The sequence below is a fragment of the Halobacillus amylolyticus genome (assembly GCF_022921115.1).
In the GTDB taxonomy this organism is placed as follows: Bacteria; Bacillota; Bacilli; order Bacillales; family Halobacillaceae; genus Halobacillus_A; species Halobacillus_A amylolyticus.
Window position 1 is genome coordinate 57,672 of record NZ_CP095075.1, and the last position, 230,686, is coordinate 288,357.

At 39.7% G+C, this 230,686-nt stretch carries 235 protein-coding genes, 2 tRNA genes, 1 other RNA gene, 6 pseudogenes, 3 riboswitches and 4 other annotated features (2 of these 251 only partly in view); of the genes and pseudogenes, 206 read left to right on the forward strand and 38 right to left on the reverse strand.

The window, feature by feature from the left end; all coding sequences use genetic code 11:
• From MUO15_RS00320 to spoIIP, 15 genes are all read left to right on the forward strand, one after another.
• Positions 1 to 209, forward strand: the 3' portion of a protein-coding gene (locus tag MUO15_RS00320) for a hypothetical protein (RefSeq protein WP_245032526.1). It extends 73 nt beyond the left edge of the window; 209 of the gene's 282 nt are visible here — the last part of the coding sequence; its start codon lies beyond the left edge, outside the window; it ends in the stop codon at positions 207 to 209.
• Positions 196 to 2,175 carry an ImmA/IrrE family metallo-endopeptidase gene (locus MUO15_RS00325; protein WP_245032528.1) on the forward strand — a complete coding sequence of 660 codons (1,980 nt, stop codon included), beginning with the start codon at positions 196 to 198 and terminating at the stop codon, positions 2,173 to 2,175. The genes MUO15_RS00320 and MUO15_RS00325 overlap by 14 nt, the downstream gene beginning before the upstream one ends.
• Positions 2,176 to 2,249: 74 nt before the next feature.
• On the forward strand, positions 2,250 to 3,194 hold the full coding sequence (locus tag MUO15_RS00330) for a toprim domain-containing protein (protein WP_245032530.1): 945 nt from the start codon (positions 2,250 to 2,252) through the stop codon (positions 3,192 to 3,194).
• A gap of 168 nt (positions 3,195 to 3,362) precedes the next feature.
• On the forward strand, positions 3,363 to 4,124 hold the full coding sequence (locus MUO15_RS00335; RefSeq protein WP_245032532.1) for a hypothetical protein: 762 nt from the start codon (positions 3,363 to 3,365) through the stop codon (positions 4,122 to 4,124).
• Between the two features lie 297 nt (positions 4,125 to 4,421).
• Positions 4,422 to 4,637 (forward strand): hypothetical protein, encoded by a 216-nt coding sequence (locus MUO15_RS00340; protein WP_245032534.1) that lies wholly within the window; start codon positions 4,422 to 4,424, stop codon positions 4,635 to 4,637.
• A gap of 91 nt (positions 4,638 to 4,728) precedes the next feature.
• A complete protein-coding gene (locus tag MUO15_RS00345) occupies positions 4,729 to 4,884 on the forward strand; it encodes a hypothetical protein (RefSeq protein ID WP_245032536.1) in 156 nt (51 codons plus the stop codon).
• Positions 4,885 to 5,094: 210 nt separating this feature from the next.
• Complete coding sequence (locus tag MUO15_RS00350) at positions 5,095 to 5,655, forward strand: hypothetical protein (protein ID WP_245032538.1); 561 nt, start codon at positions 5,095 to 5,097, stop codon at positions 5,653 to 5,655.
• A 167-nt stretch (positions 5,656 to 5,822) separates the two neighbouring features.
• Positions 5,823 to 6,749: a F510_1955 family glycosylhydrolase gene (locus MUO15_RS00355; RefSeq protein ID WP_245032540.1), complete on the forward strand. Its 927-nt coding sequence runs from the start codon at positions 5,823 to 5,825 to the stop codon at positions 6,747 to 6,749.
• A 105-nt stretch (positions 6,750 to 6,854) separates the two neighbouring features.
• The gene (resA, locus tag MUO15_RS00360) at positions 6,855 to 7,406 is read left to right on the forward strand and encodes a thiol-disulfide oxidoreductase ResA (protein WP_245032542.1); all 552 of its coding nucleotides are present in this window, start codon (positions 6,855 to 6,857) and stop codon (positions 7,404 to 7,406) included.
• Positions 7,399 to 8,109, forward strand: a complete 711-nt coding sequence (locus MUO15_RS00365) for a cytochrome c biogenesis CcdA family protein (protein WP_245032544.1) — start codon at positions 7,399 to 7,401, stop codon at positions 8,107 to 8,109. Before resA ends, MUO15_RS00365 begins: the two co-directional genes overlap by 8 nt.
• A gap of 75 nt (positions 8,110 to 8,184) precedes the next feature.
• Positions 8,185 to 9,000: a prolipoprotein diacylglyceryl transferase gene (lgt, locus tag MUO15_RS00370; RefSeq protein ID WP_245032545.1), complete on the forward strand. Its 816-nt coding sequence runs from the start codon at positions 8,185 to 8,187 to the stop codon at positions 8,998 to 9,000.
• A 202-nt stretch (positions 9,001 to 9,202) separates the two neighbouring features.
• A complete protein-coding gene (locus tag MUO15_RS00375; protein WP_245032547.1) occupies positions 9,203 to 10,585 on the forward strand; it encodes a HAMP domain-containing sensor histidine kinase in 1,383 nt (460 codons plus the stop codon).
• Entirely contained in the window at positions 10,582 to 11,253 is a 672-nt protein-coding gene (locus tag MUO15_RS00380) for a response regulator transcription factor (protein ID WP_245032549.1), read from the forward strand. The genes MUO15_RS00375 and MUO15_RS00380 overlap by 4 nt, the downstream gene beginning before the upstream one ends.
• Positions 11,254 to 11,599: 346 nt before the next feature.
• A complete protein-coding gene (locus tag MUO15_RS00385; RefSeq protein WP_396266335.1) occupies positions 11,600 to 13,456 on the forward strand; it encodes a copper-translocating P-type ATPase in 1,857 nt (618 codons plus the stop codon).
• A 290-nt stretch (positions 13,457 to 13,746) separates the two neighbouring features.
• Positions 13,747 to 14,898 carry a stage II sporulation protein P gene (gene spoIIP / locus MUO15_RS00390; protein WP_245032550.1) on the forward strand — a complete coding sequence of 384 codons (1,152 nt, stop codon included), beginning with the start codon at positions 13,747 to 13,749 and terminating at the stop codon, positions 14,896 to 14,898.
• Between the two features lie 537 nt (positions 14,899 to 15,435).
• Here the strand turns inward: spoIIP and MUO15_RS00395 are convergent.
• Together MUO15_RS00395 and MUO15_RS00400 are read right to left on the reverse strand one after the other, a co-directional pair.
• A complete protein-coding gene (locus tag MUO15_RS00395; RefSeq protein WP_245032551.1) occupies positions 15,436 to 16,029 on the reverse strand; it encodes a class F sortase in 594 nt (197 codons plus the stop codon).
• Positions 16,030 to 16,451: 422 nt separating this feature from the next.
• Positions 16,452 to 17,108, reverse strand: coding sequence for a DUF4396 domain-containing protein (locus MUO15_RS00400; protein WP_245032552.1), 657 nt, complete (start codon positions 17,106 to 17,108; stop codon positions 16,452 to 16,454).
• Positions 17,109 to 17,257: 149 nt separating this feature from the next.
• On the opposite strand from MUO15_RS00400, the gene MUO15_RS00405 reads away from it, so the two are divergent.
• The 4 genes from MUO15_RS00405 to MUO15_RS00420 all read left to right on the forward strand — a co-directional run bounded on the left by MUO15_RS00405 (position 17,258) and on the right by MUO15_RS00420 (position 21,137).
• Positions 17,258 to 17,575, forward strand: coding sequence for a metal-sensing transcriptional repressor (locus tag MUO15_RS00405; protein WP_245032553.1), 318 nt, complete (start codon positions 17,258 to 17,260; stop codon positions 17,573 to 17,575).
• A 15-nt stretch (positions 17,576 to 17,590) separates the two neighbouring features.
• Positions 17,591 to 19,996, forward strand: coding sequence for a heavy metal translocating P-type ATPase (locus MUO15_RS00410; RefSeq protein ID WP_245032555.1), 2,406 nt, complete (start codon positions 17,591 to 17,593; stop codon positions 19,994 to 19,996).
• Positions 19,997 to 20,019: 23 nt separating this feature from the next.
• Positions 20,020 to 20,223: a copper chaperone CopZ gene (copZ, locus tag MUO15_RS00415; protein WP_245032557.1), complete on the forward strand. Its 204-nt coding sequence runs from the start codon at positions 20,020 to 20,022 to the stop codon at positions 20,221 to 20,223.
• A 347-nt stretch (positions 20,224 to 20,570) separates the two neighbouring features.
• Positions 20,571 to 21,137, forward strand: a complete 567-nt coding sequence (locus tag MUO15_RS00420) for a hypothetical protein (protein WP_245032559.1) — start codon at positions 20,571 to 20,573, stop codon at positions 21,135 to 21,137.
• 145 nt (positions 21,138 to 21,282) lie between these two features.
• Here the strand turns inward: MUO15_RS00420 and MUO15_RS00425 are convergent, their stop codons facing one another.
• Positions 21,283 to 22,176 carry a plastocyanin/azurin family copper-binding protein gene (locus MUO15_RS00425; protein WP_245032561.1) on the reverse strand — a complete coding sequence of 298 codons (894 nt, stop codon included), beginning with the start codon at positions 22,174 to 22,176 and terminating at the stop codon, positions 21,283 to 21,285.
• Between the two features lie 199 nt (positions 22,177 to 22,375).
• Positions 22,376 to 23,554: an IS256 family transposase gene (locus tag MUO15_RS00430; RefSeq protein ID WP_245029549.1), complete on the reverse strand. Its 1,179-nt coding sequence runs from the start codon at positions 23,552 to 23,554 to the stop codon at positions 22,376 to 22,378.
• Between the two features lie 183 nt (positions 23,555 to 23,737).
• On the opposite strand from MUO15_RS00430, the gene MUO15_RS00435 reads away from it, so the two are divergent.
• From MUO15_RS00435 to MUO15_RS00445, 3 genes are all read left to right on the forward strand, one after another.
• Positions 23,738 to 25,204, forward strand: a complete 1,467-nt coding sequence (locus MUO15_RS00435) for a UDP-N-acetylmuramoyl-L-alanyl-D-glutamate--2,6-diaminopimelate ligase (RefSeq protein ID WP_245032564.1) — start codon at positions 23,738 to 23,740, stop codon at positions 25,202 to 25,204.
• 5 nt (positions 25,205 to 25,209) lie between these two features.
• Positions 25,210 to 26,379: a D-alanyl-D-alanine carboxypeptidase family protein gene (locus MUO15_RS00440; RefSeq protein ID WP_245032566.1), complete on the forward strand. Its 1,170-nt coding sequence runs from the start codon at positions 25,210 to 25,212 to the stop codon at positions 26,377 to 26,379.
• A gap of 67 nt (positions 26,380 to 26,446) precedes the next feature.
• Entirely contained in the window at positions 26,447 to 27,175 is a 729-nt protein-coding gene (locus tag MUO15_RS00445; RefSeq protein WP_245032568.1) for an urease accessory protein UreH domain-containing protein, read from the forward strand.
• Between the two features lie 74 nt (positions 27,176 to 27,249).
• Here the strand turns inward: MUO15_RS00445 and MUO15_RS00450 are convergent, their stop codons facing one another.
• Complete coding sequence (locus MUO15_RS00450; protein ID WP_245032570.1) at positions 27,250 to 28,020, reverse strand: YwmB family TATA-box binding protein; 771 nt, start codon at positions 28,018 to 28,020, stop codon at positions 27,250 to 27,252.
• A gap of 195 nt (positions 28,021 to 28,215) precedes the next feature.
• Here MUO15_RS00450 and MUO15_RS00455 point away from each other — a divergent pair, with 195 nt between their 5' ends.
• The 8 genes from MUO15_RS00455 (at position 28,216) to lgt (MUO15_RS00490) (ending at position 35,567) form a co-directional block, all read left to right on the forward strand.
• Positions 28,216 to 29,322, forward strand: coding sequence for a multicopper oxidase family protein (locus MUO15_RS00455; protein WP_245032572.1), 1,107 nt, complete (start codon positions 28,216 to 28,218; stop codon positions 29,320 to 29,322).
• Positions 29,323 to 29,862: 540 nt separating this feature from the next.
• On the forward strand, positions 29,863 to 30,561 hold the full coding sequence (locus MUO15_RS00460) for a response regulator transcription factor (protein WP_245032574.1): 699 nt from the start codon (positions 29,863 to 29,865) through the stop codon (positions 30,559 to 30,561).
• A gap of 1 nt (position 30,562) precedes the next feature.
• Positions 30,563 to 31,951, forward strand: coding sequence for a sensor histidine kinase (locus MUO15_RS00465; RefSeq protein ID WP_245032576.1), 1,389 nt, complete (start codon positions 30,563 to 30,565; stop codon positions 31,949 to 31,951).
• Positions 31,952 to 32,180: 229 nt separating this feature from the next.
• Positions 32,181 to 32,375, forward strand: coding sequence for an SHOCT domain-containing protein (locus MUO15_RS00470; RefSeq protein WP_245032577.1), 195 nt, complete (start codon positions 32,181 to 32,183; stop codon positions 32,373 to 32,375).
• Between the two features lie 205 nt (positions 32,376 to 32,580).
• Complete coding sequence (locus MUO15_RS00475; protein WP_245032579.1) at positions 32,581 to 32,838, forward strand: hypothetical protein; 258 nt, start codon at positions 32,581 to 32,583, stop codon at positions 32,836 to 32,838.
• 88 nt (positions 32,839 to 32,926) lie between these two features.
• Complete coding sequence (locus tag MUO15_RS00480) at positions 32,927 to 33,523, forward strand: class I SAM-dependent methyltransferase (protein WP_245032581.1); 597 nt, start codon at positions 32,927 to 32,929, stop codon at positions 33,521 to 33,523.
• Between the two features lie 147 nt (positions 33,524 to 33,670).
• On the forward strand, positions 33,671 to 34,606 hold the full coding sequence (locus MUO15_RS00485) for a cytochrome c oxidase assembly protein (RefSeq protein WP_245032583.1): 936 nt from the start codon (positions 33,671 to 33,673) through the stop codon (positions 34,604 to 34,606).
• 133 nt (positions 34,607 to 34,739) lie between these two features.
• Positions 34,740 to 35,567 (forward strand): prolipoprotein diacylglyceryl transferase, encoded by an 828-nt coding sequence (gene lgt, locus MUO15_RS00490; RefSeq protein WP_245032585.1) that lies wholly within the window; start codon positions 34,740 to 34,742, stop codon positions 35,565 to 35,567.
• A 252-nt stretch (positions 35,568 to 35,819) separates the two neighbouring features.
• Here the strand turns inward: lgt (MUO15_RS00490) and MUO15_RS00495 are convergent, their stop codons facing one another.
• Positions 35,820 to 36,017 carry a hypothetical protein gene (locus MUO15_RS00495; RefSeq protein WP_245032587.1) on the reverse strand — a complete coding sequence of 66 codons (198 nt, stop codon included), beginning with the start codon at positions 36,015 to 36,017 and terminating at the stop codon, positions 35,820 to 35,822.
• Positions 36,018 to 36,387: 370 nt separating this feature from the next.
• Here MUO15_RS00495 and MUO15_RS00500 point away from each other — a divergent pair, with 370 nt between their 5' ends.
• The 18 genes from MUO15_RS00500 to MUO15_RS00575 all read left to right on the forward strand — a co-directional run bounded on the left by MUO15_RS00500 (position 36,388) and on the right by MUO15_RS00575 (position 50,368).
• Entirely contained in the window at positions 36,388 to 36,702 is a 315-nt protein-coding gene (locus MUO15_RS00500; RefSeq protein ID WP_245032589.1) for a DUF2933 domain-containing protein, read from the forward strand.
• Positions 36,703 to 37,026: 324 nt separating this feature from the next.
• Positions 37,027 to 37,584 carry a peroxiredoxin family protein gene (locus tag MUO15_RS00505; RefSeq protein WP_245035776.1) on the forward strand — a complete coding sequence of 186 codons (558 nt, stop codon included), beginning with the start codon at positions 37,027 to 37,029 and terminating at the stop codon, positions 37,582 to 37,584.
• On the forward strand, positions 37,575 to 38,378 hold the full coding sequence (locus MUO15_RS00510) for an RnfABCDGE type electron transport complex subunit D (RefSeq protein ID WP_245032591.1): 804 nt from the start codon (positions 37,575 to 37,577) through the stop codon (positions 38,376 to 38,378). The genes MUO15_RS00505 and MUO15_RS00510 overlap by 10 nt, the downstream gene beginning before the upstream one ends.
• 235 nt (positions 38,379 to 38,613) lie before the next feature.
• Positions 38,614 to 39,447 carry a sulfurtransferase gene (locus MUO15_RS00515; protein WP_245032592.1) on the forward strand — a complete coding sequence of 278 codons (834 nt, stop codon included), beginning with the start codon at positions 38,614 to 38,616 and terminating at the stop codon, positions 39,445 to 39,447.
• A gap of 65 nt (positions 39,448 to 39,512) precedes the next feature.
• Complete coding sequence (locus tag MUO15_RS22035; RefSeq protein ID WP_396266286.1) at positions 39,513 to 39,668, forward strand: SHOCT domain-containing protein; 156 nt, start codon at positions 39,513 to 39,515, stop codon at positions 39,666 to 39,668.
• A 234-nt stretch (positions 39,669 to 39,902) separates the two neighbouring features.
• Positions 39,903 to 40,379: a cytochrome c maturation protein CcmE gene (locus tag MUO15_RS00520; RefSeq protein ID WP_245032594.1), complete on the forward strand. Its 477-nt coding sequence runs from the start codon at positions 39,903 to 39,905 to the stop codon at positions 40,377 to 40,379.
• Entirely contained in the window at positions 40,367 to 42,364 is a 1,998-nt protein-coding gene (locus tag MUO15_RS00525) for a heme lyase CcmF/NrfE family subunit (RefSeq protein ID WP_245032596.1), read from the forward strand. Before MUO15_RS00520 ends, MUO15_RS00525 begins: the two co-directional genes overlap by 13 nt.
• Entirely contained in the window at positions 42,348 to 42,848 is a 501-nt protein-coding gene (locus MUO15_RS00530; protein ID WP_245032598.1) for a cytochrome c-type biogenesis protein, read from the forward strand. The genes MUO15_RS00525 and MUO15_RS00530 overlap by 17 nt, the downstream gene beginning before the upstream one ends.
• 16 nt (positions 42,849 to 42,864) lie before the next feature.
• The gene (gene ccmI, locus MUO15_RS00535) at positions 42,865 to 43,218 is read left to right on the forward strand and encodes a c-type cytochrome biogenesis protein CcmI (RefSeq protein WP_245032600.1); all 354 of its coding nucleotides are present in this window, start codon (positions 42,865 to 42,867) and stop codon (positions 43,216 to 43,218) included.
• Positions 43,208 to 44,281, forward strand: a complete 1,074-nt coding sequence (locus tag MUO15_RS00540) for a hypothetical protein (protein ID WP_245032601.1) — start codon at positions 43,208 to 43,210, stop codon at positions 44,279 to 44,281. The genes ccmI and MUO15_RS00540 overlap by 11 nt, the downstream gene beginning before the upstream one ends.
• A complete protein-coding gene (locus MUO15_RS00545) occupies positions 44,193 to 44,867 on the forward strand; it encodes an ABC transporter ATP-binding protein (RefSeq protein ID WP_245035778.1) in 675 nt (224 codons plus the stop codon). Before MUO15_RS00540 ends, MUO15_RS00545 begins: the two co-directional genes overlap by 89 nt.
• Positions 44,854 to 45,531: a heme exporter protein CcmB gene (locus tag MUO15_RS00550; protein ID WP_245032602.1), complete on the forward strand. Its 678-nt coding sequence runs from the start codon at positions 44,854 to 44,856 to the stop codon at positions 45,529 to 45,531. Before MUO15_RS00545 ends, MUO15_RS00550 begins: the two co-directional genes overlap by 14 nt.
• A gap of 1 nt (position 45,532) precedes the next feature.
• Positions 45,533 to 46,210, forward strand: a complete 678-nt coding sequence (locus MUO15_RS00555; protein WP_245032604.1) for a cytochrome c biogenesis protein — start codon at positions 45,533 to 45,535, stop codon at positions 46,208 to 46,210.
• Between the two features lie 23 nt (positions 46,211 to 46,233).
• Complete coding sequence (locus tag MUO15_RS22040; protein ID WP_396266288.1) at positions 46,234 to 46,347, forward strand: CcmD family protein; 114 nt, start codon at positions 46,234 to 46,236, stop codon at positions 46,345 to 46,347.
• Between the two features lie 26 nt (positions 46,348 to 46,373).
• On the forward strand, positions 46,374 to 46,895 hold the full coding sequence (locus MUO15_RS00560; RefSeq protein WP_245032606.1) for a TlpA family protein disulfide reductase: 522 nt from the start codon (positions 46,374 to 46,376) through the stop codon (positions 46,893 to 46,895).
• Between the two features lie 18 nt (positions 46,896 to 46,913).
• Positions 46,914 to 47,651: a hypothetical protein gene (locus MUO15_RS00565; protein WP_245032608.1), complete on the forward strand. Its 738-nt coding sequence runs from the start codon at positions 46,914 to 46,916 to the stop codon at positions 47,649 to 47,651.
• A 35-nt stretch (positions 47,652 to 47,686) separates the two neighbouring features.
• A complete protein-coding gene (locus MUO15_RS00570; protein ID WP_256464156.1) occupies positions 47,687 to 49,618 on the forward strand; it encodes a copper resistance CopC/CopD family protein in 1,932 nt (643 codons plus the stop codon).
• Positions 49,619 to 49,768: 150 nt separating this feature from the next.
• Entirely contained in the window at positions 49,769 to 50,368 is a 600-nt protein-coding gene (locus MUO15_RS00575; RefSeq protein WP_245032612.1) for a zinc dependent phospholipase C family protein, read from the forward strand.
• A gap of 295 nt (positions 50,369 to 50,663) precedes the next feature.
• Here the strand turns inward: MUO15_RS00575 and MUO15_RS00580 are convergent, their stop codons facing one another.
• Positions 50,664 to 50,876: a hypothetical protein gene (locus MUO15_RS00580; RefSeq protein ID WP_245032614.1), complete on the reverse strand. Its 213-nt coding sequence runs from the start codon at positions 50,874 to 50,876 to the stop codon at positions 50,664 to 50,666.
• Positions 50,877 to 51,320: 444 nt separating this feature from the next.
• Between MUO15_RS00580 and MUO15_RS00585 the strand changes: the two genes are divergently transcribed.
• The 3 genes from MUO15_RS00585 (at position 51,321) to MUO15_RS21575 (ending at position 53,438) form a co-directional block, all read left to right on the forward strand.
• Entirely contained in the window at positions 51,321 to 51,665 is a 345-nt protein-coding gene (locus MUO15_RS00585) for a four-helix bundle copper-binding protein (RefSeq protein WP_245032616.1), read from the forward strand.
• 227 nt (positions 51,666 to 51,892) lie between these two features.
• A complete protein-coding gene (locus MUO15_RS21570) occupies positions 51,893 to 53,194 on the forward strand; it encodes a Na+/H+ antiporter NhaC family protein (protein WP_256464157.1) in 1,302 nt (433 codons plus the stop codon).
• Entirely contained in the window at positions 53,184 to 53,438 is a 255-nt protein-coding gene (locus MUO15_RS21575) for a Na+/H+ antiporter NhaC family protein (RefSeq protein WP_256464158.1), read from the forward strand. The genes MUO15_RS21570 and MUO15_RS21575 overlap by 11 nt, the downstream gene beginning before the upstream one ends.
• A 209-nt stretch (positions 53,439 to 53,647) precedes the next feature.
• Here the strand turns inward: MUO15_RS21575 and MUO15_RS00595 are convergent, their stop codons facing one another.
• Complete coding sequence (locus tag MUO15_RS00595) at positions 53,648 to 54,133, reverse strand: spore coat protein (protein WP_245032618.1); 486 nt, start codon at positions 54,131 to 54,133, stop codon at positions 53,648 to 53,650.
• A gap of 300 nt (positions 54,134 to 54,433) precedes the next feature.
• On the opposite strand from MUO15_RS00595, the gene MUO15_RS00600 reads away from it, so the two are divergent.
• Positions 54,434 to 55,015 carry a YdhK family protein gene (locus MUO15_RS00600; protein WP_245032620.1) on the forward strand — a complete coding sequence of 194 codons (582 nt, stop codon included), beginning with the start codon at positions 54,434 to 54,436 and terminating at the stop codon, positions 55,013 to 55,015.
• Positions 55,016 to 55,110: 95 nt separating this feature from the next.
• On the opposite strand, the gene MUO15_RS00605 is transcribed toward MUO15_RS00600, so the two are convergent.
• The 3 genes from MUO15_RS00605 to cdaS form a co-directional block, all read right to left on the reverse strand.
• Positions 55,111 to 55,263, reverse strand: a complete 153-nt coding sequence (locus MUO15_RS00605; protein ID WP_245032622.1) for a hypothetical protein — start codon at positions 55,261 to 55,263, stop codon at positions 55,111 to 55,113.
• Between the two features lie 495 nt (positions 55,264 to 55,758).
• Positions 55,759 to 57,111, reverse strand: a complete 1,353-nt coding sequence (locus tag MUO15_RS00610) for a glycoside hydrolase family 18 protein (protein WP_245032624.1) — start codon at positions 57,109 to 57,111, stop codon at positions 55,759 to 55,761.
• Between the two features lie 82 nt (positions 57,112 to 57,193).
• Entirely contained in the window at positions 57,194 to 57,817 is a 624-nt protein-coding gene (gene cdaS, locus MUO15_RS00615; protein WP_245032625.1) for a sporulation-specific diadenylate cyclase CdaS, read from the reverse strand.
• A gap of 271 nt (positions 57,818 to 58,088) precedes the next feature.
• Here cdaS and MUO15_RS00620 point away from each other — a divergent pair, with 271 nt between their 5' ends.
• The 14 genes and pseudogenes from MUO15_RS00620 (at position 58,089) to MUO15_RS00685 (ending at position 68,598) form a co-directional block, all read left to right on the forward strand.
• Positions 58,089 to 59,216: an NADH:flavin oxidoreductase gene (locus MUO15_RS00620; protein WP_245032627.1), complete on the forward strand. Its 1,128-nt coding sequence runs from the start codon at positions 58,089 to 58,091 to the stop codon at positions 59,214 to 59,216.
• A 48-nt stretch (positions 59,217 to 59,264) separates the two neighbouring features.
• Positions 59,265 to 59,948, forward strand: coding sequence for a type 1 glutamine amidotransferase domain-containing protein (locus tag MUO15_RS00625; RefSeq protein ID WP_245032628.1), 684 nt, complete (start codon positions 59,265 to 59,267; stop codon positions 59,946 to 59,948).
• A 259-nt stretch (positions 59,949 to 60,207) separates the two neighbouring features.
• Positions 60,208 to 61,137: an NADP-dependent oxidoreductase gene (locus tag MUO15_RS00630; protein ID WP_245032629.1), complete on the forward strand. Its 930-nt coding sequence runs from the start codon at positions 60,208 to 60,210 to the stop codon at positions 61,135 to 61,137.
• A 61-nt stretch (positions 61,138 to 61,198) separates the two neighbouring features.
• On the forward strand, positions 61,199 to 62,659 hold the full coding sequence (locus MUO15_RS00635; RefSeq protein ID WP_245032631.1) for an aldehyde dehydrogenase family protein: 1,461 nt from the start codon (positions 61,199 to 61,201) through the stop codon (positions 62,657 to 62,659).
• A 255-nt stretch (positions 62,660 to 62,914) separates the two neighbouring features.
• Positions 62,915 to 63,232 carry a YnfA family protein gene (locus MUO15_RS00640; RefSeq protein ID WP_245032633.1) on the forward strand — a complete coding sequence of 106 codons (318 nt, stop codon included), beginning with the start codon at positions 62,915 to 62,917 and terminating at the stop codon, positions 63,230 to 63,232.
• A 530-nt stretch (positions 63,233 to 63,762) separates the two neighbouring features.
• Entirely contained in the window at positions 63,763 to 64,023 is a 261-nt protein-coding gene (locus MUO15_RS00645) for a metal-sensitive transcriptional regulator (protein ID WP_245032635.1), read from the forward strand.
• Positions 64,024 to 64,156: 133 nt separating this feature from the next.
• Positions 64,157 to 64,635 (forward strand): annotated as a pseudogene (locus tag MUO15_RS00650) (DsrE/DsrF/DrsH-like family protein).
• A gap of 105 nt (positions 64,636 to 64,740) precedes the next feature.
• Complete coding sequence (locus tag MUO15_RS00655; RefSeq protein ID WP_245032637.1) at positions 64,741 to 65,049, forward strand: rhodanese-like domain-containing protein; 309 nt, start codon at positions 64,741 to 64,743, stop codon at positions 65,047 to 65,049.
• A 21-nt stretch (positions 65,050 to 65,070) separates the two neighbouring features.
• Positions 65,071 to 65,661 (forward strand): sulfurtransferase TusA family protein, encoded by a 591-nt coding sequence (locus tag MUO15_RS00660; protein ID WP_245032639.1) that lies wholly within the window; start codon positions 65,071 to 65,073, stop codon positions 65,659 to 65,661.
• Entirely contained in the window at positions 65,654 to 66,049 is a 396-nt protein-coding gene (locus MUO15_RS00665; RefSeq protein WP_245032641.1) for a DsrE/DsrF/DrsH-like family protein, read from the forward strand. Before MUO15_RS00660 ends, MUO15_RS00665 begins: the two co-directional genes overlap by 8 nt.
• 44 nt (positions 66,050 to 66,093) lie before the next feature.
• Positions 66,094 to 66,333, forward strand: coding sequence for a hypothetical protein (locus MUO15_RS00670; protein ID WP_245032642.1), 240 nt, complete (start codon positions 66,094 to 66,096; stop codon positions 66,331 to 66,333).
• A 43-nt stretch (positions 66,334 to 66,376) separates the two neighbouring features.
• Positions 66,377 to 67,507, forward strand: a complete 1,131-nt coding sequence (locus MUO15_RS00675; protein ID WP_245032643.1) for an MBL fold metallo-hydrolase — start codon at positions 66,377 to 66,379, stop codon at positions 67,505 to 67,507.
• Positions 67,508 to 67,529: 22 nt separating this feature from the next.
• The gene (locus MUO15_RS00680) at positions 67,530 to 67,763 is read left to right on the forward strand and encodes a sulfurtransferase TusA family protein (protein WP_245032645.1); all 234 of its coding nucleotides are present in this window, start codon (positions 67,530 to 67,532) and stop codon (positions 67,761 to 67,763) included.
• A gap of 55 nt (positions 67,764 to 67,818) precedes the next feature.
• On the forward strand, positions 67,819 to 68,598 hold the full coding sequence (locus MUO15_RS00685) for a sulfite exporter TauE/SafE family protein (protein WP_245032647.1): 780 nt from the start codon (positions 67,819 to 67,821) through the stop codon (positions 68,596 to 68,598).
• Here the strand turns inward: MUO15_RS00685 and MUO15_RS00690 are convergent.
• Positions 68,595 to 68,765 carry a hypothetical protein gene (locus MUO15_RS00690; protein ID WP_245032649.1) on the reverse strand — a complete coding sequence of 57 codons (171 nt, stop codon included), beginning with the start codon at positions 68,763 to 68,765 and terminating at the stop codon, positions 68,595 to 68,597. The genes MUO15_RS00685 and MUO15_RS00690 overlap by 4 nt on opposite strands.
• Positions 68,766 to 68,942: 177 nt before the next feature.
• Between MUO15_RS00690 and MUO15_RS00695 the strand changes: the two genes are divergently transcribed.
• Entirely contained in the window at positions 68,943 to 69,335 is a 393-nt protein-coding gene (locus MUO15_RS00695) for a DUF302 domain-containing protein (RefSeq protein WP_245032651.1), read from the forward strand.
• A 177-nt stretch (positions 69,336 to 69,512) separates the two neighbouring features.
• On the opposite strand, the gene MUO15_RS00700 is transcribed toward MUO15_RS00695, so the two are convergent.
• On the reverse strand, positions 69,513 to 69,659 hold the full coding sequence (locus MUO15_RS00700) for a hypothetical protein (RefSeq protein WP_245032653.1): 147 nt from the start codon (positions 69,657 to 69,659) through the stop codon (positions 69,513 to 69,515).
• Between the two features lie 534 nt (positions 69,660 to 70,193).
• On the opposite strand from MUO15_RS00700, the gene MUO15_RS00705 reads away from it, so the two are divergent.
• The 3 genes from MUO15_RS00705 (at position 70,194) to MUO15_RS00715 (ending at position 72,832) form a co-directional block, all read left to right on the forward strand.
• Positions 70,194 to 70,400 carry a hypothetical protein gene (locus MUO15_RS00705; protein ID WP_245032655.1) on the forward strand — a complete coding sequence of 69 codons (207 nt, stop codon included), beginning with the start codon at positions 70,194 to 70,196 and terminating at the stop codon, positions 70,398 to 70,400.
• A gap of 11 nt (positions 70,401 to 70,411) precedes the next feature.
• Entirely contained in the window at positions 70,412 to 71,755 is a 1,344-nt protein-coding gene (locus tag MUO15_RS00710; RefSeq protein WP_245032656.1) for a hypothetical protein, read from the forward strand.
• 114 nt (positions 71,756 to 71,869) lie between these two features.
• Positions 71,870 to 72,832, forward strand: coding sequence for an AbiH family protein (locus tag MUO15_RS00715; RefSeq protein ID WP_245032657.1), 963 nt, complete (start codon positions 71,870 to 71,872; stop codon positions 72,830 to 72,832).
• 178 nt (positions 72,833 to 73,010) lie between these two features.
• Here the strand turns inward: MUO15_RS00715 and MUO15_RS00720 are convergent, their stop codons facing one another.
• On the reverse strand, positions 73,011 to 73,565 hold the full coding sequence (locus tag MUO15_RS00720; RefSeq protein WP_245032658.1) for a recombinase family protein: 555 nt from the start codon (positions 73,563 to 73,565) through the stop codon (positions 73,011 to 73,013).
• Positions 73,566 to 73,811: 246 nt separating this feature from the next.
• On the opposite strand from MUO15_RS00720, the gene MUO15_RS00725 reads away from it, so the two are divergent.
• The 25 genes and pseudogenes from MUO15_RS00725 (at position 73,812) to MUO15_RS00840 (ending at position 89,810) form a co-directional block, all read left to right on the forward strand.
• Positions 73,812 to 74,003 (forward strand): hypothetical protein, encoded by a 192-nt coding sequence (locus tag MUO15_RS00725; protein ID WP_245032659.1) that lies wholly within the window; start codon positions 73,812 to 73,814, stop codon positions 74,001 to 74,003.
• Between the two features lie 148 nt (positions 74,004 to 74,151).
• Positions 74,152 to 74,523: a cation transporter dimerization domain-containing protein gene (locus MUO15_RS00730; protein ID WP_245032661.1), complete on the forward strand. Its 372-nt coding sequence runs from the start codon at positions 74,152 to 74,154 to the stop codon at positions 74,521 to 74,523.
• A 143-nt stretch (positions 74,524 to 74,666) separates the two neighbouring features.
• On the forward strand, positions 74,667 to 75,038 hold the full coding sequence (locus MUO15_RS00735) for an ArsR/SmtB family transcription factor (RefSeq protein WP_245032663.1): 372 nt from the start codon (positions 74,667 to 74,669) through the stop codon (positions 75,036 to 75,038).
• Positions 75,031 to 77,166: a heavy metal translocating P-type ATPase gene (locus MUO15_RS00740; protein WP_245032665.1), complete on the forward strand. Its 2,136-nt coding sequence runs from the start codon at positions 75,031 to 75,033 to the stop codon at positions 77,164 to 77,166. The genes MUO15_RS00735 and MUO15_RS00740 overlap by 8 nt, the downstream gene beginning before the upstream one ends.
• Entirely contained in the window at positions 77,166 to 77,426 is a 261-nt protein-coding gene (locus tag MUO15_RS00745; protein WP_245032667.1) for a hypothetical protein, read from the forward strand. Before MUO15_RS00740 ends, MUO15_RS00745 begins: the two co-directional genes overlap by 1 nt.
• Positions 77,408 to 77,845 carry a class I SAM-dependent methyltransferase gene (locus tag MUO15_RS00750; protein WP_245032668.1) on the forward strand — a complete coding sequence of 146 codons (438 nt, stop codon included), beginning with the start codon at positions 77,408 to 77,410 and terminating at the stop codon, positions 77,843 to 77,845. Before MUO15_RS00745 ends, MUO15_RS00750 begins: the two co-directional genes overlap by 19 nt.
• A 454-nt stretch (positions 77,846 to 78,299) precedes the next feature.
• A complete protein-coding gene (locus tag MUO15_RS00755) occupies positions 78,300 to 78,707 on the forward strand; it encodes a MerR family transcriptional regulator (RefSeq protein ID WP_245032670.1) in 408 nt (135 codons plus the stop codon).
• 2 nt (positions 78,708 to 78,709) lie between these two features.
• Positions 78,710 to 78,970: a thioredoxin family protein gene (locus MUO15_RS00760; protein ID WP_245032672.1), complete on the forward strand. Its 261-nt coding sequence runs from the start codon at positions 78,710 to 78,712 to the stop codon at positions 78,968 to 78,970.
• A gap of 64 nt (positions 78,971 to 79,034) precedes the next feature.
• Positions 79,035 to 79,826 carry a hypothetical protein gene (locus MUO15_RS00765; RefSeq protein WP_245032674.1) on the forward strand — a complete coding sequence of 264 codons (792 nt, stop codon included), beginning with the start codon at positions 79,035 to 79,037 and terminating at the stop codon, positions 79,824 to 79,826.
• A 194-nt stretch (positions 79,827 to 80,020) separates the two neighbouring features.
• Complete coding sequence (locus tag MUO15_RS00770) at positions 80,021 to 80,248, forward strand: thioredoxin family protein (RefSeq protein ID WP_245032676.1); 228 nt, start codon at positions 80,021 to 80,023, stop codon at positions 80,246 to 80,248.
• Positions 80,245 to 80,457: a hypothetical protein gene (locus MUO15_RS00775; RefSeq protein ID WP_245032678.1), complete on the forward strand. Its 213-nt coding sequence runs from the start codon at positions 80,245 to 80,247 to the stop codon at positions 80,455 to 80,457. Before MUO15_RS00770 ends, MUO15_RS00775 begins: the two co-directional genes overlap by 4 nt.
• A 184-nt stretch (positions 80,458 to 80,641) precedes the next feature.
• Positions 80,642 to 80,800 carry a hypothetical protein gene (locus MUO15_RS00780; RefSeq protein ID WP_245032679.1) on the forward strand — a complete coding sequence of 53 codons (159 nt, stop codon included), beginning with the start codon at positions 80,642 to 80,644 and terminating at the stop codon, positions 80,798 to 80,800.
• A 340-nt stretch (positions 80,801 to 81,140) separates the two neighbouring features.
• Complete coding sequence (locus tag MUO15_RS22045) at positions 81,141 to 81,473, forward strand: NAD-binding protein (protein ID WP_396266336.1); 333 nt, start codon at positions 81,141 to 81,143, stop codon at positions 81,471 to 81,473.
• Between the two features lie 159 nt (positions 81,474 to 81,632).
• A complete protein-coding gene (locus MUO15_RS00785) occupies positions 81,633 to 81,905 on the forward strand; it encodes an HU family DNA-binding protein (protein WP_245032680.1) in 273 nt (90 codons plus the stop codon).
• A gap of 555 nt (positions 81,906 to 82,460) precedes the next feature.
• Positions 82,461 to 83,984, forward strand: coding sequence for a recombinase family protein (locus tag MUO15_RS00790; protein ID WP_318036179.1), 1,524 nt, complete (start codon positions 82,461 to 82,463; stop codon positions 83,982 to 83,984).
• A gap of 25 nt (positions 83,985 to 84,009) precedes the next feature.
• A pseudogene (locus MUO15_RS00795) lies at positions 84,010 to 84,111 on the forward strand (LuxR C-terminal-related transcriptional regulator); the annotation flags it as partial.
• 210 nt (positions 84,112 to 84,321) lie between these two features.
• The gene (locus MUO15_RS00800; protein ID WP_245032681.1) at positions 84,322 to 84,771 is read left to right on the forward strand and encodes a MarR family winged helix-turn-helix transcriptional regulator; all 450 of its coding nucleotides are present in this window, start codon (positions 84,322 to 84,324) and stop codon (positions 84,769 to 84,771) included.
• A 21-nt stretch (positions 84,772 to 84,792) separates the two neighbouring features.
• Entirely contained in the window at positions 84,793 to 85,614 is an 822-nt protein-coding gene (gene racE / locus MUO15_RS00805) for a glutamate racemase (protein WP_245032683.1), read from the forward strand.
• Between the two features lie 96 nt (positions 85,615 to 85,710).
• Entirely contained in the window at positions 85,711 to 86,823 is a 1,113-nt protein-coding gene (locus tag MUO15_RS00810; RefSeq protein ID WP_245032685.1) for a GerMN domain-containing protein, read from the forward strand.
• A gap of 145 nt (positions 86,824 to 86,968) precedes the next feature.
• On the forward strand, positions 86,969 to 87,727 hold the full coding sequence (rph, locus tag MUO15_RS00815) for a ribonuclease PH (protein WP_245032687.1): 759 nt from the start codon (positions 86,969 to 86,971) through the stop codon (positions 87,725 to 87,727).
• 4 nt (positions 87,728 to 87,731) lie between these two features.
• Positions 87,732 to 88,328 carry an XTP/dITP diphosphatase gene (locus MUO15_RS00820; protein ID WP_245032689.1) on the forward strand — a complete coding sequence of 199 codons (597 nt, stop codon included), beginning with the start codon at positions 87,732 to 87,734 and terminating at the stop codon, positions 88,326 to 88,328.
• A 14-nt stretch (positions 88,329 to 88,342) separates the two neighbouring features.
• Entirely contained in the window at positions 88,343 to 88,870 is a 528-nt protein-coding gene (locus MUO15_RS00825) for a metallophosphoesterase family protein (protein WP_245032692.1), read from the forward strand.
• Positions 88,871 to 89,096: 226 nt separating this feature from the next.
• Positions 89,097 to 89,170: transfer RNA gene (locus MUO15_RS00830), tRNA-Gly, on the forward strand.
• Positions 89,171 to 89,189: 19 nt separating this feature from the next.
• Positions 89,190 to 89,263 (forward strand) — tRNA-Arg (locus MUO15_RS00835).
• A 175-nt stretch (positions 89,264 to 89,438) separates the two neighbouring features.
• Positions 89,439 to 89,810: a VOC family protein gene (locus MUO15_RS00840; protein ID WP_245032693.1), complete on the forward strand. Its 372-nt coding sequence runs from the start codon at positions 89,439 to 89,441 to the stop codon at positions 89,808 to 89,810.
• Between the two features lie 106 nt (positions 89,811 to 89,916).
• Here the strand turns inward: MUO15_RS00840 and MUO15_RS00845 are convergent, their stop codons facing one another.
• The 7 genes and pseudogenes from MUO15_RS00845 to MUO15_RS00875 all read right to left on the reverse strand — a co-directional run bounded on the left by MUO15_RS00845 (position 89,917) and on the right by MUO15_RS00875 (position 100,753).
• On the reverse strand, positions 89,917 to 90,966 hold the full coding sequence (locus tag MUO15_RS00845; protein ID WP_245032695.1) for a homocysteine S-methyltransferase family protein: 1,050 nt from the start codon (positions 90,964 to 90,966) through the stop codon (positions 89,917 to 89,919).
• A 146-nt stretch (positions 90,967 to 91,112) separates the two neighbouring features.
• Positions 91,113 to 92,198: pseudogene (locus MUO15_RS00850) on the reverse strand (5-methyltetrahydropteroyltriglutamate--homocysteine S-methyltransferase); the annotation flags it as partial.
• Positions 92,199 to 92,313: 115 nt separating this feature from the next.
• Positions 92,314 to 93,519, reverse strand: coding sequence for a cystathionine beta-lyase (gene metC / locus MUO15_RS00855; RefSeq protein WP_245032697.1), 1,206 nt, complete (start codon positions 93,517 to 93,519; stop codon positions 92,314 to 92,316).
• 149 nt (positions 93,520 to 93,668) lie between these two features.
• A complete protein-coding gene (locus MUO15_RS00860; protein ID WP_245032698.1) occupies positions 93,669 to 93,836 on the reverse strand; it encodes a YezD family protein in 168 nt (55 codons plus the stop codon).
• A gap of 154 nt (positions 93,837 to 93,990) precedes the next feature.
• Positions 93,991 to 94,098: riboswitch (SAM riboswitch) on the reverse strand.
• A 116-nt stretch (positions 94,099 to 94,214) separates the two neighbouring features.
• Positions 94,215 to 97,667, reverse strand: coding sequence for a methionine synthase (gene metH, locus MUO15_RS00865; RefSeq protein WP_245032700.1), 3,453 nt, complete (start codon positions 97,665 to 97,667; stop codon positions 94,215 to 94,217).
• Positions 97,648 to 99,509 (reverse strand): annotated as a pseudogene (locus tag MUO15_RS00870) (bifunctional homocysteine S-methyltransferase/methylenetetrahydrofolate reductase). Before MUO15_RS00870 ends, metH begins: the two are co-directional and overlap by 20 nt.
• Before the next feature lie 122 nt (positions 99,510 to 99,631).
• Complete coding sequence (locus MUO15_RS00875; protein WP_245032701.1) at positions 99,632 to 100,753, reverse strand: methionine biosynthesis PLP-dependent protein; 1,122 nt, start codon at positions 100,751 to 100,753, stop codon at positions 99,632 to 99,634.
• 140 nt (positions 100,754 to 100,893) lie between these two features.
• Positions 100,894 to 101,001: riboswitch (SAM riboswitch) on the reverse strand.
• Positions 101,002 to 101,358: 357 nt separating this feature from the next.
• Positions 101,359 to 101,466: riboswitch (SAM riboswitch) on the forward strand.
• Positions 101,467 to 102,115: 649 nt separating this feature from the next.
• On the opposite strand from MUO15_RS00875, the gene MUO15_RS00880 reads away from it, so the two are divergent.
• The 11 genes from MUO15_RS00880 to cobA all read left to right on the forward strand — a co-directional run bounded on the left by MUO15_RS00880 (position 102,116) and on the right by cobA (position 114,350).
• The gene (locus MUO15_RS00880) at positions 102,116 to 103,381 is read left to right on the forward strand and encodes an ammonium transporter (RefSeq protein WP_245032702.1); all 1,266 of its coding nucleotides are present in this window, start codon (positions 102,116 to 102,118) and stop codon (positions 103,379 to 103,381) included.
• Positions 103,382 to 103,407: 26 nt separating this feature from the next.
• Positions 103,408 to 104,382, forward strand: coding sequence for a DUF294 nucleotidyltransferase-like domain-containing protein (locus MUO15_RS00885; RefSeq protein ID WP_396266295.1), 975 nt, complete (start codon positions 103,408 to 103,410; stop codon positions 104,380 to 104,382).
• A complete protein-coding gene (locus tag MUO15_RS00890) occupies positions 104,379 to 105,104 on the forward strand; it encodes an exonuclease domain-containing protein (protein ID WP_245032705.1) in 726 nt (241 codons plus the stop codon). The genes MUO15_RS00885 and MUO15_RS00890 overlap by 4 nt, the downstream gene beginning before the upstream one ends.
• Positions 105,105 to 105,264: 160 nt before the next feature.
• The gene (locus MUO15_RS21785) at positions 105,265 to 105,375 is read left to right on the forward strand and encodes a MerR family transcriptional regulator (protein WP_305853287.1); all 111 of its coding nucleotides are present in this window, start codon (positions 105,265 to 105,267) and stop codon (positions 105,373 to 105,375) included.
• Positions 105,376 to 105,552: 177 nt separating this feature from the next.
• Positions 105,553 to 105,879, forward strand: a complete 327-nt coding sequence (locus tag MUO15_RS00900; RefSeq protein WP_245032707.1) for a MerR family transcriptional regulator — start codon at positions 105,553 to 105,555, stop codon at positions 105,877 to 105,879.
• Positions 105,880 to 106,167: 288 nt separating this feature from the next.
• Positions 106,168 to 107,976, forward strand: coding sequence for a nitrite reductase large subunit NirB (gene nirB / locus MUO15_RS00905; RefSeq protein ID WP_245032709.1), 1,809 nt, complete (start codon positions 106,168 to 106,170; stop codon positions 107,974 to 107,976).
• A 42-nt stretch (positions 107,977 to 108,018) separates the two neighbouring features.
• The gene (locus MUO15_RS00910) at positions 108,019 to 108,531 is read left to right on the forward strand and encodes a hypothetical protein (RefSeq protein ID WP_245032710.1); all 513 of its coding nucleotides are present in this window, start codon (positions 108,019 to 108,021) and stop codon (positions 108,529 to 108,531) included.
• Between the two features lie 41 nt (positions 108,532 to 108,572).
• On the forward strand, positions 108,573 to 110,705 hold the full coding sequence (nasC, locus tag MUO15_RS00915; RefSeq protein ID WP_245032711.1) for an assimilatory nitrate reductase catalytic subunit NasC: 2,133 nt from the start codon (positions 108,573 to 108,575) through the stop codon (positions 110,703 to 110,705).
• A 93-nt stretch (positions 110,706 to 110,798) separates the two neighbouring features.
• On the forward strand, positions 110,799 to 113,210 hold the full coding sequence (gene nirB / locus MUO15_RS00920; RefSeq protein WP_245032713.1) for a nitrite reductase large subunit NirB: 2,412 nt from the start codon (positions 110,799 to 110,801) through the stop codon (positions 113,208 to 113,210).
• Positions 113,211 to 113,233: 23 nt separating this feature from the next.
• Positions 113,234 to 113,560 (forward strand): nitrite reductase small subunit NirD, encoded by a 327-nt coding sequence (gene nirD / locus MUO15_RS00925; RefSeq protein ID WP_245032715.1) that lies wholly within the window; start codon positions 113,234 to 113,236, stop codon positions 113,558 to 113,560.
• A 10-nt stretch (positions 113,561 to 113,570) separates the two neighbouring features.
• Entirely contained in the window at positions 113,571 to 114,350 is a 780-nt protein-coding gene (cobA, locus tag MUO15_RS00930) for a uroporphyrinogen-III C-methyltransferase (protein WP_245032716.1), read from the forward strand.
• Between the two features lie 78 nt (positions 114,351 to 114,428).
• Here cobA and MUO15_RS00935 read toward each other — a convergent pair whose 3' ends face one another.
• Complete coding sequence (locus MUO15_RS00935; protein ID WP_245032718.1) at positions 114,429 to 115,052, reverse strand: NAD(P)-binding protein; 624 nt, start codon at positions 115,050 to 115,052, stop codon at positions 114,429 to 114,431.
• 189 nt (positions 115,053 to 115,241) lie between these two features.
• On the opposite strand from MUO15_RS00935, the gene MUO15_RS00940 reads away from it, so the two are divergent.
• On the forward strand, positions 115,242 to 115,745 hold the full coding sequence (locus MUO15_RS00940; protein WP_245032719.1) for a DNA-deoxyinosine glycosylase: 504 nt from the start codon (positions 115,242 to 115,244) through the stop codon (positions 115,743 to 115,745).
• A gap of 513 nt (positions 115,746 to 116,258) precedes the next feature.
• Positions 116,259 to 116,462 carry a hypothetical protein gene (locus tag MUO15_RS00945; protein WP_245032720.1) on the forward strand — a complete coding sequence of 68 codons (204 nt, stop codon included), beginning with the start codon at positions 116,259 to 116,261 and terminating at the stop codon, positions 116,460 to 116,462.
• A gap of 36 nt (positions 116,463 to 116,498) precedes the next feature.
• Here the strand turns inward: MUO15_RS00945 and MUO15_RS00950 are convergent, their stop codons facing one another.
• A complete protein-coding gene (locus tag MUO15_RS00950) occupies positions 116,499 to 117,806 on the reverse strand; it encodes a hemolysin family protein (protein ID WP_245032722.1) in 1,308 nt (435 codons plus the stop codon).
• A 512-nt stretch (positions 117,807 to 118,318) separates the two neighbouring features.
• Here MUO15_RS00950 and MUO15_RS00955 point away from each other — a divergent pair.
• The 6 genes from MUO15_RS00955 (at position 118,319) to MUO15_RS00980 (ending at position 126,358) form a co-directional block, all read left to right on the forward strand.
• Entirely contained in the window at positions 118,319 to 119,299 is a 981-nt protein-coding gene (locus MUO15_RS00955) for a hypothetical protein (protein WP_245032724.1), read from the forward strand.
• A 173-nt stretch (positions 119,300 to 119,472) separates the two neighbouring features.
• The gene (gene tig / locus MUO15_RS00960; RefSeq protein ID WP_245032726.1) at positions 119,473 to 120,759 is read left to right on the forward strand and encodes a trigger factor; all 1,287 of its coding nucleotides are present in this window, start codon (positions 119,473 to 119,475) and stop codon (positions 120,757 to 120,759) included.
• Positions 120,760 to 121,079: 320 nt separating this feature from the next.
• Positions 121,080 to 122,360 (forward strand): ATP-dependent protease ATP-binding subunit ClpX, encoded by a 1,281-nt coding sequence (clpX, locus tag MUO15_RS00965; protein WP_245032728.1) that lies wholly within the window; start codon positions 121,080 to 121,082, stop codon positions 122,358 to 122,360.
• Positions 122,361 to 122,677: 317 nt separating this feature from the next.
• Positions 122,678 to 124,942 carry an endopeptidase La gene (gene lon / locus MUO15_RS00970; RefSeq protein ID WP_396266337.1) on the forward strand — a complete coding sequence of 755 codons (2,265 nt, stop codon included), beginning with the start codon at positions 122,678 to 122,680 and terminating at the stop codon, positions 124,940 to 124,942.
• Positions 124,932 to 125,525: a ribosome biogenesis GTP-binding protein YihA/YsxC gene (yihA, locus tag MUO15_RS00975; protein ID WP_245032733.1), complete on the forward strand. Its 594-nt coding sequence runs from the start codon at positions 124,932 to 124,934 to the stop codon at positions 125,523 to 125,525. The genes lon and yihA overlap by 11 nt, the downstream gene beginning before the upstream one ends.
• Positions 125,526 to 125,635: 110 nt before the next feature.
• Positions 125,636 to 126,358 carry an amino acid ABC transporter ATP-binding protein gene (locus MUO15_RS00980; RefSeq protein ID WP_245035782.1) on the forward strand — a complete coding sequence of 241 codons (723 nt, stop codon included), beginning with the start codon at positions 125,636 to 125,638 and terminating at the stop codon, positions 126,356 to 126,358.
• A gap of 126 nt (positions 126,359 to 126,484) precedes the next feature.
• Here the strand turns inward: MUO15_RS00980 and MUO15_RS00985 are convergent, their stop codons facing one another.
• Positions 126,485 to 126,967, reverse strand: coding sequence for a LiaI-LiaF-like domain-containing protein (locus MUO15_RS00985; RefSeq protein WP_245032734.1), 483 nt, complete (start codon positions 126,965 to 126,967; stop codon positions 126,485 to 126,487).
• Positions 126,968 to 127,271: 304 nt separating this feature from the next.
• Here MUO15_RS00985 and hemA point away from each other — a divergent pair, with 304 nt between their 5' ends.
• From hemA to spoVID, 7 genes are all read left to right on the forward strand, one after another.
• Positions 127,272 to 128,642, forward strand: a complete 1,371-nt coding sequence (hemA, locus tag MUO15_RS00990) for a glutamyl-tRNA reductase (RefSeq protein ID WP_245032736.1) — start codon at positions 127,272 to 127,274, stop codon at positions 128,640 to 128,642.
• 14 nt (positions 128,643 to 128,656) lie between these two features.
• Positions 128,657 to 129,475: a cytochrome c biogenesis protein gene (locus MUO15_RS00995; protein ID WP_245032738.1), complete on the forward strand. Its 819-nt coding sequence runs from the start codon at positions 128,657 to 128,659 to the stop codon at positions 129,473 to 129,475.
• Positions 129,476 to 129,496: 21 nt separating this feature from the next.
• Positions 129,497 to 130,426 carry a hydroxymethylbilane synthase gene (hemC, locus tag MUO15_RS01000; protein WP_245032740.1) on the forward strand — a complete coding sequence of 310 codons (930 nt, stop codon included), beginning with the start codon at positions 129,497 to 129,499 and terminating at the stop codon, positions 130,424 to 130,426.
• Positions 130,426 to 131,184 carry a uroporphyrinogen-III synthase gene (locus MUO15_RS01005; protein ID WP_245032742.1) on the forward strand — a complete coding sequence of 253 codons (759 nt, stop codon included), beginning with the start codon at positions 130,426 to 130,428 and terminating at the stop codon, positions 131,182 to 131,184. Before hemC ends, MUO15_RS01005 begins: the two co-directional genes overlap by 1 nt.
• Before the next feature lie 5 nt (positions 131,185 to 131,189).
• On the forward strand, positions 131,190 to 132,167 hold the full coding sequence (gene hemB / locus MUO15_RS01010) for a porphobilinogen synthase (RefSeq protein ID WP_245032744.1): 978 nt from the start codon (positions 131,190 to 131,192) through the stop codon (positions 132,165 to 132,167).
• A 431-nt stretch (positions 132,168 to 132,598) separates the two neighbouring features.
• Positions 132,599 to 133,882, forward strand: a complete 1,284-nt coding sequence (hemL, locus tag MUO15_RS01015; protein WP_245032745.1) for a glutamate-1-semialdehyde 2,1-aminomutase — start codon at positions 132,599 to 132,601, stop codon at positions 133,880 to 133,882.
• A 355-nt stretch (positions 133,883 to 134,237) separates the two neighbouring features.
• On the forward strand, positions 134,238 to 135,266 hold the full coding sequence (gene spoVID / locus MUO15_RS01020) for a stage VI sporulation protein D (protein ID WP_245032747.1): 1,029 nt from the start codon (positions 134,238 to 134,240) through the stop codon (positions 135,264 to 135,266).
• On the opposite strand, the gene MUO15_RS01025 is transcribed toward spoVID, so the two are convergent.
• Positions 135,263 to 135,451 carry a hypothetical protein gene (locus tag MUO15_RS01025; RefSeq protein WP_245032749.1) on the reverse strand — a complete coding sequence of 63 codons (189 nt, stop codon included), beginning with the start codon at positions 135,449 to 135,451 and terminating at the stop codon, positions 135,263 to 135,265. The two genes, spoVID and MUO15_RS01025, sit on opposite strands and share 4 nt — an antisense overlap.
• Before the next feature lie 132 nt (positions 135,452 to 135,583).
• Positions 135,584 to 135,806 (forward strand) — a binding site (T-box leader).
• A 53-nt stretch (positions 135,807 to 135,859) separates the two neighbouring features.
• On the opposite strand from MUO15_RS01025, the gene MUO15_RS01030 reads away from it, so the two are divergent.
• From MUO15_RS01030 to yajC, 52 genes and pseudogenes are all read left to right on the forward strand, one after another.
• Entirely contained in the window at positions 135,860 to 138,502 is a 2,643-nt protein-coding gene (locus MUO15_RS01030) for a valine--tRNA ligase (RefSeq protein WP_245032751.1), read from the forward strand.
• Between the two features lie 59 nt (positions 138,503 to 138,561).
• Positions 138,562 to 139,842: a bifunctional folylpolyglutamate synthase/dihydrofolate synthase gene (locus MUO15_RS01035; protein ID WP_318036180.1), complete on the forward strand. Its 1,281-nt coding sequence runs from the start codon at positions 138,562 to 138,564 to the stop codon at positions 139,840 to 139,842.
• A 748-nt stretch (positions 139,843 to 140,590) separates the two neighbouring features.
• A pseudogene (locus MUO15_RS01040) lies at positions 140,591 to 140,854 on the forward strand (prepilin peptidase); the annotation flags it as partial.
• Between the two features lie 27 nt (positions 140,855 to 140,881).
• Positions 140,882 to 141,349 carry a prepilin peptidase gene (locus tag MUO15_RS01045; protein WP_245035786.1) on the forward strand — a complete coding sequence of 156 codons (468 nt, stop codon included), beginning with the start codon at positions 140,882 to 140,884 and terminating at the stop codon, positions 141,347 to 141,349.
• Between the two features lie 94 nt (positions 141,350 to 141,443).
• Positions 141,444 to 142,292, forward strand: a complete 849-nt coding sequence (locus MUO15_RS01050; protein WP_245032753.1) for a hypothetical protein — start codon at positions 141,444 to 141,446, stop codon at positions 142,290 to 142,292.
• Positions 142,293 to 142,449: 157 nt separating this feature from the next.
• Positions 142,450 to 143,025 (forward strand): Maf family protein, encoded by a 576-nt coding sequence (locus tag MUO15_RS01055; protein WP_245032755.1) that lies wholly within the window; start codon positions 142,450 to 142,452, stop codon positions 143,023 to 143,025.
• A gap of 45 nt (positions 143,026 to 143,070) precedes the next feature.
• On the forward strand, positions 143,071 to 143,760 hold the full coding sequence (gene radC, locus MUO15_RS01060; protein WP_245032758.1) for a RadC family protein: 690 nt from the start codon (positions 143,071 to 143,073) through the stop codon (positions 143,758 to 143,760).
• 153 nt (positions 143,761 to 143,913) lie between these two features.
• A pseudogene (locus MUO15_RS01065) lies at positions 143,914 to 144,953 on the forward strand (rod shape-determining protein).
• A 10-nt stretch (positions 144,954 to 144,963) separates the two neighbouring features.
• Positions 144,964 to 145,845: a rod shape-determining protein MreC gene (gene mreC, locus MUO15_RS01070; protein ID WP_245032762.1), complete on the forward strand. Its 882-nt coding sequence runs from the start codon at positions 144,964 to 144,966 to the stop codon at positions 145,843 to 145,845.
• Complete coding sequence (mreD, locus tag MUO15_RS01075) at positions 145,842 to 146,282, forward strand: rod shape-determining protein MreD (RefSeq protein ID WP_245032764.1); 441 nt, start codon at positions 145,842 to 145,844, stop codon at positions 146,280 to 146,282. The genes mreC and mreD overlap by 4 nt, the downstream gene beginning before the upstream one ends.
• Before the next feature lie 131 nt (positions 146,283 to 146,413).
• On the forward strand, positions 146,414 to 147,097 hold the full coding sequence (gene minC / locus MUO15_RS01080; protein WP_318036181.1) for a septum site-determining protein MinC: 684 nt from the start codon (positions 146,414 to 146,416) through the stop codon (positions 147,095 to 147,097).
• Positions 147,090 to 147,887 (forward strand): septum site-determining protein MinD, encoded by a 798-nt coding sequence (gene minD, locus MUO15_RS01085; RefSeq protein WP_245032768.1) that lies wholly within the window; start codon positions 147,090 to 147,092, stop codon positions 147,885 to 147,887. Before minC ends, minD begins: the two co-directional genes overlap by 8 nt.
• A 631-nt stretch (positions 147,888 to 148,518) precedes the next feature.
• Entirely contained in the window at positions 148,519 to 149,313 is a 795-nt protein-coding gene (locus tag MUO15_RS01090) for a M23 family metallopeptidase (protein ID WP_245032770.1), read from the forward strand.
• Positions 149,314 to 149,396: 83 nt separating this feature from the next.
• Positions 149,397 to 150,152: a site-2 protease family protein gene (locus tag MUO15_RS01095; RefSeq protein ID WP_256464181.1), complete on the forward strand. Its 756-nt coding sequence runs from the start codon at positions 149,397 to 149,399 to the stop codon at positions 150,150 to 150,152.
• 15 nt (positions 150,153 to 150,167) lie between these two features.
• On the forward strand, positions 150,168 to 151,595 hold the full coding sequence (locus MUO15_RS01100) for a ribonuclease E/G (protein WP_245032772.1): 1,428 nt from the start codon (positions 150,168 to 150,170) through the stop codon (positions 151,593 to 151,595).
• Between the two features lie 36 nt (positions 151,596 to 151,631).
• Positions 151,632 to 151,703: a sequence feature (ribosomal protein L21 leader region), on the forward strand.
• A 13-nt stretch (positions 151,704 to 151,716) separates the two neighbouring features.
• Positions 151,717 to 152,025, forward strand: a complete 309-nt coding sequence (gene rplU, locus MUO15_RS01105; RefSeq protein ID WP_245032774.1) for a 50S ribosomal protein L21 — start codon at positions 151,717 to 151,719, stop codon at positions 152,023 to 152,025.
• A 12-nt stretch (positions 152,026 to 152,037) separates the two neighbouring features.
• A complete protein-coding gene (locus MUO15_RS01110; RefSeq protein ID WP_245032776.1) occupies positions 152,038 to 152,367 on the forward strand; it encodes a ribosomal-processing cysteine protease Prp in 330 nt (109 codons plus the stop codon).
• Positions 152,368 to 152,381: 14 nt separating this feature from the next.
• Positions 152,382 to 152,672 carry a 50S ribosomal protein L27 gene (rpmA, locus tag MUO15_RS01115; RefSeq protein ID WP_079530402.1) on the forward strand — a complete coding sequence of 97 codons (291 nt, stop codon included), beginning with the start codon at positions 152,382 to 152,384 and terminating at the stop codon, positions 152,670 to 152,672.
• 244 nt (positions 152,673 to 152,916) lie between these two features.
• On the forward strand, positions 152,917 to 153,354 hold the full coding sequence (locus MUO15_RS01120; protein ID WP_245032778.1) for a Spo0B domain-containing protein: 438 nt from the start codon (positions 152,917 to 152,919) through the stop codon (positions 153,352 to 153,354).
• An 89-nt stretch (positions 153,355 to 153,443) separates the two neighbouring features.
• Positions 153,444 to 154,724, forward strand: a complete 1,281-nt coding sequence (obgE, locus tag MUO15_RS01125; RefSeq protein WP_245032780.1) for a GTPase ObgE — start codon at positions 153,444 to 153,446, stop codon at positions 154,722 to 154,724.
• Positions 154,725 to 154,736: 12 nt separating this feature from the next.
• On the forward strand, positions 154,737 to 155,186 hold the full coding sequence (locus tag MUO15_RS01130; protein WP_244753471.1) for an ACT domain-containing protein: 450 nt from the start codon (positions 154,737 to 154,739) through the stop codon (positions 155,184 to 155,186).
• 21 nt (positions 155,187 to 155,207) lie between these two features.
• Positions 155,208 to 156,071, forward strand: a complete 864-nt coding sequence (gene pheA, locus MUO15_RS01135) for a prephenate dehydratase (RefSeq protein WP_245032782.1) — start codon at positions 155,208 to 155,210, stop codon at positions 156,069 to 156,071.
• A gap of 230 nt (positions 156,072 to 156,301) precedes the next feature.
• The gene (gene safA / locus MUO15_RS01140; protein WP_245032784.1) at positions 156,302 to 157,387 is read left to right on the forward strand and encodes a SafA/ExsA family spore coat assembly protein; all 1,086 of its coding nucleotides are present in this window, start codon (positions 156,302 to 156,304) and stop codon (positions 157,385 to 157,387) included.
• Positions 157,377 to 158,339, forward strand: coding sequence for an aminoglycoside phosphotransferase family protein (locus MUO15_RS01145; RefSeq protein ID WP_245032786.1), 963 nt, complete (start codon positions 157,377 to 157,379; stop codon positions 158,337 to 158,339). The genes safA and MUO15_RS01145 overlap by 11 nt, the downstream gene beginning before the upstream one ends.
• A 32-nt stretch (positions 158,340 to 158,371) precedes the next feature.
• Positions 158,372 to 159,109 carry an NAD(+) synthase gene (gene nadE, locus MUO15_RS01150; RefSeq protein WP_245035790.1) on the forward strand — a complete coding sequence of 246 codons (738 nt, stop codon included), beginning with the start codon at positions 158,372 to 158,374 and terminating at the stop codon, positions 159,107 to 159,109.
• A gap of 67 nt (positions 159,110 to 159,176) precedes the next feature.
• Entirely contained in the window at positions 159,177 to 159,731 is a 555-nt protein-coding gene (locus MUO15_RS01155) for a YhcN/YlaJ family sporulation lipoprotein (protein ID WP_245032788.1), read from the forward strand.
• Between the two features lie 78 nt (positions 159,732 to 159,809).
• Positions 159,810 to 160,562: a YebC/PmpR family DNA-binding transcriptional regulator gene (locus tag MUO15_RS01160; protein ID WP_245032790.1), complete on the forward strand. Its 753-nt coding sequence runs from the start codon at positions 159,810 to 159,812 to the stop codon at positions 160,560 to 160,562.
• 200 nt (positions 160,563 to 160,762) lie between these two features.
• The gene (locus MUO15_RS01165; protein ID WP_245032792.1) at positions 160,763 to 161,698 is read left to right on the forward strand and encodes a tyrosine-type recombinase/integrase; all 936 of its coding nucleotides are present in this window, start codon (positions 160,763 to 160,765) and stop codon (positions 161,696 to 161,698) included.
• A complete protein-coding gene (locus MUO15_RS01170) occupies positions 161,695 to 161,865 on the forward strand; it encodes a hypothetical protein (RefSeq protein WP_245032794.1) in 171 nt (56 codons plus the stop codon). The genes MUO15_RS01165 and MUO15_RS01170 overlap by 4 nt, the downstream gene beginning before the upstream one ends.
• 21 nt (positions 161,866 to 161,886) lie before the next feature.
• Positions 161,887 to 162,081: a hypothetical protein gene (locus MUO15_RS01175; RefSeq protein WP_245032796.1), complete on the forward strand. Its 195-nt coding sequence runs from the start codon at positions 161,887 to 161,889 to the stop codon at positions 162,079 to 162,081.
• Positions 162,082 to 162,267: 186 nt separating this feature from the next.
• Positions 162,268 to 163,098: a hypothetical protein gene (locus MUO15_RS01180; RefSeq protein ID WP_245032798.1), complete on the forward strand. Its 831-nt coding sequence runs from the start codon at positions 162,268 to 162,270 to the stop codon at positions 163,096 to 163,098.
• A gap of 234 nt (positions 163,099 to 163,332) precedes the next feature.
• Positions 163,333 to 165,921 carry a hypothetical protein gene (locus MUO15_RS01185; RefSeq protein WP_245032800.1) on the forward strand — a complete coding sequence of 863 codons (2,589 nt, stop codon included), beginning with the start codon at positions 163,333 to 163,335 and terminating at the stop codon, positions 165,919 to 165,921.
• A 447-nt stretch (positions 165,922 to 166,368) separates the two neighbouring features.
• The gene (locus tag MUO15_RS01190; RefSeq protein WP_245032802.1) at positions 166,369 to 166,803 is read left to right on the forward strand and encodes a hypothetical protein; all 435 of its coding nucleotides are present in this window, start codon (positions 166,369 to 166,371) and stop codon (positions 166,801 to 166,803) included.
• Positions 166,804 to 166,844: 41 nt separating this feature from the next.
• On the forward strand, positions 166,845 to 167,705 hold the full coding sequence (locus MUO15_RS01195) for an SU10 major capsid protein (protein ID WP_245032804.1): 861 nt from the start codon (positions 166,845 to 166,847) through the stop codon (positions 167,703 to 167,705).
• Positions 167,706 to 167,946: 241 nt separating this feature from the next.
• Positions 167,947 to 168,153, forward strand: a complete 207-nt coding sequence (locus tag MUO15_RS01200) for a helix-turn-helix domain-containing protein (RefSeq protein WP_245032806.1) — start codon at positions 167,947 to 167,949, stop codon at positions 168,151 to 168,153.
• A gap of 41 nt (positions 168,154 to 168,194) precedes the next feature.
• Positions 168,195 to 169,754, forward strand: coding sequence for a DNA primase family protein (locus MUO15_RS01205; RefSeq protein WP_245032808.1), 1,560 nt, complete (start codon positions 168,195 to 168,197; stop codon positions 169,752 to 169,754).
• Between the two features lie 379 nt (positions 169,755 to 170,133).
• Positions 170,134 to 170,526, forward strand: coding sequence for a hypothetical protein (locus tag MUO15_RS01210; RefSeq protein ID WP_245032810.1), 393 nt, complete (start codon positions 170,134 to 170,136; stop codon positions 170,524 to 170,526).
• Positions 170,527 to 170,541: 15 nt separating this feature from the next.
• On the forward strand, positions 170,542 to 172,113 hold the full coding sequence (locus tag MUO15_RS01215; protein WP_245032812.1) for a terminase large subunit: 1,572 nt from the start codon (positions 170,542 to 170,544) through the stop codon (positions 172,111 to 172,113).
• 15 nt (positions 172,114 to 172,128) lie between these two features.
• Positions 172,129 to 173,493 carry a phage portal protein gene (locus MUO15_RS01220; RefSeq protein WP_245032814.1) on the forward strand — a complete coding sequence of 455 codons (1,365 nt, stop codon included), beginning with the start codon at positions 172,129 to 172,131 and terminating at the stop codon, positions 173,491 to 173,493.
• 863 nt (positions 173,494 to 174,356) lie between these two features.
• Positions 174,357 to 174,650, forward strand: a complete 294-nt coding sequence (locus tag MUO15_RS01225) for a hypothetical protein (protein WP_245032816.1) — start codon at positions 174,357 to 174,359, stop codon at positions 174,648 to 174,650.
• Between the two features lie 11 nt (positions 174,651 to 174,661).
• Complete coding sequence (locus MUO15_RS01230) at positions 174,662 to 175,237, forward strand: hypothetical protein (RefSeq protein WP_245032818.1); 576 nt, start codon at positions 174,662 to 174,664, stop codon at positions 175,235 to 175,237.
• A gap of 62 nt (positions 175,238 to 175,299) precedes the next feature.
• Positions 175,300 to 175,635: a hypothetical protein gene (locus MUO15_RS01235; protein ID WP_245032820.1), complete on the forward strand. Its 336-nt coding sequence runs from the start codon at positions 175,300 to 175,302 to the stop codon at positions 175,633 to 175,635.
• Between the two features lie 53 nt (positions 175,636 to 175,688).
• On the forward strand, positions 175,689 to 176,066 hold the full coding sequence (locus MUO15_RS01240) for a hypothetical protein (protein ID WP_245032822.1): 378 nt from the start codon (positions 175,689 to 175,691) through the stop codon (positions 176,064 to 176,066).
• Positions 176,067 to 176,136: 70 nt separating this feature from the next.
• A complete protein-coding gene (locus tag MUO15_RS01245; RefSeq protein WP_245032824.1) occupies positions 176,137 to 176,709 on the forward strand; it encodes a hypothetical protein in 573 nt (190 codons plus the stop codon).
• The gene (locus MUO15_RS01250) at positions 176,709 to 176,915 is read left to right on the forward strand and encodes a hypothetical protein (RefSeq protein ID WP_245032826.1); all 207 of its coding nucleotides are present in this window, start codon (positions 176,709 to 176,711) and stop codon (positions 176,913 to 176,915) included. Before MUO15_RS01245 ends, MUO15_RS01250 begins: the two co-directional genes overlap by 1 nt.
• 418 nt (positions 176,916 to 177,333) lie before the next feature.
• A complete protein-coding gene (locus tag MUO15_RS01255) occupies positions 177,334 to 177,894 on the forward strand; it encodes a BofC C-terminal domain-containing protein (protein WP_245032828.1) in 561 nt (186 codons plus the stop codon).
• Positions 177,895 to 178,145: 251 nt separating this feature from the next.
• Positions 178,146 to 178,763 carry a Holliday junction branch migration protein RuvA gene (gene ruvA, locus MUO15_RS01260; protein WP_245032830.1) on the forward strand — a complete coding sequence of 206 codons (618 nt, stop codon included), beginning with the start codon at positions 178,146 to 178,148 and terminating at the stop codon, positions 178,761 to 178,763.
• Between the two features lie 18 nt (positions 178,764 to 178,781).
• Entirely contained in the window at positions 178,782 to 179,783 is a 1,002-nt protein-coding gene (gene ruvB, locus MUO15_RS01265; RefSeq protein ID WP_245032832.1) for a Holliday junction branch migration DNA helicase RuvB, read from the forward strand.
• Positions 179,780 to 179,980, forward strand: a complete 201-nt coding sequence (locus MUO15_RS01270; protein WP_245032834.1) for a DUF2905 domain-containing protein — start codon at positions 179,780 to 179,782, stop codon at positions 179,978 to 179,980. Before ruvB ends, MUO15_RS01270 begins: the two co-directional genes overlap by 4 nt.
• A 21-nt stretch (positions 179,981 to 180,001) precedes the next feature.
• Positions 180,002 to 181,027, forward strand: a complete 1,026-nt coding sequence (gene queA, locus MUO15_RS01275; RefSeq protein WP_245032836.1) for a tRNA preQ1(34) S-adenosylmethionine ribosyltransferase-isomerase QueA — start codon at positions 180,002 to 180,004, stop codon at positions 181,025 to 181,027.
• 20 nt (positions 181,028 to 181,047) lie between these two features.
• Positions 181,048 to 182,184: a tRNA guanosine(34) transglycosylase Tgt gene (gene tgt, locus MUO15_RS01280; RefSeq protein WP_245032838.1), complete on the forward strand. Its 1,137-nt coding sequence runs from the start codon at positions 181,048 to 181,050 to the stop codon at positions 182,182 to 182,184.
• Positions 182,185 to 182,199: 15 nt separating this feature from the next.
• The gene (yajC, locus tag MUO15_RS01285) at positions 182,200 to 182,463 is read left to right on the forward strand and encodes a preprotein translocase subunit YajC (RefSeq protein ID WP_245032840.1); all 264 of its coding nucleotides are present in this window, start codon (positions 182,200 to 182,202) and stop codon (positions 182,461 to 182,463) included.
• 79 nt (positions 182,464 to 182,542) lie between these two features.
• On the opposite strand, the gene MUO15_RS01290 is transcribed toward yajC, so the two are convergent.
• Positions 182,543 to 182,932: a TIGR04086 family membrane protein gene (locus MUO15_RS01290; RefSeq protein WP_245032842.1), complete on the reverse strand. Its 390-nt coding sequence runs from the start codon at positions 182,930 to 182,932 to the stop codon at positions 182,543 to 182,545.
• Between the two features lie 157 nt (positions 182,933 to 183,089).
• Here MUO15_RS01290 and MUO15_RS01295 point away from each other — a divergent pair, with 157 nt between their 5' ends.
• Together MUO15_RS01295 and MUO15_RS01300 are read left to right on the forward strand one after the other, a co-directional pair.
• Positions 183,090 to 184,379, forward strand: coding sequence for an ArsB/NhaD family transporter (locus MUO15_RS01295; RefSeq protein ID WP_245032844.1), 1,290 nt, complete (start codon positions 183,090 to 183,092; stop codon positions 184,377 to 184,379).
• 60 nt (positions 184,380 to 184,439) lie between these two features.
• Positions 184,440 to 185,096 carry a DUF421 domain-containing protein gene (locus tag MUO15_RS01300; protein ID WP_245032846.1) on the forward strand — a complete coding sequence of 219 codons (657 nt, stop codon included), beginning with the start codon at positions 184,440 to 184,442 and terminating at the stop codon, positions 185,094 to 185,096.
• Between the two features lie 21 nt (positions 185,097 to 185,117).
• On the opposite strand, the gene spoVB is transcribed toward MUO15_RS01300, so the two are convergent.
• Positions 185,118 to 186,674, reverse strand: a complete 1,557-nt coding sequence (spoVB, locus tag MUO15_RS01305; protein ID WP_245032848.1) for a stage V sporulation protein B — start codon at positions 186,672 to 186,674, stop codon at positions 185,118 to 185,120.
• A gap of 122 nt (positions 186,675 to 186,796) precedes the next feature.
• Between spoVB and MUO15_RS01310 the strand changes: the two genes are divergently transcribed.
• From MUO15_RS01310 to dtd, 7 genes are all read left to right on the forward strand, one after another.
• Entirely contained in the window at positions 186,797 to 187,093 is a 297-nt protein-coding gene (locus tag MUO15_RS01310; protein WP_245032850.1) for a post-transcriptional regulator, read from the forward strand.
• Between the two features lie 163 nt (positions 187,094 to 187,256).
• Complete coding sequence (gene secDF / locus MUO15_RS01315; protein WP_245032852.1) at positions 187,257 to 189,533, forward strand: protein translocase subunit SecDF; 2,277 nt, start codon at positions 187,257 to 187,259, stop codon at positions 189,531 to 189,533.
• Between the two features lie 1,055 nt (positions 189,534 to 190,588).
• Positions 190,589 to 190,939, forward strand: a complete 351-nt coding sequence (locus MUO15_RS01320) for a LapA family protein (RefSeq protein ID WP_245032854.1) — start codon at positions 190,589 to 190,591, stop codon at positions 190,937 to 190,939.
• Positions 190,940 to 190,995: 56 nt separating this feature from the next.
• Positions 190,996 to 193,317, forward strand: coding sequence for a single-stranded-DNA-specific exonuclease RecJ (gene recJ / locus MUO15_RS01325; protein WP_245032856.1), 2,322 nt, complete (start codon positions 190,996 to 190,998; stop codon positions 193,315 to 193,317).
• Positions 193,307 to 193,819, forward strand: coding sequence for an adenine phosphoribosyltransferase (locus tag MUO15_RS01330; RefSeq protein ID WP_245032858.1), 513 nt, complete (start codon positions 193,307 to 193,309; stop codon positions 193,817 to 193,819). Before recJ ends, MUO15_RS01330 begins: the two co-directional genes overlap by 11 nt.
• A gap of 254 nt (positions 193,820 to 194,073) precedes the next feature.
• Complete coding sequence (locus MUO15_RS01335; protein ID WP_245032860.1) at positions 194,074 to 196,278, forward strand: RelA/SpoT family protein; 2,205 nt, start codon at positions 194,074 to 194,076, stop codon at positions 196,276 to 196,278.
• A 20-nt stretch (positions 196,279 to 196,298) separates the two neighbouring features.
• On the forward strand, positions 196,299 to 196,745 hold the full coding sequence (gene dtd / locus MUO15_RS01340) for a D-aminoacyl-tRNA deacylase (RefSeq protein WP_245032862.1): 447 nt from the start codon (positions 196,299 to 196,301) through the stop codon (positions 196,743 to 196,745).
• A gap of 63 nt (positions 196,746 to 196,808) precedes the next feature.
• Here the strand turns inward: dtd and MUO15_RS01345 are convergent, their stop codons facing one another.
• Positions 196,809 to 198,290 (reverse strand): N-acetylmuramoyl-L-alanine amidase family protein, encoded by a 1,482-nt coding sequence (locus tag MUO15_RS01345; RefSeq protein ID WP_245032864.1) that lies wholly within the window; start codon positions 198,288 to 198,290, stop codon positions 196,809 to 196,811.
• 209 nt (positions 198,291 to 198,499) lie between these two features.
• Positions 198,500 to 198,724: a binding site (T-box leader), on the forward strand.
• Positions 198,725 to 198,799: 75 nt separating this feature from the next.
• Here MUO15_RS01345 and hisS point away from each other — a divergent pair.
• The 3 genes from hisS (at position 198,800) to ssrS (ending at position 202,103) form a co-directional block, all read left to right on the forward strand.
• The gene (gene hisS, locus MUO15_RS01350) at positions 198,800 to 200,080 is read left to right on the forward strand and encodes a histidine--tRNA ligase (protein ID WP_245032866.1); all 1,281 of its coding nucleotides are present in this window, start codon (positions 198,800 to 198,802) and stop codon (positions 200,078 to 200,080) included.
• A gap of 1 nt (position 200,081) precedes the next feature.
• A complete protein-coding gene (gene aspS / locus MUO15_RS01355) occupies positions 200,082 to 201,851 on the forward strand; it encodes an aspartate--tRNA ligase (protein ID WP_245032868.1) in 1,770 nt (589 codons plus the stop codon).
• 70 nt (positions 201,852 to 201,921) lie between these two features.
• A non-coding RNA gene (ssrS, locus tag MUO15_RS01360) (6S RNA) lies at positions 201,922 to 202,103 on the forward strand.
• Positions 202,104 to 202,204: 101 nt separating this feature from the next.
• On the opposite strand, the gene MUO15_RS01365 is transcribed toward ssrS, so the two are convergent.
• Together MUO15_RS01365 and MUO15_RS01370 are read right to left on the reverse strand one after the other, a co-directional pair.
• Positions 202,205 to 202,870 carry an RsfA family transcriptional regulator gene (locus MUO15_RS01365; RefSeq protein WP_245032870.1) on the reverse strand — a complete coding sequence of 222 codons (666 nt, stop codon included), beginning with the start codon at positions 202,868 to 202,870 and terminating at the stop codon, positions 202,205 to 202,207.
• 85 nt (positions 202,871 to 202,955) lie between these two features.
• Complete coding sequence (locus MUO15_RS01370; RefSeq protein ID WP_245032872.1) at positions 202,956 to 204,230, reverse strand: replication-associated recombination protein A; 1,275 nt, start codon at positions 204,228 to 204,230, stop codon at positions 202,956 to 202,958.
• A gap of 240 nt (positions 204,231 to 204,470) precedes the next feature.
• On the opposite strand from MUO15_RS01370, the gene cymR reads away from it, so the two are divergent.
• The 19 genes from cymR to MUO15_RS01465 all read left to right on the forward strand — a co-directional run bounded on the left by cymR (position 204,471) and on the right by MUO15_RS01465 (position 222,235).
• Positions 204,471 to 204,890: a cysteine metabolism transcriptional regulator CymR gene (gene cymR / locus MUO15_RS01375; RefSeq protein WP_245035792.1), complete on the forward strand. Its 420-nt coding sequence runs from the start codon at positions 204,471 to 204,473 to the stop codon at positions 204,888 to 204,890.
• 19 nt (positions 204,891 to 204,909) lie between these two features.
• Positions 204,910 to 206,049, forward strand: a complete 1,140-nt coding sequence (locus MUO15_RS01380) for a cysteine desulfurase family protein (RefSeq protein WP_245032874.1) — start codon at positions 204,910 to 204,912, stop codon at positions 206,047 to 206,049.
• Positions 206,050 to 206,071: 22 nt separating this feature from the next.
• Entirely contained in the window at positions 206,072 to 207,184 is a 1,113-nt protein-coding gene (gene mnmA, locus MUO15_RS01385; RefSeq protein WP_245035794.1) for a tRNA 2-thiouridine(34) synthase MnmA, read from the forward strand.
• Between the two features lie 540 nt (positions 207,185 to 207,724).
• Positions 207,725 to 208,387 (forward strand): tetratricopeptide repeat protein, encoded by a 663-nt coding sequence (locus MUO15_RS01390; protein ID WP_245032876.1) that lies wholly within the window; start codon positions 207,725 to 207,727, stop codon positions 208,385 to 208,387.
• A 17-nt stretch (positions 208,388 to 208,404) separates the two neighbouring features.
• Positions 208,405 to 210,732, forward strand: coding sequence for an SF1B family DNA helicase RecD2 (gene recD2, locus MUO15_RS01395; protein WP_245032878.1), 2,328 nt, complete (start codon positions 208,405 to 208,407; stop codon positions 210,730 to 210,732).
• A gap of 14 nt (positions 210,733 to 210,746) precedes the next feature.
• The gene (locus MUO15_RS01400; protein WP_245032880.1) at positions 210,747 to 211,583 is read left to right on the forward strand and encodes a TIM barrel protein; all 837 of its coding nucleotides are present in this window, start codon (positions 210,747 to 210,749) and stop codon (positions 211,581 to 211,583) included.
• Positions 211,584 to 211,689: 106 nt separating this feature from the next.
• Positions 211,690 to 211,866, forward strand: coding sequence for a hypothetical protein (locus tag MUO15_RS01405; protein WP_244753438.1), 177 nt, complete (start codon positions 211,690 to 211,692; stop codon positions 211,864 to 211,866).
• Positions 211,866 to 212,927, forward strand: a complete 1,062-nt coding sequence (locus tag MUO15_RS01410) for an AI-2E family transporter (protein WP_245032882.1) — start codon at positions 211,866 to 211,868, stop codon at positions 212,925 to 212,927. Before MUO15_RS01405 ends, MUO15_RS01410 begins: the two co-directional genes overlap by 1 nt.
• Before the next feature lie 50 nt (positions 212,928 to 212,977).
• Positions 212,978 to 213,194 (forward strand) — a binding site (T-box leader).
• A 72-nt stretch (positions 213,195 to 213,266) separates the two neighbouring features.
• Entirely contained in the window at positions 213,267 to 215,903 is a 2,637-nt protein-coding gene (alaS, locus tag MUO15_RS01415; protein WP_245032884.1) for an alanine--tRNA ligase, read from the forward strand.
• Positions 215,904 to 215,968: 65 nt separating this feature from the next.
• A complete protein-coding gene (locus MUO15_RS01420) occupies positions 215,969 to 216,238 on the forward strand; it encodes an IreB family regulatory phosphoprotein (protein WP_245032886.1) in 270 nt (89 codons plus the stop codon).
• Positions 216,238 to 216,654 carry a Holliday junction resolvase RuvX gene (ruvX, locus tag MUO15_RS01425; RefSeq protein WP_245032888.1) on the forward strand — a complete coding sequence of 139 codons (417 nt, stop codon included), beginning with the start codon at positions 216,238 to 216,240 and terminating at the stop codon, positions 216,652 to 216,654. Before MUO15_RS01420 ends, ruvX begins: the two co-directional genes overlap by 1 nt.
• A 15-nt stretch (positions 216,655 to 216,669) precedes the next feature.
• Positions 216,670 to 216,954, forward strand: a complete 285-nt coding sequence (locus MUO15_RS01430) for a DUF1292 domain-containing protein (RefSeq protein ID WP_244753435.1) — start codon at positions 216,670 to 216,672, stop codon at positions 216,952 to 216,954.
• A gap of 249 nt (positions 216,955 to 217,203) precedes the next feature.
• Positions 217,204 to 218,343: an endolytic transglycosylase MltG gene (gene mltG / locus MUO15_RS01435; RefSeq protein ID WP_245032890.1), complete on the forward strand. Its 1,140-nt coding sequence runs from the start codon at positions 217,204 to 217,206 to the stop codon at positions 218,341 to 218,343.
• A gap of 105 nt (positions 218,344 to 218,448) precedes the next feature.
• Complete coding sequence (locus MUO15_RS01440) at positions 218,449 to 219,087, forward strand: O-methyltransferase (protein WP_245032892.1); 639 nt, start codon at positions 218,449 to 218,451, stop codon at positions 219,085 to 219,087.
• Positions 219,088 to 219,127: 40 nt separating this feature from the next.
• Entirely contained in the window at positions 219,128 to 219,781 is a 654-nt protein-coding gene (gene udk / locus MUO15_RS01445) for a uridine kinase (protein WP_245032894.1), read from the forward strand.
• A gap of 162 nt (positions 219,782 to 219,943) precedes the next feature.
• Positions 219,944 to 220,426, forward strand: coding sequence for a transcription elongation factor GreA (greA, locus tag MUO15_RS01450; protein WP_245032896.1), 483 nt, complete (start codon positions 219,944 to 219,946; stop codon positions 220,424 to 220,426).
• 124 nt (positions 220,427 to 220,550) lie between these two features.
• Positions 220,551 to 221,219 (forward strand): YrrS family protein, encoded by a 669-nt coding sequence (locus MUO15_RS01455; protein ID WP_245032898.1) that lies wholly within the window; start codon positions 220,551 to 220,553, stop codon positions 221,217 to 221,219.
• Positions 221,220 to 221,249: 30 nt separating this feature from the next.
• Positions 221,250 to 221,942 (forward strand): 5'-methylthioadenosine/S-adenosylhomocysteine nucleosidase, encoded by a 693-nt coding sequence (gene mtnN / locus MUO15_RS01460; protein WP_245032900.1) that lies wholly within the window; start codon positions 221,250 to 221,252, stop codon positions 221,940 to 221,942.
• A 65-nt stretch (positions 221,943 to 222,007) separates the two neighbouring features.
• Entirely contained in the window at positions 222,008 to 222,235 is a 228-nt protein-coding gene (locus MUO15_RS01465) for a YrhC family protein (RefSeq protein WP_245032902.1), read from the forward strand.
• Positions 222,236 to 222,294: 59 nt separating this feature from the next.
• On the opposite strand, the gene sigK is transcribed toward MUO15_RS01465, so the two are convergent.
• The 8 genes from sigK to sda form a co-directional block, all read right to left on the reverse strand.
• Positions 222,295 to 223,008, reverse strand: a complete 714-nt coding sequence (sigK, locus tag MUO15_RS01470) for an RNA polymerase sporulation sigma factor SigK (protein ID WP_245032904.1) — start codon at positions 223,006 to 223,008, stop codon at positions 222,295 to 222,297.
• A 138-nt stretch (positions 223,009 to 223,146) separates the two neighbouring features.
• Positions 223,147 to 223,518 (reverse strand): monovalent cation/H(+) antiporter subunit G, encoded by a 372-nt coding sequence (mnhG, locus tag MUO15_RS01475; RefSeq protein ID WP_245032906.1) that lies wholly within the window; start codon positions 223,516 to 223,518, stop codon positions 223,147 to 223,149.
• Entirely contained in the window at positions 223,499 to 223,810 is a 312-nt protein-coding gene (locus tag MUO15_RS01480) for a monovalent cation/H+ antiporter complex subunit F (protein ID WP_245032908.1), read from the reverse strand. The genes mnhG and MUO15_RS01480 overlap by 20 nt, the downstream gene beginning before the upstream one ends.
• Positions 223,810 to 224,286: a Na+/H+ antiporter subunit E gene (locus tag MUO15_RS01485; RefSeq protein WP_245032910.1), complete on the reverse strand. Its 477-nt coding sequence runs from the start codon at positions 224,284 to 224,286 to the stop codon at positions 223,810 to 223,812. Before MUO15_RS01485 ends, MUO15_RS01480 begins: the two co-directional genes overlap by 1 nt.
• Positions 224,287 to 224,293: 7 nt before the next feature.
• Positions 224,294 to 225,778, reverse strand: a complete 1,485-nt coding sequence (locus tag MUO15_RS01490) for a Na+/H+ antiporter subunit D (RefSeq protein ID WP_245032912.1) — start codon at positions 225,776 to 225,778, stop codon at positions 224,294 to 224,296.
• Positions 225,771 to 226,109: a Na(+)/H(+) antiporter subunit C gene (locus MUO15_RS01495; protein ID WP_245032914.1), complete on the reverse strand. Its 339-nt coding sequence runs from the start codon at positions 226,107 to 226,109 to the stop codon at positions 225,771 to 225,773. Before MUO15_RS01495 ends, MUO15_RS01490 begins: the two co-directional genes overlap by 8 nt.
• A 3-nt stretch (positions 226,110 to 226,112) precedes the next feature.
• A complete protein-coding gene (locus MUO15_RS01500) occupies positions 226,113 to 228,449 on the reverse strand; it encodes a Na+/H+ antiporter subunit A (RefSeq protein ID WP_245032916.1) in 2,337 nt (778 codons plus the stop codon).
• 258 nt (positions 228,450 to 228,707) lie between these two features.
• Positions 228,708 to 228,860: a sporulation histidine kinase inhibitor Sda gene (gene sda, locus MUO15_RS01505; protein WP_245032918.1), complete on the reverse strand. Its 153-nt coding sequence runs from the start codon at positions 228,858 to 228,860 to the stop codon at positions 228,708 to 228,710.
• 181 nt (positions 228,861 to 229,041) lie between these two features.
• On the opposite strand from sda, the gene MUO15_RS01510 reads away from it, so the two are divergent.
• Together MUO15_RS01510 and yqeH are read left to right on the forward strand one after the other, a co-directional pair.
• On the forward strand, positions 229,042 to 229,719 hold the full coding sequence (locus MUO15_RS01510; protein ID WP_256464159.1) for a YqeG family HAD IIIA-type phosphatase: 678 nt from the start codon (positions 229,042 to 229,044) through the stop codon (positions 229,717 to 229,719).
• On the forward strand, positions 229,716 to 230,686 hold the 5' portion of the coding sequence (gene yqeH / locus MUO15_RS01515; RefSeq protein WP_245032920.1) for a ribosome biogenesis GTPase YqeH. Its footprint extends 130 nt past the window's final position; 971 of the gene's 1,101 nt are visible here — the first part of the coding sequence; its start codon is at positions 229,716 to 229,718; its stop codon lies beyond the right edge, outside the window. The genes MUO15_RS01510 and yqeH overlap by 4 nt, the downstream gene beginning before the upstream one ends.

Sequence of the window (230,686 nt, forward strand, 5' to 3'; positions counted from 1 at the left end):
AAGTTGGCCAAAAGGAATACACCTTAACGTTGAGTGATGATGAAATGGCTGATGTGGAGCAGCATTTGGTTAATCAAGAAAACTTACTCATCCCGTTCGATCAAAAGAGCAAGCAGCTGATGTTAAACACAGATCCAAACTATGAGGAAGAGGATATGGAAGAACTCATGAACATCAGCGAGGGAGGTGATGTTCATGGCCAAAAGTAAACGTACCTATCCCAAAAAGTCACCCGAACAGGTTCAAGAGGAGATCAATAGACTGACAGAAGGAATGGAAGAACGTATCTCGAACCACTTTCATTCGCCCGATCAGCTGAAAGAGTATTTGGATTTTATGGGAAAGTTTTACCGGTATTCCCCCAAGAACACCGCGCTTATTGATTCACAGTTTTCTGGTGCTGAAGCTGTTGGCTCGTTTGCCTTTTGGAAAGAAAAAGGGTTCCCTGTTAACAAAGGTGAACAAGGCATTAAAATTCTCGTACCGAACCGATTGGGCCAGCAATTTAAAAACAATGAAGGGGAATGGAAGTCCTTAAAACACGCCACCAAACAAGAGAAGGAACAGGTTAAAGACGGTCAACTCGACAAACGAGAGGGCCGTCTTGTTTTTTCTATCGGGAGTGTTTTTGATGTGTCCCAAACGAGTGCGTCCCAAAAAGACCTCCCTCACATATTCCCGAACAAATGGATCGATGGGAAGATCGAAAACTATAATGCGTTGCGTCGAGGCATGGAGGCTATTGCGGATAAGAACAACATTCAAATCGTTAAACCTTATGAAGAGCTAGGGGCTGCCAAAGGAGTGAGTTACACCGAGAGAGGCGAAGTCGCCCTCAACCCTCGGAACTCAGAACGTCAGGATACGAAAACCCTGTTGCATGAACTCACGCATGCGAAGCTCCACACGGAAGAAAAACGAGATCATTACACCAAGCCGGAAAAGGAATTTCAGGCAGAAATGACAGCCTATACGGTGTCGTCCTATTTCAATATTGATACCACCGATTATTCCCTAGATTACCTTCATCAGTGGACGAAAGATCATGAGTTTAAGGATTATGAAGGGTTATTGCAGGAAGTTCAAACAACGGCCAAAGAGTTTATTTCAACGATTGAAGATTCATGGGAAAAAGAACAGGAAGGGGATAAAGACATGAAAATGACAACACCGTCCAACGAAAAAAGAGAGCGGAATATGGGCCAACAGATCCAGGTGCAGGAAAACAACCAAGAGAAAGAAAAGGGAGTCTTCGATCCACTGCCAAATCCCAAACCTTATCAAGAAATGATCATCCTGGTAAATAAAGAGAGTCAGAATGTTAAAACCGTATCCATGGAAAGTCTTATAGACGTAGCCACACAACAGGTAGAGCAAAAAGAAATCAAACCGTTAGGGAACATCAGTTATCCGCAAGTTAAGCAAGATGAGCTGGTCAAAAAATTTAATCAAGCTAACGAAAAGGGCAAGGGTGCCTATGTCGCTCTTAGTCCCGAACACCAAAAGAACCCGGAAACATTGCCTTATTCTATGAGGAAGGCGATTGAAGGCATTTCAATCTCTTCTGAAACATTCAAGGAAGCCGATGCAAACAACGTAGCTCCGGAGCACCCTTCTTTACAAAGATCACACCCATCCATCGAAAAAGAACCAAAGCGGGAAGAGAAAAAACTACCGTCGGAGAAGCTACGTGACATGTACCGCCGGCAAGTCAGCACAACTGAACGAAACGAGAGCCCTTTTGAACCCAAAGCTGAAAAGGAAAAAGGGGAGAATGAACTCGATAACCAAGCCTATAAAGATGCCTATAAAAAAGAGTTGATGAACTTTATTGAACCGAAGGTAGGCAAGGGACTGGATCAAGAGGAAAGCAACGATCGACAAGAACGTCTGAACCAAATGCGTGTCTTTGAAATGACACAGAGCATGGAATCCGTTTATAAACTAAAAGAAGAATCACTGCAGGAATTAAAAGAGCTGCCGTTATCCGAACATGGTCAACAACGTTTAGTCCAGGTAGAAAGGACATTAGATCAGGCATTTAGCGATCAGAAGGGGAAAACCGGAGAAAAGAGGAAAGGCAAGTCTGTAGAAGAAAAAGCAGATGAAAGTAAACAGGGACCTTCCCAACCAAAGCATAAAAAGCAACGGCAAAAAGTTGAAATGGAACGCTAGACAGGGAGTTTTATTCCCTGTCTTTTTTAATTTTTTCTATTTGACATTGACATTCAAAAAGGAGGAAGTGCTGCATGGTGAAGCATGTAAGCGCGTCACAAGTGGAAATCGCACGAAATGTAGATTTGATAGACTACTTGCAGCGTAAAGGAGAACCGTTGAAAAGAGAAGGAAGGTATTACCGCCATCAAAAACATGACAGCTTAGTGATTAAAGATCAAATGTATGCCTGGAACTCGCGGGAGGAAAAGGGGGCTGGTGTGATAAACTTTGCCAAAATGTTTTATGGCATGAGTTTTCCAGAAGCTGTGTTAGATTTAAATGCTCAAGGTTATAAAATGAAAACCGATGGACAAGAGAGAAAATCGAAAGAACCCTATTACTATCCCGAGCAGTATGAGGTAGCCGGCAAAGAGAAAGCCAAAGACTATCTCACTAAGGAACGGAAGATCCACCCTAAAATCGTCGAATGGCTTGATCAAAAAGATTTAATTGCAGAAGACAAGCTCGGCAATGTCATATTTAAGTGGAAGCAACGTGGAGAAATCGTTGGTGCTGATCGTCAAGGTACTATCCCGATGAAAGATGGTAATATGTTTAAAGGAATTGATAGAAATAGCCACGGATCAGCTGGCTTTTCAATAGATATTGGAAAGCCGAATTCAATTTACTTATTTGAAAGTCCGATTGATGCTCTATCTTATTGGAGTATTAAGCAAGCAAGGCTTCAAAATACTCGCTTAGTTTCCATGTCCGGCTTAAAACGCCAAACGATGATCGATGAGATCAAACGCTTGGGGAAAGAAGGTCATACGGTTCGTCATGTAACTTTTTGTACTGATAATGATAAAGCTGGTTATAATTTTGCCAAGAAATATCAAAGGGTAATGACGGAAAACTTGTGTAGTACTAGCCTGCCAACATCTAAAGATTGGAATGATGAGCTGAAGAAAAGAGACAAACTAGGAAATGCAGCAAAAGAAAGTCGGAAGGATCAGTTGGGAATAGAACGGGGATAATGTGGTGTTTTAATTTAGTAGTACAGAACGGGCAGCCATATGGTATTCTTTATACATTGAAATGGCAACCGTGGTATATTGTAAATTTGAAATCTTGTTGATCACTGTGAAACAAAATAAATGATCAGGTTAGTTTTATTACTCGCTTGATATTGGGGAGGTACTTGGATGAATAGAACTAGTGAGAGTGACATAGTCTTATCATCAATATCTAATCTTAGAAAGGACTATGATGAAGTATTAGGTTTGCTCCGCGATGAGGACAATAGACAACGTAATAACACACTACTTTGGATTTTCAAGCCTTTCTTGAGGGCTTTATTTAATTACACTCCGTTCATGCCGAAAGATAAAAGTACTGTGACAACAAAAATTACATCCTCATCTCTCCTACAACACTTAGGTATTATAGGGATTATTTTTAATAACAGTAATTTATTAAATAATCTACTATGGATAGCTGCAATAGTATTTTTTATCATATCGGTTGTGATAAATTTTAAGAGAGAAGTAACTATATATGATGAATACTTTGATATCTCTGCTTTCAGAAATTTAGAAAAAGTAATTCATACAAAGTTAGTATCAAAGTATGTTGAATCTGCTCCCTTTACGTTTAATTTACTATACGACTATATTAGGGATTTAATTCAAAATTCAAGTGATCACTTGGCTCAAATGATTAAAGACAACAAAGAAAAAGAGGAAGAGAACAGTAACCTACGCCAGGAGTTAGAGAAGGCAAAAGTGACAGTAAGTTCTATGAGGAAATCTCTAAACCATCAAATCAACCTTCAAAGCCACTTAAACCGTACGATTTTAAGGATAACTGAGGGAACATTTGATAAAGATGATTTGATGATAGTATGTGAATTTTCTTTATTTAAGGAAGAAGGGACAAGCTTACTCTTGATTCATCCCATGGTCTGACAAGGACACCTACTGAACTAAAGATTGACGAATTATCTGATGGGCAAGAGGATTGGGCTGTTATTCGTGCATATTTAGACGAAAAAGAGGGAATATATGATGATGAATCTCATAACAGAAAAGTTGTTTCAAAACGTTTTCGAATGACGGACAATACAATATATGTATATAGCTTCCATTACGATAGCAACCGCGAGAACGATTATGGTATAATAAAGACACAAGAATCCATTAAGACATTATACACTCTCATCTCTTTCTGGCATTCTCAATACACCATATCAGAGGAGGGCAAACATGATGAAAACCGAAGTATTAAGAAAAGAAACTAAAAAAGTCGATGCCGTAACCTCATCCTGGGATATATTAAAGTCTGCCAAAGAATTGGAAAAGAGAATTGATATTACTTTAGGTTCTAAATCAAGAAAAAAAGATCCTCAATCTTCTCAAAAACATGAACAATTTTTAAGTGAACTACAGGAAATGGAAAAATTCCTTGCTCACAGTAATTAACCAAAAAGAACTATCCTTTTATTTGGATAGTTCTTTTTTTTATGCGGGATAATACCATAATAAGGAATAGACAATTAGGAGTGTCCCCATGATGAGCAAACAGAAGTCTTCAAATGTTATTCAATTGTTCCCAAAAGCAAAACAGGTGGAAGTAACATCTGCTAAAGACTTATTGAAGGAAGCTGATCTTTTAATTAAAGACATCGATGAGTTATTAAATGATGACAAAAATAAGAATAATAGGTAATAAATGGGCTTATTCTACCTAATTTTATCCCTAAACAAAAATGTCTCTTACACAATCTAAAAGGAAGGGTAGTTGGAGGAAAGCATTCATTTGATGTGTTTTTATTACTGAAATATGACAGAAATTATGAAGAGCTAGTGTTAAGATGGTCTACATTGATTTTGCCTCTCATATGTTCTCAATAACTGTTAAGTTATGGGGGTATTAAAATTGACTAGGAAATTTTCAATTATGCTAAGCAAAAGTAAATATAGCTGGTCCTATCTTGCAAGTTATATTGAAAATGAAGAAGTGCAACCATCTTTGACAATCTATAGTAAATCTTCCGAGGGAGATCACTATATAAAACCAACTACAGCTTTGACTTTACGTGGGGAGGAATCAATTAGAAGTTTGTATGATTATTTAATTTTGTTAGATGAGAAACACGATTTCTTTAATAAAAGCAAGTTCAGTAATTTAACAGAAACCTTTCGTCCATGTACTTTAGCTGTTAAAGACCCTTTTACTATTATAGCTCTCAACAGAGGGGATTTAGTATTTATTGAATCAGACTATTGCACAGAGAGTTATTACAAGCCGCCCAAAGAAATAAGCCTTAATTTTAATGCTATTGATCAACTATATTTCTTACTACAGCATATTTATGGGGTTCCTATTTACACGAATCCTGGTACTAAAGAAAATAAAAGTGATAAGGAAACAACTTCTTCTAATAGTGAAAATAAACAGATGTCTAAAGTTCAATCTGGATGGGGACTCCTAAAGTAAAAGGGGTTCTTTTTAGTTTCTGCTAAACATTTTGAAAAATTGCATACAGGATTGAATTCGTTTTTTACATAAAACCCCAAAGGAGTACCTGATAGACTCTTCACAAAATCTCCACAAAGTCAGTTTATACTCTTTATAGAAAGTAACTCTTATTAAGGAGAATGTTTATGAAGAAGAAATTTTTGTTTTTTGCGCTCATTTTAATTACTGTTATAACAGGCTGTAGCCAGGCTGACTCTAGCGATCAAGGGGCCTCTAAGGAGATAATGTCTCCTTTCCAAGGAAAAGTGGAACATGTTCATGGGATGGGATATTTAGATGAGGATACACTTGCCTTTGCTTCTCATACCGGATTAAAACTCTATCAGGATGAGAAGTGGGCCCAAACAACCTCACATAAAAACGATTATATGGGCTTTAATGTGGTTGACGAGGGTTTTTATACTTCTGGTCATCCAGGGCAGGAAAGTAATTTACCCAACCCTATTGGTATCCAAAAGGCAGCAGGTATTGATAAGGGGCTAAAAAGCCTGGCATTAGAAGGTGAAAGTGATTTCCATGCCATGGGTGTAGGTTATAGAAATCATTCGATTTATGTACTAAATCAACGCGCGAACTCACTAATGGATCTAGGACTTTATAGAAGCTTCGATGATGGAGAGACATGGGAGAAATTAAGGGCTGAAAACTTGCCAGAAAACATCTTTCAAATTGCTGTTCATCCGGACAATGAACAGATGGTTTCTGTCGCCACAAAGACTGGAATTTATCTTAGTAGAGACGCGGGAGATACATTTAAGTTGATCTCAGAAGAAGGGCAAGGAAGTGGCTTGTTTTTTACAAAAGAGAAGTTATATTATGGTATCTATAATAATGAGGGACAATCCTTTAAGGCTTATGGCTTGTCCGACGGATCGAAACAGGAGTTGCCACTGCCCGAGCTCGAAGAAGATGCTCTGATGTATGTAGCTAAACCCCCCAAACAAAATGAAAAGATAGCGATTTTCACCGTTAATGGGAGTAGTTTTGTGTCAAAAGATAGTGGCCAAACGTGGACCCAAATTTTGGAGGAAGGGGAAACAATTATAAACTAAAAAGTCACTAGTCTTTAGACCGTGATTTTTTAGTCCGTAATAGGTTTGGATAGGTACGCAATAAAAAATAATTCTAAATGATGAATAAAGAAAGGTGTGTCTAGTGTGAAGAATCGCAAGAAACGATTCATCATGCGTGTTTCGATTTTAAGCGTATTTGCTCTTATAATTGGATTTGTTCTATACCAAAATTTTACAAAGGGTTCAGGTGTTGTTAATGCGGGGGACATGGCACCTGACTTTAATTTGGAGACACTCTCTGGTGAAACCATACAATTAAGTGATTATAGAGGACAAGGGGTTTTCTTAAATGTATGGGCTACATACTGTAAACCCTGTGAGAAAGAGATGCCTTATATTGAAAGTCAATATCAGTATTTTAAAGATAAAGGTGTAAAAGTGTTGGCCGTGGATGTGGGAGAAAGTGAGGTAACGGTAAGATCATTTGTAGAGCGTAAAGGAATGACATTTCCTGTTCTAATGGACCACGGGGAGCAATTGCTAGATATTTATGGTATTGGCCCCATTCCAGTAACATTTTTGATTGATGAGAATGGGAAAGTCGTTGATCGTATCACTGCTGGGATGACGGAGAAAGAAATCCATGATTATATGAAGAGAATACAGCCAAACGATTGGAGAAGTTCGAATGGCTGATGTCAATATATTGTTGGCGTTCGGTGCGGGGTTTTTATCCTTTATCTCCCCCTGTTGCTTACCTCTGTACCCAGCGTTTTTATCGTACATAACAGGAATGTCGGTTGATGAATTGAAAACTAAAAACCTGTTGACTCAAAAACAGCCCCTCCTACACACATTATTTTTCCTTGGTGGATTCTCGGTTATCTTTGTTGCCATAGGATTTTCTACTTCATGGATTGGAGGATGGTTTATTCGCTACGATGATCTGATCCGGCAATTAGGGGCTATTCTAATTATCTTTTTGGGTCTAGTTACGGTTGGAATCTTTAAGCCAGGACTCTTCATGAGAGATTATAAAGTCTCCTTTAAAAATCGTCCTCAAGGGTATGTTGGATCAAGTGCTGTAGGAATGGCTTTTGCGGCGGGGTGGACACCATGCACGGGACCTATCCTTGCTGCAGTTATCGCACTTGGTGTGTCATCTCCGAACCAGGCAGTCATCTATATGATTAGCTATGTACTAGGATTTTCTATTCCGTTTCTTATCATGGCACTGTTTATTGGACGTTTAAAGTGGATCAAGAGGCATAATAGAAAAGTTGTGAAATTTGGAGGATATGCCATGATTTTTATGGGGGTCTTTTTATTTTTTGGATGGATGACCCAACTGACTTCATTTATAACTAACGAATTTTTCGGGGGATGGACGGGATTCTGAGTGCTAATAAAAGAGTTATTCTGACTTGTAGTTCCAACTTTTAATACCAAATGGTAAAAACTAAGGAGTGATGATATGGAATCATCCATTGAACCGTTAGGTCGGGTAGCTATCGAGTTCGGTCCCCTCACTATTTATTGGTACGGGATCATTATCGCACTAGGGGCATCTTTAGGTTTATATATCACCTTAAAGGAAAGTGAACGTGTAGGTATCGATAAGAATCACTTTATGGATTTAGTTCTTTATGCTATTCCGATTTCAATTGTATCTGCAAGAATCTATTATGTTGTGTTTGAATGGGATCGTTATGTTGGAGGGTCTTGGTGGGATATTTTTGCCATTTGGGAAGGCGGTATTGCTATACATGGAGCGTTGATTGGAGCCGTCCTAACAACAGTAGTTTACGCAAGGAAGAAAAGAGTTCCTTTTTGGAAAATGGTAGATGTAGCTGCACTCGGATTATTAGTGGGACAGGCGATCGGTCGTTGGGGTAATTTTATGAATCAAGAAGCACATGGAGGACCTGTTACAAGGGGTTTTCTTGAAAGTCTCTCCCTTCCAGATTGGATTATTAACCAAATGTACATCGAAGGAACCTACTATCACCCAACTTTCTTATATGAATCGATATGGAATGTTGCGGGTCTCGTCCTCTTGCTTTTTCTGAGACGAAAGGTGAGTTTGAGGCAAGGAGAACTTTTTCTTAGTTACGTAATCTGGTATTCAATCGGAAGATTCTTCATAGAAGGGATGCGTACAGACAGTTTAATGTTAACTTCCTCTCTACGGATGGCCCAGGTAATATCAATCTTGCTTATAATAGGTAGTCTTCTTTTTTGGTGGTATCGAAGAAAATTCAAAGAGCCTTTGCCTGAATATGAAGAGTAATACTAACTATGTTACGCCCAGTAATCCAATAATTAGTGTAGCAATGCATATCCAACTAAAAACATATTGTTACTAATGCAGGGTTTGAATAGCTATAGTTCGGAGTTTCATAACTCCATTGCGTTTTCGATTGGAATGAAAACCAAGGAAGTTAAAGAACCTTTGATTCGTAATTAGGAACAAGTTTTTAAAAGGAGTACATATGAAAAATAAAATTTCACTGAAACTAGGGTTTCTATTTTTAATTTTAATGGTGCTTATTGAATTGATTTTATTTTTTGTTCTGTACACAAATTTGTCAAACCAGAGAATTGATGAAGTGTTGAATGGTTTGTTAGCTAGGGGCGGAGGGCATCGGGATGTACTTGAAAATAACTTTGACCCTTCTACCCTTGCTCATGTAGCTCTGATGGAATCAGAGGCTATGACAGATGTAGTTATAACTGATACGAGAGGGGAAATAATTGCTGCTTCTACTGAATTAGAACCTGGTATGAGAGAACTGATTAACCTTCCATTAGGTAACCTGACTCACCATGGAAGAGTAATTGAAAAAAGGTGGAAAACAGAGCCTTATGTTGCCACACTATCTCCTATAAAGGTAGGAGGAGAATTAGAAGGCTACGTGTACATGTTCTCACCTTCTTTCATTATTTCTGAAATTATTTCACAATTATCAAATCAATTCATCTTAGTTATGGGTATTACCTTAGTGATCACCATCGTTACCGTCTATATTCTGACAAAGCTCATTACAAAACCCCTGATTCACATGAAAGAAGAGACGGAGAAACTTAGTAAGGGAGAAACGAGGATAGACTTAAAATATAGTCACAATGATGAGCTTGGAGTACTCGCTCAGTCCATCACACGATTGGGTAAGGACTTAGACCGATTAAAACACGAACGACATGAATTTTTATCATCCATCGCGCATGAATTGAGAACACCTCTGACCTATTTGAAAGGGTATGCTGATATTGTTTCCAAACCTGAAATGGATTCAGGAAACAGACAGAAATACTTAACTATTATTAAAGAAGAGGCCAAACATCTTACAAATATGGTAGAACAACTGTTCCAACTAGCAAGAATCGACGAGAATTCTTTTTCTATCCAGCGAAAAAAACAAGTTATTTTCCCATTACTTAGACAAGTTAGAAATCGTATGTATCCTTTGTTAGAAGAGAAAGAGATAGAGTTGTATATCAGCTGTCCTGACGGTGTATCTATATATATTGATGAAACACGTTTTCAACAGGTGATGAACAACATCATAGACAATGCCATTACATATAGTCCTCAGAAATCTACTATTTCTATTCGTGTCTTAGCAGAAGATAGTTATGTAGTGATAACTGTAACGGATGAAGGGCCTGGTGTCCCAGAAGAATCCTTGCCTTACCTTTTTGACAGGCTTTATCGTCTAGAAAAATCAAGGTCAAGAGCCTATGGTGGTTCAGGAATAGGTTTAGCCATTGTTAAAGAAATTGTGGAGGTCCACGAGGGGAGGGTATTTGCACGAAATCTAAAACATGGAGGGCTATCGATCATCATGCATTGGCCAAAGGAGGAAGAAGAGTGAAGAGGTTACTTCTAGTAGACGATGAACGAAGAATGCTGGACTTACTGGGGCTGTATTTGGAGCCCTATGGGTTTCAATGCGACAAAGTATTAAGTGGTCACAAAGCGTTGTCATTATTTAAAACTTATCACTATGACTTAATTTTACTTGATATTATGATGAAAGATATGGATGGTTTTGAAACATGTCGACGTATTAGGGAAATCACGGATATTCCTATCATCATGATTACGGCCAAGGACCAAAAACAAGATATCCTCCGTGGTTTAAAAGCGGGGGCAGATGACTATATTACGAAACCCTTCGATGAGGATATTATGTTGGCACGTATCCAGACACAATTGCGTCGGGGTGGGAAGGAACAGAATGTGTTGGTCTATGATCGCTTAATTTGGAAGCAAGATACCTACCAGCTTCTATACCTCGATAAAGAAATTAATGTTACTCCTAAGGAATTTCAATTGATAGGGCTCTTAATGAAACGACCTAATCATGTATACGACAGAGAGCACCTCTTGGAGTTGATTTGGGGCAGTGATTCAGAAACAGAAAGCAGGACTATTGATTCGCATGTCCGCAATATAAGGGAAAAGATTAGACAAAAAGGGTTTCCGATAGATAAGCATCTAAAAACTGTCTGGGGAATTGGATACAAATGGGTAAGCTAAGATAAATTCTTTTCTAAATGCATAGCTTATTTATGTTTCTTTTATACCCGTGTAGGGTATGAGTATAAAAGCAGGCGGCATAGGTGAACATAAATAATGCATATAGGAGGTTTTTAGAGTGCCAAAAGAACACGAACATCACCATAAGGAACAAGAAGGTAATGGAGACGAACTTTCTCATGAAGCACATGAGCACCATGAGGGCCACGAAAATCATAACCATAACGAAGAGGATGGACACGAAGGCCACGACCACCACGATCATCACGCACACATGGTGGAAGATTTTAAAAAACGATTTTATATATCCTTGATTTTCACGATCCCCATTCTCTTTCTATCCCCGATGATACAGGATTTCATCGGTTTGGAATTTTCCTTTTCATATGATCAGTATGTGTTATTCGGTTTAGCTACCTTTGTATTTTTTTATGGCGGCTGGCCATTTCTGACAGGGGCTATTGACGAGTTGAAAAATAAGAATCCAGGGATGATGACCTTGATTGGTCTCGCCATTTTCGTCGCTTATGGCTACAGTTCTATGGTCGTTTTTGGCTGGGAAGGCCGTAACTTTTTCTGGGAACTTGCAACCTTGGTGGATATCATGCTGCTTGGTCACTGGATTGAAATGAAGTCGGTTATGGGGGCTTCCAATGCGTTACAAGAACTTGTCAAGTTAATGCCTAGTGAGGCTCACCGAGTAAACGAAAATGGGGAGACAGAGGATGTACCGATTCATGAACTGAGTAATGAAGATCATGTGTTAGTGAAGCCCGGTGAAAAAATCCCGGTTGACGGTATCATTCTGGAAGGTAAATCTGCTATAGATGAATCGATGCTAACAGGGGAGTCTGTGCCGGTAGAAAAGAATCAGGAAGATGAAGTCATCGGTGGTTCGATCAACAAAGAAGGAAGTCTCACGATTCAAGTGAAAAATACGGGAGATGACACGTACCTTTCTCAAGTCATTAACTTAGTAAAGGAAGCACAGAGTTCGAAATCTCGTGCTCAGGACCTAGCCAACCGGGCTGCAAAATGGCTGTTCTATTTAGCATTAGCGGCAGGGATTACTACTTTTATTATTTGGATCGCTATCGGATCAACTATTGATGTAGCTGTCGAAAGAATGGTGACGGTCATGGTCATTACATGTCCGCATGCTTTAGGTCTGGCAGCACCATTAGTTGTTGCTGTTTCAACGGCCATTTCAGCAAAAAAAGGTCTTTTAATCCGGAATCGCACCCAATTTGAGAATGCACGTAATTTAGATGCTGTCATTTTTGATAAAACAGGAACACTCACCAAAGGCGAGTTTGGCGTTACAGATGTGATCCCTGCACAAGGGTATGAGGCCAATGACGTGATTTATTGGGCGGCAAGTGCTGAACAGAATTCTGAGCATCCCTTAGCAAGAGGTATTATCCAAAAAGCTGAGAATGAAGATGTTTCCCTAGATGCTGTAGAAAATTTTGAATCGATGACAGGAAAAGGTTTGCAAGGTGATGTCGCTGGAAAAAATGTAAAAGTAGTCAGCCCAGGATATATGAAAGATGAAAATATTTCCTATGATACATCACCTTTTGAAAATCTTTCTGAAGAAGGGAAAACCGTTGTATTTGTTGTCCTCGATGGTCAATTAGCCGGCATGGTTGCTTTAGCTGACATGGTTCGGGATTCAGCGAAAGAAGCCATATCTGCACTTAAGGAAAAAGGCATCCATTCCATTATGCTGACAGGAGACAACCAGAAAGTGGCCGATTGGGTCGCTGAACAGTTGGATATGGATGAGGTGTATGCTGAGGTGTTGCCAGATCATAAAGCAGACCAAGTGAAGAAAGTGCAGTCAGATGGAAGAAAGGTTGCGATGACAGGGGATGGAGTCAATGATGCACCTGCCTTAGCAACAGCTGATGTAGGAATAGCTATTGGAAGTGGTACGGATGTGGCTGTGGAGACTGCAGACATCGTACTCGTTAAGAGTAACCCAAAAGATATTGTATCGATTGTAGAATTATCTAAGAACACGTATAAGAAGATGGTTCAAAATTTATGGTGGGCAGCAGGATATAATATCGTAGCCATTCCATTAGCAGCAGGCATCCTTGCACCTATTGGAATTATTTTAAGTCCAGCAGTTGGAGCCATTCTCATGAGCTTGAGTACCATTGTTGTGGCCATCAATGCCAAGTTACTTAAAGCGTAGGTGACTAACCAAGTAAATAGCTGCTAATTATTAAAAAACAGGTCGGAGGATAGACACTCCAACCTGTTTTTTATGATGGTGTTAGATATGCTCCCGTCAATAAGAGGACTGCTATCACTATAGAATGAAAGAAACAAATATGTTTGATAAAGATAATATATGTCTGATAAATCTGAATTGAATAGATTCCAACAGTTAAAAGAATGTAGTTACAAGGATAATTTGATTAATATATGTTAGTAGAATCGCATAGACTAAACTATTAAATTGTTAGTTTAGGAGAGATATAAATGCATAAACAACGCCCTACTTATTTCATTTCAAAATCTATGCGACTAATTATCAAATATACTCTGCCTATGATTGTTATTCTCTACCTAATCGTTACGCTAATCACAAGTACTGGATTAAAGGAATATTTTGTTTCTCCTTTTATTTATTCCATTTCAAAGGTAGCGCCTGAGGAGGCGGCACTTTTTATCATGGCCCAGGAGATGACACCTTTAAGGGTGCATTATTCTGACAAGGTAACGAAACAGTTTGACTGGATGGAAATGGCTATAAACGTAGATGTTGGAGATATCCGTAGTTTGTTAGGAAGAGAGATCCCAGGACTTGAACGTTATCACACTGAAATTGCCATAGCCGGTAAAGGAACTGATTTAAGTACTCTTCCGGTGGAATCCCTTCCACCAACTGAAGAACAATTACAGAACCAAGAGGTCAACAAAAGCCAGCTAGATTTAGCTGAAGAGGAGGGTCCTCCGCAAAAAATCGAGGAAATCTCCGAAAAGTCTGTTTTTATCTATCATTCACACAGCTGGGAAGCTTTTAAACCTTTAATCAAAAGTGAGCACCCTCAAAATGCATCTAGCACTAATGAAAAAGTCAATGTCATAGCAGTGGGCACCAAATTGAAAGAAGAATTAGAAAGCCGAGGAATAGGCGTCAAACATGATAAAACAAACGTAACGAGGGGTTTAAAAGAGAACAATTTGGATTATACTCATTCATACGATTTTTCAAGAGAGCTTGTTCAAGAAGCTCTTGCACAAAACGATAACTTATCATATTTAATTGATATCCATCGAGATTCTCAGCCTAGAAGTATTACCACGACGACGATAAATGGAAAAGACTATGCACGACTCTTTTTCATAGTCGGTAAAGAAAATAAAAAGTTCGGGCAAAATTTAGAAGTTGCTAAGGAGATTAATGCGGCACTTGAACAAAAATATCCTGGAATTAGCCGAGGAGTTTTTGTTAAAACGAAATCAGAAGGGAACGGGGTCTACAACCAAGATCTAACGAACCGTGCCATGCTGCTAGAGTTTGGTGGGGTTGAGAATAACTTAAACGAACTGTATAACTCGATTGAGGCTTTTGCAGAGGTTTTTTCCACCTATTATCGAGGTGATGCAGAGAAGGTAAATGCGAATTAATGTTACCAGTAAAATGAACAATACCCCGGCCCGGATTCTGAATAAAAGCATTTGCTCTAATTCTGCAATCATGTAAAATCCACCTCAGAACATCTATAATCTGGATGTCGCGAGGTGGAGGTTAATGTTAAATAGTGATATTCATGGTTTTAGGTGTAGATTGCATGTTATTCGGATTTGCCGGCGTTGGATGGGTCGGATTCGGTTCCATCCAAGTATTCCGTTGTTACATAGTAAGTGTATTTCGATGCTTTAGGATCGGTATATGTTTTGCGTTCGTGTTCGAAGATACTTGCGACTTTTTCGAAGTCTCCTCCATTTTCACTGTGTATACGAGGTAACCTGCGACACCGTCTACACGTACAGCGTGCCGTATAACGAAGGTTCCGTTTACTTTGACACTGGTCGATGCTTCAATATTATAATTTGTATTTTGTGGTTATTCTCCAACTTTCTCTGATGATTTCAGCTCAGAATAAACGACGAGTCGGTCCAGATAGGTTCTCTTTTCATCGTCAAAGACTCCGGTGCAGGTGATTAAGTTAAGCCTTTTCTTGTCTGTTTTTCCGAAGATCTCTTTAATAGGCGCTTCGTCGGTGGATAGCTTTCCGACTTCTGGACAACGTAGGTCAGCTCTTTGCCTTCTTCGTTTGTGACGATGATTTCGTCGCCTTTTTGCAGATCTTTCAAGTAGTAGAATACGGCTGGGCCTGATTGGTTATCAACATGTCCGGCGAGGACGGCGTTTCCTGTGTTTCCTGGTTTCGTTCCTGGCTTGAACCAGCCTGCAACTGCATCATTTTTCGGTACACCCATTTGTCCGTTTTCAAGTACCCCTACTTCATTCACAGGTGCGTCGATACCGATACTTGGAACCTTCACATTGGTAGGGACGATTCCGTTGCTCGTATCTGGTCTTTCGGTTTCGAAGTCCATCTCTTTGATGTCCCCCGATTTATCAACGACGGTAAATTCTTCTGATCTTAGTGAGAGATCAGAAGCCTCACTTCCTGAGTCCTCTTCTTTGGTTGCATCATAGGAAGAGCTGAAATTCGCCCACACATTTGAGTTGTACCCTGCAAGCAGGAGGGCCGCTAAGCCTATAATGGTAAAATACGTTCTCCACTTCATACCCATCACCTTTTCTTATTTATAAAAAGAAGAGAGGTTTTTTCCCCTCCGTTCTGGAAAGTTTGGTATGCTTTTTTTTCTTTAGCTTCAGGTTTTGTTCTACTTGTTTTCTTACTTTGCTATCGTGAGTGGATGGAAATCGGATCACTTTTTTTCGAACTTTTTTGATTTTTTGGGATGGTTGTCTTGGCGATAGTTAAGGGTTTATTCCCTTTCTAATCTAAAGCCTCAAACTTCCCTAGAAACTTGATTTTTAGCCAGGGGTTTCATAATAGCTCCTCTTGCCATCACTTAGGCGTCATGAAGAACAGGAATCAGGCCTGCACTTCAATTACATTTTATTATTAATAGGCCCCCTGTAGTTTGTTTATCCTCTTACTTCATAAATAATATACAACAATACTTTTTCTTCTAGTGAATCGCTACATTTCCTCTTTAATACCTCTCCTGACCAGCCACCAATTGGCAGGATAGCTGGTCAGGAAGCCTAAAACTAAAGCAATCTGCATCATAAACCAATACGTTGGTTCAATTGGTTTTGGGGGAGTGATAAACAATACATAATGCACAATCGCCATCCACCCAAACATACCCACCTCAAATGCGATCAAGGCTAAAGAATCAGCCTTAATGGCAGCTTTAATAGATTCCATAGCGCCTTGATCTTTATTCATTGGATAAATGGCATAAAATTGAAAAATAATACCAAATACATAGGCTAAAATAAATTCAATGGCATAGTGGGCAAACAATGTGGATCCCGCTATCGTCATCGCTGTTAAAGACACAATCGGAACGCCTACCACATCACCTAATGTACAACCAGAAGAACAGTGACTGGTAGATGTAAAAACTTTTGCTGGTCTTCCTCTGTTATCTTCTATATCTAAATTTTTGGCTTTTAACCGGCCCCATTTAAAATAAGTCCATACGGCAAACGGTCCAAAGAATAACCCATTGATTGGCCAAACAAAATTCATAATTTTCATCATCTGAGGATGTTTTAAAACATCGACTATGATGATTATGGAACATAAAAAACCTATTCCTAGCGCAACCCACGAAATAAGGGTTAACATTAGATCACCTCTTATTAATTATTTGTATAATATATACCCAGTATCAGTATTTATATAAACATATAGTGCCTTTAATTATTAAGGTAAATATCTATTGACTTATAATACCTGTATAGGGTATATTGTAAAAAAAGGAGGCGTCATAAATAATGGAAGAGAATGTTTTGCCTGAAAATAGTGGAAAACAGCCAGTAACTCCTAGAACAGATGATGAGAAGCAGGCCGTGTTAAATCGATTGAAGCGAATTGAAGGCCAAGTAAGAGGGATTCAAAAGATGGTGGAAAATGACCGTTATTGCGTGGATATCCTTGTGCAAATTTCGGCGATAAATAAAGCAATAAATAAAGTAGGATACACATTATTGGAGCGGCATACACATCACTGTGTTGCAGATGCGATAGAAAAAGGAGAAGGCGAAGAGGCTATTGATGAACTCATGAAAGTTGTTCAGCAGTTCTCCAAATAAGGGGGCATGAAATCGATGAGTGAACAAAAGAATGTCAATGTTGGAATTACAGGCATGACGTGCTCTGCCTGTGCCACGCGTATTGAAAAAGTATTGAATAAAATGGATGGCGTTGAGGCCAATGTGAACCTTGCCATGGAAAACGCCCAAATAAAATATAACGAGGATCACGTTCAACCCAATGATCTTACCGAAAAAATTGAAAAGCTTGGATACGGTGTCCAAAAAGAAAAAGTTGAACTCGATATCCATGGGATGACGTGTGCAGCATGTTCCACACGCATTCAAAAAGGCTTAAGTAGAATGACAGGCATTGAAACGGCCAACGTGAACCTGGCCACGGAAGCCGGCGTTGTTGAATATGATCCAGGCTTCGTTTCTCTTGATGATATTACTGAAAAAGTGAAGAAGCTCGGTTATGAAGCTGTCGTTAAAAAAGATCGAGAGGAACAAAAGGATCATAAAGAAGAGGAAATCAAAAAGAAGAAAAGGCATCTATGGATTTCGGTCATCCTTTCCCTGCCATTATTGTACACAATGGTAGCCCACTTGCCGTGGGATCTTGGCATACCGGTTCCTGAACTACTGATGAACCCATGGTTTCAATTTTTACTCGCAACACCGGTTCAGTTCTATATTGGTGCACCTTTTTACCTCGGAGCTTACCGAGCTTTGAGTAACAAGAGTGCGAACATGGATGTACTCGTTGCACTCGGAACGTCCGCAGCTTATTTTTACAGTGTGGTCGAAGCCATTCGTTGGCAACTGAATCCTGACGTTATGCCGGAGTTATACTTTGAAACAAGCGCAGTACTGATCACCCTGATTTTAGTAGGAAAATTGTTTGAGGCCCTTGCCAAAGGCCGAACCACGGCCGCACTCACGAAACTTCTTAATTTGCAGGCGAAAGAAGCGACGGTCCTGCGTGATGGGAAAGAGGAAAAGGTACCTGTTGAACAAGTACAGGTGGGTGACGTGTTACTTGTTAAACCGGGAGAGAAGATTCCTGTTGATGGAAGCGTAACGAAAGGCCAATCCTCGATTGATGAATCCATGATCACCGGTGAATCTTTACCGATAGAGAAATATGAAGGAGATACCGTTATTGGTTCAACGATTAATAAAAACGGTACGTTACAAATGAAAGCGGAGAAAGTCGGGAAAGACACGGCCCTTTCAGGGATTGTAAAAATTGTAGAAGAAGCTCAAGGTTCGAAAGCGCCCATCCAACGGACGGCTGATGTGATTTCCGGTATATTTGTACCGATTGTTGTTGGTATTGCAGTGATTACATTTCTAGCTTGGTACTTGTTGGTTTCTCCTGGTGAGCTACCGTTAGCACTTGAAGCTGCGATTGCAGTACTAGTGATTGCATGCCCTTGTGCACTAGGTCTTGCCACACCAACATCCATTATGGTTGGTACCGGTAAAGGAGCCGAGCAGGGAATCCTCTTCAAAGGAGGTGAATATCTAGAAGGGACACAACAATTAGACGCCGTTCTACTTGATAAAACGGGTACGGTTACAAAAGGAAAACCTGAAGTTACAGATTTTGTTGCGTTTGGAAATGATGAAAATGAGTTATTAGCTGACCTGGTTACAGCAGAAAAAGCATCGGAGCACCCATTGGCGGAAGCGATCGTGGAATATGGGGAAGAAAACGATGTAGAGATAAAAGAAGCTGACCAGTTTGAAGCTATACCTGGATACGGGATTCAAGCCCAAATAGACGAAAAGCAAGTATTCGTTGGAACTAGAAAGCTGATGAATCGTGAAAAGATTAGCTTTGAGGAGCATGAAGTGACGTTATCTCAACTTGAGGAAGAGGGCAAAACGGCCATGCTCATTGCCATAGACGGTACGATTAAAGGTTATGTTGCCGTCGCTGATACGGTAAAGGAAACGTCTAAGCAAGGAATCCGTGATTTGAGATCACTTGGAATCGATGTATTTATGATTACCGGCGATAATGAGCGAACAGCACGGGCCATTGCCGAACAGGTGGGCATTGATGGCGTATTTGCTGAAGTACTACCCGAAGAAAAAGCCGAGAAGGTTAAAGAACTTCAGCAACAGGGACAAAAAGTAGCCATGGTCGGAGATGGAATTAATGATGCTCCTGCCTTAGCAACGGCTGATATCGGCATCGCCATCGGAACCGGTACAGATGTAGCCATTGAAACGGCAGATATTACACTGATCGGCGGTGACCTTGAACATCTCAGTAAGGCGATCATCCTCAGTCGGAAAACGATGAAAAATATTCGCCAGAACTTGTTTTGGGCGCTTGCTTACAATTCTGCTGGTATTCCAATTGCCGCAATAGGGTTGTTGGCTCCTTGGGTCGCTGGTGCAGCGATGGCGTTTAGTTCCGTCAGTGTCGTTAGTAATTCGCTGCGTTTGAAACGAGCGAAAATATAAATTATATGAAGGGAAGATGTACGATGCAAACAACATTAAACGTAAAAGGAATGACTTGTGGTCATTGTGAGTCCTCAGTAAAAGGAGCACTTAAGGAATTAAACGGTGTCCAAGATGTAAATGTTGATCTTTCTACAGGTAAAGTGGATGTCTCTCATGAGGACGATGTAAGTAATGTCCAAATGAAAGAGGCCATCGAAGAACAAGGGTATGATGTTGTTTCCTAACAGGGGCAATGATTGATACCGCATGAAAAAGCCCTTAGATAGAAGTGATCTATCTAAGGGCTTTTTTCTACAATTAAAATTGGGTCTTAACATACATATGATTTAGCTTGCAGTCCTTGGACCATCTCCCCATACAGATTTTGTATAATATTGATGAATAAGAAGTAACACCGGGAACTCCTTCCCTGGTAATTTAAGAAAAGGTAAGTAGTAATAGGAAGGGGGCACTAGTAAGTTGGAAATAGTACCTGTGTAAGAATATCGGTTATTACCACGATCAAAAAACCTTTCGTATAGATTAGTCACAATAGGAAAAAGATAAAAAAACTTCTTAGGAGTGGTATTCTGTGCTAAACACTGTTGATGTAGGTCTTATGGCTAATCACCTTGATGCTCATAAAGGCATTATTAAAAGATTGGAACTTTATTTGAATCATGCAAAGAACCAACAATTTATTCATACGTTAGAACAACAAATTGGCATTTTGAAAAACCATGTGAAAGTTATGAACCAGCTTCTGGATCCAAATAATACAAGCCCAGTCACTCTTCCATCAATCCCTCAAAGTACTTTAAATGGCGGAAAACAAACTTCCTCTGTTGATATTGGTTTGGTGGATCGTGATATGGCTTTTGATGCTCACTTTACTGCAAATGCAATGGCTAAAGACAATTTTGTTTCTTCTAATGATATGAAAAATCAACAGGTGAAACAACTTCATAGTGGAATGGCTATGCAGCAGTCACATATTGGTAACCAATATGAAATGCTTGCACAACAGTTGGGCTGGTTAAATCCTCCACAAGCAACAAACCTAGAGCAAACCAATTCGATAAGTCCCTTGAACAATACCCCGCCCATTGGTGCAATGAAGAATCACAAGTATGGGGAGCAACAATACCCTCAACAATAGAGCTGTAAGAATGTAGCTTGCTATACCTTATGAAAAGGGAAGCAAGCTGTTTGGTATTTTCTTGAGATTTGATTACTGAGGTAGTTATCTAGCCAGCGTTATATTATGCCGTCTTTTGCAATGAATCTGGTATTTGATTCCTTTCTCAGGAAACCTTAATCGTTCCAAACATCCCTGATTCTTTATGTCCTGGCAGCGTACAAACAAAACGATATGTGCCACTTTCAACAGGAATAAAGGAGACACTTTTCTCTTCTCCGGGTGCAGCATGGACATGTATTTCATCACTCCCCTGACCATGATCATGGGTGTTATTTTCCTCAGATCCCTCTATCGCAAGGTCTTTAATTTCCAAATCGTGTTCTATTTCACAGTTGTTATCCAATAATAACGTTACTTTCTCCCCCACTTTTATGTTCGTCTTATTAGGTGAAAAGGTGAATTCATCAGCTTTAATTAATAAATTCTTATTCCTAGCGTTATGTTCTAAATGCTCTTGTTGGCCCGATATGGTTTGAGGGAAAATAGGACCTAATTGATTAAATACAACAAAGATTAACCCGAAAAGCGCCACCGTTATAAATGGATTCCTAAACAAGGGTGTGTCACTTTTCTTTACTTCTTTTTGTATCATATAGAGAAGGAGTAGCATAGTAGCAAGGAATACTATAAACATTATTTTTACAATGGCGTCACGATACTCTGGCGTTATCATTTCACCAAGCATAGCCCCCATCATCCCACCCATGAGACCGGATAGCAGACCATCAAGCACTGCCATAATACTAATGGGTAAACCAGCCAAAAAACCTACTATCATGCCAGCAAGCATTCCCAATACCGTTGATAGGAATAAGTTACCCGAAAAAAGAATCCCTAAAATTAACCCCATCACTAGACCGACACTCATTCCGAGCGTCATCGCAATCATCATGCCGGTCATACAAGTCACTTTCTTTCTGTAATAAACAGTCTTGCTAACAGATACGCCCGCGAGTAAGAGAATGATTACAAGTATCAAATATAACGTTGTGCCCAATGTTGGTTCCCCTTTCTGCCTTGTCCAGTATGTTTAATTATATGTATGTTTTAAAGGAAAATATTCAAGGGTCTAAGTACCAGTTATATTTGTTACAAATGATTAACAATGTTAAGTATTTATGACATGTAATGAAACTACACAGGGGACTGTCAATAATTTTGTGTAAATAACCATATACCTCTTCTTGTAGCTGCTGTTACTCGTTAAACATTTCTGCTATTTCAGACCTTGCTTGATCAAAACCAATGTGGCAACGTGTTGCGAAACGCTGGTTGTATTCTTCGAACTGAGTGACGAGAAATCGGTCCAGTGATTCTTCATTGGGGAACTGCTCTTTGCGCTTGCTGTATTTCTTGATCTTCTTATTGAAGGACTCGATTAAATTGGTGGAGTAGATACTCTTTCGAATGGACTTGGGGAAGTCATAAAACGTGAAAAGATCCTGGTTATCGCTAAGGGATTGAGTGACCTTCGCATATGATTTCTTCCACTTCTCTATAAATGCTTCCATCGCTTCCTCAGCCTTCTCTTTATTATCCGCACGGTAAAGGGTCTTCAGGTCTTCACATATTTCTTTTCGATCTGAAACACGGACTTTATGGGCGATATTACGGGAAACATGGACGAAACAGGTTTGGTACTTGGCCTTGGGGAACACCGAATAAATGCTTTCTTTGATCCCTTTTAATCCATCCGAAATAAAAAGGAGCACCTCCTCAACACCACGAGCTTGAATATCCTCAATTAACTCTTTCCAAACGTACGCAGATTCGGTTGGAGCAATCGTGTAAGCGAGCACCTCTTTAGATCCGTCTTCCCGAATTCCAACGGCAATATAGACAGCTTCCTTGGATACGGTATCTCGCTTGACGGGAAGAAAGGTCGCATCTAAATAAACGCATACGTAACGCTTGGATAAAGTTCGTTGGCGAAATGCTTCTACTTCTTCGCCGATCGCTTTGGTCATGTTTGAAATCGTTTGGGGCGTATAATGGTGGCCATACATTCGTTCAATCAAATTGGATACTTCGGACATGGTGACACCCTTTTGGAACATATGTATGACGAAGGACTCCAGGGTATCGTTGGTGCGCTTATAAGGAGCCACTGTTTGTTGTTTGAACTCTCCATTTCGATCACGAGGGATGGAGATCTCAAGCTCACCATACTCGGTTTTTAAGGTACGGGAATAAGAGCCGTTGCGAGAGTTTCCGGTATGAAAGCCTAGACGATCATACTTTTCGTAGTCTAAGAAGGCTGTCAATTCCGTTTGAAGCAGCGTATTCACCGCGCTTTCCAGGTGGCTGCGAAAGATTTCCGATATATCCTCTTTTTTCACTAGAGCTTGTATAATATCTGATGTAAAATGATCCATAAGGGAAGACCTCTTTTCTTTGGATTGGTTGTGGTGACTTAATTCTACAAGAAAAGGTCTTCCTTTTTCTATTTGGAAAGAATTCTATTTACACAAAATATTTTACACTCTCCTACACAGTTTCTGCACAGAAAAGATTTAAATTTAGGGGAGAGTTAATTGTTTTTAAGAGGAGTATAGCTAATGAAATTACTGCATCTGATAGAGGAACTTGAGACAGAAACTGAAGATAAAAGTATGATAAAAGATATAAGCGTCCAAGGCATAGCAGATAGTTCGTTGGATGTTGAGAAAAATTTTATATTTGTTGCTATAAAAGGCTTTAATACAGACGGTCATTCATTTATTGGCCAAGCTATTCAAAAAGGGGCTTGTGCTGTCGTAGGTGAGGAAGATATTACTGATTCCCTAGTACCTTATATAAGAGTGAAAAGTAGTAGGAGGGCTTTAGGAATTATAGCTAATAAATTTTATGGTTCCCCTTCCAAAGACAAGTTGTTGATTGGGGTGACCGGTACGAATGGAAAAACGACTACAAGTTATTTACTGAGACACGTATTAGAAGCAAATGGAATATCTTGTTCAATGATTGGAACCATACAAAACGTGATTAATGGCGAAGTTACTCAATGTGTTAATACCACGCCTGGTTCACTTGTAATACATGAACTATTGTCAAATAGTAATGACGAAGTCGCTATTATGGAAGTCTCATCCCATGCTTTAACGCAACATCGTGTGGAAGGATTGAAGTTTGATTATTGCCTATTTACAAACCTCTACCATGATCATCTCGATTATCATACTTCCATGGAGGAGTACTTTCATGCGAAAGCTTTGTTATTTGATAAGTTACAGGATGATGGACAGGCCATAGTAAACACGGATAGTTCTTGGGGAGAAAAATTATCTATGATGTTACAGGATAAAGGGAAGAGGATTTATGCTATCGGTGAAGTTGAAAGTAGTGATCTAAGATTACTAAATTTTAATTTGGAAAGTTCTACAATAACGGTTAAAGAGAATAACGAATTGATCCATATCTGTTCTCCGATGTCCGGGGTTCATAACATGTACAATGTGGCAATGGCCTATGCCACGGCCAAACATTTAAAACTAGGCGAGGAGTGTATTCTAAATTCTATCTATGGGTTTACAGGAGTGGATGGTCGATTTGAAGTTTCCCAACAAGATAATGGATCTATGGTCGTGGTCGACTATGCTCATACACCAGATGCTATTTTTCACTGCTTACGAACAGCAAGGCTTTGCGGTGCCAAAAGAGTCCTCCATATTTTTGGATTTAGAGGAGATAGGGATTCAACGAAGAGACAAGAAATGCTGTCAATTACCTCTGAATTAAGTGACCACTATATTCTAACGGTAGATGATTTAAACGCTGTTTCTCACAAGGAAATGGTAGGAACGCTCAAATACTTAAACGATACCTTTGGGAATGAGAAGGGGATGGTTGTTGCGGATCGAACGATAGCCATAAAACAGGCATTGGATCAGAGCATTCCAGGAGACTGGATTGTTATTACCGGGAAAGGGCATGAACAGTATCAACAAAATTACCATCTGCCCACTGAATCTGATAAGGATACAATCATGTACCTAAACAATACGAAAAGACAGTTATTGGAGTAGAGAACATGAAGAAAATGATATGGTTAATAATAACTGTTGTCGTAGTAAATACGTTATTTACCTCAGAGGCCCTAGCTCAATCTGATATTTCCCCACCGACCATACGTAGTGAAGCTGCCATCATGATTGATTCAAAAACCGGGACCGTACTTTATGAAAAAAAACCATATAAAGAAATGTATCCAGCTAGTTTAACTAAAGTTGCAACAGCTATCTATGCGATAGAAACCGGTAATCTAGAGGAAGTTATAACGGTTAGTGAGAAGGCAAGAAACACTATAGGCACAAGGGTTTATTTAGAAGAAGGGGAACAAGTCCCATTAAAAAAGCTTATTCAAGGTTTATTGATTAACTCCGGAAATGATGCGGGTGTAGCAGTTGCGGAACACTTAAGTGGAAGTGTGGAACGTTTTTCTTCGGATTTGACTAAATATTTGAAAAATGTGATCGGTGTTCAAAATACTAACTTTGAAAATCCACATGGCCTCTTTGATCCTGAGCATGTTACCACAGCTGAAGATTTAGCAAAAATAACCCAGTATGCCATGAAGAATGAAGTTTTTAGGCGAATATTTGGAACCGAAGAATTAAAGTGGAACGGAGAAGGCTGGGATACGACGCTTTATACCCACCATAAATTAATGAGACAGAAGGGTTATGAATGGATTACAGGAGGAAAAACAGGTTATGTAGATCAATCAGGATTTACTTTGGCAACCACAGCAGAAAAACAGGATTTAAGTGTAGTTCTCATTACCTTAAACAGCGGTTCGCAAACGGTAGCTTATAACGACACGATTAAGCTATTAAACTATGGTTTTGAACAGTTTAAGACATTGAGTATTTCTAAAGGAGCAACATTTTCAGTTGATGGGAAAAAGTATAAAGCATCTGAGAGGTTATTCTTTACCCATCGCATAAATGAGAAAGTGAGTAAGGAAATCAAAAAGGATGGAACACTAGAAATTGACAACCAAGACGGGACTGTACAAACTTCGTTTCAGTTAGATCAGGTCAAAAACAGAAAATCTATGGATGTTCAAACTGCAGCAGCTCCTAAGAACGTAGATGCAGACCCAGCCATTGTCGCTCACTTGCCGAAACTATTGTTTGTTGTCCTAAGCATTGTTTTGAGTATCCTTGGATTATTCTATAGACACTTCCGTAATACTTAACACTTAAAGGAAAATCACATCTCTTTTTTCTTTTGTATTTAATATTTTGTTTATTTGGGGGGAGCTCATGTACCAATTCTTCAGTAACATCAGCAATTTTTTCAGTCAACCCTTTTTCAACTTAGCTAATCAATGGGAGGGCATTCCTTTCCTATCAGCTTTTCTCCTAGGTTTAGTAGGTGCGGTCGCCCCTTGTCAATTTACAGGGAATATAGGTGCCATTACGATATATGGTAACCGTTCATTGCAAAAGAATGTTCCTTGGATGCATGTATCTCTTTTTGTATTAGGAAAGCTTGTGGTGTTCTCTGGCCTAGGTCTCGTGGTTTGGTTGCTTGGTAAAGAGTTCCAGGCAAACTTCACATTATTTATCCCTGTGATAAGAAAGCTAATTGGACCTGTTTTGGTTTTAATAGGGCTTTTCATGGCAGGTTTTTTTAAGATGCGTTGGAGTGTTAATTTGGGAAAAATCCCCGAGCGATATGTGAAGGACAGTAAGATCGGAAGCTTTTTAATGGGGGTTAGTTTTACTTTAGCTTTTTGCCCGACCATGTTTATTTTGTTTTTTATGACCCTTATGCCTGTTGTTTTATCTACCTCTTACGGAGTAATTTTACCACCCGTTTTTGCGATTGGAACATCTATACCGCTATTACTTTCCATCTTTATCATTTGGTATTTTGAATTAGGCGGAAAGTTTATGAAACAAGGTCGGAAAATCGGATCCGTTGTTCAGCGAATAGCTGGTTGGATCTTAATCATCATTGGTCTATTGGATACCTTAACTTATTGGTGAGCAATTTTTCCTGACAAAGAAAGTGTCTGTCGCCCTAGTACTAAACTGGGGCGACTCCGTTTTTAGCACTCGACTTAATCAAGGATGAGCAGCGGGGAGCCGATTTCCACGATCGTTTTCTTTGTTGTTTGATCCGCTTTAATAGATACTTGCAGGTTAATCATTTGGCCATCGCTCATAATTTCATTATCTAGACGGGATGAATAACCTTCAAGAATGATTTGGCTGTCATCTTTATATTTACCTCTAACTGCTCCGTCCAAATCCTCAAAAATCTCTTCCAAATAATTGCTTTGTTCGTTTTGGCTCATTACTTGACTCAACTTCTTTTGAAGGGTGAAGTTAAGTGATGGTGCAATCCCAGCGACTTGTAGTCGATTCTTAAGATACTCCCAATCCGTTAGAAATATATCCTTGTTGCCATCTCTCCCTGTTACTTTTATTAAAAGAAAGGCCTCATAGGATTTGGCATCTTCTCCTTCAGTTGTTCCCACCCATTTCATCTGAAGTTTGCTCGTTTTGGACAAAGGCTTTTCACCAATAAACTCCATCACTTGGTGGTCACCAGGATGACTAACTTGGGAGAACGTGACAGAGAATGATTCCTGTAACTCCTCTCCCCTTGACAGAAAATCTTCTTTATTGATGGAACGAGGTACCATACTCCCGTGAGCAATCTTATACTTAGTAAACCCACCCCTGTTCTCTACTGAGTTGATTAGGTTCGATGGGCCACTACTTGACGAATAGGTTGGAGTTATGGTGAAGGCAAAATAAAGAACAACGGCTACCACAATCCCTAAAATAGATAAATTCTTATTTATTATAAACCATCGATTTCTCATCGTTTCTTTCCCCCTGTTCTACAAATAAGGATAAACAGAGAAAGACCGTTTTATACATCGTAAACTAGATTAATAGGGAAATACCTATATATAGAAATGGGTGTGTGGTAGATAATCATATTAGAAATGCATAATTTCTCGATAAATGCCTGATAGAATACTATTGAGTAACAATCATTTAGGAGAGTGAAAAGTATGAATAAGAAATGGTTCACTATTCTAGCAACGACAGTGATGTTAGGAGCTATATTTGCTTTTAATCAATGGGCTATCCCATCAGAAGCTCAATCCGATTCTTCAAGTGGATCAAAGGCCAAAAACGCAGACATTGAATCACCTGGCTTGGAAACGATGAATGGGGAAAAGGTAAATGGGGTTAAGCAGTATGAGTTAACTGCCGAACCAGTGACTCAAAAGTTCACCGATGGCTTTAAGGCAAAAGCTTGGGGCTACAATGGCAGCAGCCCTGGCCCAACACTGGTTGCCAAAGAAGGTGACACAGTAGAAATCACCGTTAACAACAATCTACCTGAAGCAACATCTATACACTGGCATGGACTTGAGGTCCCAAATGATATGGATGGCGTGCCTATGGTACAGGATTCGCCGAAGATTAAACCGGGTGAATCTTACACTTACAAATTTCAGTTGGAGCAATCCGGTACGTACATGTACCATTCGCATACAAATGTGTCTAAGCAGGAATTAATGGGCTTAGCGGGGTCTTTTGTCATTCAACCTAAAAAGCAAAATCAACAAGTGGATAGAGATATTGTCATGATGTTGCAGGAATGGACTCTAAAAGGTGCTGGTGGTCATGGATCCATGGATATGAACACCGGGAATGACATGAATATGGAGCAAGGAAACAGCGGTGATAATCATGACGGTGAGAGTATGAAGACTGATGAAAACAAATCAGGGGTATATGAGATTAATCCTATGGGAATGGAGCCTAACATGTTTACGATTAACGGCAAATCTTACCCTTCAACGGAATCGATCAAGGTTACAAAAGGTGAGACCGTTCGTATTCGATTTACAAACCTAAGTGGCAATTCTCACCCGATGCATATGCACGGTGATGATTTTAAAGTCGTTGCGGCGGATGGCAATCGTATTAGCAAAGCAGCACAACTTGAAAAAAACACCATCAATGTTGCACCAGGGGAAACATGGGATGTTGAGTTCACTGCTGAAAACCTTGGCAAATGGCCGATCCATTGTCACAAACCTCACCACACCATGAATGCTAATGGTGAAACAGGCGGTATGTTCACCATCATTGAAGTTACTGAATAATAATTGATATAACAGAACCGACAATCATAGTATTGCTCATTTGACGTTAATGTACTTGAGTGCGATTAAGGAAGTAAATAGATAGGAGAATTCGAAAAGTACAAATCACCAATTAGTGATTTGTACTTTTCCTTATTCATTAATTTATAACTATTTCAACCATATATCCTCTCCGTTCTCCTGTGTGACTTTCAATTTGTTAGCGTTTGTTGAACTAGCCACATAAATTCCTCAAAATTTTTGTGTACACTAGTAAATGTCCTATAAAAATCAACTAGACTGGGGAATATAAAAGATATTAATGAGGGATGTGCATCTTATCGTTAATTGCGGCTTAATCCTAATACCATTTTAAGTTCTTGTTCATAGTAAAGAAAAGGACGCCAGTGAAGAGACAATATATTACTGGGGTGCACAGATGATCTAAATGCCTCGTAAGTGGAGAATCTAGGTATTGTTGTTACAATTGAGAGAAAATCAAAAGGCATGTTAAAATATTTAAATTTAATATGACCTTTAAAAACAAATGAGGGGTGTAGAGTGGATTATAGAATCCTTGTGGTTGATGATGAATGGAACATGAGGAATTTAGTTAAGATCTATTTGTCTAAAGAGAAATATCAAATTGATGAAGCCAAAGATGGTAACGAAGCCATACAAATGGCTCAGCAAAGTCCTTATGATTTAATGGTTTTGGATATCATGCTTCCAGATATTGATGGGTGGGAAGTTTGTTCAACCATACGCCAAACTAAACAAATGCCTATTCTAATGTTGACGGCTCGAAATGATATTAAGGATCGCGTGCATGGTCTAAATCTTGGAGCGGACGACTACTTGGTTAAGCCCTTTGCTTCTGAGGAATTAGTTGCTCGAGTCAAAGCCTTACTTCGCCGCCAGAAAATTAATGAGGAAACTCACGATACTCTGTTATATTTTGAAAACTTATCAATTAATGGGGAGAGTAGAGAAGTTAAGGTTTTGGAATCTCCAGTTGAACTAACTCCAAAAGAGTTTGATATTCTTTATTTAATCGCTAGCCAACAGAAGCGAGTGTTTACTCGAGAAATTTTATTAGACAGCATTTGGTCTCCAGGTGAATTTCGCGATTTACGAGCCATCGATACACATGTGAAAAATATAAGGGAAAAGCTACGAAAGATAGGACTATCTTATAATCCTATAAAGACGGTTTGGGGTGTAGGTTACAAATTTAATATTTCAGAGGATTGGAAGTAAGATGAATAAAGTTGTTCTAAAACTTGGCGGGACCATTATGGCATTGTTTCTAATTGTGTTACTGCCATTAGGATATGTTGCCAACCAAATATTCACCAATTTTTATTATAGTCAAGTTCAAGAAGATATCGAAGACCTTTCTCATAAGTTTGCACTTACAATCACTTCGCTTGAAGACGAGGATTTTACCAGTATGTTTAAAACACTTGCTGATTTAACGAATAAAGAAATTTTAATTATAGATCCAGATGGAAAAGTCATCGTTAACTCTGGTGTCCAGAATCCCACTCTATCTAAAGAAGACATCAAACAATTATCAGGAGGGAAGCCCCTCCAAAAAAGATTTGATAATTCAAATAGAGGGAGTAGTTACCTCGGGTCTGGCCATCCCATTATTCAATCGAATACGTTTAAGGGCGTTTTCTTTGTCTTGGCTCCTATAAACGATATTCAAGAACCTGTTGGTAAAATTAGAGATTTGCTACTATTGTCGGCTGTAGGTGCGCTATTTTTAGCCCTTGGATTTACATTTGTACTATCCAAAAAAATGTCAGACCCATTATTGGAAATGGAACAAGCGACTCGGGAAATTTCAAAAGGGAATTTGGATACAAGGGTGGATATTTCTTCTGGCGATGAATTAGGTTCATTAGGGAAAGCGATTAATGATCTTGCATTTGAAACGAATCGATATCGAAGTAATCGAAGAGAATTTTTTGCCAACGTATCACATGAATTACGCACCCCCATATCGTACCTAAAGGGATATTCCCAGGTGTTGAAGCAAGGTCTTTATCAAACGGAGCAGGAAAGGTTGCAGTATCTTAACATTATTGAGAATGAAACAGATCGGATGGTTAGGCTAATCAATGACTTGTTTGAATTGTCAAAAATGGAAGAAGGGAAAATAGAACTTCAAATGTCGAACCTCAACCTTGCAGAGGTTTTAGAAACATCCTTTTTTAAAGTTAAAATAGAAATAGAGAAAAAAGGATTAACATTAAAAGGCCAAATAGACAATGGTGTCCCTGATATAGAGGCTGATGGCATCCGTATGGAACAAATCTTCACCAACCTGTTAGCTAATGCCCTTCGGTATACGAAAAAAGGATCCATTCATGTTGATGTTTGGCATGAAGAAGATCATGTACATGTGATTATTGAGGATACGGGTGTTGGAATTCCAGAGGGAGAACTTCCCCTCATTTTTGAACGTTTCCACCGTGTCGAAAAGTCTAGGTCGCGAGATCTGGGGGGAACAGGTTTAGGATTGGCTATTGTAAAGAATTTGGTTGAACTCCAGCATGGGGAGATCTCAGTGAGTAGCCAGGTGGGTACAGGAACGAGATTTGAGCTACGTTTCCCAGTAGCTGGTAAGGAGGCAACATGAAAAAAATAGAATGGTTAATAGCAGCACTGCTGATTTTAATAGGCTTGATTTGCCTAACCGTTTCCTCCACAGTGATGTGGGGGACTGAATCAATAGAGACCTATCTGAAAACGTTCATACAGCTTTGTCTGTGGATGGGCCTACCGATTTTGATTATAGGGATTATATATCTCTTGTTTCTAAAGAAAAGAAAGGATAAATAATATAACTTAAATGGAGGTGAAGGTATATGATGATGGGCCCAATTAGTATGATTTTATGGATTATTATTATAGGATTCATTATTTATGGGGTTATTCAATTAATAACAAAGTCATTTGAAAGAAAAGAAGATCCATCAATGCAAATCCTCAAGGAAAGATATGCAAAAGGTGAGATTAGTGAACAGGAATATGAGGAGAAAAAGAACACATTAGAAAGATAGTTTATATGCATTCCATTCATAAGTATGACAAATGTGTATAAGTTCACCCTTTATTGTAATATTCCAACCTAAGTAAATATGGAAACTCTAAACATAAGGTAGAAATCGGGTTTCAATAAAATGTGGAACTATTTATTAATCCTCACAAAATCAACAAAATCTTTGTTTACACTAAAACTGTATAGAAAGAAAGGAGGAAAAAACCATGAAACTAAAAACAGTACCTTTTCTTTTGTCGCTTTCCTTGGCGGCGGTATTGGTTGTAGGACAAGGTGTATTAGCTGAAGAATCAGAAAGTGACAAAACGGGCAGCATGATGAATGGGAACGGTATGACGAACATGATGGAAAATGGAAACATGTCTCAAATGATGGAAGCCATGAATTCACCAGAGGGACAAAAGATGATGAGGACCTGTGGCAACTTTATGGAATCCCAGGAAGATGGCAAAGGAAATAAGTGAGTTTTTAACCCCCTATTTATGGATAAGGCCTCATTCTGTGAGGCCTTATTTTAATCTATAGGTGATAGATATACAGAGGTGAATCGAAATGGGAAAATGGTTTCCGCGAATTTATGATATAGCAATGACCCCTTTTGAACAGGCCACGTTCAAAAAGGTTAGAAAAACACTTGTAAACGAAGCAACGGGGAGAGTACTAGAAATCGGCTCAGGTACAGGTGTGAATTTTCCTCACTATAAGAAGGCAACACGGGTAGATGCAATCGAACCAAACCCTTTGATGAGGAAACAATCACTTAAACGTATAAAACAATCCCGAGTGAGAATTCAAACCTACTCAGTCCAGGCGGAAAAACTTCCATTTGACGATAATACATTTGACTCCGTAGTAGCAACGCTTGTGTTTTGTACGATTCCAGACCCTGTACAGGCTATCAAAGAAATCCAGAGGGTCAGTAAACCGGAAGCGAGCTTATTCCTTTTTGAACATGTAAGGATGGACCATCCACTACTAGGGAGAATGCAAGATGGATTAACTCCTATATGGCTACGGATGTGTGATGGATGTCACTTAAATCGAGATACTTTAGGGTTATTAAAAAGTATGAATGTATCGATTTCAAGAGTCGATTCTCTATATAGAGGGCTTTTTTTAGCTATAGAATGTTCAAACAACACACAATGACATCAGTAACCTTCCACATAAAAGGGGTGTAGTAGCAACCTCTGTCCTACAGATAGGGAGAAGCCAACTAAGCTTATGTTTTTACATATATTTTCCCATATTGACGATGTGTAAGTTAGAAAAAATCAAAACAAGGGGGTTACAAACATGAAAGTAAAAAATCATCTTAAAATATTAGGCTTAACACTATTCTTATTTGCCTTTTTACCGATTCAAACATTTGCTCACAACCCAGAAGTAAGAGCAAATGGAAAGGGAAATTTATTTCAACAGTACACATGGTTCGAGATATTGAATCCAACCTTACTTTTTTCCTTAATAGTGGTCTACATTGTTTATCTTCGAACAATGCGTAAAATATCAAATACACGTTTAGGAGAGCGTAATCTTAAGAAAAAAGTATGTTTTATCCTGGGTTTATTTACAATTTATATTTCACTAGCAGGCCCTCTTGCTATCTTATCCAATAACCTTTTATTTAGCGCGCATATGCTTCAGCAGTCTTTTATGTATATCGTCATGCCTCCTCTCATTTTATTAGGTATGCCACCGGAATTTTATCAACTTTTGGATGAAAAGTTATCCAAACCAAGGTTCTTACGTATTTTAAAATCTCCTTTGTTTAATTTACTGTTATTTAACGTACTTTGGTCCTTTTACCACTTACCCTCACTATACGAATATTTTTTGGAGCACTTTATTTTATTGGAAATCTTGCATCTTGTCTTAACTACATCTGCCTTTTTAATGTGGATTCAGGTTTTTGCACCGGAAGATAAGATTAACGAAATGTCCTATATAAAGAAAATTGGTTATATGTTTGCGAATGGAATGTTAATTACACCAGCCTGTGCCTTAATTATCTTTGGGGGTGATGTAATGTATCCTTCCATATCTGAAGCACCCCAACTTTTCCCATGGTTTACTGATCTGCAGGATCAGCGATTAGGGGGAATCATTATGAAGGTCGTTCAGGAGTTTTCCTATGGGACCGCGATAGCCTATGTCTTCTTTAAATGGGCAAGATTGGAGAGAGCGAAGGATGCGCAAGTTGATGATTATCCAAGTGTAATAGTAGAGTGACATTTAGGTTATTTGATTACTGTAATTAAAAAGGCAGGACACTAGCGAGAAAACCTAGTAATAATAGATGTGGCTCCTTATCTGAGTGGTTAAAAATTAACATGTAAAACATTTATGAAAAGAGGAATTTCAGATGAAACCCCTATTTAGTTTTGGTCCTATTACGATCCACTTTTTTGGTTTGATGATAGCCCTTGGTGCGTTGGTAGGCCTTTTGTTATTTATAAGGGAAGCCAAACGAAGAAATTTAAATCACAACTTACTAACGGACATTGTTCTGTATTCATTAATAGGTGGCATCATAGGAGCACGGATTGTTTATATAGTCGTGTATAATCCTTCATATTATTTGGCCAACCCTATACAAGTATTTTTTATCCAAAATGGCGGACTATCCATTCACGGTGGGATTATAGGTGGATTATTGGTCGGTTATTTATTATTAAAGCGTCATAAGTTGCCAATCTGGAGAACACTGGATCTCGTTGCACCATCGTTAATTTTGGCACAAGGGATAAGTAGGATTGGGTGTGACGTATTTGGCGGTCCAATTTCTAGTGCTCTTCCTTGGGGGATGGAGATAAATGGGGAACTGTTGCATCCTGCTCAAGCGTATGAGTTTTTATTAGACTATCTCCTGTTCGGTTATTTATGGTTACGATTGAAAGTGACTTCCTATAATGGTCAGGTCTTCCTGCATTATCTGATTGGATATATGACTATTCGTGGTATCGTGGAATTTGCTAGAATAAACCCTATGGTTATTGGTCCTTTTAGTGTAAGTCATATCATGAGTTTAATAGGTATTACTGTTGCCATTTTCCTTATCAGATACCGTAAGGGAAGTGAATCAGCCGATAAGGGTAATCCAATTGAAAAAAGTGAATATATCAAAACTGGATTATTTGTGATATCCATTATGGTTTTTTCTTTACTTCTTTATTACGGAGTACAAGGGTGACAAATAGCAAAACATTCCTGATATCATTAGACAGACAGTTAGGATCTAGAAAAACGAGCAGTGGTTAGTTATATAGCCATTGCTCGTTTTTTATTAATTACAATAAAAAGATATTACGTAGTAATGGTCAACTGAAAGAGGTTAAGCAATTTGGATGGAGAACAGATTGTTTTGCTTACTCCTGTAGGAAATTTTTCAACAAAAGGTTTATTAATGTGGATTAACGTTGCAAGAATTACGATAGCCACATGACTAAAGCTTCATCATTCCTTCCATTCTCTTTAGTCGTTTATCTATCATATCCACTTTTTGTTCGATTTGCTTGGTTGTCTGCATATGTTCCATCATCATTTGTTTCATTTGTTCCATTTTGTCCATTTCCATCATCGGCATATTCATTTCCGTTCGCCCTGTGTAATAAGGATTGTAATATGGGTATTGATGATACAATTTTTTCTCACTCCTATAATTGGGACCTTGCCATTATGATATGAAGTTGCTGCTGAAACGTGTGCTTTTTACTATATGCCTCCCAGGATGGTAGAGACCGTCACTGCTGTATTAGCAACATGGCTAATACCACCGGGGTTGTACACGGAGAAGGTGTTAGCCCGAATATTGTACCAACGTATAAGCCTCTACAGGGGATGTGCTGATTCGTGGGGCCTATTTAGCACAATAAAAAGATATCACCAGTTCTATAATAGAACTGGTGATTTTAATTTTTTATAAATTAAATCATTATATCTGAATTCCTCAAACTTTTATCACATTTATTACCTATACTAAAAACACTTAAATTAAAGGGGGTGTAAGGCAGATGAGTTGGGAGCTACTTATCTTGTTAGCCTGTCCGTTGATGATGTTGTTCTGTATGAGAGGGATGTTTAGTGGTAACAAAGACAAGGGTGGAAAAGGTAAGGAAACAAAAAGCGCGGGAATACAGCCGGAAGTTTCTCAGCAGGATGTTCAATCTCTCCAAATCCAAATGGCTGAATTGATCGCAGAAAACCAAAAATTGATGCAGGACATGAATGACATGAAAGAAATCCAGTCATCGAAAGAATCTCCCTCAAAAAATGTAGTCGGAATAAAAGAAGGGCAAGAAAAAAAGACGAATACGGAAGTATCGTAAATGGCTTATGGGATTAACATGGCTTAGGCGATAGGCGGGGCATAGCCTACTCGCCTTTTCGTTTTGATGAATTGTAATGACTCATTTTGTAGAAAGAAGGTTTATGTAAGTTGGATCAGCTTTTCTATGTCTAAGATACCTCATGGAAAAATTATGGGAAATACAACTAACTTATAAAAACTTCACATTTTTTTGTTTAAATCAGAGTGCTCCAATTGCGAGTTTACATAGGTTTATTGGATAAAACCAATTGACAACATTTATTAGAAAGGAAGTCAGGTTATGAAACAGAATAAAAGTCGAAAAGGGCAAGGGAAACGTTGGATGCTCTGGTTATCAGGTATTGTCGGTTTAATATTAATTCTAACAGTATTAGGATTCATTCAGGGGAAACAAACCACCAATACCGATAAAGCTGGGGTTCCGGTAGGGACTGACGCCCCCAATTTTACTTTGGAATCGACCCGGGGACCCATCTCCTTAGCTGATTACCAAGGAAAAAACGTGGTCATATACTTTTATGAAGGAAATGGCTGACAAGCCTGTGTGGATCAGCTCGTTGGGCTGAATGAAAAAGTTGGAAAATACGCGAAGCACAATACGAAAATCCTAGCCATTACCACAGATCCGCTTAGGATGTCTAAACAGGTTGTACAAAAATATAACATTCAAATCCCTGTATTATATGACCCGAATCAGAAGGTAGGGAAACCCTATGGTGTGACTGATGTGCCTGGTGGGATGGACATGGGTCCGGTAGATACCCACTCGATTTTTGTCATCGATCAGGAAGGGATTGTACGTTGGTATGAAGTTTCTCCACAAGAAATGTATGTCCCTATCGAATCGGTTAATGAGGAGTTACAAAAGGTATGGGAGTGATTCGAGACCCGCGTATCATGCAGATTATGCTCCTTGGTACGTATGCGTTAACCGGAAAAATGTTATTGCAATTTCAATTCACAGTTATACAAATGGTTGTGACGCTAACTGTATGTATCTTGTTGGAATGGTTTTTTGTATATTTGAAAAATGGAACGGTCATGTGGCCGCACAGTGCGGTAATCACCAGTCTTGGTATCGTTTTGGTGTTACGGGCGGATACGGTTATTCCGTTTATAATGGCTTCGCTTGTGGCCATCGGCTTCAAACATTTGCTTCGGTACCGGGAGAGTCATATTTTTAACCCTTCCAACATCGGAATTTCGATGATTGCCGTTCTGTTTCCACTTACAACCTCCACAGACCCTGTCCAATGGGGATTCTATCTTTGGATTCTTGCTGTGATGTCTTTAGGAGGACTGTATTTGGTTCATAAGGTCCACCGTTTACCACTCGTATTATCGTTCTTTTTTAGCTTTGTGGGAATTCAGTGGATACGCCACATAATTTGGACTGATGCTTTGAATGCAAGTTTTAGCTCTTTTATGTGGGCCGGATTATTTGTTTTTACATTTAACATGATCACTGATCCAAAGACATCCCCAAAGGACGTAAAGAAACAGATCTACTTTGGATCTTCTATCGCTTTGACTTCTCAGGTCATGATCCACCTGAACATCCATAGCGCTTTGTTCATTAGTTTAGCTATCATATGTTTAGGGCAGTTCCTTTGGAAGTGGGTCCGTGACCTTAGCATGTCTAAAGGAAAGCAAGCCCCTGTTAAGACGAATTGAAAACGTGAAAGAAATGATTGTATATCAGTGTGATTGAATAGGGGTTTAAAGCCATGAAAAGGTTAATCCATTTCACTATCTTTATATAAAATTAGGAGGCTTCACACTTTCACCAAATTTTTCTGTCAGTCTATGAATAGAAAGTTAATAGGATAACTTTCTGGACATTCATACCCCTCTGGTGGGATGTCATCATATAGTTGAATAATCTGGAGAAAAGAAAGGGATGAGACGTATGGAGAGATGTAACGAGACTCTTGTTTCAACGCAGTGGGCGGATGATCACAAAAGTGATTCAAATGTACAGCTTGTTGAAGTAGATGTAAACAATAGGGCTTATGAGTCCGGCCACATCGAAGGGGCGATTGCCTGGAATTGGTCGACACAGTTGAACGATCAGATTCGCCGTGACATTTTAGATCAAGACCAAATGAAGGAATTGCTCGAGCAGTCGGGTATTACCCCTGACACACTCATTGTGCTATACGGGGACAACAATAACTGGTTCGCTGCGTTTGCTTATTGGCAGTTGAAGATGTTTGGTCACGAAAAGGTGAAGCTTATTAATGGTGGGCGCGTAAAATGGGAAAAGGAAGGACGCTCCTATACAGAGGAAAATTTCAGTGTTGAAGGAGTTAACTATCCGTTACCAAAAGAGGTTCATCCGTCCATTCGCGCGCTACGTCCAGACGTAGTTGGTGCACTCAAGAGTGCAACAGCATTTATCGACGTTCGAAGCCCTCAAGAGTTTACAGGTGAGATCATCGCTCCCCCGGGTATGACGGAAACCGCACAACGCGGTGGCCATATTCCTGGTGCGGTTAACATTCCTTGGAAGACGGCAACAAACGATGATGGTACTTTCAAATCAACGGAGGAATTGAGAGATATCTATGCTGATAAAGGTGTAACCCCTGATAAAGAAGTCATCACTTATTGTCGTATTGGAGAACGGTCTGCACATACATGGTTCGTGTTGCACGAATTACTCGGCTATAGAAATGTCCGTAATTACGATGGTTCTTGGACAGAGTGGGGCAGTATGGTCGGCGTGCCTGTTGAACGGTAAGCCCTTCTTTTAGGTATTGGATGGTTTTCGATGGTACATGATAATGTGAAAATAAATTAAGGTGAGTGATAGCATGGGATGGTTCCTCAAAAGAATCTAAAAAAGAAACAAGCGCAAAGTCTTCAAATTTAACTCCCATTGATCAATTAAAAATTCGTCTAGCAAACGGTGAGATCACTATAGATGAGTATCTCCGAATAAAAGCAGTTTTAGAAGAATAGTAAGACAAAACCCAGCGGCTTTATGAAGGCGCTGGGTTTTGTCTTATACAAGCGAATTATATCTGTCAATCATTTGAAGTATGAAAATGTTTGGCTTTCCTCATAAAAAATACATATTTTTTGACTATAATCCAATAAGGTTAAGCTGATAGGGAAACCTACTTCATTTTCTAAATGGGGATTTTGTCCATGTAGAAAAAAGGAATGAAAAAACTACGAAGACGAGGTGATGATGTGAAAAGACGATGGAAATTAATTCTCGTAGCAAGTCTTTTCTTTGGTGTAATAGGGATGCTGATTTATACCAGCATCGGAAATGCTGCTACATTTTATATGACAGTGGACGAGCTGAAGGCCAAACAAGAACAGGCGATCGGAAAGCCTATCAAGGTTAGCGGAAAGATTGTCGGGGAGTCGGTTCAATTTGATGCAGATAAGATCCTGCTAACATTTGAGTTACGTGGAGAAAATGGGGGCACTTATCGCGTCCCTATCAAGTATGAAGGAGTTAAACCCGACACATTAAATGATGGTTGGGAGGCCATTGTGGAGGGTGAGCTAACAGAAGATGGTACATTAGTTGCTTCCGAATTGTTAGTGAAATGTCCTTCGAAATATGAAGCGATGGAGAAAGAAGGGCAAGAACCTCCACCTAGTCATCCTGAATCAGAAAAAACACAAAAAGGTGGTTACGAGGAATGGGAGAAATAGGCCGCTGGGCCCTTATATTTGCACTGATAATTGTTTCTTACGGTCTAATTTCGCATTTAATAGCGATACGAACCGGTAGTGGAAAGTGGCTGCGGAGTGCGAAAAATTCCGTACTGATACTAGCAGGACTCACAACGCTGGCATCTGGATCTCTGATTTACTTATTAATTATCGGAAATTTTGACTATGAGTATGTTGCCCATTACTCAAGTACAGACATGGCGCTCTTTTACAAAATTTCTGCATTTTGGGGAGGGAATGCTGGTTCCCTATTACTTTGGTTATGGATCCTCAGTATTTATACCGCACTAGTCACGTGGTCCAAACATAGAGAAAGCGATCAATACTTACCATGGGTATCTACGTTTTTATTGGTCATCAATTTGTTTTTTGTTCTTATCCTCAATACGATTGAATTCCCATTTGCCTTAAATCCGGAGGAAGTAAATGAAGGAAATGGATTAAATCCACTGCTACAAAATCCGGGAATGGCCGTACATCCGGTTACGCTTTATTTGGGGTATATCGGGTTTGCTATTCCGTTTGCTTATGGCATGGCAGCTTTAATGTTGAAAAAGGTTGATGCTACTTGGCTAAAAGTAACTAGACGCTGGACATTAGTCTCGTGGTTATTTTTAAGTATCGGAATTATTTATGGTTCTCAGTGGGCTTACGTTGAATTAGGATGGGGAGGGTTCTGGGCCTGGGATCCCGTAGAAAATGCTTCTTTACTACCTTGGTTGACAGGTACAGCTTTTCTTCATTCAGCGATGATCCAGGAAAGAAAAGGAATGATGAAAAGATGGAATATATCGCTTGTGACTACGACGTTCCTTCTTACTATATTTGGAACCTTTCTAACGCGTAGTGGTCTACTTTGGTCGATTCATGCTTTTGCGAACGGTCCGATTGGAGCCTACTTCTTAGGGTTTATTGGGCTATTACTAGTTGGTTCACTAGCCTTGATTTCATCACGTTGGTCCCTATTAAAAGGAGATGGTCAATTTGAGTCACCCGTTTCAAGAGAAAGCGGTTTCTTGTTGAATAATCTTTTACTCGTCGTATCAGCTTTTACAGTGTTTTTGGGTACCGTCTATCCGGTACTTTCGGAAGTGGTCACAGGTTCAAAAGTGATGGTTGGCGCCCCCTACTTCAACCGTGTGAATGTTCCGATATTTATTGCGTTAATTCTAGCCATGGGTATCGGCCCTGTTCTAGCTTGGAAGCGATCCAGTCTAAAGGCGTTGAAGTATAATCTAGGGGTCCCCCTTGTCATTACATTCATCATAGCGGTCGCATTAATAGCTATAGGTATTAATAACTGGATGGCTGTTTTATCGATTAGTAGTGCTTTATTTGTAATGATGACCATCATACTTGAGTTTTCTAACGCTGTTCAAGCAAGGATGAAAGCAACTGGCGAAGGTCTTATCCGTTCTTTTCTTATGTTATTTGTAAAAAACAGAAGGAGATATGGTGGCTATATTGCGCACCTTTCAATTGTTTTTATTGTGATTGGACTAACAGGGGCTAGTGCTTTTTCTGTAGATTTACAGCGGGGTCTAAATACAGGAGAAAAAATGGACGTTGGCAAGTACACTCTAGAGTATCGAGGGCTAGGAGAGACAACAACGGACTTGAAGCGAATCGTATATGCAGAGTTTCTTGTTGAGAAAGATGGTAAAGAAATGGGTGTGATTCGTCCTAGTAAGGAGTACTACACGAATGGAAACCAACCGGCAACTGAAGTTTCGGTCGTCAGCACCTTAAAGGAAGACCTCTATGTCGTTCTAAATGGTTGGGTTGAAGAAAGTGGGAAAGCCATTATTCAAGTAAAGATTTTCCCTCTTATTTCTTGGACATGGTTTGGTGGATACCTATTAATTCTTGGTTCCTTAATCGCTTTATGGCCAGAAAGATCCCGTAGAGTAAGAGACATCCCTCGGTTGAAAATGGAGTCGATACAAAATGGCAGTAAAACTTAAAAGGTTCTATCTATATTTAACCACGATCTTGTTTATAACCATTTTTCCACGACAAGGTCTTGCGCTTGAGGATAAATTGTCTGTGACAAGAAGTGAGGTATTGAACGTGGCAAAAGAAATCCATCCACCGGGTTGTACAGACTCGCGGACGGCTGATTACTGCCAGCGATCTAGTGCTTACGAAGTTCGGGGGGAAATTCAGGGCTTGCTTGAACAGGGCATGAACAAGGGACAAGTTATCGATCATTTGGTCCAAAAATATGGTGAACGTATCTTAGCTGCCCCAGCTGCAGAAGGGCTCCATCTAATCCCCTGGCTTCTTCCGGGAATAGTTATGGTATTGGGTGGTGTACTTGTTGCAATCCTTATTTATCGGTGGGTGAAAAAGAAACCCAATGATGCAGAAGAAGAAAATCGTTCCCAACCAGCATTTACAAAAGAGGATGAATTAAAGGTTCAGGAAGAATTAAAGAACTGGTTATAGGAAGGGGAGAGTACGAATGCCAACAACGATTATTATCATATTAGGAGTAGTCATATTAATGATTCTCCTTTCTCCTTTTTTATCCAAAAGGTCTGAAAACCAGATCTTCAGGGATCAAGGAAGTGGCGACCAGGAGAAAGAATATATTTTTTCTCAGTTGGCTGATTTAGAATATGACTTTCAGATGGGGAAGCTTTCTGAAACGGATTTTAACAAATCAAAAAGTGAGTTAACCGCTAAAGCTACAAAGTTTGTTCAACCAACGGAAAGCAGATTAGAACAAACACAAGCAGAGGTAGATCATCAAATAAGAATTCGTTTAAAGAAAAACGGGTTGGAACCCAAGACGGAGGGCCGTTATGAAAGTTAAACAATTTCCCTATATCCTTGTCATCATGGCTATATTTTCTTTTATGATTTATCCATCCCAAGCGTTTGCAGATAGTAAGTATCCTGTTCGGATAACCAATCAGACCATGGTCGTCTTCCCAGTCGATGAAAACACCATCCAAGTTGTTCAAAGTATGAGTTTTAAAAATAACGGAAAGCAAAAAGAAGAAAAACTACCCATTTATCTCCCGGAAGATTATGCTGATTTACAGCTTGGAGAAGGATTAACAGAGGAAAATATCGAGAAAACAGCAAAAGGAATCATTGATAAGACCGGTCTTGATGGTGGAAAAGAAAAACAACTCGTTGTTTTTTATAAGATGCCCATGTTCAATAGCTCTTCCCAATTTGCAATTGAACAATCCTATGTAACAGAGAAGGTTCAGGTTGCTATTCAAACGGGCGTTTTATCATTTACAGCAAGCGAGCTGCTGCCACAGTCTGAACTATTTGAAATGAACGGTAAAGAATTCCGGCGCTTCACTCATGTAGATGTTCACCCAGGTGAACCATGGACGCTTTCCTTCCGATTATTGAAAACATCTACACAGTCACCTTCAGAAGAGGGGGAACAGAACAATGCAAATAAACCAGGAGCAAAATATACGGAAGACGGATTGAAAATTATCGGAAATGACGGTTTTGGCTATGGAAAGGCTGCTTTTACTATTGTCATTATTATTGTCGCACTTGCAGCCGCCTTAATAGGCTTAAAGCGAGACTTACTAAAAACAACTGGGGATCATAGAAAAGTAAAACGATCATGGCTTGTGGATGAAAAGGAAATGCTGTTTGAAGAAATCATTCAGTTGGAAAGAGATTACCAGTCCAACCTAATAACAGAGGGAACGTACGAAAAGACAAAGGAAAAAACAAGGGAACATCTTGTTCGAGTGACAATGGAATTGAACAAGGGTCCCAGGGATAATGGAATTACAAAATGTCAATTTATTAATGAACGAAAAAAACGTGCTACGATCAATCAACCTTCATTGGAGACAAGGGGAGTCTATCGCGTTAATAGGGGCCAATGGGGCAGGTAAATCCTCCTTACTTAAAGTGCTGTCTACCTTGGTCAAGCCCAGTTCGGGTAATATAAAATACCCTGTCGGTATTTCGATAAGACAATGGAAGGAATCGCTAGGGATAGTGTTTCCGGAAACATTTCTATATGATGGGCTAACCGGATATGAAAACCTGCAATTTTACCAGAAGTTGTACGGGAAGGTTGACAAAGATGGAATTTCTCAAGTTTTGGAGCAGGTAGAACTATCACAAGTTCAACATGAACTCGTAAGTTCCTACTCTAAAGGTATGAAACAACGGTTATCTATAGCAAGGGCCCTCGTTCACTATCCGACATACTTTCTTTTAGACGAACCCTTTGATGGACTTGATTTGGTTTCAAAACAGGTACTCGAGGACCTTTTACAGCAAATGCACAAAAAGGGTACGAGCTATATTTTGGTTAGCCATGATACTGAACATGCGTGGAAACTGTGTGACCGGGCGCTTCTTATGCATAAGGGAAGAATTGTATTAGAGGAGAAGTGTACCAGGGAAGGCTATCTTCGTTTTACAAATCTATATAACGCCTTGTTTAAGGAGAATCAACATGATATTTCTTAGACAAGTTTCTTTAATAATAACACGTGATTTACGGATCGAGTTTAGAAGTAAGTCGCTTTTGCTATCAATGGTTGTTTTTGCATTATTATTTCAGGTGTTTCTCCAGATTGTATTCGATGCTAAAACACAGGCGCTTCAAATGGTTTCCCCAGGTGTTTTGTGGCTGCCTGTCTTGCTATCAGCTATGCTTGGTTTTAGCAAGTATGGTTCAGCAGAAAGAGAAAACGGAGCTATTACAGGTCTGTTGGTGTCTCCCATGGACAAAGGGGCGCTATTCTTAGGGAAGCTAATAGGAAATTATTTGCTCGTTTTTATTGTAATCATGACTTCTGTACCCATTTTCTTTTTATTTTTAAAGCAACCATACCCCGACTCCATTGGATTGTTGATAGCTACACTTCTATTAGGAAGCTGGGGTTTCGTAGCAATAGGTGTTTTTTTCACTACTCTAGCACAATCAAGCAGTGTCACTGAGTTGCTTGTGCCGATTATGATTTTCCCATTAGCTGTACCTTTATTTTTAGCAATTATCCAGTTAACGGAAATGGCACTATACCCGACACTTGGTATGGGAGAAGGCTTATGGATCTTGTTATTAATCGGTTATAATCTTATTTTCACCATTGTCCCTTTATTCTTATTTGATCTTTTGCTGGAGGTTTAGGATGATAAAAAAATATGTAAATCAAATGAAGTTATCTTTAACTGTAGTAGCAGGAATTTTAATGGTTATCCAATTATATATGGCGTTTTACTATGCTCCGACAGAGAAATTTATGGGGCATATCCAACGGATTATGTATTTCCATGTTCCAAGCGCCTTTGTCGCCTTTGCTGCGTTTGCGATTGTATTTGCAGCTGGTCTTATGTACTTATATACAAAAAATAAAAAGTGGGATTACTTGGCGTTATCATCGGCAGAAATTGGGGTTGTTTTTACGACATTTGTACTTATCTCTGGTTCCCTTTGGGCAAGACCCGTTTGGAACGCCTGGTGGGTATGGGATGATCCACGGTTGGTTACATCTTTAATCATGTGGTTTATTTATGTTGCTTACTTGATGATTCGAACTTCTGTTCAAGGAGAAGAACGCTATCGTAAGTTTTCAGCTATTTTTGGAATTATAGGGTTTATTGATGTACCATTAGTTTATTTTTCGGTGAAGTGGTGGAGAACCATCCATCCAAAGGTCATTGATAAAGAAGGCGTACACATGCCACCAGAAATGGCTCAAACACTATTCTTTAGTATCTTTGCATTTTTGTTTCTCTTCGTAACCTTGCTGCTTTATCGCTATGTACTTGAAGACCAACGAGAAAAGATAAAAGAACTAAAAAAATAACCTGGAAAAAGGACGGTATAACTATGACTTATTTGTTTGTAGGTGTAATCATACTATGGATTGGTATTTTATTCTATATGGGTCGACTATACAGCCAACAAAAGAAAGTTTCACGTAAGTTAGACGAGTTACAGTGAAAACTTTTTAAGAAAGGGGAGGGAACATGCTTAGGAAGATTATACGGATCACTTCTCTTATCGCCATTTTAGCGGGATTTACTTATGTAGCAATTAATTTAGGTCAGAACTCAACTGCGGCTGAGATAGGGGACCCTGCACCTGAATTTACTCTGGAAGATATGGATGGAAATATGGTTAGCTTATCGGATTATCAAGGGCAGTTTGTCGTTTTGAATTTTTTTGCATCCTGGTGTCCACCTTGTAGAGAGGAAGCACCGGAACTGCAAGACTTTGAGGAACAGTACGGAGATCAGGCAAAATTGTTGTTCCTCGATCGAGCAGAACCGAAGGTGAGCGTCCAAGAACATATTGAAGAGTTTAACTCTACGTCAACCTATCTTCTAGATTATAACGACTCTATGGCGAAGCCGTATGGGGTCAGAGGACAACCCGAAACCTTTTTCATCGATGAGAAAGGAATTATCCGTTATCATCATGTTGGGCCCATGACGACGGAATTTGTGGTTGAAACAGTAAACAAGTATAGAAAGACACCGTTGAAATAAATCATTTGAGGGATATTCATGAATATAAGCTTATTTAATCAACTTGTTGAACTGTTTAATTTTTTAACAGATCCGTTATGGGAGTTATATAACTCCCATAATGGTTATGAGGGGGAACCGTTTCTAGGTGCTGTATTGTTAGGAGTTATAGTAAGTACCTATCCTAGTCAGATTGCTGCTCACTTAGGTGCTGTTACTTATATCTCTAGCGAAATGGTTCACCGGATTAATTGGTGGAAAACGGTTATTGGTTTCTTTACGGGTAAATTGGTAAGTGTTTACTTGGCAGTAAGCCTTATTTTATGGTCAGAGAGTACGTGGGTCACTTCTTTTTTTGAGAACATAAGGCCTTTAAGTGTCCCAGTTTTTTTGTTATTAGGGATATCCCTTTTAGCACATATTATAAGTTTCCGCAAAATAGCAAAAAAGAAAAAAGTAAAAATAGGGAACTACCCATTCTTAAAGGGGGGATTAATAGGTTTCGTACTCTCTCTTTTTATGGATCATGGTGTCATCAACCTTTTACGACTATACACCCCATGGTTAGCTAACGAATCTGTAGCCAATAGTTGGTTCATTTCTTTTTTATTTGCTTTTACATCTTTTGTGCCTGTTTGGATATTCAGTATAATGAGTTACGGTTTTAAGCTGGATACTTTTTTAAGGAAACATTCCACGAGGAAATCGCTTAAAGTATTTTTCGGATTTTCTCTTATCATAATTGCATTAAATCTCTTTTTTCTTTATCAAAAATAATTAGAAAAGAGCTAGAAAGGCAGCTGTAGATTACTATGAATGGATTTACTTTACGGACATGTATATTGTCTTACTTTATTTTGTTCTTCTTTTTATTATTTGCCTATGCCTCACCTGCAGGAGCCCATTCTTCACTAGAAGAAACGTTCCCCAAAGGGGGGGAAGTTTTGGAGGGACCACCTTCAACGATTGAGGTTTGGTTTCAAGACCCCGTCGTTATTCACGAGGGTTCTATCAAGGTGATCAATTCAAAGGGTAAAGAAGTCCCTGTTTTAAAGTCTGAACAAGATCCTAAAGATGCAGGGCATGTTATTACAAAATTAGATAAAGAATTAGCACCTGGAGAGTTCACAGTAAAAATTAACGTAATTGCTCAAGATGGGTTTATCATTGAGGAGGAGTTTAGATTTTCGATTAGTAATGCAGCAAAGTCTGAATCTGAGGAATTAAAACTAGTTAAATCAAATGTTTCTGATGGAGAAATACACAAAGGGCCCCCGGGACAAATAGAATTATGGTTCAATCAACCAGTTGAAGTAAGAGCCATTGGCATTTTTAATAGTCGATATCAGCCCGTTGGAACGAAAAGACCACAGGTCGATTCGGATAACCCTAGGCACATATCTGTTCCAATTTCAAACACACTTTCCCCTGGGACTTATCAATTAACTTGGAGTGCTTCACCGACTAATAAAGAAATGCAGACCGTTCTAAATAACAAACAAGGTGTCTTTTATTTTGCGGTTGACAAGTTTTCTTCGATGACACCCGAAAATACGGGTGATTTTGACTGGGATACTCTCAGTTTCTCCATTGGACTTAAGCAATTAGCCTACTGGTTAACGTTTATTGGGTTAACAATTTTGTTCGGAATATCATGGTTTTATTCAATCCTCCTAAAAAATAGGCTTAAAAAAACCCTGCAAAAGAGCACACAGCTTCTATTTTATCTAGTCAGCCTAGTAGGAATGACTTTACTAATTGTTCATCATAGATTGGATCTTCCCGAATTAGCAATAAAAGAATTTTTATTGTTAAAGTTCACATGGATACCTATTTTACAGATTATTCTCCTCTCCCTAGGTATGTGGATAAAAAAGATGCGTTTAATATTATTCGGTATAGCCTTAATATTATGGCCCTTTATCATTGGTCATGCCTCTTATCCACGTTACGGCGGTTACATTACTATGATCATGACTGCTTTTCATATTATTGCAGTAGCCATTTGGATGGGGGGACTTTTTTCACTCATTGCCAAACCGAAACATCTAGAAAGAAAGGAATGGCTACAAAGAGTCGGTCCCACTTTTTCTAACTGGGCCATGATAAGTGTTAGTGTCATCCTATTTACTGGTATCTGGATGACGGTCGAGTTTCTGCCCTCTACTTCATTAGAAAGTTTTTTAGAAAGCGAATGGGGTAGGTCTTTACTAATTAAGACAGTACTGTTCTTTTTATTAATCATAATAGGATATGTCCAACGAAAAACGGTTAAGCAACTTAGTTCCAAATTTACGTTTTCCTTTTTCAAAAGAGTTAGAATAGAAGCAGTATATGGGCTCATCATTTTCTTTTTTGCGGCATCTTTAGTTGCGGCTAACCCTAGTGCAGCTGAACAAGGAGTTTATAGGGAAACACCAGAAGCACCAAATAATTTGGATTTGAATGTTGAAATTACTCCGCTAGAGATGGGGTTAAATACCATTACGTTAGAATTCAAAGAAAACCCTAAAATTAGAAATGTGAAAGTCGAACTGAGTATGCCACCTACATGGCAAGTTGAAAATAATGCGTTTCAAGTTGGGAAAGGAATATATAAATTGACCGGAAATTTACTACATGGTGCTGGAACGATTAATATGAAAGTGAAAGTTCTGATGGAAAATGGGAAAGAGGTTCGGTTACCATACACGATTGTGGTGCCTGGGGAAGTACGTAATCAAAGCGAAAATACTTCCATTTGACTAAAAGATATTTGCCCCTGTAGTGGAGAAACTTGTTTGGTTAAATATTACTCCTCAAATAAATTACTGAACATAACAACCGATCTAAGTTTCTTCCATGATACAGAGGTTTGTATTTGTATCAAATAATAAATCGATAGGGGGTGCTTTATGAATACAATACACCATGGCTTCTGGACATATTTTATCTTTCGAAAAAAAAGGCAACTGGTTAAGTGGTTTGTCATAGGTTCAATTGCACCAGATATTATCTATTTTGTGATGTTTCTGTATTTAGGTGTACAGAAGGAAATACTAACCCTTTCTTTATTGCTAGATCTATTTAAGATGCCAATGTTTGGATTTCCTTCAGATAGTTCAAACATGGCTTTGACTCAATTACATGACTTTATTTTAGAAATGTTTCAGCATCCCATTGTAGAGATTTTACGATTTACTGGACATTCCTTGTTCGTTTGGACCGTTCTTTCAGGTCTGGTATATTGGAGAATGGGTTTTAAGCTTTCTCCACTTAAGGCTTTTTTATTGGGGTGGTCAGGACATATCCTTACAGACCTATTAACCCATGCAACGGATGCTACACCCATTTTATATCCTTTGAGTGATTTAATTATACGAGGCCCCATTTCATACTGGAATCCGGATTACTATGGTAAAGAGTTTAATATAGTCAATAACATCCTACTTGTTTTGGCAACTGTTTATTTAATAATAAGGTTTCTGCAAAGGGTGACAAATAGGGGGAAATAAAGTTTTCATAACAAAGCTATATTTGACAAGAATCGTAAACCTATGTATAAGTTGTTTCATCAATAGAATTATAAATTTATTGGAGAAAATAACAAGAATTCCACTTATTTTAGGATGTGGGATATAACTGAAGGTTGGAAGGCGATAACCACTGAATAGATAAAATAGAAGCAATGGACCGCAGACAAAAAAATATCGTTTTCCCTAAGTCTTTCACAATACACATTCATCAACTTTTTGACTTGGATTAGTATTTATAATACATCCCTTTATTCATAAATTAGCGCTAGTAATATTATCCCCCTGTCACTATAGGAATAACTCCTAACTTAACATACTCTGACGTAACATCCATTATAAACACGAGGATAAAAAGGATTACTCCATAGGAGATCACAAGTTTTGCAAGACTTCGAGCTGCCCTTGTAAATTTAAGGACTGTTAAAGCGAAAATTATTGTGGTAAGTGTGATTAGGATGGATAAGGCATTCTGTACTAAGAAGTCCATGCTCACACCTCCTCCCCTATATAAAGTTAACTACTTGAAACATGTTTCCCCCTTATAAAAAATCACTATTAGATGGTTGGAAAATACCCCTACACGGTTTAATTCTATACATATAACTTAATTACCTTCCCATACCCATTAAACTGACTGGTTATCTACAGAGGAGTTGAATTCCTTAAACGAGAGATCATCTTTCGGATATATATTGGATTGTCGGTTTTCTAGCGCTACTTTCACTTTTTGGGGGGATTTGTCTTTATTATTAGAACGAGTGTTTAATGTAAGGGTGGCTAAAACACTTCTACTGATGTCTGACCTCCTTCATTGTTTCTCACTAACAATATAATTGATAATTTTGCAGATTTAGTGCAGATAATTCAGCCGATTGATTCAGTATTGATATGTGGAGAATGGTTAAAGTATTAGGGATAAGGAGGTATTAAAATGGGAGTATTACCAACATCACCGTCAAACATGGATACATGTATTGAAGCTTGTTTTCAATGCCTAAGAGCATGTGAAGAATGTCTGACAGCTTGCTTGCAAGAACCTGATGTACAAACAAGGGTTAAATGTATTCAAACATTAAATGACTGCGCTGAGATTTGTAATCAATCAGTACAGTATATGTCGCGTAACAGTGCATTTTCACCCCAATTGTGCAGCCTATGTGCAACGATTTGTGAGCAATGTGCAGAAGAATGTGAGCAGTTAAAAGACACGCATTGCCAAGAATGCGCAAAAATCTGCCGGCAATGTGCAGAAGAATGCCGTAAAATGGCTGGTTGATTTTTAACTGCTAAGTAGAGTGTCGGGAAACGTTTCCCGACACTCTACTAGTATTCATTAAAAAGTTTTTATAATTGTAGAGTATAAAGTGAAACTCCAGTCAGTGACGAAAAGATTGACGAGATTGGCTAACCAAGGGGAGGTATAGTCAATTTTAATAAGGGCATAGATGAATTGGAAAGTTGTGCTAGTGAGCACAGAATCAAAAGTTGCGAGGTGAAACAATTATGGATTACTCATTATGGCTTTCTATCGTTCCTTCTATTATTGCCATTGCATTAGCAACCTGGACAAAGCAAGTGATTCCTTCCTTGTTGATCGGTTTATGGGTAGGTAGTTTTATAATAACCGGTTCCTTTCTCGGATCTATTTCTCAAACCGTGGAGTATATTGTGGGTGTTTTGTCTGATCCAGGTAACCTTGATATCCTCCTTTTTTTATTTGTGTTCAGTGGTTTAGTGGCGCTTATCCAACTTTCAGGGGGTGTGCAGGCTTTTGCACGTTTCATGGAAAATTACATTAATAATGCAAAGAAGACATTAATTGTTTCGTGGCTTTTACTACCTATAACCTTTATTGACTGTGGGTTTCGTGTGGTGGCTACAGGGTCAATTATGAAACCCTTGGCTGAAAAATTCTCGGTTTCTAGGGAGCGTTTAGCGTATATGTTAAATAATTCGGCTAGTCCTGTTATTGTGTTAATTCCTGTTGCCACTACTTATATCGGTTATATCCTTGGAGTATTAGGAAAAGGCATGGATGCTGCAGGGGTTGAAGGTTCGGCTTTTCAGCTTTTTTTAGCCAGTATCCCTTTTCAGTTCTTTAGCTTTACATCGGTTGCCATAGCATTGCTTTCTGTGATTGTTGGATGGAATTTTGGGAAAATGAAACAAATGATCCAATCATCCCAAGGAGACGATGCTAAATCTCGTAATCAAGGGAATCCCTCTTTATCGACCGCCCGTTCTATGGAAATGTCCAAAGAACTTGGAAACACGGATAAGTCGGACACTTCCAAAGACCAAATGGGTGTTACTTCAAAAGGGGATATGGAGCAAATGGATATGGGTATAGGCGAAGCATCCTTAAAACCCCGATTGTTTAATCTTTTACTTCCGATTTTTGTGTTAATCCCCTTGAGCTTTTATTTGATATGGTGGAGTGGTCAAAAGGAGGCTGAAGGTCAAAGTATTATTGAAATATTCACCGCAGCTAACCCTTCAAGATCCATGTTCTTAGCGTTATTCATTACAGTGATGTTTACGGCAGCATTATATCTAATTCAGGGGATTAAATTAAAAGAAATGACTGATAAGTTTATTAAAGGCGGAAATAAGCTAATGACAACCATTGTTATATTAGCAGTTGCATGGCCGATATCTGATGTATCCCAGGACCTCGGGCTAACGGATCTGATTCAAATCACCTTGGGCGGAGCACTGACGCCTGTATGGGTGCCAGTGATAGTGTTCATAGTGTCTGGATCTGTAACTTATTTTATTGGTTCTTCTTGGGGGCGTGGGCCTTAATGATGCCTATTGCTATTCCACTTGCAGTGGCGACTGGGGTAGTATCCCTCTTGCGGTAGCTGCAGTTTTATCTGGAGGTACGTTTGGTGATGTTACCTCACCAGTGTCAGGCATGACAGCAATGTCTGCTGGTGCAGCAGGGGCTGACCACATGAAGTATGTTCGAGCGATGACACCTTACAACCTCATAGCCGCATCATTAGCAGCAGGCCTATTTATCGTAGTGCCCTTTTTTATCACTTGAGTAAAAAACATGGAAAACCATCCAGGCAGACTCATGCAATTCCACAAATTGATGCACAGTCAGTAAGTGTTTTAATATCCTTGTGCGTAGGCTCTGGGTTGGCACTACACCTGGCCAACTCATTATTCTCAAATAAGTGGAATGGATGTGAAGTAAACAATATTACTGAGTAAATTATGAAGCCAGTACCTGTGAAAAGGAACTGGCTTTTACTTATTTAATATGTGCTGTAAATGCTGGTACGTATCGATTTGATCCTGAACAGATACATGCGGTACAAATGCCCAACCCATTCTTTTGATAAGTTCACCATATCTTTCCTGTAATGCAGCTTGCAGTGCCATCTCAATATGTGCACGTCGAACATTAGGATTCTTCATCATTAAAGCAGAGACAAAGTTGTTATCTGCCATAGACTTTGTTCCAGCCCGTGCTTCTAAAGCAATCGATTTATTGTTTAATGTATTTTGTCCCCATGCTTCTTCTGGACGATACTGATCCCCTGTAAAGGATTCGAGGGATGGGACTTCGATATATCCGTTTTGATACGGATTGATCAGCATTAACATCACTTTAACGTGAATTACCTCGATTTGAAGATCAATGATTTGCTTTAATTCAGCATTTGTTACCTCATTATGGTAATATTTTAGCTTACTAAGCATTCCTTCATGGGTTGACAGATGTTCAGCCATCAGGATATCTTCCCCAAAATAACGTCATCTACTTATTACCGTATGAGAAAGAAACAATAAATGTGGGGAAGATATCAGTCGTTTATTTTAGCTTTTCTAAACTTTAAAAGTTTTGCAATGGTGGCAACAATTACTGTACTTAAGGACATCAAGACCCAATAACGGGGCTAGAAATATTTCCTAATGAAATAAGGACTCCTGTGGGAGATCCCCAGGCATAAATCCTACCGATTAAACAATTGACTTATATACTATAGGGGGGTATTATATACTTAAGCCAATTTTTGAAGGAGGATAAAGATGAAAAGCAGGAAAATAATGGTGGCAATCACTTTACTCATCTCTGCATTCTTACTAGCCGCGTGTGCCGGTAATAATGAAGAAAAGAGATCGGAAGAAAATGAGGAGAACACAAACACTGAATCTAGTTCTGATGAACATTCGGGCATGAACCATTCAAGTTCGGGTGAAGTTCCTGAGGATTTGGCTGCAGCAGAGAACCCGACCTATGAGGTAGGAAGTCAAGTCATCATCGAAGAAGGCCACATGAAAGGAATGGAGGGTGCTGAAGCAACCATTACTGGTGCCTATACTACTACTGCTTATGTTGTTTCCTACACCCCTACCACAGGCGGTGAAAGAGTAGAAGATCATAAATGGGTCATACATGAAGAAATAAAGAACGCTGGTGAAGAGCCTTTGGAACCCGGAACAGAGGTAACACTAAATGCATCACATATGAAAGGAATGGAGGGTGCAACGGCTGAAATCGAATCAGCCAAACAAACAACTGTATATATGATTACTTATACTCCAACTACCGGTGGGGAAAAAGTGACCAATCATAAATGGGTAACAAGAAGTGAATTATCGACTAAATAAAGTTTTAATAAGACGATATATGCTAAATCCATCAAAAGAGCTTATCCTTAAAGGGGTGAGCTCTTTTAAGTTCAGAAGAACTTTTAACCACCCGTTTACCAGCGTAAATCTCCTAATTTTATTAAAAAATTGTTGAAGATCCCTTCAAGGGGAATATAATATTTCTCCACCCCAAATTTCGGATTTTTAAACGAAGGGAACATATGATCCGGTATAATAACTTCAGAGAAGGAAGGAATCTTCTTCATTTTGTAACCTCCCCTGATAAATCAAAATTGCTACAGGTCCTTCCTTCTCTCCTGTTACTCAAAGTGTTCAACTTGAGTACACCCTGTACATGCAAAATAAAATATTAAGGTTATTAATTACTATTTAAATTACGTAGTCAAAATTGTCTTCTATGCCGGATAAGACCATTCAAAGGAAGGTACCTACCGGCAATAGATAAAGAAGCACAGGAAGAAGGAAAGTGACACTAAGCACCCCGGTGGAGAATTGGATCCCCGTGGTATGATGAATTAGGCTTTTTTTGAACTTCCTTAATGTTGTAAAATCATTAATTTCCTGAAGCTACCCCGACTCATAAAAAGCTTGAAGATTTGACTCAGACCTATGGTTTTCCATTTATTTTAAAGTCTTTTATTATTAATTTGCTTTCAGGATTCAGCCTATAAGTTTAAAATATGACGTCTTCGTGATTCATTTGACTTATATTCAATTTAATGAGTAGTTTCCACTACTAGTTATTCAACGGTTTTGCTAATAGTAAATTCTTCTTTGAGAATCTGTTCCCCTTGTGGAAAATTAAACTCTATTTGCCACCCTCCTACACCGTGAAGGTTATATTTTTTGGCTAATCGGTATTTGGCCAAAAGACTTCTTGCATCCTCAAACCACACTTCATGACGAACACCGTTTTCATCTGTATATCTAAACCACGGGGCACCTGACCTATGATCATAATGAATCACGCTGCCATGTTCAATTGCCTTCTCTAAAGCATACCGTTGTGAATAAGCTTCTGCTTCAACATTCTTATCTGATAAAGGCCAATCGTAAGCATAAAGTGGTATACCCAAAATGATTTTTTCATTGGAAATGACAGATGTGGCATAATTTAGAGTCTTTCTTATACTACTAATAGGTGCTATCGGACCGGGTTTCCCACCAAGCCAATGCCAATCATAAGTCATTAAAAATAGAAAGTCAGCATGTTGGCCCAGTGTTTGATAGTCATAGGCAGCGTTCCAACTTGGTGTGTTCGGACCACTCAATGGTGGAACGGCAAGAGCTACCTCCATTCCTACAGGATGAAGTCTGTTGCTTAATTCTTTTATAAATTGATTAAATAATGACTTGTCCTTTTGCTTTAAACCTTCAAAGTCAATGACGACTCCTTTCAGGTCATACTTGTTTAGAACCTTGTATATGTTTTCAGTCAAGTTGTGCCTTGCCTGTTTGTTTGAAAGCAAATGATGGGCAAGCTGTTCATCAAAGCCTTTAGAAGGAGACAGGTTTGTAACCGTTGCATAAGGAGTTATATTGCGTTTCCAAAGGCGATTTTTGAACGTTTCCATGTGTGGTAAATCACTTAATTGACCGTTATAGTCTGGATGATACTCAAAGGCTGCAATACTGGAGAGAAATTTTAGTTTTTGTTCTATATTACTCTTGTCTTCATTCATTAAGATCGATGAAGGATACGCAAAAGCTCCAATCATGATATTTGGCCGGTTTGAGGGACCGGGAATGGCAAGGTGTTGTCCGGGAATAATCCGATTTGACTTCAAACTGTTTCTCTTTATTAATTGTGAAACAGTTAGTTGGTGTCTTTGAGCGATTTTCCACAGACTATCTCCTTTTTCAACGATATAGGTGTCTCCCTGAATGAGTAACGATTGTCCAGGTGACAATTTATTTATATTTCGTAAACCATTGGTCTTAGTGATATCATCAACACCTACATTGTACTTGGAAGCAATTTCCTTAGCGGTATCACCATGTTTTACAACGTAAATCACAGATGCAAAAACAGGGTTCGCTGAGTTTAAAACGAAAATAAAGGATAGGATACAGATCGAAATTTTATACAGCAATTTTTTTTAACACCTTTCATGTTTTGATAATTTTTATGGCCTTAATCCCCGCTTATTTTTTCTACTTAGAAGATCATAATTTTTAGATCAATCCACTTTGGTGAACAGGGTATAGTTTTCCTTCCAATGCAAAAGAGACCCTGCCCGTTTCCTCCGAGACAACGAGTACCAGTGCATCACTTCGTTCAGATAATCCAATTGCTGCTCTATGCCGTGTCCCAAAGTTTTCCCTACCGGTAGTCTGTCGTGAGAGAGGCAGTACATTTCCAGCTGATATGATTGAATTATCTTCTATTAAAACAGCACCATCATGGAGAGGGCTGCCCGGATAAAAAACAGACTCCAGTAAGGCATATGAAACGGATCCACCGACCGGGATACCGGAATGCATCAATGATGAGAGTGGTTCTTTTCTCTGAACCGCTATTAACGCACCATGTTTACGTTCGGAAAGGTGCTGAATCGCTGTTGATAATGCTTGATAACTATCTGTGAAAGGTGATAAATAAGCTGTTAAATAGTAGGAAGATGCCGTCATGTGCAGGTTATTGAATACACCATGAACTTGTTCAAATTCATCTAAGATACAACAGTCCTTATCCTCAATAGTGATAAGCAAATGATCAATTTCCGTTGTGATTTGATGTAAATATTTCTTTAAATGTTGTTTTACTGGTCCAGAAAGATCCGGTTCCTCAGTGGCCATTTGTTTACACCTGCCTTCATTTTTGTCACATTATCTTTCCACTTTCTTATAAGTAATATGCTTTTTAAACACTTTTTCTAACAATCCCGGCAGCACTTCGCTACTAACTTGTTCTGAAGCCCTTCAAATAAAGAATAGTTGTCCAACAATACAAGCATTTTTTTAGACGGATTCACAATAGGGGGTATATAATCCGAAATAGTCTTATTAGGAATGGTTTTGTTTCTGGAGTGCATAATAAGCAACGTTTATAAAGAAAGGGGATATTTACATGACATCAAACTTATTCAATCCAATAGAGTTGGGAAGTGCGAAGCTAGAGAATCGTGTAGGGGTTGCTCCTATGACACGGACAAGTGGAACATCGGAAGGTCTAGTTACTGACCAAATGGTCTCTTATTATTCAAAGTTTGCTCGTGGAGGTTTTGGGCTTATTATAACGGAAGGGGTCTACCCAGATAACAAATACAGTCAGGGTTACTTTAATCAACCTGGTATTATCGATGCTGAACAAGTAAATGCATGGAAAAGGGTTACAGATGCGGTTCATCAAGAAGGAGGTCAAATCATCGTTCAGTTGATGCATGCTGGTGCTTTGTCACAAGGTAACCGGTTCACAAAGGGATCCCTAGGACCTTCCTCAGTTCAACCAAAGGGGGAGCAGATGAACTTCTATGGCGGTGAAGGGGCATTCCCTTTACCAAAAGAGGCATCAAAAGAAGACATTGAAGAGATCGTAAAAGGATTCGTTGATGGATCAAAACGGGCGAAAGATGCTGGTTTTGATGGAATTGAAATCCATGGAGCCAATGGTTATATACTTGACCAATTCCTAACGGATTACACAAATCAACGTACAGATGAATATGGTGGTTCAACAGAAAACCGTGTTAGATTATCAGTTGAAGTTTCAAAGGCAGTTCGTGAAACTGTTGGTCAGGATTTTACAGTTGGCATACGTATTTCTCAAGGGAAAGTAAATGACTTTTCCCATAAGTGGGCGAACAAAGGAAAAGATGCTGAAATTATCTTCAGCCAATTAGGAGATGCTGGATTAGACTATATTCATGTAACGGAATATGAAGCTTGGCAACCTGCTTTTCCAGAAGGAGAAGGTACGGAGGCAACGGATTCCGCATTTGGTGATGGAGGTCCAACACTTGCTGGATTAGCAAAAAAATATGGGGAATTACCTGTCATTGCAAATGGAGGTCTGCATGACCCAGAAAAGGCAAAAGAGATTATTGAAAATGGAGATGCAGATGTTGTTACTTTAGGCCGCGGTGCTCTTGCAAATAGGGATTGGGTAAAGAAAGTTAAAAACAATGAGTCTTTAAAAGAATTTGAGCCAGAAAAAGTGTTAAGTCCTGATGCAAAAATTAAAGGTTTTGAAACCTAAGGATAGACGGTGATTTTCACTGTAATGTTAGCTTAGGAGGAATACAAAATGGCAAAAGTGTTAGCAGTATTGTCAAGTGGATATAAAGATGGGGAAAATAACTACGAAACAGGCTGGTGGGGTGAGGAATTATTTGCACCCATGGAATTGCTAGAAAAAGCTGGTCATCAAGTTGATTTAGCCTCACCTCTTGGGGGAAAACCTGACATTGATCAAGTAAGTATTAGTGAAGAATATGATCCTGAAGGGACATATAGGGCCCTATATGAATCAGGGAAAGCAGATGAAACGCAAAAACTCTCAGAATTAAATCCAACAGATTATGATGTAGTTTTAGTCATTGGAGGTCATGGTGCAATGTATGACCTTGCAAAAAATGAGGATTTACATCGTATTATTAATACGATTTATGATTATGACGGGATAGTCGCTGCGGAGTGTCATGGGCCAGCTCCGCTGATTTGGACAACACGCCCAAATGGAGAAAGCATCATTGCAGGCAAGAAAGTAACTGGTTATCCCGATGAAATCGAACCAGAAGGGTTATTGGATATTCTTCCTTTCAGCCTTGAACAAGAAATGACGGAAATCGCAAATTATGATAAAGGTGATCTTAACCAAAAAGCTCATGCTGTATGGGCAGACAATCAAATTGTAACAAGTCGAGACCCGTTCTCTTCTGAACTCATGGGAGAAGAATTAGTTAAAGCACTTGAAAAAGGAAAGAAGTAATAAAAAGGTGAAAGTTTGTTATGCTCGACATCACCTCAGTTATTCAAGAACGGACTCCTTCTGAACGGACAGGCATATAAGTTTGTTTTATCTTATGATCAACGGGATTTTTGGTAGTAAAGTCGGCACTTGGTTTTATAGGTGTTTTTTTCAATGAAGTAACGGTCTATTAAATTATAAGCAATTTGATATTGAACAATAGAATGTAGACATCATCAACCATCTAAACAATTAAGTAAACTCACCAGGAGGACTGACAATGAAAGCAGTGATTATTGATGATTACGGGAGTGCTGAACAATTAAAATATACGGAGGTTGATCAACCCGAGCTAAAAGACAATGATGTCTTGATTGAAGTGGTTGCGACTTCGGTCAATCCGGTTGACTGGAAAATCCGTGAAGGCTATCTCAAAGAGATGATTCCGTACAATTTTCCAGTTATTTTAGGGCTTGATGCTGCCGGTATTGTTAAAGAAGTCGGCCAAAACGTGACAGCGTTCAAGGTCGGCGACAAAGTGTTTTCTCGACCGGATATTACACGTAATGGAACCTACGCGGAATATGTGGCTGTTGATGAAAGCCTTGTTGCTAAAAAACCGGTCCATCTTTCCTTTGAAGAGGCCGCATCAATCCCGCTTGTTGGACTCACATCATGGCAATGTCTTGTTGACTTCGCTAATATCAAAGAAGGCGATCGGGTGTTGATTCACGCGGGAGCAGGCGGGGTTGGCAGTTTTGCTATCCAGTTGGCGAAAGCATTCGGTGCTTGGGTGGCGACCACCTGTAGCACGAAGAATGTTGATTTTGTTAAATCACTCGGGGCCGATAAGGTCATCGATTATGAAAGTGAAGATTTCACACAAGTCCTTCAGGATATAGACATTGTTTTTGATACGCTGGCCGGTGACATTCAAACGCAAAGTTATGATGTTTTAAAAGAAGAAGGTATTCTGGTTTCAATTGCTGGCCAGCCCGATCAAGAATTGGCCAAAGCGAAAAAGGTGAAAGCCGGCTATGTTTTCCTTGAACCTGATGGTGAACAGCTTGCCAAGATCGGTGAACTGATTGAACAAGGAAAGATCCGCGCAAATGTGGGGACAGTGATGAAACTAGAGGAAATTCAAGAAGCCCATCGATTAAGTGAAACACATCATGCCAAAGGAAAAATCGTCCTCCGTGTTGGGTAAGGTAAGGAAAGAGTACTTACGATCAACCCTCACTTTTTTCAGGACAAAGGAGTGAAATAATATGTTTTCAGACTTTAGCAACCTATATATTTCCGGAGAGTGGCGAGAAGGAACGAGTGATAGAACCGTTACGGATATCAATCCCTATACACGAGAGACGATTGTTGAGATTCAAGGGGGAACAGCTGAAGATCTAAATGAAGCTTATGAATCCGCACAAAAAGTTCAAAAAGAATGGGCACAAGCATTACCACAGGCTAGGCAAAAAATTCTCGAGAAAGCGGCAAATCTGATGCTCGAGAATCAGGAAGAGATTATTAACTGGTTAGTTAAAGAGTCTGGCAGTACAAGGATTAAATCGATGGTCGAATTTCAAGCGGCGTATAGCGACATTAGAGAAGCGGCCGGTTATCCATTGCGTATGACAGGATTGATTGCCCCCTCTAAAACAGCTGGGAAAGAAAACCGGGTGTATCGCGGGCCCCTTGGGGTTATCGGTGTCATTAGCCCGTGGAATTTCCCATTGCATTTGACCATGCGGTCTGTCGCGGCGGCTATAGCAACGGGTAACGGCGTTGTGATCAAACCAGCGACTGAAACACCTGTCACCGGCGGGCTATTAATTGCTAAATTGTTTGAAGAGGCAGGACTACCCGGCGGTTTGCTTAATGTTGTCGTTGGTCGGGGGTCTGAAATTGGCGACCATATGGTGACGCATCCGATTCCATCGTTTATTTCCTTTACTGGTTCAACAGACGTCGGCCGTCATATTGGAGAATTAGCTGGCCGAACCTTAAAGAAAACAGCACTGGAACTTGGTGGAAACAATGTCTTCATCATGCTTGAAAATGCGAAAATTGAAGAAGCGGTGGAATCAGCCGTTTTCGGCAAGTTTTTGCACCAAGGGCAGGTGTGTATCGCCGCCAACCGCATTCTAGTTCCCGAATCAAGGTATGATGAGTTTGTTGAGGCCTTCAAAAATAAAGTAAGTAACCTTAAAGTCGGCGATCCAGATGATGCTAAGACCAATGTCGGGCCGGTGATTAATAGTGGTCAACTGAAAGGCATTCTAGAGGACCTCGAATCAAGCATTAACCAGGGTGCCCATAAAGTTTTGGGCGGAGACGTCAATGGAAATATTCTTGAGCCAACGGTTCTCGTGAATGTAACGAATGATATGCCAATCGCTAAAAATGAAATTTTTGGCCCGGTCGCTCCGATTATTTCATATAAAGATGAAGACGAGGCCGTTGACATCGCCAACGATTCACCATATGGCTTAAGCGGTGCCGTACATTCTGGTTCATTAGAACACGGGGTAAACATCGCTAGAAGACTCCATACCGGTATGGTTCATGTCAATGATCAATCGATTAATGACGAGTCCCACGTCCCGTTTGGCGGGGAAAAAGAGTCAGGCCTTGGTCGATTTAATGGGGATTGGATTCTTGAAGAATTCACGACTGTGCAATGGGTATCTGTCCAACACGAAAAACGCGATTACGGCCCTTATTTTGATTGATGGCTAGGTTTAGAAAAAATGAAAACATGCTAAAGACCACATTCCATGCAAAGAATGTGGTCTTATTTTGTCATTTAATTTAACTTTGACGGAAGTGTTTAAATAGAGTGCAAGATTGCTTTGGGAAGTGATGTGTCTTTCCCGCTAATGCCCGTTTGTGATATAAAGCAGCAATTGGGTACACCCTATTGATAAGGAATTATTGAGTTTATCCCTTTGATCTTCCACAATACAGTTAAAAAAGGGTGAGGTATTATGACGATTATATTATTTCTCTTAGCTGGATTAGCTGAAATCGGTGGTGGCTATCTTATCTGGCTTTGGCTAAGAGAAGGAAAACCTTTTTATTTTGGGATAATAGGTGGCTTATCCTTAGCTATGTATGGAGTCATAGCTGCGTTTCAAACCTTCCCATCTTTTGGGAGAGTATATGCAGCCTATGGAGGAGTTTTTATTATATTATCTGTACTTTGGGGATGGGGAATTGATAAAAAAACACCGGATACATATGATTGGATTGGCGCAGCAATATGTCTGGTTGGGGTGTCAGTGATGTTGTGGCCTCGTAATTAACTTACACTATCTTTAAAAATGCTTATCGTTGTAAATCCGCGTTTTCCCTGGTGCTACCCTTGTAGCTTGGATCTTGATACGTAAAGGGAATACCAAAGAATATATAAAATTTGCGAGCTACTTTTCTACGTATGGAGTGTTACAAATGGTTAGAATGCCCTCTCCGTTATGCTGTAGTCACGGAGAATTTAACAATTCAAGAGTGTCAGACATTACTAAGAAACGTTGAATCTCAACTACAGAATAAAGATATCGGTTATGTGATGGTCCAGCACACGTGGCCCCCCTCATGAGGATTCTCTTTTATGTCACCAACATAATCACTATTTGTACGCCTCCATACCTAGTCTTGGAGGCATTTCTGTTTGTTCAACTGATTATAACCGGTCCAAAAAGAGTCGTAGATGGAAAAAGGGAGAATGGGAAAGCTCCAGTCTCAGGATTAAAAGCATAAATCTAGACAACTTTTGTATTATTTATTACACTACACAGTAGGGTATAACAAAGACGATAAAAGGAGGCATTTTTACATGGAATTCTCACCAGAAATGAAACACCGATTAAAACGGGTAGAGGGACAAGTACGTGGTGTGCACAAAATGATGGAGGAAGAAAAAGAATGCAAAGACATCATCAGTCAACTTTCTGCAGTAAGGGGTGCCGTTGATCGTACCATCGCATTTATCGTTTCTCAAAATTTAGAACAATGTGTTCAAGAACAAACTGCTAAGGGAGAGGACACATCTAAGATGGTTCAAGAAGCAGTTGAGTTATTAGTTAAAAGTAGATAAAAAACTTTTCCATTTAACCCTTCTATAATTAAGGAGGAAAAATAAAAGCATATGATTATTGCTTTTTATTTTTATTTGTTATCATACCCATAGATGTATATGTATATATAAAACTGCAGGGAGGTAGAATCTAATGGAGGAACAAAAGAGAACAACCATTGTATTATTCAGCGGTGATTTAGATAAGGCAATGGCTGCCTTTATCATTGCCAATGGTGCTGCTGCTTATGGTCATAAAGTGACAATCTTCTTTACATTTTGGGGGGTGAATACCCTGAAGAAAGAGCAAGCGATATCGACGAAGAAGGGTTGGCTTGAGAAAGCTTTTGGTCGGGTGATGCCCAGGGGGCAAACAAACTAGGGATGTCAAAGATGAATTTTGCTGGTATGGGTCCTAAAATGATCAAGCATGTTATCAAAAAGCATAATGCTATGCCATTACCACAATTAATGGAATTGGCTCAAGAGCAAGATGTGAAATTAGTGGCCTGTACAATGACGATGGATCTATTGGGCATCCATAAGGAAGAATTAATGGATGATCTTGAGTATGGAGGTGTCGCCGCCTATATCGGTGATGCGGAAGAGGCTAGCACGAACTTGTTTATTTAATAAAATTGCATTGGAAAGCAAAGAGTAACGTAAGGGTGTATTTTTTGTTTACCTTATACCTATACAGGTAATTGTATATGGGGAATGAAAGGAGGCATAAAGATCATGTTTGGTTCTGTTGAGACGGTTTCTGCAGATGATGTGTTGACACGTAAGCAGCAAGCCGAAAAGGTACATTTGATCGATGTCCGGACAAAAGACGAGGTAGATAGCGGGAAAATACCAGGTGCACTGCACATTCCTTTGCATGAGCTACCAGAGCGAATGAGTGAAATCGAAAAAGGAAAAGAATATATCCTTATTTGCCGTTCGGGTAACAGGAGTGGAAAAGCAGCAAAGCTGTTAAAACAAAATGGTTTTAAGGTACTGAATATGAGTGGCGGTATGATGAAATGGAAAGGTGAACGTGAGTAATTTTATTTAGGAGGTAGTGAAATGGATATCAAAGCAAACCATGTTCTTGATGCGAAAGGTCTCGCCTGTCCGATGCCGATTGTCAAAACAAAAAAGACGTTGAATGATCTTGAGCCGGGGCAGGTGATTGAAGTTCAGGCAACAGACAAAGGATCCACAGCAGACATTCAAGCATGGGCTAAAAGTACAGGAGAACAATACCTTGGAACCGTCGAAGAAGGGGACGTATTGAAGCATTATTTAAGGAAGTCCGATCCCGAAGAGACGAAAGAACCGACGAAGCATCCGTATGTTACCTCATTAGAAGAATTGAAGGAGAAAATAAATGGGGAGGAAAAGATGACGATTCTGGATGTACGTGAACCGGCTGAATATGCCTTTGGTCATATTCAGGGGGCGAAATCGACTCCGCTTGGTGATTTAGATGAGCATATTAACGATTTACATCAGGAGGATGATATTCACGTGATATGCCGTACCGGTAACCGGAGCGATTTTGCTGCACAGAGGTTGTCAGAACAAGGATTTAAAAACGTTAAAAATGTTACCCCGGGCATGACGGAATGGGACGGTCCGGTTGAAAAACATGAAGGAGGAAATGAAGATGAGTAAAAAAGTTGCGATTATTGCCGCCAATGGAGGATTGTTTGATGCATACAAGGTGTTTAACGTTGCCACAGCTGCAGCAGCTTCTGATTCAGAGGTAGGGATTTTCTTCACCTTTGAAGGGCTGAATCTGATTCATAAGGAAGCGCATAAAAACCTGCCGATTCCAGAAGGAAAGGAACATTTTCAGGAGGGGTTCAAAAAAACAAACGTGCCTCCGATTGAGGAAATGCTCGAAGTGGCCAAAGAACTTGATGTTAAACTGATTGCCTGTCAAATGACCATGGATGCGATGAGCCTAGAAAAAGAGGACTTTATTGAAGGTATTGAAGTCGGCGGAGCTGCAACATTTATTGAATATGCGCAGGATGCCAATATCTCACTGACATTTTAAAAAAGTTGAGGGAAGACAAATCCTTCTAGTAGGAGGGAAGCAAAATGAAAGTATGGGTAAGCTTTTTAACCGTTATGGTTTGGCTGTTTTCGAATAATACCGGAAGGTTAGTATTTGCAAGTGAAGATCATGGTCAGAACAGTGATGGATCCAATATGATCAACGGTTCGACGATGATGGATAATGGCATGTTCGGATTTGGATTCCTTGGCATGCTGATTTTCCTTGCATTAATTGGGGTCGTTGTCTATACGGCTGTAAAGCTCGCAAATAGAAAAAAGTGATCAATGAACGATACAATTTCGAAGTAAAGGAGGATCAATAACGATGTCATTACGAAAAGCTACAGCAAAGGAAATCGCACAAAAAGTGATCAACCGAGATGGATTATTTATATTGGATGTTCGTAACGAATCTGAATTTAATGATTGGCGGATTGAAGGTCCCCAAGTGGAAGTCATCAATAAACCGTATTTTGAATTATTAGAGGGTGTGGACCCAATCATTGATAAACTTCCAAAGGACCAACAAATTCTCGTTGTTTGTGCAAAAGAAGGCTCTTCAGAATTTGTAGGAGAAATGGTTGTGGAGGCCGGGTTTGATGATGTGATGTTTATGGAAGGCGGTATGAAAAGCTGGAGTGAACATCTTGAACCCTTGGAGATCGGAACTGTCTCAGGCGGTCGTCTTTATCAGTTTGTTCGAATCGGGAAAGGCTGCCTATCTTATTTGATTGAATCGGACGGTGAAGCAGTGATTGTCGACCCGGCAAGAGACATTAAGGTTTATGAAGACTTTGCCGCTGAGAAAAACCTTACGATCAAGCATGTAATCGACACACACTTGCATGCGGATCATATTTCCGGAGGACGTACGCTTCAAGAAAAAACGGGAGCCACTTATTGGTTGCCACCAAAAGATGCAGAATCCGTGAACTTCTCCTATCAACCATTGAAAGAAGAAAGCGATATTGTCTTTGGCAATGGAGAAGTAAAAGTCGAAGTGCTTTATTCACCGGGGCATACTATTGGCAGCACGTCCCTCATCGTCAATGATCAGTACTTGTTAACTGGTGATATTTTGTTTGTCGCCTCCATCGGCCGACCAGATTTGGCCGGGAAGGCAGGAGATTGGGCGAGCTATCTTCGAGAGACACTATATCAACGATATAAAGAATTGTCTGATCAGTTGATTGTTCTTCCGGCACACTTTGGACAGCCGAGTGAACTGAATAAGGACGGTAGCGTTCAAGCAACACTGGGTACGTTGTATCAAGAAAATCCAGGGTTGAAGATTGATGATGAATCCACTTTCAAAAAGCAAGTATCTGAAAATCTTCCGCCACAACCAAATAGTTACCAGGACATTCGTGAAACAAACATGGGGCAACAAACGCCTGATGAATCAAAACAAAGCGAAATGGAAATTGGACCAAACCGCTGTGCCGTAAACGGTTAATCAATCAAAGGAGGAATAAAAAATGAGTATCAAAGCAGACCAAACATTAGACGCTAAAGGGCTGGCTTGCCCGATGCCAATCGTCAAAACAAAGAAAGCCATCGATCAATTGGATGCCGGACAGGTGCTGGAGATCCATGCCACGGATAAAGGAGCAAAAAGTGATCTGTCCGCATGGGCCAAGTCAGGTAATCATGAATTACTGCAAGATACAGAAGAAGAAGGCGTTTTGAAGTTTTGGATTAAAAAAGGTTAAACAGCAATGAACAAGGGTCCATTGTGGCCCTTTTTATTGATTAAGGGGGGAGAGGATGGACCTAGCTTTTATTGTAACGATATTTCTCATTGGCTTTATAGGGTCCTTATTGTCCGGAATGCTAGGCATCGGCGGCGCCATTATCAACTACCCCATGTTGCTGTATATCCCGGTCTTATTGGGATTTGCAGGATTTAATGCTTATGAAGTCTCAGGTATTGTAGCTGTACAGGTGTTTTTTGCGACATTATCAGGGGTTTGGGTCTACCGAAAAGGTGGTTATTTAAACAAAAGTTTGATTGTAACCATGGGGATCAGCATTTTAATTGGGAGTTTGATCGGTGGGTTTGGCTCTCGCTTACTAACCGAAGAAGGGATCAACCTTGTATACGGAACATTGGCTGTCATGGCTACTGTTATGATGTTCGTCCGTAAAGAAGGAATAGATGAACCCCATATTGAGCCACTCGATTATAACAAAATAGTGGCAGCTGTTCTGACCTTTGCTGTCGGGATTGGTGCAGGCATTGTTGGTGCAGGCGGGGCTTTTCTTCTCGTTCCTATCATGTTAGTTGTTTTAAAAATTCCAACAAGAATTACGATCGCTACTTCATTAGCGGTAACGTTTATTTCCTCCATCGGTGCAACAACGGGGAAAATAGCAACAGGCCAAGTTCCATTCATTCCAGCCCTTGTCATGGTTGTAGCTAGCTTGATTGCCTCACCGCTAGGTGCAACAGTAGGTAAAAAGATCAATAGCAAGTATTTGCAAAGAATATTGGCATTATTAATTTTAGCTACAACGATTAAAATCTGGTTTGATATTTTATATTAATTTTTAACGGTCTCAATATAGGAGCCAAGTGCAGGATGATATTCTTTTTCGTAATGGCCTTGTGGGCAGGATTTAACAATTTGGCTAGAGAGTAGGCTCGTTTGGCCGATTGTTAATGGTTCTTTGCATTTTGGGCATTTTTCAGTAAAAAGATTCTTTATGACCATTCTTTAAACCTCCTCATATATAATAAATATATCAAAACCAATCTGTATACTTGGTATTATACCAGGAAAATAGAAATGATGAAAACGATTGACAACTATGCCATTAAGGCAAAATTGGTTTAAGATGATACGTTAAAGGGGATTTTTATTAAGAGTTATAAGAAAGGGGATAGTTTGATGTTTCATTATACAGTGGAGGCCAATCATTCGGTTGGGGAAACAGTACAAGTGTTAGAAGGGATACTGAAGGACGAAAAGTTTGGGGTTCTATGGGATTTCGATATTAAGGAGACTCTGGAGAAAAAAGGATTCGATTACGATCGCAACTACAGAGTGCTTGAAGTTTGTAATCCTGAGGCGGCAAAAGAAGTTTTAACACAGAATCATATGGTTGGTTACTTTCTACCTTGTAAAATTGTTGTATATGAAGATCAAGGGAAGACCAATATAGGGATGCCGAGGCCAACGGCGCTTATTGATCTTACAGGAGACGAATCATTAAAAGCATTTGCAGAAGACATTGAATCTAAGCTTGTGACATGTATGGACAAAGCAGCCACCGAGGAGTAACTATGTAGACTTATTCAATTTAAAAAGCACATTTGTGAGCAACGAAAGCCCAATTTATTGGTTTTTATAATCGATGAATTGGGCTTTAAGGTATCAGACAGGAGGAATATGAAATGGCATATACCTCCTGGCCATCTCGCGTTACTGATATTACAAAAAAATACGATAGTTGGTTAACTACCGCATCTTCATTCCTTCCATTCTCTTTAGTCGCTCATCAATCATATCCACTTTTTCTTTAATTTGTCTGGTTGTCTTCATATGTTCCATCATCATTTGTTTCATTTGATCCATTTTGTCCATTTCCATCATCGGCATATTCATTTCCGTTCGTCCTGTGTAATAAGGGTAATAATGTGGGGGCTGAGAATACAATTTTTCATCACTCCTATAATGGGTGTTTTCACATTATTATATGGATACCTCCAATACATGTGCTTTCTTTAGCTTTCAATGTTCTTTAGAGTACACCCTGTGCAGACAAATAAAAACCCTGTAATATCAGGGGTGTGAAATGTCCATTCAGGGTTGTTCAACATAATTGAGGTGAAAATCATGATATTTGGATACGCATGGTTATGTTTCAACGAGCAAAATTTAGACCGTCAGGCTTGAGAGTTAGAAGCCTATGGTTGTGAAGATATTGCTTTGAAAAATAAAGTCGGATTATGGAGTGGCCATAATATAATAATGAAAAATGAGCCTTTTCCAGATGGAATTGTTCCGTAAACGGAGGGGGATTATGGATAAGTCGTCATTTGAAACCATTTGTACATAAAAACGTATATCTTAACATAAAAAAAGTTGCATCGGTTTTATTTAAGTTGATGTACAATATAAGAAATGGAGGTAAACAATATGGGATTACTAGACCCTTCAACGTTTACAGGGGCCCTTTTAATAGGTGTCATTGCTGGTCTTATCACCGGTGGATCTGGAGGATTTTTCTATGCTAAAAAAATATATAAAGTTGATCAAAGTTCAACGATAGATAAAAGCACTAACGTCAATCAAAAGGGAATAGGGCAAAAATCGGAAATTAATAATTATCGAGATAGGGAGTAAGGAGTGTTTTTATGTCAGATGAAATAAAAGATCAAAGGATAACTGTTAACCAAAAAGGGGTTGGACAATCTTCTACTATAAATATGATTAATCAAAGAAGTATGGAGCGAATTCATGAACTTTTGGAAAAGGGAAAAGTAGTTGAAGCAGCAGATGAAATGAACCAGGGTTTACAGTTAGCTCAGAATAAACATCCTTATGCTCCATGGTATAAGTTTGGGAGTAAAATGGTAGGGGATCGTATGATATTCACTCATGTTCCTGTAAGTCCAGACTCATTAGAACGTTATCCTATGGAAACGAAAGGTAAATTTAGTGTTGTAAAGAAAGAGGAATACAAGGGAAAATCCTTAATGAGATTACTTGAAGAAGACTATTTCAAAGGACAAGGGATAGAAGTTGAAATGCTGTCACTAGATGTTTTTATAGATGGTAATCACGTGGGTTCTGAATTAAAGCAACTCCCTCCTACAGGTAAATGGATAATTTCTGCTTCCGAAGAACCTCCAATCATTCCGGTGAAGCTATATTTCAAAGATGAATATGTATCTATATTAGACTACGTATTGTTAAGAACATATGACTATGATCAAGACAAAAATATATTATATTTCTCAAACGAACAACAACAAGTCCCTTACTTATTGAAAATTTTTATAGATAGTAATTCGTCAAAAATCAATTTCAACTATTCTATCCGTGAAGAATATAGCAAGAATGTTATGGCAAATCTAAACTATTGTTTGTTTATACAGAAAACTTCTAGGCCGACGAAAATTGCAATGCGAGACTTAGAACAGGATAGTGATATATTCGTTGCGAACAATACATATAAAGCTGAGGAGACAATCTCTGGGATTGATTATGAAATTCGTTTTCTAGAAAAGTTAAGAGAAATTGAAGAAAATTTTGGAGTAGAATTCACTTTACCTAATCGAGAAGTCACTAAAGACGAGGAAGATGCTTTAGATTACTTGTACCTCATCAGCTCTGGAGAGAAAATCGAAGAAACATTTAATAATCTTACTTTTAGGACGAGTAGTAAAAATTCTGTGCAAAATATAATTTACCATCATAAAGAAACTAAAGAAGGACTAAAATCAACATTTCAGATTGGAATACAAACTATCGATCTATTCGGCTGCCACTTTGATGTGACCGGTCATACCTTTTATCAAGACTTTGACAATGTTAAATTAACAAAGGTACGTAAACTTGAAAACCTTGTCGAACATATGGACGAAGACGATGAAGTTGAGGTTGGTATTCATTTCGTCCCCGCATCTAATAATAAAATGGTTTTCTACTCAATAAAAAAGCCTTTCCATAAACCCCTTTTGGAAAAAAGTTATTAAATTGTTATTAAACTAACCGGACAAATTTGGTAAATGTATTACACTAAGTGAAACTTATAATAAGGCTTACTTTATTCATCAGCAGAACAATTTTTAATGTAATGAGGGATGGTCATGCGGAAAAGGAGAATTTGTGTTCTAGCAGGAAACGGTTTGACGATTGACCTTATTAAGCACTTGGCTCTAGATATTGATCCTGCTTCTCCTCTAAAATCTTTTCATAGCCCTGATATAGATTTTAGTTCTTTTATTCATCAGTTACGATCTATAGAAGATGAATTATTGCCTCTTTCTCAAAATCAATCAGATTTTGATGCGATGAATCAATTCCTGAATTATGGCAATTGGGATAATGGCTCAAAAGAGTCTGATCTCAGAAAATTTTTGGCTTTATCATATTCAACACTTCAACTAGAAATTGACAAATATAAGTTATTTGATTGGTCATGGATGAAATGGATGAAAAAATATAGAAAAGATATTGTAGGTTTTGTATCTTTTAATTATGATTTGATTCTGGAAAAAACTTTTAGATTTGCTGATCCTTCGAGAGGTTATTTTAGAATGGGCACTAATAATGAACGAGGCGGAGTTCCATTTTTCAAACCACACGGTTCTATAGATTTCGAGTTACCCATTGGTATTGGCTTTGGAGATGAAGATTCTGCTTGGAGCTCTTCCTTAACTGGTAACCAGGTTTTAGATGAAAATGGAAATGGATATATTACCTCAATTCCTTATGACGATGTTACCCAATATAGAAAGCAACCAGATATAATCCCTCCAACTCAAGAAAACTATCATGAAAAGATGTCATGGGTACAAGGTTTATTTAAAAATTACTCTGACTTTACTAAATATTTTGATGTCAATACATTTGTAATCGTAGGACACTCATGTGCTGATGTAGATAGAAAAGAAATAAATTATTTTATAAGACAGTTGCCTAGAGGGTGTTCTTTTTATATTGTTAATCCTTCATATGAATCTAATTTGATAAAAGAACTTGTATCTTTTATCGAATCTGAAGGGCATAAAGTAAAAAAATTAATTAAGTATGGACCACCATCCTTATAAATTGAACCTAACAAAATGTCTGTTTTTGTTTATTTCGGTTACCCCGACTGGAATGTTATTTAACACAATCACATAAATAAGTTTATATAAAAACATACTTTTATAATTAGGTTCTCGATCTTCAACAATCACATCATACTCTTTGGAAGAAATTCTTCGTTGGGAAAACTAATGGGATCTAACGATTACTTAAATATCTATAAAAAGTAGCTCTGCTAATGTCAGCTGCATTGAGTATTTCCTCTATACTATACTCTCTACTATCATACATTCGAAAGGCCATATCCAATTTGGATTGGTCTTTTTTTGGTCGACCTCCTTTTCTTCCGCGGGCTCTAGCTGCATCCAATCCGGACCTTGTCCGTTCAGATATAATGTCACGTTCAAACTGCGCTAATCCACTAAAAATCGTGAACACCAATTTTCCCATCGCTGTTGTGGTATCAATATTTTCATTAATAGAAACAAAGTTAATGCCCTTATCCTGGAAGCCATTGATTAGATCAACTAAGTGTTTTGTGCTACGACCAATTCGATCGAGTTTATAAACGACCACCGTATCACCTTCACGTAGATACTTCATCATTTCTGTAAATGCTGGGCGATCTTTTTTCGTTCCTGTGATTTTTTCTGAGTAGATGTTTTTCTTTTCTACACCATATTTATTTAACGCGTCAAATTGCATATGTAAATTTTGATCTTTTGTACTGACCCGAGCATACCCAAATAACATATTTTGTAACCCCTTTTGAAATTCGTTACATATATGTTATCAAAAAGGTTATTTAATGTACATATTAATACTTTGTTTTTGATACGACTTTTGAAACTGGTATATCAAGGATTGAGGAACAAAATATCTTCTTTGGAGGATTGTTATCAAAAACGAACGTTACTGATAACGTATGTTGATCCGGTATAGATTTTATGATTGGATCGATAAAAGGTGACCTTAAAAATAAACGAGCGGGTGATTTTAATGGATAGTATTGTAGAATTTATTTCAAGTATAGTCCTTATTTTTGGTTGGTTTACCCTGACCGTTGGGGCGATCGGTAGTATTGTGTCACTTTTTTTAGGAGGTATATGGATAATCGTTCCATTCTTAGTTGGGGTTACTGGAATTATTGGCATCTGGATTTCAAAAGTGTTAATAGGAATTATAGATTAATGTCTAATTGGGGCATGTGTACATCACAGTAGTTTTAGTATAAAAGTGAAACACTGTTGTTGAGTGGAAATAAAGTTGTTCAGCAATCGGGCCACGTTCGACAAGTTGTAACTGCTAGACTAAACTAGACAGATTTTGATTGATAGATTTGAACACTTTTTTCTCAATTCGGTTTATCATGGCGCTTGATCCAGTCACAGGTACGATTATAGGATTAATCATTCTTTGGGCAGCGTGGGGAATCTTTAAAGAAACCGCCTTAATTTTAACTGATGGGATCGATCCAGAAGAGATAAGCCAATACAAAGAATCGCTATCGGATGTTCAGGAAATAGTGAAGGTCAATGATGTGAAAGCGAGAGTTTCGGGAAATAAGGTTATTATTGATGTTGCTATTACTCTTCAATCAGATTTAACAATAAAGGAAATGACTCATGTAAGCGAAAAAATTAAAGAATTGATGCAACAGCAACATAACAGCCTCATGACATTTGTTGAGATACAATCTTCAGTTAAATAATTGTTAACTGGAGGTTTTTATATCTTCGCAAAACCTAAACCGAAAACAAAATGAAATTAACAAGCTGAAGTAAATTAGTTGATAAAAAGTGTTGTGTCGCATATTATAATAATCAAATGATTATTTGATTAAGGGGTGGAAAAATGAGTTCTAGTGATCGCTGCGAAATATTTTGCTTTGATGAAAAAAAGGTCAATCGCGTGCAAAGCCAACTGGATGAAATAGATTTTGAATCTACAGTGACGATATTTAAAGCTCTTGGTGATCCAACGAGAATCAAAATTGCCTTTGCTCTGACACAAGAGGAAGAGTTATGTGTGTGTGACGTTGCCAATATTATCGGTTCTTCGCTGGCTACGGCCTCTCACCATCTTCGATTACTGCGAAATCTGGGTATTGCAGGTTACCGAAAAGAAGGGAAGTTGGTTTTTTACTCGTTAAAAAATAAACATCTTGGATCTTTAATTCCAACCGTTTTAGAGCATCAACAGGAAGAAGTGGTTTCAAATGGCTGACAGTGTACAAATGACAGAACCAAAAACGAATTTTCGTGTTCAGGGTTTTACCTGAGCAGATTGTGCTGCTCAGTTTGAGCAGAATGTCAAAGATTTGCCGGGCGTACAAGATGCCAAAGTGAATTTTGGTGCTTCCAAAATCTCTGTTTACGGAGAGGCTTCCTTGGAAGAGGTTGAAAAAGCAGGAGCCTTTGAAGGATACAAAATTTATAATGAAAATGAACAAGTCGCTGACGAGAAGGTTCCATTTTGGAAAAATAAAGCGATGATTCAAATTGCCTTGGCAAGTGTGTTGGTGTTAGTAGGCTGGTTGCTGAGTCTTAATACGGGAGAAGAGAATGTGGTACCCATTCTCTTTTATGGTTCAGCTATGGTAATCGGGGGCTATGGTTTATTTTTTAAAGGACTTCGCAATTTAGTGCGTTTTAGATTTGATATGAACACTTTGATGACCGTAGCAATCATTGGGGCTGCCGTGATTGGGGAATGGAGTGAAGGTGCGATTGTCGTATTGTTGTTTGCGATTAGTGAAGCACTTGAGGCTTACTCCATGGATAAAGCCCGTAACTCCATACGTGACCTGATGGACATCGCACCCAAAGAAGCTCTCATTCGCCGAGGGAATGAAGAAATGACGGTATCCGTCGATGATATTCAAATTGACGACATTATGATCGTCAAACCCGGACAAAAGTTGGCCATGGACGGTTTGGTTGTCAAAGGAACATCAACCATCAATCAGGCAGCTATTACCGGTGAATCGATTCCAGTTTCCAAATCAAAGGATGAAGAAGTCTTTGCCGGGACCTTAAACGAAGAAGGATTGTTGGAAGTCCGTGTCACGAAACGGGTGGAAGACACGACCATTGCTAAAATCATTCATATGGTTGAAGAAGCCCAAGCTGAACGTGCGCCTTCTCAAGCTTTTGTCGATCGTTTTGCGAAGTATTATACGCCGGCGGTCATTATTGCCGCCTTTTTAATTGCCATTATCCCTCCTCTTCTCTTTAACGGGGGATGGAGCGAATGGATTTATACCGGGCTTGCGGTTTTAGTTGTCGGTTGTCCTTGTGCACTGGTGATTTCAACCCCCGTATCAATCGTCACTGCAATTGGGAATTCTGCCCGAAATGGCGTGCTCATTAAAGGCGGTGTGTATCTTGAAGAAGCCGGCGCACTATCTGCGATTGCCTTTGACAAAACTGGTACGTTGACCAAAGGGGTTCCTGAAGTAACCGATCTCGTTTATTTAGAAGAAGAAGAAAACTGTGAGCTTTTGGGCATTGCGGCCGCCATTGAAAAAGGCTCCCAACACCCGTTAGCCGCAGCCATCGTTCAAAAAGCTGAGGATGAGCAATTAGATATAAGTTCTTGGTCGATCGATGAATTTAATTCTTTGACCGGTAAAGGTGTTCAAGCCAAAGTCAACGACGCGACCTACTATGTCGGCAGTCCGAAACTCTTTAACGAATTGTTGTCATCGGGACTTAATAGCGAGGTATCATCTCAAATTGAAACGCTACAAAAACAAGGTAAAACCGTAATGGGACTTGGAACGAACGAGAAGATTCTCTTACTCATTGCTGTAGCTGATCCGATTCGGGAAAGCAGTCAGGAAATTATTCAGAAACTTCATCAACTCGGGATCAAAGAAACCATCATGCTTACCGGGGATAACGAAAATACAGCTCTGGCGATTGGAAAACAACTTGGCATAAGCAAGGTAAAAGCAGAGCTGCTTCCTGAAGATAAGCTGAATGCGATTAAGGAATTAAAGGAACAGCATAAGGTGGCCATGATTGGTGATGGCGTTAATGATGCGCCCGCACTAGCTACAGCCGACTTAGGTATTGCCATGGGAGGGGCTGGGACCGATACGGCTCTTGAGACAGCAGATATTGCTCTTATGGCTGATGACCTAGATAAACTGCCGTTTACCGTCAAGTTAAGCCGAAAGGCATTGCAAATCATAAAACAAAACATCAGCTTCTCGCTAATTGTAAAGGCTGTGGCTTTATTGCTAATCATTCCGGGATGGCTAACTTTATGGATTGCTATTCTGGCAGATATGGGAGCAACACTACTGGTCACCTTAAATGGGCTTAGGCTCCTTAGAACAAAAGAATAATGCAGAAAAAATATCTGAAAGTCGGTCATTTTACTAAGATGACCGACTTTCTATCAAGAGGGATTCTAACAATGAAAAATACCTCCAACCAGACGAAATACAAACTCTTAGCACCGGCCTACGACCTTTTTATGGGTAATCGATTCTTTCTAAATGCACGGAAGAAGGCATTTGAGAACATTCAATTTAAAGGAAACGATCGCGTGCTTCTGGCAGGTGTAGGGACTGGCAAGACCTCCGTTTGCTTCCAGACCATATAAATATTGTGGGCATTGATATTTCTGAAGGGATGCTTGCCCGTGCAAAGGAAAAAAGACCAAATGCAGAAACTCAACTTATGTTGATGAACGCTGAGCAGCTAGATTTTAAAAATGAATCTTTTGATGTTGTGGTACTTCATTTGATTTTAAGTGTCGTAGAACATCCCAACCAAGCGCTGATGGAAGCATTACGGGTTGTAAAACAAGACGGTAGGATCTTAATTTTTGATAAATTTTTACCCAATGGCCAAAATCCTTCGATAGTCCGAAAGCTATTTAATATTTTTAGTACAACAATAGGAACAGACATTAATCGTAACTTTGGAGAAATCAGTAAAGGAGTCCCCTTTCGTACAATTACAAATGAAAGGTCCATCTCCGGAGGTTACCGAATTATCGTTTTAGCAAAAAGCGAGTAAAAAGAATCTAAGACGATCAAATAAACTTAATCTTAAACTGACCCAGTGCAATTGCGGTGAAGAGTTAGCCTAATTTCTTAGAGTTTCAAGCGAGAAATTAGGCTTTTTTTACTCCCTAAATGTTGTAAATCCGCACTTTCCTGATGCTACAACATTTAAGGATCTTAGTTGCTAATCAAAAATTTATCCTTTTACAGGGAATTGATCTCATGACAAATAGCTCTTAAATAAAATCGTCATTTATTTCTGAAATTCACAGTAATAAATTCTCTTCTTCGTATGCGTGTTATCAACGTTATTGATAAGTATATGGATTTTATGTGTGAAAGAGTATCTTCAACAATACGAACGGTCATTTAATGGAATAATGCCTAATTGATAAAAAATGATAAAATTTATTATTGACCCTGTACCATAGTACGGAGTCCATACTAATAACTGAGGAGGGGATGAAGTGGAAGGATTAACAATAAGCCAAGTAGCCAAAGAAGCAAATGTCAATATTGAAACCATTCGATATTATGAAAGGCGTGGATTGATTTCTGAGCCTCCTCGAACGGAATCAGGTTACAGAAAGTTTCCTCTAGAAGTCGTGGAAGATATTAAATTTATCAAGCGAACGCAGGATTTAGGGTTTACTCTCGAAGAAATTAAAAACCTTTTAGCTGCTTCAAATGATGAAAAGTTTCGTTCTGAGGAAATGCACGATTTTGCAACAAGTAAAATGAAAGAGATTGAAGCGAAAATCCATGATCTACACAAAATGAAAACATTGCTTGAAGACTTGGCAGAAAAGTGCCCTGGTTCTGGGATATCAAAAAATGAATGTCCAATTATTAAAAATTTTAAAGGAGTGAATTAGAAATGGCTAAACGATTAGTAGAAGTATTTACGGCGGGGTGTAGTGTTTGTGAGGGTTCGGTGCAAGAAGTGAAAGATTTAGCTTGTGATAATTGCGAAGTAGTGGTTTATGATTTAAATAAAAAATGCGACACACTCGAATGTGAAGCAAAAGCGAAAGAGTATGGTGTGAAATCTGTTCCAGCCGTTGCAATCAATGGGAAATTGGTCAGCAACAACGGCATCGACACCGATGCGTTAATAGCAGCTGGCTTAGGTCAATAAATAACGAATGGCAAGGGTGAGATTCTCACCCTTGCCATTATTATGCAAGAAAGGAGAGTTTTTCGTGAATAAGGCGATTTTAAAGAATGTAACAATTATTTCATATGTCATTGCCATTACATTTATTATCACGATGATTACGGCTTCGGTCATGTTGAATAATCATCAAATTATTTTGCCGGAACTTGCTGCAATGGCGATTGCCATGTGGGTATATCGAGAAGCCGGATGGATCAGGCAACCATCAAAGATTCTTTTTGCCCCGTCCCTCACTGCTGTCATTGGCTTTATGGTTAATCTATTACCCATTTCTTATGTAGGAAAAGTAGGTATCACCCTTATGCTTTTGATGCTCTTACTGCGTCTCATTCGATCGAATCTGGCACCATCTATTGCAACAGGCTTACTGCCAGTGGTGATAGATGTAGACGGATGGTCATTTATTATATCGACTTTCATTCTTACTTTCATATTGATGCTTGGGGTTCTACTATTTAGATTAAATAACGGGCTTGAGAAGAAGGTGAAGATACAGTACAAGTACATGGTCGTGTTTTTAGCGTTGAATTTCGTCTGGATTGGTTTAACTTGGGCCGTTGGCTATCCCCAACTAGCAGCAATCCCACCTATATTGATAACGTTGATAAATATGATATTAATGTACATTCTGTTGCGGATTGTTGGTGTCCGTATCCCAGCAGTGTACGCTTTTCCATTGCTCCCGTTTATCTTTCCAGATAAAGTGGTAGCGATGTTGCCGTTAGGTTCATTGGTTACATGTGTATTTCTGTTTAGTTCAGTTTTAGCGTATAAAAAGGTGGAAATAAAACAACGGGAAAAAAGGGTCCTAATGTGACGTAAAAAGGATCATGTATGAAGGGACCTGTAAAGTAAGCAGTCTGATGATCAGAAATTACCTTGAAAATTGTGTGACACGCGATGTTCGTTCCGATGATCCGGAGACCGTATAACGCACGGACGAAGAAATCATGAAGGTTTTCCATAAATATTCAGAGTAAGGAGCGAGACCAATGAAGATAGAGGTCCGGTGTGCCCGGTTGCAAAAGTTGTGAAGCAACAAAAAAGCGTGTTCAAGACGTCCTAAAGGATTTTCCGAGTGTACAATTTGGTGAAATTGACTCTTTGGAAGAGCCAGAACGCATAGAATCTCTAGGTGTGATGACTTCGGGTGCGATTGTCATCGACGGAGAAGTGGTTTTCTCCAGCCTCCCGAAAGAAAAAGTACTTCGCCATAAAATTGAGGAAACGATGACATGAAAAAAACCATAGCTTCTATAGCGTTAGCCATTGTTGCTGTTGTGGTCGCCTATCCCTCAGTGAATTGGGAGGCTGATAAAGAAGCAGCTGAAACGGAAAATGTGACATTAAGTAACGGTGTTCAAATCGCTTTAACCGAGAAGGAAGCTGCGCTTTCCGGCAATCCCGGTGAGAAAAAAGTCGCTTTGACAGGTCTAGGTTTATTCTGAACAAGCTGTCAAGCTGCGGTCACAGCTGCGTTAGAGGAAACTGATGGTGTTCAATCCCCCATGTCAACTTTGAACAGGATCGCGCAACCGTGGTCTATCAGCCAGAGGTTGTATCAACCAAGGAAATTAAACAATGTATTACCGATCTTGGTTATCAAGTTAGTGACGTGAAGGAGGTTCAGTTTTGAATACGATTTATGACCAATTAGACGGAAACTGGGCTGTGTCTCCTTTCTCGTACTTATTGGTTTTGTTAGGCGGAATTCTTAGTGCCGTGAGTATTTGTTATGTACCGATTTTAGTTATGTTTATGTTTAGTGGTTATATGGGCAAACATGCGTAAGAGGGAACCGGTAAAGCCCTTCGGATTACGGTGGGTTTTACCGTCGGTATGATCATCACATCGGCTGTGATCGGTATTGTTGCTACCTTTGTCGGTAAGTCCATCATGACATTGTTTACGGGATACATTCTTGAATGTATGGATCCCTGCCGTTGTCGGTATTCTGATGGGGCTACAGCTACTAGGGGTATTTAAAATTTCACCTCAGGCATGGGCATTTGCACTTGAAAGAAAATAAGGTAAAGGCTTGCCAAAGTGGCCATTTAGTTATTGTAGAACACCTTTTTGGAATTAAGATGGAAGGAATAATTTTTGAAATGCTTGTCAATATGGCCTCATTATTTGCTGTGTTTGTTATTCATCGAACGGAAAAAGAGATGCGTCTAGCCAGGAAGATTTATCAAAGGCACATATCCAACAGGCTAAAGCTATTGTCATTACTTCTGACTCATCGAAAGGGGAATTAGAAGCAGATCGGTACAGTATTGTGATTACGATTGCTGCAAAGATTGCTAATCCAAGTATAAAGATCCTTACTGAAATTCTCACAGCGAAGCAATCGGAACATGCCAAAAGAGCAGGGGCTACTACTATAATCCCAGCTTATGAATCTTTGGGCAGGGAAATGTATTATCAAATTTATAATAGTGGAATAGAGAGTTTCAATAGATAGCACCACACGTAACCATTTTATAGATGGAAGGTTAGTCAATCCGGAGATACCAACAAAGGGTCAGAAGTATATATTTGAAAATCCTTCTTTCCTTTGATAACTTCGGATATATATGGTAGAAAGAAGAGTACGTTATTCTTAAAGAAGGAGAGATAATTTATGAACAAAACAGAATTAGTTAATAAAGTTGCTGAGGATTCTGAGCTATCAAAGAAGAATGCAGGTAAAGCCGTGGATTCTATTTTGGAATCTATTACAGAAGCACTTTCAAACGAAGATAGTGTTCAAATACTAGGTTTTGGTAACTTTGAAGTAAAAGAAAGGTCAGCACGTAAAGGTCGTAACCCGCAAACAGGTGAGGAAATAGAAATTGCAGCAAGTAAGGCACCTGGATTCAAGCCAGGAAAAAGCCTTAAAGAAGCAGTAAAATAAGATAATTTTAAAATCAGCATTATACATTGACCCTTTTTTGTCTTGGGGGATAATTTTATCCTGTTATTAACAACAAAAGCCAACTTCTTTTTTAAATAAGCTTTCTAGAAGATTTGTTGATACATTATAATTCATAGGTGCAGTTTAGATTGTTGTTCAATTCACAATTTATATCTGAATTGTGAACTTGTAATGTATGTATAATTATCTCCTCGATATTCCATATATTAGCAACTTATTCACTATCCTTTCAGATGTTTATTTAAATCCTTGTCTAATCAATAAAATTGAATTTTGTGTCAATTTAAAATAAACAAATTTAGGTAAGACAACTGAATAGTATCACATACCAAAAAGGCTCTTGCAATTAGCAAGAGCTTTTTTGTATCTGTATAAAGATGTAATTCAATCGGTATAGGAACATTTGTTCCTATACCGATTGAATTATATTATAATGTAATCGATCATAAATTTAAATTAAGTGTATTTTCTAAGTAATATAAGTCTACACATCCTCAATGTAAAATTAAGGTGTGCACTGAGAGGAGTGGGAAAGTGGATCTTAATAACAACAGCCAAAAAGAAATTACTAAATACGAAGAATATCCTTACTTAATGTATGTTCGAGTATCCACTGATAAAGACGAGCAGAAAGATTCTGTTCCAAACCAAATCGATATATGTAGGTACTGGCTAGATAAGAATAACTTTGAGTGGAATGATGATGCTGTTTTAAAAGATGATGGACTAAGTGGAACATTATTTTTAGAGCGCAGAGCTATGCAGTTAATTTTAAGTAAAGCTCGGAATCGAGAAATAAAAATGGTTGTATTTAAGTCTATTCACCGTTTGGCTCGTGATTTAAAAGATGCTCTGGAAATTAAAGAAGTACTGATTGGGCACGGTGTTCGTGTTGTCACAATTGAAGAGGATTATGATAGTTACTATGAAGGTAAAAACGATATGAAATTTGAAATGTACTCCATGTTTGCTGCTCAGTACCCTAAGACACTATCTGTTTCGATAAGTGCCTCGTTGGCTGCTAAGGTTAGGCGAGGTCATCATATTGGGAAGGTTCCTTATGGTTATGACCGTGTAGACCATAAACTAAAAATAAATGAGAAACAAGCTTCAGTAATTAAACAAATATTTGATTGGTACACAATAGATAATATTGGCTTTAAATCTATAACGCACAAATTAAATGAGGGAGTAAAGGATGGTTCTATCCTGAAACCTAAAACCAAGGATTATTGGGGGGTTACAACTGTACAAAGGATTATTCAAAATCCTATTACATGTGGAACTTTCATTCTTAATAGATATACGCATATTAAAGTTGACGGTAAGAAGAAACAAATCCAAAATCCAAAAGAAAAATGGATAATATTCGAAGATCATCATCCAGCTATAATATCTAAGGGACAATGGGGGAAGGCAAATAACAAAGATAAAAAAAGGTATAACACAAAAATATCAGAATGGAATGAATTCAGAGGCTTACTTAAGTGCAAAGAATGTGGTTCGAATATGGTTACAATGCTTTCTTATAAGCGTAGAAAAAGCGATGGTCATAAAACTACCTGGAGATATTTAAAGTGTAGCGCCTATCGCAGGGCTGGTAACTCCGCGTGTGTAAACCATGTTCCCATAAGATATGAAGACTTCAGAGAGTTTGTTTTAAATTTACTATTAAAAAAGTGGGAGGATATTGAGCTTGATTTTGAGAATAGCTTCGGTAAAAACAGAGTAAAAAAAGTTAAAAACCTCGAAAATCAAATCAAACAAATTGAATCGAAAAAAAGTCGCCTAGTTGATATGTACCTAAATGAAATGTTGGATAAAGAGGAATATATGAAGCGAAAATCAGTATTTGAAAATGAAATGCAAAAGTACCAAGATGAAATTTATATGTATGATAAGGAAGAAACAAGTGAAGTCGAAATTAAAAATATCAGGGAAGCATTCAATTCTTTAAATAACAGGGATCAAGATTTGAATCGTGTATTCAAAGAGATCATTGACCACATTGACATATTCCAAAACGGTGAGGTTGAGGTTACTTATCTAATTGGATGATATTGGTCGAATTAATGTTAAGGGTTCGCTAAGGGTACACATTTCAAATGCAATGCAAAAGCTTGGGGTGAAAGGGAGATCTCAAGCCGTAGTCGAATTATTACGGATGGGTGAGCTTGAACTCTAAAGGTAACTGTGTTGGTATCAGAAATGGGCAGACCCTTTCAGGTAGTGGATAATTCGTTTTACTCCATACCTGGAAGGGTTTTTTCATTTACAGGCTGACCAGACTGACCATCCGTATCCCTTATGAAAAAAGAATATCTTGAAATTTTTAAATAAAACCGCGAGAATGATAGATATAGATTATTTCGTTAGTTATATAGGAGGCCAGAATATGGGAGAGTCCGAGACAACATCAACAATCGCGGATGTTGAGAAAGAATTGAGATACATATCAGGGATTATTAAACAAAAGGGGCGGGAAATTTTAAACCATTATCCTATTACTGCTCCTCAATTCGTCGCATTACAATGGTTGCTTGATAAAGGCGATTTGACGATCGGCGAGCTCTCAAGCCATATTCATTTAGCTTTCAGCACGACAACGGACTTAGTGGACCGAATGGAGAAGAATGAATTGGTGGAACGAGTTCGTGATCCGAAAGATCGACGTGTCGTTCGTACACATGTTTTAGAAAAAGGAAGGCAAATTATCCATGAGGTGATTGAAAAGCGTCAGCATTATTTAGAAGAAGTACTTAGTGGTGTACCGAAGGAAGAGGTTTATAAACTGAACCATTTGTTGCATGTACTTCATGAAAATATGCGTGAGACATCAAAGTAGAAACAGAAATGAGGGGTATGCGTGGCGCAGCCAATAGGAGTGATTGATTCAGGAGTAGGGGGATTAACTGTTGCACGTGAACTAATGCGTCAACTTCCTAAAGAAAAATTCATTTATTTGGGTGACACGTTAAGGTGCCCTTATGGACCAAGAGAAAAGGAACAAGTGAAAGACTTTACCTGGCAAATGGTACACTATTTATTACGCAGGGATATTAAAATGCTGGTTATTGCCTGTAACACAGCGACAGCTTACACGCTAAATGAACTTCAATCTGCGTTATCAATACCTGTGATCGGAGTGATTGAACCAGGAGCGCGTGCTGCCATAAAGAACAGTAGAAATAAACGTATTGGTGTTATAGGTACGGAAGGCACCATAAAAAGCCAGGCCTATCCAGAAGCACTCAGGTCGATTGATCACTCTATTCGCGTGAATGGGTTAGCATGTCCTCCATTTGTACCTATGGTTGAGAATGGGGTTTTGCATGGACCGGAAGCGGAGAGAATCGTAGCTTCAACGCTTGAGCCACTAAAAGAAATGAACCATATAGATACATTAATTCTGGGATGCACTCATTATCCATTAATTAGAGGGTTAGTTCAAAAGGAAATGGGAAGCCATATACAGGTGATAAGTTCCGGTGAGGAAACTGCTAGTGAGGCTAGTTTGATATTAGCCTATCATAATGGTTTAGCACAAGGGGATACGGTGCCTGAACACGAGTTTTATACGACTGGTGATATGGAAAAATTCAGGCTTGTAGCGAACAGTTGGTTTGAGGAACCAATCCAAATTTTGAAGCTTATAGAACTAGAGCACTTCCAAGGCTCTTCCAAATAGTGCAGGGCTTTTTTCTTTAGATCTTAAAAATCTATGGTCTAAACGAAAATATGGCTCGTATATATGATAGTACAAACTATCATGGGAGGGAATAGCATGAAAACATGCGGTATTAAACCCTTATCGATTGCTGTATTGCTAAGTACAGGATTGCTGTCGGGTTGTTTATTTGAAGGGGAGCAATCATTAGAGGAGATCGATGCTCCACCAGAACAAGAAACGGCGGCGAATCCTGAAACAAATACAGAGGAGCCAGCTCCTGAGAAAGGGAGTGGAGGAGAAAGTGCTGAGGTAGAAGAAGGTATGGAAGGGGAAGAAGCGACCACGGAAACGGTTGCCAGGGAATTATTCCTCATTGATTCTAATGGGATGGTCGTTCCGCAAACAGTAGAACTGCCGGCTTCCAAGGAAGTTGCTACACAGTCCCTTGAGTATTTAGTGAAGGGTGGACCCATCTCGAACTTATTACCAACAGGTTTTGAAGCAGTTCTTCCAGCAGGAACACAAATTCTCGGGATGAATTTGAAAGATAATGGCACGATGGTTGTCGACGTCTCCAATGAATTTAAAAATTATCAACCAAGTGAAGAACAAAAGATCTTGGAAGCGATGACCTATACGGTAACTCAGTTTGATAATGTTGATCGAATGAAATTGTGGATTAATGGTCATGAACTTAAGGAAATGCCTGTCAGCGGGACTCCTATTTCTGGAGGAGTCTCCCGCTCAGACGGGATCAACGTTCAAGTTGGTGGAAATACGGATGTTGTCAACAGTAAAGCCGTTACCGTATATTATCCTTCTCAACAAAGTGGACAGGAAGTATATCAAGTTCCTGTAACAACAAGGGTGAGTACAGAAGGTGAACTGTACACATCTTTAGTACAAACACTCCTTGAAGGTCCTGAACTTGGATCGTCTTTACAGCAGCCGTTCAACGGGGAAGCGGAAGTAACAAGTGCAGAACTTACAGATGGTGTCTTAAGTGTAACCTTCAGTGAGGGGTTGTTAAATGGACAAGAACCTAATGCAGTAGCTGAACCAGCCCTTGCCAGCCTCGTCATGAGTTTGACGAACATGAAAGAGGTTGAAGCAGTTGAAGTGAAAGTAGAAGGTGTGGAGCAAGTTCTGAACGAAGCGGGTGAACCACTCGCTGAACCCGTAACACGCTCTGATATTAATGGAGCTAGTGAACCGGAAAGTTTATAAAAATAGAGATGATGGGCCACTATAAAGGAATAGTGGCTCATTTTTTTTACATAGGAGACGAGTAGTGTGTTACCTGTTTCTCGGCCTTTTTTTATGTTAAGATGAGCAAGGTATATATGAGAGAACGAAAGGGAGGACATTGACGATGAGAAGCGATCGCCAGGTCAATGAATTAAGAAAAGTTACAATTGAAACGGATTATGTGAAACACCCAGAGGGGTCTGTACTTATAAGTTTTGGAGATACGAAAGTGATTTGTAATGCAAGTGTTGAAGAACGAGTGCCTCCGTTTTTACGCGGGCAGGGGAAAGGCTGGATTACGGCAGAGTATGCTATGCTTCCCCGCGCGACCCAACAACGTAACATCCGCGAATCCTCAAAAGGAAAAGTATCAGGAAGAACGATGGAGATACAGCGTTTAATTGGTCGTGCTTTACGGGCAGTGGTGGATTTAGACAGCATTGGCGAACGTACACTTTGGGTCGATTGTGATGTGATTCAAGCCGATGGTGGTACGAGAACAGCGTCGATCACGGGAGCGTTTGTTGCAGTAGTTCTTGCCTTTGGAAAATTAGTTGATAACGGTGTATTAAAAAAGCTTCCGGTTACTGACTTCCTAACAGCTATTTCTGTCGGTGTCCTTCCAGACGGAAAAGAAATTTTAGACCTTTGCTACGAAGAAGATAGCAAGGCCCATGTCGATATGAATGTCGTGATGACAGGTCAAGGAGAATTCGTTGAGCTGCAAGGCACTGGGGAAGAAGCAACTTTCTCAATGAAACAGCTTCAGACCATGTTATCCCTAGCACAAGAAGGTGTAACTGAGCTCACACACTTACAAAAAGATGCGATTGGCAAATGGGCTGAGGTTATTGATAAATCGACAGCTGTGACGGAGAAGTAATGGTATGAAACAACTAGTGATTGCGACAAAGAACGCTGGTAAAGTTGAAGAATTTAGAGACATGTTTTCTAAGTATCAAATATCCGTTAAGTCACTACTTGATTTTGATCAGGAGATTGATGATATTGTAGAAGACGGAGAAACCTTTGAAGAAAATGCGACCATTAAAGCAGAGACAATTGCAGCGGAATTCGAAATTCCTGTTGTTGCCGATGACTCGGGTCTCGAGATTGACGCATTAGATGGAGCGCCTGGTATCTATTCCGCGCGTTATGCAGGGGAAGATAAAAATGATCAGCGGAATCTCGAAAAAGCGCTCAGGGAATTAAATAATGTTCCCGATCAGAAGCGTACGGCTCGTTTTGTATGTGCTGTTGCTGTGGCACGTCCCGGACATGAAACATTTACTGTAAGAGGGACTTGTGAGGGGACAATTGCACGTCACCCAAAAGGTGAAGGTGGCTTTGGTTATGATCCTATTTTCGTTCCCTTACATTCAGACCGGACAATGGCTGAGCATACTTCTGATGAAAAAAATTCGATCAGTCACCGAAAGCATGCTATCCTGAAAATAGAAGAATGGTTACAAGATCTATCGTAATGAGGTGATTATTTTTGCCAAAAGTACTGATTATTAGTGATACGCACGGACTTACAGACGAAGTTATTAAAATAAAAAAGCGCCACCAGCATGAAGTCAATGCCAAGATTCACTGTGGTGATTCCGAGTTGGGTTATCACTCAGAAGAATTAAAAGATTTTTTCTATGCCAAAGGGAACTGTGACTTTGAAGTAGAAATGGAGAATGAACAAGTCGTAAAAGTTGGCGGTCTTACTATTCTTGTTGTCCACGGTCATTTACATCAAATAAAATCAACGTTAACGCCTTTATCGTACCGAGCGGATGAAGTCGGAGCACAAGTTGCCTGCTTTGGTCATTCACACATGGCAGGAGCAGAAAGAGTGAATGAAAAATTGTTCATAAACCCTGGAAGTGCGAGACTCCCTAGAGACCGTGAAGAACCGACTTATGCGGTTTTAGAGTGGGATACCCTGGACGACATTCAAGTTCAGTATTATCAGGTTAATGGAGAACCCTTGTCAAACCTGAGGATGGAAACATCTCTAGCAGCAAAGAATTAATTCTTTGCTGCAAAGAGTTGTTGACAAAAAGATCAGTATTTACTATAATTAATCTTGTCCGAAAAAAGCACATGGTTGTAATTTTACATAGTAATTGCGAGTGTAGTTTAGTGGTGAAACCTCAGCCACGAGCGAAACTTCTCCGAATCTGCTGCGGATTCACTTCCTGAATAAGCTTTTAGAGGAAGAGGCATGAAAGAATATAGCTAATGAAACCTTATTAAATGCGGGTGTAGTTTAGTGGTAAAACCTCAGCCTTCCAAGCTGATGATGAGGGTTCGATTCCCTTCACCCGCTCCATTTTAACTATACATAAACTGTCCCAGTAGCTCAGCTGGATAGAGCAACAGCCTTCTAAGCTGTGGGTCGCAGGTTCGAATCCTGCCTGGGACACTACAAAGAATTTTTAAGTTAAGATTGCACTTTAAACAACTGCCCTTAAAATGTTGGTACCACAACGTTTTGAGGGTTTTTTGTTAAGTATTTTTCTGTTTAGAATCCGATAGGAAAGGAATTTGTTAAGATTTATAAAAGGATCTCGACAAGGTATACAAAAGGAGTTGGTTTAATGTACGAAGGCATTCATCATGTATCATTACTCGTCAAGGACATCGAAAAATCTAAACATTTTTATGGGGAAATACTTGGATTTCAAGAAAGTGAAGACCGCCCTGATTTTGATTTTCCTGGAGCATGGTATCAAGTTGGCTCGACACAAATTCATTTACTTGTACATAACGAAGGAAAAACTTTAAGAGGAACGAGAACCATTGACTCTCGAGATGGACATTTTGCTATTCGCGTGCGGAATATCGAAAAATTTGTCGAGAGAATGGAGGAGTACAAGGTTGAAATCTTAAATAAACCAACTAATCAAACAGGTTGGCATCAGGTTTTTGTCAGTGACCCAGATGGTAATTTAATTGAATTCAATCATTAAGAATCTCGTGGTATATGACACCTTTAAGAGGACCTCTAAGTCAAAACTCAAAATAAAGGAATTAAACCTGTGATCGAATCATGATCGATCACAGGATTTTTCTATCCTATGCTTTCGCTTTATAAGAAGTGATATGGGGTTGTAACGTGTTATCAGTTCCGAACAAAAAGTGCTTCTCCATATCTGGTGAGTACGTCGAATTTATAGCTGTACGTCCGACCGTTTCTGCAACTTCGCGCAGCATGCTAGGGGAAGCTCCACAACACAAGCCAATATAGTTCACACCGATGTCATGAGCCTCTTTTGCCCACTGGGCTAACTCGTACCGGTTACAGTAGAGTGGATCCAGTGACGTTGGGAAGGTTGTATCGGTTGGAAGGCTGCAAGCACAGCCTCCGTCAGGCAAATTGAAGAATGTAGGGTGATCCTCCGATGTTCGATAAGGAATCGGCAATGCTCCGACATAACCATCGACTGTTTGACGGATTTTTTCTACATACGGCTGCATTGTTGCCGGTCCGCGAAAGCAGTTCATTCCGACAACTAGGGCGCCTTGCCCCTCTAACAAACGGCACGCTTCTTCAACAGAGTATCCATCGCGCAGGACATTTTCTCCCATCAGACCAAAAGTGATTACAGCAGGTATTCCTTGTTTGGTGATTTCCTCCAAAGCGATTTTTGCTTCTTCATAATAATAGAAGGTTTCCCCATTTATAAAGTCCACGCCTTCATCTTTGCACCATCCGACCATTTCAGCAAACATGCTGCGCACACTTTCAATTGACTGCGGGTCTTCAGGGTTAAACAAGTTTGTGTTCGAAATGTTACCAGCTACTAGCGCTTCTTCTTCCGGGTGTTCTTTTGCTACATCCTTAGCTAGACGAATTGCTTGTCGGTTCAATGGTTCCAACAGGTCCTCCTTGCCAATAATGCGCATTTTTTCACGGTGGGCATTGTACGTAAAAGCTAAAACGACATCTGATCCAGCTAACATATAATCACGATACGTCTGTTTTAAGGCTTGTGGATTATCTAGTGCAACCTCAGGTACGAATGACCCTGCTTGTAAATATCCTCTCCGCTCTAACTCGAATAAATATCCTTCCCCGCAAATCACTGGCCCGTCCTGTAAACGCTGTTCTAATGATCTTTTCATCTTCATCATCCTTCCTTAGTAAATAAAAAATTTCATTTAAAGAGGTTGTTCAAAAAGTGGAAGGGGATCATATGTAAATCATCCTTCTCTTTTTAAGTCCTTCATTATGAGTTAGTAAGTCAGTTATTGGCTTCTATATAAAAATCTTACTTCCATACATCCTTAGAGATCGTAATCACATGTTTTAGCTTTTCCCATTGCTCCTCCTCCGTTAGTAAATTTCCTTCCTCTGTGGAAGCAAATCCGCATTGTGGGCTTAAACACAATTGGCTGAGATCAACGAATTGGGAAGCTTCTCTTATTCTCTTTTTAATTGCATCTGCATCTTCAAGCTCTCCAAATTTAGATGTTATAACACCGAGAACAATTTGCAAATCAGAGCGTTTAACGTGGCGGAGTGGTTCAAAGCTGCCGGAACGTTCATCATCGAATTCAAGGAATAAGCCATCAACATCGAGTCCATTAAATATTGTTTCTGAGACAGCGTCATATCCTCCAGTGCTGGCATAGCTTGACTGAAAATTGCCTCGACAAATGTGGAGCGTTATGGTTAGATCATCAGGGCGATCAGCAATAGATTCATTAATGATGTTTGCAAAGGTCGTACTTAGTTCCTCAGGTTCAAATCCCCATGTTCGAATTAAGTGATTCCCATTTTCAGAGAAAAACAGGGACCAGGCTGTGTCGTCTAACTGTAGATAGCGACAACCTGCATCATAGAAGGCACGAATTGCTTTTTTGTATGCCAAAGTTAAATCATGAATAAATCCTTCTATAGTATCATAGAATTCTTCAATTTTTTTGCCTCTAAAGAAAAGCATATTAGGACTTGGTATTGTGAACTTTGCTGTATGTGACCCAGCAATACTATGAAGAAACTTGTAATCCTCGAGCATAGGGTGATCAGTGAAATCTATCTTACCCGTGACCTCAACTCCATAAGCTTTGGTAACTATATTATGGAATTCCAGTCCTTTTTCCGGGACGAATCCTTCGACGCCGTCTAAACCTTCGAGGAAATCAAAATGCCACCAAGCCCGACGAAAATCGCCATCTGTTACAGCTTCAAGACCGATTTCTTTTTGCTTTTCTACGATTCTAACAATTTCCGCATCTTCAATTACACGCAATTCTGCACGATCAATATCACCAGCTGCTTTTTGAATACGTGCTTTTTCAATTCTTTTTGATCTTAATAGGCTTCCTACCTGATCCGCTCGAAATGGGGGAGTGTCTTTGCTTTGTTTCTTAACGCTGGAGTTTCGCTATTACTCATAATTATTCCTTCTTCCATTAATGATTTATTTGATGACTCTAAACTTACAAGTTAAATGTACTGCAACTGAATCAACCCCTATGTTTTAATAAAATACGTTTCTCCTTTCTCAATTGGGTGGCTGCCTCTAGGGCTTGATCGATATCCTCGATTAGATCATTTACATGCTCGAGTCCAACAGAGAGCCTAAGCAGTCCATCGGTAATTCCCCTTGCTTCTCTTTCTGTTTCAGGCATAGCTGCATGTGACATGGTGGCAGGATAGGATAGAATCGACTCCACTGCACCAAGACTGACAGCAAAAACAGGCAGGCGAATATGTTCAACAAATGCTTTCGCTGCTGCTTTATTAGGTAACCGAAAAGATAGAAGTGCTCCAGACCCTTTCGATTGCCGTACGTGTATAGGATGACCAGGGTGAAAGGATAGACCAGGATAGTAGACTTCACTAATTAAAGGGTGATCATTAAGATGGGTTGCTATTTTTAGTGCTGTATCCGAAGATTGTGTCAGTCGAGCACCTAATGTTTTGATCCCTTGAATTAAATGGTAGGCATCCTGTGCGCCTAAAATCGAACCAAATGAGTTTTGAATAAATGCTAATCTTTCACCAAGTTCTTCATTCTTAGTTACCGCCAGGCCCGCAATAATATCGCTGTGACCAGATAAAAATTTGGTAGCACTATGAAGGACAAGATCGACGCCAAATTGAAGCGGGTTCTGGTAAAGAGGTGTCATAAAAGTGTTATCGACAAAAGTTAGACAACCATGTGCTTTGGCTAATTTTACGATTCCTTCTATATCTGTAATATTTAAGCAGGGATTAGAAGGGGTTTCTATATAAATAACCTTTGTATTCGGTCGAATTTCACGGCATGTTTCGTTAAGGTCGGTCATGTTAACAAAGGTGTGCTCAATATTGAATTTTCTCAATACTTCTGTGATCAGACGATACGTTCCACCGTAAACGTCCTTTGAGATTAGGACATGGTCACCTGAAGAAAGGAGCATAAATGCAGAAGAAATAGCTGCCATCCCTGATGCGAATGCTAATCCTGTTTTACCACCTTCCAGGTTTGCAATGGTTTGTTCCAATGCTTGCCTTGTTGGGTTGCCTGATCTGCTGTAATCATATGGACCAAACGTATCGAAGTTTTCCTGATGGTAGGTGGATGACAAGTAGATAGGGACGTTCACGGCCCCTGTTTTATTTTCCTTATTTCCATGAGTTGAAGCGTGAATGAATCTGGTTTCCAGTTGATCTTTGTAAGAACCCATAGTAAGTTTTCCTCCCTGTCTAAAGTTCAAGAGATTTGTATTATTAAAATTAACTCTTCCATCAAAAAGGCACCTTTATATCCCGATCGTTATCGAAAATAAAGATGCCTTTAGTTGACTAATCAGCATGAGCAATATTCAGTTTTGAGCTAATCATTGTCTTTGTTAGATTTTTTATTTAGTGGATAACGTTTTTTTTCTGTGTAATCAATTTGTGTAATTTCCCCATCATGTACCGTAATGGCTACCGAACCATATTCTATGTTCTCTAAGGCTGAAACAATGTCATTAATCTTTTTTTCGAGAGTACTTTTCATACCATTACCTCCTGCTTGCAAATTAATGTAAGATGTAATTCGCTGTATCTTTTGCCTTTGGTAAGTCCAATCAGCAAGATAAACATTTACTAAAAATCAAAATAAAAAACCTCTTTCCGTAATAAGAAGAGGTTAAGTAGAACGTTACTTTCTCTTCTTATCTTTTCAAGCCTGCACGGCTTGCTGGAATTGGCACAGTACTTAGTTAAAGTCTGCTGCCGAGGTTTCAATGGGCCAGTCCCTCCACCTCTCTGGATAAGAAAAATCGTTATCAATTTGATTATCCTATAATTTACACGTATTAACATTCCTTGTCAATCATTTAATGCAAAAATTTAAATTATTCTAAAATCAACAGGGTATTGCTACTCATATCTCTTAATGCACATTGAAATAACGCGCTTCAGGATGAGCAAACACAATGGCCGTTACCGAGGCCTCTGGTTCCATCATACATTCCTCTGTCAATTCGACCCCAATTTGTTCCGGTCTAATCAATTGAAATAATTTTCTCTGATCCTCCAAATCCGGGCAAGCTGGGTAACCGAAAGAATACCGCTGTCCCTGGTATTTAGCTGAAAAACGCTCTTGCATCGTAAAGTCTGTCGGATCAGGGAATCCCCATTTATCACGCATAAGTTGATGGATGTGTTCAGCCAATCCTTCTGCCGATTCTAATGCCAATGCCTGCAGGGCGTGGCTTTTCAAATATTCTCCCTGTTGTTTCATGTCCAGAGAACGCTCCCTAATCCCTTTTCCAGCTGTTACAGAGAAGAATCCTACGTAGTCCACTTCACCGCTTGAGACTGGGCGCAAATAATCAGCTAAACAAAGATAGGGATCACGGTTTTGGCGTGGAAAAGTAAAACGTTCGATGATCGTTTGTTGATCAACGGAGTCATATATGATTACATCATCCCCATCGGATTGAGCTGGAAAGAATTGATAAAGTGCAGACGGCTGAATCCAATTCTCTTTTTGCGCTTTTACAAGTAATTCATCGACGACCTCTTTTAGTTGAAGTGCTTTATTATTTTTCTCTTCCAGCAACTTTGAGAATTTACCCTTTAGCCCCAAATGATGTCCAATCAGCATCTGCATATTAATAAAAGGCTCAATATGAGCAACCGAGTAATCTCGTAAAATGTGCAGTTCAAAATCGTGCGGTTGATAAACCGGAACTGTCTTAGATACTTTTGACACCGGCTTTTCGGCTACAGCTGTTGCCGACTGAGCTTGAGCTTTGACATGACTTCTAGCTATAACTTTTGCTTGTTTTTCTTGCTGTTCGCGAATGAGCAGCTCACGATCCTCCAGATCACTGAGCCGATTCGATAGAGCAAGTCCGTCCATGGCATCTTTTGCATAAAAAACGGATCCATCATATTGTGAGGCGATTTTTGTATTGGTAAACTTCCTTGAGAGGGCAGCGCCTCCTACCAATATCGGCAATTCGATTTGTTGCTGCTTCAAATCCTGAGCAGTCAAAACCATTTGCTGAGCTGACTTTACAAGCAAGCCCGACAACCCAATGACGTCTGGCTTTTCTTCGTGAATATGTTTGATTAAATCGGAAGGGGTTACTTTGATGCCCAGATCGACGACGTCAAAACCATTGTTGCTTAAAATAATATCCACGAGGTTTTTACCAATGTCGTGAACGTCGCCTTTAACCGTGGCCAAAAGAATTTTCCCTTTTTTATTTGACGTGTCGCCTTTTTCCATATGTGGCTCAAGGTAAGCGACTGATGTCTTCATGACTTCTGCACTTTGCAAAACTTCAGCGACAATGAGCTGGTTGTCGTTGAATAAACGCCCTACTTCAGCCATGCCAGCCATAAGTGGACCATTGATGATTTTTAATGGCGTCGGATAAGTTTCTAGTGCCTTCTCAAGGTCGGGAATCAACCCTTCCTTTGTTCCTTCCACCACATAATGAGCTAATCTTTCAGGTAGATTCATTGTCGAAGTTGGTGCTTTTACTTCCTTTTTCTTTCCTCTGTAGAAAGCTGTAAATGTAGCGAGTGTAGTATCAGTCGTTTGAAAAAGAAGCTCATTTGCTTGTTTAATTTCCTCTTCTGCTATAGAGGCATAACGTTCCAACTTTTCCGTATTCACAATTGCATAATCAAGACCTGCTTTTGTACAATGATAGAGATAAACGGCATTCAGCACTTCTCTTCCAACTGGTGGGAGACCAAAAGAGACATTGCTGACACCTAGAATGGTTTGACATTTTGGCAGTTTCTGCTTGATCAAACGGATTCCCTCAATTGTTGCGTTAGCGGAACCGATGTATTGTTCATCGCCTGTTCCAACAGGGAAGACGAGAGGGTCGAATATAATATCGGATTCATTGAGCCCATATTCATTGACTAGAATATTGCGTGACCGTATGGCGATCGCCAGCTTGCTTTCCGCTGTAAGTGCCATGCCTTCCTCGTCAATAGTCCCAACGACGACGGCTGCGCCATATTGCTGAACCAAAGGGAGGACTTCCTTAAATCGTTCCTCTCCATCCTCAAGATTGATCGAATTGATAATTACTTTTCCTTGGGAATAAGTGAGCGCTTTTTCAATAACGTCCACATCCGTCGAATCAATAACAAGAGGCGCTTTCACTTTATTGATCACTTGTTTCATAAAGACTTCCATATCTTGTACCTCATCGCGATCCGGATCAGCAAGGCAAATATCGATGACTTGGGCCCCTTTTTTCACTTGGGCCCGGGCAATTTCTGAGGCTCCCTCTACTTTGTCCTCGGCAATCAGGCGTTTGAATTTGCGAGAGCCAATGACATTGGTCCGTTCACCAACTAGAATAGGTCGGTCATTCTTGTCCTCATAGATAAAAGGTTCGATCCCTGAAACGGCATGCGGATGAGAAGAAGGAGCTTTTCTTGGCTTGATGTTCCTCACCGCTTCTACTAGTGCTCTAGTATGTTCAGGTGTTGTCCCGCAGCAGCCTCCCACGACATTCAGCCATCCTTTTTCAGCAAAACCGGAAACTTTTTTCGCTAACGATTCAGGTGTCTCATGATAATGCCCTTCTTCATCAGGGAGTCCGGCATTTGGATAACAGCTGACAGAGGTCGTTGCTAATTCCGACAAAGAGCGTATATGGTCACGCATGAATTCTGGACCTGTGGCACAATTCAGTCCGACAACAGTAGGTTTCATGTGTTCAAGTGACAGGTAAAAGGCTTCGATATTTTGCCCAGCCAAGGTAGTTCCCATCGGTTCGATCGTTCCCGAAATCATCAAAGGAAGAGTTTGCTTAAGAGAACGAAAGGCGCGAGTGATTCCGATATAGGCTGCTTTGACATTAAGCATATCTTGGGAAGTTTCCAATAATAGCAGGTCGACACCGCCTTTGATCAGCCCTCTTGCTTGTTCTTCGTATGAATGGGTCAAGTGCTCAAACGTTGTGCCACCCGTTACGGATAAGGTCTTCGTCGTCGGCCCCATCGCTCCAGCGACGAAACGAGTGTGACCGTCTTTTGAATAACGTTCGGCTGCTTTTTTAGCAATTTGAGAGGCCTTAACATTAATTTCCTCTGCTAAATGACCTAAATCGTATTCATCAAGTACGAGGTCTGTTGCCCCAAACGTATTGGTTTCAATAATATCCGCACCTGCTTCAAGGTACTGGGAATGGATCTCTTCAAGAACACCGGGTGAAGTTAAGTTGAGATATTCATTGCATCCTTCATAGCATTCTCCACCGAAATCTTCTGCTTTGAGGTCAGCATTTTGCAGCATCGTTCCCATGGCGCCATCGAGTACAAGAATTCTTTTTGAGAGCAGTTGTTCAAATGACTGGGCTTCCATTTACAATCTTCCTTTCTTCGCTTTGTTGAGTTTTTTGCTTAATGTAGTGGGTTAGTTCTTCTGTTATTTCATATCGTAAAAATGGTGTGATTAAGTAGATTCCATTAAAAAGTTCGACAGCGGCGTCAATTAAGGATTTGGCAATCGAAATCCCTTCAGATTGGGCGCTTTCTGGGTCATGACTGGAATTTTCCATACGCTGTCTAATTTCTTCGGAGAGCGTAATTCCGGGTACCTCATTGTGCAAAAATTCAGCGTTACGTGAGCTGATTAGCGGCATGATTCCAATATAAATGGGAGTCGGTATATGCTTAGTTGCCTCATAGATTTCTTTCAATTGCTCCACACTGTTAACGGGTTGACTAATAAAATAGTCCGCTCCATATTTGATCTTTTTTTCAAGTCTGCCAACTGCACGATTGAGGTTGCGGACATTCGGATTGAAGGCGGCCGCGACCGAAAAATTGGTGTTCATACCGAGTGTTTTGCCAGAAAAAGAAATGCCTTTGTTCAGCTGTTTAATATAATGAATCAAATCGAATGATGAGAGATCATAGACGGATGTTGCACCAGGGAAGTCACCAATTTTGGTCGGGTCGCCTGTGACTGCGAGGACCTGTGTGATCCCGAGTGTATGCAGCCCCATCAAATGTGATTGCAGGCCGATTAAGTTTCGGTCACGGCAGGATATATGGACCAAAGGGTTAATGTCGTATTTTTGCTGGATAATTGAGGCGATCGCTGTGTTACAAATTCTTGGGGTGGCCAGCGAATTATCTGCTAATGTAATCGAATCAACTCCAGCTTCTTTGAGCGCCTGGGCCCCTGTAAGTAGCGGTCTGTATTGAGCCGTTTCGGTGGATCAAGCTCAACGATGATCGACGGTCTTTTTGCTGCGATTTCATGAAGGTGGGGCTTAGAGTTACTATTTTCCAGTTGTGTCTGTGGGACATCCTTTTGAATTGGAATGGTCTTGTGCTCAATCGGCTTCTTCCCTTTTACTTCATCCGCAATGGCCGCAATGTGCTCGGGTGTCGTACCGCAACAGCCGCCGATCAATCTAGCCCCTTGTTTGTGAAGGGCCCGGGCGCTATTTTTGAAATAATCAGCCTTGGTTTTGTAGACGAGTCTGCCATCCTGATAAGCTGGTAAACTAGCATTCGGATAAGCAGAGAGGACGGCTTTATTAGGAAGCGGGACATTCTCAAGCGACTGGATCATGTGGTAAGGTCCGAGACGACAATTGACTCCAATTACATCGGCTCCCTCTTTTTCTAACATCGTCAAGGCTTCAGTCAGGGGTGTGCCGTTTTGCAGAACTCCAGGCTCGTGCATAGACACTTGGGTGATTATCGGCAGGTTCGTTTCTTTTCTAGCGATTTGTAACACTGTCGTGAGTTCTTCCAGATCATAAAAGGTCTCTAGTAGAATGGCGTCTACTTTTTCAAATAGCATACAGTAGAGCTGCTCACGGAAACTGCGTTTGATTTCTGTGAGGGATACTGCTTGTTTTTTAATGCCTCGAATACCGCCGATCGTTCCTGCCACATAACAATTTTCTGCTGCTGCTTGTTGGGCAAGTCTGACTGCTGCTGTGTTGATTTCTTTTACTTTGTCTTCTAAACCGTAACGCGCTAATTTAATATAATTGGCGCCGTACGTATTCGTTTGGATGAGATCAGCACCAGCATCTATATATGCTTTATGGACATTGACGACTTCTTTGGCATGGGAAAGATTCAACTCCTCAAAGCATTGGTCGATTCCGTAAGAGTAAAGCAATGTACCCATGGCCCCATCTCCTACTAATGTTTGGTTTTGAAGGGCTTCTTTTAAATTCATGATTATCCTCCTGTCTGTATTTAGGCTTGACTTACTAAAGAGAGCGAGCGGCAATTTGGCTCATGTTACCCTTGAAAAAGAGGTGCTTTTCATCCTTTGGATAAATATTTCTAACGGGCCACTTACGTCCTCGTGCTTTGCTTCCCTCGTAAACTAGTAAGCGCTTTGTCAAGATCCTCCAGCAGATCATCGATATGTTCAATCCCGACTGAAAAGCGCAAAAGCCGGTTGCAAACTCCGTAGCGTTTTCTCGTTTCTTCAGGAATGTCGGCATGAGTTTGGGTCGCTGGGTAGGTGATAAAGCTTTCCACTCCTCCAAGACTCTCTGCAAAGGTAATGACTTTGAGGTTTCTTAAAAAAGGGTCGATACAGTCTTCAGTTTCTAGACGAAACGAAACCATTCCGCCAAGACCAGGGTAAAAGACATGTGTGACAGTTTGATGATTTTCTAAAAAGGAAACGACTTCCTTCGCGTTTCTCTCGTGCTGATTCATTCGTAAAGGCAGAGTTTTCATCCCTCTCATAAGCAGCCATGAATCAAAAGGGGAGAGGACGGCACCAATTGTGTTCTGATAGGTTGCTAATTTTTCACATATATCAGGACCTTTAGCAACAAGTATGCCGGCTAAAACATCATTGTGACCGCCTAAATATTTCGTTGCACTATGAATGACGATATCGGCACCTTCAAGTAAAGGTTGCTGTAGGAGCGGTGTATATAACGTGTTATCTACGAGTAGCAGAAGCTTATATTTTTTCGTGATTTTAGCGATTTCCGAAATATCAGCCACGTGCATAAGTGGGTTTGTAGGTGTTTCGATGTAGACCGCTTTGGTTTTTTCTGTTATATATTGTTCTATATTTGAAAGATTCTGACTATCACAGTATTGGAACTGTAAGCCATATTGACTAGAAAGGTGTTCAAACAAGCGATAACTGCCGCCGTATAAATCTTCCGAAACGAGGACCTCATCTCGGTGTCCGAATAAGGACAGAGCCGTTTGAATCGCTGCCATCCCTGAGCTAAACGCGAAACCTGCCTCACCATATTCGATTTCTGCAACGGAACGTTCAAGAATTGTTCTTGTTGGATTACCCGTTCTTGAGTAGTCAAAGCCAGTTGATTCACCAATACCAGAGTGTTGATAGGCTGTAGAAAGGTAGACTGGTGCACTAATGGCTCCTGTAGAGTCTCCATTGTTTTTGCCGGTATGAACTAATTTCGTTTCAGTATGAGAGGTCATCTTTATTCTCCTTTTATAAAAAGTATTAGAGGATGTTCAAGTCACCGAATGATAAGAAGCTAAACTCCTGAACAACTATGGTTAGATAAAAATAAAAAAAGCCTCCTTAAGAAGAAGACTTTAAAATATCCCAATCCTTCTTCTTATCTTCCAAGTTCATAAAACTTGGTGGAATTAGCACCATGCTGGTCAAACCAGTGGTTGCTGAGGTTTCATCGGGCCAGTCCCTATACCTCTCTTGATAAGTGAATAATATGTAATTTTTTGGTGTTTAGTGTGATTAGTCACCCAATGAAAAACAAGGTGAGAAGGTCGTTCTGTACCTTCAGCATCACCATCAAATGCCCACGAGACCAGCCGTTGTTAGAGATTTTCAACCGATGTTCTATGGTTATTCTCGAAGGTGGTACTTTATGGCAGGTGGGTTGCGAATTACATTACACGAAAAAAATGAAGGAATCAAGGGAATATTAAAAAAACTTATAATTTTTAAACCCGACTAACACACTAAGAATAAAGGGCTAATACGTATTAATTTTTTCCATAAAATCCTTTGACAGTATCTAACACTTGCTGTATATTTTTCGGTAATCAAATAATAATGTTTCTTGTTCAGAGGGGTGGAGGGACTTGGCCCAATGAAACCTCGGCAACAGACTATTCACAGTACTGTGCTAATTCCAGCAAGCCAACTTGTGCTTGATAGATTAGAAGAGTTGTCATTCGGTATTCTAATCCTCTTCTTATTGGTTGTTTAGAAGAGGATTTTTTAATTTAATAATTTGTTACTGACTAGATAACTAGAGGTAGCACTGCCGGATTTAACTTGGTCAGGTGCTGCCTTTTTCGTTGATCTTTAACAATACGTTTAGGAGGGACATCTTATGAAAGATTATGCAATCACTTATGATTTATCCTCCACTAATCCTTTTCCTGATCAAATATCGTTCGAGTTGGCACACGCCCCACACGACGTGCCGTTCTTAACCTGCTCCCAAGTCTCCTCGCCTAGCTACGGGTCTCGACTTGCCCATTTTTCTGATGGAGTCTCATCGTTCTCCTTCCCCACACCTTTCACTTTTTTATAACGAAACCCACCCATTCATCAGCTTGTCTATCTGAGGTCTTTGTACACTGAATCATACGACAAGTTCAAACATAACAAAAATGCCAAATATATTTCTTATAGAAATGCACAAATGTCACTTTTTCAGCGGCCTGCCATATTGGATAGGTCTTTTTTTCTTTTAAAAATTCAATGTTAGATAATCTCACATGTTCATTGTTCGAATATTTAGATACTGATAAATTAGTATTTAACAAACGATGTCAAAAAACATTACACAAAAGGGGAGAACTTTGATGGATGAGATTTTTCTAATGAATAATTTATGGATTGTTATCTGTACAGTTTTGGTGTTATTCATGCAAGGTGGATTTATTTTACTTGAAGCAGGATCTACGAGAATGAAGAACGCTGGTCATATTGCCGGCAAGACAGTTTTTACCATAGGAATTGTATCTATAGTCTTTTGGGCTGTAGGTTACGGGTTAATATACGGGGAGGGAAATGCATTCATAGGCTTTTCGAAATTCTTTTATGGTGATGCGACAACAATGGGCGAAGGGTTGGCAGGTTCTGTAGACTTCTTTTTCCAGCTGGCATTTGCTGCAATTGCTATGACCATTGCCTTTGGTGGTTTTGCAGAACGTGCAAAATTATCCGCTTATGTTATTTTTGCAGTACTATTTTCTATTTTAGTTTATCCTGTTATTGCCCGCTGGATTTGGGGCGGCGGTTGGTTAGCTGAGCATGGGAAACAAGACTTTGCCGGTTCGACTGTGGTTCATTTAACGGGGGCCATGGCCGCCTTTGCTGCTACAATTATTTTGAAACCGCGTATCGGTAAATATAATAAGGATGGTTCTTCAAATGAGATTGCAGGACATAACCAGGTGTTTACAGCGTTAGGAGTACTTATTCTTTGGGTAGGCTGGTTTGGGTTTAATGCAGGAAGCACATTCGGTGTAGCTGATGCCTTTTTTGGTTATGTTGCACTTAATACACAATTAGCAGCTGGTGCTGGGGCGATTGGTGCTATGCTTGTTGTGTGGGCTGTGACAGGCAAGGCAGATGTTCCGACAACACTCAATGGAGCATTGGCAGGGCTTGTTGCTATTACCGCTTCTTGTGCATTTGTTGAACCTTGGGCGGCTGTTATTATTGGTTTGATCGGTGGATTTATTGTCTTCTTTAGTATGAAGTTCTTTGATAAGAAGAAAATTGATGATCCTATCTTCGCTTTATCTGTTCACGGTACGGTCGGTGTATGGGGCACGCTTTCAAATGGACTATTTGCCACACCCGAATTAGCAACCGTTGGGCAGGCGGGTTTATTCTATGGTGGTGGATTTGCACAGCTTGGTGTACAGATGCTGGGTGTTGTCAGTAGCGGGCTTTATGCATTCGTTGTTGCATTCATCATCTTAAAAGTAATGAATAAAGTTATGGGTGGCCTCCGTGTATCTGAAGAAGAAGAAATTATCGGCCTTGATTTGAGTGAGCACGGAGGTTATGGATATCCGGAGAGCATCCCTCAACCCCATTCGAATCAACCAGGTGCTTAACGCTGTTAATCGAAACAAAAGGATTGATGCGAGTGTTGAAAAGTTACGCAGAATTAAAACAATGGCGTCAACGGAAACTGAATGCTGTTTCGACTGACCATAGGAAGTTAAACTTATTCCATGATGAGTTGATTAGGGAAACGGTTCAAATGGCTGCGGAGAACCTCCGGGGGGAGTGGGGGAACCCTCCCGCTCCCTTTAGTTTTTTTCTAATGGGAAGTGCAGGGAGATTTGAACAGTCGGTTTGGAGCGATCAAGACCATGGAATAATTTACGACAGTCATGATAATTGCCAAGCTTATTTCCTGAGGTTAGGAGCAGAAATTAGCCATGCTTTAACTTTGGTCGGCTACGAACGATGTGAAGGAGGGGTGATGGCATCTAATCCACTTTGGTGTCAGTCCGTTCATGCTTGGAAAACTCAAATTACAGATTGGTTAACAGAAGCTAGTTGGCAATCCCTCCGCCACTTTTTAACGTTTTTTGATTCCCGCGTGTTAACTGGAGAGGTACACTATTTAAACGAACTAAAGAACAAGGGATTTACAATCTTGCAGCAGCAGCCTAAGCTTTACTTTCGCTTGGTGGAGAATGTGGATTTTATAAAAAAAGGAGTAGGAGTATTCGGTCAGTTACTTCCAGAGCAGCATGGGGAAAAGGCAGGGAGAATCCAGTTAAAGCAGACGGTCCTTTTTCCTTATGTAAATGCAATGAGGCTGTTAGCTTTAAAAGAGAGGATAGAGTCTCCATCCACTTTATCGCGGTTCAAAGAGCTCCGGACTATGTACTCTTTTGTTAAAGGATTTGAAGGTGACTTTATACAATTGCTTGAGTTCCGTCTGCATTTCAGGAAAGAAGCGCAGAGCTATAAAGAAGTGCAACTCATACCGATTGATACTTTATCAAGAGTCCATAAACAGGAGCTTAAACAACTGATAAAAAGAGGCCAGAAGCTTTTTTCTGAAACTAAAACAATAGTAGAAAAAGAGTGCTCCTCATGATTGTGGATCAAATGATTCAATTCATTAAACAGTTGTCTGGGCGATCGGATGGCTTTACATCGTTATCAAGCCAAACAGACCCAGGAAAGATTGCTTATATGAGAGATTTACAGCGTGAATTAAAAACGAAAGATGTCTTAGATATTGCATTTGATGAATTAAAAGTGGTTGTGTTTGATTTAGAAACAACAGGGTTCTATCCATATAATGGGGATCGGATCTTATCGATTGGCGCTGTCAAGATGGTAGGGGATCGCATTCTAGAAGAAACCTTTTACTCACTTGTTTACAATGATTCGGCCCCTTCGGAAGAAATTCAACGTTTGACGGGGATAACGAAGGACACGCTTAAGAACGCGGCAACGCTTCATGACGTGTTAAAAGAATTCTATCAATTTATTAAAAATGATGCGTTAGTTGCCCATCATGCTAATCATGAGAAGCAATTTATGAAGCATGCAACCTGGATGGCGTTAAAGAAGAGTTTTCAACACCGCATCATAGATACATCTTTTTTAACAAAAGTCGCTGATCCAGAATCAAGGATAGTTACACTTGACGAATGTTGTGCTCATTATGGGATTACGATTGACAAAAGGCACCATGCTCTACATGATGCTGTTGCGACAGCGGAACTATGGGCGAAATGTGTCCGAGAAATACAAACGTTAGGCTTTTCTAATTTGAAAGAAGTATATACACACATAGCTACTTTAAAATGATCTTCTTATTTCTGAAGCAAAAAAAGTGGGGTACGAACAACGACATCCCTTAGGATGAAGCAACTTTCCCAATTAGTGTAGTGAAAGATTTGACTTCGTTGTCTGGTATTACGAGGAGCAAGGGCTTGTTAAACCAGCCAGAAATATAGGAAACCGGCGTATTTATTCAAATAATGATATAAAAAAATTAAAAGAAATTAAACGATTAATCGATCAGGGGCTTAACGTTGCAGGGATAAAAGCAATGCTCGGGAATGATAGAAATGATTAACCCCCTTCCTTGCAGTTGATAGAAACCTAATAATACTAAGTGTGAAACAACAGTTTTATAAAATGATCTGACGACTATCAGTATAGTGTGTTAGATTACCTTACATATTGTTCTTGTTCATTGTATTTTTATGATAAGGTATGTTAAAAAAGATGTTTGAAAGAGGTGGGATGTACTTTGACGGATAACTATAAAAGCAAAAAGGTTATCTCTATAGGTGTCGTCAAGGAATTGACAGGACTTTCAGAACGCCAAATTCGGTATAATGAACAAAGAAAGCTTATCTTCCCAGAGCGAACGGCGAACGGAACACGCAAATATTCATTTTCAGATGTGGAAACTTTGGTAGAGATTGCGGAAAAGCGGGAAGAAGGAGTTCAATCCTTTGAAATTAGAAAAGAAATGCTAAAAGATAAGAAAAGTAAAGAGGGAGATTCTCAAATGCGTAGAAAAATGATCCGTGGTCAATTAAATGCACACTTTCGATCAAACGATAGAAGCTAAGTGCGTTTTCATCATCCCATGAATGTTCTTCCTTTTCTAATTAAACGAACTAAAAAGTTATCCTTGTACGTAGAAAAGACTAACTTGCTAAATAGCGGGTTAGTCTTTTTGTTGTTCTAAATAGGGTAAGGTTCGAGACTTGTAATTAAAATTACCATGTTAGTTTTCCTGACGTTATGTGTGATACATAGTGATTCTTATGCTACAGTTTAACTAATGAAATATTCAAAAAGTGATGTTAGTCCTTTTTTAAGCTTATCCATACGTCTTTTACAACTGCTGGAGGTGATGAAAATAAGAAAGCAAAAGCTTGTGTTAATTGGAAATGGCATGGCAGGTGTACGCTGCGTAGAGAATATCCTTAGCGAAAATGATGATGCTTTTGACATTACGATTTTTGGAAGTGAACCACATGCCAACTATAGTCGGATTATGCTTTCCTCTCTACTTCAAGGGGAAACAATGATTGAGGATATTATGACTCATTCACATAGCTGGTACACAAAAAATAATATTCAACTCTTTTCTGGTGAAACAGTAGTGGAAATTGATAAAGAAAGCAAGATCGTGAAGACCGATAAAGATAGGGAAATGCAGTATGACAAATTGATTGTAGCTACAGGATCTTCCCCGGTCGTGTTACCGCTTCGAGGTGCAGAAAAAGAAGGGGTGATGTCCTTCCGTACTATAGAAGATTGCCAAACAATGATACAGACGGCAAAAAAGTATAAAACAGCGGTAATTATAGGTGGGGGGGTGTTAGGTTTAGAAGCTGCAAGAGGACTGTTGAATCTTGGAGTGAAAGTGAGTGTAGTCCATAACTCTAGCTTCTTAATGGAACGACAGCTAGATCAAGAAGGATCAAGGATGTTGCAAGAGGAGTTAGAGAGACAAGGCATGAACTTTTTGCTTAACAAAGAAACGGAGGAAATTATTGGAGGACAGCGAGTAGAAGGCATTCGTTTTAGTGATGGGTCCGAAGTAGAGTCGGGTATGGTTATTATGGCAGTTGGGGTAAGGCCGAATATTCGATTAGCGCAAGATAGTGGGATCGAGACAAATCGTGGCATCATTGTAGATGACTTTTTGGCCACCCATTCTCGCGATATATATGCGGTTGGAGAGTGTGCAGAGCATGACGGAATGGTTTATGGATTGGTCAAACCCCTTTATGAACAAGGAGCTGTTCTGGCTAAGCACTTATGCAGGAAGAGTACGTCAGGATACCACGGCAGCGTTCTTTCTACCCAATTAAAAATATCTGGAGTCGATGTTTTTTCCGTAGGTCAATTTAAAGCAGACCATGCAACTAGAGCCATTCATTATCAGAATGAGATTGAAGCTGTTTATAAAAAAATTTATTTCCGGGGGAATAAAGCCATTGGTGCTGTGCTATTCGGAGATACACGGGGAGGATCAAATTTACTAGACACGATCGTTAAACAAAAGGTTATTCCTGATCAAAACAAATCTTCCTTATTAGACTCCTCTGATCCTGGTGGCTCTTTTGTTGCTTCCTTACCGATTGACGAACATATTTGTACGTGTAATGGCGTATCTAAAGGGGCAATCATTAGTGCGGTCCAGTTGGAAAAACTATCAACTGTGGGTGAGGTAAGACAGTGGACGAAAGCTTCCAGTTCATGTGGGGGATGCAAGCCTGCCGTTTCTGAACTACTGGATTATATTCAAAGTGATCAGTTCGATGAAGTAGTAAACCAGAATGCGTTTTGTAGTTGCACAACCATGACAGAAGAAGAAGTCGTTTGGCAAATACAGATGAGAAGTCTTGTTAATGTACAAGAGGTGATGGGGAGGCTTGAGTGGAAAAACAAAAGAGGCTGTCAGACTTGTCGGCCTGCTTTGGAATACTATTTGAGTATAATTTATCCCGAATATGACCGAGAGAACAAAGAACTTTTGTGTAAAGAACAGATGTATGACACGACTCAAAGCGATGGGACGTTAGCAGTTGTTCCCGAGTTGTATGGGGGGGTACTTGATTTGGGACAACTCAGAAAAATCACAAATGTAGCAGAAAAATATGCTTTGAATCAGATCGTCATTGCGAGTAATCAAAGAATTCACTTATTGTGAGTAAAGCAGAGGGATTTTTCAAGGATTTTGCATGATCTCAGCATGCCAATCCGTTCACCTGGTGAACATTTAGTTGAACCTATTCAAACGAATCTTGGGGAGTATCCATGTCGGTGTGATAAACACTCTTCCTTAAAGATGGCTTCAGAGCTGGATGAAAAAATGGAGTTCCTGAAAACACCTTTTCGCATTAAAGCTGCTATTTCTGCTTGTGAACATAATGGAGCAGATCCTATCACTAAAGATATTGGTGTCATAAAAGTAAAACGAGGCTGGGAAATGTACGTAGGAGGCAGCAATGGGACTAATGGTGGTTCTGGTGTTCTGTTATGTCTCGCCGGCACGGCAAAGGAAGCATGTGAGATGATTACCGGTTTTATTCAATATTATCGTGAGTCCGCCAATTATCTTGAACGAATATGGCAATGGATAAGCCGTGTCGGATTGATTCACATAAGAGAGGCTTTATTTGATGAAGAAATTCTTGAACACTTACTGAAAAATTTTGATGCTGATAGATTGCGGAGAAAAAGTTATGTAGTGAAGAGTTATTGAGCAACATTCAAAAAGAATATTTGGAGTCGAGGGGAGAGGGTTTGACTGAACTAATGTTGAAGTATTTTCGAACCAAGCAGCAAAAGATTCAATCAGAGAAGGTTTACGATACCCAGTGTCCTTTTTGCAGTATGCAGTGCAAAATGCAGTTGATAGAACAGACAGTGGTTTCTAGGAAAGTATATAAGACAGTTGGAAAGGATAACCCGACAACAGGAGGTCGGTTATGTGTCAAAGGAATGAGTGCTCACCAGCATACATTGAATAATGAGCGTGTTAATCAGCCGTTGTTAAAGGTGAATGGTAATTTTGTAGCAATCACATGGAAGGAAGCATTAGACGTTATCAAAAAAGAGTTTACTACTATCCAAAAGCAGAATGGTTCAGATGCTTTATCTGTCTATGGCAGTGCTTCGCTCACTAACGAAGAAGCGTATCTATTAGGAAAGTTTGCTCGTGTTGCACTAAAGACAAAACATATTGATTATAATGGCCGTTTGTGCATGGCTTCAGCAGCTACAGGTGCTAATCTAACCTTTGGACTCGATCGAGGATTTACGAACACGTTGCAGGAAATTCCTTATACACGTTGTATTATCTTAGTCGGAACTAATATTGCAGAATGTCAGCCCACCATTATGCCATATTTTGAACAAGCCAAAGAAAACGGGGCGTATATTATTGTTATTGATCCTAGAGAAACTAAGACGACTGATATCGCTGATTTGCATTTGAAAAATAAGCCGGGTACGGACGCAACACTGGCTAACGCATTGCTGAAAGTAATTGTAGATGAAGAATTAATAGATAAGAAGTTTTTAAGAAAGCGGGTCAATGGTTTTGCTGAAGTCGTCCACCACCTTAAGAATTTGGACTTAGACGAATGTGTCAAGGTAACTGGACTGGCTAAAGAACAGTTATGTCAAGCAGCTCGTACATTTGGTCAAGAAGATTCCGGAATGATTTTCACGGCAAGGGGGATCGAACAGCAAACCAACGGAACTGAAACGGTCCGTGGATTTATCAATATATTGCTTGCGACAGGTAGGATCGGTAAACCCAATTCCGGTTATGGCGCAATTACCGGCCAAGGAAATGGTCAAGGAGCGAGGGAACATGGACAGAAAGCGGATCAACTTCCAGGCTATCGTTCAATTGAAAAAAAAGAAGATCGATCTTATATCGCTCAAGTTTGGGGCGTAGAAGAGAAACAATTACCCGGTTCGGGGGTCTCAGCTTATCAAATGTTTGAAAAAATCGATGAAGGCAATATCACCGGGATGTTGGTAATGGGCTCAAATCCAGCCCTTTCAAGTCCCAATGCTAATTTTGTGAAAAGATCACTAGAAAGGCTCAAGTTTCTTGTGACCGTCGATATGTTTATATCGGAAACTGCCCAATTAGCTGATTTAATCTTACCTGCTTCATCCTATTTAGAAGATCAAGGAACCATGACGAACGTGGAAGGAAGGGTGACTTTAAGGGAAGCGAGTCGATCATTGCCTGGTGAAGTGAAGCATGATTGGCAAATCATCTGCGATATAGCTGAGGTATTAGGAAAAGGGGATAAGTTTTCTTTTCATTCAGCTGAGGAAATTTTTGAAGAACTTAGAGTGGCCAGTCGAGGCGGGCGAGCAGATTATTACGGGATAACCTACGACAGAATCCGTAAGCATAACGGCCTTCTATGGCCTTGTCCTGATATGGACCATCAAGGAACAAAACGGTTATTTGAAGATGATTTTGCCCATGAAGACGGTAAAGCGAATATGTCTGTGATTGGAAGAAGCCATAAAAAAGTGAACCTAAGTGAGGAATATCCGTTATTTTTAACTACAGGAAGAGTGATGTCGCACTATTTAACAGGTGAGCAAACTAGAAAAAGTCCATCATTAACTGCAAGAAACTTTGAATCGTATATGGAAATCCATCCTGACACAGGGGAGAAATATCAACTGGAGGATCGTACTTTAGCTCAGATTGAATCTAGATACGGCAGAATTGTCGTTAGAAGTAAATGGTCGAAGAGAATTCGGAAAGATACTGTTTTTGTCCCCTTTCACTGGGGAGGAGAGCAAAATGTCAATCGTTTAATTGCCGATGAATTGGACCCGCTCTCTCACATGCCAGGATTTAAGGTCACAGCTGTTAACACAAGGCCAGTTCAAAGTTGAAGTTTTGAAAAAAGAATTCGTTATCGTTCTGGGGTGAAGCAAAACATTTAAACCTTGCATTTTATTAATCATACATTTGGAGGGGTTTGTAATATGCGCAAACAAAAGCTAGTGCTTGTTGGTAATGGGATGGCCGGAATTCGGGCGATCGAAGAAATATTGAAGCTGTCGCCACACCAGTTTGATATTACAGTGTTCGGGAGTGAGCCTTACCCAAACTATAATCGAATTGAGTTGTCGAAGGTTCTCCAGGGAGATACTGAGATTGATGATATTACCTTAAATAACTGGCAATGGTATGAAGAGAATGAAATTTTATTATACCCAGGTGAAACAGTGACAGCAATTGACAAAGACAATCAAACCGTTTTTACAGATAAAGAACGTCAAGTTGATTATGATAAATTAATTATCGCTACTGGTTCTGTTCCATTCATGCTGCCACTACCAGGGGTTGATAAGGATGGAGTAACCGCCTTTCGTGATATCAAAGATTGTGAGCAGATGATTGAAACCTCCGACCAATATAAAAAAGCTGTCGTCATTGGTGGTGGATTATTGGGCTTGGAAGCGGCAAGAGGGTTGTTGAACCTTGGAATGCAGGTGGATGTCGTCCATATTGCCGATTATTTAATGGAACGGCAGTTGGATAAGACAGCTGGCAAGATGCTGCAAAAGGAATTAGAAAACCAAGGCATGAATTTTCTATTAAATAAACAATCTGTGAAAATTACCGGGAGGAACCGAGTGAAAGGGCTCAAATTTAAAGATGGAGGAGAGGTCAAGGCAGATTTAGTTGTGATGGCTGTCGGAATTAAACCAAATATCAGTATGGCAAAAGAAAGTGGAGTTCCTGTCAACCGAGGGATCATCGTTAATGATTATTTAGAAACAGAAGTACCGAACATTTTCGCAGTTGGTGAGTGTGCAGAACATAGGGAAATGGTTTATGGACTTGTCGCTCCTTTGTATCAGCAAGCTCAACAAATGGCAAAGCGAATTTGTAATGTAGACTGTGATGGATACAAGGGATCTGTTTTATCTACTCAGTTAAAGGTATCGGGTGTTGACGTGTTTTCTACAGGTAAAATCATTGAAGATAAACATACGAAGTCACTTAAAGTGTTTGATGAGTGGCGTGGAGTTTATCAAAAGGTGCTTGTGGAGGAAGGAAAGATTACAGGGGCTGTTCTGTATGGAGATACAAAAGATGGTAATCGTTTATTAAGCCTGATCAACAAAGGGGCAATGATTGAAGAGTACACAGATAACAAACGTTCAGAAGAGACTGGCAATGATCTTATTGCCTCTATGCCAGAGGAAGAAATCATTTGCGGCTGTAATGGTGTAACTAAGGGAACAATCATTGAAGCGATCAACAACCAAGATTTAACGACAGTCGAACAAGTTAAAGGATGCACGAATGCTTCGAGATCCTGTGGAGGCTGTAAATCGCTCGTTTCAGACTTATTGGAGTATGCGTTAGGTGATCAATATGACCAAAATCAAAAAGAATCTATTTGTACATGTAGCACTTTATCAAGGGATGAAGTAATCGAAGAGATTAAATTGAAAGAATTGACACATACACGTGAAGTGATGAATGTTCTCGGTTGGACATCAGAAGAGGGCTGTTCTAAATGTAAGCCTGCTTTGAACTACTACCTGGGAATGCTTAACCCGACTGAGTATAAAGATGAAAGAGAGTCGCGATTTGTTAATGAAAGGTTACATGCCAATATTCAAAACAATGGGACGTATTCAGTTGTACCACGTATGTATGGAGGTGTAACCAATGCCGAAGATTTACGAAGAATTGCCGATGTAGCAGATAAATACGAGGTTAAAATGATCAAAGTGACCGGGGGACAGCGACTTGACCTACTAGGTGTCCAAAAAGGAGATTTGCCAAGTATGTGGTCGGAGCTTGATATGCCCTCAGGTTCCGCTTACGCAAAAGGGTTACGTACAGTAAAAACGTGTGTGGGGGCTGACTTCTGCCGATTTGGAACACAGGACTCAATTGGTTTAGGGGTTCAGATGGAAAAGAAATTCGAAGGACTGAATACACCACATAAAGTAAAAATGAGTGTATCAGCTTGCCCGAGGAACTGTGCTGAGGGATCAGTTAAGGACGTAGGGGTCATTGGATTGGACGGGGAATTTGAACTATACGTCGGTGGTAATGGAGGGACACATATGAGAAAGGCGGAACTGCTTGCCAAAGTGAAAACCGAAGCAGAAGTATTAAATACAACAGCCGCTTTCTTACAATATTATCGTGAAAATGCCAGCTACTTAGAAAGAACCTCCGCCTGGGTGGAACGGGTAGGAATTGAACATATTCAGAACGTTCTTTCTAATAAGAAAACGTTCATTGATTTAAATCAAAGAATGGACGAAGCCCTGTCTGTAGTGCAAGATCCTTGGAAAGAGGCGATAAAAAGTGAAACATTGCTAAGAGACCTTTATGAAAATGTAAAAGTGCCTGCAGGTTCAAACTAATCTACCGAGGGGGGGAACAGGGAATGGAAAAACTATTAAATAAGATTTTTGTAGCAAAAGTTAATGAGCTTCCCGAAAAGCTAGGGAGAACCGTTCATGTGCATGGGTTGGAGTTAGCCATTTTCAAACTGGTGGATGGTGATATACGAGTCATCGAAAACCGTTGTCCCCATAAAGGTGGTGTACTTGCTGAAGGGATGATCAGCGGGGAGCACGTATTCTGCCCGATGCATGATTGGAAAATCAGCGTTGTAGATGGAAAAGTTCAGAAACCAGACATCGGTTGTGTACAAACGTTTGAAGTGAAAGTGGAAAAAGACAATGTCTACGTCATGTTGCCGGAGAAATAGGAGGGCTCTTATGTCAAAAGTTTATTTAGTTGGAGCAGGTCCGGGGGATCCCGATTTAATCACGGTTAAAGCACTCAAATGTATTCAGCAAGCCGATGTTATTCTATACGATCGCTTAGTAAACGAACAATTACTTAGAGAAGCGCGGTCTGGTGCGGATCTAGTTTTTTGTGGAAAGCATCCAAATTTTCATATTTTGAAACAAGAATCAATCAATCTTTTATTGGTGGAATACGCGAAGCGAGGTAAAACCGTTATTCGATTAAAAGGGGGAGACCCATTTGTATTCGGACGGGGAGCTGAAGAAGCGGAAGCATTAGCTAAGCACGGCATTTCATGCGAGGTGGTCCCAGGAATTACTTCTGGGATTGCTGTTCCTGCTTATGCTGATATTCCCGTAACCCACAGAGATATGGGCAGTTCTTTTGCAGTAATAGCAGGGCATCAATGCAAAGGAAACGATAAAAAAATTGACTGGAAAAGTCTATCCGAGAATATCGATACATTGGCTATTTATATGGGGGTCAGCAACCTTCCCCGTATATGTGAACAATTGCTTGATAATGAGAAAAGCTCGGATACACCTGTAGCTGTTATTCAGCAGGGAACAACGGAACATCAACGGGTACTTACGGGAACACTTGCGAACATTGTCCAGTTAGTGGGGAAATCAGGGGTATCTAACCCAGCGGTGATTGTTGTCGGTGAAGTTGTGCGTTTCCGCGATCGTTTACACCACTTGAAAGTTATGAATCAAGGATTGGTCGAGCCCAGTGCAATTAAAGCTTGATAAAATGGTGTGATCAAATGCAAGCGGTTCTGTGGATTGGTCTATAGGATAGGTAAAGGCCTCCGAGTACAGTATGACTCATATTGGAGGCTTAATGTAATGCTCCAGTGAATGGAGCATCTTTTTTTGTGCCTGTGGATCTAAGTATTCGTCAGAGAGAATCTCATGTAAGTGATTTCTCCTTTCTTGATGTGGGAGGTTGGATTGCTTTAATAGCTGGCGAGCCTCAAATAAAAAATCGAGATATTGTTCATAGCTTTCGTCATATTGGTTCGATAAGTCTTTTTTAATTTTCTTTGCAAAAAGAGGACTGGCACCATGTGTAGAAATAGCTACGGTCAGCTTGCCTCGCTCGAAATGAGCTGGGAAATGTACATTCCCGACATCAGCCTTATCGGCAGCGTTGATTAAACGGTTGGAAGGGGTTGATTCAACAACAGTGTTATTAACTGTTCTGTTATTTGTGGCGACAATGATTAAGAATGCTTCGTCCACATCATCAGGAGAGAAACATTTCTGCTCCCAATTTATTCTGGCTTCTTCGTAGTAATGGATCAGTTCTGGAATAAGCTTTGGACTGATCACTGTTAAGAAGGCCTCACTATCAAGTAAACTGTCTATTCTTCGTTTAGCCACATGTCCGCCGCCTATAACTACAACTTTTCTTCCCTTCAAATCAAGCATAATTGGAATAAACGTCATTTGGCAGCCCCCTCAATCTCTGATATCTGTATTATCCCATTTATCTTAAACACTCACAAACAGGAGGCTGTAAGTGCATAAAAGTATATTATAATGAAGAAACTTGGAGCAGGATAGGATACTGTTTGGAACATTAAATGTGTTACAAGGAGTGGAAGAGAAATTAAAAAGGAGAGGCGGGAGAGTCATATGGAAAAACATATTTATTCTTTGAGTCCTGTGATTGAGAAAAATGCAAGGGTGTTGATTTTAGGATCCATTCCAGGAGAGAAGTCATTAGAAAGTAATCAATATTATGGAAACCCTCGAAATCATTTTTGGAAGATTATATTTTCGATTTATGAAGAGAAGGAAATAGAAGATTACGAAAAGAGGCTGTCTTTCCTTAAAGACCACCAGTTAGCCCTATGGGATGTGATCTATTCATGCCAAAGAAAAGGCAGTCTTGACTCGAACATAAGAGCTGAAGTACCGAATCAATTAACAGAACTGATACAAGTACATAGGCAGCTAAAATTAATCGTATTTAATGGAACGAAGGCCTATGCTACTTTTAAGAAACATTTTGATAAGACAATGCTTACTGGTGTTGATTTTAAAAAGCTGCCTTCTACAAGTCCTGTTCCAGGTAAATTTAATAAAACAATGGAGGGAAAAATAGAAGAGTGGAAAATAATAAAGGAGTATTCCTGATAAAAGAGGCGGCCTTGCTATGAAGCAAGGCCGCCTTTCTTTGAACTATTCACATATTCATGAACCTCTTTTTAAGAGGTCGCGAAGGATGGAACCAACGGTAATTATTGTAATTGTAAGCATTAAAATCAATGTAAAGGAAATAGGAAAAGCTTGATAGATACCAATTGAAAAGCCTGTAAGCATAATGAATAAAAACGTCCTTTTTTTAAGCTTCATAGTAGTATTCAGCTAGGTGTGGATCGTGGATCTGCCTAACCTTTCGTCACCTCATTTCGATATTATTATTTCATAAATAGTACATATCATGTCTGATTCAACAACCATAGCGGACGATCTTTCAGCAAAAGCATACTGATTTTTCACCACATGTATTTACTTTGTCTGTGATGTCTATACTATGTAAATAACAATCTTAGTCAAACCATGTGAAATCGTGGATGTATGCTTGGAATGATGGTCATTTTGTGCGTGGTATTTAAAGATTTATAAATGTTAAAAGGAGGGGAGCATTTGGATAGGGTAACATTGCATGAACAGGTGATTTCTTTAAAAGGGAAAATTTTTTCAGGTCAATTAAAGTTTAAATGTAGAGACGACTATATTCTTCAACAGCTTGACAAAGTAAAAGAAGAGGATGATGGACTAATAGATGTAAGCACAGTTTCTTCATCATTAATTATTCTATTGGACGCAACAAAAGATGAATCGTTATAAGAAAGGCCTCCTCATTTTTAAAAGGGGGCCTTTTTTCTATTCTTCTTCAGCTATTTCCTGTTCTTCTTTCCAAGCTTTAATGGAAAGAATTTGTTGATCTTCCATTTCTATAACTTTGAAGTGATAGGATTCATGTGATAAAACGGATCCTTCATTCACGTCTATCAATCGATTGTACATCCATCCGGAAATGGTATCGACGTCTTCATTTTCTAGTTCTATGTCAAAATAGTCATTGGTATCTTGGATAGATGTTTTCCCATCTAAGATAAAGGAGCCATCTTCTTTTAAAGTAATAGTTTGTACTTCCTCATGGTCAAATTCGTCCCTTATATCGCCGACAATCTCTTCAATGATGTCTTCGGCGGTAATCATCCCTGAAGTTCCTCCATATTCATCCGTCAAAACAACAAGATGAGTGCGCTCTTGCTGCATTCTTAATAGAAGATCGTGAATAGGTATATTTTCAAAAACCTTTAAAACAGGGCGAACGTATGGCTCAAGTGTTTCGACCTTGTTCCAGTCGTTATAAAAGAGTTCTTTTAAATGGAGGACACCAATAATGTGGTCCTTATCATCTTGAAATACAGGATATCTTGTAAATCGTTCTTGATTCATAAATTGTAAAGATTCTTCCATTGGATCCTCGATGTCTACAACTGACATATCTGTACGAGGAATCATGATTTCTTTCGCAGTCCGATTATCAAATTCAAAAATTCGATCAACATACTCAAATTCGGACTGATTAATTTCTCCTTGCTGATAACTCTGGCTTAAGATATGACGCAGCTCCTCTTCAGAATGGACTTCCTCAGATTCTTTCGCAGTCTGATAGCCAAAGGAACGGACTAACAAGTTTGCTGAGCCATTTAAAAACCAAATTAAGGGATACATAATCTTACTGTATATGATTAAAGGGGTGGCGAGCATAACTGTAAGATTTTCCGATTTTTGTATGGCGATAGTTTTTGGAGCAAGTTCCCCAAGTACGACATGTAAAAAGGTAATGACAAAAAAAGCAATCGCAAAGGTAATGGTATGGCTAACCGATGAAGGTAGGTCAAACCCTTCCAGTAATGGATGAAGGAGAACTTCTAAGGTGGGTTCTCCTAACCAACCTAACCCAAGAGCAGTAATGGTTATACCAAGCTGACAAGCTGACAGATAGTAATCTAAATTACCCGTTACTCTTAAGGCTCTAAGTGCTTTCTTATTACCGTCAGCAGCCCGGGCTTCTAATCTGGTACGTCTTACTTTCACAATTGCAAATTCGCTTGCAACGAAGAACGCCGTTAAAAGAATTAACAGGGCCACCGCTACAAGCTTAATCGTCTCTTCCATATCAAATCTCCTCTAAACTCAAGTTATGGAGAAAAGTCTCCAATTTATATTGTATCGAAACAGATACAATAATGCCAATTGAAAGTATAGGAATAGTATGAAGGTTTGTTTACTTTTTAGGAATCATTTAAACCATATTATAATGAAGAAACTTGGGTGATTTTAGTGATAAATATAAAGGGAGCTATTAATTACATCCTCTCCGTTTTGCTTAAGTGCGTACAGAATTTCCTGTATTGTGATATAATTTTGTTAATCTTTCATACATATACATATTATCCGGTAATGTGTCGGTTGATTATATGAAAAGAGACGCCCATTAGGACGTCTCTCTTCTATATTTTATTAAGGGGAGGTACATTCATAGTTTTCGTTTATGCTTTAAAGCTTTAGGGTGTTCTAGAAAGATTTTTGTTAAAAAAGTTATCGAATTAGTTTTCCTTAAGGTTTATGATCGAAGGATATAGGTTAAAATAGGCAGAAGGCATAAAAAGGAACGGGAAGGGTGGCTTATGGAAAAATATACGGGAGATATTGTCATGTTCCCAAGATGGAAGACGAAGTTAGAGAGAGAAGGCCTCGAGGCTGTTAGAGAGAAAAAATATCAGGAGGCTGTTGAACTTCTTCTTCCTTTAGTTAATTACGAAGTGGCTTCTTGTGAGGTTATGACAGGACTATTAATGAGCTGGATCGAACTTGGACAATACAATGAGGCAGAGGAATTGTGCCAAGACCAAATGAGATCTGATCAAGAACACTATTATCATTACCTACATATATACATAACGATACTATTTCAAGACAATCGCTATCTAGAGCTGGTGGATTTATTAGATGAAATTTTTGAGACAGAAGACATTCCTCATCAAAGTCGCACACAATTATGGCAAATGTATGAGGTTAGTAGTAAATTGCTTCAAGATTCTTATCAAAAAGAAGGGGAAAAACTAGCTCAATCATTTTTTACAGCTATCGAGAATGATGACTTACATAATCAATGGCGTTCCATCCAACAGCTGACAAAACAACCGATATTGAATAATATAGAAGCATTTGAGAAGGTACTGATATGCGACTCGGTCCATCCAATTATTAAAACAGCCATCATCCATTGGTTCAGAGATAACAGAGTTGACCGTAAGATTCATTTGCTTAAATTCTCAAAAGATATTACTGTCATTCCTTCACAGTTGCATTCGTTTGAATCTGAATACATCATTCAACAAATTCAACTAAGGCTTGGTGCAGTGGAGCAAAGCAATCCCACAATGTATGAGATGGTGATTAGGTTATTAAATCATTACTGTTACGTTCGTTATCCACTGTATCCTAGTGAAAATGAGCTTGATTATATTGTGGAAGCTTTAAAACAGCTTGGTCATGAATACTTACAAATCCCTTATCCTTCAAAACAGGACAGTGTAGAAGTTGAAAAATACAAGGAAGAGATTGAACTGTGTGAACAACATTATGTCTTGCTAGTTGGAGAATGATAAAGCGGTCGTTTCTATTTTCAAGTATAGAACAGTTACAGATGTTGAAAGCGTCTATGTTTGTGTTATAATGTAGTGGTTGCAAATGAGATTCGTGTGTATATAGAATCATAGAATCGATTAATGGTCGTCATCAGACGTAAAAGGAAATTATAGATGTTGGAGGGAATTTTATGTCAGCAAAATGGGAAAAGCAAGAAGGTAATCAAGGGACACTTACAGTTGAGGTACCCGTAGAAGATTTCAACAAAGCCCTTGATGGAGCCTTTAAAAAAGTAGTGAAAGAGGTTCAAGTGCCTGGTTTCCGAAAAGGAAAGGTACCACGCAAACTTTTTGAACAGCGTTTCGGTGTAGAGTCTCTTTATCAAGATGCCCTTGATATCGTTTTACCGGATGCATACTCTAATGCTGTTGAGGAAACAGGTATAGAGCCAGTCGATCGTCCGGAAGTTGATGTGAAACAAATTGAAAAAGGTGAACCACTTGTTTTTACTGCTGAAGTTACAGTGAAGCCTGAGGTGAAACTTGGAGAGTACAAAGGTCTTGAAGTGGAAGAACTAAGTACTGAAGTAACAGATGAAGATGTTGAAAATGAACTAAAACAGCTTCAAGAAAAACAAGCTGAACTTGTTGTAAAAGAGGACGGCAAAGTAGAAGACGGTGACACTGTAGTCATGGACTTCGAAGGATTCGTTGACGGTGAAGCCTTCGAAGGTGGACAAGCCGATAATTACTCACTTGAAATTGGGTCAGGATCATTTATCCCAGGCTTTGAAGAACAGCTTGTAGGCAAGAAATCAGGCGAAGAAATAGATGTTGAAGTAACTTTCCCAGAAGAATATCATGCAGAGGACCTTGCCGGTAAGAAAGCAACGTTTAAAGTGAAGATTCATGAAATAAAAGGAAAAGAACTTCCTGAACTTGATGATGAACTTGCTAAAGATGTTGACGAAGAAGTTGAATCATTAGATGAGCTTACGAAGAAAACACGTGAACGTCTTGAAGAGCAGAAGAAGACAGAAGCGGATAATCACAAGCGCGATACACTCGTTCAAAAAGCAAGTGAAAATGCGGAAGTAGATGTTCCACAATCTATGGTTGATACAGAACTTGACCGTATGGTTAGTGAGTTCGAACAACGCCTGCAAATGCAAGGGATGACAAAAGACATGTACTTCCAGTTCACAGGTCAAGATGAAGACGCACTTCGTGAACAAATGCAAGAGGATGCTGGGAAGCGAGTAAAAACAAACCTTACGTTAGAAGCGATCGCTAACGCAGAAAATGTAGAAGCTTCTGATGAAGACGTAAACGCAGAGCTTGAGAACATGGCTTCTATGTATCAAACGGACGTAGCGCAGCTGACTCAAATGCTTGGCGGAAATACAGATATGATTAAAGAAGATCTAAAAGTCCGTAAGGCGATTGACGTTTTAGTTGATAATAGTAAAACAGAATAGTAAGCTAAGAAGACAAGGAGCAAGATGCCCCTTGTCTTCTCATATATTTATGTTACATAAGGAATACCAAAAATTGATTGAACCATGTATGAACCACCTGCCTTTTCACATATAATAATAGAGCGCCTAAAGTTTGACTTAATGATTATATATCTACATAATGAGGATGGTGCAAAAAGACCATGCACACCTCTAAATAGGTATTGCTTTTTTGTTCTTAATGAATCTGGTATGATGGGCAAAAGAAACAGGTGCTCGAATACTAAGGTGGATTCTTCAGTCGCATACTATTGCGTCATTTTATTAAGGGGTGAATTGGAATGTTTAAATTTAATGAAGAAAAAGGGCAGCTTAAATGTTCTTTCTGCGGAAAGAGTCAAGAACAAGTTCGAAAACTGGTAGCTGGACCTGGCGTTTATATATGTGATGAATGTATTGAACTATGTACGGAAATTGTGGAAGAAGAATTAGGTAATGAAGAGGAAGTGGAATTTAAAGAAGTTCCTAAGCCTCAGGAAATTCGCGGTATTCTTAATGATTATGTAATTGGTCAGGATCAGGCGAAAAAGAATTTGTCTGTAGCGGTTTACAATCATTACAAGCGGATAAATGCTGGTGTGAAAGGGAATGACGATGTGGAGTTGGCTAAGAGTAACATTCTGATGCTTGGGCCAACAGGTAGCGGGAAGACTTTGCTTGCTCAAACACTTGCACGGATCTTAAATGTGCCGTTTGCCATTGCTGATGCTACATCATTAACAGAAGCAGGGTACGTTGGTGAGGATGTAGAGAACATTCTGCTTAAACTTATCCAAGCGGCAGATTATGATGTAGAAAAAGCAGAAAAAGGCATCATATATATTGATGAAATTGATAAGGTTGCTCGTAAATCAGAGAATCCGTCAATTACACGTGATGTCTCAGGTGAGGGTGTACAGCAGGCATTGCTTAAAATTCTTGAAGGGACACAGGCAAGTGTGCCTCCACAAGGCGGTCGTAAGCACCCACATCAAGAATTTATTCAAATTGATACAACGAATGTATTGTTTATTGTCGGTGGTGCATTTGATGGTATTGAACAAATCATTAAACGCCGTCTAGGTAAAAAAGTCATTGGCTTTGGTTCCGGTCAGGTCGATGTAGACGAAGAGAAAGACGAACTTCTATCAAAAATACTTCCTGAAGACTTATTAAGTTATGGGCTTATTCCTGAATTTATTGGTCGTCTTCCTGTTATCGGAAGCCTTGAGCAGTTAGATGAAAAAGCATTGATTGAAATCTTGACACAACCTAAAAATGCTCTTGTTAAACAATATCAAAAGCTTCTACAAATTGATCATGTGGAGCTTGAGTTTGAAGAAGAAGCACTTCGCGAAATTTCAAAATTAGCGATCGAGCGTAAGACGGGCGCACGAGGACTTCGTTCCATCATTGAAGGTATCATGCTTGATGTGATGTACGATCTGCCATCTCGTGATGACATAGAAAAGTGTATTATTACAAAAGAGACAGTAACAGCGGAAAAAAGTCATCCTAAGTTGATTCTGACAGATGGTACTGTCGAGGATGAAAATAAAGAAACACCTAAGGAAAGTGCTTAAACCTATAAGTAATCTCATGATTTCTTAACTGTGAGCCGCGCTACGTTTCCAAGTAGCGCGGCTTCTATAATATAGTGAAGTAATTCATACATAGAGCATGAATCGACGGTTGATGGTTCATAATAGGCGTAGAGTATTGGTGAAAGGAAGGTCTAACTCTACGGTCTTTTTCCCTATGGCTAACGTTTTACATTCTATATAGATTTCTATATGATAAATATACGAATGTGCATAATTCGGAGGTGCAAACATTGACAGATAAATTTAGAACGCAAATCCCCCTCCTTCCATTAAGAGGACTATTGGTGTACCCATCTATGGTACTTCACCTTGATGTAGGTAGAGATAAATCAGTGCAAGCATTAGAGCAAGCAATGATGGATAACAATGAAGTGTTTTTAGCTTCACAAAAGGAAATAAATATCGATGAACCTACTGCTGACGATATTTACAGTGTAGGAACAGTAGCAACTGTTAAGCAGATGGTGAAACTTCCTAATGGTACAAATCGCGTTTTGGTCGAAGGACTTTATCGTGCTTCGGTAGAGCATATAACAGAAGGGGAAGAATTTTATCGGGCGGACATCACTAAACTTGAGGATGTCCATGAAGATCTAAATGAAGAAGAAGCCTTAATGAGAACATTACTGAGTCAATTCGAGCAGTATGTCAAGGTCTCAAAAAAGGTCAGCCAAGAAACGTTTAATACGGTATCTGATATCGATGATCCTAGTCACCTTGCAGATATGGTTACCTCACACCTTCCTATAAAAATAAAAGACAAGCAAAGTATATTAGAAATGGAAAACGTAACCGCACGTTTGAAACAGCTTATTGAAATTATCGGGAACGAACGTGACGTACTGCAGATAGAACAAAAAATTGGTCAACGTGTAAAGAAGTCAATGGAGAAAACGCAAAAAGAGTATTATTTGCGTGAGCAAATGAAAGCGATCCAAAGTGAGTTGGGTGATAAAGACGGCAAGTCCGGTGAGGTTGCGCAACTTCGTGAAAAAATCGAGGAGGCTCACATGCCTGAACGGGTTGAAGCCATCGCTCAGAAGGAACTAGGAAGATACGAGAAAGTTCCACAAAGCTCAGCAGAGAGCTCAGTCATTCGCAATTACATTGAGTGGCTCGTTTCCCTCCCATGGTCTAAAGAAACTGAAGATAATCTCGATGTTGTCCATGCAGAGAAAATCCTGGATGAAGATCATTATGGTTTAGAAAAAGTGAAAGAGCGGGTGTTAGAGTATTTAGCTGTACAGCAGCTTACACAGTCCATTAAAGGACCCATCCTCTGTTTAGTAGGACCTCCAGGTGTCGGTAAAACTTCCCTCGCTAAATCAATCGGGAGGGCAATTAATCGTAATTTTGTCAGAATCTCATTAGGCGGTATCCGTGATGAGGCAGAAATTCGTGGACATAGAAGAACTTATATTGGTGCTATGCCAGGTCGGATTATCCAGGGAATGAAGAGAGCTGAAACGATAAACCCAGTCTTCTTATTAGATGAAATTGACAAAATGGCTAGTGACTTTCGTGGGGATCCTTCCTCTGCCATGCTTGAGGTATTAGATCCAGAGCAAAACGGTACATTCAGTGATCACTTTATTGAAGAACACTATGATTTATCAAAAGTCATGTTCATAGCTACTGCAAATACAGTGACCTCGATTCCGGGACCATTGCTCGATCGGATGGAAATGATCTCAATTGCTGGGTATACAGAAATAGAAAAGCTTCATATAGCCAAAGAACATCTGCTTCCTAAACAAATTAAGGAAAACGGGTTAACGAAGAGCCAACTTCAATTTAAAGAAGAAGCATTACTGAAGCTTATTCGTAAGTACACGCGTGAAGCCGGTGTCCGTAATCTAGAGCGTCAGTTGGCAAGCGTATGCCGAAAAGCTGCAAAGATTATCGTTGGTAAAGAAAAAAAACGCATTGTTGTTACAGAGAAACAACTTGAAGAACTTCTTGGTCGCCCGCAATTCCGCTATGGACAAGCAGAACTTGAAGATCAAATTGGTGCGGCTACGGGTCTTGCCTATACTGCAGCAGGCGGTGATACGTTATCAATAGAAGTATCGATTTACCCTGGTAAAGGTAACTTAACGTTAACGGGTAAACTTGGCGATGTAATGAAGGAATCTGCGCAAGCCGCGTTTAGTTATATTCGTTCAAAAGCTGACGACCTGCATATTGATCCGGACTTTGTAGAGAACAATGATATTCATATACACGTTCCTGAAGGAGCTACGCCTAAGGATGGCCCTTCTGCAGGGATAACGATGGCAACTGCGCTCGTTTCAGCTTTAACTGGTCGACCTGTAAAAAAAGAAGTCGGTATGACAGGGGAAATTACACTTAGGGGCCGTGTTCTGCCTATTGGTGGGTTAAAACAGAAGTCTCTTAGTGCCCATCGTGCAGGGCTTACAACAATTATTATCCCATTTGAGAATGAAAAAGATTTAGAAGATATCCCGGAAAGTGTACGTGAAGGACTAACATTTGTTCCTGTGAAGCATTTAGACGAAGTGCTGGATCAGGCGTTGGCAGTTGAAAATCATGAAAGTTAATCAAGCGGACATAGTGATTAGTGCCGCCAGTAAGAAGCAATACCCTAAAGAGTTTATTCCGGAGATTGCTTTAGCAGGCCGTTCTAATGTTGGGAAATCCTCTTTTATCAATAAAATGATTCAGCGAAAGAACTTAGCGAGAACATCTTCAAAGCCTGGAAAAACGCAAACGTTAAATTTTTATAAAATAAATGAAAGTTTTCATTTTGTCGATGTGCCGGGGTATGGGTACGCGAAGGTTTCTAAGAAAGAACGCGCCAAATGGGGACGTATGATGGAGGAGTATTTTGCTGAAAGAGAACAACTTCAAGCAACAGCTCTAGTCATCGATGTCAGGCATCGCCCTACTGAAGATGATTGTGTGATGTACGATTATTTGAAACACTTTGAGCTCCCAGTCATGGTGATTGCCACTAAACTGGATAAAATAAAAAAAGGACAACGCGATAAACAATTGAAACTCGTTGCTGAAACGCTTGAAATGGATGATGCAGATCAGCTCATCCCCTTTTCTTCTGAAACGGGAGAAGGAAAAGATGCAGCATGGAAGAAGATGTTGGAGCACTTAAATAGCTATCATTAAAAAAACGGGTATCACCATTTTTGGTGATCCCTTTTTTGATCAACTGGCTTTATCCAATTTTGTAAGTATTAACTGAAGGGGGACGGGTTCGTTTGACTGAATCTAAAGAAATGATTCGTGTAGATAAACTAAATAAATATTTTGGGGACCTGCACGTTCTTAAAGATATAGACTTCAATGTAAAAGAAAGTGAAGTAGTTGTTTTAATAGGCGCCAGTGGTTCAGGAAAGAGTACGATGCTTCGTTGCTTAAATTTTCTTGAATGGAGGAACAGTGGAGAGGTGATCATTCGGGGAAAGGATGTAAACCCTAAAAAAGATAATTTAAATGTAGTAAGACAAAAAGTAGGTATGGTCTTTCAGCATTTTAATTTGTTCCCACATAAAACAGTATTGGAGAACGTGACAGAAGCACCTATTCAGGTGAAAAGAACTTCAAAAGCTGAAGCATTAAAAGAAGGAGAGAAACTGCTTAAAAAAGTTGGCTTGGGGGATAAGGCAAATGATTACCCTTCACGTTTGTCCGGCGGGCAGAAACAGCGTGTGGCTATTGCAAGAGCACTTGCGATGAAACCTGAGATCATGTTGTTTGATGAACCGACATCTGCGCTTGATCCAGAGTTAGTAGGAGAAGTTCTACAAACAATGAAGGATTTGGCCCAAGAGGGAATGACGATGGTTGTTGTCACTCATGAAATGGGCTTTGCTCGTGAAGTAGCTGATCGAGTTGTCTATATGCATGATGGAAAAATTGTTGAAACAGGTCATCCGCATGATATTTTTGATAACCCTAAAGAAGACAGAACACAGGCATTTCTAAGCTCTATATTGTAAGAGAAGGGTAAGCTTCATATAGACGGTTAAAATGGTCCGTCACGGAAAAGACTCTGTTTCCATTAGGCTTGCTCATGAATGGATAGAAAACCCCGCTTACCTGGACGAGCGGGGTTTTCGCATGTGTTATTTCTTTTTATAAAGCAAATAAATACCAAAACCAATTAAAATAACTGGCCAGAAACTTTCAACCCAATCAAATAGCAGATAGATAAAATGGAACCAGCCAGGACTAGGAGTAGATAGAAGGGCAAACAAAGCCACACCAATTAATATAAATCCAGGAATCCAGCCTGATCTTGTTTTAATAGATCTTAGGATGAACGCTGCCCCTATGAGGAGAGGATATACTCCCCAGTGATCAATCCAAAACGGGTAATGGGTTCGACCATGAAAGTGAATACCTAACCCAAGCAGCAGTGCCCCTGTAAAAATATTTGAGTATTCCTTAGTCAGGTAACTATGTAGTAAAAAAGCGATACCTATAATAATAAGTAATGTCGTCCACGAGTAAAAAGGGTTCAAATAGGGAATATTAAACTGACGTACAAGAAAATATAAACCAAGTCCAATTAATAAGAAACCTGCGAAGGAATCTGGCTTCTTCATAAATTATACCTCCAGGATTACATAGATTAGAAATGCAAAAGCCCTGTAAACGATTCAGTAAGAATTATAGAGGGGTGTTCTAAAAAATTGATTTCTTGCGATTACAAGTTTGTTTTGGTATATTACAATCGAGTTATTAATTATAGTATTTCTAATCTGAGAATATAAACTGATTGATAATCCTATCTATATCCTATCACAAGGGATTCAAAATCTGTTCATATTTTCACAGAAAAATTCAACGTTTTCATGTTATAATAAGTGGTATGTGATAAGTTAGGAACGTTATATGGGGGTAGATGAAATGCACATTTTAGCTGTCGGTCTCAATTATAAAACAGCCCCTGTGGAAATTCGGGAAAAACTTACATTTTCAGATGAGAGCTTAGCTGAGGCAATGCAGAAGCTTAATGCTCAAAAAAGCGTGCTCGAAAATGTAATCATTTCTACATGCAATCGAACAGAAATATATGCTGTTGTCGACCAGCTTCATACAGGGCGCTACTACATTAAACAATTTTTAGCTGACTGGTTTACTATTGAAAAAGAGGAATTCTCACCGTTTCTTTCTATTTATGAAGCGGATGGAGCTATGGAACATTTAATGCGTGTGACATCTGGTCTTGATTCCATGGTATTGGGAGAAACACAAATCCTGGGACAAATGAAGCAAGTTTTTTCGAAAGCTCAAGATGCCAACACCACAGGAACTATATTCAATCAATTATTCAAACAAACCGTGACAATGGCTAAGAAAGGACATAAAGACACAGGTATTGGAGAAAATGCTGTGTCCGTTAGTTATGCAGCTGTTGAATTGGCGCGCAAAATTTTTGGTGACTTGGTTCATAAACATATCGTTATTATCGGTGCAGGGAAAATGGGTGAGCTTGCCGCAAAGAACCTTCAAGGCTTTGGTGTTAAACAGGTGACGGTTCTTAATCGGACATTATCGAAAGCTCAAGTGGTCGCTGATCAATTTAGTGGACAAGCCGACACGATGGAAAATCTAGATGCCGTTCTTGCGAGCGCTGATATTGTAATTAGTTCAACAGGATCAAGTGAGTATGTTCTAACACGCAAACAAATGGAACCTATCCACCGTTCCCGAAAAGGGAAGCCGCTTTTCTTCGTAGATATTGCTGTACCAAGAGACCTTGACCCACAAATGGAAGATCTTGAAAGTGTCTTCCTTTATGACATCGATGATTTACAAGGAATTGTTGATGCTAACTTAGCTGTTCGTAAACAAGCAGCTGAGGAAATCGAAATCATGATCGAAGCTGAAATTGTAGAATTTAAAGAATGGCTTCAAACGATCGGGGTAATTCCTGTTATCTCTGCGCTTCGTGCAAAAGCGATGGGCATTCAATCTGAAACAATGAGTAGTATTGAAAGGAAAATGCCTGATCTGACAGAACGTGAAAAGAAAGTTTTGCGTAAGCATACGAAAAGTATTATCAATCAGATGCTTAAAGACCCTATTCTTCAGGCGAAGGAACTTGCTGCGCAGCCCGATGCTGAAGAATCTTTGCGCCTCTTTACACAAATCTTTGGTATTGAAGATACGGCAGAGGAGCAAGCGAAGGAACAGGAAAAAAGAAATAAGCCCGTAAAGTTTGATACAAAAGATGCTGTATCCTTTCCCACACTTACTCAAACTGCAAATTCATAGGGTGGAGGTTTACTATGTTCGAACTTAAGTGGGTCTATGAATTAATCCTCTTCCTTTACGGTTGCAGCTTAATTGGATACTTTATTGACTTTATTCAAAATAACCGGAAGGCGAATGTAGCTGCCTTCTGGTTACTTAGTATGGTTTGGGGACTACAGACCCTTTTTTTATTAAGACAAATTTTTGTGGAAGAAAGTTTCCCTATCATGACGGTTTATGATGGTCTCTATTTTTATGCATGGGTATTAGTAACGTTTTCGTTAATTATAAACCGATTGTTTCGTGTGGATTTTCTTGTCTTTTTCACGAATGTTCTAGGGTTTTTAGTTATGTTGCTCCACATTTCAACGAGAGCACAAAATATTCTTGATGATCAGGGGATTGAATTAGTTCATGAAATGTTGGTTGCTCATATTACGTTAGCGATCATCTCTTATGGCTTTTTCACATTTTCGTTTATTTTTTCAATTATGTATTTATTGCAATACCGTTTACTTAAACGAAAGAAGTGGAATACCAAATTGTTTCGCCTTGGAGACTTAACGAAGCTTGATCATTTTTCATATATATCAGTCATTCTCGGTGTACCATTGCTTCTTATAGCAGTAATCCTTGGGGTGACGTGGGGGTATGTATCTGAAGATGTCTTCTACTGGTATGATTCTAAGACACTGGGGTCATTCATTGTCCTCCTAGTCTATATGATTTATTTGTTTTTGCGTGTTGTAAAAGGATATCAAGGCCGAGTGATTTCCATATTCAATTCAGCAGCGTTTCTGTTTCTGTTAATCAACTTCTTTTTATTCGGCTCGTTGTCGAATTTTCATTTTTAAATTTCTCGAGGAGGATGTAGGGTGGGAAAAATTGTAATAGGTTCACGGAAAAGTAATTTAGCGATTACACAAACGGAATGGGTTATTGAGCAGTTAAAAAAAATAGATCCTTCTTATGAATTTGAAATCAAAAGAATTTCCACAAAGGGTGATCAAATCCTCGACGTTACTTTAAATAAAGTCGGAGGAAAAGGTTTGTTTATAAAAGAAATTGAACAAGCCATGTATAACAAAGAAATTGATATGGCTGTGCATAGTATGAAGGATATGCCTGCTGTTGTAGCTGACGGATTAACGGTTGCTTCCGTCCCTGTCCGTGAAGATCATCGCGATGCCTTTGTATCAAATGACCACGTAGCTCTAGAGAATTTAAAAGAAGGGGCAATTGTCGGGACGAGTAGTTTGCGCCGCGGCTCACAAATTAAAGCGGTTCGACCTGACATTGAGATTAAATGGATTCGTGGAAACATTGATACCCGTCTTCAAAAGCTCAAAAATGAAGAGTACGATGCAATTGTGCTGGCAGCGGCTGGCTTAAAAAGGATGGGCTGGAGTGATGACCTCGTTACTGAATACTTAGAGCCTGATGTTTGCGTACCTGCAGTAGGGCAAGGTGCACTTGCTATTCAATGCCGTGAAGATGATAAAGACCTGCTTGAGTTCCTTCAGCAAATCAATCATAAGTACACAGAAACCACAGTTAAAGCTGAACGGAAATTTCTTCACGATTTAAACGGTGGGTGTCAGGTTCCAATCGGCGGTTATGCTTATTTAGAAGGAGAAACGATTACGCTGACAGCTTTAGTAGGGAAGCCTGATGGTACAACGATTCTTCAGGAAACCGTAACAGGAAAAGATCCTGTAGCAGTAGGAACTGAGGCTGCAGCACGTCTTAAAAAGCAAGGGGCCCAGGAAATCGTTGATCAGGCATTAGAGGAGTATGATCAGTAATGGAACCACTGCAAGGGAAGAATATCCTGATCACCAGGGCATCTTCTCAATCCTCATCTATAACGAGGGAGATTGAACAAAAAGGTGGGAGAGTGATACATGTCCCTCTCCTCCAGTTTAAATTGAACGACTCAGTAGAAAATAAGCACATTCTTAGTAAACTTCACGACTTCAGCTGGGTTTTTCTAACGAGCTCCAATGGCGTGAAGTTTTTTTTCGAGCTGCTATCTTTGTACGATATTGAGATCCCTCACTCTTGTAAATGGGCTGTGGTGGGGGACAAAACAGCTAGAACGCTTCAATCATACGGGGTAAAGCCTGACTTTATCCCAACAGAATATCAAGCAACATCATTGATAGAACAGTTTTTTGAACAAGAAGGAGAACAAGGGAAACTATTATTTGTTCGCGGAAATCGAGCAAGAAAAGTGTTGCCGCAAGCATTTGAGGAACAGCAGGTATTTTTCCAAACCGTTACGGTATATGATACGCTATTAGTGGATGGAAAGGATTTACTAGTACAAAAACTTGGTCGGCTTGATGCGCTTACGTTTACTAGTCCTTCAACAGTGGAAGCATTTATGCAACTGATAGGGGAGCATCAAGACGAAGCTTTGCGTATACCTTGTTTCTGCATTGGCCCAACGACAGGAGGAGCAGCCAAGTCTTATGGTTTTCAAACGGTTTATATTCCGGGGTCATACACAATAAAAGATATGATTGACAAAATGGCTGCCCACTTTGATAAGAAAGGATAGTTCCGATGAATGATTTACAGTTTAAAAGACATCGCAGACTAAGGAGAACGGAGTCTATGCGTTCGCTTGTAAGGGAAACACATCTTCGTAAAGAAGACTTAATTTATCCGATCTTTGTTGTAGAAGGGGAAGGGATAAAAAGTCCTGTTGAGTCTATGCCAGGTGTTCATCACGTGTCACTTGATTATTTATCTGAAGAGATGACTGAGCTTGAGCAATTAGGGGTGCGTTCCGTTATTGTATTTGGGGTTCCCAAGGAAAAAGACGCAGTTGGTACACAAGCCTTTCATAGCGAAGGGATCGTCCAGCAAGCGATTCGTCATATAAACAAACACCATTCCTCTCTGACGGTTATTGCGGATACATGCCTATGTCAATACACTGACCACGGTCACTGTGGTGTGATCAGGGACGGGGACATTGCTAACGACGAATCACTAGAATACATTACAAAAACAGCCGTAAGTCAAGCAGAAGCAGGTGCTGATGTGATTGCGCCATCGAATATGATGGATGGTTTTGTTGCTGCCATTCGCCGCGGGCTCGATGAAGCTGGCTACAGCCAAATCCCTGTTATGTCTTATGCTGTGAAATACGCTTCAGCCTTTTACGGTCCGTTTCGTGATGCTGCGCACAGTACCCCGCAATTTGGTGATCGCCGAGCTTATCAAATGGATCCGGCTAATCGCATGGAAGCTATTCGTGAAGCTGAGTCTGATGTCGAAGAAGGAGCAGACTTCCTCATCGTTAAGCCAGCTCTATCTTATCTAGACATTATGAGAGAAGTAAAAGACCGTTTCAAATTACCAATTGTAGCCTATAATGTTAGCGGAGAATATTCCATGGTTAAAGCCGCTGCTCAAAACGGCTGGGTAAATGAACAAGAAATTGTGCTCGAGAAGCTGACCTCTATGAAGAGGGCTGGTGCTGACTTAATTATTACTTATTTTGCTAAAGATGTTGCACGTTATTTGGAGCGATAATTTGTTTATAGAGGATGTTAAAAAGTCACCAAATGATAAGAGGCGAATCTCTTCGTTGGCTTGTTTTTGAAGAGAGTGAGCACCTGCGTCTACGCGCCTTTTCAAGAAGTAAATTCCTCGGTGCAAGGCAGCGAAGAAGAATATTCTCTGAAGTTGCCTCGCTACTCACGTATCGTTAAGCAGCATTGGAACTTCTACTAAAACCGTGCACGTCCTGTGCAAGTCCGTTCCTTGGATAAGAAGGACACTTTTCCTTCGTGCGATGCCGATTCGGGAAAGATTTCCTTAATGCTCAAAACTACGCCGCCTCGACCTTCTTGCGACGCAGAGGACGTGCTAGTGTCGACATTGCTCGCGTGTCGTGGCGTTCTTGTCGACCTTCTAATTTGGCAACTTTTTTAACACTCACTTATAGGGAAAGGGTGGTAAGGATGAAAAAATTTGAACGATCTAAGGATGCCTATAATGAGGCAGTTGATTTAATGCCAGGCGGTGTTAACTCACCAGTCCGCGCTTTTAAATCTGTGGATATGACCCCTGTTTTCATGGAACAGGGAAAGGGTTCGAAAATCTATGATATTGATGGTCATGAGTACGTTGATTATGTGTTAAGCTGGGGACCCTTAATTCTCGGCCATGCTGATGACCGTGTTGTAGAATCACTTAAAAAAGCAACGGAACTTGGAACAAGCTTCGGTGCACCCACATTAATTGAAAATAAGTTAGCTCAGCTTGTCATTGATCGTGTGCCGTCCATTGAGATGTTACGTATGGTAAACTCTGGTACGGAAGCTACAATGAGTGCATTAAGGATTGCACGCGGGTATACGGGACGTAATAAAATCCTTAAGTTTGAAGGAAATTACCATGGTCATGGAGACTCTTTATTGATTAAAGCAGGCTCTGGCGTTGCTACACTAGGATTGCCGGATTCTCCAGGTGTACCTGAATCAATTGCAAAAAATACGATTACTGTCCCCTACAATGATATTGAGAGCGTTCGATATGTATTCGAGCAATATGGGGATGACCTGGCTGCTGTCATCATCGAGCCAGTTTCCGGTAACATGGGTGTGGTTCCACCGAAACCAGAGTTTTTGACTGAGTTGCGTACAATAACAGAAGATAATGGAACGGTTCTTATCTTTGATGAGGTCATGACCGGTTTTCGGGTAGGCTACAATAGTGCACAAGGACACTTCGGTGTAACTCCGGATATGACCTGCCTTGGTAAGGTGATCGGAGGAGGACTACCTGTAGGTGCTTATGGAGGAAAACGTGAGATCATGGAGCGTGTAGCCCCTGTTGGTGATATTTATCAAGCAGGAACCTTATCTGGAAATCCATTAGCAATGACTGCAGGATATGAAACACTAACTGCTATGAATCAAGAGGCTTATCAGGAAATTAACAAAAAGGTAGACCGTTTAATTGAAGGATTTACGGCAGCGGCCGAAAAATACCAGGTTCCTTTCACTGTGAACCGTGCTGGATCAATGGTGGGTTTCTTCTTTACAGATCAGCCGGTTACTGACTTTGCTACAGCTAATCAATCTAACCTCGACTTATTTGCGAAGTACTATAGGGGAATGATTGAAGAAGGAGTCTTTTTACCGCCTTCACAATTTGAAGGAGTATTTTTGTCCGTTGCCCACACGGATGAAGATATTGAATTTACAATTCATGCGGCAGAAAAAGTTTTTGCTGCATTATAATCGATGGATTAGGACATTGCCTTTATAGTGTGTGTTCAAAAGTTGACGAATGATAGACAAAGAAGTTCGAGGTGCGAAAGTTTTGAGGACCGCAAGCCGTATGCCTTTCATACGTGAGGACCGGAAAAACCGAGCAACGAAGAAATTCGCCGTTTACATTTGGTGACTTTTTGCATCCTCTTATAGGGGAATGTCCTTTTTAAAATCGTTTTATTCGTGTCTAGTTTCAACTCGTAGCCCTTTTCTAATAGCGTGACGTCCGCCTTTGCTTTTCTTAATCATGTATATAAAAGAGACTTATGCATATGGTGTAATAAACAACTATGTTGATTTTAAATAGGGAGGGGACGTTATTTTGGATAATAATCAAGAGCAAGTTTTTTCATTTCATTTAAATGAGTCCTTATGGTTTCAAGAAGGACAGGGGGTTCGCGAATTACTAGGTATATCGTTGGAACCAGAAGTAACGATAGAAAATTTGGGGGAGGAAGTCCGTCTTAAAGGCACTGTGGTTCTTGCTGGTGAATATATGCCAGGTCAAGAGGAGGATAAGTATGCTGAATCACCGGCCATTCAATCTGTCCGCGTTGTTGATTCTGTAGAAAGAGGAGAAGAAGGGATATATCAATTTAACCACACTTTTCCAGTAGAAGTAACCATTCCGGCTGACCGTGTGATTGATATGGATGATGTGCACATAAACATTGAAAGCTTTGACTATGAGCTTCCAGCTGAACATCAACTAAGACTCCAGGCTCAACTTAATATTAATGGGTTGAGGCAGGAGGAGGCTGCGGAAGAACCTGACTATGAAGAATACGATGAATCGTTGACTATTGGACCGATTGACTTTAACAAAAATGATGAATCACAACAGGTAGATCCAGGGAATGAAGCCCCTGTATTTGATCTTCAGGAACATCGAAAGCAACAGGAAGCTGAACAAGCAGAGGAGCTTGAAACTAGTGAAGACAGATGGCCATATAAAAAGTCACAAAGCTTATCGGACTATTTTAACGAGAAGAAAGGGAAGCAAACACCTGATGTATCCTCTGAAAGCACGAGTGAGTGGGAAGGAACAACGAATATAGTTGGGAGTAACACATCACCATCACCATCGCCACTTAATAAGGCAGAGGAAGTGCATGAGGATGTTGACAACGAATCTTCCTCTGCAGGTGTGGGTGGAATTAAACAAATATTTAAACACCTCTTCCCAAATCGGGAAGACACGTACACACAGATGAAAATGTATATTGCTCAAGATGATGAAACCATTGAAGCAATTGCAGAAAGATATGAAATCCCAGTTAAACAATTGGAGAAAATCAATAACTTAGAAGCAGATGTTAGCCCTGGCCAAATTGTATATATTCCGCGTTAAATCCATTTTAAGTGGAAAGCTATATAGATACCAATAAAGATTCCTGCTAAGAAGACATCAAGGGTAGTTGGGAAAAAGATGGTTCGAAACACTTGATAAATCATAATTGGCAACGTTGCTCGTTCAAGAACGTATAACCAATGTCTGCACCACGGTGGCAGTCGGTAGCGGTAAAAACGACTCATGTAAGTACCTCCTTTTTCACAAAGTGTAAGTGTGCGTGTCTTGAGCGTGGGACACCAAATTCGCCCATTCCACAAAAAAAGTTGACTTTAATAGTGAATTCTTTATACAATATGAAAAAGAATACCTATATGTGAAATGCCGTGAAAGGGAAGAGTACGTGAATAAACGCTTCAGAGAGGGAAACGATTGCTGAAAGTTTTCCAGATTGTTTATTGATGGAAGGTCGCCCTTGATGCAGTTTCTTTGAAACTAAGTAGAAGAAACCGGTTTGAAGCCGTTATGAACAATAAGTGTACAGGGGAAACTCTGTAAATTAAGGTGGTACCACGGATAGTAATCTCTTTCGTCCTTTTTCAGGATGAAGGGGATTTTTTTAATTTCACGATTATTTAAAGGAGGAAGACGGAATGGAGCAACAAGATGTAACTATGCCAACTAAGTACGACCCGGCTGCGATTGAAAAAGATCGTTATCAATATTGGGTAGAAGGCAAATTTTTTGAAGCAACAGGTGATGTCAACAAGGAACCTTATACGGTTGTAATTCCACCGCCCAACGTTACAGGCAAACTTCACTTAGGACACGCTTGGGATACGACACTGCAAGATATTTTGACTCGTGTAAAGCGCATGCAAGGATATGATGTATTATGGCTTCCTGGCATGGATCATGCTGGTATTGCCACACAGGCAAAGGTTGAAGCGAAACTCAAGGAACAGGGAACAACACGCTATGACCTTGGTCGCGAGAAATTCTTAGAAAACTCATGGGAATGGAAAAAAGAATATGCACAATTTATTCGTGCCCAATGGGAAAAGCTAGGTCTTGGATTGGATTATTCTCGTGAACGCTTTACGCTTGATGAAGGTCTATCTGAAGCAGTTAAGGAAGTGTTTGTGAAGCTTTATGAAAAAGATCTGATTTATCGCGGGGAATACATTATTAACTGGGATCCGGCAACGAAAACCGCTCTGTCTGATATTGAAGTGGAATATAAAGATGTTCAAGGCGCCTTTTATCACATGCGCTATCCACTTAAAGATGAGGAAGGCACGATAGAAATTGCTACGACAAGGCCAGAGACGATGCTTGGAGATACAGCAATTGCCGTACACCCTGAAGATGAGCGTTACAAGCATTTAATCGGCAAAAAGGCTGTATTGCCGCTTATTGGCCGCGCGTTGGATATTGTAGCAGATGATTATGTGGATATGGAATTTGGCTCAGGAGCCGTGAAGATTACGCCAGCCCATGATCCGAACGACTTTGAGATCGGGAATCGACATAACCTAGAGCGTGTCCTTGTGATGAACGAAGATGGAACGATGAATGATAAGGCAGGGAAATATCAAGGCATGGATCGTTTCGACTGCCGTAAGCAAATTGTAAAAGATCTTCAAGAAGATGGAGTTCTTTTTGAAATTGAAGACCATTTGCATTCTGTTGGTCATTCAGAGCGTAGCGGTGCTGTAGTTGAGCCTTATTTGTCTACACAATGGTTTGTTAACATGGAGCCGCTTGCGAAAGAGGCAATAGAACTTCAAAGCAGTGACGACAAAGTCAGTTTTGTTCCGGACCGTTTTGAAAAAACATATTTACGCTGGATGGAGAATATTCGGGACTGGTGTATTTCACGTCAATTATGGTGGGGGCACAGAATACCTGCCTGGTATCATAAAGAAACAGGTGAAATTTATGTAGGAAAACAAGCACCAGAGGATAGTGACAATTGGGAGCAAGATGAAGACGTACTTGATACATGGTTTTCTTCTGCTTTGTGGCCGTTCTCTACGATGGGATGGCCGGATGAGGACAGTGAGGACTTCAAGCGCTTTTTCCCAACAAACGTGCTCGTAACCGGGTACGATATTATTTTCTTCTGGGTAAGTCGAATGATCTTCCAATCAATTGAATTTACCGAGCGTCGCCCATTTGAAGATGTGCTTATTCACGGACTTGTTCGTGACGCAGAGGGCCGCAAGATGAGTAAGTCGCTTGGTAATGGAGTTGACCCGATGGATGTCATTGAAAAGTATGGGGCGGATTCCTTACGTTATTTCCTTTCAACGGGGTCAGCGCCAGGGCAAGATCTTCGTTTCCAATGGGAAAAGGTTGAATCGACATGGAATTTCGCTAACAAAATTTGGAACGCTTCACGGTTTGCTTTAATGAATATGGGTGACTTACCCCATGATGAGATTGATTTAACGGGTGAAAAGTCGGTTGCTGATGAGTGGATTTTAGCGAGGTTGAATGAGACGATCGAACAAGTCACGCGAAATATTGATAGGTATGAGTTTGGTGAAGCAGGTCGTCACCTATACAATTTCATTTGGGATGAGTTTTGTGACTGGTATATTGAAATGGCAAAACTGCCGCTCTATGGGGAAGATGAAGGACGCATTCATACCACACGTTCGATTCTGGCTTATACTTTAGACCAAATTATGCGTATGCTGCATCCATTTATGCCATTTATCACAGAAGAGATTTGGCAGCACCTTCCACATGAGGGAGAATCAATCACTCAAGCTGCCTGGCCACAGGTGAGAGAGGAATTTCATAACGAAACGGCTGTTCAAGAGATGGAGCGGTTAGTCTCAATTATCCGTTCAGTTCGGAACATTCGTGCAGAAGTCGACACCCCAATGTCTAAAGAAATTCAACTGATGATTCAGGCTAAAGACGAAACGGTTGTTGCTGAGCTTGAGAAAAACCGCAGCTACTTAGAGCGCTTCTGTAATCCGAGTGAACTCATAATTGGTACAGACCTTAAAGCTCCAGAAAAAGCGATGTCAGCCGTAATTACAGGTGCAGAACTTTATCTTCCACTTGCTGGGTTAATTAATATTAATGATGAAATTAAACGGTTAGAAAAAGAGTGGCAGAAATGGGATAAGGAAGTGGCCCGGGTACAGAAGAAACTTTCAAATAAAGGTTTTGTTAGTAAGGCACCTGAACAGGTTGTCGAAGAAGAACGGACAAAAGAGCAGGATTACTTGGATAAACGGGCTAAAGTAGAAGCTCGAATGAAAGAATTAAAAGCATAAGGATACGGGAGGGTATTCAAGTGAATACTCTCTTCTTTTTTCGAAGGAAGGTTATATCGATGAATTACCATGAGGCACTACAATGGATCCATTCACGTGAGAAATTCAAAATTAAACCTGGGTTAAAACGGATGGAATGGCTGATGGAAAAACTAGGTCACCCAGAACAGAAACTTACCTCTATTCACATAGCTGGAACAAATGGAAAAGGCTCAACATTGACTTTCTTAAGAAATCTTTTGCAGGAGCAAGGCTACACAGTGGGTACATTTACATCCCCTTATATTACTCGATTTAATGAACGAATAAGTATCAATGGCTTACCCATTGATGACGAAGATCTTGCCAATCTCGTCATGAATGTTCGGCCGCTTGCTGACGAGCTAGGCGATACAGAGTGGGGAGAACCGACGGAATTTGAAGTGATAACAGCGATAGCAATCTTGTACTTTTCCCGTCATCCCCTTAATTTTGTTTTGTTTGAGACAGGACTTGGCGGACGTTTAGATTCAACGAATATCATTCAGCCTATCCTATCAATTATTACAAATGTAGGCTTAGACCATATGGCGATTTTAGGTCACAGTTATGAGCAGATCGCCTATGAAAAAGCAGGGATTATTAAGGAGAATGTCCCTGTGATAACTGGCGCGGAACGTGAAGATGTTATTGAAGTCATACAAAAAAAGGCGACCATGCAGGATGCGCCACTAAATATTATCGGGGAAAGTTTTCACTATCATCATGAAACCAGCTCAGATCATGGCGAAGTTTTTTCCTTTTCCACTGCTAGCTATCAATCTCCTTTTTATCTAACTAAGATGATGGGCGTTCATCAAGTGAAAAATGCCTCTCTAGCCTTGTTTGCTATGGAAGTTCTTAAAGACTTCAGGTATAAAATCACCCGGGAGTTGTATGGAAGCGGAATTGAGGCAGCCCATTGGCCAGCACGTTTTGAAAAAGTGTCAGAACAGCCTCTCGTTATTCTTGACGGAGCACATAATCAAGAAGGTACCCAAGCACTCATTGATACTATGAAGCGGCATTATTTAGATAAGAAAATAACTATTCTTTATGCTGCTTTACGTGATAAACCAGTTAAGGGGATGGTTGGGCAGCTTGAGGAAATTGCGGATGAGATTTGGTTTACTCAGTTCGATTTTCCTAAGGCAATGTATGCAGAAGAAATTGCCCGCCTATCAACTAGTCATAAAAGTCATGTATGTATAAATTACAACCAGGCTGTTGAGGAAATTTATCGCTCTATGAATGATACGGACGTCCTGCTTATAACGGGTTCCTTATATTTCATTTCCGAAATTAGGAAGAATTTTGAATAAAAAGAACCCTTATGGTATGATGTTATTTATCGCTAAATCGTGCTTGTATTTTTAGAATAGTCAACTTTTGAATGATTGAATCTGGCCGCTAAAAAATATTGGAGTTTTTCAGCGGCCTCCTCTTGGGATATTTCGGTCTTTACCTTTCTGCTTGCCATCCTTCCTAAAAGAGCCTATACTATCTTCAAGAGAACGGGAACGTATGTACGCAACGGAGCGAATCTGGATTAAACCTGGCTGCCGCTTATTTTCAAATCCCAAGGGATGATGAAGAACGTGTTTCACAACTAGAACAGCTTCTCCAAAAGCCTAACGATCATCAAAAGAACCCACACAGAAATACAAGACCCACCCTCGTATTTTAAAAAGAGCACAGAAAAAGATGCCACTATGTCCAATTAAGGAGCGAAAATTCGGGCTGGACAATTTCTCGTGCTACCGAAAATGAGAGCAAGGACCAACATCGGGAAGTTGGGGTTATCGGCCACCATGCTCTAAGAAGGATTCATCCTCGCTACGGGCAATACGTCGTGGAGTTGGTGCTCAACGATAGCTTGGAGACAGAGCCCAAACCCAATAACAAACGCTACCATTATGTGTGTATTGCCTTACATAACTTATCCCTCAACCTATCAGATTATGAACTTGCCATTATTTCATTGGTTATCTTTGCCTCTATTCCCCACCAAGAACCAAATTGTTCTTTCCCTTCCCTAAAAAATTAATTAACAGATCAGGAGTAAAGTTGATGGAAAATACTTTCATAGTTTATTTTTTTATCCTAGGGCTGACGCTCGGCTCTTTTTTTAATGTTGTCGGTCTTCGGGTCCCAAAAGGAGAACTATTTGCACAGAAACGGTCTTACTGTCCAAAGTGCCTGAACAAGCTTACATGGCTGGAACTCCTTCCCCTCTTTTCTTACCTCTTGTTAAATGGCCGGTGTCGGTATTGCAAACAAAGCATTCCCAAAATGTATCCAGTAATGGAGCTTGTGAGCGGCATATCTTTTATGTGCAGTTATCTTATATTAGGGTTCCAAATGGAGTTAATTTTAGCACTGTTGTTAATGTCGTTATTCCATATTATCACTGTAAGTGATTTAAACTATATGATCATTCCTGATAAGGTGCTGTTATTTTTCTTAATTCCGATCATGATTTATCGAATATTTATTCCTTTAACACCGTGGTGGTCCTCCTTACTTGGAGCGTTCGTTGGGATGGCTGGAACAGGCTTAATTATTATTATCAGTCGTGGAGGGATGGGTGGAGGTGATATGAAGCTGTTTGGATTAATTGGTTTGGCTGTGGGAACGAATCTTTTACTACTCTCTTTCTTTCTAGCAACTGTATTGGCTACTATAGCAAGTATATGGCTGCTTTTAACCCGTGTTATGTCAAAAAATAACCCAATTCCATTCGGTCCTTTCATCGTCGCAGGAACGACAATAGCCTTTTATTTCGGTACATTGATCATTGATTGGTATGTGATTCGTTTCTTTTATTAAAAGAAACTTGTCGAAAGACACACGACAAAATTCAGCTAGTTTTTTAAAGCTTCTGTGATAGGGTTGGTAGAAACCATTGCAGGAGTGATATAGAATGAGCCCAAAAAATAAAATTTCTATTTCTTTACGTAAGCGAGAAGAACCGGTGAAACAAGAAATCTTACAAGCAAAGCGTGAGCAAGCAGCGGCGGCCGATGTGAAAGAGTCCCATGAATATAGGGGAGACTCTTCCCACATGCATGTACATGAGATGCCTTATAAAGGAAAGAAAACAAACGCCCCCCCCTTTATGAAGAACATTATGTTGTCTGTCATTACAGCACTCATCATAAGTTTAGCCCTTGGTTTCCTCTTGTTACGTATGTTTGTATCCGTTACAGGTGATGCTAGTTCAGCCAATGAAGCTGCCGATGCAGGAGCTACTGCCGTTCCAACGGATACTGCAAACATGGTCCCTGTCGAATACCCAGGTTTTGAAGCAACGGTCGTACAGGTCGGTGTTTATTCAACTGAAGGTAAAGCAAATGAGTGGGAGGAAAATCTAGCTGACCAATCTGTCCCTTCAGTAGTATGGGAGAGGGATTCCCAATTTTATTTAATCGCAGGTAGTAATCATGATCAAGTAGCTATGGAATTACTAGCCGCAGAACTATCAGCTTCTGATATTCCTACCTATATTAAACCCTGGTCGGTAGCTGGGGGAAGTGTAGAAGTTTCTGAAGCACAATCGTCCATTGTGGATACCATCGTACAACACATGGAAAAACAGACCTTAGCTGAGGTACCTGTTGAAGAACGAGAACAGCTTATGCAGGCATGGCAAGAAACGGAACATGCTGACGGTGCCTTCTTAAATGCGTTAAAAACATGGTCAAATGAAGGTGAGAACGGGATAACTTGGCTTATGTTTGCAAACGCACTGGAGAAAATGAAAAATAGCTAGTAAATAAACTATCATGTACTGAGACGATGAAGAAATTTAACTATTATCGTCGGATATTAATTTTTCATTTATGAATTCAATGATAAGAAACAGAAAATACGAAATCTCAGACAAGCAGTCTTTTGTGTAAACTATTAGTACCTCAAAAGAAGAGAGGGTGTGGATCTTGCCAACACTAGTATTAGGTTCCGCTTCGCCTCGCAGAAAAGAGCTTATGGAGCGAGCGGGTTTTACATTTGAAATACGTCCTAGTCTTTATGATGAAGTGATTACGGGAGAAATGAATGCGGAATATGTTGTACAACACCTTGCCAAACAAAAAAATCAAGCAATTCCAAGTTCGACAAACGAGGTTGTCGTGACTGCTGATACGGTTGTGTGTCAGGGAGAGAAGATATTCGGCAAGCCTAAAAGCTATGAAGACGCATATTCCATGCTAGAACAGCTTAGTGGCAAACGACATGCCGTATATACTGGGGTCTCTATTAGAAACCACAATCAGTGGGTTTCCTTTGTTGTATGTACAAACGTATATTTTCTTTCGTTATCACAAGCACAGCTGGAATGGTATTTACGGAAAGAGGAATCATGGGATAAGGCAGGGGGGTACGGAATTCAAGGTGCTGGGGCCCTTTTAGTTGAAAAAATAGAAGGGGACTACAATAATGTTGTAGGTCTGCCGATTTCAAGATTGACCCGCGAACTTGATACTTTCATGATCACACCTGACTGATTTTCTTTCTTTTGGGGAATGAGTTGGAGAGGAAGCGAGCCGTCAATGTCTGAAACGAGTATCATGATCAAAGATGTACCGAAGCAGGATCGTCCGAGAGAGAGGCTAATAGAGCTTGGAGCTGCCCATTTATCAAACCAAGAACTATTAGCTATTCTGCTTGGCAGTGGTACGAGACAGGAATCTGTAACTTCTCTTGCCCAGAGAATATTGATTCATTTTGAAGGCATTATGCTCTTAAAGGATGCGACAATTGAAGAATTAACTGCTATTCGAGGAATTGGATCAGCAAAAGCTGTTCTTATTCTTTCAGCGATTGAGCTTGGTCGGAGAATCCAGCAAATGAAACCTGTTGAACGATATATGATTCGAAGTCCAGAGGACGGGGCTGATTTTGTTATGGAGGAAATGCGGGAACTTAAGCAAGAGCATTTTATCGTTCTTTTTCTTAACACCAAGAACCAGGTGCTGCATAGGCAAACGATTTTTATAGGAAGCTTGAATGCCTCAATCGTACATCCTCGCGAAGTCTTCAAAGAAGCAGTCAAACGATCGGCTGCTTCTATTATTTGTGCTCATAACCATCCTTCCGGGGACCCTACACCATCTCAAGAAGATATTCATGTTACTAGGAGATTGCAAGAATGTGGCAAGATGATTGGGATCGAATTACTAGACCATTTAGTGATTGGTGATCGGAAGTTTATCTCATTAAAAGAAAAAGGGTACTTGTAACACTATCTATTTTTCATGATTTTTCGTATAATTGAATAGATGAACTGAATGAGCGCCATTTATAAGTTGATCTTATAAATTGGCGCTTCTTCTCATAAAAAATAGATGTTCTCCCCGTTTGGAACAAATGGGTTAGTAGAAAGGAAGATAGTATTGGGTTTATTTGGATTCTCACAAGATTTAGGAATTGACCTTGGTACAGCAAATACATTAGTATTTTTAAAAAATAAAGGTGTTATATTACGGGAACCATCTGTTGTTGCAAAGAATGCTCAAACAGGGGATATAGAAGCAGTAGGTAATGATGCCAGAAATATGATAGGACGAACACCTGCATACATATCCGTCATTCGTCCAATGAAAGATGGGGTCATAGCAGATTACGAAACAACGGCTCAAATGATGAAGCATTACATTAAGCAAGCAATTAAAACGCGGTCATTTTTCGCAAGTAAACCGAATGTAATGGTGTGTGTTCCTTCCGGTATTACAATGGTGGAAGAGCGTGCTGTTATTGATGCAACAAAACAAGCGGGAGCAAAGGATGCTTTTCCTATTGCAGAGCCATTTGCGGCAGCTATAGGGGCAGGGATGCCTGTATGGGAACCGACGGGTAGCATGGTCGTCGATATTGGCGGCGGCACGACAGAAGTTGCGATCATTTCTTTAGGGGGATCGTAACGAGTCAATCCATACGTGTAGCAGGGGATGAAATGGATGATGCCATCATCCAGCATGTCCGTAAAAAATACAATCTAATGATTGGTGAGCGAACGGCCGAGGAAGTTAAAATGGAAATCGGCGGTGCAGGGAGTTTTGAAAGTAAAGAAGAAATGGACATTCGAGGCCGTGATTTACTTAGTGGATTGCCACAAACGATTACGGTCCACTCTAATGAAATCGTAGAGGCATTGAAAGATACAGTGGATTCGATTATTGAAACAGTTAAAAATACCTTGGAGAAGACACCGCCTGAGCTTGCCTCAGATATTATGGAACGCGGGATCGTCCTGACAGGCGGTGGAGCTCTTCTAAATAATATAGATAACGTCATAGGTGAAGAAACGAACATGCCTGTATTCATAGCGGATGAGCCCCTTGATTGTGTAGCCATAGGTACAGGAAAGTCTCTGGAATATATTCAACACTTTAGATCTCAACCTAATGTAGCATCCCGCCCGAAAACGGATTAGGAGCCTTTTTATGCCTTCATTTTTTCGCAGAAAAAGACTAATGACCGTATTAATCGGTTTTGTAATTTTAGTAGTGCTTATTGGTTTTTCTATGAGAGATCGCAGTGAATTAACTATTCCAGAAAAATTCATTCAGGATACGGTGGGCTGGGCTCAAACTATCTTTCACTCCCCCGTCCAACTAGTTACGAATACAGCAAATAACATTCAGGATATGTTTAATGTTTATGAACAAAATGAGGTGTTAAAAGCCCGTTTAGCTGAGTATAAGGGACTCATCCAAGAAAATCAGCAATTGAAAAAAGATAATGAAGAATTAAGAGCAACGATTGATAAGACCAATTCTTTGAGTGATTATACTCCGATTCATGCCACTGTTATTGCCCGCAGCTCTGAGCGTTGGTTTAAACAAATGACGATTAATAGAGGGGAAGAACATGGGATAGAGAAAGATATGGCTGTCATTACAAGTGAGGGTATGGTTGGGAAAATAAAATCTGTCAGTGCCTTTCACTCAACTGTTCAATTATTGAGTGGTTTTGACCGGTCCAACAAGATTTCCTCATGGGTGTTACGTGAAGACAAAGAAAATGCCTTTGGGCTAATTGAAGGGTATGACATGGAGAGCGGCAAGTTATTGCTCGGAGGGATTAAGCAGGATGTGGAACTCAACAAAGGAGACGTTGTTATATCTTCAGGCTTAGGCGGTGTCTTTACTAAAAACCTACGAATCGGTAAGATCGATGAGGTTGTCAATGATCAATTTGGTTTAACGAAAACAGCTTATGTGGAACCATTCGCAGATTTATTTGACATTAATCATGTCATGGTGGTTGACCGAAAAATGGATACTATTACTGATGAGGAGCAGAATGGGGAAGAGGAGCAATGAGGCGGTATATAATAGCTGGTCTTCTGCTCATCTTACTCGTCATGCAAGGAATGGCTATGAGTTTGCTGCCAGCAAATCTTGTCTATTCAGATTTACTGATTACTCCACATTGGGTGTTGTGTTTAGTGATCATCATTGCAATCTTTTATGATAGGGACGATACTTACCATGCGATTTGGTATGGTATGATCTTTGGTTTGTTAATAGATGTCGCTTATACAGGTGTGCTTGGTGTATACATGGCAACGTATGCAACGACAGCCTACATTCTTCATGGCATAAAAAAAATGTTTCATGCTAATTTTATTGCCGCTTCACTATTAGCCATTCTTAGTGTGGCAATGGCTGATACGATGTTATATATCATTTATTCTTTTGTACAAGTAACCACATTCACCTGGGGGGATATGCCACATTGCGGTTGCTTCCTACAGTAGCGGCAAATATGATCTTTTTCATTATTTTATATCCTTTAGTGAAAAATCGTATAGAGCAGTGGTCTGAAGATTTAAATAATGCTTAGGGCATGAAAAGAGAATTGTTTAAGACTTTGAGGTGAGAGTTTGTGGTGTCTAACAGTCAGTTAGTAACAATTAAAGGAACAAGAGATGGATTAACGCTTCACTTAAACGATCAATGTTCATTTAAGTCCATAGTCAATGAGTTGGAACAAAAGCTTGCTATGAATGGGCTGGATCGTGATGAACCTATGATTCGAGTAACCATCCAGCTAGGAAAACGTTACTTAAGTGCTCAACAGCAAGAATCCTTAAGAGAAATCGTACGTGAAAGACAGAATCTTGTTGTAGAGTCGATTGATTCTGAAGTCATGACGAAGGATGAAGCGTTAGCTTGGAAAGAAGATACTGAGATTACCCCTGTTGTTAGAACAATACGATCCGGACAAATCGTAGAAATCAGAGGGGATATGTTATTAATTGGAGATGTCAATCCTGGGGGAGAAGTGATGGCTACGGGGAACATCTTCATTATGGGCAGTTTGCGAGGGGTGGCTCATGCTGGCGTCCATGGGGATAATAAAGCTGTCATAGCCGCCTCCTATATGATGCCTAACCAGCTCCGTATTGCTGACCAACTCTCTCGAGCACCGGATTACGAGTCAGAAGGCATGTATATGGGGTGTGGATTTATTGATGCTGCAGAAGGGGACATACGGATTGGTTCTCTGCAGGAAGTAACGAGAAGAAGACCTGATTTGGCGAGTTTTGAAAGGAGAATGCTTAATGGGTGAGGCAATTGTTATTACCTCTGGAAAGGGAGGGGTTGGAAAAACAACGACCACTGCTAATCTGGGGACCGCTTTGGCTCTTCAAAATAAGAAGGTATGCCTTGTGGACACCGACATTGGGCTTAGAAACTTAGATGTTGTAATGGGGCTTGAGAACAGAATTATTTACGATATTGTCGATGTAGTGGAAGAACGCTGTAAAACGAAGCAAGCATTAATTACAGATAAGCGCTTTGACTGCCTCCATTTATTACCTGCTGCCCAGACATCGGATAAATCTGCAGTTACACCAGAAGCCATAAAGGCGATTGTTGATGAGCTGAAACAAGAATATGACTATATTATTATTGATTGTCCAGCAGGTATTGAACAGGGCTACAAAAATGCTGTGGCTGGTGCAGACAAGGCCATAGTTATTTCTACACCAGAGAAATCAAGTGTCCGGGATGCCGACCGCATTATTGGTTTACTGGAACAGGAGGAAATTGAACCGCCTAAGCTTGTAATCAATCGGATTCGAAGCCATATGATGAAAAATGGCGATATGCTTGATGTTGATGAGGTCGTCAATATTCTTTCTATAGATTTACTTGGAATTGTGATCGATGACGATGCTGTTATTACGGGTTCTAACAAAGGGGAACCTGTGGCTCTGCAGCCTAATACTAAGGCATCGCTGGCCTACCGAAATATTGCCAGGCGTATCTTAGGTGAATCGGTTCCCTTGTTAAGTCTAGAAGAAGATTTAACGTTGATGGCAAAAGTAAAACGATTTTTTGGGATGCGTGCGTAAAAAGTGTGTACATAGCGGCTTTTCGAAGCTTATTTCGGAAGCCGTCTTTTTGTCGTCTAGCTCTAAAAAACTCCCCTGCATTAGGAAAGATCACTGAAAAAGTCTGTGTATGACAGCTAAGAACTTTTAGCTAATCGTTGAGGATGTACGCGTGAAAATATACACCAATGATTGTGGAATACCTATAACAAGTGATTTTTTATCACGATCTCACAGTGGCGGATCCGTTCATCCTAATGATCATAAGGGGACTGGGAAACGGCGAGACCCAGGAGGCTCGGCGTTCGCCCGCGGAAAACGAGTCGTTTCCCAGCCACCTTTCTCTTTTTTATATACTTACATGTTTTTATTCATCAGCTTGTCTATCTGAAGTCTTTGTACAAAAAATCATATGGCACAAAAATGACAAATACATTCCTTATAGAAATGAACAACCGTCATTTTTTCAGCGACCTCTTATTAGGATGATCACTAACTTAAATGATCTCAATATTATGAAAACTATACTTAAGTATCATCTCATATTCATCTTCACCATGAGAAAAATCTTTCTTGTTCACTACAATCGATTCATATTCATGATTTTCTGCCCATAGACTGATAGAAAAGGTGGAAGAGAGAAGGGGTTATAGTGAATAGGAGTATTGAGCATGTTCGAAAAAACATAGCTGAACGAAAACGTAATAAAGTAAAATCAACAGGATATGACCCGATTAAAAGAAAAATTGCCCCACCACAGGAAGAAGAGATGCATGGCTATCCTCCTGTGGTTACAGGTGAATTTAAAAATCCGCTAGCTGAAAAAAAGCGCAGTTCTTTTTTAGGTGTACAAGTTCTATTTTCTGTTTTGTTATTTACGGGGATCGTTGTTAGTGAAAAAACTGACCTGGCCATTACGGAGAAACCGGAGGCATGGCTTGTAAGCCAGCTTGAGGAAGAGTTTCCATTCGCAAGTGTAACAGCCTGGTATAATGAGCGTTTTGGTGATCCTTTGCAAATTGTACAGCCTAAAAAGGATGGTGAAACAGCTGTACAGTCTAAAGAGGATGGCGGAACAGCTCAGTTAGCATTACCTGTGAATGGCACGGTCACAGAACCTTTTCAAAATCATGGACGAGGCATTATTATGACTACTGATGGGGGTTCTAAAGTAAAGGCTGTTAAGCCAGGTACGGTTATTTTTGCAGGGAATGACGAGCAGACCGATAAAACCATCGTCATTCAGCACAAGGATGGTACAAATACGATCTATGGCTTTTTGTCATCCATCGATGTACATTTATATCAGCATATAGAGGCACAAGAGGCGATTGGGCAGTTAAATACAGCAGAAGGGGAAACGAAAGAATTTTTCTTTGCTGTGGAAAAGGACGAGCAATATTTAGATCCCATTGAAGTCATTAAAGTAGATGAAGGGTCTGACTAGTTATAAAAAGAATACGAATCCATCCTTTATTTTTCCTGCTCGCCTTTTCTGCCTTCCTCACGGGTGCATTTTATGAATTTATTATTTTATTTACCATCGTTGCTATCCATGAATGGGGACATTATGCGGCCGCTCGCTCTCACGGCTGGAGAGTATCTCACATTGAATTTTGGTTGTTTGGAGGAGCTGTTGTAAGTGATGAGCATTCGACAAGACCATTTAAGGAACAAGCCCATGTTATTTTATCCGGACCGATCCAGCATGTATGGATTGCTATCCTGCTTTTCCTCCTTCAATATTTTATGGGCCCCCATCCTTTAGTATCAACTGCCCTCCATTACAATGGACTTATCTTATTATTAAATTTATTACCTATTTGGCCTCTCGATGGCGGGAAGCTACTGTTTTATGTGTTAACACAACTTATGTCCTTCCAAAAGAGCCTTATGATGACTTTGTTTTTATCCTTCGTTTGTATCTTAACAGCGCTAATTGTGCTATTGCTTGATCAAAGAATGACACTTGCAGGGTTGCTGCTTACCGGCTTTTTACTTCTTGAGAACGGTTTAGAATGGAAGAGGCGGACGTTCACGTTTATGAGATACCTTATGTATGGTGTTCGAAGAGACCCTAATCAGTTAAAGGTAAAATACCTGTCGATAGATCCCAATACCCCAATTCGAAATGTCCTAAAAAATGTCCGAGCTAATCGCAGACATCTTTATATATTGAAACGAAAACCAGGTTTATATATAGTAGATGAACAGGAGTGTCTTCGCATGTTTATCGATCAAAAGAAGACAAGTCTTCGGATGGGGGATCTACCGAAAATTTTGTAGTAAAAGAGGGGTCACATGAGAACGATTGCCTTACATACACAGACGAGTGAACAAATAGGTCTTGTTTTAGAAAATAATGATGTCATCGAATATGTATCGACACGCCCGGAAGTGCGAACGCTTTCGGGCTCCATTTATTTGGGGAAGGTTAGTCATATAAATAAGGCTATCCAAGCAGCCTTTATCGACATTGGTGAAGAGCGGACTGGTTTTTTAAAAAAGGAATCCGTTCCATGGGCTCAAACATCTATTGAAGGCACATTAAAAGAAGGACAATCAATCACTGTCCAGGTCACAAAGGAACCTTCAGGCACAAAAGGTGCTCAGCTTAGCGCAGATATTACTGTTCCCGGGTTCTTCGTTATTTATCAACCTTATGGAAAAAGAACGGCTGTATCCAAGCGGGTCGATGCGGAGCAGGCAGAGGAGCTAAAGACGTGGACCAGCCAACAACTCGGCAAGGACGAAGGAGTGATCGTTCGTACAGCTGCATCAAAGGTTTCAACTCAAACGATTTTGAATGAAATCAACCAATTGAGGGATCTATGGACGAGACACATAAAGGCCAACACGACCGACCGATCGCATAAACTATTTGATGATCCCATTTTGCCCGACCAGCTCATTCGAAAGCACCCACTACCGCTTATTAAAGAAATCGTAGTTAATAATAGTAAGTTGGGCCAATGGATCAAGCAACGTTATCCAATACTTGCTGAAAAAGTTAAGTGGGTGAAAAGTGTTTCAACGTATACTGGTATTAGCATCAATGAGCTGCAATCTAAATTAATCCAACCTGTTGTTGTAACGGAACAAGGAATGGAACTGGTGATAGAACGGACGGAAGCGATGACGGTGATTGATATTAACAGTCACAAGTTCAAACAGAAGTCTTTATCTTCTTACCAAAAGCTTGAAATGAATAAAGCGGCAGCAGCAGAAGTAGCCAAGCAAATTCAGTTGCGAAATATTTCAGGTATCATTTTTGTTGATTTTATTTCTATGCAGGAGAAGAAGCAGGAGAAAGACCTTCAGAAATATATGTCTGGACTAGTGCGAAAAGATCCAGTGTCCACGACTATTTTAGGAATAACAAGGCTTGGTTTAATGGAAATCACGAGACATCGGCGCTTTAGCAATGTGAGTGAAGAGCTAAGTGCCAAGCAAAAACCAACTTTTTCTAAAGATACACTCATCTATCGCTTAGAACGTTATTTAACAGAGAATACCCAGAGTGAAGCTGTGTTGGTAGCTATTTCCTCTGATCTCTATAACCATAAAAAACAATTGCTTTCTAATTCTATTTCTAGTAAAATTCCACAGGAGTTATTTGTTAGACACGATGCTTCGATCATTGACTGGCAAATAGAGCTTGAAGGGTCACTTGATATGATCCAAACAGTCATCTCAGAACGTGTGTATCATGTTGACAACTTGTTTTGATCTGTGGTAACATTGTTATGTTATTCAAGTAGCACTTCATTGCTACAACCGCACAGAACAGGTTTTTAAACCGAAAACGGTACCTGAATGGCGAGTCTGAGTTAATTAAGGAGGTGCAGGTATGTACGCAATTATTGAAACTGGTGGAAAACAAATCAAAGTTCAAGAAGGTCAAGAAATTTACGTAGAGAAAGTAAACGTAGAAGCTGGCGAGACTGTAACTTTTGATAAAGTGCTTTTCGTAGGCGGAGACGACACAAAAGTTGGTGCTCCTTTCGTAGATGGTGCTTCAGTAACGGCTAAAGTTGACAAACAAGGTCGTCAGAAGAAACTTACTGTCTTCAAATACAAGCCGAAAAAGAACTACAAGCGTAAACAAGGTCACCGTCAGCCGTACACAAAACTTGTTGTTGAGAGCATCAAGGCATAAGGTGTCGGACTTATGATTACTGTTTCCGTGTTTCGCTTACATGGAGAAATCACAGGCTTTGAAGTTTCCGGGCATGCTGAAAGTGGTCCTTATGGCCATGATCTTGTCTGTGCTGCGGTTTCTGCTGTATCCTTTGGAGCAGTTAATGCCATTGTGAGTCTTTGTGAATTTGAGCCTGAAATTTCTCAGGGCGGTAAGGGCGGGTATTTAAAGGTGGCTTTACCCGATTATTTAGGTAAGACTGCTCATACTAAAGCTCAAACTTTACTTGAAGGAATGCAGGTGTCACTCGAAACGATAGAAAATGAATACAGCCAATATATTAAAATCACACAAATGTAAGGAGGTGCAAAGCCATGCTACGTCTTGATTTGCAGTTTTTTGCCTCTAAAAAAGGTGTTAGTAGTACAAAAAACGGTCGTGACTCTGAGTCTAAACGTCTTGGAGCGAAACGTGCAGATGGACAATCTGTAACAGGAGGATCTATCCTGTATCGTCAACGCGGAACAAAGGTTTACCCTGGTGAAAACGTTGGCCGTGGAGGAGACGACACACTATTCGCAAAAGTGGACGGTGTTGTGAAGTTCGAACGTTACGGACGTAACCGTAAGAAAGTGAGCGTTTATCCTGTAGCACAGGAAGCTTAAGTTCGATATAGTATGGTAACATACGTACATGTAAGCCGCGCTATGCTTATTGCATAAGCGCGGCTTTTTGTATGGTCTCTAAAGGAGGGGATGGACCTGAATGCTTTCGCTTTTCTGCTTTCCAGCTCCGAGGGCAGCCTTTCGCGACATAAGCAGTTCGCTTCAGCTTTTCTGTAACCATTCAGTTTCGCTGTGAATTTTGCTATACTTTTTAATAACATGAAAGGTAGAGGGGCTGTTTTAGTTGAGTAAAGAAGAGATGATTGCCATCCTTAGACATAAGCGCCATGACTGGATGAATCAAATACAATTGATCCAAGGCTATGCTTCCATGGGGAAAATAGATAAAGTACAAGCTCAAGTCGATAAAATTATACAAGAATCGGAGCAGGAGCGGAGGCTGCTGAATAGCAGCGCGTGCGATTTTTCTCTTTGGCTGCTTACATTTAATTGGAACCAGGATCAATATCGTTTAGAATACACTATTCAGAGAGATGTGGATTTACCCCGTCATGATCAAAGTTTGACGGCTTATGCAAAACGTTTACTGACATTGATGGATGAATTTCGCGAAAAAGATGAACTTTATGAAGGAAGTGTACAAGTTTATCAGGGAGTAGAACCGCATCAGCTAGGTGTAAGCTGGGAGTGGAGGGGGCTTTTACAGCACCAGAACAGTTAGATACGAAGCTTAATGATGAAGGATTTATCACATTCTACGATAGTAATGAACTTTTCATTGAAATGACGATTGAATAAGAGGTGAAGAATATGTTTGTTGATCAGGTCAAGGTATTTGTTAAAGGCGGCGATGGCGGTAATGGATTGGTTGCTTATCGACGTGAGAAATATGTTCCAATGGGAGGCCCAGCTGGCGGTGATGGGGGAAACGGTGGCGACGTTGTATTTGAAGTGGACGAAGGGCTAAATACCCTGATGGATTTTCGTTATCAACATCACTTTAAGGCAAAACGTGGAGAGAACGGTATGAATCAGAAACAGCATGGAAAAAATGCGCAAGATCTTGTTGTTAGTGTTCCTCCAGGCACAACCGTAAAAGATGCTGAGACAGATCGAGTTATTGCCGATTTAACTGAGCATAAACAAACAGCAGTGATCGCAAAAGGCGGCCGTGGCGGACGCGGGAATGCCCGTTTCGCAACACCGAGGAATCCTGCCCCGGAAATTGCGGAAAATGGGGAACCGGGCGAAGCGTTAGACGTGCAAGTGGAACTCAAGCTCCTTGCAGATGTAGGACTTGTTGGTTTTCCAAGTGTAGGAAAGTCGACGTTCCTTTCCGTAGTAACAGCAGCAAAACCAAAGATTGCTGATTATCACTTCACAACACTGGCACCGAACCTCGGGGTTGTAGAAAGTCAAGATCACCGTAGTTTTGTACTGGCTGATTTACCGGGATTAATTGAAGGTGCGCACGAAGGAGTTGGCCTTGGTCATCAATTCTTACGGCATGTGGAACGGACACGTTTACTATTACATGTAGTTGATATGGCTTCTTTAGAGGGACGCGACCCTTATGAGGATTATGTAACCATTAATCATGAACTGGCTTCCTATGATGAGCGTTTAGCAAAGCGGCCACAAATCATCGTTGCAAATAAACTAGACATTCCTGAAGCGGAAGAAAAGCTAGCTGCTTTTAAAGAAAAAGTCGGTGATGTCCCTGTTTTTCCGGTTTCTACTGTTACACGGAAGGGACTTGATGAGCTCTTATATGCTGTAGCCGATCGTCTTGATCAAATTCCGAAACAAGAAGAACAACCGATTGAGGAAATTGATGAACGAGTAGTATATAAATATGAAAAAGAAGAAGCACCATTTAAAGTGACAAGAGCTGATGATGGAGCCTATGTTCTTTATGGCGAGAAAATTGAATCCGTGTTCAGACGAACAGACTTTTCACGAGATCAGTCCATTAACCGGTTTGCCAGACAAATGCGCGGAATGGGTGTAGATGAAGAATTGAGAAAACGTGGAGCAAAGGACGGGGATACCGTCAGGCTTCTCGACTATGAATTTGAATTTGTTGATTAAGGGGGTATAGGAATGGCGGATTATAATGAACAGTTTTATTTAGTCCGTAGTGATATTCTCCCTGAAGCGATGAGGAAAACGATCGATGCGAAAGCATTACTTGAACGTGGAAAAGCTGAATCCATTTTTGAAGCCGTTCAGCATGTCGGCCTCTCTCGAAGTGCTTTTTACAAGTACAGGGATGCCGTCTTTCCTTTTCAAGCTATGGTTAAGGAGCAAATGATCACTTTGTTCTTCCACCTGGAAGATCGTGCTGGGACACTATCAAACCTATTGCTAACTGTAGCGGAATCAGGTTGTAATGTGTTGACGATACACCAAACGATTCCCTTACAAGGGAAAGCAAACGTAACTTTGTCCTTAAATACAACAGGGATGATGTACACAATTGAGAAATTATTACAAAAGCTTCATAAGTTAGACTTCGTCGATCGAGTAGAAGTTTTGAGTTCAGGGGCTTAATGTTAGGAGAAGTGAGGATTAGTGCAACGAATTGGTTATTTGGGACCTAAAGGAACGTTTACCAAAATGGCAGCGGATGCCTTTTTTGAAGAGGGGTCATTTATAGGCTACGAAAGCATACCGGCATGTTTGGATGCTGTGGAGAGTGGAGATGTTGATTTAGGGGTTGTGCCGATTGAGAATGCGATTGAAGGTTCTGTGCACTTAACGATTGATTATTTGATCCATGAAGTCAATCAAGCTGTAATTGCAGAATTAACCGTTCCCATTCAGCAGCATCTCCTCGTCCATCCTGACTATGACGGGGGAGGATTTACTCACATTTATTCCCATAGTCAGGCGCTTGCCCAGTGTCAACAATACTTATATAAAAATTATCCAACGGCTGAACTTTCCTATACTGCTTCAACAGGAAGAGCGGCAGAGATTGTGGCTGAAAAAGGGATTCATACCGCCGCTATAGGAAACCATTTAGCTGCAGAGCAAACTGGTTTAACTATATTAAAAGCGAATATTCATGATTATGAAAATAACCATACACGTTTCGCTGTTGTCCAGAAAACACCTTCCCCGTTAAATGCGGGCAATCATTCTATTCAGAAACATAAGACCACCATCATGGTTACGCTTCCTAAAGATTATGTTGGCGCACTTCATCAAGTGCTTTCAGCATTTGCCTGGAGAAAGATGAACCTTTCTAAAATCGAGTCAAGACCAATGAAGACGGGGCTTGGCAACTACTTCTTTCTAATAGATGTTGATCAACCCTTTGATGATGTTTTGTTTCCAGGGGTCAAAGCTGAGCTTGAAATGCTGGGATGCAAGTTGAAACTGCTTGGAACCTATCCTAGTTACCTAATGGAAATTAATTCACCCAATAGTTAAGGAAACCCACATTCTTTCTCACTAAACTATACCTCGATAAACGGTTACTTTAAAAAGTCCGTTTACCGGGGTTTTTCGGTCTTCTAAAAGTGTCTTTCAGGGAGCCTCTGATTTCTAACAAAAATAAATATGGGCAAATTCATCAACCTTTGCTGCTTTCTTGCATAGAGTGTTATGAAGCTATTATTGTTGTCTTATCAATTTATAGATCACAGGAAGGAGTTGCAACTGTGAGAATTCACATTGTGCAAAAAGGCGATACACTCTGGAAAATATCAAAAAAATATGGGGTTGATTTTGAAGAGTTAAAAGGTTTAAATACCCAGCTCTCAAATCCCGATATGATTATGCCTGGGATGAAGATTAAGGTCCCTCAAGGGGCAAAGCCCGTCAAAAAAGAGGCACCGAAAAAGGAAATGCCTGCAAAGCATCCTTATAAAGACCAGTCACCGAAACCAATGCCGGTTATTAAAGAAGATGAGAAAATGCCTAATCATAAGCCAGCTAAAGAAAAGCCAATGATGCCAGTACAAATGCCGATGATGGAGCAGGAAGTACAAAACTATTACACGACATTTCATTTACCTCAAATGCCAGCACCTGAACAACCTAAACAACCTAAGCCACCTAAGCAACCTGCACAGCAACCCATGCATCCTGAACAACCTAAATATTCTAAAGAAAAAGAGCCGAATCATGACATGCCTTCCCCTGGCAACGAAGAACAATATGTGCCTGGACATCAAATAGAAGAACATTATATGCCAATGCAGCAGCATCATATTCCATACCCACCAATGATGCCACAAGGTCAGCTTGTATATAGTGATTGTTATTGCTGTCCGCCACAACACTATCCTATGATGCAAGGAATGCAAGACCCTTATCAGCAACAGCCAATGGTGCAAGGAATGCAGTATCCTCCTCAACAACAAATGATGCATGGGATGCAGCAGCCAAATCAACCGCAGCCTATGATGCCCTGGCAGTCTTGGGATGGAGAAGAGTGGGATTCACCTTCCCAAGATATGAATATGCCTGCCTATCATATGCCAGTTTCTGATTGTGGATGTGGTGGGGGACACCAAATGCCACAGCCATATGGTTATCCGCAGCAAATGTATGGCGGGTATCCCCAACAATTTATGGGCCCACAGATGGGTGGCTGGCCTCAGGAGCAGATGTATGGCGGCCCACAAATGTATGGAGCCCCACAAATGGGAGGATGGCCCCAACAACCTATGAATGGTGATCCGCAAATGGAAAATTGGAATCAAAATCAACCTTGGCGAGATGATGATGAAGATGACGAGTAAGGAAAGAAAGGGCGATTCGTATACGGATCGCCTTTTTCATTGGCTCAATTCAAAGGAAAAACTTAGAATATCTCATGATCTTACGATTAAACCTAAGGTATATAAAGCCTATTATCATAACAAACCTGTCCTTTTAAAGGGATATCGTCGTTCCCGAGTGCTAACTCAACAAGTGGAATTTTTTAATCATTGGTATGAAGCTGGATCGATTGCTGCTGTGCCTCTTGCCTTTCCGGATGGAAGCTTTACGAAGAGCAAGCTTGGTTGTGAGTGGGGAATATTTAATTGGATTGAGGGACGACATGCAGATTTTAAGGTGCGAGAAGACCGAATTAAAACCTATGCCGTACTGAGACAATTTCATAGGAGTACAAGAGGAATCTCTATGCTGTCCATTCCAAAGGATCCCCTCTATATCAAATGGGCGGAACGTATAAAGCAGTTTGAGGATACGGAACAGGTGTTTCACTCGTATCGAAAAAAAAGATTGTATGATGAAATTCACACAACTATGGAAAAACAGCTTTCCCGTTTCACCGATAACCCCTGGGGAGAAATTGAACAGTCAGCATGGGAGCAACACGAATGGCTGCACGGCGATGTAGCCCACCATAACTTTATTATAGATCGTAATCAAAAAGCGAAAATCATTGATTTCGATTTATTGTACACTGGTCCGAAACTGTATGATGATATCCAGATTGCTCAACGGTTTCTTCCACATTTGGAAGGATATAAATCGGAATTTTTTAGTTTGTTTAATAGGGTTAAACAGCCCAGACTATGGCTGCAAGGGGTCTTGGTTCCAGCTGATTTGTTGAGGGAATGGCTTTACGCCTATCGCAGGTGTTTAAGGGAGGAAGCCTCTCTATCCCTACTCCTAAGTAAGCTTGAGAGAGCGTGGGGGACACGGAAGAGGTTTGTTCGTTACACAGAATATATGCTAAAATAAAGCATTATGAGTGTGAAAGGATGAACAAGTTCGTGGAGGAAAAAGTAGAACAACTCGTTAAATGGTTACGTGAAAAAGTTAAAGAAGCGAATGTAGAAGGTTTATTGGTTGGGGTAAGCGGCGGGATTGATTCAGCTGTGGTCGCGCATTTAATTAAGTGTGCATGTCCTGAGCATGCTTTAGGAGTGATCATGCCATGTAAAAATCAATCCAGTGATCAAGAGCACGCTCTTAAGGTAACTGAATCGTGCGGTATATCTTCGCTGACTATAGATTTAACTGAAACACATAATACTATGTTTCCATCCATACAAAAACAACTAAACGATGCTAATGCCTTAAATGAGCAGCAGCAACAGCTTGCTGATGCAAATTTACGAGCACGTCTGAGGATGAGCACCCTTTATACAGTAGCCACAAATCACCGCTATCTCGTCGTGGGTACTGACAATGCAGCGGAATGGCATACAGGTTACTTTACTAAGTTTGGAGATGGCGGTGTGGATCTTGTTCCGCTCATCCACCTGACTAAAGGCGAGGTAAAAGAGATGGCAAAACATCTAGGAGTACCCACTGAAATTATCCATAAGAAACCTAGTGCTGGGCTATGGGAGGGACAAACAGATGAAAATGAGATGGGAACTAGCTATGATAAGATTGATCATTACTTAAAAGGCGGAGAGATTCCGGAAAAAGATCAAATAATAATTGACCAGCTCCATAAGCGTTCAGCCCATAAACGTCAGCTTCCAGCTGCTCCGCCTCGATAATTACCTAATATTAACTGATTAAAACATTCTTCTTAGCCCATAGTAATGGGAAAAGGAGAATGTTTTAATGTGGAAAATAATAACGATATCCTTATTGAGTGGTACATTTCTTAGCGGTTGTCAAGCTGAGGAGCCAGCAGAAACAGGAGAAGGCAGTTACTTATATGAACCTGTTGAATACGGAGATAAAGAAGCAGAAGACCATGATGGGAGAATCCCGACAGGGGAAGACAGTTACTTCAAACGTAGAACAGATGAAGAAATGCGTAATACGAAATATAACGAATCCAACCGCTCTCACGATAACGATTTCAACAATGAAGATGCGATGGAAATTACTCATGCAGTAAACGAATTTGACGAGGTCACACAAACGCAGACTTTTACGAATGGGGAAAGAGTATATGTAGCTGTGATGATTAACCCTTATGATCGCAGAAATGGTCAGGTGGTTAATAAAGTTCGTGAAAAAGTGGAGTCAATGACAGATCTTCCGGTGATTGTCTACTCAAACAATAGTCAATGGGAAGATATGAAAGACATGAATGCAAGACTGAAAGCCACACAAGCACCAGAGAACATTAGGGAAAGAGTAACGAATTTCTTCAAGCAAAACAAATAACCTTGATTCTTAAAATCGATATGAAAATGTGATATATTGTTGTAGGATAAACTTGCTCTGAGGAGAGGAGAACTACCTATGGCTGGACATTCGAAATGGAATAATATTAAACGTCGTAAAGGGGCACAAGATGCCAAACGCGGCAAAATTTTTATGAGGCTCGCCCGTGAAATTTTCATGGCTGCCAAAGAAGGCGGCGGAGACCCTGATATGAATTCGAACCTTCGTTTAGCAGTAGATAAAGCGAAGTCTAACAATATGCCAAACGAGAATATAGATCGTGCGATTAAAAAGGCAACCGGAGACCTTGATGGGGTTCATTACGAAGAATTCACGTACGAAGGGTATGGTCCAGGTGGTGTTGCTGTTATGGTGAAAGTGTTAACAGATAATAAAAATCGAACCGCTGCGGATGTGCGTCACGCTTTTAACAAAAATGATGGGAACTTGGGTGAAAATGGCTGTGTGTCATTTATGTTTGATCGTAAAGGCTATCTCGTCATTGACAGGGAGACAACTAATATAGACGAAGAAGAGCTGATGCTTGAGGTCATTGAAGCGGGTGCAGAGGAAATGGAAACGGGTGAAGAACAATTTGAAATCTTCACTACTCCAGAAGCCTTTACTGCAGTAAAAGCAGCTCTCGAAGCAAGCGGTCATACTTTTGAGACTTCGGAAGTAACGATGTTTCCAACCACTTATACACCGCTTGAGCAAGAAGGCGTGGAAAAAATGTTAAAGCTTATCGATATGCTTGAGGATAACGATGATGTCCAGGACATTTATCATAACTTAGATGCTGATGACGAAATTCTTGAACAACTCTCATAAGATGAATCCTCATTTATAATAGCTTCTGTTTCTGTACATTTTGGGAAGTTCAAAAAAACAGAAATCAGGCTAAAAAGTCGAGAGTTTATGATATACATGAGCTATTTTCGAGTATCTAATTGTGATAAATAAAATAACCGTATATTTAAGGTCAATGACACCTTTCTTGTGTAGAAAAAATTACATGAGGGAGGTGTTTTTTGTTGTTGCTGGACGATTTATTTAAAGAGTATTGCTTTGAAATTGAAGTAAGGGGATATACCAACCGAACGATTAAAAGCTATCGACAATCGGTTAATAGGATGATGATATACCTCCAAAAAACTCACAAAATTACAATGTTAGATGAGATTAAGACAAAGCATTTAAAGAGTTATTTTCTTCATCTGAAAAGTAAGGGGAGAAAAGAAAGTTACATCAACTCGATTCACCGAACTATACGTTCTTTCTTCCGATACTGTGAGCAAGAGGAATATTTAACTGAATCAGAAAATCCAGTCAATAATTTATCATGGATTAAGCAACCAAATACATTAATTGAGACATTTAATGACGGTGAACTTAGGGGTATGTTAAACGCTTATGATGCTAAAACGTTCTTAAATTGCCGCAACAAAGTAATCATAATGGCTTTGTGTGATCTTGGCATAAGAAATTTTGAGTTGTGTTCTTTATCCTCAGATAACGTTATGGAAACTACAGTCAAGATTTACGGTAAAGGTAAGAAAGAGCGATACATTTACATTAGTCCCATGCTAAAAAAATTCATGATTAAATATGAACGGCTAAAAAATAGCTACTTTAGGGATCGAGTTATAGAGTATAACAACTACTTCTTATCGTTTACAGGCAGGCCATTAACCTTAGAAGCTGTTGAGCGTATCGTCAAGTTGGCTGGAGAGAAAGCGAAGGTTAGAAGTCATATTCGATGTTCTCCGCATACTCTAAGACATTACTTTAGTCAGAAGCAATTGGAGTTAGGGGCTGATGTTTATTCTATATCCGTCCTGTTGGGTCATGAATCAATTGACGTTACGAAAAGGTATCTCCAATCCATTGAGAAACAGAAAATTGTTCATAATGCGGTGAAAACAAGTCCATTGATGAACTTGACTAAAGGGAGGACTAAGAATTGAGGGTAACTAATCAATCTGAGTTACAAACAATCGTTATTGAAGCCTCATATGATGAAGCAGCAAAGATAAAAAATGCTTTGCATTGCTGGGCAAAATTAGCGGAGGACAAACAAGCTAGGAAATTGCTTGAACAGGTTAGTAATCCAGAACTTAAATTAAACAAATAAATGAAATAAGGAGAGGTTCAGATGGAAAATAGTCTTATCTCAAAAGGAATTATTGTAGGGGAAAATGAAAATGAGTTTGTTCCAAATACGGAAGGCTGCAAGGCGGTTATTGTCGATCAAGAGGAAATGGACTACAACGAGCAATATTATTTAGCTTACCTTCCTGAGTTAGATGAAGAAATATGGCTTGCAGATAACGAATTTACTCTAATTTAAACAAAAATAAAGAGGGGTAGAGACGGCAATCTCTTTCCCCTCTATTGGCGTATCGCACCATACTGCAACTCGCCAGTTAACCAATGTAATGTTATTATAACAGACCTTCAAAAAATAGGAAAGTTATAAATTGGTGTGGTATGCCTTCATGACAGAACTAACGTTCGTATATGGAGGTAATGGAGAATGTTTACAAGTGGGGAAGTAAAGAAATTTAAAAAGCTATCTCAATTTAAAGATATAGAAGGTTTTAACAACTCATTCGAGCAACATATGGTCGATCACAAGGACTCATTTACTAAAAGTGAAATGGTGGCTCTTAGAAGGCTTGTACGCTTTTCTTGTAAGGTTGCAGGGGTTTGCTATGCAAAGATACAAACAATCGTCTCAGCTACCCATGAAAAGGGTGATCTAGGTGGTATAAGTCGATCTAGCTTTGAACGTATGTTAAGGAAGGCTAAAAAGCTCAACATTGTCTCAGTACATAACACCATGAGGAAAGGTAAGAAAGGACATAACGTGTATGTTTTCAATCGTTACAAGTCCGTTAAACAGAAGGTTGTTTCTTTTCCTTCTAATAATGAAGTAGTGAATGATGAGAAAATTGACGTATCGAAAACTAGCAATCTTTTAGAATCTATCAATCCTTTAAAAGAACGTAAGGGATTCGAAAATCATTTAAGCCATCAATATGTATCAAGTAATATTCCTAAACAGCTAACTAATACAGTTAGAAGTCATTTTGACTGTGCTGAAACGATTTATAAAGTATGGAATAGACTAACCCTTGCTACACGTAAACAAGGCTCAGAGTGGCTTAAATTTGACTATATTGAGGAATATGCTGCAACTTATAGGGAAGTAATTGATAAATATAAGCAAAAACGGATTAGAGGGGATCTTTTTGGGTATCTGTACGGATCTTTTTGTAATAAGACTGGTGAAATTATTCGGAGGTTAAACGCTGATAAATCAGTATTATTCAGCATGTTTAAAGAAGTTTTTGAGGAAATTTAAAAAAAGATACAAAAAAATCTCTTAAAAAGGTTGCAATTAAGAGTTAGATAGTTTAATATTGAGTCAGGTGTCTGCAAGCGATAAAAATACTTATAGCATTTTCTCAATTCCTAAGTCGAAGTTTACACGATAGAGAATGAGAAGTCAAGCCTTTAAGGGGGATTTTATAGAAAAGATGAAAAAACTTTGTTGTGAGTAGGTTTAGTCAATGGACAAATAAAAAGGAGAGGTTAAATGAAGAAGGAAAAAAAGAAAGGATTAGACAAACAGGTTTACATTTATTCAGTAAGCTCCAATGCATTCTTTAATGATACGGAACACGCTATTCATAAGGTATTGATTGAGGAGAAGGATTTTAAGGAACAGCTTAAAAAATTGTATAATGAGAAATACAAAGACATATTAAAGGAAACAAACGAGCGTATCACTACATTGAATGAATGTTTAACAGAACAATTGAACAAAAACGAAGATAAGCGACAATTAAGGGAAGAATCACTACATAATAAAAATAAGGTTGGTATATTCGATTCTGTACTTACTAGGACGTTGAAAGATGAGAAAGATGATAGCAATGAAACAGATGATATTATCATTGTTCGCACATATCACTATGACATATTAAAAGATTTGATACATAAAGGATTTACAAGTCCTTCTGGTGAGGAATACATATATTTTACGTCCAGTGCTGGTGGTATTCGAGACAAAAAGTCCATGTGGATTAAGAAATCTAAATGGGATAAACACAAAGATGCCTTAACGAATGGATTAAATAGGGGAAAAATCAATAATACAAAGGTTGGAGAAGATAAAGAAGGCAATCCGCTTTACGGAATGGTAACGAATAAGTGGGCTTCATATCTCGCCATGACGGCAACCGCAAGTATTCCTTTTGATGACTTCAACATAGATGAAGTTATTGTATGTGACGATCTTACTATGGACGTAACTGGTAAGGTTGATTTTATGGATAAGGATTATACTATTACACCACAAGTTACAAGGTCATTGCCTATGGACGTTAATGATGGTGTGGGGCTTTATCAATCAGATAATGATGACGATAAGAATTTCCAATTTAGGTCTGTATGGCAGAAAGGGCTTTTATCTCCTTACAATCTACATAAACATGCAGAAAAATGTGGCAACTATAAGGTTAAAGATATTTATGGTGATTACCATGATATTCGTAACGTGAAGATCGTTCTAACTAAGAGCCAATTTAAGGCGTGGAAATTCTGGAATAGTTGGGAAGAGTTTAAGCAAGATTTTAGAGATAATAAATGTGTGGCTGCCAAACTAAATGAGGAAGGTGATAAAGATTCATTTGGTGACAGTTACTTAAACTACCAGTATCTTCAAACGTTGACTGACGTATCTGATAGCGAATTAGAAGCACTTACAAAGCAAACTGTAACAGATATTAATTTAATGGGTAACGATCAAGATACAATGCTTAAGATGTTAGGAGCAGATGAAGGGAAAGAGAAATTAAATCCCTTTCAACAAAGTTTACTTACATATCCAGAGCTACTGAATGATAAGTACAGTCGTGACATTGTAATGAAGAAAAGACGTTCTATGATTAAGAAAGCGAAAGGTGCAAAACTTTCTGTACCTGCAAAATACACATACATATTGCCAGACCTGTATCAATATTGTGAATGGTTGTTTACAGGAGAGCCGACACCATTATTAGGAAAAGATGAAGTGTTCTGTGACCTGTATCCTAGTGGAAAGACATGCGTAAATCGTTCCCCCCACTTATACAGAGAGCATTTAATTAAACAGAATACGATAGATGACGACAAGAAAGAATGGTTTAAGACAAACGCTGTTTACATAGGTACATCATTCGCCCCTAAGTTATTAATGTGTGATTTTGATGGCGATAAAATTAGCATCCATGAGCCGGATAGCAATTTTGTACAAATAGCAGAACGTAATATGCTTAACGATAATATTGTACCTTTGTATTACGATGAACCGACTGCTAATCCTCAACCAGTTACAGATGAGAATATTTATGATTGTCTGATTAATTCGTACAAAATTAATATTGGATCGAAGTCAAACGAGATCAGCCGTTTCTGGAATGGGGATACTTCTAATTTAGACGTTGTTAAATGGTTGGTGTATGAGAACAATATGATGATCGATTACGCAAAAAATCTTTGGCTTCCGACAAGACCACCAAAAGTTACTAAAATTATTAAGGAAAATATCAGTGGTAAAGTTCCTAAGTTTTTCATCTGGGCAAAGGGTAAGAAAGTAAGTCAAGTTGCTAAAACAAATAAATCCACTGTGAACAGGATTAGAAAATTCATTCCAACCAATAACATTGATAATCAAGATGTGAATGGTGAATTTAATTGGAGGATGCTTACAACTAATCCTGATCCTAAGAAGAAAATTAATAAGAACAACCTTATCATTAACAGATACACTCAATTAGATCAGAAAAAGAATATGTTTATGAAGAATATGGATGATGGCACGAAAAAAGGTGAATTGTACGTGTACAAAATGATAAGGGAAGAATTACTACATATTAACAAAGACCCTTTTAAAGTGGCTGATGTACTTGTTAAACACTTGTATGAGGATACGGATAGTGCGTTTAAAGCTACTCTTTGGGAATGTTTTGGTAAAGAATTACTACATAACTTGAAACACAATACGAAGAATACAAAGCAATGCGTGGACTGTCATACACGAATTAAAAACGTTACCAATAAGGAACGTTGTGAAGAATGTGCTGGTACACATAAAAAAGAATATGATAAAGATTATCGAAAAAGTAAACTTAATGCTTCATAAACCTTGCTATGATAGGGTTTATAAAAATAATTTACATATGTTACTGAAAAAATGGTGCAAAAGCCCCTTGTTTAAGGGGTTCCCCTTTGTTCTTTAAAAATGTTCTCTAAGAGAAGGTAATTTTTAAACATATCATATTTTACTTTGTAAGTAAAGTGTTTTGTGTGGAATTTGACTTTCTTTTGTTCAATTCAATGTTATACATTGCTAATCCTCAATGTATCAACAGCTAATTTTATTAGATCGTTTTTCATCTTTATATACTCGGCTAAGTAGTCCTTTACTTGGTTTTGAGTCCTCTCTTTTTGAGTAGTCTGGTTTGTATTAATCGGACTACTACTCTATTTTTTAGTCACAAAAGTAACAAAAAGGGAGATTACAAGCACGTTATTAACGTTCTAAGACGTTGATATATATATTCAATCAATCAAAAAGGAGGAGTAAAAATTGAGTGAGGAAAACAAAGAGCAAGTATTTACTCAGGAGCAAATGGAGGAATTTAAGTCTAATCTTTATCAAGATTGGCAAAAAGAACACCTTACCCCTGTTCAAACTGAACTAGAAGAGGTTAAGGGCAAGTTACCTGTCGAGAAAACTGAACAGGAATTAGCACTTGAGCAAAGAGAAAAAGATTTGTTTAAGCGTGAGGTTGGTGCTGAATTACAATCAGCAGGGCTAGGACAATTTAAAGATATTGTAAAGGTATCTGACGAACAGGAACTAGCTTCTACAATCAAACAACTGAATAAGGCGGTAAATGATATGAAGATTGACAACTCGTATCAGCCAAATAGCCACAAGCAAACTGATGCTCTAACCGTAGCAAAAAAGAACGGTGACACACAAGGCATGTTGAAGTCGATTTTCGGCTTTAATTCATAAAATTATTAAATTTTTAACATGAGAAGGAGATGGAAAAATTAATGGCATTTAACAGTCAAGATTTTGTACAGGGTCAAAGTTATGACCTATCCAGTATTATTACAGAGGTGAACAAGCAGAAAAATAGCTTTGTTCAATTTCTAATGAGTAAGCGAGTGAAGGCTTCTAACCCTCAAGTCCATTGGATTACAGAGGAAATTGCTGATTCAGCCGTAACACTTGCTGAGGGTGGAGATGCACCTGCCTATACTAAGGATACTCAAACACCTTTAGACAACTATTTAGAGTTGTTTGCGAATACGGCTACCGTTACAAATACGGCACAGGCCAGTAGTGCTGTAGGTGTTAGTGATCTTCTAACTAAAGAAGTGGAGAAGAAAACTAAAGCTATCAAGAATCTTATGGAAAATAAGATGATTCATGGCGTAAAAGGTTATGCTACTTCAACTTATAAAACTGGTGGTATCTTAGAGCAAGTTGACGCTGCTAACAAAGTTACAGGTACTTCTCTAACTAAAGCCAAGTTTGAATCAATGCTAGAAGCTATGTACAATGCAGGAGTTTCCGATAATATGCTAGTATTCTTACCGGCTAATATGAAGAAACTCGTAAACGGATTTGATTCTGTTGAGCATTATGCACGCGAGAAATTTCTAGGTTTTGATGCAGATGAATATATCACACCTTACGGAAATGCTTACTTTACTCTTTGTGAAGGGTTGGGGCAGGATAACATGTTTGTTGTCAATCCAGATTACGTTGAGTTTGCTGAGCTTATTCCACTAAACGGTAAGGTTGAAGCTTCAAGTGGCTCTAAACAGTCTGTGTACATTGAAACACAGTCAGGTATTAAATTGCTTAATCCTGCTGCTGCAGCAAGTTTCAAGAAGACAACTGCATAATATATTTTACATAATTCAATAAAAATTCTCAATACATATTGTATCTGACAAGTACATTGATGGAGGTTTGAGCGTTCCAAATCTTTGTACTTAAGACCTTCAAAAACGCTCATTTTACAACATATCCCCATGTTGTAAGTCGGTTTTCTTTAAATAAAATTGACCTATTCACAGGTGAGCCTAATAGGGGGGCTTGCCTGTATATATTTTTTTGTCACATGAGTAAAGGAGGAATAAAAAAATGAGCATTAAAGAGGAAATGGAATATTATCGGGATCTTAGGCGACATAACAAGGTTAGGTTAGAGGATATTGCAAATTATTGTAACTGTTCTCATTCTTATCTGTCCTTAATTGAACGTGGAAAAAGGAATCCTAATGTTAATCCTGGCATTGTTAGGCGGTATAAGGAGTACATAGAAAAACAAATTGCTGAACTAGGTTTATGAAATATATAAAATAGAGATCAAAAGAGGAGATGGAAACTAAAATGAAAAACGAATTAGAACTTAACCCTTTCGGTGGATGGATGTTAGATGACGAGGAAATTACTCCAGAAAGAGCGAAAAAAATAAATAGAAAGTTATACAAAAGGGAAACAACGAAGCTAGCCAACAAAGATAATGTAACAGATGATACTTTAAAAGAATTTTTAACGCCAGAGGATTATGAAATACTTGGTGATCCAGAACGTAAGACTAACCTAAAAGTGGTCAGTATGGAGAAGAAGAAAAGCGAACCACTTGAACCAGAAACATTCTTTAATGATGAACGTAAATTTGTTCCTTCAAAATTAGGAAAATACATAAATGATAATTTCAATACTTTCTATGACGGTAAAGACATTTATTACTATAAGAAAGGTGTTTTCATTCCGCAAGGTGAGAACCGATTAAATAAACTTATTCAAGACTTGCTTATAGATTATAGTAATATGAGTCGAAAAAGGGAGGTTGTTGACTGGTTAAGAACTGAGAATGATATTTCTTTTAATGAAGGTAAGAAGATAAATCCAGATGATGGGTTAATCAATGTTAAAAATGGTTTAATTGATTTAAACACAGGGCAATTAACTCCACATACGGACAAAAGAATATCAACTATACAGTTACCAGTTAAATATGATCCAAATGCAAATGATCCGATTATTGATGAGTTTATTAAATCGGTTGTTCCTGCTGATACAGTCAATCTTGTATATGAAATGATTGGTTACGCTTTAACAATGAACACTAAGGGGCAAAAAGCCTTCATGTTACATGGTAGTGGAGCAAACGGTAAGTCTGTAATGATTGACATGATAAGTCATTTAGTTGGTGAAAGTAATATCAGTAATATTTCATTGCAGGATTTAGACGAGAACCGATTTAAGGTTGCAGGTATTAAGGATAAGCTGATAAATACCTTTGATGATCTTCCAGATAAACCACTAAAACAGAACGGAAATTTTAAGGCAAGTGTCACAGGTGGAAGAATTGAGGCAGAGTTTAAAGGTAAGGACTCATTTAAATTAATTCCTTTTGCCAAACATATTTACTCAGCTAATGCCATTCCTAGATCGTATGACAATACAGACGCTTACTTTAGAAGGTGGATTATTATTCCTTTTCCTAACACATTCAAAGGAAAAGATAGGGATGAAAACTTATTACATAAATTAACAACTGATGAAGCATTATCGACATTACTTAATAAAGCGTTAGAAGGAATACAAAGATTAGTGAGTAATGGTTTTAGATTCTCAGAAAATCAATCAACGAAAGAAATGCTAAATCAATACATACAACAGTCTGATAACATAGTTTCATTTATAGATGAGTGCTGCCAACTTGGAAACGATAATAAGGGTAAGCCTATGAAAGTTACCACAACAAAACTTTACGATGCCTACAAAGAATATTGTTCAATTAATGGTTATCGTGCTTCTTCAAATGGTGATTTTAATAAGCATATAGAAAATAAATTTGATGCAGAGAAGAAGAGAGGATCAATTAAAGGGAGTAGAAAGCTAATTTGGTCGGGGCTTGGATTATTTGACGAAGATCAATAACGTACACACCCCTGTACAATGTACATACCAACGTACACCCCTTTTAATGTTACCCTGTACGTTAAAAAGCCTATCATATCAATGTTTATATTATAAATGTACATAGGGTACATACCTTTTTTAACTCCTTGGCAAAATTACAAATATACACATATATTATACGGTTATATAAATTATAGTAGAAACTTTAAAATACCCTGTACACCCTGTACGTAAATAACAGGAATGTTTATATACCAAGGGTTTGAGCGACATGAAAACGTACATACCAAGCAAAATATCCCTGTACATTACCCTGTACTACGTACATACCCCTGTACATTTTGACATCTGTTTTTAGCAGGTGTCTTTTTTTATTTATAAAGAAAGGTGATAACCAATGAATATTTACGAAGCGTTAGAGAGTGTCCAGTTTGAGAAAAGAGAGTATTTTAAATGGAAACATGATATACGTTATCAGCAGGAAAGAGGTCAGAAGAGCGAAGAAAGGTTTTTAGCCTATGTTCAAAGAAGAACACTCAACTCTTTCTATCAATGGGAGAAAACACCAGAGTACAAACATTTATTAATGTTGCTGCTTGAGTGGCGGTCAACTCAGGACTTTGAACAAATATATGAGGTTGTGTCTAAGAAGGCTAAAGATGGAGATGACAAGGCGGTTAAGTTGTTCCTGTCATTGCAAAAGGAAATTAATACGAATGCTAAAGCCGTTAAGGCATTGTTTGAAAATGTGGATGATGAAAAAGAAGAGGAAGATGATTTAGAAGTGTAAGGAAGGTGATAGCAATTGAATAAGACAACTAAGCAGAAGTTAAAAAAGATCATGAGTAGTTTTGAATTGTTCTCGAAAAATTTTATAAAGATTGTAAACCCTCAAAATGAGGTCGTACCATTCAAATTAAATAAGGCTCAACAGGAACTAACTGAAATGATTAATAATGATAGGTTTCTGATTGTATCTAAGTCAAGGAAAGCAGGAGTAAGTACAAAGATGATTGCTAGGGCTGTATATGAATGTGTAACTAAGCCTAACCAACTTGTCTTGATTGTATCTTATGAATCGGATTCAGCTAAAAACTTGTTTGAATTGATTAAGTTTATGAACAATCACTTGCCACGTGAAAAGTATCCTAGTTTGTTCCCTGCTACTAAGCGAGATAACAGGGATGAACTCATACTAGAAAACGGTAGCAAAATTGTAAGTACGGTTGCAGGACATAAAGATATTGGTCGTGGTATGTCTCCTACTTGGGTACACTTGTCTGAATTTAGCTTCTATGGGAATCAAGAAAAACAATTACTATCCATTGAACAGTCATTAGTTGATAATGGTCGTATTTCCATTGAGAGCACAAGTAATGGGCTAGGTAACTACTATTATAGGTTATGGCAGCGTTCTAAGCGTGGACAATCGAAATATAAGCCTTACTTTATTCCCTTTTATCATGAGTTGTATAGAGACTTGAAAAAGAATGAATTGAATGAAGCTGAATCATGGCATAAACAATTCTTTGGGGAACGTCTTAGTAAGAAAGATTTAGATGAAGATGAACAGGCTTTATTAGATAACGGCTGTAATTTACGTTTCCTAATGTGGCGAAGGTTTAAGCTGCAGGATATGCAATTAGAGGAGTTTTATCAAGAATACCCTAGTAATGATATGGAATCCTTTATCAGTAGTGGGAATAATGTGTTCGATCAAAATAAGATCCTTCAACGTACTAATCATTTAATGCCACCGATTAATAAGAATGAATTGAGTGAGCTGCCAGATAGCTTACAACGATACTTAGGTAAAGAGTTATTGATTTATCATACATACGATAGAAAGATGAAGTATTATGCAGGGATAGATGTTGCAACTGCTTCTAGTGGTACAGGTGACTATTCAACAATAACGATACTTGATGAGGAAGGTATAGAGGCTTGTAGCTTTGCTAGTAACAAGTTGCCTGTTTATAAGTTTGGTTTAGTTGCTAATGACTTACTTAGGCACTATGGGCAAGCATTTACGGCAATAGAAAGGAACAACGTGGGAATTGTCCTTATTGAGAAACTAAGGGATGATTACAATTATCTTAATCTGTATAAGGAAAAGCTGTTCGATCAAAAAGGAAAACGTAAGAAGCAACTGGGCTTTACTACAACTAAGAGTAGTAAGCCTATTTTAATTGAGAAATTCAAAGAAAACTTTGAGTTAGGTTACATATTGCTGAATGATAAAGAAACGCTTGAACAGATGCAGATATATCAAATACAAGACGGCAAGATGGGCAATAAAGGAAACGGACACGATGACAAGGTGATTAGTGCTGCTTTATCTGTTTTGGCTAGGTTAGAAAATAAATGGTATATATAGAAAGGTGTGAAGTGAATGGATTTACAACAATATGTAGTTTCCCATTACGATGGTGATTTTAGTCGTTTTATTACTGGTGAGGTTGGAAGTATAGAACAACAGCAACATATTCAAGAATTGGTCAGTATCAAGGAATACTTAGGGAAGAATAAGCACCCTATCAAGAACAGGCCAAATGAAACATTTAACGGTCAGGAGATAAAAACTGAGAAGGTGATTCTTAATTATGCTAAGACTATTATTAAGTTTAGCGTTAATTTCCTTCTAGGCAGAAATCCTGTCAGCTTGTCAGGCTCAGAGAATGTCATAGATGAACTAAACAAGGTGTATAAGCTAGGGAAATACCATAAGACAGATTATAAATTGCTGAATGATTTAATCCGATATGGCGAAGCCTTTGAGTTTGTTCATGCAAAAGGTGACAAGATACAATCAACTGTTATTGATCCAGCAGAAAGTTATCCAGTTTATAATCATGAAAACGAAATGATTGCCTTTATACAGTATTATCATGTTGATTACGTGGACTATTATAATGTGTTTACAGATGAGATAGTATATAGCTTAGATAATAGTGGTGGAGACTTACAGTTAAAGGAACAGAAACTTAATCTTACTGGTATGCCTATTCATTATAAGACTGAGAATGAAGTGGATGAGAATAGAGGATATGCAGAGATTAATGATTACATAGATATATTGAACAGTATGGAGAGTTTATTGTCTAAAGCTATTGATGGGTACTATAGACATATCATGGGAACACCTATAGTAGTCGGGCAAACATTAACTGATGTGAGCTTACCTAAACATGGGAATGGGGTAGGTATTAACTTAGATGATGACGGTGAGTTTTATTATGCTACTAATCCATTTAGTCATGACAGCTTTAAGGAGCTATACGGTACATTGCGTAATGCTCTTATGGATATTAGCCAGTTACCTAACGTTGTATTGAATGGGAGTACACAAATAAGTAATGTGGCAGAAGTAGCCGTAGAAAGTATGTACACTTTAGCTTTAATAAAAGCGAATATGAATAGTAAATACTTAGAAGATGGATTTGAACAAAGGTTAGATAAGGTAAGAGGACTATTAGCTATGAAGGGTATTAGCTTTACTGATGAGGACTACCATACAGTACGCTTTGTATTCAGTCCTAGTATGCCTAAGTCAGATAAGGAAATAGTTGAGACTATAGTTAAGTTGAAAGAGATTGACGGTATTAGTGTAGAGTCTGTACTGGATAATGTAAGTTTTATTGATAAGGTACAGGAGATGGAACGATTAGTTAAAGAGAATAGTGGTAAGGTTAAAGATGCAAATAGTAATGATTCTGATTTATATAGTGATGACAATAATACTAACAATGATGAGTAGTAGTGGAGTGTAAACCTTTAGTAAATATGGGTGAACATTGATTACATAAGAATATTTGTTTTATGGGGAAATAGTAAGAGAATATATACAGTGACAATCCCACTCGCTTGTTATGCTGCAAATTTTGTATTGAATATTACTATTAAGTCCCGAATATACATAAAAATAGCCCTCTACATTGTCTGTAGGGGGTTACTTGTTCAATATATTCCCTAATTTTAAGGGGTATTAACCAGTATTTATGCAGGATTTTATACTGTATATTTTAGTGTAAATTTAGTCGGTAAAATGAGCCATCTCAGAACGTTGTAATATCAAGGGTTATAAGACATGTACCTATAACATACCTTATGTAACCTAGTGTTCGTAAAAATGACCGTAAGTATTGATGTATAAGTATTTAAAAGGGGAACAGTGGTACACTTAGCAGTGTGTTTATAGGTGTCGGGAATTGTATAAGTGTTATTAAATATACATAGCTTGAATGAGGTATGAAATTTACCCCTAGTTGCTTAAATATCCCTATAACTTATCTAATTACTCATCCCCAGAAAAAATAAAAAAAGGCAGGTGTAAGCATTGAGTTTTAATTACGTCAATAACAATCAGACTTATTATGACATGATTAATCAGCTTCAAAAAGTCCATAAGGCAACCGATACATTTTACTGCTCTCATTGTATGGCAATATTTCATGATTTAAATAAATGTATAGAGTGTGGGTCAAATAAGATTAGGAAAATTAAGGTGAATATGAACGGATGAATTAAGAAATATTTTCTAATTAATAGTCTGAATTATGCAGGATAATACGATTAGTTGTTGAATAGTGTATTAAGCAGAATAAAAAAAGGGGTGAGTTAATGGAAGAAGCTAAAGAAATATCTCCTCAATCCAAAGAGGACATTAAAGAAGAGAATCCTGTTGCTGTATTCCTGTATACTCTTGGTGGAATTGAAATTTTTGCAGGTTTAATGATTGCCATATACATGGGGCAATTAGATTATGAGTGGCAGTGGGGAACGTTTTTAGTCTGGTTCTTGCCTACTTTAGTCTCGGGATTACTAATTGTTGGGTTTGCAGAAGTGATTAAATTACTTCACTTACAAAACATTAGTATCAAAAAACAATTAGATATAATGCAGGGTAAAAAGTAAGGGGGATGTAATTGTCAGATCAAACTTATCATGACCTTGAGGAATTTACGTATAATGGTGTTGAACACAAAGCGACTATAATACGAACTTATATAGACGGTGTACAGATGGGTAACTCAGTTACATTCCAATATGAGGGTGTTAGGGTATCCGAAAATTTTGATCCTGAAAACCATGTTGGTTGGTACAATCTTGCTCAAACATGTTGTGAGATTATAGATGAGCATGGTGAAGAAATTTACAAGGGTTACAGTAAGAATAGGGGAATAATCAAGTCAATCAAACACTCTTACCTTGTACTGAACGACAAGGTTTATGATTTAAATGTAATGAAAGTTGCAGATTATTATTTTCTCGGAGATATTCGTTTTAAAGACGGTAAAACCTTTGATGGGCATCATCCAGTAAGTGGAATCTTTGAAGAGGACAAAAAAAGTAGGAAGAAAACAAAGGATAACCTTAAAACTCAATCATTAGACTATCATAAAGTTAAGAATGTTCTGCCTGAGGATAAATATATCAATACAGAAAAAAATAACGAATTTCAAAAAGCTAAAACATGGATTCAAAGTAATATTAACCTTTAAGTGGCTACTCATTGAGTGGTCTTTTTTTATGCCCAAATTTTAATTACAGGAGTGATTGATAAATGAACATGACAAACTTTGAAGTGCTAAGAACAGAATTAAAAGGGTTACAGGGTTATGAGCCTAACGAGTTAGAATTGTATCTCTACAATAATGATTTAGTTGGGTCAGAAGCATATGACAAAATGAATCGAATTGGTATTTTGCAGACAACTATAGATGTTCTTTCCAGTATGGCAAATAATCAGTCCTATTTTGCAGATAAACAGCATGAGGATATGAGTATTAGTGGTTTTGGTGAGGTGCTGCAGAATAGGATAGATCAAGCTGAGACACAATTGCGTAAATTGAAGGCTGAGAAGAATAATTCATCAACTTTCTTTCTGTTTAATAGCTGATAAATGAAAAATATGGTAGAATAGTCACTAATAAACTCACATGGGGTGGTATTTTGCAGGAAATCTTAGTTGGGGTTCTAGTTCCTATTCTTACTGCACTTATTTCATATTTAGGAGCAAGACATTCTGCCAGCACTGAATTACAAAAGGTAAAGGATCAGCAACAAGCGGAATTGAAAAAGCTTGAGGAGCAACAGAAAGCTGAAATTAAAAAGATACAAGAACAGTCTAAAGCAGATATTGAAAGGACTAAAGCAGAGGTTTTGGCTCAAGCAGAGTTGTATGAAAAAAATGCACAGACGGATCAGGTATCAAAGATTTTTGAGCAAATGTTTCAAGGTGATTTATCAATGGATGATTTAGAAAAAATGGGGAAACAATTTGATAGTGGAACTTATAAACATGCTAATCATCCAGCGAATAAAAGATAATAATTGAAATTGACTAAGGAGTGTCTATCTAGACGCTCCTTTTATTTTTTATGAGAAATGGAGTGATTGAATGTTAGAACAAGCATTTACAGACTTATTAAATGAGTTTGGCAAAGACATAACACTTAATGAAGAAACTGAAACACGTAAGGCGGTTATTTCATCTAAGAATGTTAATGAGGATTTTGACGACAGACTAATACATACCGACTTTCCTATTGATCGTGGAGATATGATTAAATGGAATAATTCAGACTGGATCGTTATTAGTCAGGTTGCTGCAAAACGTGACTTTGAATACAAAGGATTAATTAGAAAAGCTAATTGGACAATTGAGTTAGTTGTTCAAGAAGGGAAAAAGGAAATAGTCGGTTACGATGCCCTCGGGCGTCCCATATATGAAACAACTGATCCGATTGTTGAGGACTATCCTGTAATTGTTGAATGGGAAACATTTAATATAGAAGGAACACAAATAAGAATATCCGATTCAGAAATATCTATAATTGCTGTCAATAATGAAATAACACAAAAGGTAGCGTTGGCTGATACATATACAATAGCAAACAAAACGTACACAATCGACAATATTAATCAGTTAAAGAAAGGTTTGCTTGTTTTTAAAGCGAGTGTTGGCGCATAATGGGAGAATGTTGGAAATTAGACAATAATAATTATGCTCTGTATGTCGAGAACTTAGAGGTATTACGTTCCATTAGAAGGTATTATAAAGACTTTGAGTTAATGGCTACATACGAGAAAAAAGGGAAAGTTTTTGCTGAACAATATCGAGTACCTTTACATAAAAAGAGGGTCGCTAAACGTTTGGCTAAAAAAGCATGTAATTAGATGGTACGTTTTTATACCTGTGCTTCTGAGAGAGCCTACATTGAAATTAGATGACCTAGTACCTTGCTAACTAATTCTAATTTGCTTGTATGGCTTTATTTTGTAAGAAGTGTACCAATTACACCGATTAAATTATTCTTTTTCAAATAAAGTTAAGAAAAACATGGAAAAGGTATGGCTTCTTAATATCCCTTATGTTATGATAAATGTATAAATTTTCTATGCAAGGAAGGTTTATTCTTTCCTATTATATACGGTTTACGTTATTTCCTTTGGATGACGTGCAGGACATTTATCATAACTTAGATGCTGATGACGAAATTCTTGAACAACTCTCATAAGATGAATCCTCATTTATAATAGCTTCTGTTTCTGTACATACTAGAAACAGAAGCTATTTTTGTGAGGAGGGTTATGGATGTTTCGATGGATTTATGGGGCTATGCTTATTCTCTCGTTCTCCGTCTGGCAACTTTCTAGTATAGATGATGGTTCGTTAACAGCTGAGGATATACCCAAACAAAGAACTTTAGAAAAGAAAGCTGAAGCAGTTTCATCTACACCCGTTCGGGAAGAACCAGTAACATTTAATGTGATTACAAAAAAACACTACTTAGATGGGGTAACAGAAACGACAGAAAAACAAGAAGTTATTTGGTCGATGGCCGATTTCTGGGCGAAGTATAGTGACTGGACCATCGTTGAACATGAACTAGAGCAGATGGTTTTTTCTAAACAGGTGGATAAGATTTCACCGATTACTGAACAGAAGGGCTATTTTGGTGTAACGGCTGAAGGTGAATTAGCTGTATTCCAAGGAACACCATCTGAAGGAAACGTAATGGAGTCATTTAAGCCTATCCCTCTAAAACCTTTAGAAGCTAAAAGAAAGCTTAAGCTTGAGGATGGGATTAAAATTACCAGCTCCAAACATTTTCAGCAAGTCATCAGTCAATATGTTGATACAAAGGATCTTTAACTAGCTTGGTGTAAGACAATGCCAGCTTATCAGTATAAAAAATAGTAAAATATCAGAATCATCTTTACTAACAAAAAGGGATGTTCCTAGTTTTTCTTTAGGACATCTCTTTTTCTGGAAAACTCTGCTACCTCTTTTCTACTGAAGTTCCAGACAAAAGATCGTCTCTAGTTTTCTTTGTCTACGAACATGTGCTTGTGTGTTACAATAAGGGGAGATAAAGGAATTTAGGGTAGAGGAGAAATATGTACATGATTGCTTATGTAAAGGGTCTTCTGACAACGATAGAGGACGAATCGATTACGATTGAAACACAAGGGATTGGATATGAGGTTTTATGTGCTAATCCTTTCCATTTCCAGAACGATGTTAAAAAAGAAGTTAAAGTACATACTTATCATTATATAAGGGAAGATCAGCAGCTATTATTTGGATTTAAAAAGAAAGAAGATAAATTATTATTTGCCAAGCTCCTAAATGTCTCAGGTATTGGTCCAAAGGGGGCTTTGGCGATACTAGGAACGGTAAGTGTTCCAGAATTTGTTTCAGCGATTGAACAGGAAGATGAAAAATATTTAACAAGGTTCCCTGGTGTCGGGAAAAAAACAGCACGACAAATGATTTTAGATTTAAAAGGAAAACTTGTTATTTGGCTGCCACATGAAGAAAACGAAGATTCTATTTTTTATCAAGAGGATACGACTTCAAAAGAAAAGAGAGAACGAATAGATGAAGCTCTTGAAGCACTGAAAGCACTTGGTTATTCAGAGCGGGAGCTTAAAGTGGTACATACAGAGCTTGTAAATACGAAGAGTGGTCAGGTAGACGATTTGATTCGTCAAGGCCTTCAGCTGTTAATGAAATCATAGTTGTGAGGAGGTAAATATATGGAGGAACGTATGATATCAGGTGAACTTCAAGGAGAAGAACAGCAAATCGAACTGAGCCTCCGCCCTGAAATGCTCCGGCAGTATATCGGGCAAGAAAAGACGAAAGAAAATTTACGCATCTTTATTGAAGCAGCAAAAATGCGTCATGAACCTCTTGATCACGTACTGCTTTATGGCCCGCCTGGTCTCGGTAAAACAACACTGGCCTCGATCATCGCCAATGAAATGGAAGGACAATTTCGGTCCACTTCAGGTCCGGCGATCGAACGTGCCGGAGATTTAGCAGCAATTTTATCTTCTTTAGAAGCAGGGGACATCTTATTCATTGATGAAATTCACCGACTGCCTCGTTCGGTTGAGGAAATTCTTTACCCCGCCATGGAGGATTTCTGTTTAGACATAATTGTCGGGAACGGTCCAAGTGCAAGGTCTGTTCGACTTGACCTTCCACCGTTCACGCTGGTCGGTGCTACAACGAGAGCAGGCTTATTGTCCGCTCCGCTTCGTGATCGGTTCGGTGTTCACAGTCGCCTGGATTTTTATGATACAAAAGCGTTATGTGCGATTGTTGAACGGACAGCGGATATCTTTCATGTAGGGATTGACACAGATGCTGCTGTTGAAGTAGCGCGAAGGTCACGAGGGACACCGAGGATTGCAAATCGGTTATTGAAGCGGGTCCGTGATATTGCTCAAGTGAGAGGGGAAGATGTGATCAGTGAAAAAACAACGAAAACAGCTCTTAAAATGCTCCAAGTAGATGGAGAAGGGCTTGATCATATTGACCATAAGCTTCTACTTGCGATTATCGATAGCTTCAGGGGAGGGCCAGTTGGTTTAGATACGATAGCAGCTACCATCGGGGAAGAGTCACAAACGATTGAAGATGTGTATGAACCATTCTTATTACAAATGGGCTTTATCCAACGAACACCGCGGGGGCGGACCGTAACCCCAAAGGCTTATGCTCATTTTAACAGAGAGGTGCCAGAGGCTTGACGGGTTTTGGGAAAATCTTTATTGTAATAGGGATTGTGTTTATTGTTATTGGGGTATTGTGGAGTTTGATTGGAAAACTTCCAGGTGATATCAGCTTTAAAAAAGGGAATGTTACCTTTTATTTTCCGATTATGACTTCGATTATCGTAAGCATAGTCTTATCATTAATTTTTTATATCATCGGCAAGATCCGTTGACTTTAAGAATAGGGGATTCACATGGACGTTAAACAATATGATTTTGATTTACCAGAAGAGCTCATTGCACAAGTACCGCTATTAGATCGGGCATCATCAAGATTAATGGTGCTTAACAGAGAAGAACAAGTCATAAGCCATCGCCATTTTTCCGATATTAAGCAATTTTTACAGGCTGGGGACTGCCTCGTATTAAATGATACACGAGTATTACCCGCTCGCCTATATGGCTCTAAGAAAGATACGGGTGGAAAGGTAGAGGTGCTTCTCTTACATCAAGATCATGAGGACGAATGGGAAGTGCTTGTTAAACCAGCTAAAAAAGTAAAAATTGGAACGGAAATTATATTTGGTGAAGGAAAGTTAGTTGCAGAATGTATAGGATTAAGTGAACATGGCGGGAGGAAAGTACGATTTTCCTATGAGGGTATCTTCCTGGAAGTACTCGAATCATTAGGGGAAATGCCACTCCCGCCATATATTAAAGAACAACTGTCTGATCAAGAGCGTTACCAAACCGTTTACGCTAAAGAAGAAGGATCAGCCGCGGCTCCCACAGCAGGATTGCATTTTACCAAAGAATTACTGGCAGATCTTAAAAAGAGCGGAGTAGAGATTGCCTACTTAACGTTACATGTCGGTCTAGGAACATTCAGGCCAGTTAGCGTTGAAAATGTGGAAGAACATGAAATGCATGCAGAATTTTATCGATTGAGTCAGGAAACGGCTGAGCAATTGTTGCGTGTGAAGAGGAATGGCGGTCGAATCATTTCTGTAGGGACGACATCAACGCGTACACTGGAAACGATTATGCGCGATTATGGAACGTTTAAAGAAGCAAGTGGATGGACAGATATATTTATTTATCCGCCGTATCAGTTAAGGGCTATAGATGGATTAATGACGAATTTCCACTTGCCTCAATCTACATTGATCATGTTAGTCAGTGCGCTAGCAGGAAGAGACTTTATTTTAGAAGCATACAAAAAGGCTGTGGAGGAAAGGTATCGATTCTTCAGCTTTGGAGATGCCATGCTGATTTTATAAGAAAAGAGAGGATAGAAATCATGGCGGTCACATATGAATTAATAAAAACATGTAAACAAACAGGTGCTAGGCTTGGCCGTGTTCACACACCTCATGGTTCGTTTGAAACGCCAATGTTTATGCCTGTAGGAACACTCGCTACTGTGAAAACCATGAGTCCTGAGGAGCTTGAAAGAATGGGTGCTTCCATCATTCTTTCTAATACGTATCATCTTTGGCTTCGCCCAGGAGAGGATATTGTAGAGGAAGCAGGTGGATTGCATAAGTTTATGAATTGGAATGGCTCAATCCTTACTGATTCAGGTGGTTTTCAAGTTTTTAGCCTAAGTGATTTACGGCAAATTGAAGAAGAAGGTGTCCATTTCCGCAATCATATCAGCGGGGAAAAATTATTCTTATCCCCTGAGAAGGCGATGGGGATTCAGAATTCCTTAGGAGCCGATATTATGATGGCTTTTGATGAATGTCCGCCGTATCCTGCCGATCACGACTATATGAAAAAGTCTGTGGAACGGACAAGCCGCTGGGCAGAGCGGTGTCTTGAAGGCCACCAGAGATCAGATTCACAAGGGCTGTTTGGCATTGTGCAGGGCGGAGAGTACGAAGATTTACGCCGTCAGAGTGTGAAGGACCTTACTTCTCTTGACTTTCCCGGCTATGCTGTTGGTGGATTATCTGTTGGTGAACCCAAGGATGTTATGAACCGTGTGCTTGATTTCACGACACCATTGCTGCCAAATGACAAGCCACGTTATCTCATGGGTGTTGGATCTCCTGATTCCCTTATTGACGGTTCCATCCGTGGAATTGATATGTTTGATTGTGTCTTACCTACAAGAATTGCAAGAAACGGCACATGTATGACGTCCCAGGGAAGACTAGTTGTAAGGAACGCAAAATTTGCACGAGATTTTCGTCCAATTGATGAACAATGTGATTGTCATACATGCCGGAACTATAGCCGCGCCTACATCCGTCATCTAGTAAAAGCTAATGAGACTTTTGGCTTTAGGCTTACTACTTATCATAATCTTTATTTTTTGTTAAAATTAATGAGGCAAGTTCGTGAGGCCATTAGAGAAGATCGACTCGGTGACTTTAGAGAAGAATTCTTTGAACAGTATGGTTTCAACAAACCAAATGCAAAGAACTTTTAGAAAGGGGGAAAATGAATGGATACATTAGTAGGATTATTGCCGATTATTCTGATGTTTGTTATATTCTATTTCTTGTTAATCCGTCCACAGCAGAAGAAACAAAAGAAAGTGCAGCAAATGCAGACGGAACTTCAAAAGGGAGATAGAATCATTACAATTGGAGGCCTTCATGGTACGATTCATGCTTTAGACGAGGGTACTTTAGTTATTAGTACACAGGATGGTACACAAATGAAATTTGATCGCTCTTCAATTCGTGAAAAGTTAAATCAAGATTAATGAGAAAATCCCGCCAAGGCGGGATTTTTGTTTGTGATATTAGTTGTGAAAGAGTATTGCTTACTCGTTGTCAGTGATTTTAAGATTTGTTGTCTGTACTTCGTCTTGGCATATTTACTCCAATCATTCCTCCTAATAAAGCTGCAATAACCAGTCCACCAAAATAGCTTAACTGTGTCAAAGTTACCCAGGAATTCTCAAAAATCAATTGAAAACCTATCATGGCAACAACGAAAACAAGTCCTGTTAAGATTCCCGATAACCATCCTTTTTGCTCTCCTTTATAAGCAGCAATCAAGCCACCAAAGGCCAAAATGGTTAAACCAGCTACCAAAGATATTTGATTTAATGTGTCAATATCAATTGACGTAAAGCGAAGAAGAATAGCTAAAACAGCGGCAACAACCATCATCAAAATCATGATTGATCCTATTCCGTAACCAAGAACCCCTTGCATAAGCTTTTTCATATGCACCATCCCCTTTTTAAGAGTAATAAAATGATAACGTTTCCCTTTCCTAACTTGTCTCTAAGAATATATGCATAAAAACCCTATAGATAGAAGTAGATATTTTGCCAACCTTTTGAATAGGTATAAGAAAAGACCATTTAGAAGGAGTAAGTCTATGACAACCATGCTTGCATTACTTATCTTTGTCGCCAGCTATTGCTTAATAATGACGGAGAAATGGAACAGGGCTATCGTTGCCTTAAGTGGAGGAGCGCTGCTTCTTATTACTGAAGTGCTCGATTGGGAGGAAGCGATTGGTTTTATTGATTGGGAAACCATTGCTCTTTTATTTTCTATGATGGTGCTCGTATCGATAACCAAAAAAACGGGTGTTTTTTCTTTTGCTGCTATAAAGCTTGCTCAAATGGTGAAAGGGAGACCTGTTCCTTTACTTATTGTGACGGCACTTTTTACAGCTGTCGGTTCGGCATTTTTAGATAATGTGACAACGGTGATGTTATTTGTACCTGTTTTATTATCCTTAGTGGACCGTTTGAAGTTGCCGGCCTTCCCTTATTTATTAACTACCATTCTTTGTGCAAATATCGGTGGTACAGCGACATTAATTGGTGATCCGCCAAACATTATGATTGGACAGGCAGTCGAACATTTTACCTTTTTGTCTTTTCTTTATCATTTAGGTCCTGTTGTCTTAATCATTTTTACGCTTGTCTTAGCTATTATTCTACTGCTTTTTAAAAACAAGCTTATCTATGATCAACACCTAGCGCATCAATTAATGGATATGAATGCACGAGAGAATGTTGTTGTCGACAAGCTTTTATTTCATTCCATACTTGCATTAATGCTGACGATTACTGGCTTTATGCTTCACCCTATCATCCACATGGATATTACGACGATAGCTGTGAGCGGTGCCTTGCTGTTATTATTTTTGACAGATAAGCAAATAGAGGTTGAACGAGTGTTTGAAGAGGTAGAATGGGTCACCTTGTTTTTCTTTATCGGATTATTCATGTTAGTGGGTGGACTTGAAAAGGTCGGGATCATTGATGAAATCGCACGGGGAATGATGGTTATATCGGGAGGAGACATGCCTGTTACATCGATGATGATGTTATGGATTTCTGGATTATTATCGGGAATTGTTGATAATATTCCGTTTGTTGCAGCCATGATCCCTGTAGTTCAAGAACTCCAAGGCTATGGAATGATGAATGTGGACCCAATTTGGTGGTCACTAGCCCTTGGAGCATGCCTAGGGGGAAATGCGACACTCATTGGGGCTTCGGCGAACGTTGTAGTTGCAGGGATCGCAGCCAGCCATAAGCACCCCATCCCTTTTATAAAGTTTGCTCTTTACGGAATTCCTGTTATGCTGCTCTCTCTCCTTATTTGTTCCGTTTACGTTTTCTTACGTTATTTAGTGCCTTTTTTATCATAATATGCGATTTTTAGGTCATGTTAAGAAAAGCAGGTGATAGTGAAGGGTTGATGGTGAATCATGTTTCTAGGCACAATCATTGTACGTACGATTATAACCTATTTAATTATATTAATTGTGTTTCGCCTAATGGGGAAGAGAGAAATTGGAGAGTTAAGTGTAATGGATCTCGTTGTATTTATCATTTTTGGGGAGATTGCCGTCTCTGTGATTGAAGAACCGACATCCTCTATGCTGAATGCTCTGGTTCCTATATCCATTCTTTTACTTATTCAATGGGGAAGTGCGATGCTTTCCTTGAAAAGTCAGCGATTTAGAAGTTGGTTTGATGGACGTCCTTCGGTATTAGTTAAACATGGGAAAATAGATGAGAAGGAAATGAGGAAGCAGCGCTACAATTTTTCTGATCTTTTGCTACAGCTTCGCGAACAGGGTATTCAGCAAGTAGACAGAGTTGCTTATGCGGTCCTTGAGCCCTCAGGAAAGCTCTCTGTTTTTGAAAAGGAAGAGGATGGCGGTTCAGGATATGCTGTGGTTTTAATCGCTGATGGGCAAGTACAGTATAGTGGTCTAAAGACGATTCGAAAAAATAAACACTGGCTTATGAATGAAGTGAAAAAACGGGGATATACATCAACGGAAGAAGTTTCACTTTGTTCCATTAACGATAAAGGCGAACTGTGGCTCGATGAAAAAGATGAATATACAAATGAGTAGCCCGCAAGTAAAGCTTGCGGGCTACTTGTGTTTAAATATTTTTCCCCAAGGAATTAATTTCCATTCACTGACATAGAGCATTCTGAACACAAATAACAGAATGATATAAACAATCGTTAAAACAACACCAAGCGCCGCCAGTTGAGACAGGGGCTGGCTAGTCACTAACCAATGTACTTTTAGTTGATAACCAAGCCAGCCTGTACCAGTGATCACAGCTGTAAATTGGATAACCATAAGAGGAGGAAGTTTGAAGCTGGCATGGCGCATAAGGACCAATAAGTGTAACAATGTGACAACTACAACCCCCACAACCATAGCAACTGCCACCCCATGGATACCAAATTCTGGTTTAGAGCTCAGACCAACTAAGACAGTGAATTTTATGATTGCACCTATCAAGGTGTTCCACATAGCATGTCTAGCAAGATCCAGTGCTTGAAGGCTTGCTTGTAACGGTGTTTGAATATAGTGCAACAGGAAAAATGGAGCCATGAACTGCAGCAAAAATGTTCCATGACTTGTACCATAAATGGTCATCAAAATAATCGATGGAAAGATCATGAAAATGATGGTAACCAGCCCTCCCGAAGCAAGGGAAAGACGAATTGATTGTAAGATACGGTGTTGTATTGTTGTAGATTTATTCATGGCAGCCGCTTCGCTTATGGAAGGAACTAATGCAGCTGAAAGAGCATGTGTCAGAAAAGTAGGCAAAAATAGTAAAGGTAAAATATATCCGGTCAACTCACCGTATTGCTTGGTAGATTCAATGGCAGTTAATCCTGCAATGGCTAGACTTTGTGCGACAAGTATTGGTTCAAAGAAATTCGTCAATGAGCCGATGAATCGGCTGCCGGTCGTCGGTAACGCAATCGTCATCAGTTCATTTAGCGTGTTCTTCCCATTTTGTACATGTGTTTTCCACGTTTTCCTTAGTTTAAATTTCTTATGGATATTAAATTGGCGAGTCATATAAAACAAGGAAACGAGTTCACCTAAGATGACAGCAACCATAGCTGCCGCTGCTGCATATTCGACACCATAGGGATGGAACAGTTTTGTTAATAGGATGACAAGACAAACACGAACGACTTGTTCAATGACTTGGGAGATCGCCTGAGGCTTCATGTTTTGCCTGCCCTGGAAGTAGCCTCGTAATACAGATGAGATCGCAACAATTGGAAGGATCGGAGTGATAGCAAGGAGCGGTGCCAAAGCTCTTTGGTCTGTTAGTAAATGGTTAGCTACAAGGGGTGAGAGTAGAAATAGACCGATAGTAAACACAATACTCAATGAGCAAGTCACGGTAAGCGAGACGACTAGAATACGCTTAATCTGCCGTTCATTTCCCGTAGCTTCTGCTTCTGAGACCCTCTTAGCTATTGCTACTGGAAGACCGAATTGAGTAATCGTATAGGCTAAAAATAATGTAGGGAGAGCCATCATATATAGACCTATACCTTCTTGACCCATCACCCGTGCGAGAACAATCCGATTGACAAAGCCGAGCAAACGCGTTATCAGTCCGGCTACAACTAGAATTAGTGCGCCATGAAGAAAGGTTTGTTTAGACATAACAGATCCGCCTTCTCAAAAAAATGAAATTCAGCTACAATGAAGTATATGCGATAGGATGGACAAGGCATGACAATGGATTTATAAAGCTTGGAAAACTAGAGAATGCAGGGAGTGTCCATATGGAAGCAGAGAAGAGAGTAAGTGAGTGGAAATTTCAAGTAAAGCCTGTACTAATTAGTAAAAAAGAGGAACTTCAAGACATGGGTTACCAAAAAGCGACCACAGAAGAGGTTTGGAATTGCTTACAGAAGAAGGTATGGAAAAAAGACCCGGAAAAAAGGCTTCATCAAGTTGTTCAAGATATCCTTCACTTAAGTACAAATCAATTTGTCAGCTACATAACAGTCGAAGCCTATCAAGATGAGGATCTAATGGCTTCTATTCAAGCATTGTCAAACGAAAAGGGGTCAGATTGACATCCTTTGACTACGTATTATAATGAGTCTATTGTTGTTAATAGAGAAAACATAGTGAACTAGAATTTGGAATGCTTATAAAGTAATCGTCTGCAGCTTGTATTGCAGTTCTTTTACATAAGCTAAGAGCGTGTCGAATGAGACGAAGGAGGCAAAGGGCGTTATGGTGAAAAGGGGTCGGATTGTTGCCTTTTTTCTAGTAGTTATCATAGTAGCTACTACAATTGGCACAACCATAACTGGTGTGACAAAAGATATTAATTTAGGATTGGATTTACAAGGCGGCTTTGAAATTTTGTATGATGTAGAGCCGCTGAATGAAGGCCAGGAATTAAACCAAACAGCTATGGAGGCGACTGTAGAGTCATTAACTCAACGTGTCAATTCACTAGGAATTAGTGAAGCGAATATCTCAATTGAAGACGAAACGAAAATTCGTGTGCAATTAGCTGGGGTAGAGAATCAGGAAGAAGCGAGAGATCTCCTTTCCTCGACAGCGGAGTTATCGTTTAGAGGGGTAGAAGGAAAGGAATATATGGATGGGGCTGACTTAGTTGAAGGCAGTGCCCAGCAGACTTATGACCAAAATAATAATCCTGTCGTTTCTTTAGAAGTGAAAAGTGCTTCACAATTTTACGAAGTATCTAAAGAAATCGTCAATAAAGAACCAGATCCAAGTACACCTTATCCTGAAGATTTGTTAGTTATTTGGCTGGATTATGATGAAGAAACATCGTTTGCAGAGGAATTTGGTACAGAAGACCCAGGCTATCTCTCTGCACCTGCCTTTCCTGATGGACCCGTTAGAAGTAACACCGTACAAATCTCTGGTGACTTCACAGTAGAATCAGCTAAGCAGTTAGCAGATCTTATCAATGCCGGCTCTCTGCCGGTTGAGTTAACTGAAACCTATTCTACCTCCGTCGGTGCTCAGTTCGGAGAGCAGGCTATGAATAAAACGGTCTTTGCCGGGCTTATTGGGGTTGCTTTGATCTTCCTTTATATGATCGTTTATTATCGTTTCCCAGGTGTTATAGCTGTTATTACGCTATCAGCCTATATTTACTTAGTCTTGCTTGTGTTTGGTTTGTTGCAAGGTGTGCTGACACTACCTGGGATAGCAGCCATCATATTAGGGGTAGGTATGGCCGTTGATGCCAATATTATTACCTACGAGCGGATTCAAGAAGAATTAAAATCCGGTAAGTCTGTTATGTCAGCCTTTAAAGCCGGAAATAAACGATCACTGACCACGATTTTGGATGCAAATATAACAACATTAATTGCGGCAGCAGTACTCTTTACTTTCGGCACAAGCTCTGTCAAAGGGTTTGCGACAATGTTGATCATCAGTATTTTAGTCAGCTTTGTCACAGCCGTTTATGGAACGCGTCTGTTCATGGGCTTATGGGTGAAAAGCCGCTTCCTAAATAAACGCCCACGATGGTTTGGGGTGAAACCTGAGGACATTCATTCTCTTGAGGAGGGCGAAGAAGTCGAGGCGACCTTCCTTAAACGTAAATTTGATTTAGTTGGGGCACGCAAACGCTTCTTTACACTTTCTATTCTACTAATTGTAATTGGTGGGATTGCTCTCGGGGTATTCAGGCTTAACTTAGGAATCGACTTTACGAGCGGCTCACGTGTTTCCATTTTGGCAAACGAAAATGTCGAAGCAGAACAGATCGAAGAAACGTTTGAGAGTGAGTTTGGATTAAATGCAAAGCAAGTTGTCATTTCCGGTGATAACGGTGAAATTGCAGTGGCACGTTTTCAATTAGAACTAAGTAAAGCACAAGTAGCTGAAGTGCAAGACTATTTTCAAGAAGAATATGGAAGTACACCGAATATAAGTACGGTTTCGCCGATTGTAGGACAACAGTTAGCCCAGAATGCGGCACTTGCCGTCTTATATGCTTCCATCGGGATTATTATTTATGTGGCAATCAGATTTGAATTAATCTTTGCTATTACAGCGATCCTAGCCTTGCTTCATGATGCGTTTTTCATGCTAGTTTTATTTAGTGTCACACAGCTCGAATTTGATGTGACGATTATCGCAGCCATACTAACGATCGTCGGTTACTCGGTGAATGATACGATTGTAACGTTTGACCGAATACGAGAGAATGTCAGATTGAAGAAAAAAGTGAAATCGTTTAAGGAATTAGCTAAGATTGTTAATGATAGTTTGCTCCAGACAATGGCTCGAAGCCTTAATACCGTGATTACGGTTGTCTTTGCAGCCGTCATGCTGCTTATATTTGGAGCTTCCTCGATTACCAACTTTGCTTTCGCCTTAGTTGTTGGATTAATTGCTGGTACGTATTCTTCCCTCTTTATCGCAGCACAGCTATGGCTGGTGTGGCGCGGTAAGAGCATTAAAGAAAAGCCGATTGATTTCTCTAAAAAGAAAAATACTGGCGGTCCACAAGTATAATAATGATGAAAAAGCGATTGTCCTAATAACGGGACAGTCGCTTTTTTTGGAAACATGCAAATGTGCAAATATAGGGCTGGTTCGTGCATATAATTAAAGTTTCACGCAATTAACCGGAATTTCGTGCAAATAACAAGAATTTGATGCAATTGAATGAATTTCATAATTTAAGCCCCTTCTGCCCCAAGGGATTCAAAACGCAAAAAAGGAAGTACCTCCCCAAATCTAGTCAAGTAGGAAGGTTAAGGGCAGTAATCTGGAAGACACAATCTCGAGATAGGTTTCCGTTTCCTTGGATGGAGAAGGAGGTCCGGGAAATCACTCGCTTTCCGTGGGCATGCGCTGAGCCTCCTCGGACTCCGTCCTCCGGGGTCTCACCTGTCATGTTCATCCCACAGGTCTCGCAATTTCCCGGATCTCCTTGTGTTTGTGAGAAGAACGGAAACCCTCCACAGTAACAAAACGACAGCAGAACTTCTTATCAGAGAGCTGAAAATCCCTCTGTGACGCGGTTATTATGCCACATCATGATGGATGACACCCTCTGAACATTGGAGACTCATTCGGAATACGAATGGCTCCGTACATCACAAAAAAGGTGGGGTGGATGGGAACGGTGAGACTCCCGTGGGAGAAGGAGCAAGGCGAGACCACGGAAGGCTCCGCCTGAGGAGGCTTGCCAGTTCCCCCACAGGAAAGCGAGTCGTTTCCCAGCCACCCCGAACCCTCATACCGTAACGGACCCTAAGTGTCTCGGAACTGAGTCTCAGAATAAGGGGACGATGTAAAGCAACATGGATAGAAAGTGATCAAACTTCTTTATAAAACGGAAACTAAAATCTGCTGGATAAGAATCCATTTTGAACCTTTTCGGAAAAGAGCCTTATATTCTGCCAGTCTTTGGTGTTTTAAAAAGAGCAATTATGAAATTGATTCAATTAGCAAAAATTACGTGCAATTAATGGTTAGAGATCTTCAACTTAATGATAGGCTGGTTAATTTCTTGACGAATAGGGTATAAAAGAATGTAAGAAGCTGTTTGAGGAGGTCGAACAATGAAAGGACAAACGTATATTATTCTTGCACTTATATTTGCATTACTAATTGCGGTGTTCGCCGTTATTAACGTAGATCCTGTCGAGGTCAATTATTTATTTGGTACAGGGGAAGCGCCTTTAATCTTAGTCATTATTGGGTCTGTGCTTATGGGAGTGCTTATTACTGCTTCAGCAGGAGCTGTACGTTTCTTTAGGTTACAGCGTGAAAATCGCTCTTTAAAGAATCAGCTTGAGAAAAAAACAAATGAGCAAGCCAGTTCCAATGAGTTTTCTGATGCTCAGGAACAGGAAGCCGAGAAGGCAGAGGATGTAAGCGAGTCTAAACATTCGGACACGGATGTGAAATAGGTGGGATTTGCTACCCTGAATCCCTCTTGTATAATAGATGGGTCAGGGGTGAAGTCATGTTACAAAGTAAAATGAAATGGAATTTTACATATATTGAAGAGGATCAAACATCCGGGTCATTTCCTATCAAAGGGATGTCGGACGTAACGAAAAGACTATTAGAAAAAAGGAAGTTAACCGAGCCTGACGTGATCGATCGATTTCTTCATCCGTCTTTAGATGATATACATGATCCGTTTTTAATGGAGGATATGGGACGGGCAATTGAACGAGTTCAGTCAGCTATTCATAAAGGTGAAAATATTTTAGTATTTGGTGATTATGATGCAGATGGTGTCAGCTCGACAACGGTTTTGATCGAAGCTTTGACAGAAGCCGGGGCCCAAGCTGATTACTACATACCAAACCGTTTTACAGAAGGATATGGACCAAATGAAGCAGCCTTTAGGCAAGCCGCTGTGGATGGATATTCTGTCATTATTACGGTGGATACAGGGATAGCGGCTATTCATGAAGCAGATATTGCAAAAGAGCTTGGAATCGATCTGATTATTACAGATCACCACGAGGTACAAGAAATCCTTCCACAAGCCTATGCAATCATTCATCCGAAAACTTCTGAAGCCTACCCGTTTAAAGAGCTTGCTGGAGTAGGCGTGGCTTTTAAATTTGCTACAGCTTTATTAGGCCGGTTCCCCGAACATCTATTAGATATGGTCGCGATAGGAACGATAGCTGACCTTGTTCCTTTACATGATGAAAATCGCGTGCTCGTCTCTTACGGTTTGAAGGCAATATCGCGTTCGAATCGAAAAGGTATACAAGCCTTAAGGACCGTAGCGGGATTAGATGGTGCCATTGATGAAGAAACGATAGGTTTTACCATCGGCCCAAGAGTAAATGCTGTTGGGCGCCTGCAAGATGCAAGTCCGGCTGTGGAACTGTTTTTAACGGATGACCGTGCCGAAGCTGATCACCTGGCTTCACTTATTAATCAGCTTAACCAAGAACGGCAGAAAATCGTTGCTGATACAGCAAAAGAAGCCGAAGAAATGATAAAAAGTGGGGAGCAGGAGCTGAGCAATGTCATCGTAGTAGCTAAAGAGGGATGGAATCCGGGAGTTCTCGGTATTGTCGCCTCAAAATTAGTCCGAACATTTGACCGCCCAGCCATCGTTTTAGCGATTGACCCCGAAAAACAACAAGCAAAAGGTTCAGCTCGTAGTATTGATGCTTTTGACTTGTTTGCCAATTGTATGGAAGTCAGGGATCGTTTCATTCATTTTGGAGGACACGCCCAAGCAGCTGGCATGACACTTGATGCGAATGAGGTGGATAACTTAAGACAACAATTGAGTGATTTAGCCGGGCAGAAGCTGTCATCAGAGGACTATCAGCAAGTCCTTGATGTTGAAATGTCTATAGAAATAGAGGACGTATCCCTGCAGCAAATAGAGGAAATTAATAAATTGCGACCGTTTGGGATGGGAAATCCTAAGCCGTTGTTTCATGTTAAACAATCACCTAAAGAACTTAGACGAATTGGAAGCCGTAAAAACCATTTGAAGATTACGTTTCAAAATCAGTCTGCTAAACTGGATGGTGTTGCTTTTGGTATGGGGGACCTGTATCCGCACATATCGCCACATGCTGAGCTTGAGGTGGTTGGAGAACTTAGCGTTAACGAATGGAACGGCAAAAAAAATGTGCAAATTATGGTCAAGGATATGCAGGTGTCCTCATGGCAGCTTTTTGATCTAAGGGGATCCAAGCACATTGAGAAACAAATAAGTCTTTCCGACGGGGAAACGTATGCAGCTGTAAGTTTTCAGAACACGACCGAAGTTCCTTTCCAACTTCCCGTCTTTGCCCCCTCAGAATTGGCTGGACTGGACGAAGTGGATGGACTCTTGCTTGTAGATTTACCGAAGGATCTATCTGATTTGTCCAATTTGTTGAACGAGGTAAGGCCAGGGAAATTATATGCCTGTTATCAAGTTGATGAGGGTGCTTTTCTGCAAACATGGCCTACACGTGATCACTTTAAATGGTTTTATGGTATGCTAGTAAAGCGTAAAACGTTCAACCTTAAACAAGATCGAGAAAAACTGGCAGCCCGAAAAGGGTGGGACCGGTCAATGGTCGATTTTATTTCACAGGTGTTTTTTGAACTAGATTTTGTTAAAATAGAGGATGATTTTATTACGATTAATTCAACACCTTCACATAGAGATTTGACAGATTCAATTCTTTATCAAGAAAGAAAAAAACAATTATATGTCGAGCAGTCTTTATATTATTCGACTTATAAAGAGTTGAAGAGTTGGCTTGATAGACAGAGGAATAGCCTCAAGGAGGAAGTAGTAAATGGATTATAAAGAACATATCGCTATCGTACAGGATTGGCCAAAAGAAGGAATAACATTTAAAGACATAACTCCATTAATGGATAATGGAAAAGCTTTCAAGTCTGCAGTAGACGAAATTGTCCACTATTCTAAAGATAAAGAGATTGATCTAGTCGTAGGACCGGAAGCTCGCGGATTTATCGTAGGTTGCCCTGTTTCTTACGCTCTTGAAATAGGTTTTGCACCAGTGCGAAAAGAAGGCAAATTGCCTCGTGACACGATCAAAGTAGATTATGGACTTGAATATGGAAAAGATGTTCTTACCATTCATAAAGATGCTATCAAGCCTGGTCAGCGTGTACTTATTGTAGATGACTTGCTTGCAACAGGGGGAACGATTGAAGCCACCATTGCATTGGTAGAGGAGCTTGGAGGGGTCGTCGCCGGATGTGCTTTCCTCGTTGAATTGACATATTTAGATGGAAGAAAAAAGCTTGATGGCTACGATGTGTTGACATTAATGCAATATTAAGAGAAGGAGAGTGTCCTCTTAGCAGGACGCTCTTTGTTTTACATGTAAATGAAAAAAGTAATTGTCTAACCGCCCCTTTTACGCTTTTCTATGTCTAGCTGCAGCGCCCAGACACGCAAGACTAGTGATTTGCCGGGCGCCTCCGCTTTTCTAAATTAGACGTTTTTCCTTTACATTTGACAGGCTTTTTTTGATAATGGTAAACAAACTATAATTTTTGGTGAAGAAACATACAGAAATCAGGGGGTGATGATATGGCGAAAGATAATATATTAACAGCCGAAGAAGTAATCGAACAAGCAAGCCAATATATGAATAATGATGATCTTGCATTTATTCGCAGGGCCTTTGAGTTTGCCAATTATGCTCACAGTGAGCAATACCGCAAGTCTGGAGAGCCGTACATTATCCACCCGATTCAAGTAGCTGGAATTCTTGTTAACCTTGAGATGGATCCTGAAACGATAGCAAGCGGCTTTCTTCACGATGTGGTAGAAGATACAGAAATCGGTCTGGAAGAAATAGAGACAAGCTTTAATACGGAAGTTTCTATGCTCGTAGACGGTGTGACGAAACTAGGTAAGATTAAATACAAGTCCAAAGAAGCACAACAAGCTGAAAATCATCGAAAAATGTTCGTAGCTATGGCAAAGGATATGCGTGTCATTTTAATTAAACTAGCTGACCGTTTGCATAATATGAGGACATTGAAGCATTTGCCTCCTGAAAAGCAAAGGAGAATTTCTAATGAAACATTAGAAATCTTTGCTCCCCTTGCTCACCGACTTGGGATCTCGACGATTAAGTGGGAACTCGAAGATACAGCCTTGCGCTATTTAAATCCACAGCAATATTATCGAATTGTTCATTTAATGAAGCAAAAACGTAATCAACGTGAATCCTATATTGAAGATGTGATGGGTGAAATCCGTGGCCAGCTAAATGATGTGAACATTGAAGCAGATTTGAACGGACGCCCTAAACATTTATATAGTATATACCGCAAAATGGTACTTCAGAATAAACAATTCAATGAAATATACGATTTGCTGGCTGTACGGATTCAAGTGGAAAGTATTAAAGATTGCTACGCTGTACTAGGAATCATTCATACATGCTGGAAGCCAATGCCTGGGCGTTTTAAAGATTATATTGCTATGCCAAAACCAAATTTATACCAATCCTTGCATACGACGGTGATAGGGCCTAAAGGTGATCCATTAGAAGTACAAATCCGCACACACGAAATGCATGAGATTGCGGAATATGGAATTGCAGCACATTGGGCATATAAGGAAGGAAAACAAACCCCTGCGATTCAGTCTTTTGAAGATAAGCTGACTTGGTTTCGTGAAATCTTGGACTGGCAAAGTGAAACGAATGACGCTGAAGAATTTATGGAATCGTTAAAGGTTGATCTATTCTCTGATATGGTCTATGTTTTCACTCCTAAAGGCGACGTGATTGAACTTCCGTCAGGTTCAGTACCGATTGATTTTGCCTATCTTATTCATACTGAAGTAGGAAATCAAACGATTGGAGCGAAGGTGAACGGTAAAATGGAGCCGCTGGATTACCAGTTGAACACTGGTGACATTGTTGAGATGATGACTTCGAAACATTCCTATGGACCCTCCAAAGACTGGATCAAGCTCACACAGACATCACAAGCAAAAAATAAAATCAAGCAATTTTTTAAACGACAAAGAAAAGAAGAAAACGTGACAAAAGGCCGCGAAATGGTAGAGCGTGAAATTCGTAACTTTGACCTTCAGCCGAAAGAAGTATTCACCGCCGATAACCTTAGCCGTGTGTCTGAAAAATTTAACTTTGCAAATGAAGAAGACATGTTCGCGGCAGTAGGCTACCAGGGGATCACGGCCGCCCAAATCGCTACACGTTTAACTGAGAAATTAAGAAGACAACAGCAAAAAGAACAAAACTTAGAGGAAACCCTCGCTGATGTAACAACAACAGAAATTAAGAAATCATCGACTACTGGCAAAAAGGATTCCGGCGTTAGAGTGGAAGGTGTTGATAACCTGCTCGTTCGCCTTTCTAAATGCTGCAACCCTGTACCAGGTGATGAGATTGTCGGTTATATTACTAAGGGGCGCGGTGTATCTGTGCATCGTACAGATTGTCCTAACGTTCAGACAGAGGAAGCGAAGCCGCGCTTATTGCCTGTCCATTGGGAAAAAGGTCCAACAAATACGAAACAGTATCATGTTGATTTAGAGATTTGGGGTTATGACCGCCGTGGGTTATTAAACGAAGTCTTACAGGCTGTCAATGAAACAAAGACAAATATAACTGCTGTTTCTGGAAAATCCGATCGTAATAAAATGGCGACGATCCATATAACGATCCTTATTCAAAATACGGATCACTTACGAAAAATTGTGGAGAGAATTAAACAAATTCACGATGTGTATACAGTGCGCCGTGTGATGCAATAAGTAAAAGGGAGAATGTAAACATGAGGGCTGTTATTCAAAGGGCGATAAGTGCTTCCGTAGAGGTTGAACGAGAAGTAATTGGACAGATCAATGAGGGACTTGTCATTTTACTTGGTGTCACCCATGAGGATACGGAGGAAGATGTTCGCTACCTAGTGAAAAAAATTCCCCATTTACGTATTTTTGAAGATCGTGATGGCAAAATGAACCATTCATTGCTTGACGTAAATGGGGGGCTCCTCTCTATTTCACAGTTCACTTTATATGGGGAGACCCGAAAAGGAAGACGTCCTAACTTTATGGAAGCTGCAAAGCCTGAACAAGCGAATAAATTGTACGAGAGATTTAATGAGCTATTGAGGAGTGAAGGTATAGAAGTTGAAACAGGCGCGTTCGGTGAGATGATGAATATACAACTGACAAACAGTGGTCCTGTGACACTTATTATCGACAGTAAGGAAAAATAACAGTAAACCTGCAGCTTATGCTGCAGGTTTACTTATTGTCACTAATTCAAATGAACCCATTCTCTAATCAAAATAACTTATAAGTCCATTGACAACTCCCTGAGTGACTTTATTTTGAAAAACGGAACTTTTGACTATCCGTTCTTCTGTAGGGTTAGAAAGAAATCCTAACTCAAGGAGGACTGCTGGCTTCTTATTATTTTTAAGGACATGAAAATCACCATGTTTGATGCCGCGGTCCCTGAGGTCTACAGCTTCGGCCAAACTAGACTGAATGTTGCTGGCAACTGACTTTGAGTTGCTATGATAATAGTAAGTGCCTATTCCAGAGACACTTATGTCCTTTGGAAAGCTATTATAGTGAATACTTACAAACACGTCCGCCTTTGAAGTATTAGACAGGATTGTTCTTGCCGACAACGATACATATGAATCGTTTGAACGTGTCATCATTACATGAGCACCGTTTTGCTCAATGGCATTCTTTAACTTTTTAGTGGTTTGTAATGTCAGTGTTTTTTCGTAGCTTCCATTAGCACCAATTGCCCCAGGGTCAAAACCTCCGTGGCCAGCATCGATCATGATGGTTTTTCCACTTAAACTGTCAGATTTTTTATTGGAAGGTTGAGGGGGTGTAGATGAACTTCCGGCCTTTACAATCCAGCCTGCCACATAAGCTTCCATATCCTTATAGGAGATTTTGTACCATTGGCCTTCTTTACCCAATACATCAAATTGATCACCTTTATGGCCATGGCCAACTACTTTATTATTCGAGGAAGGGCCTGATCGAATGTTCGTACCGTTGTAAAGAAGTGTGATTTTTGAACTTTGTACTTTGGGTGTAGAAGTGGAGCTTTTCTTATCTGTAACAAGCCACCCTGCAACCCAGCCTGTTTTGTTGTTATCTAATCTAATCTGGAACCAGCCCTTGCTTTCGGAAACATAATCAAATGTTTTCCCTTTTCCTACCTGAGTAATAATCGAGGTGTTTGTAGACCCCTGTGTTCTAACATTTATTACAGCAGTTGTCACTGTTACCTGACCGAGTGATTTGGTGTTTGATGTTGTTTCCTTTTTACCTTTAGAATTACTGTGAGTATATGTACTTAAATAATCACTATGAACCCACCCAGAAACTTTTGCACTGGAAATCAACACCCAATCACCTTGTTGCTTTTTCTTTGTTACTTGTATATTTTTCATTAAATAACCGCGGAGCTTTCCATCCATTCCTGGTTGTTCCCTAACACGTAAATAATCGACCTTAGATGTAAGGGATTCCTCTTGCTTTATTTTGACGAGGTAGCTAGCAACCCAACCCTTTTTATCGTTCCATTCAATTTGTGTCCAATCGTTTTTCTCATTAACAATGCGATAGGTTTCACTGTTGTTAGCTTGCCCAATAATGGGATCTGACAGACTAGGACCTGACCTTACATTTAAACGGTCCACCTGTATAACAGCTTGATCAGCATGAACAATATTTGTCGTCATCCAGATTAAGCCGGCAAAAATAAATAATAATGATAACCAACCTTTCATACTTTTGCATACACCTCCATATTTTGTTGACTTTACACATATTCGACAAACGTTCCTGATCCCCTTCTCTAGTGTACAGAAAAAATTTCACTGGCAGTGATGAATGGTTTGAAATAAGACTTGATGAACTTTCGCTATCTCATATATAAATAAACTTGACATGTGATTAACTAAAACTATATGATAGTAATCAATTGTAAATGAATCGACTATAACCATTGAGGAAAAAAGTAGTCTGAAATCAGGTAGCCAGAGAAGAAATGCCAGACGGCTGAAAGCATTTCTATATCATGATCAGATGAAAGACATTTCTTAGGTTTCACATCGAATCCATGGAGTAGGTGTGAACGTAGGCAGGCGTTAACTGTTTCGAGTGGGGACAACTTTACGTCCCAACTAGGGTGGCAACGCGGGCTGAAACTCCCGTCCCTTTCTAATTTTTAGAAAGGGACGGGAGTTTTTATATTGGAAGGAAATGGTTTATAGCTGACTTTAAAGGAGGAATAATAATGAATATGAGAGCACCACGCGGTACACAGGATATTTTACCTGGTACATCAGAGAAATGGCAATATGTTGAACAACGACTTATCGACCTTAGCCGTCGATACAATTATAAGGAAATTAGAACACCTATTTTTGAACATACAGAACTGTTTCAACGAGGTGTGGGGGATAGTACGGATATTGTCCAAAAAGAAATGTACACCTTTACTGACCGTGGTGACAGAAGTATAACGCTTCGGCCGGAAGGAACAGCTTCAGTGGTACGAGCCTTTGTGCAAAATAAATTATTTGGTCTTGCCAATCAGCCGACGAAATTATTTTATATCGGACCAATGTTTAGATACGAACGACCGCAGCAAGGAAGAATGCGGCAATTTGTTCAGTTTGGTGTTGAAGCGTTAGGCAGTAACGATCCAGCTGTTGATGCTGAGGTGATGGCTTTAGCTATGAACGCCTATCAAGAACTTGGGCTAACCTCCTTAAAACTAGTTCTGAACAGCTTAGGTGACCAAGAGAGTAGAGAAGCACATAAATCAGCATTAGTGAGCCACTTTGAACCACACAGGGATGAACTATGCTCAGATTGTCAATTACGTCTGGAACAAAACCCATTACGTGTACTTGACTGTAAGAAAGACAAAGACCATTCTGCAATGACGACAGCGCCGTCGATCTTAGAGTATTTAAATGATGAATCCAAGTCCTATTTCAAAGCTGTTCAAAATCACCTTCAAGCAATGAATATCGATTATGTTATTGATGCAAATTTAGTACGCGGACTTGACTATTATAATCATACTGCGTTTGAAATTATGAGTGATGCGGAGGGTTTTGGAGCCATTACGACCTTGAGCGGCGGCGGCCGTTATAATGGACTTGTTGAGGATATTGGAGGCCCTGAAACATCAGGCATTGGTTTTGCTATGAGTCTGGAACGCTTGCTGATGGCATTGGAAGCTGAGGGTGTAAAATTGCCGATTGAAGATTCGCTGGATTGCTATATTGTTGCGATGGGAGAGGAGGCAGAACAAGAAGCTGTTCGCCTGACACAACTTTTGCGAAGTAATGGAATCCAAACAGATAAGGATTATTTACAAAAGAAAATGAAAGGTCAGTTCAAATCGGCTGATCGACTAAAAGCAAAATATGTCATCGTACTAGGCGAGCGGGAACTTGAGCAGAATGCTGCGACTGTAAAAAATATGGCCAGTGGCGAGCAGACTGAACTCCCTCTCGATGAAATCACAGGATATTTAGAACAAGAATTAGCTGGAGGCGAATAATATGCATCGTAAATCATGCGGAACAATCAGAACATCTGATATTGAAGAACAAGTAACGATTAAAGGGTGGGTGCAAAAACGTCGTGACCTTGGCGGGCTTATCTTTATTGATTTAAGAGATCGATCAGGTGTTGTCCAAGTCGTGTTTAATCCTGAAGTGTCTAAAGAAGCACTTCAAGCGGCTGAAAATGTCCGGTCAGAATACGTCCTCGAAGTATCTGGGCAAGTCGTTTTACGTGACAAAAGTACAGTAAACCAAAATATGTCTACCGGAGATATTGAAATCCTTGCCAAGGATATTCGTGTGCTTAACAAAGCAAAGACGCCTCCGTTTATGCTTGAGGATGAAACGGAGGTGTCTGAGGATCTGCGTTTGAAGTATCGTTATTTAGATCTTCGCCGTAAGGAAATGCAGGAAACGTTCAAGCTAAGACATCAAGCGACCCAGGCGATTCGTACGTTTTTAAATGATGAAGGGTATCTTGAGATGGAAACACCGCTTTTGACGAAAAGCACACCTGAAGGGGCTCGGGATTATTTAGTTCCTAGCCGTGTGCATGGAGGAGAATTTTACGCCCTTCCGCAATCGCCTCAGTTATTTAAACAAATGCTGATGATGTCAGGGTTCGAAAAATACTACCAAATTGCCCGCTGTTTTCGAGATGAAGATCTACGGGCAGACCGTCAGCCAGAATTCACCCAAGTCGACATTGAAACGTCCTTTATGAGTAAGGAAGAGATTATGGCAATGACAGAGCAAATGATGGCTAAAGTCATGAAGGATGTCAAAGGGATCGACATTCCTACACCATTTGAAAAAATGCCATATCAGGAAGCCATGGAACGCTTTGGCTCTGATAAGCCGGATACCCGCTTTGCGATGGAACTTGTAAATGTATCCGAGATCGTGAAGGATTCGGATTTTAAAGTGTTCAGTGGTGCCGTAGCCTCAGGGGGGCGGGTAAGTGCCATTAATGTCAAAGGGCAAGCTGATAACTTTTCACGAAAAGATATTGATAAGCTCACGGAAGATGTGAAAGTTTACGGAGCGAAAGGCTTGGCATGGCTGAAACTGAAGGATGGAGCATTTAATGGGCCAATTTCTAAGTTTTTCACTGAAAACGACCCTTCACAATTGCGGGAAGCACTAAATGCTGAGGATGGTGATCTATTACTATTTGTAGCGGATAAAACGTCTGTTGTATTAGACAGTTTAGGTACTCTCCGCAAACAGCTCGCCAAGCGTCTGAATTTAATTGATCAGACGAAATTCAACTTCCTTTGGGTGACAGATTGGCCGTTATTTGAATATGACGAAGATGAAGGAAGATATTTTGCGGCTCACCACCCTTTCACAATGCCTGCAAACGGGGACATTGAAGAGTTAAATAGTAAACCAGAGGAAGCGATGGCAGAAGCGTATGACATTGTATTGAATGGTTATGAATTAGGCGGAGGCTCTCTTCGTATTTATCAAAAAGAAATGCAAGAGCGTATGTTCCAGGTTCTTGGGTTTTCTAAAGAGGAAGCTGAGGAGCAGTTTGGCTTCTTGCTTGAAGCATTGGAATATGGTACTCCTCCGCATGGGGGAATTGCCCTTGGGTTCGACCGTTTTATTATGCTGCTTGCAGGACGCACTAACTTGCGGGATACCATCCTATTTCCTAAAACAGCATCAGCCCAGGACCCTCTTACGGAAGCACCTGGCCGTGTAACTGAGGCTCAATTAGATGAACTCCACTTACAGCTTAAACCAGTGAAAAAGAAGTAAGGAGAAACTTCCTTTTATCACCTTGATTAGCTGAAATATTTATGCTATGATTTGAATACAATTAAAGAAACCAATCCTGATGTGTACGTTGTTCGAATGTACGTTTTGACCGAACATTTTTGAAACGGGAGCTTGGAGTTTCTTCATGGAATGCAAGCCTTATTACTGAGGACGCAAGAAGTGAAGAGCAGGGCACCCACCTGCCTGGAGCGGGTTCAAAACTCATGATACGACGGCACAATTGGGATTGGATTTTTTATGTGATAGCAAATTACATAGAATAAAAGCAGCACAGTTCTTTGGAGAACTGTGCTGCTTTTATTTTGTGTTTTGTGGAAATTCTCCTTAAGCTCCTAACGTGCGACATGCTCAAGGTTTCCGTTCTTTTCCATTCGGAATTGTGGTTTTTGTGCATAGTCTTGATCATCGAACATAACCATTTTTCGGGCACGATCCATAATTTGAATTAATGCTTGGTAATCTTCTGTCATCGAATTTAATTGACTGGTTAATTGTTGATTCATAGATGCAAGTTTTTTATTTTCATCTGCAAGTGCTTGATATTTTTGACTTAAATTTTGCTGGGAAGAAGATTCTTTTTGGAATGCTTTCAAGTGTTTAATAATTTGTGAGAGCGAAAGGGCTGGTTCAGGCTGCGGTTGTGGCCCTGTCTCCAACTCCGGCTCCGATTCCGGCATGGAGTAAGTGACCTCCTTCTTCACTTCATGTTGATCATTTTCTTCATCGTAGGAATCTACGACAACCGGGTTTGGCAGACTTGCTTCGTTGCGTTTTTTCTCTTTACGTTGTTTCTTTGCTAATTCTACTGCCTGCTCATATTTTTGTCTTACCTCGGCATTCCATCTAAAGCCACAAGCGGCTGACGTGCGATTTAATAGATCTCCGACTTCCTCAAAGGCCCTTAATTGGGTGCTGCCTTCTCGTATATGTCTTAGTACGGTTTCAGCTAATAAAAGATCATCTTCATGAGACCACGCATCTTGTCTAACCTTTGGCATATTCATCACTCCTGTTTTTCTATTAGAAAAGTAGTTTGTCAGATTTATTTGTAGTGTGGCCAACAGGAGGAAAAATTATACTTAACTATGATTTTTGTTTGTTAATGTTATCGTAAACTTGTTTAAGAGCTTGTTCGAACTTGCCGGTTGTGTTCGGTTCATAATAGCTACGATCTTTAATGGTGTCCGGTAAATATTGCTGATCTACCCAAGCATGATCAAAGTTGTGTGGGTATTGATAATCAATCCCCCGACCTAATTTAGCCGCTCCCTTATAATGGAAATCTTTTAGATGAATAGGCACGTCCCCGCTCTTTCCTTTGCGAATATCTGCTAAAGCAGCATCTAAGGCTTTGTAGGAACTGTTTGATTTGGGTGACAGGGCGAGTTCGGTTACAGCAGCTGCAAGGGGAATTCGCGCTTCAGGAAAGCCTAAACGTTCTGCGGCTTCAACAGCAGCTAGTGCGCGAGGCCCTGCTTGTGGGCTTGCTAAACCGATATCCTCATAGGCGATCACAATCAGGCGCCGAGCGATACTGTCTAAGTCACCCGCTTCAATTAACCGGCCAAGGTAATGAAGGGAGGCATTCACATCACTGCCGCGAATCGATTTTTGAAAAGCCGAAAGGACATCATAATGAGCATCTCCGTCTTTATCGTGTGAAAAGCTTTTTTTCTGCATGCATTCTTCTGCAATCGATAAATCAATAGAAACGATGGCTGATTCATCTTGAGGTGTTGAGAATGCTGCAAGTTCTAATCCATTGAGAGCCGCTCGTAAATCACCATTAGCAGCATCAGCAAAGTGTGTCATCGCTTCGTCAGTCAAATGGACGGCCATGTTGCCAAGCCCATTTTCTTTATCTTTGACAGCACGATGGATTGCCTCAATGATATCTTGTCTTTCAAGACGATAAAGTTCGAATAGATGACAGCGGCTTCTAATCGCCGGGTTAATAGAGTGATAAGGGTTGCTGGTTGTACAGCCGATCATAGTCAACGTATTACTCTCGAGATGCGGCAGAAGGAAATCTTGCTTAGCTTTATCCAGGCGATGGACTTCATCGAGAATCAGCACCATTTGTCCATGCATTTTTGCCTCTTCCACAGCTATTTCCATATCTTTTTTCTTATCTGTGACGGCATTGAGCGTTTTAAATGGAATGCTTAAATTTTTAGCCAGGGCTTGGGCCATCGATGTTTTACCTGTTCCAGGAGGCCCGAAAAGAATCATAGAAGCAAGCCGGTTCGCCGTAATCATTCGGTGAATCGTTTTTCCTTCTTCTACTAAGTGTTTCTGACCAATAATTTCATTTATGTTGGATGGACGCATACGAAACGCAAGTGGTTTTGTACTCATGGTTTATGCTCCTTTATTCATTTCATAATTTTCAGCGTAGGACTAAATCTAAGAAAATGCAAGAGACTTGCCATCCATGCTATAATAGCGTTTGGTATAGAAAAGAACAGACTTGGCTCAGATAAATGTTTGATTAGGATTTTTTGTTAAAACAGATACTCATTTATATAAGGTAGCGAATACAGTGAAGTGGTAACGGGACAAGGTTTCTTTTAGTTTAGGAAGAAGGGTTGAATGGAAATGAAGATCTCTACGAAAGGACGTTACGGATTAACGATCATGATCGAGCTTGCCAGAAGGTTTGGGGAAGGACCGATCTCTTTAAAACAAATAGCTAGGGATAATAATTTGTCTGAACATTATTTAGAGCAACTAATTGCGCCACTGCGTAATGCAAGTCTTGTGAAAAGTGTTAGAGGTGCGTATGGTGGCTATATGTTAACAAAACCCCCTCACGAAATCACAGCGGGTGACGTGATTCGAATACTAGAAGGTCCAATCACACCTGTTGAAGGGATTGAAGAGGAAGAGCCAGCTAAGCAGGCGCTTTGGAAAAGGGTTCGTGATGCAGTAAAAGATGTTTTAGATACGACAACATTAGAGGACCTTAAAGATCATGTAGATGATCAAACACAGGATGCCTATATGTTTTACATTTAACTTACGGAGGTGTCAGTAGTTGAAGCCTATTTATTTAGATCATGCTGCCACAACCCCTGTCCATGAAAAGGTGATTGAAGCGATGGTTCCGGTTTACCAAGATGTTTTTGGAAACCCATCGAGTGTTCACCAATTTGGCCGTAAAGCCAGAAGCCTACTTGATAAGGCTCGTAGCACAGCTGCCAGAAGCCTAGGTGCGAAAGAGAAGGAGATCGTCTTTACAAGTGGTGGAACAGAAGCTGATAATCTGGCCATTATCGGTACTGCAATGGCTAATCAGGGAAAAGGAAAGCATATTATTACAACAAAAATCGAACACCATGCTACACTTCATGCTGTTGAAGCATTAGAAAAAAACGGTTTCGACATTACCTATTTACCGTTATATGAAGATGGTCGTGTGAAAATAGAGGACTTTGAGAAGTCGTTAAGAGAGGATACAATCTTAGTCTCGATTATGATGGTGAACAATGAAACAGGAGCGATCCAACCTATTGAAGCGATAGCAGAACAACTCGTTTCCCACCAGGCATATTTTCATTCGGATATCGTCCAGGCCTATGGGTTAATGGAAGTAGATGTTAAGAAGCTGCCTGTTGATTTATTAGCTGTATCAAGTCACAAAATTAATGGGCCAAAAGGAATTGGATTTCTTTATGTTCGTGAAGGTACACAAATGCAGTCACTCGCACATGGTGGGGAACAAGAAAGAAAACGCCGGGCAGGAACAGAAAACGTTCCAGGAATCGTTGGTTTTCAAAAAGCGATTGAACTGACTGAAGTGGAACGGTTTCCAAGAGCAGAACGTTACGGCCGCTTTAAAGCTTTATTTTTAAAGCAATTAACGGAGGAAGCGATTGATTGCGAAATCAATGGTTCAGGGAATCAGAGTGTATCAACCATTGTCAATGTAAGCTTCCCCGGGATGAATGTCGAAACAATGCTTACGAATTTTGATTTATCAGGAATAGCAGCCTCAAGCGGCAGTGCTTGTACGGCAGGTTCTGTTGAGCCATCGCATGTTTTATCAGCCATGTATGGTAAGGAAGACGCGCGGACGGTCAACTCGATTCGTTTTAGCTTCGGGATTGCGAACAACGAAGAAAATGTCGTAGAAGCGGCAAAACGGATCAGCCAAATCGTGAAGAGGCTGAAATAGGAAGGTGAAAGAAATGAAAGAAATGAAAGAACCGAAAGATACACGTGTTGTTGTTGGGATGAGCGGCGGGGTAGATTCTTCCGTAGCAGCTCTTCTTTTGAAGCAGCAAGGATATGATGTCGTCGGTATTTTTATGAAAAACTGGGACGATACAGATGAGAATGGGGTATGTACGGCAACGGAAGATTATGAGGACGTTATTCGTGTTTGTAATCAGCTTGACATTCCTTACTATGCGGTTAATTTTGAAGAACAGTATTGGGATAAAGTGTTCACGTATTTTCTTGATGAGTATAAAGTGGGCCGAACTCCGAATCCTGATGTGATGTGTAATAAAGAGATTAAGTTTAAAGCTTTTCTTGATCATGCATTGGCACTTGGAGCAGATTATTTAGCAACAGGTCACTATGCTCAAGTACGTAAAGTGGACGGGACGCATGAAATGCTGCGGGGAGTAGATAACAATAAAGACCAAACATACTTTCTAAATCAGCTTTCCCAGGACGTGCTTGCGAAAGTGATGTTTCCGCTTGGGCATATTGAGAAAAAACAAGTTCGCCAAATTGCTGAGGAAAACGATTTGGCTACAGCGAAGAAAAAAGACTCGACTGGGATTTGTTTCATCGGTGAACGTAATTTTAAAGAGTTCTTAAGTGAGTATTTACCCGCACAACCTGGTAAGATGCAAACGCTCGATGGTGAAGTAAAAGGTCAGCACGATGGCCTGATGTATTATACACTTGGTCAGAGACAAGGCCTAGGCATCGGCGGAGCAGGTGAGCCGTGGTTTGTCGTCGGTAAAAATGTGGAAGAAAATATTCTATATGTCGGTCAAGGGTACCACCATGAAGCATTGTACTCAGATGGATTGATCGCAACAGATGATAACTGGACAAGCGGTGAAGTACCAGACGAAGCTTTTGAATGTACAGCGAAATTCCGCTATAGACAGGATGATAGTAAAGTAACTGTGACGCCAATGACAGATGGAAAGTGGAAGGTGGACTTCCATGAGCGTGAACGTGCTGTGACACCAGGGCAAGCGGTAGTCTTTTACAAAGAGGAAGTTTGTCTTGGTGGGGCAACGATTGATGAAATAACGAAAGAAAATAAAGCCCTGTCTTATGTCGGTTAATGATACGGCCATGTCCGAATGTTATAGGGACATGGCCATTTATTTTTTAATAGAGGTTGTTCAAAAAGTCACCAAATGATAAGAGGCGAATCTCTTCGTTGGCTTGCTTTTGAAGAGAATGTGCCCCTGCGTCTACGAGCCTATTCAAAGAAGTAAATTCCTCGGGGCAAGGCAGCGAATAAAGAATATTCTCTGAAGTGGCCTCGCTACTCACGTATCAATAAGCAGCAGTGGAACTTCTACTAAGACCGTGCACGTTCTGGGCAAGTCCGTTTCTTGGAAAAGAAGGACATTTTTCCTTCGTGCGATGCCAATTCGGGGGAGATTTTTCTTGGTGCTCAAAACTATGCCGCCTCGATCTTCTTGCGACGCACAGGACGTGCTAGTGTTGACGTTGCTCGCGTGTCTTGGCGATCTTAGTCGACCTTCTACCTTGGCAACTTTTTGAACACTCACTAAAAAGAAATGATAAGATTTGCGCGTATGCTTGACATGTCTATCATGGAGCCCTGTGCTTTTCTTATGAAAGGGAGAATTGGAATGGATAAAATGACAAGAGCGATCGAACTTATGCAAGATCAACAGTTAGAAGAAGCGGCGAAGCTTTTTACAGAAGCGATTGATGAAAATCCGAAAGATCCGATCGGCTATATCAACTTCGGAAATCTACTTGTGCATCTCAATGAAATGGAGCGTGCTGAACGGTTTTTCAATCGAGCGATTGAGCTTGATGAAGAGGCTGCTACTGCCTATTATGGGTTAGGTAATGTATATTATGAACAGGAAACCTATACGAAGGCACAAAAGCAATATCTTATAGCCATTGAAAAGGGGTTGGATGAGGCCGATGTTCATTTTATGTTAGGAATGACGTTTATCCATCAAGAGTATGTCAAACTTGCCCTTCCTTATCTATTAAGAGCTGTTGAATTAAATGCTGATGACGTGGATATTCAATTTCAGTATGGACTTTGCTTAGCACAAAATGGTCAAATTGAAGCTGCTGAACGGACGATGAATCGTGTGCTACAATTGGAAGAACAGCATAGTGATGCCCATTATAACCTCGGTGTTGTGGCATTACACAAAGAAGAGGCACAGACGGCCCTAGAACACTTTAATAAAGCTCTTGAAATTAACGAAGAGCATATGCTTGCGGCACATGCTAAAGCTCAGGTAGAGCAGGCGTTAAGTGAAGAATAAGCTAAAGGAGAAAGAACATGGCAGAACGTACGCTTTTTTCCGATACAAATGAAGAACGCCCTTATGTGAAGGGGGAATTAAACCGGATGATTTTTCACAAGGAGTCTGAGCATTTTTCGATCGCTTCGATTATCGTTACCGAAACGAATGAAGACTTCAATGAAAAAAGCATCGTAATTAAAGGTCATTTCCCTCCTTTAGAGGAAGGAGAAACGTATGTTTTCAATGGAGAATTTCAAGATCATAAAAAGTTTGGCCGCCAGTATCAGGTTGATTTTTATAAGCGATTGCTCCCAGAATCTAAGGATGGATTGATTGTTTATTTATCGAGTGATCTTTTTCACGGAATTGGTAAGAAGACAGCAGAACGGATTGTTGATCACCTAGGGGAGCAGGCCATTTCAACTATTTTGAATGATCCGGGCGTATTAAAAGATGTTCCTAAACTTGCAAAAGAAAAACGCGATACGCTATATAACACACTGAAAGAACATCAGGGATTCGAGCATGTGATGATCCATTTGAATCAATATGGGTTTGGTCTTAAGCTTTCGCAAAAAATCTACGAAGCATTTAAAGATCAAACCTTAGCTATCATCGAAGAAGATCCTTACCAACTCGTCTTTAAAGTAGATGGATTTGGTTTTCATCGGGCAGATGAAATGGCCAGAATGCAGGAGCTGCCTATCGATCACCCAACAAGGTTGCGTGCAGCATGCCTATATATTCTGCAACAAAGTCTTTCGGCAGGTCACGTTTATTTACCGACAGAAACTTGTCTCTTGCAAGTTGAAAGCCTTCTTAATAGTGGTGCGGGTGAGCCGATTACTTTTGAACAGTTATCCAAACAGGTCATACATCTGGCTGAGGACCGTTACGTGTTTATTGAAGACGAACGGATGTATTTGCCATCACTTTTTCATGCCGAGAATGGTTTTTGTAACCAGCTTGAGCGGATCATGGATGAAGAGCATGAAACGAAGCATACCCAGGCTGATCTACTTAAGATCATCGGTGATATGGAAGAAGAGGAATCAATTAGTTATGGCGAGGACCAATTCGCTGCGATCGAGAAAGCCCTACAATCAAAAGTCATGATTTTAACAGGGGGTCCCGGAACAGGAAAGACAACTGTCATTAAGGGTATTATCAGAGCCTATTCCACACTCCACGAACTTTCAACAGACAAAACGGACTACGACCAAGGCGAACCCTTTCCTTTTATACTTGCAGCTCCCACTGGTCGTGCAGCTAAGAGAATGACAGAGTCGACAGGGTTGCCAGCCAGTACGATTCACCGTCTGCTTGTTTGGGATGGTCATGACAGTTTTGATAAAAATCAGAACAACCAGCTGGAAGGCAAAGTCTTAATTATTGATGAGTTCTCCATGGTCGATATGTGGCTGGCCAATCAGTTATTCCGCGCCATTCCTTCAGATATGCAAGTGTTAATCGTCGGGGATGAGGACCAGCTGCCTTCGGTCGGGCCGGGTCAGGTCCTTGCTGATTTACTAGCATCAGAACAATTGCCTTCTGTTCAATTATCAGAAGTGTACAGGCAAAAAGAAGGCTCAAAAATTATCCAGCTTGCCCATGAGATAAAAAATAATCAATGTACAATGCAGTCTTTAAAAAAGGATCATGACTTTAATTTTATCCAAGCCAAGGAACACCAACTAAAAGGCCTGATCACGAATATCGTTAAGAAAGCATTGGATAAAGGGATTGAACCCAGAGAAGTTCAGGTGTTGGCACCGATGTACCGGACAGAGGTAGGGATTCATAAATTAAATGAAGAAATTCAACGCGTTGTCAATCCAAAAAGCAAGCAAAAGCGGGATCTTACTTTTAAAGAGATGACGTATCGAAAAGGGGATAAGGTCATCCAACTTGTCAACCAGCCTGAGGATGGCGTGTATAATGGAGATATTGGCGAAATCGCCGCTATTTTTCGTGCGGAAGAGAATGTTGATCAGGTGGAGCAGGTGGTTGTAGAGTATGATGGCAAAGAGGTAGTCTATCCGAAGAAGAATTTAAATAATTTAATGCATGCGTATTGTACATCGATCCATAAATCACAAGGAAGTGAATTTTCCATTGTTATTCTACCGGTTGTCAGGGGTTATCGCAGGATGCTAAGGAAAAATCTCTTATATACCGCTATTACGAGGTCAAAGCATTCCCTCATTATATGTGGAGATCCTAGTGCGTTTTTAGAAGGTGTGCAAACGAGGGACACTAACCTGCGTTACACTTATCTTGCAGAAAAACTTAAGCAAGAAACGACTCAGGATCTGCAAGAAGATGAAGAGGAGGAAGAGCTTTCTCCTTATGATTTTATGTGAGGGAGGGTTGTTTGATGGCGCATCAGTTAGGATTTTCTGGCAGCACAATTATGTCTGATCCAAATAAATTTGAGCAGTTATTTAACAGCAGGTTTTCACACGTGGAAATAGGGGAGTTTCGTAGCTTGTCTGACTTTGAAGACTTTTTACGGCTTGCAGAGGCAAAAGGTTATGGCTATGGTGTTCATTCTCCATTGATTAGAGTGGAGAGCAAGTATGATCTAATCAGCTTTATATCATTTGATCCTAAACGAGCAAGGAAGCAATTTGAAGATGAGGTACGCAAATTATCACAATCAGGTGCAGCCTATGTTCTCGTTCATTTCCCTTATTTTAAAGATCCAGATGAGAAGCATCAAGCAGAAAAAATAGATGATGGACTACAATTTCTCAGCCGGATTCAGCAAACCTACGATATGCCAATCGTCTGTGAACCTAAACTAGGCCCATCCATGTCGCCACATAATATTGAGGCGCTTCATCACTTTTCTAGGCAAACATGGAAAACGTATGGTCTCTCTCTTTGTATAGATATCGGAGATTATTTGTTGGCAGTAGGTGGGAAGTGGCAGGTGTATCTCGAACACCTTAAGCCATATATTAAGGTCGTGCACTTACATAATATTTTAATAGAAGGTGCAAAATATATTTGGGTCCCGCCTCATCCTGATTTGGAGGGGGTAGAGGGATATTGGACTATAAAGCCGATAGTCGAATATTTAGTTCAAGGAACAGATAAGTATTTCCTATTCGAACACACCCCGCATTCAAATCCTACGGAAGAGTTTGTGGACGAGGGGATCGATTGGATACGCGATCTTATTCTTGCCAGCAATGATAAGGTGGATTGAGTTCAGGACTTTCACAAATATGTCTATTAAAGCGTTTGTGATTTTCATAATGTATGAATGCTCGTGGCTACGGACATACTACTTGGTAAAAAAAGGAGTATGTTCTATGAAATGCCCTAATTGCCAAGGGAGAAACCTTGGACGCATAGGCAATGAACAATACTATTGCTGGACATGTTATCTTGAACTTTCGATTGAGGATGGAAAAATGAATATTAATCAAATTGAAGAGGATGGAAGTTTAAGTTCTTTAAATGATATTTTCTATCAGTCGGGTTCATAATGAGTGAAAAAGCAATTAAATGGATAAGCCGGAGTGCGATATGCTTTGTTGTTTTAGTATTTATGCTCATATTGGCCTGGTTGTATCCTTATTACGACCATGTAGTGTTGATGATATTACGAATTCTCTTACCTTTTATACTTGCGATGGTGTTATCCTTATTGCTTCATCCAGTTGTGCAGTTTATTGAGGAATTAGGTTTGCCGCGTGCCCTTTCGATTCTGGTTATTTTTGCAGTTTTTTTTTCGTTAACGGGCTTTTTAATCTATCGCGGCTATCCTCACCTATTGGAACAGTTAAGAGCATTGAGTGAGCAGCTACCGCATTTAACAGAAGCCTACCAAAGCTGGACACGAGAGCTTTATGCCCAAACGGAACGCTTTCCCGACCGTATCCACGAACGTTTAGATGGTAGTTTTGCCAACTTTGAAGCATGGATGAGTGCACGGCTTATGTCAGCCGTAACCGCATTAAGCGGTGTATTTAACGTTATTGTGTTACTTGCTGTCATTCCTGTAATGACGTTTTATTTTCTAAAGGACCATTCTTTGATCTTTCAATCTCTGCTTCGTTTACTTCCAGTGAGATGGCACGGTGAAGCCAAGCGTTTAAGTCATAAACTCAGTCATTCCTTAGGAGGATATATAAGGGGACAGCTGCTTATCAGCTTGTTTGTGGGTTTTTTCGCAACCATCGGCTTTTGGATAGCCGGCTTGCCATATCCACTCGTATTGGGAGTTGTTGCTGGGATTACGAATATAATTCCTTATTTCGGACCATTATTAGGGGCTATCCCAGCTTTGGTCGTTGCTGTAACAATTTCTGTAAAAACGCTAATTATAACTCTTGTTGCTATTTTTGTGATTCAGATAGTAGAAGGTAACTTGTTGTCCCCTTATATAATGGGAAAAAGCATTCACATTCACCCTCTTCTAATCATCCTAGCTTTACTGGCAGGTAGTGAGCTGGCTGGTATAGTTGGGATGATTGCAGCTGTTCCTGTCCTCACATGCCTAAAAGTGGTCGTAGAAGAGGTCAGTCTTTCACGCTTTGAGCGTTGACAGATGGTGTGATGTTATCTATAATAGCGCATATCAATACTGTATGAACGAAGAACACTTTGAGGGAACTAAGTAAACAGTAGCCCCTTTAGTAGAGAGGTACTTCCACAGGCTGAAAGAAGTACTAGAGAAGCTCTGTTGAAAGCTATTCCTGAGTGCGGTTAATTCCCGCCGGTACACGCACCGTTACGAGCGTTTAAGGTGATAGACAATCAGGATTGTCTATAATCAGGGTGGTACCGCGGAACGAAAGCTCCCGTCCCTGCCATAGTGCAGGAACGGGAGTTTTTCGTTTGTACAGAGATAAATGACAGACCTAACATGCAGGAGGTATAGAAGATGAAATCATTAACTTCAGCTGATGTACGACAAATGTTTTTAGACTTTTTTAAAGAAAAAGGACACAGTGTCGAGCCAAGTGCATCGCTCGTTCCACATGAAGATCCTTCTCTTTTATGGATTAACAGTGGAGTTGCCACTTTAAAAAAATACTTTGATGGCCGTGTTATTCCTGATAACCCTCGAATCGTCAATGCTCAAAAGTCAATTCGCACGAATGATATTGAGAATGTAGGTTTTACAGCCCGCCATCACACCTTTTTTGAAATGCTGGGCAACTTTTCTATCGGCGACTACTTTAAAGAAGAAGCGATGGCCTGGGGGTGGGAATTCTTAACAAGCCCCGAGTGGATCGGTTTTGATCCTGAGAAGTTGTCTGTCACTGTTCATCCTGAGGACGATGAGGCTTATTCATTATGGAGGGACCAAATTGGCGTCGCGGAGGAAAGAATCATCCGCTTAGAGGAAAATTTCTGGGATATAGGGGAAGGTCCAAGTGGTCCCAATACTGAAATCTTCTATGATCGCGGAGAAGCTTATGGGAATGACCCCTCTGACCCAGAATTGTATCCTGGAGGGGAGAATGAGCGCTACCTTGAAATATGGAATCTAGTGTTTTCACAATTCAACCATAATCCTGATGATACGTACACACCACTTCCGAAAAAGAATATTGATACAGGGTTGGGGCTCGAGCGAATGGTGAGCGTTATTCAAGATACCCCGACCAACTTTGAAACAGATCTGTTTATGCCGATAATCGAGGCTGCAGAATCGATCTCTGCATATAAATACGGGAAGAATACAGCACATGATGCGGCTTTCAAGGTGATTGCCGACCATATGCGGACAGTAACCTTTGCCGTAAGCGATGGAGCCCTGCCTTCAAACGAAGGAAGAGGATATGTACTGCGACGTTTGCTGCGTCGCGCTGTAAGATTTGCCAAACAAATTGGTATCGATGAACCATTTATGTACAAGCTCGTACCAGAAGTAGCGATCATAATGAATGACTTCTACCCAGAAGTGAAACAGAAACAGGAATTTATTCAAAATGTCATTCGTACTGAAGAAGAGCGGTTCCACGAAACATTAAATGACGGCTTAGCAATGCTCTCAACGATAATGAAACAAGAAACGGAAAAAGGCAGCAATGTTTTTCCGGGTTCGGAAGTGTTTCGCCTTTACGATACGTATGGATTCCCGAAGGAGCTTACAGAGGAATATATTGCTGAAGCTGGTTTTACCATTGACGAGGAAGGCTTCCAAACCGAGATGACGAAGCAAAGGGAGCGCGCTCGCAATGCTCGCCAAAAGTCTGGCAGCATGCAAGTACAAGAGGGAGTGCTTGGTGATGTACACGTAGCGAGTCAATTTGTTGGGTATAACGATCTTAAAACGGAAGCCCAGCTCGTGGAACTTATTAAAGGGAAAGAATTTGCTGACCAAGCAAGCGAAGGGGAGACTGTGTACCTTTTCCTTGACCAAACTCCTTTTTACGCTGAAAGTGGCGGCCAAATTGCTGATCAGGGCATAATTAAAACGGACAAAGCTGTTCTTGAGGTTACATCGGTTCAGAAAGCTCCAAATGGCCAGAACATGCATGAAGCCTACGTGAAGCAGGGTACCATAACAAAAGGTGACCATGTCTATGCGGAAGTAAATAAAGGGAAACGTGCATTTATCGTTAAAAACCACACAGCAACACATCTGCTCCACCAGGCTTTGAAAGATGTGTTAGGCGAACATGTTAATCAGGCAGGTTCTCTTGTAGCGACAGATCGTCTTCGCTTTGACTTTTCTCATTTTGGCTCTGTGTCAAATGAGGAAATCGATCAAATAGAAGCGGCTGTTAATGAGAGAATTTGGCAGTCTATTCCTGTTTCTGTTGCTTATACCTCTCTTCAAGAAGCTAAGGAAAAGGGAGCCATGGCTCTATTTGGCGAAAAGTATGGTTCAGAAGTACGTCTTGTAAAGATTGGCGACTACAGCCTCGAGCTTTGCGGTGGCTGTCATGTCGACAATACCGCTGAAATAGGCCTGTTTAAAATAGTTAGTGAATCAGGTATAGGGGCAGGGACGAGAAGGATGGAAGCTGTCACAGCAAAAGGTGCTTATCAGTATATGAACAGCAGAGAATCCTTGCTGAAGGAAGCAGGTTCATTACTAAAAACAAAACCAGACACAGTTCCTGAACGTATCCAAGTGCTGCACCAGGAAATGAAAAATCTTCAACGTGAAAATGAGTCGTTGTCTACTAAGATTTCTAACATGGAAGCTTCCACGATTCTCGATGAAGTCGAAAATGTAAACGGCGTGAATGTTCTCGCTAAACAAGTAGATGTTAAAGATATGAATGCACTTCGATCAATGGTCGATGATCTGAAGCAGAACATTGGATCAGGAATTATCCTGCTTGCCACACCAAATGGGGAGAAAGTTCAATTGATTGCAGGAGTTTCCCAAGACTTAATCGAAAAGGGTTACCATGCCGGTCAATTGATTAAGCAAGCTGCATCGATTTGTGGCGGCGGCGGTGGTGGACGACCTGATATGGCCCAAGCCGGAGGAAAAGACGCAGAAAAGATACCAGAAGCCTTACATTTTGCCAAAGAATATGTAAATCATACCGTCTAGTTTTTACAATCTTCCAAATAGGTATATAATGGGGATAATACTAATAAGTGCGAGGTGACTGTAAAATGAGTTCAATGGACAAAACAATGCGTTTTAATTTCTCAGAGGAGCCCTTTGATGAGGATGTACGATCAGTATTATTATCCGTGCACAATTCCTTACAGGAGAAAGGATATAACCCAATCAATCAAATTGTAGGTTATTTGCTTTCGGGGGATCCAGCTTACATTCCACGCCATCAGGATGCAAGAAACCTCATACGCAAAATGGAACGGGACGAGCTTATTGAAGAATTGGTTAAGTTTTATTTAGAAAAAAATAATGGGGATGCTTAATGAAGAAGATTGGTTTAGATGTGGGGGAGAAAACAATTGGTGTTGCCTTATCTGATGCAATGGGGTGGACAGCCCAGGGGGTAACTACCCTAAAGTGGGATGAACGCAACTATACGACAGCCAAAGAACCCTTACGAAAGGTCATTGTAGAAAACGACGTTACAGAAGCCGTTGTTGGTCTTCCGAAAAATATGAACGGGTCGATTGGCCCTCGCGGTGAAGCAAGTCAAAGGTTTGCAAAATGGCTGGAAAAAGAATATAAACTAGTCGTCCATCTTTGGGATGAACGACTAACAACCATGGCTGCAGAACGCGTCTTACTCGATGCTGATGTAAGTCGTCAAAAAAGAAAAAAAGTCATTGATAAAATGGCTGCTGTAATCATATTACAGAGCTATTTAGATTCAAAACAATAAAGGAGGACGACAAGTATGGCATTAGAAAAAGAAGAACGTATCATCATCCCTGATGAAAATGGAGAAGAGCATTTATTTGAGGTGTTGTTCACCTTTGACGTTGAACAAACAGGTCATTCTTACATTGCTGTAGTACCAGCAGAGCAAAAAGAGGGAGATGAGGTAGAGGTCTTTGCATTCCGCTATGAAGAAAAAGGGAATGAAGAGGATGATTTATCTCTCTATCAAATAGAATCAGACGAAGAATGGGAAATGGTTGAGGAAATGTTAAATACCTTAACAGAAGAAGATTTAACTTAAATGTAACTCTTACAGCCTTTAGCAAATTGCTAGAGGCTGTTTTTATTGGGCCACGACCTAATTGATGGTCTAGGCGAAATTCTAACTACATAAACCACTCATCTGTTTAATGTAACAGAACATTTCGATAGTAGGTGAACCTTTTTGAATCTATTGCATTTATGACTGTGTATCATGTATATTGTGTGAAGATATGGAAAATAACTCGTAAATTGTAGTATAATGTAGCGGATGGAAGGAGGAGCATCGTTGTCTGATTCAAATTTTAAGCAGAAATACAAAGATCGAATTAAAAAACGTAATGAAGAAGCGAGCACAGTTCGCAAGATTGTTGCGATTGCATTAACTATCATAGTAATCGTCCTTCTAATAGGAGGCATATCAGGATATTTTTACGTAAATCATGCCTTACAGCCCGTAGACCCTGATGATGAAACTCAAAAAAATATTGAAATTCCTCTCGGGTCCTCAACCTCACAAATTGCACAAATTTTAGAAGAAAATAATGTGATTAACAATGCTCTCATTTTTAGATTTTATACTAAGTTTAAAAATGAGACAGGCTTTCAGGCAGGGAACTATCAATTTACCTCAGCGATGACACTTGATCAAATTATTGCATCATTAAAAACAGGAACAGTCAGGAAAGATCCTGTATTCAGTGTGACGATCCCTGAAGGATACACCTTAGAGCAAATAGCTGAGTCATATGCTAAGAAACTCAAGTTTACAAAAAAAGAATTTATGGACAAGGTGAATGACAGTGAGTATGTTAATCAGCTGATCGAACAGCATCCAGCTTTACTAGATAAAGTCATCTTGAAGCCGGAGATTCGTTATCCTCTCGAAGGCTATTTATTTGCTTCCACCTATAACTTCTATATAGAGGATCCAAGCATTGAACAAATTGTTAACAAAATGATTAAACGAACAGAGGAAGTGGTCTTACCTTATCTTGACGCGTTGTCTAAACTAGATCTGTTGGAAGGCGAGCAGACCGTCCACAAAGCGATAACCATGGCATCACTGCTCGAAAACGAAGCGAAGACAAAAGAAAACAGAAGGAAAATTGCAGGTGTCTTTTACAATAGAATCGAAGAAGGTATGAAGCTGCAGACTGACCCTACCGTCCTTTATGCACTAGGTGAACATAAAGATCGAGTGCTCTACGAGGATCTAGAAGTGGAGTCACCTTATAACACGTATCATGTTAAAGAACTTCCTGTTGGGCCGATATCAAGCTTTCACAAAAACTCAATAGCCGCTGCGGCTAACCCTATTGAATCTGACTACCTGTATTTCTTAGCGGGTGGGGATGGCAACATCTATTATTCAAAAACTCTCGAAAAGCATAACAAGCTAAAAGCAGAACATATATCAGGAGAATAGAATAGGGAAGGGGTGCGGAAAATAACTCGCATTCCTTCCTTTGTTTATGTTAAAATAACAGGGTTGTAAATGGGATTGTCCAGGAGGAAAGGGGACGACATTTAAATGGAACAGGATGCATATTTACATTCGTTACTAGCTACACCATCTAAAGAAATAGAACAACTAGAGCATGAGGCACGCAAACAAGGTGTGCCGATCATGGAGCCGCTGGGAATTGATTTTCTGATGCAGCTCATTCGATTAAACAAGCCACAAACCATACTTGAAATTGGCACAGCGATTGGTTATTCTGCTTTAAGAATGCTCGAAGCTGCTCCTAATAGTTCCATCACAACAATGGAGAGAGATACTGAACGTTATCAGCAAGCTGTTGAAAATATAGACAAGTTTCAGGCAAAGCAACACATCAACATTCTTTATGGTGATGCTCTTGAGTTGAAGGATCAAGTGAGTCAGGCAGCACCATTTGATTTGATTTTTATTGATGCAGCTAAAGGCAAATATGAAGAGTTTTTTCATTTGTATGCTCCATTCTTATCAGAGAGCGGCATGATTGTATCGGACAATGTATTGTTCAAGGGCTATGTGGCTGATGAAGGTGACGCTACTGGTCGAATGGCGAAATTAGCAAGTAAGATTCGAAATTTTAATCAATGGTTAGTCTCTCAGGAAAACTATCATACATCGATTGTACCAATTGGTGATGGGATAGCTATTACGGTGAAGAACCATAAGAAATAAAAAAACGATTTTCCCCGGGATGAAAGGAGAACCCATCAGCATGGATGATAAACCTGTTGTAATTGGTGTAGCCGGAGGGACAGGCTCCGGTAAAACAAGTGTAACCCGATCGATTATTCAGCGTTTCGCCGATAAAACAATACTTATGGTGGAGCAAGATTATTATTATAAAGATCAAAGTCATCTTCCGTTAGAAGAAAGACTGAGGACAAACTACGATCATCCCTTGGCATTTGATAACGATTTACTTATCGAGCATTTGAAGGATCTAATCCAGCAAAAATCAGTTTCAAAGCCAGTATATGATTATAAAATGCATACACGCTCAGACGAAACGATTCATATCGAGCCAAAAGAGGTTATTATTGTTGAAGGGATTTTAGTACTGGAAGATGACCGTTTGCGTGATTTAATGGATATCAAGGTTTTTGTTGACACAGATGCGGACGTGCGAATTATTCGAAGGATGATGCGTGATATTAATGAACGTGGGCGCACACTAGACTCTGTTATTGAGCAATATACCAGTGTAGTTCGTCCTATGCACCTGCAGTTTGTTGAGCCAACGAAGCGATATGCGGACTTGATCATCCCTGAAGGTGGCCAAAACCATGTAGCGATTGACTTGATGGCTACGAAGATCCAAACTGTCTTGTATGAGAAAGGGCAAAAGCTAAGCAAAGAAAATAGTTGAAAATTTATAAGATATCTGGCATAGTTCATGATAGAAGTTCTAGAAAACCTATGTCCCAGATACACTATATTAGTTATCTAATGAGCGTACTTCAAGTACCGCTCATTTCATTATATTCAGGGATAACGGTCATTTATTGTCGGAAAGAGGAGTGTATTGGAAATGGCACAAGAGAAAAGCTTTTATATGACAGCAGAAGGTAAAGTAAAGCTTCAAGAGGAACTTGAGCATTTAAAAAATGAACGTCGAAAAGAAGTAGTCGAACGCATTAAAGAAGCAAGGGGATTTGGAGATTTATCTGAGAATTCGGAGTACGATGCTGCGAAGGACGAGCAGGCATTTGTGGAAGCCAGAATCCAACAAGTCGAAAATATGATTCGTCATGCGGTTATTATTGAAAACGATAACGATAACCCTGACATGGTTTCCATGGGTAAATCGGTTACCTTTCAAGAGCTTCCAGATGGAGACGAGGAAACGTATACGATCGTAGGAAGCGCTGAAGCCGACCCTTTTGAAGGGAAAATTAGTAACGATTCACCAATGGCACAAAGCTTAATCGGTCACGAAGTAGGGGATCAAGTAGCCGTTGTTACCCCCGGCGGGGAATTAGATGTGAAAATAATTTCCGTTACAACAAAATAAGAAAGCAAGGCAGGGGCTTCCCTGTCTTTTCTCTTATTTTTAAATTTGAAATGTGACTTTCATTGGGTTGGTGACCTTTATTGGGTATTGTATAATGGGGAAGGTAAAGGAGGAGGAAGAAACTATGCCTAAACAAGGGCCTTCTAAATCAAGATCAGATCGTTTCGAAAAAAGGAGAAAAGGGACAAAGCTGATTACGTGGCTGGCAGGTGCAGGAGCGCTGTTGCTGGTTGTATTTATTGCTCTGTTTATTTTTGGTGGGAGCGGCGATCAAACAGCGTCTGAACCATCATCTGGGGATCAACAATCTACCGAAGATTCATCCCAAGAAGAGTTAAACGTCATAACAGACGAACAAACGGATCAGGAAAGTGATTCTTCAGATAAGTCTAGCGATAAAGAAAAACAAGATAAAAAAGCTAAAGAAGATAAAGAAGAAGAGAAAGATGCTGTCGTTACGGAAAGTGATAAAGAAAATGTTGAAAGTGTAATTAAAAAGGACTGGCAGCCTGTACAGACTGAACAAGCGACAGATGGAAATCATACAGTCACATATGATAAATCATCCCAGGATTGGCAGGAAATCTTACAAGCTGCAAGTAAGGCTACTTCAATCGATACGGGTAACATGATTGCCTGGCGAGTAGAAAACGGGGGCGGACCGCAGAAAGTAGAGGCTACTGTTTCAGATAAAGCACAGCAACAGACGTATCGTGTTTATATACACTGGGCAGAAGGTGTAGGTTATAAACCAATTAAAGTAGAAAAGCTAGCAAGTAACCCTTATCAGTAAACAATGGATTAAGCGGAGGAGAGCTAAAGTATGGCCATCGGAATTATTGGAGCAATGGATGAAGAAATAGAATTGCTAAAGAGCAAAATGAAAATCAATCAAACGGTTGAGGCTGCCGGAAGTAAATTTATAGAAGGCGAGCTTTGTCAACAATCGGTTGTACTTTTACAGTCAGGAATTGGTAAAGTGAACGCCGCAATTGCAACGACTATTTTGCATGAGCGTTTTACCATTGAGCGAGTGATTAATACAGGGTCAGCCGGGGGATTTGCAAAGGAATTAGAAGTCGGCGATCTCGTCATTTCTTCTCTTGTCACTCATCATGATGTTGATGTGACTGCTTTTCAGTATGAGTATGGTCAGGTTCCAGGTCTTCCGGCCATGTACCCGGCGGATTCATCATTGATGGAAAGAGCAATGGAGGCTGTGAGGAAAACGGACGCTAAAGCGAAGAAAGGAATCATTGCTACAGGTGATTCCTTCATGCAGGAGGAAGCTCGCGTAAGTTTTGTACGCGGCAAATTTCCTGAAATGATTGCCGCTGAAATGGAGGCGGCGGCAATTGCCCAAGTATGCTATAAATACAATACTCCTTTCGTTGTAATACGAGCCCTCTCAGATATAGCAGGTAAGGAATCTTCCATTTCATTTGACCAATTCCTTCCTAAGGCTGCGGAGAATGCTGCAACGATGATTATGGAGATGCTTACATCGCTAGACTAACAAAAATTCCCACCTTTTATCATTTATATATGTGTTAAAATGAGCACATACAGGAGGTGGCATAATTGAAGTCTACCGAATGGATTGAGAGCAAAATTGCAGATTATAAGCGATTTACCTTAACTCTACTCATATTAAGCAGTTATTTATATATTGGCGTACTCATTAGTATCTATGAATATCATTCTCAAGCTTATCTCTATCTGCTAATCATGATTGCTGGATTGTTAAGTGCAGCATTTGGATTTGTACTAAAGCTTAAGAAATTGCGCCAGCGTTTACTTGAAGAATAGAAGCCACTGTGTAAAAACAGTGGCTTTACATATGTCTTTTCCTTTAATAAGTGTCTTGCCTAAGATGGTTTTTTTCGCTTGCTTTGTTTATAAAATTCATGAAAGATTTTCATTAGTGCTCTTTTCTCAATACGAGAAACATAACTCCTGGAGATGTTTAACTCTCTTGCAATTTCCCTTTGAGTTTTTTCATCTGTATCTCCCAGGCCATAACGGAATATGATGACTTCTTTTTCTCTTTCATCTAAAACAGTAATAAACTCCTTAATTTGTTCAAGCTCCATGTGAAGCTGAATCTCTTCAACAATATCCTCGACATCTGCTTGCAATATATCAAGCAAATTCAATTCATTTCCTTCTTTGTCGTGACCAATCGGATCTTGTAACGAGATGTCTTTATTCATCTTCTTAGTGGAACGAAGATGCATCAGTATTTCGTTTTCTATACATCTGGCAGCATAGGTAGCCAATTTCGTACCTTTGCCTGTAGAGTAGCTCTCTATGCCTTTGATTAGTCCTATCGTTCCAATTGAAATTAAATCCTCAAAATCCTCCTTCGTATTTTCAAACTTTTTAACAATATGAGCAACCAGTCTCAAGTTATGTTCAATCAACGTATCTCTTGCCTCTCGGCTTCCCTCTTCCATCAGTTTCAGTTGTTTGGCTTCTTCCTCTTTAGACAGTGGATTTGGAAATGCCTGATTTTTTACATAAGACACAAAGAGTAAAGATTCTTTAAAAAAGTAAAGGATAGAAGCGATCAGACTGCTCACAGTGCGGATACCTCCCTCGGTGTTAGGCTCTTGCCTACAACAAGTGTATGTGTGGAAGCATGTCCCTGTGCTTGTACAGGAAGAAAAATCAGGCAAAAAAAAAGAGACCAGAAACGACTGGCCCCATTCTTAAGCGATTCAGTGATCTTTTACCTTTTCCAAATTCTTTTTATGCTCATCTTCCACACTTTTATCACTCAACGGAACACCACTGTAATAAGCGGCCCGCCCCAGCACATGCCCGGTTACGGGAGCCGTTAAAAGAATGAATAGGATACCTAACAGTAATTTTCCACTCACGATCCCATGCTCTACGTACATGAAAAGAAATGATCCAATGAGGATCCCGGTTATCCCTAATGTTGAGCCCTTTGTAGCTGCATGAAGCCTTGTATAAACGTCAGGGAACCTCAGGATACCAATCGAGGCAGAAACAATAAAGAACGTACCCGAGAGTAAGGAAATACATATGAGAATATCAAGTATTACGTTAATCCATGTTCCGCTCAATGATAACACCCTTTTCTAAAAATTTAGCCAATCCCACATTACCTATGAAAAGTAAGATCCCAATAAGCAGAACGACATCGTTCGCCTTTGTTGTCACTAGATAAACAGCGATCAACCCGGCCAGTGCCATGATGTTTACCCCAATCGTATCAAGGGCAACTGCACGGTCCGGGTTTGTCGGTCCTTTAACCGTTCTGTAAAGCAGAAGAAGCAGGGAGATGGACACACCAACAATGGATATAGTCACCGAAATTTGTACGAGAGATTGGGTGACATCTAGCATATTCTTCATTAGCGAGTCACCTCCATAATGGCTTTTTCAAACGTTTCTTTGATTTCTGTGATTGATTCTTCTACATCTTCAATATGCATAGCGTGGACATAAATGACCGAATAATCCTCACTGATTACTAATGACAATGTTCCAGGTGTCAATGAAATCAAGTTCGCCAGCAGTGTAATTTCCCAGTTACTTTTTAACTCAGTTGGAAGTGCAAAAATACCAGGACTGACATCGAGTTTAGGGCGGTACACATTTTTTAGAATATCAATGTTTGAAAGGACCAGTTCTCGGATGAACAACATAATTAACTTGATCAATTTTGCTACTCTCTTTATATAAAACGCATCGGGAATAAACCTCTGAAGCAAAAAGAGCAGCCCAATACCTAACAAGTAGCCGACAAAGAATGTTTTAAAGTTGTAGGTCTCACTTAAGAACATCCACATTGCAGCCAAGATAATATTGATGACAATTTGAAATGGCATGTGTTTTCTACTCCTTTAGTACAGAATCGATATAGATTTCCGGATTCATAAGGTATTCGCCAATCCATTCAACGGATGGGTAGAACCATTCTGCACCGACTCCTAGAAGTACAGAAAGGGATAACAGGATTCCTATCGGCCAAGTCATTTGATGGGCAGCCCGCTTTCTCTCAGGGTGAGCAAGCTCTGTTTTTTCTCCCCAAAACCCTTGAATGAATATTCTTATCATAGAGAAGAGAATTAGCAGACTTGATACGAGTGCAGCAATGACAATAAAAATTTGTTCTTGTGCTAAACCTCCCTGTATAAGAAGAAGTTTTCCAATGAAGCCGCTAAAAGGTGGAATACCGGCTAGAACTAGAGTAGCGATAAAAAAGAACCAACCGAGCACAGGGTAATGATGGATCAAACCACTCATTTTTTTCAAATCCGAAGTTCCTGCTACATAAGCGATCACGCCGATCAGTAGAAAGAAGGCTCCTTTAATAATCATATCATGGATCAAATAGTAGACGGTCCCGCTTATCGACGTTTCTGTAAAGATGCCAATTCCCATCAGCATAAATCCAACTGCTGGAATAATATTATAAGCCATAATAAGTTTAATATTATTAGTAGATAGGGCACCTACCACACCAAATATCATAGTAAACGCTGCTAAATAGATAAAGAGTGTATGAGTTAGATCCGCTTCCCAAGCAAAGATTAGCGTGAATACACGTAAAATCGAGTAAATCCCTACTTTTGTCAGCAGTGCACCAAATAACGTTGACACAACTGGATTCGGGACACTGTATGAGCGAGGAAGCCAATAGTATAAAGGAAAAACAGCTGCCTTCGTTGCAAATACGAAGAATAATAAAATCCCTATTGTTGTAAGAACCCCCTGTTGTTCAACTTCCTGAACACGCTGAGCAATATGAGCCATGTTCAAAGTCCCTACAACCGAATACAAAAAAGCAACAGTTGTAACAAACAACATGGAGGAAAACACGTTAATTAATACATATTTCATTGACTCTCTAAGTTGTGCTTTGCCATTACCGAGGACAATCAACCCATATGAAGCCATTAGCAGTACTTCGAAAAATACGAAGAGGTTGAAGATATCACCTGTAATGAAGGCACCGCTTACGCCTGTAATCAACAAAAAGAAGAAGCTGTAAAAATAAAACGACTCTTGCTGATCTGTTAATGATTTTGAAGCATAAAACACGCAAGCGACAGCTATTATGTTCGTGGTAAACGCAAGGGTAACAGATAGCATATCGCCAACAAGAATAATTCCATAAGGCGCAATCCAGTCACCTGTTTCCAGTACGATGGTGCCGTTTTGGTAAACCTGATATAAGACGAAACCAGTGACGATAAGGTTGATGACCGCTAAAGTTTGAGATACTCGACGTACAAGCGGTTTATTATTTGCTAGAAAAGCGACAATGATTCCTGCTAGTAATGGCAATACAATGGGTAGTGAAATTAAATTACTCATATTCGTTACCTCTCAGTTGCTCCATATTATCTGTACCATTTTTCTTAGAAGCGCGATAAGCAAGAACGAGCAGCAGGCTCGTTATCCCGAAACTAATAACAATTGAAGTGAGAATCAAGGCTTGTGGAAGCGGGTCAGTATATTGCTCGACCTCTTCTGATAGAATGGGTGGTGCACCCCTCTTTAACTCTCCCATTGTTAAGATGAATAAATGTGCTCCATGAGAAAGTAGTGCCGTACCTATGATAATACGGAGCATTTGTTTCTGGAGGAGGTTATAAACGGCTGTTGTGAACAATATACCAGCAAGCACTGCCATAATAATTTCCATTCTTTATTCCTCCTCCTTTTTACTTCCGCGTAATCGGATCAATCCGTAGATCGCCATGGCAGCTATTCCAAGCACCGTGATCTCAAATAACGTATCAAGACCACGCATATCTACTAGAATGACGTTAACTATGTTATCTCCTCCGCCAAGCTTATAAGAATTTTCTATGAAGTAATCTGCGATTGAATCAAACATTTTACTGCTATGAGCGGAAATGGCAACCATAGTCATCAGGGCACCGAACCCAACGGAGATGACTAGATTTAAAGTCTTTGTACTTGTTGATTCATTTTTTTTCTCAAGTTTAGGCAAGTGGTAAAAGACAAGTAAAAATAATGCTAGTGTTACGGTTTCGATAATAAACTGAGTTAAAGCTAAGTCTGGGGCTCTGTAGATGACAAACAGTAAAGAAAGACCATAACCTACTACTCCTAAGATAAGAATGGCTGCTATACGGTTGTTCACTATAATGGTTCCAATAGCCGCGATGATCATCATAAATGCTACAAACAGTTCTGTTACTGTAATTTCAGCAAGGTTGCTTGTTTCAAGATGAAAGCCGTCTGTAGCTGCCATTATCCCAAAGCCCGCAATAACTATGGCGGCAATAATTAAACGAACATATCTTCCTAAAGAACCGTTCATATAACTCTTGGTTACGATTGAAGAATAGCTTACAGTTCGATCAACGAGCCCATCGTAAAATTTGTTAAGACTTAGTACTCCGGGAACAATCCTATAAACAGACCGCCATTTTGTCAGTGACAGGACAAGAACTGTTCCAAAGGCAATGACAGTTAGGGACATGATGAATGGCAGCGTAATACCGTGCCAGAAAGAGATGTGTTTAGTAAACTCAAACCCTTTTACAGCTGTAGCCGCGTGGGCAATAAATGGTTCATTAATAATTTGTGGGAAGAGTCCAATGATAATGACTCCCGCAACTAAAATCATAGGTGAGACAAGCATCCCAAAAGGAGCCTCATGTGGCTTTTTAGGCAGTTCGTCCAAATTCGCTTTTCCTCTAAATGTACCAAAGAAAAAGTACATAGAATAGACAAAGGTAAAGATGCTACCGAAAACAGCTAAGTATGGAAAGATCGTTTTCAGAAATGCAGCGATTCCGGTTGTGGTTTGCTCCAAATTTATAGCGGAGTCAAAAAATAGTTCTTTACTATAAAAACCATTTAAGAATGGAAGAGGGACACCTGCCATCGAAAATGAGGCAAACAAAGCTAATGTTGCTGTAACTGGCAGGAAAGTCATTAAGCCACCAAGCTTACGAATGTCCCTTGAACCTGTTTCATGATCGACAATTCCGGCTATCATAAATAAGCTTCCTTTAAAGGTAGCATGGTTTAAAATGTGGAAAACAGCTGCAAATATTGCAACCTTTGTTCCAAATCCAAGCATGGCCATAATCATGCCTAACTGGCTGATCGTTGAGAAGGCCAGAATCCCTTTGAGATCAGTTTGTCGAACAGCCATATAGGATCCCCAGCAGAGGGTGACGATTCCTGCTGTTGATACAATGATAAAGAACCAATCTGACGCAGATAGCATAGGTGAAAATCTTGCGACTAAATAGATTCCAGCTTTAACCATCGTTGCTGAGTGCAAGTAAGCACTTACAGGCGTTGGCGCTTCCATCGCGTCTGGCAGCCAAATGTGAAATGGAAATTGGGCAGATTTAGTGAAAGCTCCTAATAATATGAAGACAAGGATTAAAGGGAAGAACTCGTGGTTTAAAATAAGCTCTTGCTGACGAATCATTTGTTGGATGCTCGTTGTCCCGGTAATGACACTCATGAATACTAAACCACCAAGTAAGCTGAGTCCGCCAAAAACGGTAATAAGCATCGACTTTAAAGCTCCGTACCTTGAACGTTCTTTATAATTCCAAAACCCGATTAATAAGAAGGAAGATAAAGAAGTGAACTCCCAGAACGTGTATAAAACGAACACGTTATCTGACAGGACCACACCTAACATCGACCCCATGAATAATAGAAAGTAAACGTAAAAATGTCCTAGCTGCTCTGATTTATGTAAATAATAGATCGAATAAAAAGCAACTAGGGAGCCAATCCCGCTAATTAAAAGTACGAATAGTAAGCTCAAACCGTCTAAATAAAAGAGAATGTTTATGTCCAGAGAAGGAATCCAACTGTATTCTCTAGTTACAGGTTCAAATCCTGCCCCTAAGAACTGGGCAAAATAAATAAAGATCACAACAGGTACAGCAGTTACAAAGAAGCCAGTGTGAAGCTTTTCTTTCCATTTGCTTAAAAATGGAATAAAAATGGCAATAATAAAAGGCAATAGTACAGCCAGCAGCATCTAGTTGTTCCTCCCTCAGGCTAAGTTCAATACTAAAAAATATAGTAGCGAAATAGTTACTTCACTCAATTGTAATCAAAAAGTATAGGATTATTCAACTGAATACTATTCGTAAAAGATAAATCATCTAGTGTTTTTTAAAATCCTTTAAATAAGTAGAAAGACGACAAATACATCAGAAAAATTTTCAAGAAAAAAACTCGTTCCCTTGTTAGGAAACGAGCAGGTAGTTCTCATTATTTGCAAGTTGCTCCATTTTTAACCTACTTGGGTAAACTTTTTGTCAACCAGATGGGTAATGGAGCGCTCTTGTATTTCTTCTTCGATCTGTTTAATGAAATCCTGTGAAAGATTGAGCTCAATAGCTTTGTGGTAAGATTGTAATAACAGGGTATCGGATAATTGTTTCATCTCTCTGCCACATGTGTGGCAGCCACCTCCTGTTTTGAAAAGTGTATTTTAACTAATGCAAGTTTACCTTACCACGATCATAGAACCCCTACAATACACCATTTATCTACAGGCAAATGTAGATAAGTGTAACGATATTGTTTAGCAGAATAGGTAGGACAAAGGATTTCGGGTGTGGAATATGTGCATAAACTTATCCACAGGCACGGTTTGTCGCGAATTGTCGAACGATTTTTTGAATATAGCTGAAGGCTTCAATATTCTTTTGAATCTTGTAGAAATTTTGTATATGATGGGTAAGGAGATTTGTCGTGAAGGATGGAGTGATCGTATGATTAAAAAGTTTCTGCCAAATGAGCATGTGAAAAGTATTCATGATATAGATCCTGAAAATTTGAAGGAGAAAGGAATTAAAGGGATCATTACGGACTTGGATAATACGCTAGTTGCATGGGACGAACCTGACGCCACAGAAGAGATTGTTAACTGGTTTCGTCACATGAATAATCATGGCATTCAAGTGACGATTGCCTCAAATAATAATGAAAATCGAGTGAAACTGTTCTCTGAGCCATTAAATACATCATTCATTCATAGTGCCAGAAAGCCGTTGTCAAAGGCATTTAAAAAGGCCAGGAAAGATATGAATGTGCACAAGGGTGAAATTGTTGTTGTAGGAGATCAACTGATGACAGACGTACTGGGTGGCAACTTAGCAGGTCTTTATACAATTTTAGTTGTTCCTATAGTAGAAACAGATGGCTTTTGGACTCGTTTTAATCGTAAAATTGAGCGCAGGATATTAAGCTGGATGAAACGTAGAGGTAAGATAACATGGGAGGAGGGAAACGGACGATGAGTGAAATAATTTGTCAAGGATGCGGGGCTGCTATCCAAACAACCGACTCTAAACAGCCTGGTTTTGCACCACAATCTGCTCTTGAGAAAGATGATATTATTTGCAAACGGTGTTTTCGCTTAAAACATTACAATGAAGTACAAGATGTTCCCTATCAAGATGATGATTTTCTAAACATGTTAAACCAAATAAGTAAAAGTAAAGGCCTCATTGTTCAACTTGTTGATATTTTTGATTTTAACGGAAGTTTTATCCCGGGGTTGAAGCGCTTGACTGGTCAAAACCCAGTGATCTTAGTCGGAAATAAAATGGATGTCCTTCCGAAATCGGTAAATCACAATAAAGTGAAGCAATGGCTGCGACATGCGGCCAAGGAACAGGGGCTTAAGGTAGAAGCGATATACTTAATCTCAGCACAGAAGGAACAAGGGATTGATGAGCTCTCAAAAGCAATAGACAGCTATAGAAAACATGGTGATGTCTATGTCGTGGGAACGACAAATGTTGGGAAGTCAACATTTATTAATGCGTTGATTAATCAAACATCAGGAGTGAAAGATGCGATCACGACCTCCTACTTCCCGGGAACAACATTAGGATTTATCGACATTCCTTTGGACGAAAAAAGCTCACTTTTTGATACGCCTGGAGTGATTCATCGCCATCAGATGGCTCATTACGTATCAGACCAGGATTTAAAGGTGATTACTCCCAGGAAAGAGGTTAAGCCTAAAGTGTACCAACTAAATGAGCAGCAGACGCTTTATTTTGGCGGATTGGCCCGGTTAGACTTTGAGGCTGGGGAGCGTACCTCCTTTATTTGCTATTTAGCTAATGAGATCCCTATTCATCGAACGAAGCTTGATAAAGCAGATGAGTTATATAAAAATCATATAGGTGAATTGCTAGCTCCTCCTGATCGGGAAACGATGGATCAGCTTCCACCGTTAAAAGGAGTAACGTTTAA

Coding starts and splice junctions, on each gene's coding strand:
- MUO15_RS00325 (WP_245032528.1), top strand. CDS start 196: ATGGCCAAAAGTAAACGTACCTATCCCAAAAAGTCACCCGAACAGGTT.
- MUO15_RS00330 (WP_245032530.1), top strand. CDS start 2,250: ATGGTGAAGCATGTAAGCGCGTCACAAGTGGAAATCGCACGAAATGTA.
- MUO15_RS00335 (WP_245032532.1), top strand. CDS start 3,363: ATGAATAGAACTAGTGAGAGTGACATAGTCTTATCATCAATATCTAAT.
- MUO15_RS00340 (WP_245032534.1), top strand. CDS start 4,422: ATGATGAAAACCGAAGTATTAAGAAAAGAAACTAAAAAAGTCGATGCC.
- MUO15_RS00345 (WP_245032536.1), top strand. CDS start 4,729: ATGAGCAAACAGAAGTCTTCAAATGTTATTCAATTGTTCCCAAAAGCA.
- MUO15_RS00355 (WP_245032540.1), top strand. CDS start 5,823: ATGAAGAAGAAATTTTTGTTTTTTGCGCTCATTTTAATTACTGTTATA.
- MUO15_RS00365 (WP_245032544.1), top strand. CDS start 7,399: ATGGCTGATGTCAATATATTGTTGGCGTTCGGTGCGGGGTTTTTATCC.
- lgt (WP_245032545.1), top strand. CDS start 8,185: ATGGAATCATCCATTGAACCGTTAGGTCGGGTAGCTATCGAGTTCGGT.
- MUO15_RS00375 (WP_245032547.1), top strand. CDS start 9,203: ATGAAAAATAAAATTTCACTGAAACTAGGGTTTCTATTTTTAATTTTA.
- MUO15_RS00385 (WP_396266335.1), top strand. CDS start 11,600: ATGATACAGGATTTCATCGGTTTGGAATTTTCCTTTTCATATGATCAG.
- spoIIP (WP_245032550.1), top strand. CDS start 13,747: ATGCATAAACAACGCCCTACTTATTTCATTTCAAAATCTATGCGACTA.
- MUO15_RS00395 (WP_245032551.1), bottom strand. CDS start 16,029: ATGAAGTGGAGAACGTATTTTACCATTATAGGCTTAGCGGCCCTCCTG.
- MUO15_RS00400 (WP_245032552.1), bottom strand. CDS start 17,108: ATGTTAACCCTTATTTCGTGGGTTGCGCTAGGAATAGGTTTTTTATGT.
- MUO15_RS00405 (WP_245032553.1), top strand. CDS start 17,258: ATGGAAGAGAATGTTTTGCCTGAAAATAGTGGAAAACAGCCAGTAACT.
- MUO15_RS00410 (WP_245032555.1), top strand. CDS start 17,591: ATGAGTGAACAAAAGAATGTCAATGTTGGAATTACAGGCATGACGTGC.
- copZ (WP_245032557.1), top strand. CDS start 20,020: ATGCAAACAACATTAAACGTAAAAGGAATGACTTGTGGTCATTGTGAG.
- MUO15_RS00430 (WP_245029549.1), bottom strand. CDS start 23,554: ATGGATCATTTTACATCAGATATTATACAAGCTCTAGTGAAAAAAGAG.
- MUO15_RS00435 (WP_245032564.1), top strand. CDS start 23,738: ATGAAATTACTGCATCTGATAGAGGAACTTGAGACAGAAACTGAAGAT.
- MUO15_RS00440 (WP_245032566.1), top strand. CDS start 25,210: ATGAAGAAAATGATATGGTTAATAATAACTGTTGTCGTAGTAAATACG.
- MUO15_RS00445 (WP_245032568.1), top strand. CDS start 26,447: ATGTACCAATTCTTCAGTAACATCAGCAATTTTTTCAGTCAACCCTTT.
- MUO15_RS00450 (WP_245032570.1), bottom strand. CDS start 28,020: ATGAGAAATCGATGGTTTATAATAAATAAGAATTTATCTATTTTAGGG.
- MUO15_RS00455 (WP_245032572.1), top strand. CDS start 28,216: ATGAATAAGAAATGGTTCACTATTCTAGCAACGACAGTGATGTTAGGA.
- MUO15_RS00465 (WP_245032576.1), top strand. CDS start 30,563: ATGAATAAAGTTGTTCTAAAACTTGGCGGGACCATTATGGCATTGTTT.
- MUO15_RS00470 (WP_245032577.1), top strand. CDS start 32,181: ATGATGATGGGCCCAATTAGTATGATTTTATGGATTATTATTATAGGA.
- MUO15_RS00475 (WP_245032579.1), top strand. CDS start 32,581: ATGAAACTAAAAACAGTACCTTTTCTTTTGTCGCTTTCCTTGGCGGCG.
- MUO15_RS00480 (WP_245032581.1), top strand. CDS start 32,927: ATGGGAAAATGGTTTCCGCGAATTTATGATATAGCAATGACCCCTTTT.
- MUO15_RS00485 (WP_245032583.1), top strand. CDS start 33,671: ATGAAAGTAAAAAATCATCTTAAAATATTAGGCTTAACACTATTCTTA.
- lgt (WP_245032585.1), top strand. CDS start 34,740: ATGAAACCCCTATTTAGTTTTGGTCCTATTACGATCCACTTTTTTGGT.
- MUO15_RS00500 (WP_245032589.1), top strand. CDS start 36,388: ATGAGTTGGGAGCTACTTATCTTGTTAGCCTGTCCGTTGATGATGTTG.
- MUO15_RS00510 (WP_245032591.1), top strand. CDS start 37,575: ATGGGAGTGATTCGAGACCCGCGTATCATGCAGATTATGCTCCTTGGT.
- MUO15_RS00515 (WP_245032592.1), top strand. CDS start 38,614: ATGGAGAGATGTAACGAGACTCTTGTTTCAACGCAGTGGGCGGATGAT.
- MUO15_RS00525 (WP_245032596.1), top strand. CDS start 40,367: ATGGGAGAAATAGGCCGCTGGGCCCTTATATTTGCACTGATAATTGTT.
- MUO15_RS00530 (WP_245032598.1), top strand. CDS start 42,348: ATGGCAGTAAAACTTAAAAGGTTCTATCTATATTTAACCACGATCTTG.
- ccmI (WP_245032600.1), top strand. CDS start 42,865: ATGCCAACAACGATTATTATCATATTAGGAGTAGTCATATTAATGATT.
- MUO15_RS00540 (WP_245032601.1), top strand. CDS start 43,208: ATGAAAGTTAAACAATTTCCCTATATCCTTGTCATCATGGCTATATTT.
- MUO15_RS00545 (WP_245035778.1), top strand. CDS start 44,193: ATGAACGAAAAAAACGTGCTACGATCAATCAACCTTCATTGGAGACAA.
- MUO15_RS00550 (WP_245032602.1), top strand. CDS start 44,854: ATGATATTTCTTAGACAAGTTTCTTTAATAATAACACGTGATTTACGG.
- MUO15_RS00555 (WP_245032604.1), top strand. CDS start 45,533: ATGATAAAAAAATATGTAAATCAAATGAAGTTATCTTTAACTGTAGTA.
- MUO15_RS22040 (WP_396266288.1), top strand. CDS start 46,234: ATGACTTATTTGTTTGTAGGTGTAATCATACTATGGATTGGTATTTTA.
- MUO15_RS00560 (WP_245032606.1), top strand. CDS start 46,374: ATGCTTAGGAAGATTATACGGATCACTTCTCTTATCGCCATTTTAGCG.
- MUO15_RS00565 (WP_245032608.1), top strand. CDS start 46,914: ATGAATATAAGCTTATTTAATCAACTTGTTGAACTGTTTAATTTTTTA.
- MUO15_RS00570 (WP_256464156.1), top strand. CDS start 47,687: ATGAATGGATTTACTTTACGGACATGTATATTGTCTTACTTTATTTTG.
- MUO15_RS00575 (WP_245032612.1), top strand. CDS start 49,769: ATGAATACAATACACCATGGCTTCTGGACATATTTTATCTTTCGAAAA.
- MUO15_RS00580 (WP_245032614.1), bottom strand. CDS start 50,876: ATGGACTTCTTAGTACAGAATGCCTTATCCATCCTAATCACACTTACC.
- MUO15_RS00585 (WP_245032616.1), top strand. CDS start 51,321: ATGGGAGTATTACCAACATCACCGTCAAACATGGATACATGTATTGAA.
- MUO15_RS21570 (WP_256464157.1), top strand. CDS start 51,893: ATGGATTACTCATTATGGCTTTCTATCGTTCCTTCTATTATTGCCATT.
- MUO15_RS00595 (WP_245032618.1), bottom strand. CDS start 54,133: ATGGCTGAACATCTGTCAACCCATGAAGGAATGCTTAGTAAGCTAAAA.
- MUO15_RS00600 (WP_245032620.1), top strand. CDS start 54,434: ATGAAAAGCAGGAAAATAATGGTGGCAATCACTTTACTCATCTCTGCA.
- MUO15_RS00605 (WP_245032622.1), bottom strand. CDS start 55,263: ATGAAGAAGATTCCTTCCTTCTCTGAAGTTATTATACCGGATCATATG.
- cdaS (WP_245032625.1), bottom strand. CDS start 57,817: ATGGCCACTGAGGAACCGGATCTTTCTGGACCAGTAAAACAACATTTA.
- MUO15_RS00620 (WP_245032627.1), top strand. CDS start 58,089: ATGACATCAAACTTATTCAATCCAATAGAGTTGGGAAGTGCGAAGCTA.
- MUO15_RS00625 (WP_245032628.1), top strand. CDS start 59,265: ATGGCAAAAGTGTTAGCAGTATTGTCAAGTGGATATAAAGATGGGGAA.
- MUO15_RS00630 (WP_245032629.1), top strand. CDS start 60,208: ATGAAAGCAGTGATTATTGATGATTACGGGAGTGCTGAACAATTAAAA.
- MUO15_RS00635 (WP_245032631.1), top strand. CDS start 61,199: ATGTTTTCAGACTTTAGCAACCTATATATTTCCGGAGAGTGGCGAGAA.
- MUO15_RS00640 (WP_245032633.1), top strand. CDS start 62,915: ATGACGATTATATTATTTCTCTTAGCTGGATTAGCTGAAATCGGTGGT.
- MUO15_RS00645 (WP_245032635.1), top strand. CDS start 63,763: ATGGAATTCTCACCAGAAATGAAACACCGATTAAAACGGGTAGAGGGA.
- MUO15_RS00655 (WP_245032637.1), top strand. CDS start 64,741: ATGTTTGGTTCTGTTGAGACGGTTTCTGCAGATGATGTGTTGACACGT.
- MUO15_RS00660 (WP_245032639.1), top strand. CDS start 65,071: ATGGATATCAAAGCAAACCATGTTCTTGATGCGAAAGGTCTCGCCTGT.
- MUO15_RS00665 (WP_245032641.1), top strand. CDS start 65,654: ATGAGTAAAAAAGTTGCGATTATTGCCGCCAATGGAGGATTGTTTGAT.
- MUO15_RS00670 (WP_245032642.1), top strand. CDS start 66,094: ATGAAAGTATGGGTAAGCTTTTTAACCGTTATGGTTTGGCTGTTTTCG.
- MUO15_RS00675 (WP_245032643.1), top strand. CDS start 66,377: ATGTCATTACGAAAAGCTACAGCAAAGGAAATCGCACAAAAAGTGATC.
- MUO15_RS00680 (WP_245032645.1), top strand. CDS start 67,530: ATGAGTATCAAAGCAGACCAAACATTAGACGCTAAAGGGCTGGCTTGC.
- MUO15_RS00685 (WP_245032647.1), top strand. CDS start 67,819: ATGGACCTAGCTTTTATTGTAACGATATTTCTCATTGGCTTTATAGGG.
- MUO15_RS00690 (WP_245032649.1), bottom strand. CDS start 68,765: ATGGTCATAAAGAATCTTTTTACTGAAAAATGCCCAAAATGCAAAGAA.
- MUO15_RS00695 (WP_245032651.1), top strand. CDS start 68,943: ATGTTTCATTATACAGTGGAGGCCAATCATTCGGTTGGGGAAACAGTA.
- MUO15_RS00700 (WP_245032653.1), bottom strand. CDS start 69,659: ATGAATATGCCGATGATGGAAATGGACAAAATGGATCAAATGAAACAA.
- MUO15_RS00705 (WP_245032655.1), top strand. CDS start 70,194: ATGGGATTACTAGACCCTTCAACGTTTACAGGGGCCCTTTTAATAGGT.
- MUO15_RS00710 (WP_245032656.1), top strand. CDS start 70,412: ATGTCAGATGAAATAAAAGATCAAAGGATAACTGTTAACCAAAAAGGG.
- MUO15_RS00715 (WP_245032657.1), top strand. CDS start 71,870: ATGCGGAAAAGGAGAATTTGTGTTCTAGCAGGAAACGGTTTGACGATT.
- MUO15_RS00720 (WP_245032658.1), bottom strand. CDS start 73,565: ATGTTATTTGGGTATGCTCGGGTCAGTACAAAAGATCAAAATTTACAT.
- MUO15_RS00725 (WP_245032659.1), top strand. CDS start 73,812: ATGGATAGTATTGTAGAATTTATTTCAAGTATAGTCCTTATTTTTGGT.
- MUO15_RS00735 (WP_245032663.1), top strand. CDS start 74,667: ATGAGTTCTAGTGATCGCTGCGAAATATTTTGCTTTGATGAAAAAAAG.
- MUO15_RS00745 (WP_245032667.1), top strand. CDS start 77,166: ATGCAGAAAAAATATCTGAAAGTCGGTCATTTTACTAAGATGACCGAC.
- MUO15_RS00760 (WP_245032672.1), top strand. CDS start 78,710: ATGGCTAAACGATTAGTAGAAGTATTTACGGCGGGGTGTAGTGTTTGT.
- MUO15_RS00775 (WP_245032678.1), top strand. CDS start 80,245: ATGAAAAAAACCATAGCTTCTATAGCGTTAGCCATTGTTGCTGTTGTG.
- MUO15_RS00785 (WP_245032680.1), top strand. CDS start 81,633: ATGAACAAAACAGAATTAGTTAATAAAGTTGCTGAGGATTCTGAGCTA.
- MUO15_RS00800 (WP_245032681.1), top strand. CDS start 84,322: ATGGGAGAGTCCGAGACAACATCAACAATCGCGGATGTTGAGAAAGAA.
- MUO15_RS00810 (WP_245032685.1), top strand. CDS start 85,711: ATGAAAACATGCGGTATTAAACCCTTATCGATTGCTGTATTGCTAAGT.
- rph (WP_245032687.1), top strand. CDS start 86,969: ATGAGAAGCGATCGCCAGGTCAATGAATTAAGAAAAGTTACAATTGAA.
- MUO15_RS00820 (WP_245032689.1), top strand. CDS start 87,732: ATGAAACAACTAGTGATTGCGACAAAGAACGCTGGTAAAGTTGAAGAA.
- MUO15_RS00840 (WP_245032693.1), top strand. CDS start 89,439: ATGTACGAAGGCATTCATCATGTATCATTACTCGTCAAGGACATCGAA.
- MUO15_RS00845 (WP_245032695.1), bottom strand. CDS start 90,966: ATGAAAAGATCATTAGAACAGCGTTTACAGGACGGGCCAGTGATTTGC.
- metC (WP_245032697.1), bottom strand. CDS start 93,519: ATGGGTTCTTACAAAGATCAACTGGAAACCAGATTCATTCACGCTTCA.
- MUO15_RS00860 (WP_245032698.1), bottom strand. CDS start 93,836: ATGAAAAGTACTCTCGAAAAAAAGATTAATGACATTGTTTCAGCCTTA.
- metH (WP_245032700.1), bottom strand. CDS start 97,667: ATGGAAGCCCAGTCATTTGAACAACTGCTCTCAAAAAGAATTCTTGTA.
- MUO15_RS00875 (WP_245032701.1), bottom strand. CDS start 100,753: ATGACCTCTCATACTGAAACGAAATTAGTTCATACCGGCAAAAACAAT.
- MUO15_RS00880 (WP_245032702.1), top strand. CDS start 102,116: ATGGATGAGATTTTTCTAATGAATAATTTATGGATTGTTATCTGTACA.
- MUO15_RS00885 (WP_396266295.1), top strand. CDS start 103,408: ATGCGAGTGTTGAAAAGTTACGCAGAATTAAAACAATGGCGTCAACGG.
- MUO15_RS00890 (WP_245032705.1), top strand. CDS start 104,379: ATGATTGTGGATCAAATGATTCAATTCATTAAACAGTTGTCTGGGCGA.
- nirB (WP_245032709.1), top strand. CDS start 106,168: ATGAAAATAAGAAAGCAAAAGCTTGTGTTAATTGGAAATGGCATGGCA.
- MUO15_RS00910 (WP_245032710.1), top strand. CDS start 108,019: ATGCCAATCCGTTCACCTGGTGAACATTTAGTTGAACCTATTCAAACG.
- nirB (WP_245032713.1), top strand. CDS start 110,799: ATGCGCAAACAAAAGCTAGTGCTTGTTGGTAATGGGATGGCCGGAATT.
- nirD (WP_245032715.1), top strand. CDS start 113,234: ATGGAAAAACTATTAAATAAGATTTTTGTAGCAAAAGTTAATGAGCTT.
- cobA (WP_245032716.1), top strand. CDS start 113,571: ATGTCAAAAGTTTATTTAGTTGGAGCAGGTCCGGGGGATCCCGATTTA.
- MUO15_RS00935 (WP_245032718.1), bottom strand. CDS start 115,052: ATGACGTTTATTCCAATTATGCTTGATTTGAAGGGAAGAAAAGTTGTA.
- MUO15_RS00940 (WP_245032719.1), top strand. CDS start 115,242: ATGGAAAAACATATTTATTCTTTGAGTCCTGTGATTGAGAAAAATGCA.
- MUO15_RS00950 (WP_245032722.1), bottom strand. CDS start 117,806: ATGGAAGAGACGATTAAGCTTGTAGCGGTGGCCCTGTTAATTCTTTTA.
- MUO15_RS00955 (WP_245032724.1), top strand. CDS start 118,319: ATGGAAAAATATACGGGAGATATTGTCATGTTCCCAAGATGGAAGACG.
- tig (WP_245032726.1), top strand. CDS start 119,473: ATGTCAGCAAAATGGGAAAAGCAAGAAGGTAATCAAGGGACACTTACA.
- clpX (WP_245032728.1), top strand. CDS start 121,080: ATGTTTAAATTTAATGAAGAAAAAGGGCAGCTTAAATGTTCTTTCTGC.
- lon (WP_396266337.1), top strand. CDS start 122,678: ATGGTACTTCACCTTGATGTAGGTAGAGATAAATCAGTGCAAGCATTA.
- yihA (WP_245032733.1), top strand. CDS start 124,932: ATGAAAGTTAATCAAGCGGACATAGTGATTAGTGCCGCCAGTAAGAAG.
- MUO15_RS00980 (WP_245035782.1), top strand. CDS start 125,636: ATGATTCGTGTAGATAAACTAAATAAATATTTTGGGGACCTGCACGTT.
- MUO15_RS00985 (WP_245032734.1), bottom strand. CDS start 126,967: ATGAAGAAGCCAGATTCCTTCGCAGGTTTCTTATTAATTGGACTTGGT.
- hemA (WP_245032736.1), top strand. CDS start 127,272: ATGCACATTTTAGCTGTCGGTCTCAATTATAAAACAGCCCCTGTGGAA.
- MUO15_RS00995 (WP_245032738.1), top strand. CDS start 128,657: ATGTTCGAACTTAAGTGGGTCTATGAATTAATCCTCTTCCTTTACGGT.
- MUO15_RS01005 (WP_245032742.1), top strand. CDS start 130,426: ATGGAACCACTGCAAGGGAAGAATATCCTGATCACCAGGGCATCTTCT.
- hemB (WP_245032744.1), top strand. CDS start 131,190: ATGAATGATTTACAGTTTAAAAGACATCGCAGACTAAGGAGAACGGAG.
- hemL (WP_245032745.1), top strand. CDS start 132,599: ATGAAAAAATTTGAACGATCTAAGGATGCCTATAATGAGGCAGTTGAT.
- MUO15_RS01025 (WP_245032749.1), bottom strand. CDS start 135,451: ATGAGTCGTTTTTACCGCTACCGACTGCCACCGTGGTGCAGACATTGG.
- MUO15_RS01030 (WP_245032751.1), top strand. CDS start 135,860: ATGGAGCAACAAGATGTAACTATGCCAACTAAGTACGACCCGGCTGCG.
- MUO15_RS01035 (WP_318036180.1), top strand. CDS start 138,562: ATGAATTACCATGAGGCACTACAATGGATCCATTCACGTGAGAAATTC.
- MUO15_RS01045 (WP_245035786.1), top strand. CDS start 140,882: ATGGAGTTAATTTTAGCACTGTTGTTAATGTCGTTATTCCATATTATC.
- MUO15_RS01050 (WP_245032753.1), top strand. CDS start 141,444: ATGAGCCCAAAAAATAAAATTTCTATTTCTTTACGTAAGCGAGAAGAA.
- radC (WP_245032758.1), top strand. CDS start 143,071: ATGTCTGAAACGAGTATCATGATCAAAGATGTACCGAAGCAGGATCGT.
- mreC (WP_245032762.1), top strand. CDS start 144,964: ATGCCTTCATTTTTTCGCAGAAAAAGACTAATGACCGTATTAATCGGT.
- mreD (WP_245032764.1), top strand. CDS start 145,842: ATGAGGCGGTATATAATAGCTGGTCTTCTGCTCATCTTACTCGTCATG.
- minD (WP_245032768.1), top strand. CDS start 147,090: ATGGGTGAGGCAATTGTTATTACCTCTGGAAAGGGAGGGGTTGGAAAA.
- MUO15_RS01100 (WP_245032772.1), top strand. CDS start 150,168: ATGAGAACGATTGCCTTACATACACAGACGAGTGAACAAATAGGTCTT.
- rplU (WP_245032774.1), top strand. CDS start 151,717: ATGTACGCAATTATTGAAACTGGTGGAAAACAAATCAAAGTTCAAGAA.
- MUO15_RS01110 (WP_245032776.1), top strand. CDS start 152,038: ATGATTACTGTTTCCGTGTTTCGCTTACATGGAGAAATCACAGGCTTT.
- rpmA (WP_079530402.1), top strand. CDS start 152,382: ATGCTACGTCTTGATTTGCAGTTTTTTGCCTCTAAAAAAGGTGTTAGT.
- obgE (WP_245032780.1), top strand. CDS start 153,444: ATGTTTGTTGATCAGGTCAAGGTATTTGTTAAAGGCGGCGATGGCGGT.
- MUO15_RS01130 (WP_244753471.1), top strand. CDS start 154,737: ATGGCGGATTATAATGAACAGTTTTATTTAGTCCGTAGTGATATTCTC.
- MUO15_RS01145 (WP_245032786.1), top strand. CDS start 157,377: ATGACGAGTAAGGAAAGAAAGGGCGATTCGTATACGGATCGCCTTTTT.
- MUO15_RS01155 (WP_245032788.1), top strand. CDS start 159,177: ATGTGGAAAATAATAACGATATCCTTATTGAGTGGTACATTTCTTAGC.
- MUO15_RS01160 (WP_245032790.1), top strand. CDS start 159,810: ATGGCTGGACATTCGAAATGGAATAATATTAAACGTCGTAAAGGGGCA.
- MUO15_RS01175 (WP_245032796.1), top strand. CDS start 161,887: ATGGAAAATAGTCTTATCTCAAAAGGAATTATTGTAGGGGAAAATGAA.
- MUO15_RS01180 (WP_245032798.1), top strand. CDS start 162,268: ATGTTTACAAGTGGGGAAGTAAAGAAATTTAAAAAGCTATCTCAATTT.
- MUO15_RS01185 (WP_245032800.1), top strand. CDS start 163,333: ATGAAGAAGGAAAAAAAGAAAGGATTAGACAAACAGGTTTACATTTAT.
- MUO15_RS01195 (WP_245032804.1), top strand. CDS start 166,845: ATGGCATTTAACAGTCAAGATTTTGTACAGGGTCAAAGTTATGACCTA.
- MUO15_RS01200 (WP_245032806.1), top strand. CDS start 167,947: ATGAGCATTAAAGAGGAAATGGAATATTATCGGGATCTTAGGCGACAT.
- MUO15_RS01205 (WP_245032808.1), top strand. CDS start 168,195: ATGAAAAACGAATTAGAACTTAACCCTTTCGGTGGATGGATGTTAGAT.
- MUO15_RS01210 (WP_245032810.1), top strand. CDS start 170,134: ATGAATATTTACGAAGCGTTAGAGAGTGTCCAGTTTGAGAAAAGAGAG.
- MUO15_RS01220 (WP_245032814.1), top strand. CDS start 172,129: ATGGATTTACAACAATATGTAGTTTCCCATTACGATGGTGATTTTAGT.
- MUO15_RS01225 (WP_245032816.1), top strand. CDS start 174,357: ATGGAAGAAGCTAAAGAAATATCTCCTCAATCCAAAGAGGACATTAAA.
- MUO15_RS01235 (WP_245032820.1), top strand. CDS start 175,300: ATGAACATGACAAACTTTGAAGTGCTAAGAACAGAATTAAAAGGGTTA.
- MUO15_RS01245 (WP_245032824.1), top strand. CDS start 176,137: ATGTTAGAACAAGCATTTACAGACTTATTAAATGAGTTTGGCAAAGAC.
- MUO15_RS01250 (WP_245032826.1), top strand. CDS start 176,709: ATGGGAGAATGTTGGAAATTAGACAATAATAATTATGCTCTGTATGTC.
- MUO15_RS01255 (WP_245032828.1), top strand. CDS start 177,334: ATGTTTCGATGGATTTATGGGGCTATGCTTATTCTCTCGTTCTCCGTC.
- ruvA (WP_245032830.1), top strand. CDS start 178,146: ATGATTGCTTATGTAAAGGGTCTTCTGACAACGATAGAGGACGAATCG.
- ruvB (WP_245032832.1), top strand. CDS start 178,782: ATGGAGGAACGTATGATATCAGGTGAACTTCAAGGAGAAGAACAGCAA.
- queA (WP_245032836.1), top strand. CDS start 180,002: ATGGACGTTAAACAATATGATTTTGATTTACCAGAAGAGCTCATTGCA.
- tgt (WP_245032838.1), top strand. CDS start 181,048: ATGGCGGTCACATATGAATTAATAAAAACATGTAAACAAACAGGTGCT.
- yajC (WP_245032840.1), top strand. CDS start 182,200: ATGGATACATTAGTAGGATTATTGCCGATTATTCTGATGTTTGTTATA.
- MUO15_RS01290 (WP_245032842.1), bottom strand. CDS start 182,932: ATGAAAAAGCTTATGCAAGGGGTTCTTGGTTACGGAATAGGATCAATC.
- MUO15_RS01295 (WP_245032844.1), top strand. CDS start 183,090: ATGACAACCATGCTTGCATTACTTATCTTTGTCGCCAGCTATTGCTTA.
- MUO15_RS01300 (WP_245032846.1), top strand. CDS start 184,440: ATGTTTCTAGGCACAATCATTGTACGTACGATTATAACCTATTTAATT.
- spoVB (WP_245032848.1), bottom strand. CDS start 186,674: ATGTCTAAACAAACCTTTCTTCATGGCGCACTAATTCTAGTTGTAGCC.
- MUO15_RS01310 (WP_245032850.1), top strand. CDS start 186,797: ATGGAAGCAGAGAAGAGAGTAAGTGAGTGGAAATTTCAAGTAAAGCCT.
- secDF (WP_245032852.1), top strand. CDS start 187,257: ATGGTGAAAAGGGGTCGGATTGTTGCCTTTTTTCTAGTAGTTATCATA.
- MUO15_RS01320 (WP_245032854.1), top strand. CDS start 190,589: ATGAAAGGACAAACGTATATTATTCTTGCACTTATATTTGCATTACTA.
- recJ (WP_245032856.1), top strand. CDS start 190,996: ATGTTACAAAGTAAAATGAAATGGAATTTTACATATATTGAAGAGGAT.
- MUO15_RS01330 (WP_245032858.1), top strand. CDS start 193,307: ATGGATTATAAAGAACATATCGCTATCGTACAGGATTGGCCAAAAGAA.
- MUO15_RS01335 (WP_245032860.1), top strand. CDS start 194,074: ATGGCGAAAGATAATATATTAACAGCCGAAGAAGTAATCGAACAAGCA.
- dtd (WP_245032862.1), top strand. CDS start 196,299: ATGAGGGCTGTTATTCAAAGGGCGATAAGTGCTTCCGTAGAGGTTGAA.
- MUO15_RS01345 (WP_245032864.1), bottom strand. CDS start 198,290: ATGAAAGGTTGGTTATCATTATTATTTATTTTTGCCGGCTTAATCTGG.
- hisS (WP_245032866.1), top strand. CDS start 198,800: ATGAATATGAGAGCACCACGCGGTACACAGGATATTTTACCTGGTACA.
- aspS (WP_245032868.1), top strand. CDS start 200,082: ATGCATCGTAAATCATGCGGAACAATCAGAACATCTGATATTGAAGAA.
- MUO15_RS01365 (WP_245032870.1), bottom strand. CDS start 202,870: ATGCCAAAGGTTAGACAAGATGCGTGGTCTCATGAAGATGATCTTTTA.
- MUO15_RS01370 (WP_245032872.1), bottom strand. CDS start 204,230: ATGAGTACAAAACCACTTGCGTTTCGTATGCGTCCATCCAACATAAAT.
- cymR (WP_245035792.1), top strand. CDS start 204,471: ATGAAGATCTCTACGAAAGGACGTTACGGATTAACGATCATGATCGAG.
- mnmA (WP_245035794.1), top strand. CDS start 206,072: ATGAAAGAACCGAAAGATACACGTGTTGTTGTTGGGATGAGCGGCGGG.
- MUO15_RS01390 (WP_245032876.1), top strand. CDS start 207,725: ATGGATAAAATGACAAGAGCGATCGAACTTATGCAAGATCAACAGTTA.
- recD2 (WP_245032878.1), top strand. CDS start 208,405: ATGGCAGAACGTACGCTTTTTTCCGATACAAATGAAGAACGCCCTTAT.
- MUO15_RS01400 (WP_245032880.1), top strand. CDS start 210,747: ATGGCGCATCAGTTAGGATTTTCTGGCAGCACAATTATGTCTGATCCA.
- MUO15_RS01405 (WP_244753438.1), top strand. CDS start 211,690: ATGAAATGCCCTAATTGCCAAGGGAGAAACCTTGGACGCATAGGCAAT.
- MUO15_RS01410 (WP_245032882.1), top strand. CDS start 211,866: ATGAGTGAAAAAGCAATTAAATGGATAAGCCGGAGTGCGATATGCTTT.
- alaS (WP_245032884.1), top strand. CDS start 213,267: ATGAAATCATTAACTTCAGCTGATGTACGACAAATGTTTTTAGACTTT.
- MUO15_RS01420 (WP_245032886.1), top strand. CDS start 215,969: ATGAGTTCAATGGACAAAACAATGCGTTTTAATTTCTCAGAGGAGCCC.
- ruvX (WP_245032888.1), top strand. CDS start 216,238: ATGAAGAAGATTGGTTTAGATGTGGGGGAGAAAACAATTGGTGTTGCC.
- MUO15_RS01430 (WP_244753435.1), top strand. CDS start 216,670: ATGGCATTAGAAAAAGAAGAACGTATCATCATCCCTGATGAAAATGGA.
- MUO15_RS01440 (WP_245032892.1), top strand. CDS start 218,449: ATGGAACAGGATGCATATTTACATTCGTTACTAGCTACACCATCTAAA.
- udk (WP_245032894.1), top strand. CDS start 219,128: ATGGATGATAAACCTGTTGTAATTGGTGTAGCCGGAGGGACAGGCTCC.
- greA (WP_245032896.1), top strand. CDS start 219,944: ATGGCACAAGAGAAAAGCTTTTATATGACAGCAGAAGGTAAAGTAAAG.
- MUO15_RS01455 (WP_245032898.1), top strand. CDS start 220,551: ATGCCTAAACAAGGGCCTTCTAAATCAAGATCAGATCGTTTCGAAAAA.
- mtnN (WP_245032900.1), top strand. CDS start 221,250: ATGGCCATCGGAATTATTGGAGCAATGGATGAAGAAATAGAATTGCTA.
- MUO15_RS01480 (WP_245032908.1), bottom strand. CDS start 223,810: ATGAAGAATATGCTAGATGTCACCCAATCTCTCGTACAAATTTCGGTG.
- MUO15_RS01485 (WP_245032910.1), bottom strand. CDS start 224,286: ATGCCATTTCAAATTGTCATCAATATTATCTTGGCTGCAATGTGGATG.
- MUO15_RS01490 (WP_245032912.1), bottom strand. CDS start 225,778: ATGAGTAATTTAATTTCACTACCCATTGTATTGCCATTACTAGCAGGA.
- MUO15_RS01495 (WP_245032914.1), bottom strand. CDS start 226,109: ATGGAAATTATTATGGCAGTGCTTGCTGGTATATTGTTCACAACAGCC.
- MUO15_RS01500 (WP_245032916.1), bottom strand. CDS start 228,449: ATGCTGCTGGCTGTACTATTGCCTTTTATTATTGCCATTTTTATTCCA.
- sda (WP_245032918.1), bottom strand. CDS start 228,860: ATGAAACAATTATCCGATACCCTGTTATTACAATCTTACCACAAAGCT.
- MUO15_RS01510 (WP_256464159.1), top strand. CDS start 229,042: ATGTGCATAAACTTATCCACAGGCACGGTTTGTCGCGAATTGTCGAAC.